A 230,686-nucleotide genomic window follows, 5' to 3' on the forward strand; every position below is an offset into this window, starting at 1 on the left:
TTGCGCCTTCGTTTCCCGACCGCGGTGCGGTCGCTGTCGTGCCCGGGGCGGTGTGCCCGAGGTGGTGGGACGGAGAACCCCGGAGGGTGCGGGGCAGGGCCGGCGCGTACCGGCCCTGCCCGACGTGCTGCCCCGGCTGGGCTCAGCCCTCGCCGCTCGTGCCGACGTGCGCGGTGACCCCGGCCTCGGCGCGCTGCGCGGTGGCCGGATCCTTCCAGACGTGGACCCGCTGCGGGGGGCGCTGCTCCAGCCCGCGCAGCCCGACCGTCGCGCCCAGCGCCTCCGCGTACACCTGGTCGGCGTCCAGACGGCGCAGCTCCTCGGCCAGTTCGTCGCCGAGCGGGCGGCGGACCAACGGCAGGGCCCTGTCGTCCTGGCCGGTCCGCCGGAACACCGCCATGCTGTCCTCGCGGGTCAGCGTCAGCTGGTCGCCGTTGGCGCAGCTGAGCTGCACCTCCCGCATCCGCGGGAACTCGTTGCTGTCCACCCGTCGTGGGGTGATGCCGAGCCGGCTGGACAGCCAACCGGCCATCAGCGCCGCCGTCGGGTCGGTGGCCGGCGCGACGATGGTCGCCTCGGTGACCTGGGCGCTGGTGGTGTCGAACGCCCCGGCGACCAGGGTGCGCCACGGGGTGATCCGGGTCCACGCCAGGTCGGTGTCGCCCGGGGCGTAGTCCCGGGCCCGCTGCCGCAGCGCCTCCACCGGGTCGGCGGCCTGCGCGGAGTCGGTGATCCTCCGGTCGGCCACCACCCCGAGGAAGTCGGTCGCGATCTCCGCCGGCGGCTCGCCGTGCCACCAGGTCACCACCGGTACGTCCGGGACGAGCAGCGGCATCACTACCGACTCGGCGTGCAGGGACAACCGGCCGTACATCCGGGTGACCACCGCCTCGCAGGGGCCGAGCCGGCCACCCACCACGATCTCCGCGTCCAGTCGGTTGCGGTCCCGCTCGATCTCCGAGCGCACCACCACCAGGAGCCGGCACGGGTGGGCGGCCGCGGCGATCGTCGCCGCCGCCTCCGCCTCCCGCACCCGCTTCTCGTCCACGACCACGATGAGGGTGAGCGCCATGCCGCTGGCCACCCCGCCAGCGCTGCGCCGCTCGGCGGCGAGCGCCTTGACCACCTCGTTGCCGGTGGTGTCCCACAGCCCGATCATGCTCGTCTCCAGGCGCGGCCCTCGCGGGCCAGCATCTCGTCGGAGGCCCGCGGGCCCCACTCGCCGGCCCGGTACGGCTCCGGGGTGGTGCCCTCCCAGGCGTGCTCCAGGGGGTCGATCACCTGCCAGCTCTGCTCGACCTCGGCCGCGTCCGGGAACAGGGTGCGGTCACCGATCAGCACGTCCAGCACCAGCCGCTCGTACGCCTCGGGGCTGGACTCGGTGAACGCCTCGCCGTACTGGAAGTCCATCGCGATGTCGCGGACCTCCATGGTCGTGCCCGGCACCTTCGAGCCGAACTTGAGCACCACGCCCTCGTCCGGCTGCACCCGGATGACCAGCTGATTGTTGCCCAGCGACTCCATGTCGGCGTCGTTGAACGGCAGGTGCGGCGCCTTCTTGAACATGATGGCGACCTCGGTGACCCGCCGGGGCAGTCGCTTGCCGGCCCGGATGTAGAACGGCACCTCCGCCCAGCGGCGGTTCTGGATGCCCAACCGCACCGCCACGTACGTCTCGGTGGTGGAGCCGGCGGGGACGTCCCGCTCATCCAGGTAACCGACCGCGCGTTCGCCGCCGACCCAGCCGGGCAGGTACTGACCGCGGACGGTGTCCCGGGCGACGTCCTTGGGCAGGGTGATGGCCTTGAGCACCTTCAACTTCTCGGCCCGGATCTCGTCGGCGTCGAAGCTTGTCGGTTCCTCCATCGCCACTAGGGCGAGGAGTTGGAGCAGGTGGTTCTGCAGCACGTCACGGGCGGTGCCGACGGTGTCGTAGAAGCCGGCGCGGGTGCCGATGCCGACGTCCTCCGCCATGGTGATCTGCACCGAGTCGACGTACTTGGAGTTCCACAGCGGCTCGAACAGGTTGTTGGCGAACCGCAGGGCGAGGATGTTCTGAACCGTCTCCTTGCCCAGGTAGTGGTCGATCCGGAAGACGTCCTGCCGGGTGAACACGTCGTCGACGAGGTCGTTGAGTGCCTTCGCCGACGGCAGGTCGTTGCCGAACGGCTTCTCCACCACGACCCGGCGCCAACCGCCGGACTTGTCGTTGTCGGCCATCCCGGTGCGGGCCAGCTGCTTGAGCACGACGGGGAACGCGGCTGGCGGGATGGAGAAGTAGAACGCCGCGTTGCCGGCGATGCCGTGGGTCTGGCGCAGGTCGTCCAGCGTCGAGGCGAGTTGGTCGAAGGCGGTGTCGTCGTCGAACGAGCCGCCGACGAACTTGATGTTGCCGGCCAGCCGCGCCCACACCTCGTCCCGCCAGGGGGTACGGGCGTGCTTGCGGGCAGCCTCGCAGGCCAACGTCTCGAAGTCGCCGTCACCCCAGTCGCGGCGCGCGAAACCGAGCACCACGAAGCCCGGCGGTAGCAGCCCCCGGTTGGCCAGGTCGTAGACCGCAGGGAGCAGCTTCTTGCGGGCCAGGTCGCCGGTCACCCCGAAGATCACCAGAGCGCAGGGCTCCGGGATCCGGGGCAACCGGCGGTCCTGCGGGTCGCGCAGCGGGTTCACCGAGCCACCACCTCCTCGCTCCGCTTCAGTCACGTCGTCCATCCTCACGCCCGCAGATCACCGGCCGCGTCCAGTAGTTGGGCGACACCGGCGGCCCGGTCGGTCAGGTGCAACCGCAGCAGCGGCCGCTCCCGACCGGCGAGAGCCTGCCGGTCCCCGGCGGCCTGCGCCGCCTGGAGCTCACCGAAGGTGTACGGCTTGCCCGGCACGGCCAGATCCTCGGCGACCGCGCCGGTCACCTGGAGGTAGCTGCCCACCTGCGGGCCGCCCTTGTGGTACTGGCCCGTCGAGTGCAGGAACCGGGGACCCCAACCGAAGGTGACCGGCCGGCCACCCGCCTGGGCCAGCAGCGGCCGCAGCCGGGCCGCGTCGGCGTCGGCGAACCGGTCGAGGTACGCCATCACCGCGAGGTAACCGTCGTCGCCCAGCCCGTCGAGCAGCCAACGCAGCACACCGGCCAGGTCCTCGGGAGCGCCCTGCGGGGCGTACACCTCGATCGCGCCCTCGGTGAACGACGGCGTCTCCGCCGGCAGGCCCGAGGCCAGGATCTTGTTGGTGTTCTCCTTGGACTCGGTGACGTTCGGCTGGTTGAACGGGTCGATGCCGAGCACCACCCCGGCCACCGCGGTGGCGTACTCCCAGGCCAGGAACTGTGCCCCCAGCGGGCCGTTGACGGCCACGTCCGGGGCGGCGCCGCCGCCCGGCACGTCACCGGGAGCCAGCGCGCCGCCGTAGCTGACGGTCAGCACGTCCGCGCCGGTGGCGCCGGGGCTCTGCGGGGACTCCACGACCACCGGCAGGATGCCCACCCCGGCCTTGCCTGTCGACTCGGCGATCAGCTGCTCGGCCCAGTCGCCGAGCCCGTCGATGCCGGTGCCGTCGGAGACCAGGGCGACCTTGTCCCGGGCCAGCGTGGCTGCGGCGCCCAGGGCAGCGCCCAGCGCCAGCGCCGGGTTGTTCTGGTCCGCGCCGAGCGACGTGGCCAGCGCGTCCGCCTGGTCGAGCAGTTCCGCGACCTCGACCCCGGCCAGAGCCGAGGGCACCAGACCGAACGCCGTCAGCGCCGAGTACCGGCCGCCCACGTTCGGGTCGGCGAGCACTGTGAACGCGCCCATCTCGGCCGCAGTGGTCTCCAGCGGCGAACCCGGGTCGGTGACGATGACGAAGTGCCGTCCGGCCTCCGCCTCGGTCATCCCGGCGTCCAGGAACGCCTGCCAGTAGGCGCGCCGGTGGCTGTCGGTCTCCACCGTCGACCCGGACTTGCTCGCCACCACCACGACGGTGCGCTCCAGTCGGTCACCGAGCGCCGCCCGGACCTGGCCCGGGTCGGTGGTGTCCAGCACTGTCAGCGGGCGACCCAGCGTCCGGGTGATCACCTCGGGCGCGAGCGAGGAGCCGCCCATGCCGGCGAGCACCACGTGATCCAGGTCGGCCAGCTCGGCGGTCAGCTCGGCCAACTGCACGAGCAGCTCACGGCTGCGCCGGTGGGTGTCCACCCAGCCCAGCCGGACCTTCGCCTCGGCCTCGGCGTCCGGGCCCCACAGGCTCGCGTCCTTGCCCGCCAGCTTGCCCGGAACGCCGGCCTTGACCAGCGCGTCCCGGGTCGAGGCGGGCGCGGCCTTGTCGACCGCGTCCGCGCCGTACACGGCGAGCCCGGCGGCTGCCTCCACCGGCCCAGCGAGCAGGTCGCTCATGCGTTACCCCCAGCCTTCTCGGCGGCCTTGGCGTTGCCCTTGGCGGCCTTGTTCGGGGCACCCTTGCCCTTGGCCGCCGCCTCCAGGGACTTGCGGACGCCGTCGAGAAGCTCCTGCCAGCTGGCCTCGAACTTCTCCACGCCCTCGCGCTCAAGGGTGACGATCACGTCGTCCATGTCGACCCCGACCGACTCCAGGTCGGCGAAGACCTTCCGGGCCGCGTCGTAGGAGCCGGTGATGGTGTCGCCGCGGGTCTCGCCGTGATCGGCGTACGCGTGGATGACCGACTCCGGCATGGTGTTGACAGTGCCGGGGGCGATCAGTTCCTCGACGTAGATGACGTCCCGGTAGTCCGGGTTCTTCGTCGAGGTGGACGCCCACAGCGGCCGCTGCGGGTGCGCGCCTGCGGCGGCGAGCGCCTTCCAACGGTCGGAGGAGAACACCTCGGTGTAGCGCTCGTACGCCAGCTGCGCGTTGGCGATGGCGGCCTTGCCCTTGAGGGCCTTCGCCTGGTCGGAGCCGACCTTCTCCAGCCGCTTGTCGACCTCGGAGTCGACCCGGGAGACGAAGAACGACGCCACCGAACCGATCTTGGACAGGTCGTGGCCGTTCGCCTTGGCCTGCTCCAGACCGGCCAGGAACGCCTCCATGACCGCCGAGTAGCGGTCCAGGCCGAAGATCAGCGTGACGTTGACGCTGATCCCCTCGGCCAGGGTGGCGGTGATCGCCGGGAGGCCGGCCTCGGTGGCCGGGATCTTGATGTAGAGGTTGGGGCGGTCCACGAGCCACCACAGGGCCTTGGCCTCGGCCACCGTCCGGTCGCTCTCGTGGGCCAGCCGGGGGTCCACCTCGATGGAGACCCGGCCGTCGACACCGTCGCTGCCGTCGTACGACGGGCGCATCACGTCGCAGGCCCACCGCACGTCGTACGTGGTGAGCATGCGCACCGACTCCTCGACCTCGACGCCACGGACGGCGAGGTCGTGCAGTTGCCAGTTGTACTCGTCGGCGTCGCTCAGCGCCTTCGCGAAGATCGTCGGGTTGGTGGTGACGCCGGCCACGTGCTTCTCGCGGCGGAGCTTGTCCAGCCCGCCAGAGCTCAAACGCACCCGGGAAAGATCGTCGAGCCAGACCGCCACACCCGCGGCGGTGAGCTCATTCAGCTTGTCCGTCATGCCATCCACGCTCCCTCAGTTGCCGGTCGTGAAACCGGTGATGTCGCCCACCCGGGCCAGCGAGGCGTGTGCTGCCGCCACGATCCGGTCGGGGGTGAACCCGAACTGCTCGAAGAGCACGGTGTGCGGGGCGCTCGCTCCGTAGTGCTCCAGGCTCACGCTCTCGCCCAGGTCACCGACGATGCCGCGCCAGGACATCGCGATGCCCGCCTCCACGCTCACCCGTGCCTTTACCCCGCGCGGGAGCACCGACTCCCGGTACGCCTCGTCCTGCTCGTAGAACCACTCCTGGCAGGGCATCGAGACGACCCGGGTCGGGGTGCCGTCGGCCTCCAGCCGCTCCCGGGCGGTCAGGCAGAGCTGCACCTCGGACCCGGTGCCGACGATGATCACCTGAGGCTTGCCGTTGGACGCCTCGGCCAGCACGTACCCACCCTTGGCCACGCCCTCGGCGCTGCCCAGGACGTCGCGGTCCATGGTCGGCAGCGGCTGACGGCTCAGCGCCAGCGCGGTGGGCCGGTCGGTGTGCTCCAGCGCCTGGCGCCAGGCCCAGGCGGTCTCGTTGGCGTCCGCCGGACGGACCACGTCCAGGCCCGGGATGGCGCGCAGCGCGGTGAGGTGCTCCACCGGCTGGTGGGTCGGGCCGTCCTCGCCGAGGCCGATCGAGTCGTGCGTCCAGACGTAGGTCACCGGCAGCTTCATCAGCGCGGCCAGCCGCACCGACGGACGCATGTAGTCGCTGAAGACCAGGAACGTGCCGCCGTACGGGCGGGTGCCGCCGTGCAGGGCGATGCCGTTGAGGATCGCGCCCATGGCGTGCTCACGGATGCCGAAGTGCAGCGTGCGGCCGTACTCGTGGCCGGGGAAGTCCTTGGTGGCGTGCGCGGCCGGGATGAACGACGGCTCGCCCTTCATTGTGGTGTTGTTGCTCTCGGCCAGGTCGGCCGAGCCGCCCCACAGCTCCGGGAGCACCGGCGCCAGCGCCTCCAGCACCTTGCCGGAGGCGGCCCGGGTGGCGACACCCTTGGCGTCCGCGGGGAAGACCGGCAATGCGTCGGTCCAGCCGTCGGGGAGTACGCGACCAGCCAGCCGCTCGTAGAGCGCGGTGCGCTCCGGGTTGGCCTTCTTCCAGGCGTCGAACGCGGTGGTCCACTCCTGCTGGGCGTCGGAGCCGCGGCCCATCACCATGCGGGCGTGGCTGAGCACCTCCTCGTCGACCTGGAAGGTCTGCTCCGGGTCGAAGTCGAGGATCCGCTTGGTGGCCTTCACCTCGTCGGCGCCGAGCGCCGAACCGTGGATCTTGCCGGTGTTCTGCTTGTTGGGCGCGGGCCAGCCGATGATGGTGCGCAGCGCGATGAAGGAGGGGCGGGCGGTCTCTGCCCGGGCGGCCACCAGCGCCGCGTACAGCGCCTCGGCGTCCTCGTGGTAGTCGCCCTGGTCGGCGTCACCGCTGCGCCAGTCGACGGTCTGCACGTGCCAGCCGTACGCCTCGTAGCGGGCGGCCACGTCCTCGCTCTTGGCGATCCGGGTGTCGTCCTCGATGGAGATCTCGTTGTCGTCGTAGATCACCGTGAGGTTGCCCAGCTGCTGGTGCCCGGCGAGGGCGCTGGCCTCGTGGCTGATGCCCTCCTCGATGTCACCGTCGGAGACGATGCACCAGATGTCGTGGTCGAAGACCGACGCGCCGAGCTCGGCCTCCGGGTCGAACAGGCCGCGCTCGCGGCGGGCCGCCATGGCCATGCCGACCGCGTTGCCCAGACCCTGCCCGAGCGGGCCGGTGGTGGTCTCCACGCCCGGCGTGTGCCCGTGCTCGGGGTGCCCCGGCGTCTGCGAGCCCCACTGCCGCAGCGACTTCAGGTCGTCCAGGCTCAGCGGGTAACCGGAGAGGAACAGCTGGATGTAGAGCGTCAGGCTGGAGTGCCCGGCGGAGAGCACGAACCGGTCACGGCCGGGCCAGTTCGGGTCGGCCGGGTTGTGCCGCATCACGCGGTTGAAGAGGAGGTACGCCGCGGGCGCGAGGCTCATCGCGGTGCCCGGGTGACCGTTGCCGGATTTCTCTACGGCGTCCATGGCCAGCACGCGGACGGTGTCTACGGCCCGGCGATCGAGGTCGGACCAGTTCAGTGCGGAGTGCTCGGGTCGTTTAACAGCCACGATGGTTGTGCTCCTCGGCAGATGGGCGGAACCCTCACCGATGACCTTATCGAGCGTCCGTAAACGTGCGCCCGGGGATCTGTGCATGGTGTGCGCTACGTGACCATCCGGATGCTCGGTTCAACCCGGTGGTGTGACGGCCCGCACCGTTGTCGGGTCGGCCGGGCAGCCAAAACGACGACGCGTAGTGTGTGGGGCGGTATGCGGACCCGAGCGGTCCCGGCCAATCCGATCTCCCCGTGCCCGATGCCGGAAGGTGGCAATCCGTGAGCATGATCACCGAGCGCCCCGCGAGCAACCCGGCCGGGCAACACCCGGCGCGGGCGGCCGAGGGCCCGGTGGCCCGGCGGGACGTACGCGCTGTCCTCTCGGCGTACGTGGCGCTCACCAAGCCGCGGATCGTCGAGTTGCTGCTGGTCACCACCATCCCGGCGATGATGCTCGCCGAGGGCGGGCTGCCGTCGCTGTGGCTGATGGCCATCGTGCTGATCGGCGGTTCGCTCGCCGCCGGCGCGGCCAGCGTCCTCAACTGCTACATCGACCGGGACATCGACCAGCTGATGCGGCGTACCAAGCGTCGGCCGCTGCCGGCGCACACGGTGTCGCCGCGAAGCGCGTTGATCTTCGGTCTGGTGCTGGCGGCGGTGTCGGTCGCCCTGATGGCGGCGTTCACCAACCTGCTGGCCGCCGGGCTGACCCTCGCCGCGATCGCCTACTACGACCTCGTCTACACCCTGTGGCTCAAGCGCTCCACCCCGACGAACACCTTCTGGGGCGGCGCCTGCGGGGCGGCACCGGTGCTGATCGGGTGGGCGGCGGTGACCGGCTCGCTGGCGCCGGCCGCCTGGGGCCTCTTCGCCGTGGTCTTCTTCTGGCAGATGCCGCACTTCTACCCGCTCGCCATGAAGTACAAGGACGACTACGCCCGCGCCGGCATCCCGATGCTGCCGGTGGTGGCCTCGATCCGCCGGGTGAACGCCGAGATCCTGATCTTCGCGTGGCTCACCGTGCTCACCTCCCTGGCCGTCTGGCCGCTGGGGCTCAGCGCGATCTACGGGGTGCCGACCCTGGTGGTGGGTGCCATCTTCGTGGTCGAGGCACACCGGCTCTGCCGGCGTGCGACGCGCGGCGAGGCGGTCAAGCCGATGCGGCTGTTCCACTGGTCGACCACGTACCTGACGATCGTCTTCGTGGCCGTCGCGCTCGACGCGCTGATCTGACCCGCCCCGCTCTGGCGCCCCTGGTGCTTGGTGCGATGCGCCTCCGGTCCGCGGCTTCGCTGGCCGCCGGCTTCCGCGCCGCGGCTCCGCTTGTCGGCCCCCGCGCCGCCCGTCGGCTGATGCGCGGGGGACCGCGGTCGGGTGATGCGCGGAGCCATCGACGGCGAATCGCGCCGATGATCTCCCGACTAATCATGGACGTGGATGAGTTGTCCGGGTTTAACGTCACATCAGAGTAACTTTCGGCATGAGTCGGATCGGCTCAACCTGGGGTAGTTCGGGGGAGATTTGCCGACGTGCTTTGAGCGTAAAAGTCCGCATATAAGCGGACAGCAAACCTGTGGTCGTCCTTAAACCTGTAGGTAATTGGCATCACAAAACGTTCATGGTTCTCACCCGGCAGGGTGCAACTCTGCTTAGGCTTCGCGTTATGGCAGATGGTTCCGATACGACGCTGACGGCCGAGCAGACCGCCGGCGAGCAGGCGCCCCAAGGCCTGGTCGCGGGCCTCAAGGCGTTCGCGGCCGGACACGGCGGCGCGACGGCGGTCATCGAGTACGTCGGCAAGCGTGGCGCGCGGATCGTCCTGGTGGGCTCCGACGGCGAGTGGGGCGACCAGTTCGCCGACGACACCGTCACCGCCCGGGAGGCGTGCGCCAAGGCGGGAGTCACCGTCGAGAACGCCTGGGAGCGTGAACTGATGGACCAGATGCGTCCGAGCAACGACCTCTGGCGGTCGATGGCCCGGCGCACGATGGCCCGCTGAAACAGACACCTGAATTGACCACACATCACCAGTCGACCCGGGGGGAACCCCGGGTCGCTCTCGTCACCTGCGCCGACCTGGCCGACCTCGACCCGGACGACCGGCTGGTCCTCGCCCCGCTCGCCGCCCGTGGCGTCGCCGTCCACACCGTCGTCTGGGACGACCCCGACGTCGACTGGCCGTCCTACGACCTGGTCGTGCTCCGCTCACCCTGGGACTACGCGCTGCGCCGCGACGAGTTCGTGTCCTGGGCGGCCACCGTGCCCATGCTGGTCAACCCGGCCGACGTGGTCCGCTGGAACACCGACAAGCGCTACCTCGCCGAGCTGACCGCCGCCGGGGTGCCGACCGTGCCGACGTCGTGGATCGAGCCGGGGGAGAGCTGGCAACTGCCTGCCGAGACCGGCGAGTACGTGCTCAAGCCCGCCGTCAGCGCCGGCAGCCAGGACACCGGCCGGTACGACCTGGCCGACCCCGAACACCGGGACCTGGCCGCCGCGCACGTCCGCCGGCTCTCCGAGGCCGGCCGGGTGACCATGGTCCAGCCGTACCTGCGCGCCGTCGACACCGAGGGCGAGACGGCACTGCTCTTCCTGGCCGGCCCGGACGGGCTCGCGTTCAGCCACGCGATCCGCAAGGGCCCGATGCTGTCTGGGCCGGATCTCGGCCCGGACGGGCTCTACAAGGCCGAAGAGATCACCGCCCGCACCGCCCGCCCCGAACAGCTGGCGGTGGCCGAGCAGACCCTCGCGACGGTGCCCGGCGGCACCCGACAGCTGCTCTACGCCCGGGTCGACCTGATCCCCGGCCCGGACGGCGAGCCGGTCCTGGTCGAGCTGGAGCTGACCGAGCCGTCCCTCTTCATCGGGTACGCGGACGGAGCCCCGGACCGCCTCGCCACCGCGATCACCACCCACCTGGCCCGCGCCGCCTGACCTCCCACAACGAACCTCACCCCAGAACGGCCTCGGGGGGTGACGCGCGACCGCGCCACCGCGAAGATCGCGCAACATCCTGGTTCTAGTGGTGTCGGCGCTGCGCCGAGGCCACTAGAACCTGGTCCGAGCACGATCTTGGCGGCCGTGGGCGCCCCGAACTCCGTCCCCGGTCTCTCGGGCGCGCTGTGCGTCGTCAAGATCCGCGCAACATCGGGGATGGTGCTGTCTCCCGCGCCTCGGAGGCAGCAACATCGGGGAAGTTGCGGAGATCTTGGCGCGGAGCGCGCTGGGCGGGCCGACGCGCGTCGGGCGGGCCGGGCGCGGCAGGCGGGCTGGGCGGTCAGGCGGTGGCTGGGACCGGGGTGGCGGCGGCGGTCGGGGCGGCCTGGGGGGCCGGCGCGACCGGGCGGCGTTCCCGGGTGGACCACTGCACCGCCAGGGCGGCCAGCAGCACCAGGCAGGAACCGAGCATGTGCGCGCCGACCAGGATCGCCGGCAGGTGGGTGAAGTACTGCACGAACCCGATCAGGCCCTGACTCAGCTCCACGGCGACCAGGACGATCGCGGCGCGGGTGGCTCGCTGCGCACCGACGGCGCGGAACGCGAAGATCAGCGCCACCGACAGCCCGATCAGCAGGAAGACGCCGTCCGCGTGCACCTGCGCGATCGTCTCCGGGTCGAGCCCGTTGCGAGCGGCGCCGTGGTCGCCGGCGTGCGGGCCGCTGCCGGTGACCCAGGTGCCGACGACCAGCACGGCCACTGTGACGCCGGTGGTGACCCGGGCCAGCGCACGCAGGGGTGTGGGCACCACGGCCACGGTCGGGCCGTCGGGGTCGCCGATGCGTCGCCAGAGGGCGTACGCGGCGGCGATCACCGCCATCGAGGCGAGGAAGTGCAGCCCGACCACCCACGGGTTGAGGTTGGTCAGCACTGTGATGCCACCGACCACCGCCTGGGCGGGGATGCCCAGGAAAACCGCGACGGCAAGCGCGAGGAGCCCGGGTCGGCGAGGCCGGTGCAGCAGTACGGCCAGCACGGTGGCCAGCGCGATGAGACCCACCGCGAAGGTCAGCATCCGGTTGCCGAACTCGATCACCCCGTACACGCCCATCTCGGGGGTGGTGACGTAGGAATCGTCGGTGCATCGGGGCCAGGTGGGACAGCCGAGGCCCGAGGCGGTCAACCGGACGGCCCCGCCGGTGACGACGATGCCCACGTTCGCGATGATCGAGGCGAGCGCGAGGCGGCGCAGCAGGTTGCCGGAGACCGGACGGACGATTCGGTTCACGGCGCAAATCCTACGCACCGTAGTGATCGAGGTTCGTCCGACTCCGTTGAGTCGGTGGTTGGGATCACCGGGGCCCGGGTTTGCGACCCTCCGGGTAATTACGTAACGTTGGCGTTGTGAAAAACGCGGCGGCGCTCTCCGGGCACCAACCGACGGCCGTACCGGCCCTCGGTGCGCCCGCCTCCGCGCCCGTCGTGACCACGTCGGCCGGCCTGGCCGGGTCGGCGGCGGCCGAGATCTCCACCCGGGATCGGGTCACCCAGTTGCTGCTGGAGCAGGGTGCCACCACCGCCGCACAGCTTGGCGCGGCCCTCGGGCTCAGCCCGGCGGCGATCCGCCGGCACCTGGACGCGATGCTCGCCGACGGTGACGTGTACGCCCGAGAGCAGACCGTGCAGGGCAGTCGGGGGCGGGGGCGCCCGGCCAAGGTGTTCCTCCTGACCGAGGCTGCCCGGGTCCGCTGTGGCACACACCACTACGACAACATGGCCACCGCCGCGCTGCGTTGGATCGCCCGCAGTGGCGGCTCGGACGCGGTCGAGGCGTTCGCCACCGAGCAGGTGTCCGCTCTCGAGTCCCGTTGTCGGACGGCCATGGAGGACGCCGGCGACGACCCTCTCGCCCGAGCCGAGGCACTCGCCGCAGCGCTCACCGCCGAGGGTTACGCTGCCAATGCGACCACGATCGCCTCTGGCGGCCAGCTCTGTCAGCACCACTGCCCGGTGGCGCACGTGGCCGCCGAGTTTCCCCAGCTGTGCGAGGCCGAGACCGCGGTTATCTCCCGTCTGGTCGGCACCCACGTGCAGCGTCTGGCCACCATCGCGCACGGCGACGGGGTGTGCACCACGCACATCCCGACCCAGCCGGGCCGCGCTCAATCCGGTAATCCCGTAACCACTGTGAGGACAGATAGATGACCGAGCAGATCGTCCAGCCCCTGACCCAGGAAGAGCAGCTCGCCGCCCTGGGCCGGTACGAGTACGGCTGGTCCGACCCGGACGCCGCCGGGGCGGTCGCCCAGCGCGGCATCAACGAGGCGGTGGTGCGGGACATCTCGGCCAAGAAGAACGAACCGGCGTGGATGCTCGACCTGCGGCTGAAGGGCCTGCGGCTGTTCGGCCGTAAGCCGATGCCGGCCTGGGGCGCGGACCTCACCGGGATCGACTTCGACAACATCAAGTACTTCGTGCGGTCCACCGAGAAGCAGGCCACCAGCTGGGAGGACCTGCCCGAGGACATCAAGAACACCTACGACCGGCTGGGCATCCCGGAGGCGGAGAAGCAGCGGCTGGTCGCCGGTGTCGCGGCGCAGTACGAGTCGGAGGTCGTCTACCACAAGATCCGCGAGGACCTTGAGGAGCAGGGCGTCCTCTTCCTGGACACCGACACCGCGCTGCGCGAGCACGAGGACGTCTTCAAGGAGTACTTCGGCACGGTGATCCCGGTCGGCGACAACAAGTTCGCCGCCCTGAACACCTCGGTGTGGTCCGGTGGCTCGTTCATCTACGTGCCGAAGGGTGTGCACGTCGAGATCCCGCTGCAGGCCTACTTCCGGATCAACACGGAGAACATGGGCCAGTTCGAGCGGACGCTGATCATCGTCGACGAGGGTGCGTACGTGCACTACGTCGAGGGCTGCACCGCGCCGCTCTACTCCTCCGACTCGCTGCACAGCGCGGTCGTGGAGATCATCGTCAAGAAGAACGCGCGTTGCCGCTACACGACCATCCAGAACTGGTCGAACAACGTCTACAACCTGGTCACCAAGCGCGCCGTCTGCCACGAGGGCGCGACCATGGAGTGGGTCGACGGCAACATCGGCTCCAAGGTGACCATGAAGTACCCGGCGGTCTACATGACCGGCGAGCACGCCAAGGGCGAGGTGCTCTCGGTGGCGATGGCCGGCGAGGGTCAGCACCAGGACGCCGGCGCCAAGATGGTGCACGCCGCGCCGCACACCTCCTCGACCATCGTGTCGAAGTCGATCGCCCGTGGCGGCGGCCGCACCTCGTACCGGGGTCTGGTGCAGGTGCTGGAGGGTTCGCACCACAGCCGGAGCACTGTCAAGTGCGACGCGCTGCTGGTCGACACCATCTCCCGCTCGGACACCTACCCGTACGTCGACATCCGTGAGGACGACGTGTCGATGGGGCACGAGGCGACCGTCTCCAAGATCAGCGACGACCAGCTCTTCTACCTGATGAGCCGGGGCCTGAGCGAGGACGAGGCGATGGCCATGATCGTGCGTGGCTTCATCGAGCCGATCGCCAAGGAACTCCCGATGGAGTACGCCCTGGAGCTCAACCGCCTGATCGAGCTTCAGATGGAGGGCGCGGTCGGCTGACGCCGCCGCTCCCCGTGGCGGGCCGAAACCTCGGCCCGCCACACCCGGCCCCAACTCGTCGTCACGGAACAGACAGACCAAGGAAGAAATGACTACCCAGGCTTCCGCGCCGCCGCCCAGCACCAAGTCGCAGGCGCTGCGCTCGTACGACGTCGCCGACTTCCCGGCCCTCACCGGCCTGGAGGAGGAGTGGCGTTTCACCCCGCTCAAGCGCCTCCGCGGCCTGATAGGTGAGGCGCCGGCCGCTACCGGCGCGGTCCGACACGAGTACGGCGACCTGCCCGAGGGCGTCGCCATCACCCGCGTCGGCCGTGACGACGATCGGGTCGGCAGCGTGCTGACCCCGGTCGACCGGGTCAGCGCGTTGGCGTACGGTGCCGCCGCGGACGCCCTGCTGCTGCGGGTGGCGCCCGACGTGGTGCTCGGTGAGGCGGTGCGGCTGCGGGTGGTCGGCGAGGGCGTCGAGCAGCCGTCGTTCGGGCACACCTTCGTCGAGGTGGGCCGGTTCGCCGAGGCGACAGTGGTGCTGGAGCACGTCGGATCGGCCACGCTGGCCGACAACGTCGAGGTCGCGGTGGCCGACGGCGCCAAGCTGACGCTGGTCACTGTCGCCGACTGGGCCGACGACGCGGTCCAGGCCCAGCACCTGAAGATCAAGCTGGGCCGGGACGCCAAGGCCATCCACATCCAGGTGTCCCTGGGTGGCGACCTGGTCCGGCAGTTCACCAGCGTGGAATACGCCGGGCGGGGTGGCGAGGCCGAGCTGTACGGCGTCTACTTCGCCGACTCCGGCCAGCACCTGGAGCACCGGCAGCTGGTCGACCACACCGTCCCGGACTGCCGCAGCTACGTCGGCTACCGGGGCGCTCTGCAGGGCGAGAGCGCGCACACCGTCTGGGTGGGTGACGTGCTCATCCGGGCCGAGGCGACGGGCACTGACACGTACGAGATCAACCGGAACCTGCTGCTCACCGACGGCGCGCGGGCGGACTCCGTACCCAATCTGGAGATCGAGACCGGCGAGATCGCCGGCGCCGGCCACGCCAGCGCGACCGGCCGCTTCGATGACGAGCAGCTGTTCTACCTGATGGCCCGGGGCATTCCGGAGAGCGAGGCCCGCCGGCTGGTGGTCCGTGGCTTCTTCGCCGAGCTGATCAACAAGATCCCGGTGGAGTCGCTGCGCGAGAGCCTCGGCGACGCGATCGAGGCCCGGCTGACCAAGGCGGGCGCTTGATGATCCGCATCTGCTCCACCGAGGACGTGCCGAAGGGCACCGCGATCAGCGCGGACGTCGACGGCACGCCGATCGCCCTGGTGCACGGCGAGGACGGCGGCTTCTACGCCGCGTACGACGAGTGCTCGCACGCCTCGGTCGCCCTCTCCGAGGGTGAGGTCGACGGCTGCACGCTCGAGTGTTGGCTGCACGGCTCGCGCTTCGACCTGCGCACCGGCGAGCCGACCGGCCTGCCCGCCACCGAACCCGTCCCCGTCTACCCCGTCGAAGTCCGCGACGGCGACATCTACCTCAGCCTGACGCCGAGTAATGGAGTGACCCGATAATGAGCACCCTGGAGATCCGCGACCTGAAGGTGTCGGTCAAGCTGCCCGAGGGTGAGCTCAAGCCGATCCTGGCCGGCGTCGACCTGACCGTGAAGTCGGGTGAGACCCACGCGATCATGGGCCCGAACGGTTCCGGCAAGTCCACCCTGGCGTACTCGATCGCCGGTCACCCCAAGTACGAGATCACCGGCGGCACGGTGACCCTCGACGGTGAGGACGTGCTGGCTATGACTGTCGACGAGCGCGCCCGCGCCGGCCTCTTCCTGGCCATGCAGTACCCGGTCGAGGTGCCCGGCGTCTCGGTGGCGAACTTCCTGCGGACCGCGAAGACCGCCATCGACGGCGAGGCGCCGAAGCTCCGTACCTGGGGTGGCGAGCTGCGCGGCGCGATGGAGCGTCTCCAGATGGACCCGGCGTTCGCCCAGCGCAACGTCAACGAGGGCTTCTCCGGTGGTGAGAAGAAGCGGCACGAGATCGTCCAGCTGGAGCTGCTCAAGCCGAAGATCGCGATCCTCGACGAGACCGACTCCGGTCTCGACGTGGACGCGCTGCGCGTGGTCAGCGAGGGCGTCAACCGGGTCCGCGACAACGGCGACACCGGCGTGCTGCTGATCACCCACTACACCCGGATCCTGCGCTACATCAAGCCGGACTTCGTGCACGTCTTCGTGGCCGGCCGGATCGTCGAGCAGGGCGGCCCGGAGCTGGCCGACAAGCTTGAGGCCGAGGGCTACGAGCGGTACGCCGCCGGGGCCGGCACGGCCAAGGCCTGAGCGGGAGAGGCGCTGCCGAGATGACCAGCATCGCGATCCCTTCGGGGATGCCGCAGTACGACGAAGTGCCGCGTTTCGACGTGGCCCGGGTGCGCGCCGACTTCCCGATCCTCGGTCGGGAAGTCAACGGACACCCGCTGGTCTACCTCGACAGCGCCAACACCTCGCACAAACCCCGCCAGGTGCTCGACGTGCTCGACGAGCACTACGCGCGGCACAACGCCAACGTGTCGCGCTCGGTGCACACCCTGGGCACCGAGGCCACCGAGGCGTACGAGGGGGCGCGGGCGAAGGTCGCCGCGTTCATCAACGCGCCGAGCACCGACGAGGTGGTGTTCACGAAGAACTCCACCGAGGCGATCAACATCGTGGCGTACGCCTTCTCGAACGCCTCGCTGCGCCCGGACGCCGACCCCCGGTTCCGGCTGGGGCCCGGTGACGAGGTGGTGATCTCCGAAATGGAGCACCACTCGAACATCGTCCCGTGGCAGCTGCTCTGCGAGCGGACCGGCGCGACCCTGCGCTGGTTCCCGGTCACCGACCAGGGGCGGCTGGACGAGTCGGGCCTGGAGGATCTGGTCACCGAACGGACGAAGATCGTCTCGCTGGTGCACATGTCCAACATCCTCGGCACTGTCAACGCGACCTCCCGGATCACCGCGCGGGTCCGCGAGGTGGGCGCGCTGCTGCTGCTGGACTGCTCGCAGTCGGTGCCGCACCTGCCCATCGACGTGGTCGACCTGGACGCCGACTACATCGTCTTCACCGGGCACAAGATGTGCGGTCCGACCGGCATCGGTGTGCTCTGGGGTCGGGGTGAGCTGCTGGCGGCCATGCCGCCGGTCTTCGGCGGCGGCTCGATGATCGAGACGGTCACCATGGCCCGTTCGACGTTCGCGGCGCCACCGGCCCGCTTCGAGGCGGGCACCCCGCCGATCGCCGAGGCGGTCGCGCTCGGCGCGGCGGTCGACTACCTGACCGGCATCGGGATGCAGGCCATCCAGTGGCACGAGAAGGAGCTGACGGCGTACGCGCTGGACGCTCTCGGCTCGGTGCCGGACCTGCGGATCTTCGGCCCGACCGTGCCGGTGGGCCGGGGCGGCACCATCTCGTTCGCGCTGGGTGACGTGCACCCGCACGACGTGGGTCAGGTGCTCGACTCGCTCGGCGTGCAGGTGCGGGTGGGTCACCACTGTGCCAAGCCGGTGTGCAGCCGGTTCGGCGTCCCGGCCATGACCCGGGCCTCGTTCTACCTCTACACCACCACCGAGGAGATCGACGCTCTGGTGGCCGGTCTGGAGCAGGTGCGGAAGGTGTTCGACTGATGCAGCTCGACCAGCTCTACCAGGAGATCATCCTGGACCACTACAAGCGCCCGCACGGGCGTGGTCTGCGCGACGCCGACGACCCGGGCGACCAGGTCGCGGAAGCGCATCACGTCAACCCCACCTGCGGTGACGAGGTCACCGTGCGGGTGGCGACCGACGGCACGGTGCTGCACGACATCTCGTACGACGGGATGGGCTGCTCGATCAGCCAGGCGTCGGCGAGCGTGTTGCACGAATTGCTGCGGGGTCGGGGTGCTGGGGAAGCATTCGAGGTGCACGAGGCGTTCGTGGAGTTGATGTCCGGACGTGGCCAGGTCACGCCGGACGAGGACGTGCTCGGCGACGGGGTTGCTTTCGCGGGTGTGGCCCGTTACCCCGCCCGGGTCAAGTGCGCGCTGCTGCCGTGGATGGCGTTCAAGGACGCCGCGGCACGCGCCGGTGTGGGCGTGAGCCCGGAGGTGAAGGCGTGACGGTGCGTCAGCGAGCGAATGACACCGTGGTGCCCTGTGGCATCACACAGCGATGCGGAGGGACGGCATGAGCGAGCGTCAGCGAGCGAATCAGCGGTTCAGCGCGTTGGTGCCTCATGGCGTCACGGAGCGAAGCGGAGGGACGGCATGAGCGAGAACACCGCCACTGAGGCGACGCCGGAGGCCGGTGACACCACGGTGGTGCCGCAGACCGACGCCGCGACGACCGATGGCACCGGTGACGCCGCCGCTCCTGCGGGCGGCGTCAGCAAGGCCATGATCGCCGACATCGAGGAGGCGATGAAGGACGTCGTCGACCCGGAGCTCGGCATCAACGTGGTCGACCTGGGCCTCGTGTACGGCGTCCACGTCGACGACGAGAACGTCGCGACCCTGGACATGACGCTCACCTCGGCGGCCTGCCCGCTGACCGACGTCATCGAGGACCAGACCCGGCAGGCGCTGACCACCGGCCCCGGCGGCGGCCTGGTCAGCGACATCCGGATCAACTGGGTGTGGCTCCCGCCGTGGGGCCCGGACAAGATCACTGACGAGGGTCGGGACCAGCTCCGCTCCCTCGGCTTCAACGTCTGACCCGATCCACTTCGTCGAGCGCGGTACCCGGACGGGTACCGCGCTCGATGCGTTTCCAGGCCCGAAAGTAGTGGAACGGATCGTTCCGGTCTGCTAAGCTGAACTCATCGAACGGAGCGGAACATTCCGCTCCGCATGTGGGCGAGGTAGCTCGCAGGAGACCGGCGGAGAGGGCAGGACGATGAGCGAGATGGCAGCGGCGCAGTGGCGGATCGTGCTCGAGCAGGCGCACGAGGCGCTTCGTACGGCCGTCGAGGGGGTTCCGGCGGACGCCTGGGAGCGGCCCACCCCGTGCGAACGGTGGAACGTCACCCAGGTGCTTCAGCACGCGACCGGCGACCAGCTCGCCTTCGCGTCGGCGATCAACGGCGGTCCGGGGCCGACGGAGGACCCGTTCGCGCCCTCCGGTCGGATCGACGGCGACAAACTGGCCGACCTGCGCGCCGCCCTCAACGCGTCCGCCCGGGCCTGGAAGAGCGTCGCCGACGACGCCACGGAGGTGCCCACGCCGCTGCCTCAGGGCAAGCTGCCGGCCGAGGTGGGCGCCGTAGCGTGCGCCCTGGATGCGGCGGTGCACGCCTGGGACATCGCGGTGGCCACCGGCCAGCCGTCCCCGCTCGACGCCGAACTGGCCCGCCCTCTACTGGTGGTGGCCCGGCAGATCGTCGAGCCGCTGCGGGCCTACGGCGCGTACGCCCCGGCGATCGACCCCACCCCCGAGGCCGACGATGTCGCGGCCCTGCTCTCCTACCTCGGTCGCAACCCCCGCTGACCGCCTGACGTTCGGCTCCGCTCGGTCGGCCGACCCCGGAACAACCCACGATCGCGCTCGATCATCGATGTAGTGGCCTCGGTGCGTCGCCGAGGCCACTACATCCTGCTTCGAGCACGATCGTGGCGGCGCTGTGCGTCCCAAATCCCCTTCCGGTCTCCCGGGGGCGCTGTGCGTCGTCAGGATCTGCGCAATATCAGGGATGTTGCTGTCTCCCGCGTGTCGGAGGCAGCAACATCCGGGAAGTTGCGGAGATCTTGGCGCGGGGCGCGGGGCGCGGGGCGCGGGGCGCGGGGCGCGGGGCGCGGGGCGCGGGGCGCGGGGCGCGGGGCGCGGGGAAAATCGGTGGCGGGCGTGCGGGTTCGGCGCGGAGGATGCGCGTGTGATTGAGGCGTACCCGATGCAGGTTCCTGTCCGTGCGGCGACTGCCGTGCGTCGACAGCGGCCGCTCCGGGGACGAACCTCGACCCGCCACCGACGTCCGTGACCGGGGCGTTCCTCGCCGGCCTGGTCGCCGGCTACGGCGTCGCCATTCCCGTCGGCGCGATCGCGATTCTCATTCTGGGGCTCAGCGCCCGTACCTCGTTTCGGGTTGGTGCGGCCGCGGCGCTGGCCGTGGCGACGGCCGACGGGCTCTACGCGGCGGTGGCAGTGCTCGGCGGCGCCGGCCTGGCCGGGGTCATCGCGCCGGTCGCCGGGCCACTGCGGGTGGTCGCCGCCGTGGTCCTGCTGGGTCTCGCCGGGCACGGCCTCTGGCGGACCTGGTCGGCGCACCGCTCGCGGCGACCACCGACGGCGCGCGCCGGTCAGGGCATGGGTACCCCGGGGCGGGCCTACGCGGCGCTGCTCGGGTTGACACTGCTGAACCCGATGACGGTCCTCTACTTCACGGCGCTGGTCCTCGGCCGTCGGGACACGGCCGACTCGGGGATGCTCGCCGTGGCGCTCTTCGTGGCCGGGGTGTTCCTGGCGTCGGCGAGTTGGCAACTGGTCATCGCCGGCGGTGGCACTGTGGTCGGTCGGGCGCTGACCGGGCCGCGCGGCCGACTGGTCACCGGCCTGGTTTCCAGCGCGCTCATCGCCGCGCTGGCGGTGGCCGCCCTGCTTCCGAGCTAGCGGTCACCGCCGGAGTGTGCCGGGCCCGCCGGAGTGTGCCGGGCCCGCCTGACCATGCCGGGCCCGCCTGACCATGCCGGGCCCGCCTGACCATGCCGGGCCCGCCTGACCATGCCGGGCCCGCCTGACCATGCTAGGCCCGCCTGACCGCTCTGGGCCCGCGTGCCGCCCGGGGGTCCGGGCGGGTCCGCTGTGCCGTACGGTCGGGCGGTGACCAGTCGACCCGCAGCGGGCGGAGGCCGGTGGGTCGAGGTCGACCCGGCCCGCGTCGGCCGCTGGGTCGAGGGCTTCGCCGACCGGCACGGCCCGCCCACCGCCAGCGCGCGGGAGTACGGCCTGTTGCTCGCCGCCCCGGACGGGGCGACCGCCGAGCTGTACGCCCCACCGGGTGCGTCGGCGGGCGTGGATGTGGCCGGGTTCGTGGCCTCCGCCGTCATGCCCCGCCGGATCGGTCTGCTGCTGGCCCGCAAGGGCGCGGTGGCGCTCGGGGTGGCCGAGGGCGCCGATCTCGTCGTTTCCAAGGTGGACACCCGGTACGTGCAGGGGCGCACCGCAGCGGGGGGATGGTCGCAGCACCGGTTCGCCCGCCGACGTGACAACCAGGCGAAGGCGGCGCTGGGTGACGCGGCGGACCTGGCCGTACGGCTGCTGTTGCCGGAGGCGGCGACGCTGGCCGCGCTGGTCTGCGGTGGTGACCGGCGGGCGGTGGACGGGGTGCTTGCCGACCGGCGGTTGGCCCCGCTCGTGCCGTTGCGGGCGGAGCGGTTGCTCGACGTGCCGGAGCCCCGGCACGCGGTGCTGGTCGCGGCGGTGGGTGCGGCGCGGGCGGTGCGGATCCTGGTGCGCGACCCGGACTGACCTCGGCGATCCCCGGCGTCCGAGGGGAGACGACCGCCACCTGGAACGGGGTTCGCGGCGTGCCGCCCGGCTGGCGGTCGGAGGATGGGCGCGTGGAGTTTCTGGTTGACATGGTGACGACGGTGCCGCAGGGAACCTCGGAGGACGGGGTCGCCGACATGCGCGCGCGTGAGGCGGCGCGTTCGGCCGAGCTGACGGCGCAGGGCAGCCTCCTGCGGCTGTGGCGGCCGCCGCTGGCGCCGGGGGAGTGGCGTACCTGGGGGCTGTTCCAGGCCGCCGACGCCGATGAGCTGGAAGTCGTGCTGGCGTCGATGCCGCTGCGCGCCTGGCGGCGCGAGACCGTGACGCCGTTGACGCCGCACCCGAACGACCCGGGTCAGCCGCCTCGCTGAGCCTGGAAGGCACGCCATGACACCGTCCGCCAACAGGGAGAGCATCATGTCCGAGGCCCAGATTCTGCGAACCGTCCTCGACCGGTGGAAATCGGCTGTCGACGCCCACGAGCCCGATCGGGTCGCGGCGTGCTTCACCGACGACGCGATCTTCCAGGGGTTGCAGCCGTACACGGTCGGCCCGGCCGGCGTCGCCGCGTACTACGCCGCCCAGCCGCTCGGCCTGACCGCCGCGTACGACATCCGGGAGATCCGTCGTCTCGCCGACGACGTGGTGCTCGGCTACCTGGAGGTGGAGTTCGGCTTCACCGACCGGCCGGCCCTGACCGTCAACCTCGGCGTGCTCCTGCGGCGGGTCGAGGGCGACTGGCTCATCGGCCACTACCAGGTCTCGCGGCTCGCCTGACCCGGCTCCGCCGTCGACCATCCCCTCCCGGGCCGGGGTGGGGGACGGCCGACGGTGGTGCGGTGGCTACCGGGCGACCGTGGCCTGGAAGGTCAGGATCTCGGTGCCGTTGCCCTCCTCGCCGTTGTCCGGCGCGGCCCACATGGTGAGCCGGTTGCCGTCGGCGGCGAGCTTGACCGGGTTGCGGGTAGCCACGTGTCCGGCAGTGGACCACTGCTGGAAGGGCACCTCACGGAGCACGTCATGGCTGTGCAGGTCGATCAGGGCCAGGCCGCCGAGCTCGTAGGTGGCGTTGCTGCCCCCGGCGGCAGGGGTCTGCGGCAGGTTGGTGACACCACCGCAGATCATCTTGCCGTTCGGCACGTACTGGCAGTCCTGGTAGTCGACGAAGAAGTTCTCGTTGTCCCAGGTCCGCAGCTGCTTGCCCTGGAGGTTCCACTCCGCGAAGCGTCGCGATCCCCAGGTGTTGCCGACGAGGTGGCCGTTGGTCTTGTCGAGGACCACGCCGCCGAAGTGGTCGGTGACCTCGAACTGCTTGTGCACCCGCAGGCTGGAGGCGTCGACGCGGTAGACGATCGTGCTGCTGTTGGGGCGGTACTGCGCGACCGGCACCCAGATGTTCGTCCCGTCGAAGTCGATGCCGCCCGGGTGGTACATGTCGCCCTCGCCGAGGACGATGTCGCGTTGCAGGTTGCCCTGGCGGTCCATGACGAACAGGTGGCCCACCCCCTTGCCGGGGCTGCGGTCGTACCCGTTCTGCGGGGTGGGGTATTTGACGGTCGGTTCGATGATCTCGACCGAGGAGAGGAAGATCCGGTCGCCGGCGAAGGCGATGCCCTCGGTGTGGAACGTGGGGAAGTTCAGCTTCAGCTTGCCGGTCTGCTGCCAGGAGGTGTTGCGGTCCACGGCGCCGAATGCGGTGGCGAGCGCGGTGTCGCGGGGGTGGCCCACGCCGGGGTGCCCGGTTGCCGGGCCGGTGGCCTGGGCGGTGGCGGCGCCACCGAGGACGGCGGTCAGGGCCACGCCGACGGCCAGGGTCCACCTGGTGGTCGTCTTCATCGTTACCTCTTCACAGCGGGTTGCGGGGACCCGGTGAACGTAGGTAGCCGTCGTGAACGCCCTCTGATGCTGCGGTGTCATGGCCTGGAACGATCGTGGCAGGCCCGCCGAGGGGCCCGCCACGATCTTGCGGAGAGGTCAGAGCTGGTCGGTCCCGAAGGTGTCGCAGGTCTTCGGGTCGCCGCGGTCGTAGCCCTGGGTGAACCAGCGCTTGCGCTGCTCGGACGTGCCGTGGGTGAACTGGTCGGGGTTGACCCGGCCGCCGGAGCGCTCCTGGATGCTGTCGTCGCCGATCGCCTCGGCGGCCTGCACGGCCTCGCTGATGTCGGTCTGGGTGATGGACTTGAACAACGGTTCCTGGCCGGTCTTGTCCTTGCTCTCGGTGGCGTGCTTGGCCCAGGCGCCGGCGTAGCAGTCGGCCTGCAACTCCAGCCGCACCGAGGCGGAGCGGGGGCCGCTCTGATCGCCCTGGCCGGCCTTGGCGTTGGTGCCGAGCAGGTTCTGGATGTGGTGTCCGTACTCGTGGGCGAGCACGTAGGGCTGGGCGAACTCACCCTTGGCGCCGAAGCGGGAGGCCAGCTCGTCGTAGAAGCTCAGGTCGATGTACACCTGCTTGTCGGCGGGGCAGTAGAAGGGACCGACGCCCGAGTCGGCCTGTCCGCAGCCGGTGTTCACGGCGGCCTGGAAGAAGTTGGTGTCGGTCGGCTCGTACTTGCCGTTGCCCAGCTCCGGGTACGCCGTCTGCCAGTAGGCCTGGATGCTGTTGACGTAGAGCGCGTTGCGGCAGCGCGCGTCGTCGAGACGTTCGGGGTTGTCGCGGGAGCACAGCTGCTCCAGGTCGGTGCCGCCGGCCTGGCCGCCCTCGTCGCCGTTGGTCATGGCGTTGAGGCCGAAGCCGCCGCCGAGCAGCGCGATGAGCACTGCCACCACGATGCCGATGATGCCGCCTCGACCGCCGCCTCCGGGGATCGGGATGCCGAGGCCGCCGCCGCCGGATCCGCCACCGCGGCCCACGTCGTTGACCTGGGAGGTGTCGATTTCGGCCCGCTCGTTGAGTTCCATGGTGACCCCGATCGCCGTATGCCGGTAAGTATGTGTCGTTTCGTCCATCGAGTGCCGGACGGGGTCCGGACAGGCGTTCCGGTACCCGATGATCTTGATCGGTAATCCGGGCGGGCCGTCCCGGGGCGCCCGGTACACTTGTCGGGTGCTGCGCTGCGAAGGCTGAACCGCCCCGCGCCGTCGGGCCCTTGAGCCCGCCGGCCGTTTCGCGTGCCCCGAGTCAGCCTTCCAAACCCCGAGAGCGAGCCCGCAAACATGATCACTGCCACCGGCCTGGAACTGCGTGCCGGTTCCCGGATCCTGCTGTCCGACACCACCCTGCGCGTACAGCCCGGTGATCGGATCGGCCTGGTCGGTCGCAACGGCGCCGGCAAGACCACCACGTTGAAGGTGCTCGCCGGCGAGGGGCAGCCGTACGGCGGCCAGATCGACCAGCGCAGCGCCATCGGCTACCTCCCGCAGGACCCGCGCACGGGTGACCTGGAGGTCACCGGCCGCGACCGGGTGCTCTCGGCGCGCGGCCTGGACGTGCTGATGTCCCAGATGCAGGAGGTCGAGGCCCGCCTCGCCGAGGACGCCAACGACAAGCTGGTCCGTCGGTACGGCGCGCTGGAGGACCAGTTCGCCGCCCTCGGCGGGTACGCGGCCGAGGCTGAGGCCGCGCGGATCTGCGCCAACCTCGGCCTGCCGGACCGGGCGCTCGCCCAGACCATCGGCACCCTCTCCGGCGGTCAGCGGCGCCGCATCGAGCTTGCCCGGATCCTGTTCCGGGACGCCGGCGAGAACGGTGGCGGCATCCTGCTGCTCGACGAGCCCACCAACCACCTCGACGCCGACTCGATCACCTGGTTGCGGGGCTTCCTCGCCAACCACAAGGGCGGCCTGATCGTGATCTCCCACGATGGCGCGCTGCTGGAGTCGGTGGTCAACAAGGTCTGGTTCCTCGACGCCACCCGGTCGGTCATCGACGTGTACAACCTGGGTTGGAAGGCGTACCTCGAGGCGCGCGAGACCGACGAGCGGCGCCGCCGCCGGGAGCGGGCCAACGCGGAGAAGAAGGCCGGTGCGCTGATGGCGCAGGCCGACAAGATGCGGGCCAAGGCCACCAAGACCGTGGCCGCGCAGAACATGGCCCGTCGTGCCGAGAAGCTGATCTCCGGCCTGGAGGAGGTGCGGGTCTCCGACCGGGTGGCCAAGGTGCGTTTCCCCAATCCCGCGCCGTGCGGCAAGACGCCGCTCACGGCGACTGGCCTGTCCAAGTCGTACGGCTCGCTGGAGATCTTCACCGACGTCAACGTGGCGGTGGACCGGGGCTCCCGGGTGGCCATCCTCGGGCTCAACGGCGCCGGCAAGACGACCCTGTTGCGGATGCTCGGTGGGCTGCTCAGCCCGGACACCGGCGAGGTGCACGCGGGCCACGGCCTGCGGCTGGGCTACTACGCCCAGGAGCACGAGACGCTGGACGTGGAGCGGACGGTGCTGGAGAACATGCGCGCCGCCGCCGTCGAGCAGTCCGACACCGACCTGCGCAAGATCCTGGGCGCGTTCCTCTTCTCCGGTGACGACGTGAACAAGCCGGCCGGTGTGCTCTCCGGTGGCGAGAAGACCCGGCTGGCCCTGTCCACCCTGGTCTGTTCCGGCGCCAACGTGCTGTTGCTCGACGAGCCGACGAACAACCTCGACCCGGTCAGCCGGGAGCAGGTGCTCGACGCCATCGCCAACTACCCGGGCGCGATCGTCCTGGTCACCCACGACCCGGGTGCGGTGCTGGCGCTCAAGCCGGACCGGGCCATCCTGCTGCCCGACGGCGACGAGGACGCCTGGAGCGACGACCTGCTCGAACTTGTCGAGCTGGCCTGACCGAGGAGGCCCGGTCGGCTCTCAGCCGAGCAGGTCGACCAGTCGACCGAGCACGCCGGAGCTGACCAGGATCACCAGACCGATGGCGATGAAGATCGTCGGCACCAGCCAGGCGCCGGTGCGCTCGACCAGCCGGACCACCCTCCGGTGCCCGCCCAGCCAGGCCCCGGCCACGCACCACAGCGCGATGAGCAGCACGAAGACCAGCAGGAACACCACGCTGTCGGCCACACCGAGGGCCCGGAAGACGGGTACGTAGACAGCGACGTTGTCGGCGCCGTTCGCGATCGTCACCCCGGCCACGCCGAGCGCTCCGGTGACGACCGCAGGCGCCTCGTCGTCGCCCGAACTTCGCAGCGCGCGTACGCCGAGCGCGATCGGCAGCAGGCCGAGCAACCCCGTCCACGGGTCGGGCACGACCAGGAGCCCGCCCGCGATCACCGCGCTGGCCACCGCGAGCGCGCCAATGCCGAGGTATTGGCCGGCGACGATCTCCCAGGTGCGGGGTCGGCCGGTGGTGCGGGCCGCGACGAAGAACAGCGTCAGGATGACGATGTCGTCGATGTCGGTGGCGGCGAAGACCACCGCCGCCGCGCCCGCGGTGGTCAACAGGTCGATCACGACCGAAGGGTACGGGCTGTCGCCAGCCGTCAGCTTCCGGCGGCGGTACGCCCGGACGCCGCGGCGGGCCCGATCGCCAGGATCACTCTATCGGGAAGCTGACATTGCATAGCGTGTCGGTTGGCGAAGAGTTGATATCTGGCGCATGATCGTCCGAGGCGGTCTAATAGGTGGGACCGTATCCGAACCGCACAGTCTGGGACGTGAGGACACAGCATGGCAGCCACTGGCACAGCCACCAGCACTGAGAAGGGTCGCCGGATCGTCGGAGCCGAGCGTCAGACGCTCGCCAAGGACCTGGTAAAGCGGTACACCTCGGGGGAGAGCATCCGCGCGTTGGCGGCCTCGACCGGCCGTTCCTACGGGTTCATCCACCGAGTGCTCACCGAGTCCGGCGTGCAGCTGCGTCAGCGCGGTGGCGCCCGGCGCCGCAAGAAGGCGTGACCCGCCCCTCAGCGTCGTTCACCAGCGCCGCGCCCCGGGACGTCCGGTGACCGCCGAGGCGACCGGGGTTCGGCTGACTTGCGACGGGCCGGTCGCCACGGTGACGTTGTGCCGGCCCGACGTGCTCAATGCCCAGACGCCCGCGATGTGGCGAGCGATGAGCGACTTCTCCCGCGATCTGCCCGGCGACGTGCGGGTGGTGGTGGTCCGCGGTGAGGGTCGCGCGTTCTCGGCCGGCCTCGACCTCGCGGTGGCCGGCGCCTCCGGCCCGGGGTCGTTCGCTGAGCTGGCCACGCTGCCCGAGCAGGAGTGCGCCGAGCGCATCGCGGAGTTCCAGGCCGGTTTCACCTGGCTGCACCGGCCGGATGTCGTCTCCGTCGCTGCCGTTCAGGGCCACGCGATCGGCGCCGGCTTCCAGCTCGCGCTCGCCTGTGACCTGCGAGTACTGTCCGCGGACGCGAAGCTGTCGATGGCCGAGGTGACCCTCGGCCTGGTGCCCGACCTGGCCGGCACGAAACGCCTCGTCGAGTTGGTCGGCTATTCGCGGGCGTTGGAGATCTGTGCGACCGGCCGCCGGTTGGACGCCGCCGAGGCGGACCGGATCGGGCTGGCCACCCTGGTCGTGCCTCCGGCGGAGCTGGACGGCGCGGTGCGGGACCTGACCGCCGGCCTGCTCTCCGGGGCACGCGACGCGGTGGTGGAGATCAAGGCCCTGCTCGCCGGCGCGGCCGGGCGGTCGCACGCCGACCAGCAGCGCGCCGAGCGGGAGGCGCAGACCCGTCGGCTGCGTGACCTGGCTGGCACTGGAGAATAGGTAAGGACCGCACGGGAAGATCCGGGTTACGACCGAGGTTGTCACACTCGTCGGGAGAATTGACCTGACGGTGCGGTCCGCCCGGCAACCCGGAGGTGAGCGATGTCCAACCCGATGTCCGGCGGTGGCATGGCCGGGTGGAGCATGCTCCGGTCGATGCGCAACCGCGACGAGGTCTCCACCCACCGGCTCAAGCGGGGGGTGGCCCGCCGCATCGTCGCCTTCGCCCACCCCTACCGGCGCGACATCATCGTCTTCCTGGCCACAGTGGTGTTGGCCGCCATCATCGGCGTGGCCACTCCGGTGCTCGCCGGCGACGTGATCAACGCGATCAACCGGGGCGGCACCGAGGCCGGCCGGCTCGTGGTGCGGCTGGCCCTGTTCATCGCCGCGCTGGCTGTCGCCGACGCGTTGCTGTCGCTGGCCCAACGGTGGTATTCGGCCCGCATCGGCGAGGGCATCATCCTCAACCTGCGCACCCGGGTCTACGACCACGTGCAGCGGATGCCGTTGCAGTTCTTCACCCGTACCCAGACCGGCGCCCTGGTCAGCAGGCTCAACAACGACGTGCTCGGCGCCCAGCGGGCGTTCACCTCCACCCTGTCGGGTGTGGTCAGCAACGTCATCCAGCTGGTGCTCACCGCTGCGGTGATGTTCACCCTCTCCTGGCAGATCACCGCGCTCTCACTGGTGCTGCTGCCGATCTTCATCATTCCGGCGCGCCGGGTGGGTCGGCGGCTGGCGGACATCACCCGCGAGGCGTACAACCTCGACGCCAAGATGAACGCGACAATGACCGAGCGGTTCGGGGTGGCCGGCGCGTTGCTGGTGAAGCTCTTCGGCCAGCCCGAGATCGAGGCCCGCCGGTTCGGCGACCGGGCCGAGCGGGTCCGCGACATCGGCATCCAGTCCGCGATGTACTCCCGCACGTTCTTCGTGGCGATGCTGCTGGTCGCCTCACTGGCGCAGGCGCTGACCTACGGGCTCGGGGGTTGGCTCGCGGTGACCGGCGGCGTCAGCGCCGGCACCGTGGTGACGCTCGCGCTGCTGCTCACCCGCCTGTACGGGCCGCTCACCGCGCTCTCCAACGTCCGGGTGGACGTGATGAGCGCGCTGGTGTCCTTCGACCGGGTCTTCGAGGTGCTCGATCTCAAGCCGGGCATCGTGGAGAAGCCCGACGCGGTGCCGGTGCCCCGGGGCGCCGGCCGGGTCGACTTCCGCGACGTGCGGTTCCGCTACCCGAGTGCCGCCGAGATCTCCCTCGCCTCGCTGGAGGAGGTCGCCACGCTCGACCGGACCGTCAACGAGCCGGTGCTCAAGGGGGTCTCGTTCAGCGTCGAGCCGGGGCAGATGGTCGCGTTGGTCGGTCCGTCCGGGGCCGGCAAGTCGACGCTGTCGATGCTCATCTCCCGGATCTACGACGTCACCGACGGGCAGGTGCTCGTCGGTGGGGTGGACGTGCGCGACGCGACGCTCGCCTCGCTGCGTGACGAGATCGGTGTGGTCACTCAGGATTCGCACCTGTTCCACGAGACGATCGCCGAGAACCTTCGCTACGCCAAGCCGGACGCCACCGACGACGAGATCTGGGCTGCCCTGGCCGGTGCGCAGGTGGCCGACCTGGTCCGGGCGCTGCCCGACGGTCTGGACACCACAGTGGGGGAGCGCGGCTACCGGTTCTCCGGTGGCGAGAAGCAGCGCATCGCGATCGCCCGACTGCTGCTCAAGGCCCCGTCGATCGTGATCCTCGACGAGGCGACCGCCCACCTGGATTCGGAGAGCGAGGCGGCGGTGCAGCGGGCCCTGTCGGTGGCGTTGGCCGGGCGTACCGCGCTGGTGATCGCGCACCGGCTCTCCACAGTGCGCGACGCCGACCAGATCCTGGTCCTCGACGGTGGGCGGATCGTCGAGCGGGGTCGGCACGAGGAGTTGGTCGCGGTCGGCGGGCTCTACGCCGAGCTGTACCGGACCCAGTTCGCGGTCGCCGACTCGCCCACCCCGTTCGTCGACGCGACCGGCCCCGAGCCGGTGGTCATGCCGCTGGGCACGTACCGCGCCGACGAGGTGCTGCCGCCCGCCGCCGCCAACTGACGTCTGGCGACCGGGCCGTCGACACCGGGTGTGCTCGGCTCAGTCCGCCACGAAGGCAGCGATGGTGCCGGCCAACGGCGTGCAGGCGAACAGGCCGTACGCGCGCCCGCCCGCCGGCACACGGCCGGCTCCTACGGGGGCGGGCGCAGCGCGGCCAGGTCCCGTTCGATCACCGAGGCGAGCAGGTCGGGGCGGGTGACGTTGAGGTAGTGGCCGCCGTGCTCGACGAGGACCAGGCGCCGCTGGGGCAGGAACAGGTCCCAGTTGCCGACCGCCGCCGGGTAGTCGGCTGTCAGAGTGTCGTCGCGGGCCAGGACCACGGTCGCGGGCGCGGCGACCCGGTGCCCGTCGACGTCGTCGAGGGCCTGGTACAGGGCGTGCGTGGCCAGCGCGGTATCCCGCCGGAACGCTTCGGCCAGGGCGGCGCGGCCCGCCGGATCCTGCTCGTGTGCCCCGCACGGGCCGGTGACCAGCTGGTCGGCGATCTCGGCGTAACTCAGCCCGGCGCCGGTCACGACGTAGTCCGCCGGGTCGGTCGAGCGCAGCAGCCGCGCCACCAGGATCAGCCGGTCCACCGGGACGCTGCGCGACTCCAGGGCCCGGGTCAGGTGCAGGGCGACCGGTGCGCCGGTGCAGTGGCCGAGGACCAGCACCGGGGCGTCGGCGGCCCGGCCGGTGACCTCCTCGGCCAGGTCCCGCACCAGGTCGTCTAGGCCGGCCGCGCCCTGGTCGGCGGCCACCTCCCGGCCCGTCGGGCGCACCCCGAGGATCCGTATCGGCACGTCGTGGGCCGCCAGGCTGCGCGCCAGCGGGAGGTACGCGGCCGGGCCGCCGCCGGCGTGCGGGACGCACACCAGCAGCGGATCGGTGGCACGGCATCGGGTTCCGATGGCGGCGCCCAGGTCGGTGAGCGGGTCGCGACGTGCTGGGACGGAGCAGCCGCCCCGGGCGGTGGGCTCGGTGGTCACGGAGGTCCTCGCCGGATCAGGGAGTGAGGTGGCCGAGGCCGAGCAGCCGGTCGGCCTCGGCGAGCCCGGCACGGCGGACGGCGGCCCGCTCGGACCAGCCGCGGCTGATCTCCCCCAGCTCGGAGAACTGCCGGGTGCTCAGCGCCCGGACCGCGTCGGGATGAGCCGAGCCGCCGGTGAGGTTGCGGTGCAGAGCGCTGTCGACGTCGCCGTCCACGCCCTGCTCGCAGGCGGCACGCATCCGATCGGCGCGGAACTCCAGACGGTCGAAGACGGCCGTGAGCAGCCGGATCATCCCGTCGAACGTGTCAAAGAGCTCGGGCAGCCGGTGGTCGACAGCGGCCGGTGCGCCAGCGCCGAACGCAACGCCGCGCCGGCTCAGGGACAGGGCGGTGGCGAGCGCGATCAGGTGAGAGGTCCGGACCCGGGCCTGGTCGAGGACCGGGAAGGGCCGGTCCGTCGCGACTCCCGCGATCTCGCCGGGCAGGTCGAGGTACCCGGCGTCGCCCCAGGCGCTGAGGTCGGTGACGTACCGGCTGACGGCGACCGCGACGGTGGCCAGCTCACCGGCCGGCTCGAGGATCCAGGATCCGGAGGCGACGGCAGCCAGGGCGTGCGGAGTGGCGGCGGCACAACCGAGCAGGCGAGCCATCCGGTCGCGGTCGAAGGCCGGGTCCTGACCGTTGCCGTCGCCCGCGCCGAGAGCGGCCGTGTTGCCGAGGTCGTACGTGTACAGCAGCCGCCGCCCGGAGCGCACCACCTGGTCGGCGACCGCCGCGAAGTAGAACCCGGGTGTGATCAGCTGCCGGTCCGGCCCGGCCATCGGCAGATGCGTGGTGCGCCGGGCGAGCGCCACCGCGGACCGGCCCAGCGCGACCAGGCAATCCCCCGCCCGGGCCAGCCGGTCCCGGGTGAAGAGCGCCTCCGCGCAGGCCCGCACGTCGGTCCGGCCGCCGCCCGCGTGCCATCGGCCCGGGGTGTCCCGCAGCCGCTCGCGGGCCCACTGCTCCAGCGCCGTGGCGACGTCCGGCGCAGTCCCGGCGCCGGTGATCGTCACGGCGCGCCCGGCGTCGTGCAACAACCGGCCGATGTCGGCCGCCTCCTGCTCGCTGAGCAGTCGCATCCGCTGGTATTCCAGCAGCCGCGCCTTCTCCACGGCGATGTGCCACGGCAGCAGGTGCTCGCCGGCGAGGCGGGCCGCCGGTCGGTGGCCGAGCGGTGTCGTCGGGGTCATCGGCCCCTCCTCCCGTGTGTCAGCGGCCCGGATGACAGCGAACCGGGCATCCGGTGGCTCGTGCGAAGATTTCCGGCATGGCAGACACCGAGCCGGCGCTGGCCGGCATCCGCACCGCGATCGACGAACTGGACGCCGAGATCGTCGGCCTTCTCGCTCGGCGCGCGGACCTGGTCCGGCAGGCCGCCCCGCTCAAGAGCGACGGGCAGGCGGTGCGGGCGCCGGAGCGGGTGGCGCAGGTGGTGGCCCGGGTGCGGGCCCTGGCCGGTGCGGCCGGCGCGGACCCGGACCTGATCGAGCGGATCTACCGGGGCATGATCCAGGCGTTCATCGACATGGAGACCGTCGAGCATCATCGCGTCTCCGGCGACTGATCGCTGCGGCACCGCGTCATGCCCGCATCGGTGCGGCCCGAACCGCGACGCGGCGGCTCGTCACCGTCTGCAGCGCGGCCACGCCGAGGGCGGCCACCACAAGCGCCCCGCCGAGGTATCCCAGCGAAGGCGCGGCGATCGTGTCCAGAGCGACGCCGCCGACCAGGCCGGACAGCCCGATCCCCAGGAAGGTGGCCGAGCTGTTCAGCCCGATCGCGACGGCCGGGGCTCCGGGTGCGAATGCCATCAGCCGGTGCTGTTGCGGCACGGTCAGCGCCCAGGCCGACACGCCCCAGACGGCCAGGACCACTGTGGTGCCCGCGACCGATCCGATGGCGGCCGGGAACAGCAGCAGGGCCGCGGCGAACACGGCCAGGCCGCCGAGCAGCACCGGGGCCGCGCCGGCCCGGTCGGTGAGCCGTCCGCCGAGGGCGTTACCGATCAGTCCGGCGACGCCGAAGACCAGGAGGAACCCGGCGAGCGCCGCGGCGGTCACGGCGGTGCCGCCGGACAGGGCGGGCGCCAGGTAGGTGTAGACCACGAAGCCGCCGACGTAGTAGAGGACCGTGGTCAGGATCGCGAGCAGCACCTGCGGGTGGGCGAGGACGGCGAGGCGGGCGCGCAGCCCCGCAGGCGGTGGCGCCGGGACCGCCGGCAGGACAACGGCCAGGGCGACAAGCGCGAGCACGGCCAGCCCGGCGACCACCAGGAAGGTCGCCCGCCAGGCAAGCTGCATGCCGACGTACGCGGTGATCGGCACCCCCAGCACCGTCGCGGCGGTGATGCCGCCGAGCACGACGGCCAGCGCACGCCCGCGGCGTTCCGGCTCGACAAGCGCGGCGGCGCCGGCGGCCGCGGTCGGCGTGTACGCGGCCGCCCCAGCTGCGGCCAGCACCCGGGTCAGCAGCAGGACCGTGAAGTCGGGCGCGAGCGCGGAGAGCAGGTTGGCCGCCGCGAACAGGCCGAGCGCGGCCAGCAGCAGGGTACGGCGCGGCACCCCGGCGAGCAGGGCAGCCGCGAGCGGCGCGAAGACGGCGAACGCCACCGCGAAGACGGTGACCAGCTGCCCCGCCGCGGCGACCGAGACGTGCAGGTCGCCGGAGATGGCCGGGAGCACGCCGGCGGTCACGAACGTGTCGGTGCCGATCGCGAACGACCCGAGCGCGAGCAGGTAGACCCGGCGCATCTCAGGCCGCCACCGGCACGCGTACCGCGTCCCGCTTGATCTCGCCGCCGAGCAGCACCATCTCGATGCGGTCAGGGTCACCCAGGACGGTGATCTCGGCGGCCGGGTCGCCGTCGGTGACGACCAGATCGGCGAGGCGCCCGGGTGCGACCACCCCGGCGTCGTCGCCGCGGCCGGCCAGGGCCGCGCCGTTGGCGGTGGCCCAGCTCAGCACGGTGGGGGCGGGGATGCCGGCCACCTCGACGTAGACGCGCAGCTCGTCGTTGTAGGTACCGTGCGGGGTCCAGGCGAAACCGAAGTCGTCGCCGGGGACCAGGCGGATGCCCAGCTCCTGGGCACGCGGCAGTAGCCAGAGCGTGTTGTCGATCTCGTCCTGGAACTCCAGCTTCTCCAGGTACTCCGAGCTCTTGCCGTGCTGCTCGCCGAAGAGCAGCAGTTGCCGCGGCTGATACAGGCTGGGGACGACGAAGATACCGCGCTCGGCGATCTGCTCCAGGCAATCCTCGTCGGCGTACGAGGCGTGGTCGATCACGTCGACGCCAGCGTTGATCGCGTTGCGGATGCCGTCGATGCCACGGGAGTGTGCCCGGACCCGGACGCCCCGGGCGTGCGCCTTCTCGACGACCGCGCGCAGCTCGTCGAGGGTGTAGAGCAGCTCCTTGCTCTTCGCGTTCGGGTAGGTGTCGTCGCCGGACGAGAACGTCTTGATGATCTCGGCGCCCTCGTCGATCTCCTTGTCGGTGCGCTCGACCATCTCGGCGGCGGAGTCGACGACCGGCATCAGCTCGACCGGGATGCGCCGGGCGACCGCGGGATCGCGGCGGTCAGGCGGCGCGGAGACCATCAGGTCGCGGCTGCACGCGGTGACCCGAGGGCCGGTGATCCGGCCCTCGGCGATGGCGCGTTTGAGGGCCATGTCGATGCCGGCGACCGAGCCGGCGCCGACCATGGCGGTGTAGCCGAGCTGGAGCAGCCGCTCGGCGTTCGCGGCGGCGATCAGGGTGATCTCAGGCAGCGAGTACTTGAACATGGTGTCCCGGGCGGTGACCACGTTGTGGTAGGCGACGTGGGTGTGCCCGAGGGTCATGCCGGGCAGCACGGTCCGGCCGGTCAGCACGCGCACGTCCACGTCGGGCGAGCCGGCGGGCGCGTCGCCCACCGGCATGACCGCCTCGATCCGGTCGCCGCGGATCAGGATCGAGCGACCGGGCACCGAGGCGCGGCCGAGCCCCTCCTGGACGGTGACGTCGTGCAGCAACAGCGGGCGCGTGGCGGGTGTGGTCATCGCTCGTCCTCGTCGGTGGATGCGGGTGCGGCGGGCGGGGTGTTCAGGGGCAAGGAGGTGAACAGCAGCCAGACGATCTGCGCGCCGGGTCGCCGGGCGAGCCAGTGCAGGTCGTGGGCGTGGCGGCCGTGATCGTTGGTAAGCGCGAGGTCGGCGTCGCCGCGGGACAGCACCTGGGCGGCGTCCATTGTCGAGCGGGCCGGGACCCAGTCGACGGCGCGGTCACGCAGGGCGGGCGGGCACAGCTCGGGGTAGAGCACGGAGACCTCGGACATGGTGGAGATCCGCAGCCGGGTACGGTCCGGGGCCTGCCCCTGGCGGGCGGCCAGGCCGTACGCCGGAGTGGGGTGGGCGAAGTGGAACAGCAACCGCAGCGCGGGGTGCCAGTGGAACGCGGTCGCGTCCCGGTAGGCGCTGGGCACCAGCGCCACCTCGGACCGCCCACCGGTGACGCTGTCGAGCACCGCGCCGAAGGTCGGGTGCAGGACGACCTCCGGCCCGGGGTACCCGGCGGCGAGCAGCCGCTCGCGCAGATGCCCGGCGGCGTGCTCGCTGCTGGTCCCAGCCGGGCCGAGGGTGCTCAGCCGCAGGGTGCCGTGCTCGCGCAGCACGGCGCCGAAGCGTTCAAGGCTGCGGGCGTAGGTGTCGCCGAAGGTCGTCACGTCGTGTACCCCCGCCGGGCGGCCATCGCCATCGCGACCTCCGTCTCGTGGTCCGGGGCGGTGCGCCGGTCCTGGATGCGGGCGGCCTTCCAGCTGACGAACGCGCCGGTGCTGACGATCTGGTCCAGTTCGCCGACGATCTCGACGGTGGCGGGCACCCCGAAGCGGTTGGCGAAGCGCCCGACCACACCGGCCCGGACCTCGTCCGGGTTGCCGCCGCCGTCGATCAGGTCGAGCCGGACGGTGACCCGGTCGCCGTCCGCGTCGGCATCGATGACGATCTGGAAGCCGAGGCAGTCGCGGACGCCGTGCAGGACGGCCTCCTCCAGTTCGGCGGCGAGGTGTCGACCGCGGCCCAGTTCGATGCGGTCCAAGACCCGGCCGACGACGTCCAGCCGCGGGCCCTTCAGCTCGCAGTCGCAGGTGTCCCGGCCGAGCCGGACCAGGTCGCCGGTGCGGTAGCGGACCAGCGGTTTGAGGCCGTCGATCAGGGTGGTGACGCAGAGCTCGCCGGTGCCGGTGCTGCCGAGCACGTCACCGCTGTCCGGGTCGATCAGCTCGGCGACGTAGTTCGGCGCGGACAGGTGCATGTTCTTGTTCCTGCAGGCGGTGCCGATGACGAAGGCTTCCTGCGAGCCGTACAGGATGTTGTAGGTGTCGACGCCCCAGACCGAGTCGATGTTGGCGGCCAGGGCCGGGGTGCACATCTCGCCGGTGAGGAAGAACAGTTTCACGTCGAAGTCCTTGGCCAGGTCGTACCCGTAGTGCCGGGCGGCCTTGGCCAGGTTGAGGCAGACGCCCGGGGTGCAGACGACCACCTCCAGCCGCAGATCCTTCATCAGCTGCAGGGCCTTCTCGAACCCGATGACCGGCGAGTACGGCCAGATCTTGGCGTTGCAGGAGCCGACGTTGCGGGCGACGTCGCCGAGGGTGTCGCCGAACGAGTGCACCTCGGTGGGTCCCATCAGGCCGATCGCCGGGCGGCGGTCACCGAAGTGGTGCCGGAAGATGCTGCGCCAGCTCTCGGTGACGTGGTAGTTGCTGGCGATCACCTCCTTGCCGTCGCGCGGGCAGGGGGTGGCGCGGCCGGTGGTGCCGGTGGTCTCGTAGAAGAAGGTGCCCTCGGTGATGTCGCCGCTGAGCACGTCGAACATCTCCCGGCGCAGGTCCGCCTTTGTGGTGAAGGGCAGGCCGGCGAGGGTGGCCGTGGTGGTCGTGGCCGGGTCGACGCCGGCCAGGTGGCGGCGGTAGAACGGGGACTTGCGCTGGGTGTGCGCGACGACGACGGCGAGGCGGCGGTCGTACCAGGCGCACCAGTCGGCCGCGGTCATGGTGTCGGCGTAGTAGCGGTCGCAGACGTCGAGGTATTCGGTGAGGAAGTCGCGGTAACGCGGGTCGGTGGGCAGCCACATAGGGGTCGGTGCCTTCTCTCGTCTCTCAGGGGTGGATCAGTGCAGGCCGCCGTTGACGTCGACGACGGCGCCGGTCATGTAGGCGGCGGCCGGCGACGCGAGCATGGCGATGACGGCGGCGATCTCGGCGGGCTGGGCGAACCGGCCCAGGGGGATGTCGTCCAGGTAGTGCCTGCGCCGGTCCGCGGGGATGCGGTCGGACATCTCGCTGTGCACGATGCCGGGGGCGACCGCGTTGACCCGGATCCGGTAACGGGCCAGGACTCCGGCGAGGCTGCGGGTGAGGGCGATGACGGCGCCTTTGGAGGCGCCGTACGCGGCGTCCGGGCTGCCGCTGCGCCCGCTGATCGAGGCGACGTTGACGATCGCGGCGGGTTCGCCGCCGCCGGTCGCGGCGATCCGGCGGGTGAACGCCTGCGCGCAGTGGAAGGCGCTCTTGACGTTGCCGGCGAGCACCAGGTCCAGTTCCTCGGGGGTGGTGTCGAGGAAATCCCGGGCCAGGTAGACGCCGGCGTTGTTGACCAGCACGGCGAGCCGGCCCATCCCGGCGGCCCGCTCGAACGCGGCGGTGACCGCGCGCGGGTCGCCGAGATCGACGCTCAGGTGCCGGTGCGTGGCGCCGGGTGCGGGCGGGCGCAGGTCCAGACCGGCCACCGTGTATCCGGCGGCGGCCAGGTGCTCGCAGGTGGCGGCGCCGATCGCACCGGAGGATCCGGTCACCACAGCGAGCCGGCTCATCGCAGCACCCGCTCGTTGCTGCCCGGCACCGGCAGGTCGTGCCCGGTCATCCGGCGGTGCTCGTGCAGCAGGTGGATCATGTCGGTCATCCGGTCGACGAGGCGGGTCACCGCGTCGACGCCCTCCCGGTCGGCGAGGGCCTCGCCGCGGTCGCCGGCGTGCACGACCGCCGGGAAGCCGCTGCCGACCAGCAGCATCCGGTTGAGCATCACGTTGTGCAGCAGTTGGGCGTGCACGTCGACGTGCGAGTAGCGGCGGCCGACCACGACGACCCCGCCGACCTTGTTGGTCAGAGGCCGGGCGAAGCGCAGATAGCCGACGCCGGCCCGCTCGATGAACTGTTGCATGAGGCTGGCGGTGCCGAAGCCGTGCACCGGGGTGGCGTAGATGATGCCGTCGGCGGCGATCATCCGGCGGACGATCCCGGGCATGTCGTCGGCCTGCCGGCACGTCTCGGTCCGGGTGTTGCACTCGCCGCACGGCCCGCAGGCGGTGAAGTCGGTTCGGGCCAGCTCGACCACGTCGAGGCGCACGCCGCGGGCGGCGAAGCGGGCGGCCGCGTAGCCGAGCACCTCTGCGGTGTTGCCACCGATCCGCTCCGAGCCGTTGATCGCGACGACCGTGGGTTCAGCGCCCATGTCAGGCCCGCTCCGGCCGGCGCTCGCCGGGCAGGTGCCGGTCGATGAAGGACCGGAACACGTTCAGCCCACTTGCGGTGCAGATGCTCTCCGGGTGGAACTGGACCGACTCGATCGGCAGGTCGCGGTGGCGCAATCCCATCACGTAGCCGTCGTCCTCGGCGCGGGCGCTGATCTCCAGGCAGTCCGGGACGGTGTCCTCCTCGACGATCAGCGAGTGGTAGCGGGTGGCCGCGAACAGCTGCGGCTGCGCGGCGAAGCAACCCCGTCCGTCGTGCATGATCCGGCTGGTCTTGCCGTGCATCAGGTGCTTGGCGGGGCGGACCGTGCCGCCGAACGCGGTGCCGATCGCCTGATGGCCGAGACAGACGCCGAACATGGGGATTCGGCCGGCGAATGTGGTGACCAGCTCGACGTGTCCGGATTCGACCGGGTGGCCGGGGCCGGGGCCGAGCACCAGCAGGTCGGGGGCCTCGGCGGCGATCCGGTCCGGGCCGGCCTCGTCGCTGCGTAACACGAGCGGTTGCGCACCGAGGCTGCGCAGATACTGGTGGATGATGTAGACGAAGCTGTCGTACGCGTCCACGACGATGGTCTTCACAGCAGCTCCTCGCCCGTGACGGCCCAGACCGCCGCGCTCATCTTGGCCAGCGTCTCGCGCCATTCGCGGCTCGGGACGGAGTCGGCGACCACCCCGGCCGAGGCCCGGGTGCGGTATCCCGTGCCGTCGCCGACGACGGCGCGGATGGACAGCGCCAGCACCATCTCGCCGGAGAAGTCGATGTGGCCGAACGCGCCGGCGTACAGGCCGCGGCGGCTCGACTCGGTCGCCTCGATGATCTCCATGGCGCGGATCTTGGGGGCGCCGGTCATGGTGCCGGCCGGGAACGTCGCGGTGATCACGTCGTACGCGTCGGTGTCCGGCTCGAGCCGCCCGGTGACGTTGGAGACCAGGTGGAAGACGTGCGAGAAGTCCTCGACCACCATCATCTCGTCGACCTCGACGGTGTCGGCGCGGCAGATCCGGCCGAGGTCGTTGCGGCACAGGTCGACGAGCATGACGTGCTCGGCGATCTCCTTGTCGTCGGCGCGCAGCGCGGCCACCCGCCGCTCGTTCTCGACCTCGTCCGCGCCGCGCGAGGTGGTGCCGGCGATCGGGCGCATGGCGATCGCGTCGCCCTCGACCCGGACGAACAGCTCGGGGCTGGAGCCGATCAGGGTACGTCCGGCGATCGGGAGCAGGCACATGTACGGCGACGGATTGCGCTGCCGCAGCCGCCGGTAGATCGTCAGCTCGTCCACGTCGCTCTCGATGCACAGTTCGTGGCCGATCTGGATCTGGTAGATGTCGCCCACCCCGATGTGGTGGAGGCAGCGGGCGACATCGGCGACGTACGCGTCCTCGGTGGTGCTGTCGCTGATCGACCGCGGGCGGGGCACGGGCGGCAGTCCGGCATCCGGCTCGGGTGCGGCGGTCAGCGCGGCGGTGACCGCGGTCAGGTCGAGCCCCGGCCAGTCCGGCGACTCGTGCACCAGCAGCCGGGCACTGTTGTCCCGCAGGTCGACGTGGACCTGACCCTGGTAGAGCACGAACGTCACGTCGGGCGGCCCGTCGGGGTCCTCGATGACGTACGGCAGCTTCTCGAGGTAGCGGACCGCGTCGTACCCGAGGAAGGTGAGGAATCCGAGGCCCGGCTGCGGCGTGCCGCCGGTGTCGAAGCGGGCCTGCACGGCCCGCACGAAGCCCCACAGCGCGGGGTCGTCCGGCAGGCGCAGCCCGTCGGAGGTCTCGACCAGGGTGCCGGTGCCGATCCCGGCCGCCACGGCCTTGTCGCGCACGGCGGCGACGCCGGTGACCTCCACGGCGCCCCGGCGCACCGATATCTCCAGCAGCGGCTGGAAGCCCACGGTCGCCGACCGGCGGTCGGAGGCGGGTCCGGACAGCGATTCGAGCAGGTAGACGCCGGCCGCTCCGAAGATGGGGCGCAGGGCCAGGTAGGCGGCCAGGGGGTTCGGGCAGGGCACGGCGGTCTGCCGGGTCCGTACGTCGATGCGGGATGCGTCCGGTGGATCGGAAAAAGGCATGGGGGTCTCTCCGGAGAAATGCGGGGAATGGGCGGGGAATAGTCGTCGACGGCGGCGATACGAGGTAATGCCGTCACGCTTATTTCTGTCGGGAATCTTCCAGCAATTCCACAGCATCGTTGGAGGCCGGGACACGGACGCGGGAATCGGTCATCGAGCGCCACGCCGCTACCGCGGACAATGCCGCGACCAGCCCGCAGAGCAACCAGAAACGGTCACCGGCAGCGGCCCAGACGGCGACGCCGAGCGGTGGCCCGATCGCGGCGCCGAGTCCGAACATCGACTGGGACGCGCCCAGGTACCGGCTGCGCAGCGCGACCGGTCCGGCCCCGGCCGGGTAGGCGGTGAGCGTCGGCGACCCGATCACCTCGCCGACCGACCAGACCAGCGTGGCCACGACCAGGCCGGCGAACTGCAGCGGCAGCGCGTAGGCGCTGAGCCCGGCGCCGACCAGCAGGATCCCGGCAGCCGCCGCCACCCGGCCGGACCAGTGCCGCACCCACCGGGTGACCACCAGTTCCAGCGCGATCACCACGGCCGCGTTCACCGCCACGCAGACGCTGTAGACAGTGGTCGGCAGTCCGGCGTCGCGCACGGTCAGTGGCAGCGTCGCGAGGTACTGGTTGTAGACGGCCGCGAACCCGAGGATCGCCAGCAGGAACAGCAGGTAGCGGCGGTCGGCCAGCAGTGCGCGGTAACTCGCTCGTGGCTCGGCCCCGGCCGGTGGCTCGGCCCCGGCTCGCGGCTCGGCCGGGGCCGGACGGTCGTGGGGCAGCGACAGCCCGATCGCGACCACGCTCAGCGCCGCCAGGGCCTCGACCCAGAACAGCACCGGGTACGAGATCGCCACCAGCGCCGCGCCCAGCAGCGGCGCGGCCGTGGTGCCGAGGTTCGTGGCGAGCCGGTACATGGCGAAGACCAGCACCTGCCGCTCGGCGGGGGTGTATCGGCTGACCACCTCGGCGGCGGCGGGCCGGTACAGCTGGCTGGCCGCGCCGACACCTGCCACCATCGCCAGCAACGCCGGATATCCGGGGACGTAGAGCACCGCGACAGTGCACAGCGCGGTCGCCGACATGCTGGCGGCCACCGCGAGCCGGCAGCCGACCTGGGCCGCCAGCCAGCCCCCGCCGAGAGTGCCGAGCACCGCACCCGCACCCAGCGCGCCCAGGGCCGTACCGGCCTGGACCGTGCTGAAGCCCCGCTGCGTCAGGTAGAGCACCAGGAAGATCTGCAGGAAGCCGCCGAAGCGGTTCACCAGAATCCCGGCGATCACGGCCTTGACTGGCCGCGGCGCCTGACGCCACGTCGCCAGGACCCCGTCGGCGGCGGGCGCGCTGCCCGGCGTACTCATCCGCGCACCGCCACCGCGGGCTCGGCGACGATCAGGCGAACCGCGTCCTCGGCGGCGTCCAGGATCCGCTCGCACTCCTCGGCGCTGCCGCCCGCGGCGACCAGGACCGCGTACCGGCCGGTGTGCGAGGCGGGCGGCAGCTCCAGGACGTGCCCGGGTCCGGCCAGGGCGCGGGCCAGCACGATCCCGGACGGCAGCCGGTCCGAGACGATCTCCACCTCGCCGACCACGGTCTCCACCGGTGGGTAGAGGAACCGCACGGCCGCCGCCGGATACCCGGCCGGGCCGGGCTCCGGGCGCTCCCCCAGGGCGAGGGAAGCCGCCGCCAGCGCGGCGTCCGCTCCGGTCACCAGACGACCGAGGTACGAGATCAGGTCACCGCCGCTGCGGGCATTGACCTCGACGAGCCGGGGACCGTACGCGGTGAGCCGCCACTCCGAGTGCGTCCAGCCCCGGGTGACCCCGAGCGCGGCGTGCACCAGCCCGAGCACCCGCAGCAGCTCCGGGTCGCGCACCAGCGGGTCGTCGCGCGAGACGACGTGTCCGACCTCCTCGAAATTCGGCAGCGGGCTGAGCTGCTTGCGGGCCACGTAGAGCGGGGTGACCACACCGTCCCAGACCAGGGAGTCGACGCTGATCTCCGGGCCGTCCAGATATTCCTCGACGAGCACCGCCGAGTCGAACCGCTCCCGCACCTCCGGCATGGTGATCCCCCGGGTGGCCGGGAAGATCTCGGCGAGTTCCCGCTCGTCGCGGGCCAGCCGGGTGCCGGTGCTGCCGACCAGCGCGCGGGGCTTGACGACCACCGGATAGCCGGTGGACCGGGCCGCGGCGAGCGCCTGCGGCAGCGTGTCGACCAGGGTCGACACCGGCTGCGGGCCACCGGCTGCGGCGACCGCGCGCCGGGTGGCGTGCTTGTCACGGCAGGCGAGCACCGCCGCCGGGGTCAGTCCGGGCAGGCCGAGCCGCTGCGCGACGTGGGCTGCGGCCAGGATCCGGGTCTCGTCCCAACAGACGATCGCGTCCGGGGAGAGCCGGCGGGCCTGCTCGGTCATCCGGTCCGCATCGAGCGTGTCGATCACGGTGTGACCGGCCGCGTAGGCGCTCTCCCAGGTGGGTTCGGTGTCGACGAAGAGCCAGACCCGATGGTGGGCGCCGACCGACTCCAGCATGTGCCAACGGGTCTCCCGGTCCATCGGGCAGACCACGATCAGCAGGGGTGAGGTGGACATGGCGGTTCCTTTCAGCCGTGGACGACCGCGCTGCCGGCCGGGAACAGCTCCCGGACGGCGGTGATCGCCGCGTCGAGCCGCTCCCGGTCCAGTCCGGGCACGCCGAAGGCGTAGAAGATCGGCTGGGTGGTGCCGTCGTCGATCCGGGTACGGTGGTCGGGTCCCTGAAAGACGGACGCGATGATCCCGGCCCCGTCGCGGATCACCGGCTCACCGGCCCGGCACACCACGTCACCGCGCATCCCCGCGAAGGTCTCCCCGTCCTCGGCGAGGTCGAGCAGCAGGTCGCCCCGCATCCCCTCGGCGTCCTGGACGCCGAGCAGCACGCCGGTGCCCATCTCGGCGTAGAGCAGCGCGCGGACGAGCGGCGGCACCGGGGGCAGGCCCTTGCGTCGAGCGCCGGCGAGTTGGCCGGGCAGGGGGCAGCGGTGACCCTCGACCCGGAAGAACGTGTCGGCCGCCGCGACCGCCCGCTCGATCCGGTCCGCGTCACGCTCGATCGTCGCGGCCACGTCCAGGGCGGCCGCCCTGGCTGGGAAATCGGCGTCGATCACCACGTCCGTGATCATGGCGAATTGCAGATCCGGGAATCGGTCACGCAACGTGGCGCTTCGCTCTGCCTTCATATTCCATTCCGTTCCATTGACTGGGACAACTGACATGCATTCCGCGGCGACTTGCGGCGGAGGAATAAAATTCAGCGCGAACCTATCTTGCAATCGCCGGAGGGTGCCTGGTGGTCCGAATCGCGCTTCGGTCCTCTTTCCATCGCCGAGGCTCGCGGTGGCCGTTGCGCAGCCAGATAGGGATAACCGGACGTGCCGCCGGAAGCGGCCGCGCCCGCCGGCAGATACCCCGGATCCTGCCGCCCCGCGAGCTGCCTGGTGTGGAAGGCACGCCACGCACGTATCCGCTGATCCAAGGTGACGATCTCATCGCGCAGGCCCCGCTCGGCCGGGCTGTCGCCGAGATCGGCCACCACCGGCACCAGCGGGACGAAGTCCGGTCGGTGCAGGGCCAGCACGTGCCGCACCTCCGGGGTGGTCTCCAGCGCGTCGACCTTCTCCGGGAGCACGCCGTAGAGGTGCGCGTCGAGCATCTGCCAGCTCTCGCACTGCACGGCGCTGGCGTTGCCGGTCTGCTCCCGGAACCCGTGGAAGTGGGCGGGCGGCATGGTCCGTACGGAATGAAAGATCTTGATCAGGGGCCAGGCGAACTGCCCGGCGGCGCGCACGTGACGGGTCGCGCCGGCCAGGTCACCCGCGCCGATCGCGGCGAGCGCCTGCCGCACGCACAGCAGCGCGCCCCAGAACAGGCACTCACCGAGCTGGATCTGGGCAAGGAAGGCGACCTCGTCGTGGCAGGTGGTCTGCGGGAACAGCAGCAGCCGCGCGATCGCGGCGGCGCCGGACCGGTCCCGCGCCACCTCCCCGAGGGTGCGCCCGCCGGCCGGCATGGTCAGCCACTGCGAGCCGACCGGGCGGCCGCCGAGCCGGCCCGGGACCATCTCCCGGATGTCGGCCAGCACGAGATACCTGTCGCGCGCCACCTGCGGGGAGAAGTCCCGCTTGGCCAGGCTGGTGACACCGGCCAGGGCAGCCAACTCGAACTCCAGTTGTGCCTCCAGGATCCGGCGGAAGACCAGCCAGACGTGGGCGCGCTCGGCCGGTGTGGCGGTGTTGCCCTCGACCCGCAGCAGGTGGCGCAGCAACCCGACCGACGCGTACTGCTCGTAGCGGGGTTTGTCGTGCGTGAGCAGGTAGTCCTGCGCGTCCAGGAACTGCCCCGCGGTCTCCACCGCCCGCCGTGCGAACGGGCCGAGCGCGCCGCTGTCCTTGCGGACCGCCGCTGTCGCCTCGGTCAGTGTCCGGACCTGCTCGGTCAGGGCCGCGTCGCCACGCATCGCGTCGCGTCCCTCCCGGTGCGCCCGGTCGGTGTAATCGGACAGGTTGAAGGTGTCGAGCAAGGTCCACAGCCGGTTCGTCCCGGTCATCCGCCTACCCCCGATGGCCTGTGTGCGGACGGCTTTGCGATCGAGCACTCGGCGACGCTGCCAGCACGAAGATCAGCAAGGAGATGTCCGACCAGGACTCTGCCGGTGTCCGGGGCGACGGAGCGAGTAGTCCGTACGAATCCGTACGCCCGGCGCCGACCACGGGGAAAGGCACGCCGATGAACGACGACACCAGCCGCCCTCCGGCGCCCGGCCCGGGCCAGCCGCGGTCCGTCGACGAGTTCGTCGGCGCCCTGAAGAATCTCTGGAACTGGGCGAACATGCCGTCGTACCGGGTCCTCGCGAAGCGCATCTCGGCCGATCCGGAGGCCGTCGCGGTCTCGCACAGCACGGTCGCCGACATCTTCAAGACCGGCCGCCGTCGCCTCGACATCGACCTGGTCGTCCGGCTGGTCCGGGCGCTCGGGCTGGACCCCGCCCAGGTCGCCGCATGGCGCGACGCGTGCATCACCGCGCACGCGGCCACCCAGCGTTCCGAGTCGGTCGAGGCGCTGCGTCAGCTACCCCACGAGCTGGCCGGGTTCGTCGGCCGCGAGCCGCAGCTGGCCGGCCTGCGCGCCTGGATCGACGAGGCCGGGCACTCCCCACACCCGCTGGTGGTCGTGGTCGAGGGCATGGCCGGCATCGGCAAGACGCAGTTCGCCATCCGGGTCGCTCATGAACTGATCCGCGACGGCCGGTACGCGGACGTGCAACTGTTCACCAACCTGCGCGGCTTCGACCGGCAGCGCGCCCCGATCGACCCGGGCGAAGTGCTCGACTCGTTCCTGCGGCGCCTCGGGGTGCCCGGCTCCCGAATCCCGGCCGACCTCGACGGGCGGGCCGCGATGTATCGTGACCGGCTCGCCGGGCGCGAGGCGATCGTCGTGCTGGACAACGTGGCGAACGAGGAGCAGGTGCGTGATCTGCTGCCGACCAGCCCGTACAGCCTGACGATCATGACGAGCCGGCGCAGCCTGGCCGGGCTCCCACACGTACGCCAGATCGCGCTGCCCGCGTTCACCCCGGACGAGGCGCTGCGGATGCTGCGCACCACGGCCAGCGCCGACAAGGTCGCCGACAGGCGCGCCACCACCGAGGTCGCCGAGCTCTGCGGCCACCTGCCGATCGCTGTCGCGCTGGCCTCGCAACGCCTGCGGGCACGCAGCTCGTGGACTGTGCAGAACCTGGTGGAGTACCTGCGGACGCACGGCCTGGACGGGCTGTCCGCCGGCGGCAGCACGGTCCGCGCCGTCTTCGAGCTGTCCTACCGCGAGCTGGACGACGAGCAGAAGCGGCACTACCGGCTGCTGGCCCTGCACCCCGGCGACGCGCTGACCCCCGGCTCGGTGGCCGCGCTGACCGGGCTGACCCCACCGGCCGCGCAGGCGTTCCTGGAGTCGATGCTCGACCAGAACCTGCTGCAACAGCGCGGGCCGAACGCGTACGACTTCCACGATCTGCTCCGGGCGTACGCGCGGGACCTGGCCGTGCGGGAGGACGAGCCAGCCCGGGACGCGGCGCTGGCCCGGGTCTTCGACCACTACGTGGCCACCGCGGCGGCGGCGATCCGGGAGCTGTACCCGTACCGGTGGCTGCCGGACCGTGGCACCGGGCCGGCCGACTACTTCCCGCACCCGGACGCGCTGACCTGGCTCGGTGAGGAGAGCACGAACCTGCTGGCGGTGGCGAGCGCGGCCGGGCCGGAGCGGGTCGTCGACATGGCCGCGATCCTCGGCCACCATCTGCAGGCCGGCGGGCACTTCGGGGCGAACGAGCAGCTGCAGGTCGCCGCCGCCGAAGCCGCCCGGAAGCTGGGTGACCTCGCCGGGCGCAGCACGGCCCTGCTCAACCTGGGGGCCAACTATGCCTGGACGAGCTTCCACACCGAGGCGCTGAGCTGCCTCGCCGAGGCACTGAGCGGATTCCGGGAGCTCGGCGACCGGCAAGGCGAGGCGGACGTGCTCAGCACGCTCGGGCTCTGCCACGACATGTCGAGCCAGTTGCTGGACGGCGTGCAGCACTACCTCGCGGCACTGGCCGTCTTCGCCGAGCTGGACGACCAGGCCGGGGAGGGCCGGGTGATGTGCAATCTGGGCTTCGCCTACGAGCGTCTCGGCCGCTACGAGGAGTCGCTGTTCTGGTCACGGCAGGCGGCGGATCGGCTGCGGGCGATCAACGCACGGGTGGCCGAGGGCCGGGTGCTGACAAACGTGGGGCGCAGCCTGGCCTGGACCGGGCGGTTCGAGGAGGCGACCGAGATGGTGAAGCAGGCCCTGGAGATCGGCCGGTCGACCGGCGACCGTACCGGGGAGGGCGCGGCGCTCAAGGGGCTCGCGTTCGTCCACGAGCGTGCGGGGCGACCGTCACGCGCGATCCCGCTGCTGCAACAGGCCCTGGAGACGTTCGACAGCACGGGCAACCGAGCCGACGAGTGCCGGGCGCTGAGCCGCACCGGCGCCTGCCTTCTCGACCTGGGCGAGGTCGTCGAGGCGATCGCGGTGCTGACCCGGGCCCTGGACGCGAGCCGGGCGATCGCCGACCGGGTGCTGCAGGCCGAGGTGCTCAACAGCCTGGGCGTGGCACTGCTCCGTACCGGGCACCCGGATCAGGCCCTGGAGTGCCATCGGGAGGCCGCCGAGCACACCGCGCGCACCGGCGACCGGCACGAGGCGGCGCGGGCCCAGCGGTACCTGGGCGACGCCTACGCCGAGCTGGGCGACCCGGTGGCCGCCCGCGAACACCGGGAGCGGGCCGTGCACGAGTTCCGTGCCCTGAACCTGCCGGAGGCGGACCTGGTCCAGGGCGCCCTCGACCGGGCCGCGATCGGCGAGGCCTCCCCGGGCGCGCCCGCCCGGAGCCGCTGACGGCCGTCGCCCACCCGAGAGGCCACAACAGCTTGACCGCTGGTCAGAACGCCGCCACGCGCAGCTCGGCGAACGCCAGGCCCAGGGTGACCGGGGTGAAGTGCGCGTTCAGGCCGCTGGGGTTGGGCAGCACCCACAGCCGGGCGCCGGCCAGCGACTCCGGCTGCGGCCCGAAGGTGGCCTTCGGCCGCTGGAAACCGATCCGGTACGCGGTCACCCCCACCACGGCCACCCAGCGCGGCCGGTACCGGGCCACCTTGTCGGTCAGGATCGCCGCACCGTCGAGGAGTTCCTCGGTGCTCAGCTCGTCCGCGCGGGCGCTGGCCCGGGCGGCCATGTTGGTGATGCCGAGCCCGAGCGCGGGCAGCTGGTCCTGTTCGCTGGGGTGCAGCAGTCGAGGGGTGAACCCGCCGCGGTGCAGGGCGGGCCAGAACCGGTTACCGGGCCGGGCGAAGTGCCAGCCGGTGGCAGCCGACCAGAGGCCCGGGTTGATGCCGACGAAGAGCACCGCCAGCCCCGGCGCGAGCACGTCGGGGATGGTCCGATCGGCGGCGGCGGCCAGCTCCGCCCGGGTCGGCCGGGGATGCCGGATGCCGGAGGGGCGGACCGGGCCGGGGGTCACAGCCCGCGCAGCGCGCCGCCGTCGACCGGCAGGGTGATCCCGGTGAGGTAGCTCGCGGCGGGGGAGAGCACGAACGCGGCCACCCGGCCGAACTCGGCGGGGTCGCCGAGGCGGCGCAGCGGGATGCCGGCCTCCGCGTCGGCGCGGGCGCGATCCGGGTCGCCGGTCGCGGCGAAGAGCTCCCGGTTGCGGTCGGTCATGATCCGGCCGGGCAGCAGCCCGACCACCCGGACACCACGCGGGCCGTAGTCGTCGGCGATGTCCTTCGCCGCGCCGACCAGGCCGGGCCGTAGACCGTTGGAGATGCCCAGGCCGGGCACCGGGCCGCGGGCCGAGGTGGAGAGCACCAGCCCGATCGCGCCGCCCTCGGGCAGCGCGGCGGCGACCGTGCGGACCGCGCGGATGGTGCCCAGGAAGACGGTTTCGAAGGAGAGCCGCCACTGCTCGTCGGTGATCGCCGCGGCGTTGCCCGCCGGTGGGCCGCCGACCGAGATCAGCGCGCCGTCGAGCCGGCCGAAGTGCTCTCGGGCGGCGGCGACGAGCTGCTCCGGGGTCTCCGGGTCGGTCAGGTCCGCGGTCAGCCCGACGGCGTGCTCCGGGCCGCCCAACTGCTCGGCGGCGGCGGCCACCGCGGCCGGGTCCCGGGCCGAGAGCACCACCCGTGCGCCGTCGGCGACCAGGCTCTGCGCTGTCGCGTATCCCAGGCCGCGGGAGGCGCCGGTGAGGACGTACACGCGGTCGGTCAGTCCGAGATCCATAACTCCGATCCTGCCGCATCCGGTACCCCGTCGCCAGCACGGGTGGATACCCGTGGGGCGGGGCGCAGCAGGCGTACCCGGCCGGCGATCTGCACCGCGACGGCGCTGCCGGCGCGGCCCACCGCCGGCACCCGGCGCGGACGCGGCGCCCGACGCCCGTCGTAGCGCAGGCGGGCCTCCCGGACTGCCAACTCCTCGGCCGCCGCCGGGGGGAGCGCGTGCTGGTCGTGCAGCGCCCGGGCCAGGTCCCAACCGTCGCGCAGCGATCCGGCGGTGGGCCGCCGGGCGGCCCAGTCGGCGAAGGTGGTCGACCACCTGGCACCGAGGCCGGCGGCGAGCAGTGGCCAGTGCCGGGCCACCTCGCCGGCCCGCTTGCGCAGCAGGGCCGCGCGGGTGGCGACCAGCGGGCCGGGCGCGAACCCCGCCGGTGGCTCAGCCCCGGCGACCAGCGCCGCGACCAGTTCGGCCTGCCGCTCGGCGAGCCCGGCGCGGGGGGTGGGCGCGGAGCCGCCCTGGGGTGTGCCCGTCATGTCACGGTCGGGAAGCCCGCGGCGGTGGCCAGGGCGTCCAGTTCGGCGCGGAGTTCGGCGGCCGGCGGATAGTGGCCGTCGCGCTCCAGCAGTAGCGCCGGCGGTCGCCGCCGGGCGCAGAGCGCGCCGACCAGCTCCAGCACCGCCGCCGGCACCGGGTCGGTGTGGGTGTCGTGGTAGAAACCGCCGTGCTCCGCGCCGCCGGCCACGTGGGCGTACGCGACCCGTTCCAGCGGCAGGCGGTCCAGCAACGCCAGCGGGTCGGTGCCCCGGTTGCGGGCGTTGGCGTGCACGTTTGCCACGTCCAGCAGCAACAGTGCCCCGGTCCGCTCGAGGATCTCGGTGAGGAAGTCCGCCTCGGTCAACTCGTCGTCGGGCCAGTCGAGCAACGCGGCGATCGGTTCGAGGGCGATCGGCACCGGCAGCTCGGCCTGTGCCCGCGCCACGTTGGCGCAGACCGCGTCGACGGCTTCCCGGCTGCGCGGCAGTGGCAGCAGGTGGCCGGCCTCCAGGCCGCCGGCCCGGACGAACGCGATGTGTTCGCTGACCAGCGGGGCGTTCAGGCGTTGTGCCACAGCGGCCAGGTGCGCGACCCGGGCCCTGTCGACCGGCTCGGCGCCGCCGAGGGAGAGCCGCACCCCATGGGGTACGACTGTCACCGCGCGGTCCCGCAGCTGCGTCAGGCCGGGCGGGAGCGGCCCGGAGGCGGAGACCCCCTCGGCCACCACCTCGACGAAGCGCAGGCCGGGCAGCTCGGCCACGAAGCCGGCGATCTCCGGACGCCAGCCGATGCCAACTCCGGACGGGCCGGTCATCCGCCGCACCCGCCGCCGCCCCCGCACCCGCCGCCTCCACCGCCGCAGGAGCTGCCGCCGTCCCCGCCGGAGCTGTCCCCGCCACCGGAGGACCCGTCGGAGCCGCCCGTCCAGCCGCCGCCGGAGGCGGCCTGGCGCTGAATCTCGGCCTGCTCGGCGAAGCCCGGGTCGAGCGCCCAGAGCGAGGCGGTGCCGTACAGGGCCACGCCCATCGCCGCGCCGGCCGCTCCGTAGGTGGCGTAGGCGGGCGCGGAGGCCGGCGCGAGGTGGGTGTGTTCGCGGCGGACGGACCGTAGGGCGGTGCGACCGGCCCGGGTGAGCATGGGTGCCCGGCGCAGCACCAGCGTGATGGTCAGCAGCGGAACCAGGGTCAGCAGCAGGTAACCCACCGGGCGACCGCTGACCAGGCCGGAGACCAACCGGAGCACGCCGAGGCCCAGCAGGGCGAACAGGACCATGGACCAGAAGCGGGCACGGGCGCGCTGCGCGTCGTCGGTGATCAGGCCGCGCTGCTCCAGGCCGTCGCGGATCTGGTCCAGCGCGGTGCGCACGCGCTCGTCCTGCGGCAGGTCCCGGACCCGGGAGTGCTGGTGCGCGGCCCAGTGGACGGCCTGGTCCAGCGGGGTGAGCCCGGGCGGCGGGGCACCGCCGGTGGTCAGCCGACGGTCCGGTCGTACGCCGACAGCGCCGCTGCCGCGCAGCCCGCCCAGCGCCGCGTGCACAGCGAGCTGAGGGCCACCGTTGAGGTACGCGACCTGCTGCGCGCCGAGTGGATCGACTGTGGTGTGCCCCGGGGCGGTCAGCAGGCGGATCCGGTGGTACACCGCGATCGCCACCACCAGGATGGCCGCCGCGACGTAGTACCGGAGGAAGGTCGGGCCGGAGATGCCCCAGGTGTCGCCGGACGCGGCGTGGACGTTCATCGACTGCTCCTGTCACCGGAGGGATCGGCGGCCCCATTGTGGAGCAGCCTCGCCACGGGCGTCCGACCGGTGTGCGCGCGGTCAGTGGCGGCGGACCGCCTCCTCGACGAGGTCGAGCACCGGGCCCAGGTCACCGGCCGGTCGGCCCATGGCCAGGTGCAGCACCAGGCCGTCGTAGGCCAGCTCCAGGAACTGGGCCAGCACGTCGATCGGTACGTCCTCGCGCAGCACCCCGGCGTCGCGTTGGCGGGCCAGCCGGTCCCGGGTCGCCTCCGCGATCGCGGCGGACCGCTCCGCCCACCGTCGGGCGAACGCCGGGTCGGTGCGCAGTCGCCGGGAGACCTCCAGTTGGCTGCCCAGCCAGCCGGTGGTGTCCGGCGAGACGGCGCGGGCGAGCAGATCGCGCATCACCTGCACCAGACCGTTGCGGGCCACCGTCTCGACCATGGCCGCGGCGTCGTCCTCGGCGACGGCGAGGAAGAGCGAGTCCTTGTCGCGGAAGTGGTGGAAGATCGCGCCTCGGGACAGGCCGGTGGCCTCCTCGAGGCGGCGTACGGTCGCCCCCTCGTAGCCGAGCCGGGCGAAACACGCCCGGGCCGCGGCGAGGATCTCCTGCCGGCGAGCGTCGAGCTGGTCCTGGCTTACTCTGGGCACAGGTCGATCGTTGCAGGTCACCCCGGGGCACGCAAACCGTACGTACGGCTTGGGATGTCGCCGATTACCATCGCCCGGTGACCCAGCCCCGCACCCTGCCCAGCTCCCCGCTGACAGTGGCCACCGTCCAGGCCACCCCCACACCGGGCGACGTCGCCGGCAACGCGGTCATGGCCGCCGACCTGGTCCGCCGAGCCGGCGAGCGGGGCGCCCGGGTGGCCGTCCTGCCGGAGCTGTTCCTCTGCGCGTACCACCCGCCGGTTCTCGCCGCCGACCCGGCCGGCACTGACGTCGCGGCCGATCCGGCCGGGATGGTCGCGGATCCCCGGCTCGACCCGCTGCGCGTCGCGGCGCGCGAGGCCGGCGTCACCGCGCTGGTCGGCGCGGCCGTCCGGCACCCGGACGGCCGGCGGACCATCGCGGCGCTGGTGGTGGACCGGACCGGCGAGGTGCGGGTCGGGTACGACAAGCAGCAGTTGTGGGGCGACGAACGGGAGCTGTTCGCCCCCGGCGATCGGGGTGCCACGCTGCTCGTCGACGACTGGCGGCTGGGGCTGGGCATCTGCTACGACGGTTGTTTCCCGGAGCACGGCCGGGCCGCCGCCCTCGACGGCGCGCACGCCTACCTGTGCCCCAGCGGATACCTGGCCGGCTCCGAGCACCGCCGCGATCTCTACTACCCGGCGCGTGCCCTGGACAACACGATGTTCGTGGTCTTCGCCAACGCGGTCGGCGGTGTCGAGCCGTGGCGGTTCAACGGCGGCGCGGCCATCTACGACCCCGAGGGGCGGGTGCTGGCTCGCGGCGCCGACGACGGGGCGGCGGTGCTGGTGGCGACGCTGGATCCCGCCGTGCTCGTGGCCACCCGGGCGGCCCACTCGATGCTCGCCGATCGCCTGTCGGACCAGGGCTGCCCGCGGCTGTCGATGCCTGGCTGAGCCCGCCGTCAGCTCGATACCCGCCGCATCTGTTGGCGGACACGTCGGTCCCGTAGGGTGCCCGAGTGCCACTGCTCCTGCTGGACCTGGACAACACCCTGCTGGATCGGGCCGGGCCGTTCCGCCGCTGGGGTGAGCGCTTCCTGGACAGCATCGGCGCGCCCCACACCGACATCGACTGGTTGGTCTCGATCGACGCCGACGGGCTGACCGATCGCTGGGACCTCGCCGACGCCATCCGGGACCGCTACGAGCTGCGCATCCCCTCGATCGACCTGGTCGAGGAGCTGCACGACGGGGTGGTGGCGCAGACCCGGCTCGACCCGCTGACCGCCTGCGCGCTGCGGATCGCCGACGACGCCGGCTGGGTGCCGGTGGTGGTCTGCAACGGCAGCGTACGCGTCGAGGACGCCAAGATCCGCCAGACCGGGCTGGACCAGTACGTCGCGGACTGGGTGATCTCCGAGGAGGCTGGCGTCAGCAAGCCCAACCCGAGAATCTTCGCGCTCGCCGCCCAGCGGGTCCGGATGCCGCTGCGGGGGGCGTGGGTGATCGGTGACAGCCCGGAGGCGGACATCGGTGGCGCCGCCGCCGTCGGGTTGCCCAGTGTCTGGCTGCACCGAGGGCGCACCTGGTCCGACGTGCGGTTCGCGCCGAGTCGCACGGTGGACGGGTTGATCGCCGCGGTCGCCACGGTCCTGGCCCGCTGAGGGTTCCCGCGCTGGGGTTGGGCGTCGGAGCGGCCCGTTCCGGTGGTGGCGCGGTAATTCGGTTGACCGGCCGCCGTGGTGGTACCAGCATTGTCCGCGCATGGTGCATCCCGGGCGTGTGCCCGGTCGAGGAGAGGGGGTCGGTCATGGCCGTCTTCGCAGGTCGCTTCCAGCCGCCTATCTCAGCCTCGACCAAGGGACCGTCACCACAGTGCGCGATCATGACCTTCCGGCGCTGGAGCGCCGCAGCCGCGGCAAGAGCCGCTTCGACGACGACGAACCGCAGTTTCTGAAGCGCGGGCGGCCCACCGAGCCGCTCGCAGACCCGGACAGCGAGCCCGACCCGGACACCGGCGAGCGCTGGTCGTCCTGGGACGACGCCGTACACGGGCCGCATCCGCATCCGGCCTGGCTGGTCACCGAGTTGGCCGCCAAGGACACCGAGTTGGGTGTGCTCAAGACCGGCAAGGAGGCGGACGTCCACCTCGTCCGTCGGGCGGTGCCCGACACCGACCGGTCCTGCCTGCTCGCTGTGAAACGCTACCGCGATCCTGAACACCGGCTGTTCCACCGCGATGCCGGCTACCTGGAGGGCCGCCGGGTGCGCCGGTCCCGGGAGAACCGGGCGATGGCTGGCCGGACGGCGTTCGGCCGGCAGATGATCGCCGGGCAGTGGGCGGCGGCCGAGTTCGCCGCGCTGGCCCGGCTCTGGGAGATCGGCGCCGGGCACGACCGGATCGCCGTGCCGTACCCGGTGCAGTTGCGGGGCACCGAGTTGATGCTGGAGTTCGTCGGTGACGCCGAGTCGGGGGAGGCCGCGCCCCGACTGGCCCAGCTGCGCCCCGACCCGAGCGAACTGCGTGACCTGTGGGCCCAGTTGGTGGAGGCGCTGCGGGTGCTGGCTCGGGCCGGTTACGCGCACGGCGACCTGTCGCCGTACAACCTGCTCGTGCATCAGGGCCGGTTGGTCGTCATCGACCTGCCGCAGGTGGTCGACGTGGTGGCGAACCCACAGGGGCCGGAGTTCCTGGCCCGCGACGTGCGGGTGGTCGGCGCCTGGTTCGCGGCCCGGGGTCTCCCCGCCGAGCAGGTCGACCCCGGCGTGTTGACCGGAGAGCTGCTGCACGAGGCGGGCCTGCGCTGATCGGAGCGGGTCGGGCGGTCACTCCGCCCGACCCGCCACCCGGCTATTGCAGGTAGCGCTCCACCTCGGGCTTGGGGCGTTCGCCCTGGGCGTCCGGGTCGCCGTGGGTCTCGCGGGCGGCCCGTCGGCGGCGCAAAAGGTCCCAGCACTGGTCGAGGGACTCCTCCAGGGCGCGCAGTCGCTCGCTCGCCTCGCCCTCGGTGCCCGACTCGTGGGCCTGGGCGTCGGCACGCAGCTTGTGTTCCTCGTCGACCAGCTCGGAGATCCGGTTCAGGATGGTCTTGTCGTCCATGCCACAGAGCCTGGCACAGGGTGCCGGGCATCGCCCGGATTCGGGGGTACCGGTGCGTCCCGGGTCACTGGCCCGCACCGTCCGGCCCGACGCCGCCCGTCTGGTGCCGATGCCGCAGCCAGGTCGGCCGCGCGCGGCCGTTTCGTGCGTCGCGCCGGGGTCCCGGCCCACCCGGCGCGGTGCTGCGCCTGAGTATCCATTCAGGATTTGCGCAAGGCAAGAACATCGATGAATGTGCGTGCGCTTAGATGGAAATTGCGCCATCCGCAAGTCTGGAGGTGCCCCTCGTTTGATGAGATGCTGCCGTCGGCCCAGAAGGTGAAAGTTTCATCAACCTGCCCGACCGAAGTGGACCGCTTCGGTCGCCGGGACGACGAGGAGACGTGGTTCGATGTCGCAGGTGTCCGAGGCGCGCCCCGCCACCGTCAGCACCGAGCCAAGGACGATTCCGTTACGCCGCGCTGTGCCGGCACTGGTCCGCGATCCGCTGGGCGCGCTCGTCGGCTTCGCCCAGGACGCCGACGGCGACGTCATCCGGCTCAACCTCGGCTCGTTCCGCCCCTACCTCGTCAGCCATCCTGAGCACCTGCAACGCGTGCTGCGGGACAACGTTGCCAACTACACCCGGGACGGCGACGGGTTGCTCTGGCGACCCGTCCGCCGGATCGTCGGTGACGCCATCCTTGTCGCCGAGGGTGAGATCTGGGAGTCCAGCCGAGGCGCGCTGCAACCGTTGTTCACCGCCAAACGAGCCGAGACGCTCGTCGACAAGATGGCCGAGGCGATCAACGAGGCGGTCGACGAGTGGCTCGAACCGGCACTCGCCGGTCGCCCGATCGACGGTGGCGCCGAACTGACCCGGATCGTCCTACGCACCACCATGCGGGTGCTCTTCGCCGACCGGATCTCCGTCCCCGACGCCCTGCGGATCAGCGCCGCGCTGGACACCGTCACCACCGCGATGCTTCCCCGACTGCTGATGCCCGCAGTGCCGTACGCGGTGCCGATGCCCGGCGACCGGCGCTTCCGCGACGCGGTGCGCACCATCGACGAGGTGGTGCTGCCGATCATCCGGGAGGCCAGGGCCCGTCCCACCGACGGCGACGACATCATCTCCACGCTCTGCCGGCCGCGCGCCGACGGCAGCGAACCCGACGAGTACGCCATCCGCGGCGACGTGGTCGCGATGTTCTCCACCGCCACCGAGACCACCATCGCCCTGCTCTCCTGGCTCTGGCCGGTGCTGTCGTCCCGGCCCGACGTGGCCGAGCGGATGACCGACGAGATCGAGCGGGTCGTCGGCGCCGAACGGGTCGGCCGCGAGCACCTGCCCCAGCTGCGCTACGGCCGGATGGTGCTCGACGAGATGCTGCGGCTCTACCCGGCTGGCTGGATGATCCCGCGCACCGCCGTCGCCGACGACGTGCTGGGCGGGGTACGGATCAAGGCCGGCGGCACCGTGCTGGTCAGCCCGTACGTCACCCAGCGGATGTCGACGTTCTGGACCGACCCGGCGCTCTTCGACCCGGAGCGGTTCGCGCCGGAGCTGCCCCGGCGGCGCTACCGCTACTCCTACTTCCCGTTCGGCGGAGGCCCGCACCAGTGCCTCGGGCAGTACCTGTTCCTGCTGGAGGCCCAGCTCATCGTCAGCACCGTGCTGAGCCGCTATCGCTTCCGGCTACGCGAACCGGTCGACCTCACCCCTCGGATGGGCGCCTCGCTGCAACCGAAGCAGCGGCCCGAGCTCATCCTCACCCCGGTCGAGCGCCCGGTCGCATCGTGACGGAGACCCCGCGACCGGCTCGGGCCGGTCAGGACGCGGTCGCCGAGCAGGGCCGGGTGTGCGCACTCGCCGTCCGGGGCGTACGCGACCTCCAGGATGTCACCGCCGCCCATCCCGAGCTGTTCGACGCGGCGCCGTTCGACGCGGCGCTGCTCAGTTCGGTGGCCACCGCCATCGCCTTCACCGCGCCGTGGCACACCGCCGCGGAGCTGCGGATCACCACCCGTACCCTGCTCTGGGTCTTCGCCGCCGACTGGCAGGTCGACTACCTCGCGCGGTCCGTCGACGACGTGCGGGAGGTGGTGACCGACTGCCTCGCGGTGGCCGACGGCGCCGCGCCACCACCGGGGCGCCACCTGGCCCGGCTGCTCGCCGACCTGCGCGACGAGCTGACCACCGTCCCGGCGTTCGTCCGGCTGCGACCGATCTGGCGTGACGAACTGGCCCGGATGCTCGCCGCAGTGGCGCGGGAGTGGGACTGGAAGCACCTGCCGACCGACCCGACCACCGGACGGCGGCTGCCGGACCTGGACCGCTACCTGGACAACGCCGACAACCTCGCCTGCTCCTTCGTCAACGTCACCCACTGGATCGCCACCGGCGACGACCGGACCCTCGCCCAGCTGACCGACCTGCTGGACGCCGGTCGTGGCGTGCAGCGCGTACTGCGGTTGGTCAACGACCTGGCCACCCACGGCCGGGACTCCGAGTGGGGCGACCTGAACGCCCTGCTGCTGGTCGACGACCCGGCGCAGGTGCACGACCGGCTGGCCGAACTGACCGCCCGGTGCCGAGGGGACCTGGCCGCCCTCGCCGAGCGGTGCCCCCGCCAGGCGGACTACCTCAACCGGCAGATCTCCTTCACCGGCGGCTTCTACCAACTGTCGGACTTCTGGGGGGCGCGCGATGAGTGACGGCGCCACCCGGGTGTTCGCCGACGAGGCGACCGCCGCCGACCCGGTCGCCGACGCCGCCCGCGAGCTGATCGCCGGCCTGGCGCTGCGGCCGTGGGGGCAGGTCGCCCCCTCGGTGTACGAGAGCGGCCGGCTCGTCGCCGGCGCGGCCTGGCTGCCGGGACACCACCAGCGGATCGGTTTCCTGCTGCGCGAGCAGCGCCCGGACGGCGCGTGGGGCCCACCCGAGGGGTACGCCCTGGTGCCCACGCTCAGCGCCACCGACGCTCTGCTCGCGGCGCTGGCCGACGGCCGATGGGCCGGTGCGGACCTGCTCGCCCCGGTGGCACGCGGACTGGACGCGCTCACCGGCCGGCTGCTCGCCACGCACGCGCGGGCGTTGCCGGACACCCCGGCGTTGGACCTCATCGTCCCCGCGCTTGTCGAGTCGATCAACGGCCGGTTGGCCAGGCTGGATCGGACGACCGCGGAGCGGCTGCCCCGTCCGCCGCTGGCGCTGCCCGCGGGGCTCGGGTCCGACCGGCTGCGCGCGGTCCGCGCCGCGGTGGCCGCCGGGGCGGCGCTGCCGACGAAGCTGGCCCACTTCTACGAGCTGCTGGACGCGACACCGGCCGACGCCGGACCGACCCTGACCGCCGTCGGCGCGTCACCCGCAGCGACCGCCGCATGGCTGACCGCCGCCGGCCCGGCCGCCGGCCCCGCCGCGCACGCCTTCCTGCGGGAATTGATCCGCGAGGCTGACGGGCCGGTGCCCTGCCCGACCCCGATCACCGTGTTCGAGCGGGCCTGGGTGCTCAGCGGCCTGCGCCGCGCCGGTGTCGCTGTCAATCCGCCGGCGACAGTGCTGCGGACACTGGCCGCCGCCACCGGTGCCGAGGGCATCGCCACCGGCGAGGGCCTGCCGACCGACGCCGACACCACATCGGTCACGCTGGACGCACTGGCCCGGCTCGGCCGCCGCGCCGACCCCGCCAGCCTGTGGGCGTACGAGACGGCGGACGGCTTCTGCACCTGGCCGGGGAGCGAGGACGGCTTCTCGGTCACCACCAACGCACACGTGCTGGACGCGTTCGGCCAGTACGTGGCCACACACCCCGGCGCGAACGCCCGGTACCACCGGACGGTCGAGCGGCTCAGCGCCGTGCTGCCGGCACACCAGCTCGCCGACGGCCCCTGGCAGGACCGGTGGCACGCCTCGCCGTACTACGCCACCGCCTGCTGCGTGCTGGCGCTGGCCGAGTTCGGGCGGGGTGCGGCCGCCGCCGAGGCGGTGGATCGGGCGGCCGGCTGGGTGCTGAACAGCCAGCGCGCTGACGGTTCGTGGGGGCGGTGGGACGGCACCGCCGAGGAGACCGCGTACGCCCTCCAGGTGCTGCTGGCGGTGCCGACGACAGTGCCACGGGTGGACGACGCGGTGGCCCGTGGGCACGCCTACCTGCACGAGTCCGCCGGCCGGCAGCACCCTCCACTGTGGTACGGCAAGGAGCTGTACTGTCCGACGGTCATCGTTCGCGCCACGGTGCTCGCCGCCTGCCGGCTGGCCGGCATTCGTGCCTCGGGCGTGGACCGATCGGTGGTGGATTGCGGTTACCAGTCAACAAAAACAGCGACTTGAGGGGTTGTGTGGACACTGCTAGCGTACGCAGAGCCTCAGCCCGGATGCCCCGCTGTGGTGGGACGTCGCCCCCTCTGATCATTCGTTGATGAGCTGAGTCAACGCCCAGCCTGGGACGGTTCAATGCGTTCTCGCGGTACGAGTATCCGCACCAAGGTTGTCGCCCTGCTGCTCTCCCTGATCGCGCTCTGGATGTTCGCGGCCTGGGTGACCCTGCGTGACGGCTTCAACCTGCTCGGTGTCCAGTTGCTCAACAGCAAGGTCTACACGCCGAGTGAGCCGCTGTTGCAGGAGCTCCAGGTGGAGCGGCGGTTGACCCAGGCGTACCTGAGCAACCCCGAGGCCGCGCAGCGGACGGCGCTTGAGGCCGAGCAGCGCAAGACCGCCGAGTTGGCTGCCGACTTCGCCGCCTCGGTGCGCAACTGGCAGGTCGACATCGCCGGCAGTTCCGCACTGGACACCCAGCTCGGTATGACGATCGCCCAGGTCAACGCGTTGGAGCAGACCCGCGCGGAGGTGCTGGACCGCAAGATCGACAAGATCGCCGCCGCTGAGGCGTACACCGGCGCGATCGAGTCGATCTTCCAGATCTACGACGTGACGGGCAGCCTGGACGACAAGCAGATCGCCGGCGAGGCGGCGGCCCTGATCCAGCTCAACCGGATGAAGGAGCTGATCTCCCAGGAGGACGCGCTGCTCAGCGGCCTCTTCGGCAACGGTCGGATGAGCGGCGCCGAGTACGCCCGCTACGTCGCGCTGGTCGGCTCGGAGCGGTTCCTCGGTGAGGAGACCCGGGTCCGGCTCGCCGACGCCGACCAGCGCCGTTACCAACAGCTCGTCGAGGGCGAGGCGTTCACCCGGCTGCGTGCCGTGCAGGACAGCATCATCCGCGAGGGTCGGCCGTCGACCCAGCTGCCGGTCGACGCCGAGCAGTGGCGGGGCACTGTCGAGCCGGTGCTGGCCGAGGTGAACGACGCCGTGACCGCCGGCGGTGAGGGCATCGTGGGTAGGGCCACCGGCGTGGCAGTGATGGTCGTCGTCCGACTGGTCCTCGCCACCGGCCTGGGTCTGCTCGCCGTCATCGCCTCCGTCGTGGTCTCGATCACCACCGCACGGAACCTGCTGCGCCAACTGGACCGGCTGCGGGAGGCCGCCTGGCAGCTCGCCGACGAGCGGCTGCCCCGGGTGGTGGAGCGGCTCGGGCGCGGCGAGGAGGTCGACGTGGCCACCGAGGCGCCCCCGCTGGAGTTCGGCACCGACGAGATCGGCCAGGTCGGCAAGGCGTTCAACGCCGTCCAGGAGACCGCGCTGCGGACCGCCGTCGAGCAGGCCGACCTGCGGCGCAACGTCCGCGAGGTCTTCCTGAGCCTGGCCCGACGCACGCAGGCGCTCGTCCACCGCCAGCTCACCCTGCTCGACGCCATGGAGCGCCGCGAACACGACGCCGAGGAGCTGGAGGACCTGTTCCGGGTCGACCACCTGGCCACCCGGATGCGCCGCAACGCGGAGAACCTGATCGTGCTCTCCGGCTCCACCCCCGGTCGGGCCTGGCGACGCAACGTCCCCATGGTCGACGTGGTGCGCGGCGCCGTGGCCGAGGTGGAGGACTACACCCGGGTCAACGTGCTGCCGCTCGGGCCGGTCTCGCTCGCCGGCCGCGCGGTCGGCGACGTCATCCACCTGCTCGCCGAGCTGATCGAGAACGGCCTGTCGTTCTCCCCACCACACACGACCGTCGAGGTCCGCGGCCAGCTGGTCTCCAACGGGTTCGCCATCGAGATCGAGGACCGGGGCCTCGGCATGAGCGAGGAGGACCTGGCCGCCGCGAACCACCGCATCGTCGACCAGTCCGAGCTGAACCTCGCCAACGCCGCCCGCCTCGGGCTCTACGTGGTGAGCCGGCTGACCGAACGGCACGGCGTGCGGGTACGGCTCAAGGAGTCCGCGTACGGCGGCACCACAGCTGTCGTGCTGATCCCCCTGGAACTGGTCACCGAGGCCGACGCCTCCCCGGAGGACTCCGGCTCGTTCCGGGCCGGCTCGGCCATCCCGATGCCGTCGGCGCCCGCCACGGACAGCGGCCGTCCGGCGTCTCTCGCACCGGTCGCGCTCGCCGCACCGACGACCACCGCGCCGGAGGTGGCGGTGACCGCGCCGGTGGCGGTGCCGGCCGACACCACTCCAGCGACGACTGACGAGGAGGCCGAGGCGGACACCGTTCTTCCCACCCGACAGCGGACCACCCCGGCAACCGGCGCCCCAGACCTGCCCACCCGCGCCCGGCGCGGCCCGGCCCAGCCAGCCCTGGAAGCCCCGACCGTGCCCACCGGCCTCCCCGCCGTCGACCGCACCCGCGCGGAGGCCCCCGACGGCGAGCCGACCCCGGCCGGCGACGGTGGTCCGATGCCCGCCCGCGCCGAGGCGGAGCGCACCGACTCCGGCCTGCCCGTCCGGGTCCGACAGGCGAACATCGTTCCCGAGTTGCGAGACGACCCGGCGGTGTCCGAGACCGACGACGAGGATGTGGTGCGCCCACCGGAGCAGGTTCGCCGGATGATGAGCTCCTACCAGACCGGCACCCGGCGTGGGCGGACCGACGCGGCTCGGCTGCTCGGGGGCGCCTCCAGCGCCCCGGCGGCGGCGACGCCGGCCGAGCCGACCGACGAGGATCCACAAGCGACCTGACCGAGCACCGACGACGCGGGTTTCCGCGCGGTGTGACGGTCAAGCCCCAGACGAACACGGCGCACAGCCGGGCGAGAAGAGGACGACGAAGTGACCCAGAAGACGGCTTCGAGCGCCGACCTGACGTGGTTGCTGGATGACCTGGTGGGCCGGGTGAAGCAGGCCGAACATGCGGTCGCGCTCTCCACCGACGGCCTCTTGATGGCCTCCTCCCAGGGGTTGAGCCGGGACGACGGCGAGCACCTCGCAGCGATGGCGGCCGGCATCCAGAGCCTCGCCCGAGGCGCCGGCAAGCGTTTCGGTGGCGGGCAGGTGCAGCAGACCATCATCGAGATGCAGTCGTCGTTCCTGTTCGTCACAGCGGCCGGCCGCAACGCCTGCCTGGCGGTGCTGGCCACCGAGGACGCCGACGTCGGCCTGATCGCCTACGAGATGGCGATGCTGGTCACCCGGGTCGGCAAGTACGTCGCATCGCCGTCGCGCGGCACTGATCAGCAGGTCGGCGAGAGGTAACGGCGATGACCGTGCAGGGGGAGTCCGCAGACCATCAGTGGGTGGATGACCACGCGGGTCCGGTGGTGCGTCCGTACGCGGTGACGCGTGGGCGGGCCCGCCCGGTCACCGGAACATTCGACCTGATCTCCCTGGTCACGGCGACCCGAGCCGAGGTCACGCCCGAGGTCGGTCTCGGTCCCGAGCATTTGGCGATCGTCGGGCTGTGCCAACGCATACAGTCCGTCGCCGAGATCGCCGCCCATCTCGACCTGCCGGTGGGCACCATCCGGGTGCTTCTCGGTGATCTGGCGGCCCGCAGCCTGGTGCAGGTCCGCGAGCCGCAGACCACGGCCGGTCTTCCCGACAACAGCATCTTCGAGGCGGTAATCAATGGACTACGGGCACTCTGACCGGCCGGCGGGAGCGACGCCACTGCCCACCGCGATCAAGATCCTGGTCGCGGGCGGCTTCGGCGTGGGCAAAACGACAATGGTTGGTGCGGTCAGCGAAACCCGGCCGTTGCGCACCGAGGAGGTGCTGACGGAGTCGGGGGTCGGCATCGACGACCTGTCCGGGGTGGAAGGCAAGACCACCACCACAGTGGCCATGGACTTCGGTCGGATCACCATCAGCGACGACCTGGTGCTGTACCTGTTCGGTACGCCGGGGCAGGACCGGTTCTGGTTCGTCTGGGACGAGTTGGCGTTGGGGGCGATCGGCGCGGTGGTGCTGGCCGACACCCGCCGGCTCGCCGACTGCTTCCCCTCGATCGACTACTTCGAGGGTCGGGGGACGCCCTTCGTGGTGGCGGTGAACTGCTTCCAGGGCGCCCGGCAGTACCGGCTCGACGAGGTGCAGGCCGCGCTGAACCTGGACCCGGGTGTGCCGGTGCTGCTCTGCGACGCCCGGCAGCGCGAGTCCAGCAAGGAGGTGCTCGTCACGCTGATGGAGCACGCCATGAAGACCCGCGAGGCCCGCCGCCGCGCCGCCAGCGGAGACTGACCAAAGTTTTTCGGGGGAGGGTGTCCGGAACACCGCCGGCCGATCGTCATGCTGGCGATACCCCGAGAAACCAGGGAGCGACCAGATGAAGTACATGATGTTCGTTTGCAGCGACACCGAGCCGGACACCGACCCCACCGAGCTACCCGACATCCACAAGTGGGTGGCGGAGAACGACTCTCGGGGCCGCCGCCTGACCGGCAACGTTTTCGCGTCGCCCAGCGCGGCCACCACCGTCCGTGTTCGCGACGGTGAGCTGCTCGTCTCCGAGGGGCCGTTCGCGGAGACCGCCGAGGTCATCGTGGGCTTCGACCTGCTCGACTGTGCCGACCTGGACGAGGCGATCGAGGTGGCCCGCACCCACCCGATGGCCCGCGAAGGGCGACTGGAACTGCGCCCGTTCGCCGACCTGTCCGACTGACCGGGATGTCCACCCCGCAGCGCCGGCCGGTGCGCACCCCGGCACCGGCCGGCGCGGCGGCGGCCGTCGCGGCCGCCAGCGTCGAGTCGTACCCCCGGATCGTCGCGACCCTGATCCGGGTGACCGGGGACTGGGCGTTGGCCGAGGACTGCGCCCAGGAGTCGTTGGCCGTCGCGCTGGAACGGTGGCCCGCCGACGGTGTGCCGGACAACCCGGGCGGCTGGCTCATGACGGTGGCCCGCAACCGGGCGATCGACCTGCTGCGCCGGGCCACAGTGGAGCGGCGCAAGCTGCACGACCTGGCGCTGCTCACGCCGGACGACGCGTCGCCGGAGCCGGAGGTGGGGCAGGACGTGGTGGACGACCGGCTGCGGCTCATCTTCACCTGCTGCCACCCGGCGCTGGCGCTCGAGGCCCGGGTGGCGTTGACGCTGCGGACGGTCTGCGGCGTGCCCACCGCCGACATCGCCCGCCTCCTGCTGGTCAGCGAGTCGACGATGACCCGCCGGCTGACCCGGGCCCGCACCCGCATCGCCCAGGCCGGCATCCCGTACCGGGTGCCGAGCGGGCCGGCGCTGACCGAGCGGCTCCCCGGCGTCCTCGCCGTGCTGTACCTGCTGTTCACCCGGGGCTACGTCGCCGACGGCGAACCGGCCTTCGCCGACGAGGCGGTCCGGCTGGCCCGGCTGCTGGCCCGGCTGATGCCCGACCAGTCCGAGGTCGCCGCGCTGCTGGCGCTGTTCCTGTTCCAACACTCCCGTCGGGACGCCCGCCGCGACGCCGCCGGCAACCTGCTCACCCTGGAGCGGCAGGACCGCGACCGGTGGGACCGCGCCGCCATCGCCGAGGGCCTGGCCGCCCTCGATCGGGTACGCCACGACGGGCCGTACGCGTGGCAGGCCCGGATCGCCGCCTGCCACGCCACCGCCGCCTCGGCCGACGACACCGACTGGCCGACGATCGCGCGGGCCTACGACACGCTCGCCGATCTCCGCCCCTCACCGGTGATCGCGCTCAACCGTGCGGTGGCGCACGGCTACGCGTACGGGCCGGCCGCCGGGTTGGTAGTGCTCGACGCGGCGCGCGCCGGGGGCGGGCTGGACGGCTATCCACTCACCGTGGCGGTGGAGGCCGACCTGGTGGCCCGGCAGGGCGACCGGCTGCGCGCGGCCGGACTGTTCCGGGAGGCGGCGGCAGCGGCCGGGTCGACCGCCGAGCGCCGAGCGCTGCTTGAGCGTGCCGACGACCTCGCCCGTTAGCGGAGCGGTCGCACGCCGTCAGGAGCGGTACGTCGGTCATCTGGACCGGCACCGCCTCGTCGATCATGGAGTTGTGGTGGGCAACAAAGCCCCCGTGAACTGCCAAACCAGGCACCACAACTCCATGATCGACGGGCCGGGTCTGTCCCCGCTCCGCGATCTTGCATTTTCTGTCCCGGCACAAGGGGCATCCCGCCCATGTCGACGACCGAAACCGCAAGATCGGCGCGATCTTCTCGCTCGACGTGGGCGGATGGGAGTCAGGCCACCAGGATCGGTACGTCGTACTTCTGGATTCGGTCGTCCCGGGTGACCAGGGTCAGCCCCTCGTGCAGGGCCTGCGCGACCAGCATCCGGTCGAAGGGATCCCGGTGGATCGCCGGTAGCCGACCAGCCACGATGGCGTGATCGTGGCGGATCGGGAGTTCCCGCAGTTCGGCGTCACGGAGCCGTTCGGCGAGGTCGGCCGGGCCGGCCAACTTGCCCAGCGACTGTTTGATCGCGACCTCCCACAGCGTGACCGGGCTCAGGTACACGTCGGGTTCGGTGTCGATGCGGTCCTTGATGTCCGCGGCGAGGACCGGATCGTCGGTCAGCCACCAAAGCACCACGTGCGTGTCGAGCAAGAGCCTCATCCGGACAGCCCGAAGTCGCGAGCCACCTCGTCGTTGACCTCGTCGGAATCCCAGTCACCGGTGAGATCCAGCGCACCGCGCAGAGACCCGCGACCGGTGCGTGTCGTACGACGAAGAGGAATGACCTTGGCGACCGGGTTGCCGGCCCGGCTGATCACGATCTCCTCGCCGTGCTCGACCCGTTCGATGATGCGTGACAGGTTCGTCTTCGCATCGTGGATGTTGAACTGCGCCGCAGCTTCACCGGCCACCGTGCCACCTCCTTAGCTAAGAGGTTAGCCCGTGGCGGGGCCCGGTACGAGGAGCGACCCGGGAACGACGCAGGCTCCCTCCCGCCGAGGGCGGGAAGGAGCCTGGTGACGTCGGTACGTCAGTTGGCGATCATGCGGCGCAGCACGTACTGCAGGATGCCGCCGTGCCGGTAGTAGTCCGCCTCACCCGGGGTGTCGATCCGCACCACGGCGTCGAACTCCACGCCGGTGTCGGTGCTGACCTGCACGGTGCGCGGGGTCTCACCGTCGTTCAGGGCGGTCACCCCGGTGATGGTGAACGTCTCGGTGCCGGTCAGGCCGAGCGACTCGGCGGTGACGTCCACCGGGAACTGCAGCGGCAGCACGCCCATCCCGATCAGGTTCGAGCGGTGGATCCGCTCGTACGACTCGGCGATGACCGCCCGGACGCCCAGCAGCATGGTGCCCTTGGCCGCCCAGTCCCGCGACGAGCCCGAGCCGTACTCCTTGCCGGCCAGCACGACCAGCGGGATGCCGGCCTCCTGGTAGGCCACCGAGGCGTCGTAGATCGAGGTCTTCTCGCCGGTGAGGTGGTTGACGGTGAAACCGCCCTCCACCCCGGGCACCAGCTGGTTGCGCAGCCGGATGTTGGCGAAGGTGCCCCGGATCATCACCTCGTGGTTACCGCGGCGGGAACCGTACGAGTTGAACTCGTGACGCGGCACGCCGTGCTCGGCCAGGTACGTGCCGGCCGGCGAGTCCGCCTTGATCGCGCCAGCCGGCGAGATGTGGTCGGTGGTCACCGAGTCACCCAGCTTGGCCAGCACCCGGGCGGCGGAGATGTCCACGACCGGGCTCGGCTCCTGCTGCATGCCCTCGAAGTACGGGGGCTTGCGCACGTAGGTGGAGTCGTTTTCCCAGGCGAAGGTGTCGCCGGTCGGGGTCGGCAGCGACTGCCACCGTTCGTCGCCGGCGAAGACATCGGCGTACGCGGCGCTGAAACCGGTGGCGCCGATCGCCTGGGCGATGACGTCCTGGATCTCGGCGCTGTTCGGCCAGATCTCGCGCAGGTAGACCGGGTTGCCCTCGGAGTCCTCACCGATCGGCTCGTTGGCCAGGTCGATGTCCATGGTGCCGGCCAGGGCGTAGGCGACCACCAGGGGCGGCGACGCCAGGTAGTTCATCTTGACGTCCGGGTTGATCCGGCCCTCGAAGTTCCGGTTGCCCGAGAGCACCGAGACGACCGACAGGTCGTGCTCGTTGACCGCGGCGGACACCTCCTCGGGCAGCGGGCCCGAGTTGCCGATGCAGGTGGTGCAGCCGTAGCCGACCAGGTTGAAGCCGAGCTTGTCCAGGTACGGCGTGAGGCCGGCCCGCTCGTAGTAGTCCATGACGACCTTCGACCCGGGTGCCAGGGTGGTCTTCACCCACGGCTTGCGGGTCAGGCCCTTCTCCACGGCGTTGCGGGCCAGCAGCGCGGCACCGATCATCACCTGCGGGTTGGACGTGTTGGTGCAGGAGGTGATCGCGGCGATCACCACGGCGCCGTGGTCCAGCTCGTACTCGACGCCGTCAGCGCCGGTGACCCGGACCGGGTGGCTGGCCCGGCCGCCCGCGCCCACCGCAGCGGTCTCCAGGTCACGCGGCTCGTCGGCCGGGTCGCTGAACTCGTTGGCCGGCGGGTCGCTGGCCGGGAAGGACTCGGCGCTGGCCTCGTCGGCCGGACCGTTGGCGCCGCGCGGCAGCTCCTCGCGGGGGACACCCGGCTTGAGGTCACGCTCACCGACGGAGTCGTCGGCCACGTAGTCGGTCAACGCGGAACGGAACAGCGTCTTCGCGGCGCCCAGCGGCACCCGGTCCTGCGGGCGCTTCGGGCCGGCGAGCGACGGCTCGATGGAACCCAGGTCCAGCTCCAGGCGCTCCGAGTACTCCGGCTCGGCGTCCGGGTCGTGCCAGAGGCCCTGCTCCTTGGCGTACGCCTCGACGAGCGCGACCTGCGCGGCGTCGCGACCGGTCAGCTCCAGGTAGCGGATCGTCTCCGCGTCGATCGGGAAGATCGCCACGGTGGAGCCGTACTCCGGGGACATGTTGCCGATGGTGGCCCGGTTGGCCAGCGGCACGGCGCCCACGCCGGGGCCGTAGAACTCGACGAACTTGCCGACCACACCGTGCTTGCGCAGCATCTCGGTGATCGTCAGCACCAGGTCGGTGGCGGTGGTGCCGGCCGGCATCTCGCCGGAGAGCTTGAAGCCCACCACCCGGGGGATCAGCATGCTGACCGGCTGGCCGAGCATCGCGGCCTCGGCCTCGATGCCGCCGACGCCCCAGCCCAGCACGCCCAGGCCGTTGACCATGGTGGTGTGCGAGTCGGTGCCGACCACGGTGTCCGGGTACGCCTGGCCGTTGCGCTCCATGATGGTGCGGGCCAGGTACTCGATGTTGACCTGGTGCACGATGCCGGTGCCCGGCGGGACGACCTTGAACTCGTTGAACGCGGTCTGACCCCAGCGCAGGAACTGGTAGCGCTCCTTGTTGCGCTCGTACTCCAGCTCGACGTTGCGGGCGAACGCGTCCTCGCGACCGAACAGGTCGGCGATGACCGAGTGGTCGATGACCAGCTCGGCCGGGGCGAGGGGGTTGACCTTGCTGGCGTCGCCGCCCAGGTCACGCACGGCCTCGCGCATGGTGGCCAGGTCGACCACGCAGGGCACGCCGGTGAAGTCCTGCATCAGGACCCGCGCCGGGGTGAACTGGATCTCCACGCTCGGGGCGGCGGTGGAGTCCCACCCGCCGAGCTGGCGGATGTGGTCGGCGGTGATGTTCGCGCCGTCCTCGGTCCGCAGCAGGTTTTCCAGCAGGATCTTCAGGCTGTACGGCAACCGCGCGTGGCCGTCCACCTTGTCGATCTTGAAAATCTCGTAGCTCGCGTCTCCGACGCGTAGCTGGGTCTTCGCACCGAAGGTGTCGAGGCTCGCCACGTCGTACTCCTTCACACCAGCGACCGTGAGTAGTCCTGAGCAGTCTGTCGCACCGGCCGGGGTGCCGCCGAGGTTAGGTGACACTTACCCGCCGATTCCGCTTCCAACAAAACCGTACGTCCGTCTTGCTATATGCGCAACCTGGCGTCAGGGTCGGGGCGGCCCACGACCACGGCGCGTCGTCAGATCGGCGGGGTAGGGTCGGGGCCGATCGGAAGGGGTGCCGAGTGATTGACGTTCAGCACTGGCTCTCGGCACTGCCCCCGGGCGTGGTCTACCTGCTCGTCGCCGGGGTGATCGGCGTGGAGAGCATGGGCGTCCCGCTGCCCGGCGAGATCGTCCTGGTCAGCTCCGCACTGCTCGCCGCCACCGGCGTGGTGGAGCCGGAGTGGGTGGCCAGCGCGGCGGCGTTCGGGGCCATCGCCGGCGACTCGGTCGGGTACGCCATCGGCCGACGCGGCGGTCGTCCGCTCCTCGCCCGACTGGGCAGACGGTTCCCCAAACACCTGGGCCCGGCGCAACTCGCCCGTGCCGAACAGAGCTTCGCGCGGCATGGCGTCTGGGCGGTCTTCTTCGGTCGGTTCGTGGCACTGCTGCGGATCCTCGCCGGGCCGCTCGCCGGTGCGCTGCACGTGCCGTACCGCCGCTTCCTGCTGGCCAACGCGGCCGGCGGGTTGGTCTGGGCCTTCGGCACGACGTACCTGCTCTACTCGGTCGGCCGGGCGGCCGAACACTGGCTGAAGGACATCTCCTGGGCGGGGTTGGTCCTCGCTGTGCTCGCCGGGCTCGGCAGCACCTGGTGGCTGCGCCGACGCGCCCACCGCGTCGAGTCGGCCGACGGCGTCTCTGGCGTGGAAGCCGCCGAGGTGGCTTCCGGTGGTCAGTCTGTTGGGGCGGCTTCGGGCGGTCGGTCTGTTGCGGTGGCCTCCGGCGGGAAGGCGGCTGTGGTGGCCTCCGGCGTTGAGCCGAGCCGCGCGGGCGACTGACCTGGGCATGCCGAAGGGCCGGACCCCGTGGTGGGGTCCGGCCCTTCGGTGTGGTGCTGGGTCAGCTGGTGGCGTAGCCGCGGGTGGCGATCCAGTCGGCGAGGTGCTCGACGGTGACCTCGTAGGAGGCGGTGTTCGCATCGGCGGAGTCGGCGATCTTCACCACGTTCCCGCCGTCGCGGTAGCCGACGACGCTGATGTAGTGCCCGCCCTCGAAGGAGTGCACGCCGCCGTCGGTGTCGACGCTGGTGCCGGCGATGTTGGCGACCACGGCCCGGCCGTCGTCAACGGTCTTGACGATGTCGGCGCGCAGCCGGTCGGTCTGCTTACCGTCAGCGTCGGGGCTGGAGATCTCCACGCTGTGGTAGGCGTCGTTCTTACCGGTCTCCTTGTTCAGCACCGGGGTGATGTCGTTGATGGAGTTGGTGCCGGCCTCGGTGGTGCCCATCTCCTTGGCCATGGCGTCCACGCTGATCTCCTTGCCCTGCACACTCAGGGCGTTACGCGTGGCGGCCGGGCCGCAGTAGTAGAAGTTCGGCTGCGCCTCGTAGCGCACACCGAGCTGACGCTCACCGGCGGGCTTGCGGTCGGTCTGGGTCTGGGTGGCCGGCTTGGCATCCGACGCGGCGTACGCGGCGGTCACCGGTCCGGCGATAGCCCCACCGGTGAACGCGAGGCCGGCGGCGGTCAGAGCGGTCTTACGGATCAGATCGGTACGCATGATGGCGTGCTCCTCTGCATCGGGGGAACCGCACGGCAGTCAACGGGGGTGCGTGCACGTGCGGGGGAAGCTTTTGCCCGGCGACCCGAGGGGGCCGGCGTCGGGACATGGTGTAACCGTTCGCGGTAGCGGTTCATTCCGCCGGGTCGGCCGTTGTGGTGCTCGGCCGTGCCGGGGGATGTAACCGAGGCGGCCTGCCAGGTGTTCCCGGCGGCTGCCGCGCCCCACGACCCGACGGTCGCGGTGGCATGCCAGGTATAACGACCCCGACCCGCCGCCGATTCCACCGTCGGGGTGGCCCCGACCACCCGACACTCGGGGTTAAACCGGACAAGCACCCAGCCGGAGAAACGGACATGGCGGTCAGGGCGGCGTGATCCACTCGGGTTCACGGAAAACGCGGTGTCCGGGTGCCGGGGATACCCCGACATCATGGAAGCCGAGTGGATCAAGCCGGTCTGCGCCGTTGGTGCACCCGACCCGACCCGACCCGACCCAAACCGACCCAGCCCCGAACCCACCGCCCTGTCTGAAACCCACACCACGCCGCTCCGCCCCAAGATCCGCGCAACGTCGGTGAAAGTGCTGCCTCGGCACGCCGTGAGGCAGCACTTTCACCGATAGTGCGCAGATCGTGGACATGCCACACCCCGGGTGCAGATCGCCATGCGCGCAGGCCCACTTCGGGGTGAAAACACCACGCGAACCCAGCCCAAGATCGTGCTCGATCCAGGAAACAGGGCCTTCCCCATGCCACAAGGCCACTACAACAAGGATCGAGCACGCTCATGCGGGGTCGCGACACCTGGATCGGGCAAGTGTCGCCGACCGGCGAGCCGGTAGCCCGTCGGCGCGGTGCGCCCTGCGGCCTTCGCTGGTCTTGCCCCTTCCGCGGCCTTGGTCATGCGGCTGGCCGAAGCGGGCCGAAACCGGGGCGAACGGTCAGGTTGTGGCGAGTAGTTCCAGGACGGCGTCGCGGGCGGCCAGTACGGCTGCCTCGGACTGCGGGCCGGGGTTGAGGATGTCGAAGGAGTGCTGCCCGTCCGGCACCTCGATCACCCGCATCGGCCAGTCCTGTGCGGTCGCCGCGGGGAGGAACGCGTCGATGCCGGCCAGGACCGGTGGGATGTCCTGGCCGGCCCGGGTCAGCACCAGTGGCACGCCCGTGCCGGCGCTGAGGGCTTCGACCGGCAGGAACCGAGCGGGCATCGCCGACAGCTCGGACACCTGGTAGCTGACCAGCGCGGTGACCACGCCGCTCGCGGCGAGCAGCGCGCCGTAGCCGCGGTAGAGCAGCCAGTCGCGAGGGTCGGGCGCGTCGGGTGGCAGCGGAGCGCCGTGCACCACCACGACGGCGGGAGCGGGACCGGTGTGGGTGGGCAGGTGCAGGTCGACGTTGCCGTGTCGTTCGACCGGCGCGGCCGGGGTGGACAGGACGAAGGGTCGTTGTGCGACGGGCGACGTCGTGGCCTGATCGTATCGATCATCGACCTGCCCGGTTGACCCAAACGATTTACAAGGGACAGCGGGTCAGGCCAGATCGCCGGGCTTCGCGGCGTCGCCGGCCTGGGCGTGCCGCTCCAGGAGTCGCTGCCGGATCTCCTCCGGGGTGTACGCGCGCCGCCGCCGTTCGGCCCGCGCGATGACCACACCGGACGCCGCGACGCCGGCGAGCCCGGCCAGCCCGAGAACCTTCCACCACCGCATTCGTTGCCGCATCGGCCTAGGCTAGACCCTCATGAGCATCAGCCTGGATGAGGCCGTCGAGTTGACCCGCACCGGTGACGTGTGGGTGTTCCGGGGTCGCAGCGTGCCGGACCGGGCGATCCAGTTCACCACCAACAGCCCGGTGAACCACGTCGGGATGGCGGTGGTGCTGGACGACATGCCGCCGCTGATGTGGCACGCGGAGTTGGGCAGGTCGTTGCCGGACCTGTGGTCGGGCAGCCACCAGCGTGGTGTCCAGCTGCACGACCTGCGGGACGCGGTCTGCGTCTGGGCCAACCGGTACGGCCAACGGGCCTGGCTGCGGCAGCTCGACCCGCCTGTCGACGCGGAGATGGAGCGGGCGGTGCTGCGGACGATCGCGCGGCTGGACGGTACGCCGTTCCCGTCGACCGCGCAGTTGGCGTGGCGCTGGGCCCGTGGTCGGGTGCCGGCGCTGCCGCGCCCCGGCCGGCTACCCAACCTGCCGCACCTCGGTCGGCTGTCGGCGTTGTCGCGCCCCGGCCAGCCGACACCCCGACCGACCCCGACCGACCAGGCCGACCGCGCCAACTCGACCGACCGCGCCGACCGCGCCCGATCGGCGGGGGAGCGGGACCGGGCTTTGGAGACGGCGTACTGCGCCGAGGTGGTGGCCGTGACCTACGAGGCCATGGGGTTGTTACCGGCGGGCCGGCGTCCGAACTGGTACGACCCGGGGCGGTTCTGGAGTGGGGACGACCTTGGTCTGGCCGCCGACGCCCGGTTGGGTTCGGAGATCGAGGTGCGGGTGCCGCCGCGTTGAGGTTTGACCTGTGCGGTGACCGGCAATTGCTGTGACCGTGAACGCCTCCACGGATCTTGACACGTTGGCCGACTTCTTCGACCGGTACGGCGTGGCGTTGACCTCCGGCGACCTGCCGGCCATCGCCGGTTGTTACGCCCTGCCAGGGTTGGTGGTGGCCGACACCTACAGCTTCTCGTTCACGTCCGCGGCGGCGGTGGCGCTCTCCTTCGTGGGCGCCGCGCCGGACTACCAGGACCGGGAGTTGGTAGCGGCGCATGCCCGGATCGAGGATGTGCAGCCGGTCTCCGCGCTGCTGACGATGGTGGCGGTGGAGTGGGAGTTCCTGGACAGTCGGGGGCAGGCGGTGCCCGGGGAGCGGTACCGCTACCTGCTGCGTATCTCGGATGACGGTCCACTGATCTGCACTGTCGTCCGGACGGGCTGACCGACCGGGGCCGGTCGGCCCGATCCGTACCCGCCCGGTTTCCGGTCCGTGCGGCGCTGGCTACGCTGTCGCGTCGGTGGGGGACGAGGGGAGACCTGATGGCGGTGCGGCCGGATGGTGCGGCAGTTTCGCGGGCGGCGCGGGTGTTGGCGTCGGTGCCGTGGATCGTGGTGCTGCTCGGCGTGTGCGCGCTGGTGGTGCTCCTGGTGATCGCACTGTTGTCGTTCCGGACCAGGGAGCGGGACGCCCCGCCGCAGGCCGCGCCTCCGGCGTTCCTGCCGACCGTGCCGGCCGCCGCGTCGGCCACCGGTGGGCCGACCCCGGCCGGTGTGGAGCGGCGTTCGGTGTCGCCGCGACCGTCTCGTAGTAGTCGGACACCGTCGCCGCGGGCCACCGCGGCCGGCTCGCCGACTCCGGGGCGGACGAGCGTCCTGATAGCGCCGACGGCACCGGCGGACGACACGGTCAATGCTCGGTACGAGGTCGGTACGGACGGCTGGGACGGAGACGCGGCGGTGCTGTCGATCGCCAACGAGTCGAGTCAGTCGGTGGACTGGCAGGTGGAGTTGGCGTACGACGACGACACGTGGGCTCTGCGAGTGGGTGATGACTCGGGCGTCTCGGTGCGGGGGCGCGGAGACGGGGAGTTCGTGTTGCGCGGCACCCGTTCGCTGGGACCGGGTGACTCTCGGACGGTGCGGCTGCGCGTCGGCTGGGGTGAGTCGGCGGAACGGCCGCACAGGTGCACGATCAACGGGGTCGACTGCCGGATCGGCTGATCTGGGAGCCGGCTCGCTGGCACTGAGGCACCGCGCCGCCAAGGCTTTCCGGCCCGGGCGTCGATCGCTACGCTGCCCGGACGGTCCGCTGAGGGAGGTACATGTCCGGCATGCGCCGCGTTCCGCGCCCGCCGCACGGTCCGGTCGCGATCGCCACGTCGCCCTGGATCGTGGTGGGCGCCGGTGTCGTCGTGATGGGGGTCCTGCTCTTCGTGGCCCTGGGCGCGTACCGGGGACGTAGCCCCGCGCCGGACGGCGCGCGGCCGCCGGCGCTGCCGGTGCCGTCCGCGGTGGTGGCGCCGAGCGCGCCCACGTCGGTGGCGTCACCAGTGCCGGCGCTGCCGGGGATATCCGGCCGTGCGAGTGGGCTGCCGCCGAGCGCCGCGTCCGGTTCACCGTCGGCCGACCCGACGGTCGGTTCGAGCGGGAGGCCGACGGCGACGCGGTCGCCGAGTCGGGCGTCGTCGGGTCAGCCGGCGATGACCGGGCGGTACCGGGTGGTGCAGAGCTTCGACGGGGGTTTCATCGGCGAGGTGGCGATGGTCAACGAGTCCGCGCGGAGCCGTGGTTGGACGGTGCGGTTGGAGTTCTCCGGCGGACGGCTGGTGACGGCCTGGGTGGAGGGTGTCCCGCAGGGGACGATCCGGGAGAGCGACGGCGGCTTCACGTACGTCAGCGGGGTCGAGGTGTCGCCCGGCGGTTCGGTGTCGCTGCGGTTCCACATGGAGCGGGCGTCCAGCAGCCCACGGGAGTGCACTGTGGACGGGGTGCGCTGCGACGGTCTCTGAGCGGTGCTTCCGCAAGGATGCTGCTTTGTTGCGACCATGTTTGCAAGGTATTGCAGAATGTTTCGGCAAGGGTTAGCGTGCGGCCAATCAGCGACCAGAGGAAGGCGTCGATGAAACCCCCGCCGATACCGCGCACCGCCCTGCTGGCCCTTGCCTCCCTGCTCACCGTCACGCTCGTCGGCGCTCCGGTCGCCGTACGTCCCGCCGCCGCGGGCCCCCAACCGTCCGACGGCGCCCCACTCGCGATCGGCGGCGCAACCCAGTGGCGTGCCGAACCCACCGCCGAGGCGCTGCTCAAGGCCGGCGGCAGCTCCGCCCGGGCCGAGCAGTTCTACTTCGTCCTGCCGGACCGGTTCGCCAACGGAGACCCCCGCAACGACAGGGGCGGTCTCAGCGGCGACCGACTGCGGACCGGCCTCGACCCCACCGACAAAGGCTTCTACCACGGCGGCGACCTCAAGGGCGTCATCGACAAGTTGGACTACATCCAGGGGATGGGCACCACCGCCATCTGGCTCGCCCCGATCTTCAAGAACCGGCCGGTGCAGGGTGCCGGCAACGACGTCTCGGCCGGCTACCACGGCTACTGGATCACCGACTTCACCCAGGTGGACCCGCATTTCGGCACGATGGAGGAGATGAAGCGGCTGGTCAAGCTCGCCCACCAGCGCGGCATCAAGATCTACCTCGACGTGATCGTCAACCACACCGCCGACGTCATCAAGTACGCCGAGGACAAGTACGCGTACGTGGACAAGGCGACCTCGCCGTACACCGACGCGCAGGGCCGGGCGTTCGAGGACCGCAACTACGCTGACGGCAGCCGCGCGTTCCCGCCGGTCGACAAGGAGTCCTTCCCGTACACGCCAACGTTCGCCGAGCCGAAGGACGCGAGCGTCAAGGTCCCGGCCTGGCTGAACGACGTCACCATGTACCACAACCGGGGTGACTCCACCTTCGCCGGTGAGAACAGCGAGTACGGCGACTTCTTCGGCCTCGACGACCTGTGGACCGAGCGTCCCGAGGTGGTCCGGGGCCTGACCAAGGCGTACGGGGACTGGATCGGCGCGACCGGCGTTGACGGGTTCCGGTTGGACACCGTGAAGCACGTCAACATGGATTTCTGGCCGCAGTTCAGCCAGGGCATCGAGCGGGCCGCCGAGAAGGCCGGCAAGAAGGACTTCTTCATGTTCGGCGAGGTGTACAGCGCCGACCCGGAAATCAGCTCCAACTACGTCCGGCAGGGTGGCCTGCCAGCCACCCTCGACTTCGCCTTCCAGGAGGCCGCGCGGGGCTTCACCGCCGGCGCCGGCTCCGCGAAGGCGCTCGCCGACGTGTACGCCCGCGACGACCTCTACGCGGCCCGGAACACCGACGCCGGCCGGTTGACCACCTTCCTCGGCAACCACGACATGGGCCGGATCGGTTCGTTCATCGCCGGTGGTGGCAGCGACCCGGCCAGCCACCTGCGTCGCGACCAGCTCGCGCACCAGTTGATGTTCCTGACCCGTGGCCAGCCAGTGGTCTACTCCGGCGACGAACAGGGCTTCACCGGCCCGGGCGGGGACAAGGACGCCCGCCAGGACATGTTCGCGTCGAAGGTTTCCGACTACCTCGACGACGACCTGCTCGGCACCGACCGCACCCACGCCAGCGACCAGTTCGACAGGGCCCACCCGCTGTACCGGACCATCGCCGACCTGGGACGGCTGCGCCAGGCCCACCCGGCGCTGCGCGACGGTGTGCAGGTCACCCGGTACGCGGCCGACGGGCCGGGCGTCTTCGCCGCCTCCCGGATCGCCCCGGCCGACCGCACCGAGTACGTGGTGGCAGTGAACAACGCCGACACCGCGCAGGCTGTCACGGTGGACACCTGGTCGGCCGGCGCCACCTTCACCGGCATCTACGGCGGCTCGGAAGACGAACAGGCCGGCAGCAACGGCGAGCTGAGCCTCACCGTGCAGCCGCTGTCGGCGGTGGTGTACCGCGCCGGCAGCCCCATCGCACCGGCGGCCGACAAGCCGACCATCACCATCAGCAGCCCGGCTCCGGACGCGCCGGTCGCCACCCGGGCAGCGGTCAACGCCCGGGTGACCGGCGACCCGCTGGCCACCGTCACCGTCGCGGCCCGCGTGGCCGGCGGCCGGTGGACGCTGCTGGGCAGCGCCGACCACGCCCCGTACACGGTGCAGCACGACCTGACCGGACTGGCCGGGGGTACCCCTGTCGAGTACAAGGCGGTGGTCCGCGACGGCAGGGGCCGTACCGCCACCGCCCGGTCCACCGCCGTCGTGGGCACCCCGCCGCAGGGCAGCTCGCGGGAGTGGGCGGTGGTGCACTACCAGCGCCCCGCCGGTGGGTACGACGACTGGGGGCTGTACGCCTGGGGCGACATCGACCCGGCGTACGTCACCGAGTGGCCGAAGGGGCAGCCGTTCGCCGGGGAGGACTCCTACGGCCGGTTCGCCTGGGTGAAACTCAAGCCGGGTGCCACGTCGGTGAACTTCCTGGTGGTCGACAAGGCTGGTACGAAGGACGTCGCCCAGGACCGCAGCATCGACGTCACCCAGACCGGCGAGATCTGGCTCAAGCAGGGCGACCCGGCGATCTACCCGAGCAGGCAGGCGGCCACCGGTGAGCCGGACCCGTCGGTCGAGGAGGGCACCGCCGTTCTGCACTACCGGCGGGCCGACGGCAACTACGACGGCTGGGGCCTGCACCTGTGGGACGGCGCGGCCAACCCGACCGAGTGGTCCGCCCCGCTGCGGCCGACGTCCGTCGACGCGTTCGGGGCGGTGTTCCGGGTGCCGCTGGCGGCCGGTGCGACCGGCCTGAACTACATCATCCACCAGGGCGACACCAAGGACCTGCCCGACGACCAGCGGCTCGACTTCGCCAGCGCCGGCCGGGAGGTGTGGCTGCTCGCCGCCACACCGGGCCGTCTGCTGCCGTCGACGGCCACCACCGCCAGCGGAGACACCGACATCAGCAAGCAGAAGGCGCACTGGATCGACAGGTCCACAGTGGCGTGGCAGACCCCGCCGACCGACGGCAGGACGTACGCGCTGGTCGCCGCACCCACCGGCGGGGTCAGCGTGGTCGACGGCGAGCTGACCGGCACGTACACCACGTTGCCGCTGCGGGCGCAGCGCAACGGGCTCACCGAGGCCCAACGCGACAGGTTCCCGCACCTGTGGTCGTACCGTGGCTTCGCCCTGGACCGGGCGGACCTGGCCAAGGTCCCGGCGGCGCTGCGGGGGCAGCTGCTGGTCACCGAACGCGACGCCGAGGGTGCGCTGCTCGCCGCGACCGGCGTGCAGATCCCCGGCGTGCTCGACGACGTGTACTCCCGGGCGGCCGACGCCACCCTCGGGCCCACGTTCGCGGGCCGGACGCCGAGCCTCGCGCTGTGGGCGCCCACCGCCGGCAGCGTGCGTCTGCAACTGTTCGACTCGCCCACCGCCGCGCCGAAGACGGTGCCGATGCGCCGCGACGACCGCACCGGCGTCTGGTCGGTGCGCGGCGACCGCTCCTGGACCGGCAAGTTCTACCGGTACGAGGTGCGGGCGTGGCAGCCGGCGGCGCAGCGGATGGTCACCGCGTCGGTCACCGACCCGTACTCGGTGGCCCTCGCCGCGGACTCCACGCACAGCCAACTCGTCGACCTGAACGACGCGGCGCTGGCCCCTCCCGGGTGGCGCACGCTGCGGAAACCGCCGCCGGTGCCGCCCGCGAAGGCACAGATCACCGAGCTGTCAGTGCGGGACTTCTCCATCGCTGACGACACAGTGCCGGCCGAGCGGCGGGGAACGTTCCTGGCGTTCACCGATCCGAAGACCGCCGGGATGACCCACCTGCGGGCGCTCGGTGACGCCGGGGTCACCCACCTGCACCTGCTGCCGGCGTTCGACTTCGCGACGATCCCCGAGAAGCGGGCCGACCAGCGCCAGCCGGCGTGCGACCTGGCGGCGCTCCCACCGGACTCGGCCGAGCAGCAGAAGTGCGTGGCGGCGGTCGCCGAGACCGACGGCTACAACTGGGGGTACGACCCGCTGCACTACACAGTGCCCGAGGGCGGCTACGCCGTCGACCCGGTCGGCGCAGCGCGGACCACCGAGTTCCGGCGGATGGTCGCCGGGGCGAACGACGCCGGGCTGCGGGTGGTCATGGACGTGGTCTACAACCACACGTCCGCGGCCGGCACCGACGCGAAGTCGGTGCTCGATCAGATCGTGCCCGGCTACTACCACCGGCTGCTGGAGGACGGCACAGTGGCCAACTCCACCTGCTGCGCCAACACCGCTCCCGAGCACGCCATGATGGGCAAGCTGGTGGTCGACTCGCTGGTCACCTGGTCCCGGCAGTACAAGGTGGACGGCTTCCGCTTCGACCTGATGGGCCACCACCCCAAGGCGAACATCCTGGCCGTCCGGGCGGCACTGGACCGGTTGACAGTCGCCCGCGACGGCGTGGACGGCCGGTCGATCCTGCTCTACGGCGAGGGCTGGAACTTCGGTGAGGTCGCCAACGACGCGCGTTTCGTGCAGGCCACCCAGGCCAACATGGCCGGAACCGGCATCGGCACCTTCAACGACCGGCTGCGCGACGCGGTGCGCGGTGGTGGACCGTTCGACGCCAACCCCCGGGTGCAGGGTTTCGCCTCCGGGCTCTACACCGACCCGAACGGCGACGCGGTCAACGGGTCACCGGCCGAGCAGAAGGCCCGGCTGCTGCACGCCCACGACCTGATCAAGGTGGGGCTCACCGGCAACCTGCGCGGCTACCGGTTCACCGACACCGCCGGGCGGCAGGTCACCGGGGAGCAGGTGGACTACAACGGCTCCCCGGCCGGCTACACCGCCGCACCGGGGGAGGCCGTCACCTACGCCGACGCGCACGACAACGAGATCCTGTACGACGCGTTGGCGTACAAACTGCCGCAGGCCACCACCGCGGCGGACCGCTCCCGGATGCAGGTGCTGGCGCTGGGCACTGTGGTGCTGGGACAGGGCACCGGGTTCGTCACCGCCGGCACCGAACGGCTGCGGTCGAAGTCGCTGGACCGCAACTCGTACAACTCCGGTGACTGGTTCAACCAGATCCGCTGGGGCTGTGAACGGGGCAACGGGTTCGGCGCCGGTCTGCCGCCCGCGCCCGACAACGAGGACAAGTGGTCGTACGCGAAGCCGCTGCTGGCCGACCCTGCGCTGGTGCCGGACTGCGCGGCGATCAACACCACCGACGCCCGGTACGCCGAGTTGCTGCGCATCCGGGCGTCCTCGCCGGTGTTCGGTCTGGCTACCGCCGAGCAGGTGCAGCGGCGGGTGGCGTTCCCGCTCTCCGGTGCGCAGGAGACGCCGGGGGTGCTGACCATGACCCTGGACGCCGGTGGGCTGGGCGGGCCGTGGAGGTCCCTGACAGTCGTCTTCAACGGCACCCCGTCGGCGGCCAACCAGACGGTCACCGGACTGCGCGGAGCGGACGTGGCACTGCACCCGGTGCTTGTCGACTCGGCCGACCCGGTGCTGCGTACCGCGGCGTTCGACACGGCCGCCGGCACGTTCACCGTACCGGCGCGCAGCGTGGCGGTATTCGTCCAGAAGTGACGTGAACCGGCCCCCTTCCGCGTCTCGCGGAAGGGGGCCGGTCCGTTGTGCTGGCGCTACGCCGTCGTCACCCGAGGGTGAGCGATCAGGCGAAGCAGTTGTCGATCGTGCCGCCCGGGATGGCCAGGCAGTTGGTCGGACGGTTCGCGGTGATGGCGGACTTGTCGTCCACGTTCACGTCTCCGAAGAAGCTGAAGACACCGCCCGGCTCGAAGGTGGAGAAGTTGTGGGCGACCTTCGTCTTCGACAGGTTGACCTCGCCGAAGATGTTGAAGATGCCGCCGCCGACCCCGATCGGGCCGATGGCCCGGTTGCCGACGACCTCGCTGTCGCGCAGCGTGGTGACGCTGCCGACGTTGAAGAGCCCGCCGCCGAAGAAGCCGGCGGTGTTGTCCTTGATGCTGCTCTTCTCGAAGGTGGCCACGCTGTCGAAGGCGATGGCCACACCGCCACCGACACCGGCGGTGCTGTTCTTCTCGATCGTGGCGTGGTGCAGGTTCAGCTGGCTGTCAGCTGCGGCGATACCGCCACCGGCGAGAACCGCGGTGTTCGAGACGAACTTGCTCTCGTACGCCGTGGTGTTGCCTTCGATGTCGAGGTAGCCACCACCGAAGCCGAGCGTCTCGTTGTCGGTGATCTCGGCCTTCTTGAGCTCGACCGTACCGCCGTCGACGTCGTCGGCGAAGATCCGCGCAGCGCCGTTGGAGATACCGCCACCACCGATGATGGCGGTGTTGTCCTTGATCTTCGACTCCTCGACCTTGAGCAGGCCGGCGTTGAACACACCGCCACCGAAGAAGAAGGCGGTGTTACGGGTGACGGTGCTGTGCCAGATCTTCGTGGTGCCGAAGTTGGCCACGCCACCACCGTTGCCGCCCGACTGGTTCAGGACGACCTCGGACTCCAGGATCTCGGCGGTGCCACCCGGCTGGACCAGGATTCCGGCGCCGTCGGTGGCGTCCGGGTACTCCACGAGCGGCGTGACGACACCCGCCTTCGCGGTCGGCGCGGCCTTGGGCGTCACCTTCGGCGTCGCCGTCAGGCCGGCCTTCGGGTTGGCCTGACGGGCGGTGAGCGCCTGGTTCAGCGGGACGCCCGCCTTCACCTGCGCCGCGATCGCCTCGGAGTCCGAGTACGACGCCCAGACGGCCGCCGGCTCGACGCTGTTGAACCGTTCGAGGGTTTGGCCACCCTTGATGGTCAGGCCCTTGATCGTGAGGTGACCACCGGCGCCGACGTTGAGGATGCGGAAGTAGTCCGCAGTGGCTTCCCGAGAGATCGTGGTGTGCTCGCCCTTGAGCGTGATCCGCTCGGTGATGACCGGCAGGCCGTTGCCCTGGTAGTCGTTGCGGCTCAGGTTGTAGGTGCAGCCCTTGGCCAGCTCCAGCACACCGCCGTGCTTGTTGTTGGCGAACACGATCGCCTGAATCAGCTTGTCGGTGTCGCAGGGCACCTCCTTCCCGCGCTCGTGGTCCTTGTCCCGGTCCTTGTCCTTGTCCTTGTCCTGGTCCTTGTTCCGGTCCTCGTCCTTGTCCCAGTCGCGCGCCTCGTCACCCCGCTGGTCGCCGTCCTTGCTGACCTGCGCGGTGTTCCAGTTGAGGCCGACCGCTCCGGCGCTGCCCGCGACGCCCACCGCCGCGAGACTGATCACGCCTGTCAAACCGGCCACGCCACTGGCGAGCCAGAGCTTGCGGCGGCTCTTGGCCGTCGCCCGCCCGGAGGCTTCTTTGTTCGTTAGGTAGTTGGACATCGGAGCTCTCTGCCCTCTCCTCGTACCAGACAGGGTCGCCGCCGTCAGACGGGTGTCCCCTGCTACAAATCGGTTGTAGCTCCCAAAACCACCGTATGAGAAGGTTCCTCGCCTCGCGGGCTTATCCGAGAGAAGCCCACATTCGGTTCATGTTGCCCCCAGCGAGGCCGGACCGACGCAGTGTGGCCCTAGCCGGCCGGCAAGCCCCTGACCTGCCCAAATGGGTACGCCCCTCCGAGCCGTTCACGGCTCGGAGAGGCGCGCCCTCTATGTGGATCAGCCACCCGTTCCCGTCAGAAGCACTCGGGAACGTTCAGGCAGTTGGTGGGGCGGTTGGCGGACACCACTGACTCGTCGTCCAGCCGCACCTGGCTGAAGAGGCCGTTGGAGATCCCGCCGGGCGGCAGGGTGGCGAAGTTGTGCGTCACCTTCGTCCGGTGGAGGCTGACCTCGCCGCCGTCGGTGTTGTAGATGCCGCCACCGCTGCCGAACGGGCCGACAGCCCGGTTGCCCGTCACCTCGCTGTCGCGCAGCGTGGTGATGCTGTCCTCGTTGTAGAGGCCGGCACCGAAGAAGCCCGCTGTGTTGTCCTTGATCCTGCTGTTCTCGATCGTCGCGACGCTGTCGAAGGCCACGGCCAGGCCGCCACCCACGCCAGCGGTGCTGTTCTTGGCCACCGTGGCGTCCTTGAGGGTGAGCTGGCTGTCGGCCACCGCGACGCCACCACCGGCGAGGACCGCGGTGTTGCCGCTGACCGTGCTCTGGTGCAACGTCGTGGTGCCCTCGACATCCAGGACGCCGCCACCGAAGCCGAGCGTCTCGTTGTCGGTGATCTCGCTCTTGTGGACCCAGACCGAGCCGCCGTCGACGTCCTCGGTGAAGATCCGCGCCGCACCGTTGGAGATGCCACCGCCGCCGATGATCCCGGTGTTGTCCTTGATCTTCGACTCGTCGACCTGGAGTACGCCGGCGTTGAAGATGCCGCCGCCGAAGAAGAAGGCAGTGTTGTGAGCGACAGTCGTCTTGCTGAGCCTCGTGCTGCCGAAGTTGGCCAGCCCGCCGCCGTTGCCGCCGGACTGGTTGTAGAGCAACTCGCTGTCCAGGATCTCCGCCCGACCACCGGGCTGCACCAGCACCCCGGCGCCGTCGGTGAACCCAGGCTGCTCGACCAGCGGCGCCACCGCCGGCCCGGCAGCCGCTACCGGCTTGGCGGCTGTCGCCGCGGCGGGCTTGGCGGCTGCGGCTAGCGGCTTGGTGGCCGCCGGGGCCTTGGTGGCCGTTGGTGCGGCCTTGGTCGCCGTCGCCGGGGCCTTGGCTGCCGCTGCTTTCGCTGCCACCGGCTTGGCGGCGGCCTTGGCTGCGGCGGCTGCCGGCTTGGCGGCCTTGGCTGCGGCGGCTGCCGGCTTGGCGGTCGTGGCGGCAGGCTTCGCTGCCGTGGCGGCCGGCTTGGCTGCGGTCGGCTTGGAAACGGTGGAGCGGACCACTGCCGAGTACGGCGCCCAGACCGTCGCCGGGTCGGCGGTCATCGGGGACTGAAGGGTCTGGCCACCCCTGATGCTCAGGCCCTTGAGAGTGAGCTGCCCGCCGGCGCCGACGTTGAGGATGCGGAAGTAGTCGGCAGTGGCCTCGCGGCCGATGGTGGTGTGCTCGCCCTTGAGGGTGATGTTCTCGGTGATCACCGGGAGGCCGTTGCCGTCCTGGTTGCGAGTCAGGGTGTAGGTGCAGCCCTTGGCCAGCTCCAGCACGCCGCCGTCCTTGTTGTTGGCGAACGTGATCGCCTGGATCAGCTTGTCGGAGTCGCACGGGACCTGCTTGGTGCGGTCCCTCTCGTCGTGCTTTCCGTCCCTGCGGTCCTCGCCATCCTTGCCGGACCGGTCGTCGAAGCCGCTCCAGTCGTCGCCGCTCCACTCATCGTCCTGACCGCCGTCGTCCTTGGTGCCGCCCTTGGCCGCGCCGCCGTCGTCGCTGACGTTCTGCCGATTGGTCGACGGCTGCCCGTCGGAGACCTGGTCGGCCTTTGGCTTGTCGTCCCGAGCGGCGATGCCGCCGAGGGCCGCCAGCCCGACCACGCCGGTCAGCCCGGCCACGCCGGCGACCCAGAGTGCCCGCCTTCGCCGTGTCGGCGGAGCTGCCGAGGCCCCGCCGTCGGTACTCGTTACGTCGTTGGACATCAGAGCCTTCCGCCCTTTCCTGCTACCAGACGGGATCGCATCGCCCGAGGCGCCACGACCAGCTACAAATGGGTTTGCAGCTACTGATCCCCACCGTATGAGAACCATCTTCGCGATGCGGACTTATCCGAGATAACCACGCATTTGGCGCAGGTCAGATGACCGCGGGCAACCGGGCCGGGCCGGCTGGAAAGGGGCCTGAGCAGCACAAACATCGACGGACGACGCCGCTGGGCCAGCCGAACCTCGCCACGGCCCCGTGCAGGCCGTCGCCACCGGTGTGCGGGTGTCGGTGGGGCGGTGTGGCTGGCCACCGGTGTGCGGCTGTCGGCGGGCCGTGTGGGTGTCGCCGCCGGTGTTCGGGTGTCGGCGCTCAACGGCGCGCAGGGCGTGACGGTGTTCGCGCGGCCGTGTGGCTGGCCACCGGTGTGCGGCTGTCGGCGGGGCCGTGCGGGTGTCGCCTCTGGTGTGCGAGTGTCGGCCCGTGTGGCGCCGCCGCCGGTTTTGCGGGTCGACGGTGCGGGGTCGGGCGCCGATGTGTCGCAGCCGGTGTCGCTGTCGCTGTCGGTGCGCCGGTACGGCCGTCGGGGTGTGCGGATAGCGAACGTTGCCCGCCCTCAAGGCGTGATCCACTCGGCTTTCTTGAAAGCGCGGTATCCGAGCGGCGGGGACAGCGCGACTTCAAGGAAGCCGAGTGGATCACGCTGGGCAGGCGGGTCAGCTGCAGGCGGGTCAGCTGGGCTCGCTGTTAGCTGGGCAGGCGGGTCAGTTGGACAGGCGGGTCAGCCGGGCAGGCGGGGGCCGGCTTCGCGCTGCTCGGCCAGCCAGGTCTCCACCTCGTCCGAGGTCCGGGGCAGCCCGGCCGACAGGTTGACCGCGCCGGTCGCGGTGACCAGCACGTCGTCCTCGATCCGAATGCCCACACCGCGCAGTTCGGCGGGAACCAGCTCGTCCTCCGGCTGGAAGTACAGGCCGGGCTCGACGGTGAGCACGTAGCCCTCACCCAGCGCGCCGTCGCGGTACGTCTCCTTGCGGGCGTTGGAGCAGTCGTGCACGTCGATGCCGAGCATGTGACCGAAGCCGTGCAGCGTCCACCGCCGGTAGACGGTCGACTTCTCGTCCATCGCCTCGTCCACGCTCACCGGCAGCAGACCCAGCTCGGACAGGCCCTCGGCGAGCACCCGCATGCAGGTCAGGTGGACGTCCTTGAACTTCACCCCCGGGCGGATGGCTTCGATGCCGGCCTGCTGCGAGGCGTACACGATGTCGTAGACCTGGCGCTGTAGCGCGGTGAACCGGCCGCTCACCGGCAGGACCCGGGTGACGTCGGCGGTGTAGAGGTTGCGGCCCTCGACACCCATGTCCATCAGCAGCAGGTCACCCGGTCGGGTGGCGCCGTGGTTGTGCACCCAGTGCAGGATCGTGGCGTGCTCGCCGGCGCCGACGATCGAGCCGTACCCGACGTCGTTGCCGTCGTGGCGGGCCCGCAGCGCGAAGACGCCCTCCAGCAGCCGCTCGGAGACCGCCCGGTCGGCCGGCAGGATCCGGGCCACGTCCTCGAAGCCGCGTACGGTGGCGTCGATCGCGTCCTGGAGTTGGCCGATCTCCCACTCGTCCTTGACCAGCTTCATCTCCGAGATGGCGATGGCCAGCTCCCGGTCGCGGGCCGGCTGACCCTCGGCCCGGGGCCCGTCGTAGGGGCGGACGGCCGCGTCCACCTGGGCGTCGAAACCGCGCAACACCCGGGTACGCCCCGGAGCCAGGTCGGCGAGCGTCGCCTCCAGGCCGGTCAGGTCGGCGGTGGGCAGGCCCAGCTCGGTCGACTTCTCGCCGAGGGTGTGCCGCCGGCCCACCCACAGCTCGCCGTTGCGGCTGCGGAAGAACTCGTCGGTCTCCCGGGAGGACCGGGGCCGCATGTACAGCGTCGCGTCGTGCCCCGAGCCGTTCGGGCGCAGCACCAGCACGCTGTCGGCGTCGTGGTCGCCGGTCAGGTAGGCGAAGTCGCTGCCCGGCCGGAACGGGTAGTCGGTGTCGTTTGCCCGGACCTTCTCGGTGCCGGTGGGGATCACCAGCGTCTCGCCAGGGAAGGCCGCCGAGAGGGCGGCCCGCCGCTTGGCGTAGTTGGGCGTCTCCGGGCGGGGCGTCACGGGAAGCGCGGTGTCGCTCCAGCCCTGCCGCATGAAGGACAGGAACGCCTCCGGGAAGTCCGGATCGTGCGATTCCGTACCGTCCGTCGGCGTACCGTCGGTCTGTCCCTCGGTCATTGCGCCGCTCCCTCCGCTTCGTTGCTGGTCCCGACGGTACCGCGCGTCCGGTTGGCGGTAACGCCCCCTGGGAGTCGGGTGGATCGACGGACGGCTGCAAGGGCCGACAGCGCGCGTGGAAAGATGGCCACCATGTGCGGACTTCTGGCCTTCTTCAGCGCGAACGGCAACGCCGCAGCGCATCGCGACCACATCGCCGGAGCGTTGGAATGCCTGCACCACCGCGGCCCCGACGAGACCGGGGTCGAGGTGGTCGGCGACGCCTCCGGCCGGTACGCGGACGGCGTGTTCGCCCACAAGCGGCTGGCCATCATCGACGTCGCGTCGAGCCACGAGCCACTGCCCTACGCGAACGGCCGTTACCTGCTGACCTTCAACGGCGAGATCTACAACTACATCGAACTGCGCGAGGAGTTGATCAGAAACTTCGGTGCCCAGTTCGCCACCGCCGGTGACGGCGAGGTGATCGTCGCGGGCTACCACTTCTGGGGTGAGCAGGTGCTCACCCGGCTGCGGGGCATGTTCGCCTTCGTCATCTGGGACCGACAGGAGCGCCGGGCGTTCGGTGCCCGCGACTACTTCGGCATCAAGCCGATGCACTACCTGGAGACCGCCGACGGCCTCTACCTGGCCTCGGAGAAGAAGGCGCTGCTGCCGTTCGCGCACAGCAACTACCAGGGCGACGCGGGCGTCGACACGGCCAACCTGAGCCACTACCTGACCCTTCAGTACGTCCCCGAGCCCGGCACCCTGCACAAGGGCATCAGCCGGATCGGCTCCGGGGAGTACCTGAACTGGACCCCGGGCGGCCGGATCGACGTACGCCGGTGGTACCGGCCGGTGTTCCGGCCCGCGCCGGTCGACGACGAGCAGAAGCTGTACCACGAGATCCGGGAGACGCTGCGGGAGAGCGTGCGCATGCACATGCGCTCCGACGTGCCGGTCGGCTCGTTCCTGTCCAGCGGCATCGACTCCACAGCTGTGGTGGCGCTGGCGCGGGAGTTCAACCCGAACATCCTCACCTTCACCGTCGGCTACGACGTGCCGGGTTACTCGGAGATCGACGTCGCCCAGGATTCGGCCCGGCACCTCGACGTCACGACGATCCCCACCAAGATCGGTCCGCAGGACATGATCGACGCGCTGCCGAAGATCGTCTGGCACCTGGACGACCCGGTGGCCGACCCGGCGCTGGTGCCGCTCTACTTCGTGGCCAAGAAGGCCGCCGAGCACGTCACCGTGGTGCTCTCCGGTGAGGGCGCGGACGAGTTCTTCGGTGGCTACACGATCTACCGGGAGCCGCTGTCGCTGGGCACCGTCAACGGCTTGCCCGGCGGCGTGCAGAAGGGGCTGCGCGCGGTCTCCAAGGCGATCCCGCAGGGGGTCAAGGGCAAGAGCTTCCTGGAGCGCGGCACCACCCCGATCGAGGAGCGGTACTACGGCAACGCCCGGATGTTCACCGAGGAGGAGAAGCAGCACCTGATGCGCCGCTACGACCCCTCGGTGCGCTACACGGACGTGACCGCCCCGATCTACGCCGAGTGCACGGAGCTCGACGACGTCACCAAGATGCAGTACGTCGACCTCTACACCTGGCTGCGCGGCGACATCCTGGTCAAGGCCGACCGGATCTCGATGTCGCACTCGCTGGAGGTGCGGGTGCCGTTCCTCGACCGTGAGGTCTTCGACGTCGCGGCGAAGATCCCGGTCGACCTGAAGCTGCCGCCGCGCTCCGACGCCACCAAGTACGCGATGCGTCAGGCGTTGCAGGGTGTCGTGCCGCCGGCCATCGTCAACCGCAAGAAGCTGGGCTTCCCGACCCCCACCCGGGTCTGGCTGCGCGGCGAGATGTACGAGTGGGCCCGGCACGTGCTCAGCACCTCGGGTGCGGGTGACCTGCTCGACCTGTCGTACGCGCTGCGGCTGCTCGACGAGCACAAGCGGGAGGAGGCCGACCACTCCCGCAAGGTGTGGACGGTGCTGATCTTCTGCATCTGGCACGCGATCTTCGTGGCCAAGACGCTCGACCCGGGTATCCAGCGCAACCAGTCCGCACTGCTCACGAAGCCGGTGGTCGGCTCCATGGTCCGCTGACCCTGCCCCACCCTGTTGATCAAGAGGTTTGCGTCATCCGGAGTGGTTCCGGTGACGCAAACCTCTTGATCATTTCAGGGTGGTGGTGGGGTGGTGGTTAGCGGCGGGCGCAGGTGACTGTGGGGAGTCCGTTGGTTCCTGTGGAACTCGCCAGGAAGCCGAACGTCGTGCTGCCATTCGGTGCGACAGTGCCGTTGTAGCCGACATTTGTCGCCGTCACCGTTGAGCCGGACGTTGTCTGGGTGGCACTCCAGATCTGACTGATCGCCTGTCCGTTGGGCCAGGTCCAGCTCGCGGTCCAACCGGCGAACGGCGTACTGCCGTGGTTCATGATCGTGACTTCGCCCTGGAATCCACCCTGCCAGGTGCTGGACACCTTGTAGGCGGCCATGCAGTCACCGCCGGACGGCGGTGGGGTGGTCGGGTCGGTCGGCGGATCCGTCGGGTCGGTCGGCGGATCGGTCGGCGGGTCGGTCGGCGGGTCGGTCGGCGTGCCACCCGGACCCACGCCGGTGACCTGGCCGTTGCCGCCGTCGAAGGTCACGTCGGAGCAGCCGAAGAAGTTCTCCTGCGAGTCCGAGCGGACCCAGCGGGAGTAGATGATGTGCCGGCCACTCTTACCCGACGGCAGGTTGCCGCTGAAGTAGTAGTGCCCGTCGTTGCTGCCGACCGAGCCGCGCTGCGGCGGGTTGGTCACCGTCAGGAACGGCTCCTCCAGGTCACTCCAGGCCAGGGCCCGGGTCGGGCTCCAACTGTTCTTCGTCACGTAGAAGTAGAACGTGCCCGGGTGGTGCGCCCAGTTGCTGTACTTGAAGTCCAGCCGCGCCCCGGCGGTCAGATGGGTCAGCGGCCAGTCGGTGCGGGGCAGGTCGTAGCCGCGGAAACCGGTTGCGCCGCCGCTGCACAGCTGCCCGTCCGGGATGAAGCCGGTGGTCCGGCCGCCAGCGTCGGAGCGCAGCACGCTGAACCAGTTGTACAGCGAGTTCGCTCCGCTCTGCGCCACCGCGGCGGAGCACGCGGGGTTGTTCGGCCTGATCTCACCGGTCTGGCTGCGGCCGTCCTGCCAGCACAGGTAGGTACGGCTGCCCGGCGTCATCGCCGCGCCGTGCGCGGCGGCCGGCTGAGGAGTGGACGCCAGGGCGACAACGCCCAGCGCGAGGGTCATGGCCGCGGTGAGCAACGCGGCCACACGGGAACGGTTCACGGGTTCTCCTGACTCGCGAGGGGCGCTGGCTGAGCCGCCCCGCCGCAATCGGGTGGGTTGTGGCGTGATCGCCCCGCTGTCGTGAGCGGTGCGACGATCACGGCGACGTGCCCCGGCGGAAAACAGCCAGTGGACGTGCGCCGTCGACGGTCCTGTCCTGGACCGGTGCCCTCGCGTCTAACCAACCCGGCAACCGGCGGCGCCGCAGCCCTCGCACCGCCCGGTACGCGTCATCCCACCACGCCGAACGAGCCGAGCGCAATAGGCGTTACTCGATGCATGAGAAGAGCCGCCGGTCGCCGGTGCACGCCATATCCTGCGTACGGGGAGCGGGAACGGAGAGGCGGCCACCGGTGCCGGACGTGTTCGACGAGGTGCACCGCCGGTGCCGCGACGGCGAGCCGGTCGCGCTGGCCACCGTGGTGGCCACCTGGCACTCCGCCCCGCAGCCACCCGGCGCCGCCATGGTGGTCGCGGCCGACGGCACTGTCGTCGGCAGCGTCTCCGGCGGCTGCGTCGAGGCGGATCTCTACGAACGGGCCCGGCGGGTGCTCGACACCGGCCAACCCGAGCTGTGCCGCTACGGGATCAGCGACGACGACGCGTACACAGTGGGCCTGACCTGCGGCGGCATTCTCGACGTGTTCGTGGAGCGGGTCGACGCGGGCGCCCTGCCGGCGCTGGACGCGGTCGCCGCCGCCCGCCGCGGTGGCCAGCCGGCGGCGATCGTCACCTGCGTGGCCGCCGACGACGGCACTTCTCCGGGGGCCGGGCCGACCGACCCGGCCCGGCGGCTCGGCCGGCGGCTGGTGCTGACCGGCCAACGGACCGTCGGCTCGCTCGGCGACGACCGGCTCGACGCCGCCGCCCGCGCCGACGCCCTCGGGCTGCTCGCCGCGGGACGCAGCGGACCGCTCCGGTACGGGTACCACGGGCAGCGGCGAGGCGACGGCATCAGCCTCTTCGTGACCGCGTACGCCACCCCGCCCCGGATGATCGTCTTCGGGGCGATCGACTTCGCCGCCGCGGTGACCCGGATCGGTGCGTTCCTCGGCTACCGGGTCACCGTCTGCGACGCCCGGCCGGTCTTCGCCACCGCGCGGCGCTTCCCCGAGGCGGACGAGGTGGTGGTGCAGTGGCCGCACCGCTACCTGCGTACCGAGCTGGCGGCCGATCGGCTCGACGAGCGGACGGTGGTGTGCGTACTCACCCACGACCCAAAGTTCGACGTGCCGCTGCTGGAGCTGGCACTGCGCCACCCGCTGGCGTACGTCGGCGCGATGGGCTCACGGCGCACCCACGACGAACGACACAAGCTGCTGAGCGAGGCGGGGCTCAGCTCGGAGCAACTGGCCCGGCTCGCCTCCCCGATCGGGTTGGACCTCGGTGGTCGTACCCCGGAGGAGACCGCCGTGAGTGTGGCCGCGCAGATCGTCGCGGCCCGATGGGGCGGCACCGGCCGCCCTCTCGCGGCGCTCGACGGAGCGATCCACCAGCCGGGGTAGTCCGCACGTCGGTACGCGGCCTTCGGTGCCCATCGGGCTGCGCGCTGTGCCAGCCTGGTGCCACGGCGATCGGCTCGGCGGGCGACGGCCGGTGGCGACGACGAGAGGATCGGCATGGGATACGCGGTGGTGCTCGGCGAAGCGCTCGTCGACCTGCTCGACAGCGAACTCGACGGGGAGCGGGTCTATCGGCAGGCCATCGGCGGCGCGCCGCTCAACGTCGCCGTCGGGGTGGCCCGACTCGGCGGAGCGGCACAGTTCGTCGGCTCGCTCGGTGACGACGCGCTGGGCGGCCGGATCCGCGCCTTCCTCGCCGCGGCCGACGTAGGGGTGGCCGGTGCGATCACGGTGCCGGCGCCGACCACGCTCGCGGTGGTCACGTACGCGGGGCCGGAGCCGGACTTCCGTTTCTACGGCGAGCCGGTCTCCTACGGACTGCTCGGCCCCGACGACCTGGACCTGTCGCTGCTGGAGGGCGCCGACGTGCTCTACTGCGGCTCGATCGTGCTGCTCCAACCCGACCCGCTGGCCGCCGCCCGACGTGCGTGGTCGCTCACCCCCGGCCTGCGGGTCTTCGACCCGAACGTCCGTCCCCGGCTGCTGAACGGGCCGGCCGCGCTGGAAGGGCTGCGCGAGGTGGTGGCCGAGTTCGCCGCCGGCGCGCACCTGGTCAAGCTGAGCGCCGCCGACGCGGTGCTGCTCTATCCCGGTGAGCCGGTCGAGGGGGTGGCGGTGTACCTGCGTGAGTTGGGGGCGGCCACGGTGGTGGTCACGCTCGGCGCGGCCGGTGCGGTGCTGGCCGCCGCCGACGCCGACCCGGTCCGGGTGCCGGCCCCCAAGGTCAACGCGATCGACGCCACCGGCGCTGGTGACTCGGTGATGGCCGCGCTGATCGCCGACCTGCTCGTCGACGGTGAACCGGAGAGCCCGTCCGGCTGGACCGACCGGGTCGCCTTCGCGCTGCGGGTGGCCGGCCTGGTCTGCGAATCCCCGGGCGGCGCCACCGCCATGCCCACCCGCGCCGCCGTGGAGAACCGCTTCCACACCTGACCCCACCCCACCCCACCCCCCGCGCCGATCTTGCACTTTCGGTCGACGGTTGGTCCGCTTTGCTCATCTATGGCCCCGCACAAAGTGCAAGATCGCGGCGGCGGGGGGGTCAGGCAGTGCCGGTCAGTTCCAGGTAACCGCGGTGGGCGGCGACCAGGGCGGGGCGGGCGCCGAAGGGGGCCTCGGCGGCCACCCGCTCCGGCGGGGCGCTGCCGGTGTGCGCGGCCCGGATCAGCCAGGCCAGCTTCGCCAGCTCCGCGTGCTGGGCCCGGACGAAGTCGACGTCCACCGGGTCGCCGTGGCCGGGGATGACCACCGTGCGCGCGGTGGTCAGCCGCAGCAGGTCCGCGACCGCGTCCGGCCACTGCAAGGGGTACGAGTCCTCGAAGGCGGGCGGGCCACTCTGCTCCACCAGGTCCCCGGCGACCAGCACGTCGGCGTCCGGCACGTGCACCACCAGGTCGGCCTCGGTGTGCCCCCGCCCCGGGTGGCGCAGCAGCACCCGTCGACCCCCCAGGTCGAGGACCGTCTCGACGTGCACCGTGTGCGTCGGGGCGAGCAGCGGGGTGTCGGCCAGCTCGGCGGCGAGCGCCGGATGCTCGGCACGCAACTCCTCGTACGCCTCGCGGCGCAGCCGCTCCGGCTCCTCGCGCAGGGCGGTGGCGGCCAGTTCGTGCGCGTACACCGGTCGGGGTGGGTCGCCGGCCAGGACGGCGTTGCCGAAGCAGTGGTCGTAGTGGTGGTGGGTGTTGACAAGCGTCAACGGGCGGTCGGTGATCGCCCGGACGGCCACGGCCAGCTCGGTGGCCTGCGCGGCCGACGAGAGCGTGTCCACCAGTAGCGCCTCGTCGTCGCCGACGACCAGTGTGACGTTGACCCGCAGCAGCGGCTCGGCCAGCACGTGCACCCGGTCGGCGACCTCGACGAAGCCGGCGTTCACGAGGCCCGCCCGGCGCGCTCGACGAAGCGTGCCCGGTCGACCAGGATCCGGTCCACCCGGCCCCGGGCCACCGTCTGGTCACCGTCGCTGACGGTGACCTCGAACGACAGCCGGCGACCGTCGACGGTCGCCAGCAGCGCCTGCGCGCGCACCGTCCGGCCGACCACTGTCGGCGCCAGGTGCTCCAACTCGACCCGGGTGCCCACCGTCGTCGACCCGGGCGGCATTCCGGTCGCCGTCGCCGCGACGGTGGCCGCCTCCGCCAGCGCCAGCACCCGGGGAGTGCCCAGCACCGGTACGTCCCCGGAACCGACCGCCTGGGCGGTGTCCGCGTCGGTGACGGTCAACTCGACCTGGGCGGTCAGACCCGGCGCGAAGGCCGGCTCGGGCTGCTCCTGCATGGTCGTCAGCCTAGGTGTTCGCCGGACACGTCGAGCACGCGCCCGGCGATCCGGGCGCACCCGCCCGCGACGACCTACGGGTGGTCCCCGTCGGTCTATGCCGTACCCGTCGTTAACCTTGACCCCGATGGCCGTCGTGACTGACCCCCAGCCCCCCGCCCGGACCGACCCGCCCGCGTCCCCGGACGGGGGTCGTCGGCGCGTCGTCGCGATGACCGTCTGGGCGGTCGCCTTCGTCGCCGCGTGGCTGGCCATCGGCCTGCCCACCGACCCGGCGTACGCCTTCGTCTGGATCTGGCTCGCGACCATCGCCTGGAACAGCGAACGGCCCTGGCGCAGTCACCTGCGCTTCGCCCGGGACTGGGTGCCGGTGGTGCTGCTGTTCGTGGTCTACAACCTCTCGCGCGGCTTCGCCGACAACGGGGCCACGCCGCACGCGATGGAGTTGATCGTCGCCGACCGGTTCATGTTCGGCTGGGCCACCGGCGGGGAGGTGCCCACCGTCTGGTTGCAGGAGCACCTCTACCACCCGCAGGTGCACTGGTGGGATGTCGCGGCGAGCTGGGTGTACTTCTCCCACTTCGTGGTGGCGCTCACCGCCGCCGCGGTGCTCTGGCTGCGCGACCGGCACCGGTGGGCCGCGTACATGCGGCGCTGGGGTTTCCTCTGCGCTGCGGGCCTGGTCACCTACTTCATCTACCCGGCCGCCCCGCCCTGGTGGGCGGCGCAGAACGGCCTGCTCACCGAGGTCGCCCGGATCTCGACCCGCGGGTGGAAGGCGTTCGGCATGCACGGCGCCGGCAACGTCCTCAACGCCGGCCAGATCGCCTCCAACCCGGTCGCCGCGATGCCGTCGCTGCACACCGCGTGGGCGTTGTTCGTGGTGCTGTTCTTCCTGACCGCCACCCGTCGTCGCTGGTGGCCGCTGCTGCTCGCGTACCCGCTGGCGATGACCTTCACCCTGGTCTACTCGGGTGAGCACTACGTGATCGACGTGCTGGTCGGCTGGGCGTACGTGGGGCTGACGTTCCTGGTGGTCGGTCTGGCGGAGCGTGGTTGGGCGGCCTGGCGTGTCCGCCACCCGAGCGCCAAGTCGGAACAGGCCACGGAACCCCCACCGTCGCCCACCGACCCCCCGCCCGGCGAGCCCGAGCCCCCGTCTCCACGGGAACCGGACACCACCACCCACCCTGCGATCCCCGCCGACCGTTAGATCCCATGAGGGTCGCTCAGCAGGGGTTCATCGGGTGGTAGCGACCGCACCTCGGGCCTGAGGCGACGGGCGAGGCGATTGATGCCGGCCATGGTGGCGGCGATCACCGTGATGACGATCGCCAGTGGCAGCGGCTGACCGTCGAAGTGCCGCATCGCCGTGTTGGAGAGCAGCGGGTCGGGGACGAGCCATCCGGCGATGAACCCGGTGAGTCCGACGCCGATGATGACGGCGGGCCGGTGGCGGCGGACCGCGACGGCGGCTCCGACAGCGACGGCGGTGGCGGTGAGGATCCCGATGACCGTCGGCACGGCGTCGGGAACGTAGACGCCGTGGCGCCCCCACTCTCCGGTGCCCTTCCAGGCGAGGATCCCGAGCGGGACGAGGGCCCACCAGAACAGGCGCGGCCGGGGCACGGCCCACCGCTCGCGGGCGGCGATCGCGAGCAGGGCGAGGGTCAGGACCGGTGGGGCGGCGTACGCGAGGACTTGTTGGCCGGGGTTGATTCCCAGGCTGGCGCCGCTGAGCACGTCGATGACGAGCCAACCCATGGTGGCCGTCAGGAACATCGCCTGCAGGGTGAGGGCGGTCCGGGTCGCGCCGCACAGCCAGGCGATCAGCGGCGCGAGGGGCAGCAGGCCGAGAGCGACAAGCTGCGGCCAGCTGGCGATGACGGCCGACATGTCGGGGGCGAGGACGGCGCCGGTAAACAGGTCCACTGTGTGACCGGCGGGCTGGGTGCCGGCGGCGACGAGCAGGGCGGTGAGCCCGGTGGTCAGGGCCGTGGTGGTGACGGGCGTGGTGAGTCGCAGCCGGATCGCCAGGGCGATGATGTGCAGTGTCTCGTGCCGGCTGGGGTGCCGGCGGCCGTCGTCGAGGTCGAGCAGCAGCCCGAGCAGTTCCTCGCCGCGGGTGGTCCGGTGCGTGGCGGGCAGCAGGCGCAGCAGCCGCCGATATCGTCGTTCCAGGGGGCCCATGTCCGGGCTCATCCGATGGTCCCAAGGTGTGGGGCGTTGCGGGCGGCACGCTTGTTGAGGCGCTCCTCGGCGAGCCGGACCGCGGTGGCCATCCGCTGGCTCTCGGCGCGGATGGCGTCCGCCCCCGCGTCGGTCAGTTTGTAGAAACGGCGCAGCCGGCCCTTCTCCACCTCGTCGTGGTCGGGGGCGATGAGCCCCTGGGTGACGAGGCGGTCGAGGGCCCCGTAGAGGGTGCCGGCGCGTAACCGGATCCTGCCGTCGGTCATCTCGTCGACCTCTGTCACCACCGCGTAGCCGTGGCGGGGTTGGTCGGCGAGGGCGGAGAGGATCAGGAACGTCTGCTCGCTGATGTCCATGTGCTATATATATCGCACGGCGATATATATAGCAACGACGTGGACCGGGGCGGGTCAGGGTTGGGTGCGGGCCTGGTGGGCTCTCGTGGTCAGATCGGCCGCCAGGGCCCAGGCCTCAGCCAGGTCGCGGTCCTGGGCGGTGGCGCCGGAGCCGCCCGCGGTGTCCGCGTGTACGGAGGCCAACCCCAGCCGGCGCTGGAGGGGCCCCTGGACCACTCGCACGCTCTGGATCCGGGCGTACGGCACGATCACCAGCTGCCGGGTGAGCCGCCCGGACCGGGTGGCGAAGACCTCCTCGAACAGCCCGGCGCCGAACGCGGCGCGGCCCAGTGGGTGCAGCCAACGGGTCCGGCGCGGAGGTGGGCTCAGCGTGAGCACGTCGAGGCGTACCCCGGGAAGCACCTCGGCGACGATCATCGTCGCCGTCGGCAGGTCGCCGACCGGCAGCAACCGGTCGGGCCGGTTGCGGTCGTCGGCCTCCGCGACGGAGTAACCGGCCACCTCCAGCCGCAGCCGCAGCCAGCCCTTCATCCGCCACAGCAGCGGCCAGGTGGCCCGCACGGTCTGCACCCGGTCCAACGGCACGGTCTGCGCCCGCGTCTCCAGCAGGCCGTTGTGCACCCGCAGTGTGCCGCCGTCGCGGGCCAGCCGGAAGTTCCAGTCGTCGAGGACCCGGCGGATCGGTTGCAGCAGCACACCCGCCATCGCGGTCAGTGTGCTCGCCACAGCGACGAACGACCATGATCCGGCGGTGAGGAACTGCACCACGACGAAGGCCACACCGAACGGGAGCAGGAACGCCTGCGGGGTGAGCAGTTGGCTGATCAGCAGGTTCTGGTTGCGTACCGCGTGCAGTGGCCGGCCCGGCACGGCCGCCGGCGGCGCTGTCATACCCGGCGCCACTGGGGCGGCCGCGTCGCCGGGCGCGGGCAGCTGCGCCACCCGCCCGGCCAGCGCCAGCAGACGCTCGCGCAGCACTGCCGCGTCGGCCACCCCGAGGTACGCCAGCGGCGCCTCGGTCTTGCCTCCGCCGACCACCTCCAGGCGCAGCTCGGCCAGGCCGGTGAGCTGGGCGAGCAGCGGCCGGACCACCTCCACGGCCTGCAACCGTTCCAACGGGATGGCCCGGGTACGCCGCCAGAGCAGCCCCTCGTACACCCGTAGTTCCCGGCCGACGACGTGGTAGCCGGTGTTGTACCAGCTGACCACCGACAGCACTGTCGCGCCGAGCGCCAGCACCGCCACCATGGCGGCGAACCAGCCGAAGCCCACCCGGGACAGCGTTGACCAGGACAGCCCGGCGATCACCACGACCAGGGACTTGGCGCCGTGCAGCACCGGGCTGAGCGGGTGCAGTCGCTGCCGGGGTTCGCCCTCGCCGCCGCCGGGTGGTGTCGGCCACGGCGCGGGCGCTCCCGGCGGCCCGGGGGGAGCCGCGTCGGTGGCTGACGTGCCAGCGGGCAGCACCGGCCGCGGTGGCGTCGGGCCGGTGGGTGGCACGGTGCTCGGCTCGGCGGGCCCGTCGCTCATCGGCGCGGCTCTCGGCGCGGCCGGTGGCCACCCGCGCGGGTGGCCACAGGGTCGCCTTTCGTTCGCGACTGCGGGGCTCGCAACCCCGGCTCACTCCTCGCGCTCACAGGCCCTCCGCCCGGTCCTCGCCGAGCGCGGTGAGCCGGTCGCGCAGCCGGGACGCCTCCGCCGGCCGCAGCCCGGGCACCCGGGCGTCGCTCGCCGCCGCCGCGGTGTGCAACTGCACGGTGGCCAGGTCGAAGGCCCGCTCCAACGGCCCGGCGCTCACGTCGACGAACTGCATCCGCGAGTACGGCACGATGGAGAGCCGGCGGACCAGCAGCCCGTGCCGGACCAGCAGGTCGTTCTCCCGCTCGGCGTACCCCCAGGCCCGGACCGCGCGGACGATCGCGATGGCCCGCCACACCCCGAACACCAGCACGAGGGCGACGGCGAGCCCGAACAGCCAGTGGCCGCTGAACGCCCAGCCGACCGCCGTCACCACCAGGCCGATGGCGACCACGATCGCCAGCCGGATCAGCTCCACCCAGATCAGGTCGGTGGAGATCGGCTGCCAGTTGACAGTGTCCGGCCAGGGCTCCAGCGGGCCTCGGCCACCCGGCGCGGCCGTCGACAGCGCGCCGGGCTCGGGCGGCAGGAGGCCCGGGAACGGCAGGTCGGGCGCGCGCTGGTCGGCGGCGGGTGCCGGCCGGTGACCGGGTGGCAGTGCGCCCGGTGGCAGCGGGGCGGGCGTCGAGACGTCCGGCGCGGCAGGCTCCGGGCCGAGCGTGCCGGGCGCTGGGAACGCGCCGGGCGGCGGCTCGACGCCGGGCGGCGCGGCGGCCGGGGTGGGCGGCCAGGACGGGGAGATGGGGCCGGGGGAAGCCGGAGGGTCGCCGCTCACACGTCGAGCGTAGGCGATCCGGGCACCGGAGTGACGGCACGCAGGAAGCCCCGAGCGTCGAGGAAGTCACCGAGGCTGCCCCGATGGTCGGCGCAGGCCAACCAGGTCTTGCGCCGATCGGCGTCGTGCAGACGGGGATTGTTCCACTCCAGCGACCAGACGGCGGTGGACCGGCAGCCCCGGGCCGAACAGACCAGGGCCTCATCGGCGGGGGAGGGGATGCTCATCCCGGCCAGTCTAGGGCGGCGGGACGGAAAGGTTGAGCGCCGGGCGACCACGGGGGGAGCCGCCCGGCGACGGGGTGAATCGTACACGCGACGGGCCGGTCCGCGCACACCCGAGATGCGCGATTCGGCTGCTGGGGACGGCGCGACCAAAATCGGCTTCTCCCCACCTCCACACTCAGGAAGGCGTGCGAGTCTTGATACCGCACGAGCCGCGACGACCGACAAACGCTGTGGAGGACCGGTGGCCCAGCCGACCATGCCCGACGCCCCGACGCCGAACGGAGCGGCACCCGCGCCGGTGACCACACCGGCGCAGGACGCCACCCTGTTGGAGAAGGGCCTGTTCGAGATCAAACGTGTGATCGTCGGGCAGGACCGGATGGTGGAGCGGATGTTCGTCGCGCTGCTCGCCCGCGGCCACTGCCTGCTCGAAGGCGTGCCCGGGGTGGCCAAGACCCTGGCGGTGGAGACCCTCGCCAAGGTCGTCGGCGGGTCCTTCGCCCGGGTGCAGTTCACCCCGGACCTGGTGCCCGCCGACATCATGGGCACCCGGATCTACCGGCAGTCCAGTGAGAAGTTCGACGTCGAGCTCGGGCCGGTCTTCGTCAACTTCCTGCTCGCCGACGAGATCAACCGGGCGCCGGCGAAGGTGCAGTCCGCGCTGCTGGAGGTCATGAGCGAGCGGCAGGTGTCCATCGGTGGGGAGAGCCACCGGGTGCCCGACCCGTTCCTGGTGATGGCCACCCAGAACCCGATCGAGCAGGAGGGCGTCTACCCGCTGCCCGAGGCGCAGCGGGACCGGTTCCTCATGAAGATCGTGGTGGGCTACCCGACCGACGCGGAGGAACGGGAGATCGTCTACCGGATGGGCGTGGCCGCGCCCGAGCCGACAGCGGTGTTCGACACCCCGGAGCTGATCGCCCTGCAACGCAAGGCGGACCAGGTCTTCGTCCACAACGCCCTTGTCGACTACGCGGTCCGGTTGGTGCTGGCCACCCGCGCTCCGGCCGAGCACGGCATGCCCGACGTCGCGCAACTGATCCAGTACGGTGCCAGCCCACGCGCGTCGCTGGGCCTGGTCCGGGCCACCCGCGCGTTGGCGCTGCTGCGCGGGCGTGACTACGCGCTGCCGCAGGACGTGCAGGACATCGCGCCGGACATCCTGCGGCACCGGTTGGTGCTCAGCTACGACGCGCTCGCCGACGACGTGCCCGCCGACCACATCGTGCAGCGGGTGATGTCGACGATCCCGCTTCCGGCGGTCGCTCCCCGGCAGCAGGCCACGCCGCCGTCGATCGCGCCGCCGCCGGGCGCTGGCTGGCCCGGGCAGCGGCCGTGACCTCACCCACCCCTCGTCCGGCTCCCCTCGCCGACCGCAGTGAGGCAGTGCTGTCCCGGCTTCAGTTGCTCGTCACCCGCAAGCTCGACGGTCTGCTCCAGGGCGACTACGCCGGCCTGCTGCCCGGACCCGGCAGTGAGGCGGGAGAGTCCCGGGAGTACCGCCCCGGCGACGACGTGCGCCGGATGGACTGGCCGGTCACGGCGCGGACCACCACACCGCACGTGCGGCGTACGGTCGCCGACCGGGAGTTGGAGACCTGGCTCGCGCTGGACCTCTCCGCCAGCCTCGACTTCGGCACCGGGCAGTGGCTCAAACGGGAGGTCGTGGTGGCCGCCGCGGCCGCCATCACCCACCTGACAGTGCGCGGGGGCAACCGGATCGGCGCCGTGATCGGCACCGGGGGCGGGGCGTCCGCGCCGGCCCGACGCTGGCGGGGCGGACCACCACCGGCCGGGCCCGGGGTGCTCACCCGGCTGCCGGCCCGCTCCGGCCGCAAGGAGGCGCAGGGCCTGCTGCGAGCCGTCGCCGGCACCGCCATCCAGCCCGGCCGTGGCGATCTGGGCGCCCTGATCGAGATGCTCAACCGGCCGCCCCGCCGTCGCGGGGTGGCAGTGGTGGTCTCGGACTTCCTCGCACCGGCCGAGCAGTGGGCGCGGCCGATGCGCAAACTGCGCGTCCGCCACGACGTGCTGGCCATCGAGGTGGTCGACCCGCGTGAGCTGGAACTGCCCGACGTGGGCGTGTTGCCGGTGGTCGACCCGGAGAGCGGCGAACTGCACGAGGTGCAGACCGCCGACCCGCGGCTGCGGCAGCGCTACGCCGAGGCCGCCACCGCCCAACGGGCCACGATCGCCGCCGCCCTGCGCGGCGCCGGCGCGGCCCACCTGCGTCTGCGTACCGACCGAGACTGGCTGCTGGACATGGTGCGATTCGTGGCCGCGCAGCGGCACGCGCGTACCCGGGGGACGACACGATGATCCGTTTTCTGCAACCGTGGTGGCTGCTGGCCGTGCTGCCGGTGTTCGCCCTCGCCGCGTTCTACGTCTGGCGGCAGTTGCACCGCAGGGCGTACGCGATGCGGTTCACCAATGTGGACCTGCTGCGTACGGTCGCGCCGAAGGGCCTGGGCTGGCGTCGGCACGTCCCGGCGACCGCGTTCCTGCTCTGTCTGCTGGTGCTGGCCACCGCGCTGGCCCGTCCGGCGGTGGACACGAAGGAGCCGCTGGAGCGGGCGACGGTGATGCTCGCCATCGACGTGTCGTTGTCGATGCAGGCCGACGACGTGGCGCCGAACCGGCTGGAGGCGGCCCAGGAGGCGGCCAAGCAGTTCGTCAGTGAGCTGCCGGAGAGCTACAACCTGGGCCTCGTGTCGTTCGCCAAGGCGGCCAACGTGCTGGTGCCGCCGGGCAAGGACCGGGACGCGGTGACCAGCGCCGTCGACGGGCTGGTGCTGGCCGAGGCGACAGCGACCGGTGAGGCGGTGTTCACCTGCCTGGAGGCGATCCGGTCGGTGCCGGCCGACGGCGCGGCGGGTATTCCGCCGGCCCGGATCGTGCTGCTCTCCGACGGTTTCCGGACCTCCGGTCGGGCGGTGGAGGAGGCGGCGGCGGCCGCGCAGGCGGCCAACGTTCCGGTCTCCACCATCGCCTTCGGCACCGACACCGGCCAGGTCGACATCGGCGGGCAGTTGCAGCGGGTGCCGGTGGACCGGTTGGCCCTCGCCGAGTTGGCCGAGACCACCGAGGGTTACTACTACGAGGCGGCTTCGGTGAGCGAGCTGAAGCAGGTCTACCAGGACATGGGCAGCTCGATCGGGTTCCGCACCGAGCCGCGTGAGGTGACCCAGTGGTACGCCGGGGTGGCGTTGCTGCTGGCGCTCTGCGCGGGCGCGTTCAGTCTGCTCTGGTCGTCCCGGATGCTGTAGCCGGTGCGCCGGCGGCGGTCAGTGACCGCCGCCGGCGAGCACGAAGACGATGGCCACCCAGACGGCGGCGAGGGTGAAGCCCAGCGGGGCGACGTAGCGGCTCATGACGGCTCCGGGTGGCGGCTGGACGGTCCGCGTGCGGGGGCGGACCGCAGGGGGTGGGGACGCGCACACGAAGTCGTGACCGGGCGGCTCCCGGCGACCGCCCGGAATCGGGCGGCGCGGCACACTCACCTCGGCTGCTGCCGAGGTGGTGGGGAGCGGAGCGGGGTCAGCTCACCAGACTGAGTCGTGGCTCAGCGGGACTGACCATCGGCCCGGCCACGACTGGGAGGATCGCTATCTCGCACAGCGATCACCTCCTGCAAGTCGGGCGGGCCGGAACGTCGATGATCGTACACCTGCGGTGCCGACGGAACGCACTCGGCCGACCGGCCGGCGAACCCTCCACCGCCCGGTTGGCGACGCCCTTCGCCACCAGCGCGTACGCGTCGCCGAAACGACAGCGGCTGGCCCACTCGCACGACAGTGACCAGCACCACGGCGAACAACGGCAGCCAGCAGCAGCGCGCCAGCACCCACCCCGGGCCGTCCGGGACGGTGTGCAGACCGGGCACTGCCAGCCCGGTGCGGGCGGTGAGCGCTGTCACCGCCACCAGTACCGGCTGGTGCCACAGGTAGATCCGCACCGCGGACCGGTTCACGGCGCTCACCGCCCGGCCCGGCAGCGGCCGGGTCAGCAACCGGTGCAGCGCCGGCCGGGCGAGCAGCCCCAGCCCGACCTGGGCGACCGCCAGCGCCACGACCAACAGCGACGGCGGGTTCAGGTTGGACACCCCGGCCCCGGGCACGCCGACCGCGCTCACCGGGTAGCCCAGCGCCAGCAGCGCCGCCAGCGCGACCGCCCCACCGGCCGCCACCGTGCCGCCCGCCCGCCGGCCGTTCAGCCGCCCGTCGGCGTGCGCCACGCCCAGCAGGTACGGCACCGACCAGGCCGCCAGCACGGTGACCGGGGGCAGGTCGGTGCCGGCCGGCAACAGCCGGACGGCCAGGTCGGCCGCGGCCACCACGGCCACCGCCGGTGTCCCGCACCGCGCCACCCCCCACCGGCGTACGGCGACACGCAACGGGCCGGTCAGCGCGACCAGGAACACCAGCGGTAGCAGGAACCACAACGGGCTGACCGCGAGGCGCAGCGCGACGGCGAGCGTGTCGTCCGAGGTGCCGACGACTGTGGCGGCGAGCAGCACGGCGGCCCCCACACCGAGCAGCGCCACAGTGGGCAGCAGCAGCCGGCGCAGCCGCCCGGCCAGCCAACCGCCCGCACCGCCGGGGTGGCGGGCCAGCGACCGGGTCGAGCCGAACCCGGCGGTGAAGAAGAACAGCCCGAGCGTCTGCAACACCCAGGTCACCGGGGCCAGGTCGGGCAGCGCGGTCAGCGGACTGGCCTGGTGCAGCCCGCCGTCGCCGGCAAGCACCAACCCGGTGACCAGCCAGTGCCCCAGCACCACACCGCCGATGGCGTACGCCCGCAACGCGTCGATCGCACGGTCCCGGCTCACCGGACGTCCCCGATCCGGTCGGCGTCGACGCCGCCCAGCACCACCGCCGCCACCGCTACCAGCGCGGCGCTGCCCGACGCGAGGTAACCGTCGTGCCCCGCCACCCCACCCACCGGCAGGGGTCGGGCGCCGAACGCCGGGTCGCCCGGTCGCCGGCCGAAGCCCAGGCCGGGCAGCCGCACCGGCGGTACCCGACGGATCCAGTCGGTCGGCGCCTCGGCCGCCCAGAACCGCCGCCCGCCGGGCAGGTCGTCGGCGCGCTGCACCCCGGCGCCGACGCCACCGAGGCTGACCACGTCGGTGACCTGGGACGGGGCGTCCGCCGCCGCCAGCGACACCACCAGCGCCCCGTAGCTGTGCCCGACGAGCGTGATCGTCGCCGCCGGACGCCGCCCGGCCAGCTCCCGCACCAGCGCGGCCAGCCCCGCCGCGCCGCGCCGGGCGCTGACGCCACCGGCGGCGGTCAACACCCCGTCGGGTGGGTCGTAGCCGAGCCAGGCCAGCACCGCCACCCGCGCAGCCGGGTCGGTCGCCCGCAGCTCCCGGAAGAGCTGCCCGGCCTGCACCGCCGGCGCCCGCCGGGCCACCCCGCCCAACCCCCTGTCGAAGTCGGCGAGGGTGCTGCCGACCCCCGGCACCAGCACCGCGATCCGGTCCGCGTCGGCGAGGTCGCCCAACACCTCCACCGCGCGGCCGTCACCGCGCGCGTCGAACAGCAGGAACCGACGTCCGTCGGCCGCCCAGTCCGCGTACGGGGGGCCGGCCGCGCGCATCGCCGCCGCCATCACCGGGTACGCCTCGACGAACCCCGCCGCCGTGGCCGGCTCGGGTCGGGTCGGCAGGACCAGGTTCACGCCGAGCAGCGCGGCCATCGCCACCCGGCTGGCACCTCGTCGTCGCATCACGTTCTCCCTCCGGAATGTCGTCCGGAGGGAGATTGCGCCCAGGGCCGGGGCCCCGTCGTCGTCCTGGAGAGCCGTCCCCGGGCTGGCTCCCCGGGGCTACTCCCCGGCGGCCACCAGACCCGTCTCGTACGCCAGCACCACTGCCTGGGCCCGGTCGCGCAGACCCAGCTTGGCCAGGATCCGCCCCACGTGCGTCTTCACTGTCTGCTCGGCCACCACCAGGTCACCCGCGATCTCCGCGTTGTTGCGGCCCCGGGCGATCAACCGCAGCACCTCGGTCTCGCGGGGGGTGAGCCCGGCCAGGTCGGTGGGGCGCGGGCGGCGGCGGTCCGGACGGGCCGCGAACTCGGCGATCAGCCGGCGGGTGACCCCCGGGGCGAGCAGCGCGTCCCCGGCCGCCACCACCCGCACCGCCTGCACCAGATCGGCCGCCGGGGCGTCCTTGAGCAGGAACCCGCTGGCCCCGGCGCGCAGCGCCTCGTACACGTAGTCGTCCAGGTCGAAGGTGGTGAGGATGAGCACTCGGGGTCGCTGCGCCGACCGGTCACCGAGCAGCTTGCGGGTGGCCTCCAGCCCGTCCATGACCGGCATCCGCACGTCCATCAGCACCACGTCCGGGTCGAGGTGGCGGGCGACGGCCACCGCCTGCGCCCCGTCGGCGGCGTCACCCACCACCAGCAGGTCCGGTTGGGCGGCGAGCAACGCGCCGAAGCCCTGCCGGACCATCGCCTGGTCGTCGGCGATCAGCACCCGGATCATCGGTCCCCGCCCTCCGCGTCGTACGGCAACTCGGCCGCCACCGCGTAACCCCCGCCGGGCAGCGGCCCGGCGGTGAACGTACCGCCCAGCGAGGTGGCCCGTTCCCGCATGCCGGTCAGCCCGTGCCCGGAGCCGCCGTCGGCGGTCGGTCGGACGTCGGCCGGGGAGTTCTCGACGCGTACTCCCAGACCGGATTGACCGGCGCGGACGGTGACGCGCACCGCGGCGCCGGCCGCGTGGCGGGCCGCGTTGGCCAGGCCCTCCTGCACGATGCGGTACGCGGCCAGCCCGACCGGCGCGGGCACCCGGTCGTCGTCCACCGGTTCGGCGTCCAGGGTGACCGGCAGCCCGGCCCGGCGTGCGGCGTCCACCATCGCGTCCAGGTCGGTGAGGTCCGGCTGTGGCGCGGTCTGCGGCCCGCTCGTCTCGCTGCGCAGCACCCCCAACAGCCGCCGCATGTCGGTCAGCGCGTCACGGGCCGACGCGGCGATGGCGACGAACTCCGCGGCTGCCGGGGCCGGCACGTCCGTCAGCCGGTACGGGGCGGTCTCCGCCTGCACCGCGATCAGCGACATGTGGTGGGCCACCACGTCGTGCAGCTCCCTGGCGATCCGGGTGCGTTCCTCCAGCACCGCGCGGCGCTCCTGCTCCCGTTCGCTCAGCTCGGCCTGCGCCGCCAGCGCGTGCCGGGACAGCCGGTTGCGGCGGATCAGGTCGCCGACGATCGCCAGCGCGCCGAGCAGCAGCAGGACGGGGACCCGGTTGTCGGGATGGACCAGGGTGAGCACCGGCACCGTGCTGATCACCACCACCCAGACCAGCACCGGCCGGTCGACCCGTGCGACGACCACCGCCACCACCGCGATCGACCCGAGCGCCAGCGGCGGGGTCCACGGCCAGGCCTGGTCGTCCGGCGCGTTGAACGTGCAGATCAGCAGGGCCAGCACCGTCAGCCGCCAGGCCAGCAGCGGACGCCGGGGCAACGCCAGCAGCGGTGCCACAGTCATCGCCGCGAACAGGAGCGCGATCGGCGGCGCCAGGCCCCATTCGCTCTCCACGGTCAGCGTGATCAGGAAGAGGCCGAGCGCGGCGAGCAGACCGACCGGCGCGGCGTAGCGGGCCGGCCCGGGCCAACGGGCCAGCAGCGGCCGCTCGGGCCGGGCGTCCGGGCCCAGCACTGTCTGCCGCAGGGCCCGCACTGCCACCGCGATCGGTTGCCGGTTCACCACCCGGAGGCTACGGGCCGACCCCGCCACGAGGCGTGCCACCAGGGGTTGATCCCCGTGTCGTACCCCAGTGTGACGCGACTCCCGTTAGCGCTTACCTGCCGGTAACGCCTAGGCTCCGACGCGTCCGTGCTGACCATTCGCAAGGGGGAACAGTGGCCCGTACCGTGCTGGTGACCGGGGGCAACCGGGGAATCGGCCTGGCCATCGCGCAGGCCTTCGCCAAGCAGGGCGACCGGGTGGCGGTCACCCACCGCAGCGGCGACGCGCCCGACGGGCTGTTCGGCGTCCGCGCCGACGTCACCGACGCCGCCTCGATCGACGCCGCGTTCGCCGCCGTCGAGGCCGAACTGGGTCCGGTCGAGGTGATCGTCGCCAACGCCGGCATGACCGCCGACACGCTCCTGCTGCGCATGACCGAGGAACAGTTCACCGACGTGGTGGACACCAACCTCACCGGCGCGTTCCGGGTCGCGAAGCGGGCCTCCGGCAAGATGCTCCGCGCCAAGTGGGGCCGCATGATCTTCATCTCCTCGGTGGTCGGCCTCGCCGGCGGCGCCGGGCAGGTCAACTACGCCGCCAGCAAGGCCGGCCTCGTCGGCATCGCCCGCTCGATCACCCGGGAGCTGGGCAGCCGCAACATCACCGCGAACGTGGTGGCGCCCGGCTTCATCTCCACCGACATGACCGCCGGCCTCTCCGATGACCGCAAGGCGGAGATCCTCAAGTCCATCCCGGCCGGCCGGATGGCCAGCCCGGACGAGGTCGCCGCCGTGGTCACCTGGCTGGCCTCCGACAGCGCCGGTTACGTCTCCGGCGCCGTCATCCCGGTCGACGGCGGCCTCGGCATGGGCCACTAACCCTTTTGACTACGGAGGAAATCAGCGATGTCCGGACTGCTCGCCGGTAAGCGACTGCTCGTCACCGGTGTCATCACCGACGCCTCGATCGCCTTCTCGGTGGCGAAGCTCGCTCAGGAAAACGGCGCGCAGGTCGTGCTCACCGGCTACGGCCGGCTCTCCCTGGTCGAGCGGATCGCCAAGCGGCTGCCCGAGCCGGCGCCGGTCATCGAGGTGGACGTCACCAACACCGAGCACCTGGCCGGCCTCGCCGACCGGGTACGCGAGCACGTCGACGGCCTCGACGGTGTCGTGCACTCGATCGGCTTCGCCCCGCAGAGCTGCCTGGGTGGCGGCTTCCTCGACGCGCCCTGGGAGGACGTGGCGACCGCCCTGCACGTCTCCACCTTCTCCTACAAGTCCCTCGCGATGGCGGCGCTGCCGCTGATGTCGCCCGGCGGCGCGGTGGTCGGCCTGACCTTCGACGCGACGAAGGCGTGGCCGGTCTACGACTGGATGGGCGTGGCCAAGGCCGGCCTGGAGTCCGCGTCCCGCTACCTGGCGCTGCACCTGGGCAAGCAGGGCATCCGCAGCAACCTGGTCGCCGCCGGGCCGCTGCGCACCATCGCCGCGAAGTCGATCCCCGGCTTCGACCAGTTCGAGGACGCCTGGGCCGAGCGGGCCCCGCTGGGCTGGAGCCTCACCGACCAGGAGCCCGCCGCGCGGGCCTGCCTGGCGCTGCTCTCCGACTGGTTCCCGGCCACCACCGGCGAGATCGTCCACGTCGACGGCGGCTACCACGCCATCGGTTCCTGACGGGCACCACGACGCTCCCTGGTCGCCGTTCGCGTGATCTACGCGTCCGGACCAGGGGGCGTCGCCGGCACGTCCCGGCCGAGGGGCAAGAATGACCCCATGTCGTACGACGCGGTGGTGCTGGTGTCCTTCGGTGGGCCCGAGCGGCCCGAGGACGTGATGCCGTTCCTGCAGAACGTGACCCGGGGCCGGGGAGTGCCGCCCGAGCGGCTGGCCGAGGTCGCCGAGCACTACCAGCACTTCGGTGGGGTGTCCCCGATCAACCAGCAGTGCCGGGACCTGTTGGCCGCGGTCCGCGCCGACTTCGCCGCGCACGGTCTCGACCTGCCCATCTACTGGGGCAACCGCAACTGGGACCCGATGCTCGCCGACACAGTGACCCAGATGCGCGACGACGGGGTCACCCGGGCGCTGGCCTTCGTCACCAGCGCGTACGGCGGCTACTCGTCCTGCCGCCAGTACCAGGAGGACATCGCCGCCGCCCGTGCCGCCGTCGGCTCGGACGCCCCGGTGATCGAGAAACTGCGCCAGTTCTGGGACCACCCCGGCTTCGTCGAGCCGCACGTCGACGCGGTCAAGGCGGCCCTGGGTCAGCTCGACCAGGCGTTGCGGGACACCACCCGGCTGGTCTTCACCGCCCACTCCATCCCCAGCTCCATGGCGGCCAACGCCGGCCCGCACGGCGGCCGGTACGAGGCGCAGCTGCACGAGACCGCCCGGCTCGTCGCCGCGGCCGCCGCACCCGACCTGGCGTACGACCTGGTCTGGCAGAGCCGCTCCGGCCCGCCGCAGGTGCCGTGGCTGGAACCGGACATCAACGACCACCTGGCCGCCCTCGCGCAGGGTGGCACCACCGCCGTGGTGGTCAGCCCGATCGGGTTCGTCTCCGATCACCTGGAGGTCGTGTGGGACCTGGACACCGAAGCGTTGGAGACGGCGAAGCAGCTCGGCCTGGACTTCGTCCGGGCCGGCACGCCGGGCACCGACCCGCGCTTCGTGACCATGGTGCGTGAGCTGGTCACCGAGCGGACCGACCCGGACGGCGCGCAGCTGCGCCGCCGCCTGGGCGAGCTGCCCATGTGGGACAGCTGCCCCACCGTCTGTTGCGTGCCGACCCGTCGCCCCTGACCCCTGAGGATCATCATGCATGACCGTAAGCCCGTGCAGAGTTGGCTGACCGACATGGACGGCGTGCTGGTGCACGAGGGCCAGCCAGTGCCCGGCGCGCCGGAGTTCATCAACCGGCTGCGCGCCTCCGGCAAGCCGTTCCTGGTGCTGACCAACAACTCGATCTACACCCCACGCGACCTGACGGCCCGGCTCAGCCGGATGGGGCTGGACGTTCCGGAGGAGTCGATCTGGTCCTCCGCCCTGGCCACCGGCCAGTTCCTCGCCGACCAGCGGCCGGGTGGCACCGCGTACGTCATCGGTGAGGCCGGGCTGACCACGGCACTGCACGCCGTCGGCTACGTGCTGACCGACTTCGCCCCCGACTACGTGGTGCTCGGCGAGACCCGCACCTACAGCTTCGAGGCGATCACGAAGGCCGTCCGCCTGATCAACGACGGCGCCCGGTTCATCTGCACCAACCCCGACGTGACAGGCCCGTCCGTGGAGGGCGCGCTACCCGCCGCCGGCTCGGTCGCCGCCATGATCTCCAAGGCGACCGGGGTCGAACCGTACTTCGTCGGCAAGCCCAACCCGATGATGATGCGCTCGGCGCTCAACACCATCAACGCGCACTCGGAGAGCACCGCGATGATCGGTGACCGGATGGACACCGACATCCTGTGCGGCCTGGAGGCCGGGCTGGAGACGATCCTGGTGCTCACCGGGATCAGCAGCCGCACCGAGGCGGAGCGTTACCCGTACCGCCCGTCCCGGATCATCAACTCGGTCGCCGACCTGCTCGACGAGGTCTGACCAGCCCCGGTCTCGCCGTGTGGTGCCGGCGCTGGTCAGGGGCGCAGGGGGGCGTTGCAGGCGGCCACCAGTGCCTGCCGGCAGGCAGCGGTGAGGGGGCGAAGTGCCGCGTCCCGTTGCTGTGCCTCGTAGTTGTTGATCGCCCCGCCGGGCGCGGAGTGCCCGGCCAGCGCGAGCACCCGGTCGAGCACCGCGGCCCGGGCGAAGAGCCGGCGGGCCCGCGGGTCGAAGCCCGGTGGCAGATCGGTGGCACCGTCGGAGCGGCGCAACGCGGCCAGCGCACCGGCCAGCTCGGGCCGCCACTGGGCCACGTCGAGGCGGGTCAGCGCGGCGGTCGTCTCGGCCAGCGCGGCGGCCAACTCCGCCTCCGCCTCGGCGGCGCCAGGCAACGACAGTGACGCGGCGGCTGCGTTGGCCGGCAGTGGGTAGACCCGCCACAGCACCGTCTCGAAACAGTCCCCGGAGCCGGAGGTGTGCGAGCGTACCTCCGGGATCAACCCGAGCCCGCCGGCGACGACCGCTTCGCCGGTGACCAACGCCGCGCCGGCGAAGTCGCCGGGGCCGGGCAGCCCCCGTGGGTCGCCCGGCGCGGGCAGCACCAGGCGGATCTCGTCGGGGGAGAGCTTGGCCAGGGTGGGCAGTGCGGCGCCCAGCGGGACGTCGGTCCAGGTGCCCGGGGCGTCCGCAACGAGGTGTTCCTCGTCGCCGGCGATGGCGTCGGCGACCTCGTCGTAGGGCACCAACCCGGCGCGCCACGCGCGCACCCAGGCAACGAACCGGCTGGACCGGCGCGGCGCGAGTGTGGCCGCGCCCGTTGCGGGGGTGGACATGCCGAAAGGGTACGTGGTCACGACCGGCCCTGTCTCGGCTGCCGCTCCGGTCGCCCGGCCTGCCCCCAACTGCCCTGTTCGCCCCAATCCCCGGCCCGTGGAGCGACTGTGTGGTCGGCGGTCATAGGGCGGGGCGGTGTGTCGGGGCCGAGGTGGGCGCGGGCCGGGTTTAGCGTGATCGACATGGCGGGGCGATACGGCGAGGACGTGTTGGCGGGCGACTGGCGACGGCGCAAGGTCACCCCCGAGGTGGACGCCGAACCGGATCTCGTGGTCGAGGATGCCGACTCCGGGTTCTGCGGAGCGGTGGTGGGCTTCGAGGCCGGCGCGGTGGTGTTGGAGGACCGGCACGGTAAACGGCGCAACTTCCCGCTGCTGCCGGCGGCGTTCCTGCTCGACGGCAGCCCGGTGACGCTGCGCCGCCCGACCCGGGCGGCGGTGCCGACGGCCCGTCGGCGGACCGCGTCCGGTTCGGTCGCCGTGGACAACGTGCGGGCCCAGGTGGCGAAGGCCAGCCGGATCTGGGTGGAGGGCATCCACGACGCCGCGTTGGTCGAGCGGATCTGGGGCGACGACCTACGGATCGAGGGCGTGGTGGTCGAGCCGTTGGACGGCATCGACGCCCTCGACGCCGAGGTACGCGACTTCGGCCCCGGCCCGACCCGACGACTCGGCGTGCTCGTCGACCACCTGGTGCCGGGCAGCAAGGAGAGCCGGATCGTCGCCCGGGTGAACTCGCCGCACGTGTTGGTGACCGGGCACCCCTACGTGGACGTGTGGCAGGCGGTCAAGCCGGCGGCGCTGGGCATCGCTGCCTGGCCGGTGGTGCCGCCGGGGCGGCCGTGGAAGGAGGGGGTCTGCGCGGCCCTCGGGGTGGCCGAGCCGGCCGACATGTGGCGGCACATCCTGTCCCGGGTGAACAGCTTCGCCGACGTGGAGACACCCCTGATCAACGCCATGGAACGCCTCATCGACTTCGTCACCGAGCCAGCCTGACCGCCTGGCCCGCCAGACCCACCCGCCGGCGGGTCAGGGAATCTCGTCCGGGCTCCGGGTGAAGACGAAGGTGGCGATGTCGACCGCCACCGCCCGTCCGCTGTCGTCGCGCAGCACCGACAGGATCTCGCCGTTCTCCGGGCCGGAACGTCCCCGCCAGCGGTCCGTCCCCTCGGCGGTGAACCGGCTGACCCGCTCACCGCGTACGTGGGCCACTAGGTCGCCCGCGTCCCAGCGCAGGTCCAGCGGAGTGCCCATCCACCACCAGCGACCGGTCAGCTCGGCCAACCCGGCGTCGGGCGCGGCGGTGGCCGGCCGCCACGGCTGCGGAAGCGCCGGCTCGGCGTCCAGCACCGTGGTCAGCAGCCGGCGGCCGAGCCCGGTGATCGGGAAGCCGTACGAGTTGGCGAAGCCGACCACTGCGGTACGGGTGGGCCGGTGCACCACGAGAGCGGCCACGTACCCGGGCATCGAGCCGCCGTGCCCGACGTACACGCGCTCGCCGTCCCGGTAGAGCTCCAGCCCGAGGCCGTGCCCGCCGGTCCAGGAGTCGTCGCTGATCACCACGGGGGAGCACATCTCGGTCAGCGTCTCGGCGGCCAGCACCGACGGGTCGGGGTCGGCCAGGAACGCGGCCCAACGACCCAGGTCCTCGATTGTCGACCAGAGCTGCCCGGCGGGGGCCATTGCGCCGGTCTCGGTACGGGGTTCCTCGCGCAACGTGCCGTGCCAGGGGTGGACGACGTAGCCGCGGGCGTACGGCTCGGTGGCCGCGTAGGTGGTGCGGCGCAGGCCCAGCGGGGTGAGGATCCGTTCGTCGAGCAGGTCGGCCCACCGTGTGCCGGTGAGCCGTTCGAGCAACCCGCCCAGCAGCCCGTACGCCAGGTTGGAGTAGTGGTACGTGCGGTGCGGTGGGTAAGCGATCTTGTCGGCGTCGACCCCGGCGAGCAGGGTGGTCAGATCGACGCCCGCTGTCCGCTCCCACCAGTCGCCCTCGGGTTCGCGTTGGATGCCGCTGGCGTGGCCGAGCAGTTGGCGCACTGTGAGCGCGCCCACGCCGGTGCCCGGCAGGTGCTGCTCCAGCGGGTCGTCGAGGGCCAGTCGGCCGGCGTCGCGCAACTGCATGATCAGGGTGGCGGTCATCGTCTTGCTGATCGAGCCCACCCGGTACTGCAGGTCGGCATCCGGGCGGGGGTTTTCGCCGGCGACGGCCACATGCGCCAGCGTGCCGTCGCGGACCACGCCCAGCACCAGCGACGGGGTGCGCCCGTCGGCCTGGGCCTGGGCGACCCGGATGTCGATCTGTCGGGCGGTCTCGGGGAGCACTGTCAACGGGATCTCCTCGGGTCGGGCCGCCGTTTCGTGGTGTTTTGGCGGGCTGGAAGGGGCCTCGCCGAGCCTACTGATCTTCGCGGGGAGGTCGCGCGTGCATTTGCGTGTCACGATCGGGGGGTGGACGCCGTGGTGTGGATCGTTTTGGGTGTGCTGCTGGCCGTCGCTGAGATTTTCACGACGACGCTATTTCTGATCATGTTCGGGGCCGGTGCGTTCGCCGCCGCCGGTGCGGCCGCCCTGGGCGCGCCGGTCGCCGTGCAGGCGCTGGTCTTCGCCGTGGTGTCGGCGTTGAGCCTGGTGGTGGTCCGGCCGGTCATCCGGCGGCACAGCCGTTCCGCGCTGGAGAGCGGTGAGCAGCCGTTCGGCGTGGAGGCGATCGAGGGCTCCACGGCGCTGGTGCTGGAACGGGTGGACGCCGAGAATGGCCTCGTCAAGATCGACGGGGAGTTGTGGAGCGCCCGGTCGTACGACACGACACAGGTTTATGACCCCGGTCAACGGGTTCGGGTGATAAAGGTCCGGGGCGCTACCGCCCTGGTGTGGCAGGACGATGTTTCTTCCGCCGGCGAGCTGCCGGAATCGAGAGGGTGAACGGGATGACCTTAATCGGGGTGGTGGTGATCGCGGTGGCGTTGATCGCCGTGATAACGCTGGCCAAGGCGGTGCGGATCGTGCCGCAGCAACGCCAGGACGTGGTGGAACGGCTCGGCAAGTACAAGCGCACCCTCAGCCCCGGCCTCAACCTGCTGGTGCCGTTCATCGACGCGGTTCGTACCAAGGTCGACATGCGGGAGCAGGTGGTCAGCTTCCCGCCGCAGCCGGTGATCACCTCGGACAACCTGGTGGTCTCGATCGACACGGTTCTCTACTTCAAGGTGGTCGACTCGGTCCGGGCGACCTACGAGATCTCCAGCTTCCTCCAGGCCATCGAGCAGTTGACCGTCACCACGTTGCGTAACGTGATCGGTTCGCTCGATCTGGAGCGGGCGCTGACCAGCCGCGACGAGATCAACAGGCACCTCTCGGGCGTGCTGGACGAGACCACCGGCCGCTGGGGCATCAAGGTGACCCGGGTCGAGATCAAGGCGATCGAGCCGCCGGCCAGCATCCGCGACTCGATGGAGAAGCAGATGCGCGCCGAGCGGGACCGCCGCGCGGCGATCCTGACCGCCGAGGGTCACAAGCAGTCGGTGATCCTCACCGCCGAGGGTGACAAGCAGTCGGCGGTGCTGCGGGCCGACGGTGACCGGCAGGCCCGCATCCTGCAGGCCGAGGGTCAGGCGAAGGCGATCCGGACGGTCTTCGACGCGATCCACCAGGCCAACCCGAGCCAGAAGGTGCTCGCCTACCAGTACCTGCAGGCTCTGCCGCAGATCGCCCAGGGCAGCGCCAACAAGGTCTGGATCGTCCCGGCCGAACTGACCAAGGCCCTTGAGGGGATGGGTGGCGCGCTCGGTGGACTGAGCCAGATGGTGGGGGACCTGCCCGCACCGGAGGCAGCCGAACACGCGAGCCAGGTCGAGCGCGAGGCCGCGGAGGCGGCGCAGGCCGCGGCGGACGCCGCCCAGCAGATCCACGACGAGGTACGCGTCGCCGAGGCGCAGGCCACCGGCGGCAAGGGGCCGAAGGGGCTGCCCGCGCCGGAGCCGGTGTCGCCGGCCAGCCTCGTCGAGGACCCGGCCGACCAGCGCGAACGCGACTGATCCCGTACGCCGGCCGCCCGGTCGGCTAAATACGAGAAAGACTCATGGGGCGCTCCGACGCCTGCCACGATCGGTCCTAGGACGGGTGGTGACCAGGCAATCGGGGCGCCCCGGCGCGTCCCGCACCGTTCGTCGGCGAGCGAGGTGACGCATGAAGGATCCGGCGAATCGGATGTGGTCCTCGGCCCCGGTGCCCGGCGCGCACGACCCGGTCGCCCCGCTGGGCTCCCGGCGCAGCGGTGGCGGGTTCGGCGTACTGCCCTTCGTCGGCGAGCCGACCCCGGGCGCCCCCGCCACGAACGCCAGTTGGGCCTGGTCGGTGCGCCGGTTCGCGCGGGCGGCGGTCTGGCTGCTGCCCGCGTACGCCATCCTCTACGGCGCGGTGGCGATGGCCAGCGACGGAGGGGTGGGCAACGACCCCTATCCGGCCGACGGCCGGGCGGTGTACCTGATCGGCTGGGTGGCCGCGGTCTGGCTGGGACTGCTCGCGCTGCTGGCCCTCACCGGGCTGCTGGCCGCGACCCGCAGCCGCCGGGTGGCCGCCGCCGGGCTGCTGGTCAGCATCGCCGGCACAGTGCTCATGCTGCCGTTCGCCGGGCTCGAAGAGCAGACGCCGGTCTTCGGCACTACCGCGCGGTCGCTGGTCCTGCTCGGCGCGACGTTCTACAGCGCGGGATGGTTCCTCACCGGGTGGGCGGTGGCCCGCTCCGGCACCTTCAGTCTCGGCGACGGCGTCATGCTGATCATCGCCGCGCCGTTGCTCGGCCTCGGCGGTGCCCTGATCGGCTCGCTGCAGACGTTCGGCGCGATCTTCGTACTGATCGCCGGCATCGGCATCGGCTACCGCTCCGGCCGCCTGATGCCCCGCGAAACCGCCAGAGACGCCGCCACCGCCAGCCTGAGCACCCCAAACCCCTAATCCACCCACCCACCCCCCACCCGCACCCCCGCCCCCGGCCCCCGGCCCCCGGCCCCGGCCTCCGGCCAACGCCGGTGATCATGAGGTTGACGGGTGATTCGGTGATCGAACCTCCCGCTAACCCCATGATCACCGGGGTGGGGGGCTGGGGTGGGGGGCTGGGGTGGGGCTGGGGTGGGGCTGGGCGGGGGGTGGGGGTGGGAGTTGGCTGGTGGGTGGGGGTGAAGTTGCTGACAATTGGCGGGCGAGGGTGGTCGGTTGGCGGTTTTTGTGGCAATCCTGGGTTGCATGGCCGCCCCCCGCTCGCCGCTGTCGCGGCTGTTCACAGTGCTGCTCGCCGGCGTGTTGGCCGGGCTTGTCCTGGCAGTCGCCGCGCTGCCGGGCAACCTGCTGCTCGGGCTCACCGCCCGCTCCGCGCTCGGGTCGTACGCCGCGTTGCCGGCCTCGTTGAAGACCCCGGCCACGCCGCAGCGTTCGTACCTCTACGCCAACGACGGCAAGACGCTGATCACCACGTTCTACGACGTGAACCGCACCGATGTCCCCCTGTCGGAGATCGCCCCGGTGATGCGGCAGGCGATCGTGGCGGCCGAGGACCGGCGTTTCTACGACCACGGCGGCGCGGACCTGCGCGGCCTGGCCCGGGCGCTGGTGGCCAACGTCAAGGGCGGCGGCACCGAGCAGGGCGGCTCGACGCTGACCATGCAGTACGTCCGTAACGTGCTCAAGACCGACCCCACCCGCACGGCCGAGGAGCGCGCCGCCGCGACCGACCCCACCGTCGGGCGCAAGATCCAGGAAATCCGGTACGCGAGCGCGTTGGACAAGAGCCTCGGCAAGGACGAGATCCTCGACAGGTACCTGAACATCGCCTACTTCGGCTCCGGCGCGTACGGGATCGCGGCGGCCAGCCAGCGGTACTTCGGCAAGCCTCCGTCGCAGTTGACCCTCGGCGAGTCGGCAGTGCTGGCCGGTCTGGTGCAGTCCCCGGACGCGTACAGCCCGATCAGCGGCGACAAGGACGCGGCGCTGGCCCGCCGGTCGTACGTGCTGGACTCGATGGTCGCCACCAACGCGATCACCGCCGCGCAGGCCGCCCAGGCCAAGGCCGAGCCGCTGGCCCTGCACCCCACCGCCCAGCCCAACGGCTGCACCGCCGTGTCCCAGGGCCACGACGACTGGGGCTACTTCTGCGACTACCTGCGCCAGTGGTGGCTGGCCCAGCCGGCCTTCGGGGCCACCGTCGCGGAGCGCGAGCAGGCGCTGCGTTCGGGCGGCTACACGGTTGTCACCTCGCTGGACCCGAAGGTCCAGGCCACCGCGCAGCAGCAGGCCACCAAGGTCTACGGGTACGACAACAAGCGCGCCCTGCCGATCGCGGCGGTCCAGCCAAGCACCGGGCGGGTTTTGGCGATGGCGGTCAACCGGCACTACAGCCTCGCCGACAACCCGGCCGGGCAGGCGAACTACCCGAACACCGTCAACCCGTTGATCTCCGGCGGGGCCAGCGTCGACGGGTACCAGGCGGGTTCGACGTTCAAGCTGTTCACCATGCTCGCCGCGCTGGAGTCGGGCCGTACCCTCTCCACCGGTTTCGACGCGCCCGCCAAGCTGCCCACCCGGTACCCCGCCGAGGGACCGGGCAGCTGCGACGGCCACTGGTGTCCGGCGAACGCCAACCCGGACTGGATGGACGGGTACCGGATGATGTGGGACGGCTTCGGCCGCTCGGTGAACACCTACTTCGTCTGGCTGGCCGAGCAGGTCGGCCAGGACAAGGTGGTCCAGATGGCGCAGCGGCTCGGCATCACGTTCCGCGCCGACTCGGACGCCGCCTTCGCGAAGAACAACGCAGCGAACTGGGGTTCGTTCACCCTCGGTGTGGCGGCCACGACCCCGCTGGACCTGGCCAACGCGTACGCCACGGTGGCCGCCGAGGGCACCTACTGCACGCCGGTGCCGGTGGTCTCGGTGACCGGCGCGGACGGCACGAAGGTGCCGGTCGGGCAGCCCTCCTGCAAGCGGGTGCTGGACGCCGACGTCGCCCGTGCCGCGACCGACGCGGCGCGCTGCCCGGTGGGTCAGCAGTCGGCGTTCGGGCAGTGCAACGGTGGCACCGCCACCGGTGTGAACGACATCCTCGACGGCCGGCCGGTGGCTGGTAAGACGGGTAGCTCGGAGGAGAACTCCACCGAGACGTTCGTCGGATTCACCCCGCAGGTCGCGGTGGCCGGTATCGCCGCCAACCCGGACGACCCGGCCGACTCGGTGGGGTCGGCGGTGCAGAGCAAGGTGATCGACGCGGTGGCCCGGGTCATCGCCACCGCCGTGAAGGGCCAGCCGGAGAAGGCGTTCGTGGCACCGAGCCGTGAGTTGGCCGGCGACGCGCGCCGCCCGGTGGAGCGCCCAGCGGTCCCGGAGCGCCGGCAGGACCCCACCACCGAGGACCCCCGCTCGGCCCTCCAACGCTGGCTGGACCGCCGAGGCTGACGGTCTCAGCGGTCGCGGCGGCGGGGGCGGTAGCTGGCCACTGTGGCGGGCAGGCCGCGGCGGATGATCCCGGCCCAGTCGGTGTCGCCGCGGAGCACCGCCGCGGCGGTCTTGCGGGCCTGCTCGACGGTGAAGTGCGGTGGCAGCATCAGCTCGGCCGGGTCGACCAGGGCGTTGATCACCACCGGCCGGTCGGCGGTGAGCGCCCGGTCCCAGACGTCGCGCACCTGCTCCGGTGAGTCGATCAACTCACCGTGCAGCCCGAGCACCTCCGCCCACTGGTGGTAGGCGATATCCGGCAACTGTTGGCTGTCGGGGAACATCGGCGTCCCCTCGGTCGAGCGCTGTTCCCAGCTGACGAACGCCAGATCCCGGTTGTTGAGCACCAGCACCACGAAGCGCGGGTCCGCCCAGCTGCGCCAGTACTTCGCCACCGTGATCAGCTCGTTGACGCCGTTCATCTGCATGGCGCCGTCGCCGATCAGTGCGACCAGCGGCCGGTCCGGGTGGGCGAACTTGGCGCTCAACGCGTACGGCATGGCGCCGCCCATGGACAGCAGCGTGCCGGAGAGGCTGGCCAGCATGCTCGGGCGTACCTGGATGTGTCGGGCGTACCAGGCGGTGGTGGTGCCGCAGTCGACAGCGAGCAGCACGTCGTCCGGCAGCCGCTCGTTCAGGGTGTGGAAGAGCAACTGCGGGTTGACCGGGTCGGCGGCCTGCTCGGCCAGGTCGTGTTGCACCCGGCGCCACGCCGAGGTGGCCTCGGTGATCTCCGTCCGCCAGGCGGTCGGCCCGGGGCCGGGGCCCAGTTCGTCCAGCAACGCCCGCAGCGTGGGGCGGGCGTCGCCGGTCAGGTTCACCTCGGTGGGGTACCGCAGCCCGAGCTGGGTGCCGTCCAGGTCGATCTGCACCGCGCGGGCCTGCCCGGGCGGTGGGTAGAACTCCGAGTACGGCATGTTGCTGCCCACGATCAGCAGTCGGTCGCAGCCGCTCATCAGCTGCCAGCTCGGTCGGGTGCCGAGCAGCCCGATCGCGCCGGTCACCCACGGTTCGCGGTGGTCGACGGCGGTGAAGCCGAGCAGTGCGGTGGCCACGCCGGCCCCGAGCCGGTCGGCGATCTCGCGGACCTCGTCGCGCGCGCCGAGGGCACCCTGGCCGACAAGCATGGCCACCCGCTGCCCGCCGCGCAGGACCTCGGCTGCCCGGCGTACGTCCGCCTCCGGTGGCACCGTCGGCGTACTGCTCGGCGCGTTGCTGGTCTGGTAGTAGCCGTGCGCGTGCGGGGGGTTCGGGACGGCCGGCTCGTCCTGGAGGTCCAGGGGCAGGATCAGGGCGGTGACGGTACGCCGGGCCAGCGCTGTCCGGCACGCCCTGTCGACCAGGTGGCGTACCTGTGTCGGGTGGTCGAGCTGGGCCAGGAACGCCGCGGCCACGTCCTTGTAGAGGGCGAGCAGGTCGACCTCCTGGTAGTAGCCGCCGCCCTCGGCGGTGGTCGCGGTGTGCCCGACCAGGGCGATCACCGGTTGGTGGTCGAGCTTCGCGTCGTACAGGCCGTTGAGCAGGTGGATCGCCCCCGGCCCACTGGTGACCAGCGCGCAGCCCAGTGGGCCGCCGCCGTACTTGACGTGGGCGGAGGCGGCGAAGCCGGCGGTCTCCTCGTGGCGGACCTGGATGAACTGGGCCCGCCCGTTGGTGCGTTGCAGCGCGGAGGTGAGGCCGTTGATGCCGTCGCCGGGATAGCCGAAGTAGCGGTGTACGCCCCAGCTGAACAGCCGCGAGACGATGTGGTCCGCGACGGTCGGACGCCGGGGCAGGGGGCCCGCTTCGCCCGCCGTGGTGTCGTCTGCGCTCACCTGGCTGGTCCTTCCCGTCACGTCCGATACCCGCCGGTCATTCCCGTTCTTCTTCGGACAAAACACCCCGTCGGGCGGGCGTCGAAGCGCGCTGCTCCGCGTCCGGCAGAATCGTCGGGTGCCCGTCCACGAGATCACCGACCCTGACGACGACCGGATCGCCGACTACCGGGCGCTCACCGACGTCGAGCTGCGCACCCGCTGGGAGCCGCCGCACGGACTGTTCATCGCCGAGGGGGAGCTGGTGCTGCGCCGGGCGCTGCGCGCGGGCTACCCGGCCCGGTCGTACCTGGTCGACGCCAAGCGCGTCGACCAGCTCGCCGACCTGGACACCGGCGACGCGCCGGTCTACGCCGCGACACAGGACGTGCTGCAACGGGCCACCGGCTTCCACGTACACCGGGGGGTGCTGGCGTCGTTCCACCGCCGGCCGCTGCCGACGGCGGACGAGGTGCTCGCCGCCGCGCGCCGGGTCGTGCTCCTGGAGGACGTGAACAACCACACCAACCTCGGCGCGGTCTTCCGGGGTGCCGCCGCACTCGGCATCGACGCGGTGCTGCTGTCGCCGTCCTGCGCCGACCCGCTGTACCGGCGCAGTGTCCGGGTCAGCATGGGTGAGGTCTTCGCCATGCCGTACGCGAAGCTCGACCGGTGGCCCGAGGGTCTGGACCAGGTACGGGAGGCCGGCTTCACGGTGCTGGCCATGACGCCCGCGCCGGACGCCGTACCGATCCAGCGGTTGACCTCGGCGCAGCGCGAGCGGGCGGCGCTGCTGCTGGGTGCCGAGGGGCCCGGCCTCACCGCGGCGGCCCAGGCCGCCAGCGACGTGCGGGTGGTCCTTCCGATGCGCCGTGGCGTCGACTCGTTGAACGTGGCCGCCGCGGCGGCGGTGGCGTTCTGGGAGCTGGGTCGCGACGATCCGCCGTTCGGCGGCGAGTAGACCGCATCAGCTTGCATGGCCATGCGTTCTATTGCATAATTTTCCCCGTGTCCAAGGTTCTCACCTCCCTGCCCATCGGCGAACGTGTCGGCATCGCCTTCTCCGGCGGCCTCGACACCTCGGTCGCGGTCGCGTGGATGCGCGACAAGGGCGCGATTCCCTGCGCCTACACCGCCGACATCGGCCAGTACGACGAGCCCGACATCGCCTCGGTGCCCGGTCGCGCGCTCAGCTACGGCGCCGAGGTCGCCCGCCTGGTCGACTGCCGCGCTGCCCTGGTCGAAGAGGGCCTGGCCGCGCTGACCTGCGGCGCCTTCCACATCCGCACCGGCGGGCGGGCGTACTTCAACACCACCCCGCTGGGCCGCGCCGTGACCGGCACCCTGCTGGTGCGGGCGATGGTCGCCGACGACGTCCAGATCTGGGGCGACGGTTCGACCTTCAAGGGCAACGACATCGAGCGGTTCTACCGGTACGGCCTGCTGGCCAACCCGATGCTGCGCATCTACAAGCCGTGGCTCGACACCGCCTTCGTCACCGAGCTGGGTGGGCGTAAGGAGATGTCCGAGTGGCTGCTCGAACGCGGCCTGCCCTACCGGGACAGCACCGAGAAGGCATACTCGACCGACGCCAACATCTGGGGCGCCACGCACGAGGCGAAGACGCTGGAGCACCTCGACACCGGCATCGAGACTGTCAACCCGATCATGGGCGTCCGGTTCTGGGACCCGTCGGTGGAGATCCCCACCGAGGACGTCACCGTCGGCTTCGACCAGGGCCGCCCGGTCACCATCAACGGCAAGGAGTTCGGCAACGCCGTCGACCTGGTGCTGGAGGCCAACGCCATCGGCGGCCGGCACGGCCTGGGCATGTCGGACCAGATCGAGAACCGGATCATCGAGGCCAAGAGCCGCGGCATCTACGAGGCGCCCGGGATGGCGCTGCTGCACGCCGCGTACGAGCGGCTGGTCAACGCCATCCACAACGAGGACACTCTGGCGAACTACCACAGCGAGGGTCGCCGCCTCGGTCGGCTGATGTACGAGGGCCGCTGGCTGGACCCGCAGGCGCTGATGCTGCGCGAGTCGTTGCAGCGGTGGGTCGGCACGGCGGTCACCGGCGAGGTGACGTTGCGGCTGCGCCGGGGCGAGGACTACTCGATCCTGGACACCACCGGCCCGTCGTTCAGCTACCACCCGGACAAGCTGTCGATGGAGCGTACCGAGGACTCGGCGTTCGGCCCGTCGGACCGGATCGGCCAGCTCACCATGCGCAACCTGGACATCGCCGACTCGCGGTCGAAGCTGGAGCAGTACGCCTCCCTCGGCCTGGTCGGCGGCGGGAACCCGCAGCGGATGATCGGCGCCGCGCAGGCCGCCTCGACCGGGTTGATCGGCGCGATGCCGCAGGGCGGCGCGGAAGCCATCGCCTCCCGGGGCGTCGCCTCCCCGGAGGACGAGGCACTCGACCGCGCCGCGATGGAGTTCGGCGTCGACTGAGCCCGGCCGACCCCCGGCCGCCGGTGGCAGGTACCGGGGCCGGCTGGCTCGGCCAGCGGTGGCAAGTCGAGTTCCGGCGTCACGGACGGTAGCGTGGCGGCCGTGTTCCCTACCGTCCGTGAGGTCCTCGCCCTGGACCCGGTCCGCCACGGCGCTCCACGCGTCGTCGCCGGCGACGAGGGGCTGGACCGACCCGTCCGCTGGGTGCACGTCGCCGAGGTACCGGACATCGCCACCCTGCTCGGCGGCGGCGAACTGGTGCTCACCACCGGCATCGGCCTGCCCGGGGACGACACCGGGTTGCGCGCGTTCATCGGCGACCTCGCCGACGTCGGAGTCTCCGGGCTCGTCGTCGAGCTGGGCCGCCGGTACGTCAGCGGTGTGCCCCGGGTGATGGCCGCCGCCGCCGAGCGGCGTGGGTTGCCCCTGGTGGAGCTGCGCCGGGCCACCCCGTTCGTCCGGATCACCGAGGCGGTGCACGCGCTGATCGTCGACGCGCAGCTCACCGAGCTGCGCGCCACCGAGGAGATCCACCAGCGGTTCAACGACCTCTCCGTCGAGGGCGCCGACGCCGCCGAGGTGATCCGACAGGCCGCCGAGCTGTCCGGTTGCCCGGTGGTGCTGGAGAACCTGTCCCGGCAGGTGCTCGGGTACGACCCGGCGGGGGAGAGCGCCGAGCTGCTGCTGGACGGCTGGGAGCAGCACTCCCGGCGGATCCGTCCGGCCGGGCGGACCGCGTACGACCCGGACAGCGGTTGGCTCGTGACCACAGTCGGCGCCCGGGGGCAGGACTGGGGTCGGCTGCTGCTCCGCTGGCCGGCCAGCGGCGACGTGCCCAGCGCCCAGGCGGTCGAGCCGAGCGTGGGCCCGCCCACCCGGCTCACGATCCTGATCGAGCGGGCCGCGTCCACCCTCGCGCTGGGCCGGCTGATCCGCCGCGACGCCGAGGGCCTGGAACGACAGATCCACCGCACCCTGCTCACCGCGCTGCTCGACCACTCCCGCCCGGTGGACGAGGTGGGGCTGCGGGCCAAGGCGCTCGGCGTGGTGCTCGACCGGCGACACCTGGTCGGCGTGATGGTCCGGCACCGCGCCGACGACCCCGCCGGGGAGGTCGGCCCCGAGGCCGGCCAGGCCCGGCTACGCGATCTTTCCGAGGCGGTCGGCCAGGCCCTGCGGGAGGCGAAGCTGACCGCGCTGACCAGCGCCGTCGACGACAACTCGGTGGGCGCGCTGCTGGCCCTGTCGGACCCGGCCGCCGAGGACCGCGCGCTGTCCGCGTTCGCCAACGCCCTTCGTCGGGTACGCCTCGACGCCGGCACCGGCCGGCCGGCACCCGGCGTCGAACCGGCTCGGGCCACCTCCGGTGTCGACGTTTCCCGTCCCGCATCCGACGCTTCCCGTGCGGCGGTCGGCGCCGATCCGGTCCGCACGGGCTTCGGCGTAGATCCGCCCCGCGTGGGTCTCGGGGTCGAGACCGCTCGCGCGGGGGTCGGTGTCGATCCGTCCCGGGGTGCTGGCCCGGGTGCCGTGATCGTGGCCGCCGGCTCGGGGGTGAGCACCCTGCGGGAGGCCCGCCGGTCGCTGGTCGAGGCGCGGCAGATCGCCGAGGCGGCCCGACGGGACCGGCGTGACCTGCGGGTCTTCCGGCTGCCGCACGTCGGCCTGGCCGGGCTGCTGCACCTGCTGCGCGACGAGCCCCGACTCCAGACGTTCGTGGAGCGCGAACTCGGCGCGCTGCTGGAGTACGACGCCCGGCATCCTCGGGAACGGCTGCTCGACACCCTGCGCGCCTACCTGGAGCAGGGACGGAACAAGTCCGCAGGCGCCGCCGCCGCCCACCTGTCGCGGCCGGCCTTCTACGAACGCCTGGCCCGCATCGCCCGCATCCTCGACGTGGACCTCGACTCGGTAGAGGCCAGCCTCTCCCTACATGTGGCCCTACTAGCCCTAGAAGCAGTCCGAACCCCCTAACCCCACCCCCACCCGGCCCTCTTCTCCGCCCCGCCCGCGTCGATCAAGGAGTTGTGGCGGGGTGCAGAAGTCACGAAAACGTCTATTGCGCCCACCACAGCACCATGATCGACACGGGCGGGGTCGGCCTGGCGTAGGGGTGGGCATCGGGGTCCGCCACGCTATCGAGTTGATGTCGTGAACGAATCGCTCGGCTCGGCTCGGGTCAACCACGCCCCGATTCGTCTACGACATCAGCTCCAAAGGAGCAGGGGCACACTCGCCTGGGCGGGGCGGGGCGGGGCGGGGCGGGGCGGGGCGGGGCGGGGCGGGGCGGGGCCTGCTCCTTGCTGTTTCGCTTCGCGGCGGTCCTCAGCGGGGAAAGTGGGTTCACTGCCGGGCTAGGTGAGGGAACTTAGGGCTTTTGCGTAGGTTGGGGGGATGTGGTTGGGGCCGCCGGGGGTGAAGACGTCCGAGTTGGCGACGGCGGACCAGGCCGTCTCCGGGACGGCGTCGACCAGGGCCTGGATCACCGGGGCGTCGCGCCACTGGTCCTGCTCGGCGAGCAGGCCGAGGGCCACCACCGACTCCTCGACCTCGCCCACGCACTCGAACGGCTTGTGCCCGTCCACGCCCAGCAGTTCGCGGTAGCCGGGGATCTGCGACTCGTCGGCCAGCAGGTCACCGCCGAAGATGTGGGTGACCCGTTCCCGGGGCATGAACGGCGCCATGGCCAGGAAGACGAACCGGCACTTCGGGCAGTCACGGCACCAACGCTCACTCGCGTCGCGCAGCTTGAACGCCTGGTTGCAGCTGGTCACCACGTCGTCGTACCGGGTGAACTCGGCGAACAGCCGGGCGATGTGCAGCTCGGACAGCGAACGCAGCAGCGAGAAGTACGGGTCGGTCAGGCCGGCGTGCTCGGCCAGCGACGCCCGCAGCAACCCCTCCGCCTCGACGCCCTTGGACCACTGGTGGTTGATCTCGTGGCCGTTCCAGGCCAGGTTCGGGTCGGACGCCGAACGCTCGTTGGACATCACCACCGGGCCCAGTCCGTGCAGGACGGCGGTGGCCACCGCGATCAGGGAGTTGATGGCGGTGACCGGGATGTGCCCGTTGAGCGCGCCGGCCGCGTTCAGGTCGAACAGCACCGGGTCGATGCGCCGCCGGGCGGCCAACGGGACCAGCCCGGACGCCTCGTTGACGGCGACGATCACGTGGTTCGGGTTGACCGAGAACGGCACCGGGTCCAGCTCGGCTCGGCGCAGCGCCTCCAGGCTGACGATCGAGTCCTTACCGCCGCCGACCGCCGAGAGCGGGCGACGGTCCGAGTCGTCGTACACCCGGGGTGACTCCGGCGTGCCGGCCGGCACCTCCGGGCGCAGTTCGAGCACGTGCGGCAGCTGGTTGCGGTACGCGTACTCGGCGAGGCCCCTGGTGTAGACGGCCGTGACGTAGTCGACGGTGGCCGCGCCCAGCGGCGCCGGCAGCACGAGCCGGGGCGGAGCGGCGGCCTTGTAGTAGCTGACCCCGGCGACGAGGTGCAGCACCTCCAGCACCCGGTTGAGGGTCGCCACCGTCTCGTCGGACGGCGGCTCCGCCGGCAGCGGAAGCGTGATCACCTCGGTGAACCGCTGCTCACCGGCCGGGCCGGTCAGGGCGTAGTCGAACAACACCTCGCCGGTGGCGAAGTCGATCGAGTAGGACGGGAAGGTGAAGGCGTCCATCCGCCGGAGCTGCTCGTTGGGCACACGCCATACTAGGCCCTGGTTCGTCCGGCCGTGTCCGGACCGGGCCCGCCCTGCCGCCGCCGTGACCCACGAGGAGAGCCCCGTGCGCCTTTCTGACCTGCGCGGACGTACCGTCGCCGTCTGGGGCACCGGTCGGGAGGGCCGGGCCGCTGTGACCGCCATCGCCGCGCACGGCCCCGCCGAGCTGGTGGCGGTCGACGACAGCGCCAACTTCCTGTCGCTGCCCTGGGACGGCCCGCTGGCCGAGGCGGCGCCGCTGGTCACCGGCGAGGCCGGCTTCGAACGACTGGCCGCCGCCGACGTGGTGGTCCGCTCCCCGGGGGTGCCGCAGACCCACCCGTGGCTGGTCGAGCTGCGCCGCCGCGGGATCATGGTGACCCAGGGCACCGCGTTGTGGATGGCCGACCACGCCGCGCGCACCGTCGGGGTCACCGGCAGCAAGGGTAAGAGCACCACCTCCAGCCTGATCAGTCACCTGCTCACCGCGATGGGCCGACCGAACGTCTTCGGCGGCAACATCGGGGTACCGACCCTGGACCTGCCGGACGCGGAGCTGTACGTGCTGGAGCTGTCCAGCTACCAGTGCAGCGACCTCACCGACTCGCCCCGGGTGGCGGTGGTCACCGCGCTCTTCCCCGAGCACCTCGACGCGCACGGTGGCGAACGGGAGTACTACCGGGACAAGCTCAACCTGCTCGCCCACGACCCGCAGACGATCGTGGTCAACGGGGGCGACCCCCGGCTCGCCGCGGAGCTGGGTGAGCTGCCGGCGGTCCGCGCCGGTCGCCCCGACACCACCCACGTCGCCACCGGCGCGGACGGCACCCCGTGGTTCCACTTCGGTGACCAACCGCTCTTCCCGCGTGCCGTGCTGCCGCTGGTCGGCCGGCACAACGAGGGCAACCTCTGTGTCGCGCTCGCCGTGCTCGACGCGCTCGGCGTGGACGTGGTGGCCGACAAGGACCACCTCGCCGTCGCGGTCGCCGAGTTCCAGGGGCTGGCCCACCGACTGACCGAGATCACCGACCCGTCCGGGTTGACGTTCGTCGACGACACCCTGGCCACCAGCCCGTACGCGGCAATGCACGCCATCGACGCGTACGACGGGCGGCCGTTGACGGTGATCGTCGGGGGCAACGACCGGGGTCTGGACTACACGCCGTTGGCCGAGCACCTGGCCGAGCGGGAGCTGACAGTGATCGGGATTCCGGACAGCGGCACCCGCATCGTCGAGGTGCTCGCCGGCCTGCCGAAGGTGCGCACCGAACTGGTCGACGACCTGGTGGACGCGGTCCGGCTGTCCCGGGAGGTGACTCCGGCCGGTGGGGTGGTGCTGCTGTCTCCGGCCGCGCCCAGCTACGGCCGGTTCCGCAACTTCGAGCACCGTTCCGAGGTCTTCGCGCAGGCCGTCGCCGACACCGCCCGCTGAGCTCAGCTCAGCGGCGGGTCCACACCAGCCAGGTCAGCGGGGGCGAAGCCCGGCGTGTAGGGCGCGCATCGAGCGGATCGCCGACCGGATCTCCTGGAGGTAGCGCCCCGGCGTGAGGGTCTGCTCGGGTAGCACCGCCAGGTCGGCCAACGTGGGGTCCACGCCGACAGTGTCGATGGCGCACCCGTACGGCTGGGCCAGTGTGCGCAGGGCGTCGCAGTGCTGGAACGGCACGTAGATCGGCGCGGTGACCATCAGGACCTGGTCGCCCGGGGCGAGCCGGACGTGGCCTGCCCAGAACCGCTGCGTGTCGGCGGTGTGCGCGCGTCGCTGGTCGGGTTCGCTGGACGGCGCGGCCAGCACCCGGATCGGCGGCAGCCCGTCCGGTCGGTAGGTCCGCGACGACCAGGAGTGGTGCGGGTGGCCGGCGTCGACGCCGTCCTCCTCCGTCGGGGCGGTCACCTCGAACACCCGGCGGACGGCCGTGTCCAGCACGTCCACCTCGGTGTCGTCGGCCGGCAGGCCCGCGTCGGCGAGCGTGCGGCGTTCCCAGTCCGACAGCGGCCGGAAACTGCCCAGGACGGCGACCTCGCCGCTCACCGGTAGGCCGGCGCGGAGCAGGTGCGCGGCGTACCCGACGCGGCGTACGCAGGCGTGCGCCAGACCGCCGAGTACCACCAGGTGGGCGTACGCCGACCGGGCCGGTGGCACCGGGTGGATCAGCCCGAGCGCGGCAGCCGCGTCGAGCACCAGTGTCGCGGTGGCCGGGTCGAGGTCGGGCTCCCGGGCGTCGGGCCGTTCCCGGCCGCCCCGGAAGTCCCAGTGGCGGGCGGAGAAGTCGTCGAGGAAGCGGAGCACGTCGGTGAGGTCGCCGTCGGGCCAGGTGCCGCCGAAGTGGGCGACCAGGCCGCGCAGCGGGGTGGAGCAGACCCAGGCCCAGACCTCCGCCGTGGTCCGCTCGTCGTCCGTTCCGGTCGACGGCGCCGCGTCCGTTCTGTGCACAGCCGGATGCTACCGGCCGCTGCGGCGGGGCCGGCGGTTGTGGTTGCTGTCTACGCTGGCGGGAGTGGTTGATTGGGGGATCTCGATGACCCGTGACGTGGCCCGTCAGCGGTTCCGGGAGGGCGGCGGCTCCGGCGCCGGCTTCGTCCGGCTGGTCGCGCACACCGACCCGGTGGCGTTGGTCGGCATCACGCTGTCGGTCACCCTCAGCATCGTGCTCGACCTCAGCAACGCCGCCTCCGGGGTGGAGTCGCTGTTGGCCGGTCTGATGGGCATCACCATCTCGCTGTTGGTGGACTCACTGGCCCGCGCGGAGCGCCGCTTCCACCTGCGCACCCTGTTGGACGGCCCGCCCTGGCTGGTCCGCACCACCACCGACCTGGCCGGGGCCATGCGGGAGGCGGCCGAGCAGCACGCGGGCACCCGGGTCGCGGTCGAGGCGCAGCGGCGCTACGAGCAGTTCCGGTTGGAGGCCGAGCAGCTCGCCGACGGTCGGATCATCCGGCGCGGCGACGAGGACGAGGACCTGGTCGGCGCGACCCGCACCTGCGTGCGCCGGCTGGACGGGTTGACAAACGTGATGCCCCGGGTGAGCGGGGAGCTGAGCTGGTGGCGCAGCGAGATCGGCCGGCGCTACTGGGAGGCCAACGTGGAGGCCCTGCAACGGGGTGTCCAGATCACCAGGGTCTTCGTCTACGCCACGCTGACCGAGGAGCTGTCCGCCCTGGTGGAGAAGCAGCGCGCGGCCGGGGCGCGGGTGGGTCTGCTGCCCCTCGGGGTGGTGAGTCCGCACCTGCACGTGAATTTGACACTCTGGGACGGGTCGAGCTGTTGGGAGGCCCACATGACCGCGCACGGCGAGATCGGCGAGAATCAGTTCTCGGTCAACCGGACGGACGTTGCTCGGCTCACCCGCGTGTTCGACCTCTGCGCGAACGCCGCGACCTTCCAGGACTGACGGCCCCCGCCGGGGCGGGAACGGGTGAGCCATGACGTTGAGCGCGGTCCTGCTGGTGACGGCCGTGGTCTGGGCGGTCAGCGTGATCCGCTCCGTCCGGCTCCGCGCGCTGGTCTACAGTCTGCCGCTGCCGATGACGCTCGCCCTGGTCACCACCGACCACCGGGTGGACGGCGCGCAGGTGCTCGGCGTGCTCGGGCTCAACCTCTTCTTCGTCATCGTGGCGGTCACCCACCAGCGGTGGCGTTGGCCGATCCTGCTCGCCGACGTCGCGGGGATCGCCGGGTACGTGGCGCTGAGCGCCGGCCTGCTGGCCGTCGACATCCCGTTCGAGGTGGCCCTCGCCGGCACGCTCGTGCTCTGGCTGGCGGCCATTCTGTGGTTGCGCCGTCGCGCCCGCCGACGTGGCGCTCCCGCCGAGGAGACGGTCGCCGTCGCGGAGAGCCGCCCGGACGGGCTGCCGGTGTTGCTCAAGCTGCTGGTGATCTTCGTCGGGGCGGTCCTCACCGCGCTGCTCGGCGCCGTGCTGCGCGGCATGGTGGTGACCTTCCCGTACTCGGGGGTGCTGGTCGCCGTCGAGGCCCGCCGCCAGTTGGCCGAGTTCAGTCGGCACTTCGCCCGCAACAGCCTCGCGCTGGTCGGCTTCCTGACCGCGTACCACTACCTTCAGGACGTCTCGTCGGCTGTGGCGTTGGGCGCCGGCTGGGCGGCCTTCGCGGTGGTCGCCGTCGCCCTGCACCTGCCGTTGCGCCCCCGCCAGGTTGCCCATGCACGAGCGGCGAGCCTACGGATCAAGTGGAGGGAAGCCACTAAGGCTGCGGAAATCAGCGGTCAAGGCCGATCGTAGTCGTGGAAACCGTTGACGTGCTGTCAGCCGGTGACGTCCTTGCGCTACAGGGTGACAGTTGTTCGCATCGGCCGGCGGTGGGAGCGTGCGGTATCCACGAACGCCGCTGAAGGGTTGCCACGATGACCGACGACCTGCTGGCCCGGCACCGGGCCGTGCTCCCGTCCTGGATGCCGTTGTACTACGCCGAGCCTCTCGAGCTGGTCTCCGGCTCGGGCCGCCGGGTCACCGACGCGCAGGGTCGCAGCTACCTGGACTTCTTCGGCGGCGTGCTGACCAACATGATCGGGTATGACATCCCGGAGATCCGGGAGGCCGTCGAGCGGCAGCTCGCCACCGGCATCGCGCACACCTCGACGCTCTACCTGATCCGCCAACAGGTGGAGCTGGCCGAGAAGATCGCCCAGCGCTCCGGCATCCCCGACGCCCGGGTGTTCTTCACCAACTCCGGCACCGAGGCGAACGAGGCGGCGCTGCTGGTCGCCACCAACCACCGTCGTTCGCACCAGATCCTGGCGGTGCGCAACAGCTACCACGGCCGGTCGTACGCGGCGATGGGCGTCACCGGCAACCGCAACTGGTCGGCCAGCGGCCTCAACCCGCTCCAGGTGGCGTGGCTGCACTCCGGTGACCGGGTGCGCGGTCTGCTGGCCCGGCTCAGCGCCGACGAGCAGGTCGACGCGGCGGTGGAGGACCTACGCGAGGTGCTGGCCACCCAGACCGCCGGCGACGTGGCCGCGCTGATCGCCGAGCCGATCCAGGGCGTGGGTGGTTTCGTGCACCCGCCGGACGGGCTCTTCGCCGGTTGGAAGAAGGTCCTCGACGAGCACGGCATCCTGTTCATCGCCGACGAGGTGCAGACCGGCTGGGGGCGTACCGGGGAGCACTTCTGGGGTTACCAGGCGCACGGCGTCACCCCGGACCTGCTCACCTTCGCCAAGGGCATCGGCAACGGGTTCGCCCTGGCCGGGGTGGTCGGCCGGGCCGAGGTGCTGGAGTCGGTGCCGGCCATCAGCTTCTCCACCTTCGGCGGCAACCCGATCTCCACGGCCGCCGGCAACGCGGTGCTCGACTACCTGATCGCGCACGACCTCCAGGCGAACGCGGCCCGCGTCGGCGCGATCCTCGCCGACGGCCTGCGGTCCGCGGTCCGCGGGCTCGACTGCGTCGCCGAGGTACGCGGAAAGGGGCTGATGCTCGGCGTCGAGTTCGTCCGGCCGGGCAGCAGTGAGCCCGACCCGGCGCTGACCAACCGGGTCTTCGAAGCCGCCCGCGACGGTGGCCTGCTGACCGGCAAGGGCGGTCTGCACGGCAACGTGCTCCGGATGGGGCCACCGTTGACGTTGACCGAGGAGGAGGCCCGTGAGGGCCTGGCGATCCTCGTCGACGCGATCCGTACGGCGGCGGGGGTGGCGGCATGAGCATCGGTCACTTCGTCGACGGCAAGCGGATCGGCGGCACGTCGCAGCGGCGCGGTGACGTGTTCGACCCGGCGACCGGTCGGCGTACCGCCGAGGTCGAGCTGGCCTCGACCGCGGACGTCGACGTCGCGGTGCAGGCCGCCGCCCGCGCGGCGCGGGCGTGGCGGGACGCGTCGCTGGCGCGGCGGTCGGCGGTGCTATTCGCCTTCCGGGAGTTGGTGCACGCCCGTCGGGACCGGCTCGCCGAGGTGATCACCGCCGAGCACGGCAAGGTGCTCGCCGACGCCGCCGGCGAGGTGCAGCGCGGCCTGGAGGTCATCGAGTACGCGTGCGGCCTGCCGTCGGCGTTGCGCGGCGCGTTCAGCGAGAACGTGTCCACCGAGGTCGACTCGTACACCATCCGGCAGCCGCTCGGGGTGGTCGCGGTGGTCTCCCCGTTCAACTTCCCGGTGATGGTGCCGCTGTGGTTCGTGCCGGTGGCTGTGGCCTGCGGCAACGCGGTGGTGCTCAAACCAAGCGAGAAGGACCCGAGCGCGGCGTTGCTGCTGGCCGAGTGGTTCGCCGAGGCGGGCCTGCCCGACGGGGTGCTCAACGTGGTCAACGGCGACAAGGAGGCGGTCGACGCGTTGCTGGAGCACCCGGAGGTGCGGGCGGTGTCGTTCGTCGGCTCCACACCGATCGCCCGGTACGTCTACCAACGTGGAACGGCCGCCGGCAAGCGGGTGCAGGCGCTCGGTGGGGCGAAGAACCACATGGTGGTGCTCCCGGACGCCGACCTGGACCTGGCCGCCGACGCGGCGGTCAACGCCGGGTTCGGCTCGGCGGGGGAGCGGTGCATGGCCATCTCGGTGCTGGTGGCGGTGGAGCCGGTGGCGGACGCGCTGGTCGAGCGGATCGCCGCGCGGGTGACCGGGCTGCGCACCGGCGACGGCCGGCGGGGCTGTGACATGGGCCCGCTGGTCACCGCCGCGCACGCGGTGAAGGTGCGCTCCTACGTGGACGCCGGTGTCGCCGCCGGCGCGGTGCCGGTGGTGGACGGGCGGGACGTGACGCCGGACGGCGACCCGGCCGGTTTCTGGCTCGGCCCGACGCTGTTCGACAGGGTGACCCCGGACATGTCGATCTACACCGACGAGATCTTCGGGCCGGTGCTGAGCGTGGTCCGGGTCGGCTCCTACGACGAGGCGGTGGACCTGGTCAACGCCAGCCCGTACGGCAACGGCACGGCGATCTTCACCAACGACGGTGGGGCGGCCCGGCGTTACCAGCACGAGGTGGAGGTGGGCATGGTCGGGATCAACGTGCCCATCCCTGTGCCGATGGCGTACCACTCGTTCGGCGGGTGGAAGTCGTCCCTCTTCGGTGACCTGCACGCGCACGGCGAGGACGGGGTGCGGTTCTTCACCCGGGGCAAGGTCGTCACCAGCCGCTGGTTGGATCCGCGGCACGGCGGGGTCAACCTCGGGTTCCCCACCCAGACCTGAGCAGTCGCAGCACGCCCGCCCCGGCCAGGTACGCCACCAGCGCCGGGACGGGCGTGCCGAGCGGCTCCGGGGCCTGCTGCGGCGTGGTGCTGTTGACCAGCAGCGCGGCCACCACCGCGGCGTAGCCGGCCACCGCCAACGCCGTCCGGGCCCGGGTGCCCCGGCCGGTCCGCCGCCCGGTGCGGTGCCGGCCGCTGCGCGCCTCCACCGGCCCGAAGATGGCGACCAGCACCACCAGGACGACGCTGAGCAGCAGCAACCAGGGCACCCGCCAGGCCCACCAGGCGGCCGTGTCGACCGTCGGGGTGGGCAGCGTCCCGACCGCGTCGAGCAGCCCGATCAGCAGGATCGCGGCGCTCAGGTGCCAGAGGAAGACGGTCAGCACCACCAGGTTGACACCGATCACCAGCTGCCATGGCCGGCTGCGGCGCAGCATCCGCTCCGCCGGGCCGCGCAGCAGCAGGATCAGCCCGAGCTGGCCGGCGGCGACGGCCAGCAACGCGAGGCTGGGCGGCGCGGCGTTGTCGAGCCGCTCGTCGGGCACCTTGAGCATGGCCACCGGCCAGGGGCCGAGCACGGTGAGCAGCAGCACCGTGCCCAGCCCGCCCGCCAGGAAGACCAGGCCGGCCCGGCGGGAGGTGGGCAGCCGCCGTCGGCGTACCCCCGGACGGTCGGGAGTCGACGGGCCGGCAGCGTCGGCGGCGGCGTTCGCCGGCGGTGGCGGGGTTGGGCCGGCGGGCGACGGCGCGGCGCGGGCGTCGTGCCAGGCGAAGCCGAGCTGGTGGACGGCCAGCCAGCCGAACAGGTAGTTGCCGTAGCTCAGCTCCTCCGGCCCGCTCAGCCGGCCGAGGTCGCCGAGGCCGACCAGTGCGACGAGCACCAGCGGCACGGCCAGGCCGAGGCGGCGGTGCAGCGTGTACATCGGTGGGGTGAGCGCGACCGCCGCCAGGTAGGCGACCAGGAACCAGAGCGGAATGGTGGCGAACCAGAACACCTCGCGGATCTGGGTCGGGTCGGCCCCGAGCAGCCAGGCGACCGCCGCAGCGACGGTGAGCACCAGCAGCAGCGTGCTGGTGGGGCGGACCAGGCGGGCACTGCGGTCGATCAGCCAGCCGGCGGCGTCGCCGCCGCGGGCCCGCAGCCGGGTCAGCGAGGCCGCGTTGGCGTATCCCCCGACCAGGAAGAAGACCGGCATCACCTGGGCCAGCCAGGTCAACGGGTACGCCCAGCGCAGGTCGCCGAGCGCGGAGTGCCCGGTGGCCTGCCCGGTGGCGTCGCGGCCGATCACCGTGACGCTCCAGTGTCCGAGAACGACCATGGTGATGGCGAGCGCGCGGAGCAGGTCGACGTACCGCTCCCGCCCAGCCGGGGTGCGCTCGGCCAGCTGGCGCAGACGGCGCATCGCCTCAGGCTAGGCGACCCGGCGACGGCTGGTGGTGATAACGGTTCGACCGCAAGGACTTGAAGTCCGGGCTCGGCTGTCGTAGAAATTCTTCAGCAACAGAGCATGAACTGAAGAGAACTACCGCCCCTCGCGCGGCGGACGCCTCCCCCCACAGACCGGCGATCCGCCCGACCCGACCCGAGGAGAACCCATGAACAGGCGTGACATCCTGCGGCGCAGCGCCGCCGCCGGCCTCCTGGCCACCCCCGCCGCCGGCCTGCTGTCCGGCTGCGCCACCGGCGGTGGCGGTGACAAGAACGATGCCGAGACCTACCAGGGCACCAAGAGCGCCGAGAACCCGCTCGGCGTGAAGGAGGACGCCCCACTCGAGGTGGTGATCTTCGGCGGCGGGTTCGGTGAGGAGTACGCCAAGGCCCACGAGGCCATGTACACCGAGAAGTACCCGAAGGCGAAGATCAAGCACTCCGCCACCCAGGAGATCAGCAAGACCCTTCAGCCGCGCTTCGTCGACGGCTCCCCGCCGGACGTGGTCAACAACTCCGGCACCGGCCAGATCGACTTCAACGGCCTGGTCAGCCAGAACGCCCTCGCCGACCTCGGTGACCTGCTCGCCGCCCCGAGCCTCGACGTGCCCGGCAAGACGGTCAAGGACACCCTGCTGCCCGGCGCGGTCGAGATCGGCTCCTACGACGGCAAGTTCCTGGTGCTGAACTACACCTACACCGCCTACGGCATCTGGTACTCCAACAAGCTGTTCACCGAGCGCAAGTGGGAGTACGCGAAGACCTGGGACGAGCACATCGCGCTCTGCAAGCAGATCAAGGCCGCTGGCATCGCCCCCTGGACGTACGCCGGCCTGCACCCGCGCTACATGAGCTGGCCGCTGATCTCCACCGCGATCAAGCTCGGCGGCCCGTCGGTGGCCCTCGCACTCGACAACCTGGAGCCGAACGCCTGGAAGTCCGACGCGATGAAGGCCGCCGCCGACGCCTGGCACCAGATCGTCAAGGACAAGTACATCCTGGAAGGCTCGCCCGGCCTGGACCACAAGCAGTCGCAGACCGCCTGGTGCCAGGGCAAGGCCGCCTTCATCTCCTGCGGCTCCTGGCTGGAGAGCGAGCAGAAGGACGTCACCCCGGCCGGGTTCAACATGACCATCGCGCCGACGCCGAGCCTGGGCAGCGGCGACAAGCTGCCGTTCGAGGCGATCCGCGGCACCGCCGGCGAGCCGTTCATGGTGCCGGCCAAGGCCCGCAACGTCGCCGGTGGCCTGGAGTACTTCCGGACCATGCTCTCCAAGAAGGGCGCCCAGGACTTCACGAAGAAGGTCGCCAGCCTCACCGTGGTCGCCGGCTCCAGCGAGGGTGTCGAGCTGCCGTACGGGCTGAACACCGTGGTCAAGGCCCTCGACGCGTCCGGCGCCAACGGCTTCAACTGGGTCTACAACAACTACTACCGCAAGCTGGAGCGCAACCTCGTCGACGCGGCATGCGGCGAGTTCTTCAGCGGCCGGATCGGCCCCGCGGAGTTCCTCGACCAGTGTCAGAAGGGCGCCGACTCGATCGCCCAGGACAGCTCGATCAAGAAGTACAAGCGAGCGGCCTGACCGCCCGGCCGGTGGGGGAGAGGTCGCGCCCCCACCGGCCGTACCCCAACGGAGAGGTCCTCTCGTGAAACATGGCAAGTGGCCGCTGATCGTCACGTTCCTGGTGCCACCGGTGCTGCTGTACGTGTTCTTCGTCGTGTCGCCGTACCTCCAGGCGTTCCAGATCTCCACCACCGACTGGCTCGGCTACTCCGCCGACGCCAACCCGGTCGGCCTGGCCAACTTCAAGACCCTCTGGCACGACGACTACGTGTGGAACGCGCTGAAGAACAACGTGATCCTGCTGGCCCTCGTGCCGGTGCTGACCATCGTGCTCGGGCTCTTCTTCGCCACCATGCTCGCCATGGGCGGACGCAAGGGCAGCGCCGGCGTGACCGGCGTACGCGGTGGCGCGCTCTACCGCACTGTCTACTTCTTCCCGCAGGTGCTCTCCGTGGTGATCATCGCGCTGCTGTGGAAGGAGGTGTACCACCCCAACCAGGGGCTGCTCACCAGCGCCGCGCACGCCGTCGGTCTGCCCGCGCCGACCTGGCTCGGCGACCCGGCGACCGCCTTCTGGTGCGTACTGGCGGTGATGGTCTGGAGCAACGTCGGCTTCTACGTGGTGCTGTTCGGCGCGGCGATGTCGGCAGTGCCGAAGGAGATCTACGAGGCGGTGCTGCTCGACGGCGCGTCCCGGTTCACCACCCTGCGCCGGGTCACCCTGCCGCTGCTCTGGGACACCGTCCAGGTCGCCTGGGTCTACCTGGCCATCTTCGCCCTGGACGGGTTCATCCTCGTGCAGCTGATGACCAACGGCGGGCCGAACTTCTCCACCGACGTGATCGGCGTCCGGATGTACGACACCGCCTTCGGCAGCGAGACCAAGTTCGGCTACGCCTCGGCGATCGGCGTGGTGATGTTCTTCCTGACCCTCTCGGTGGCGGTGCTGTCGCTGCGCATCGGCCGGCGCGAACGGATCGAGTACTCGTGACCACTCTGGATCAGCCCACCGCGACCGCCCCGACCCCGGTCACCAGCGGGGACCGCCCGGTACGCCGGGAACTCGGCGTGGCCAACGCCCTCTCGCACGGCTTCCTGCTGCTCTGGGGCCTGCTGACCGTGCTGCCGCTGCTGTGGATGTTCATCAGCTCGTTCAAGACCAACGGTGAGATCCTCGCCGACCCGTGGGGGCTCCCCGGCGCGCTGCACCTGGACAACTGGGCGCGTGCCTGGACCGGCGCGCACATCGGCCGGTACTTCCTCAACAGTTTGGTGGTGGTGACCGGTTCGGTCAGCCTCACCATGCTGATGGGCGCCACCGCCGCGTACGTCTTCGCCCGGTACGAGTTCCGCGGCCGCCAGGTCGTCTACTACCTGTTCGTCGGCGGCCTGATGTTCCCGGTGTTCCTCGCCCTGGTGCCGCTCTTCTTCGTGGTCCGCAACGCCGGTCTCTTCAACACCTGGCTCGGGCTGATCCTCGTGTACGCGGCCTACTCGCTGCCGTTCACGGTGTTCTTCCTGACCGCGTTCTTCCGGACCCTGCCGACCTCGGTGGCGGAAGCCGCACTGGTCGACGGCTGCGGTCACTTCCGGCTCTTCTTCCGGGTGATGCTTCCGATGGCACGTCCGGGACTGATCAGCGTGGCGATCTTCAACTTCCTCAGCCACTGGAACCAGTTCCTGCTACCACAGGTGCTGTTGCAGGGCGACGAGTCCAAGTGGATGCTGGCGCAGGGGCTGTTCGCGCTGTCGGTCAGCCAGGGGTACGCCGGCGACTACGCCCGGCTGTTCGCCGGGCTGAGCATCGCGGTGCTGCCGGTGCTCGCCGTCTACGTGGCCTTCCAGCGGCAGGTGCAGGCGGGCCTCACGGCAGGGCAGCTCAAGTAGCGGTCCGTCCCTGCCTCCTCGCCATCGTGGCAGGCGTGACCGTGGGCCGTTACCCTCCGAGCCTGCGACGACGCGGACGACAACGGCATCGTCCGCCCTGGCAACCCAGGTCTGACTGATTCTGATCGTCCGAGGAGTCGAACTGTCCGGGGCCGCACGTCAGGGACCGTGGGACGGCCCTCGCTGATCAGTGAGGGGCGACTCGCGGGGCCGGCTCGACGCCGACGCGCCGACCGCCGGCTGCGGGGTGGGGGCGTGCCGCGCGGATCCCCCCTTTGCTCTGCACCCGCCCATGCGCCAGTTACGGACCGTGCATGGTGCGTCGGCGGGTGCAGAGCAAAGGGTCGAGGCTCTGGTGCGGCCGTCCCGAGCCGGCCTGTCCTCAGATCGCGAGGGCTCCGCCGTCCACGGGCAGGAGTACACCGTGGATGTGTGACGCCTCGTCGCTGGCGAGGAAGATCACTGCCGCGGCGGTGTCCTGCACGTTGCCCGTACGCCTGTCCGGGTTGCTCTCGGCGAGCTTCTCCAGGAGGGGGCGGAGGTTTTCGTTGCCCTCCGTGATGGTGGGTCCGGGGGCGACGGTGTTCACCCGCACGCCGTCAGCGGCCAGCTCTGCGGCCCACGACCTCGTCAGCGAGTGCAGGCCTGCCTTGCTGGCGCCGTAGAGCGAGGTGAACTTGATTCCGTCTACGCCGCCGATCGAGCCGATATTGATCACCGAGCCGCCGCCCTGCTCCACCATGCCGGGCACAAGGGCCGCCGTCAGCAGGAACGGGGCCTTGATGTTGACCTCCAGCACCAGGTCGATCTGTTCCTCGGTCGACTCCGTCATGGGGTGGGGTGGCACGAGAAAGGCCGCGTTGTTGACCAGGATGTCGATCGGCCGACCAGCCAGGGCCGTCGCCTCCTGTGCAAGGCGGCGGATCTCGGAGCCACCCGCGGAGAGGTCCGCCTCGACGAAGTGGGCGGTGCCGCCCTCCGCGACGATTCCGTCGACGATCTGAGCACCCTGCTCCGCGCCAAGTCCGGTGACGACGACGATGGCGCCCTCGCGGGCCATCGCCTCCGCCACACCGCGCCCAATTCCGCTCGTCGAGCCGGTGACCAGGGCAGCGCGTCCTTCGAGGCGATTCATGTCGGTACCTCCGGTTCTTGCGGTGATGTCGATGGACGTGGGACGGCTGAACCTCTCATCGAATCCATCATTGGTTGCTTGAACAAGCAAGTATACCGGGTGATTCCCTGACGGGTACGGGCTCTGGTGCAAATGCCACCACCTGACGGCGGGTGCCGAGACCGCATCCCCCGGAATCGGCGGTCCCGGCCGGGGCTGTGCCGAGCGCCGTCACCTGCTCGGGGTCGGGGCAGCCCGTGCGGATAGGCCGCCGTGCGCCGGTGATCGCGCTAAATCCTGGAAAGAGTCCCCTCATCGCGGCCGGAGGGCACTACATCCTGGATCGAGTGCGATCATGCGCGGCGTGCGGCGCGGTGGGGCGGGGCGCCCGGTGCGGTGCGCGGCGTGCGCGCCGCGCCGGGGGCGTCAGGGGGCGGGGAAGAGGTGGGCGTGCAGGGCGGCCGGGTCGGTCACCTCGGGTAGGCCGCGGGCGGCCAGCCAGGCCGCGGCGGTGGCCCCGTCTCCGGCGGTACGCAGTGGCGCGTCCGGCCAGTCTCGCGCGATCGCGGACCGGACGGCGGTGGCGAGCGGGGTGTCGGCGGTGAGCAGGCCGCCGCCGAGCACGATCGGCGTCACCGCCCCGGCGGGGCGGATGCGGCTCATGCTCTCGGAGAGGTGCGCGGCGGCTTCGGTGATCAGCGCGGTGGCGACCGGGTCGCCGTGGGTGGCGGCGTCGACGACCAGCGGCGCGAGCCGGGCCAGTTCGACGGGAGGTCGACGGGTCACCGTCTGGATGGTGGCGTCGACGGTGTCCCGTGGGCGGGCGGCGATGTTGGCGCTGCCCAGCAGTTCGGCGAGCACGGTCGTGGCCAGCGCGCCAAGCCCACGGCCGGTGTCCAGATCGGCGAGGAGTCGGCGCACCGCTTCCCGGCCGAGCCAGAAGCCCGAGCCGGCGTCGCCGAGGAGCCAGCCGTGGCCGTCGGCGATCCGGTCGAGCCGCAGCTCATCGACCTGCGCGGTGATGGCGCCGGTGCCGGCGATGAGGATGGTTCCGTCCGGGGCGGCGGTGCCGGAGGCGTACGCGACCAGGGCGTCGCCGTGCACCTCGTACGGGCAGCGCAGGCCGGCGTCGTGCCAGGCCTGGTCGAAGGCGGCCCGCCCGGTCGGGTCGGCGAGCAGCCGGCCGGCTCCGGCGAGCCCGATGGTGCCAGCGGCCACCCGGGTCGGGTCGACGTCGGTGAGCGCTTCGCGGAGGGCGGTCAGCAGTTCGGCGGCAGCGCGTTCGGCGCCGTGACTGGTGGGGTTGCCGCCGCCGGCGCGGCCGGTGCCGACGCGTTGCCCGGTGAGGGTGAGGACGGTCGCCCGGGTGGACGTACCGCCGACATCGAGGCCCACCACGACGGTGTCGGACATCGGCACGGGTCTCCTTGCGCGGAACGGCGATCTGGCTTGTTCATGCTGGTCGGCGGGGTCGTGTGGGGCAAGTTGTGGCGGACGTGAGGGGCTGTGCGCCAGGTAACAGTTTGAAAACTTCGCCCACAGTCTTGACACGGAGGGCCGTTCAGTAAGAACTTTTACCACTAACAGTTAACAGTCTTTTCGGAAAGCGGAGGCAACTCATGGTTGATCACGAGGTGGACACCGCCGCGGGGACCGCGGTGGTCGACGCCGATGTGATCGACCGACGCGCCTCGGCCTCCGACGGGGTGCTGGCCCGGGTCCGCAACGGGCTCGGCGAGTTGACCGGCGCCCTGCGCCGGGTCGCCGAGCACGTTCTCAGCGACCCGGAGGCCGCCGCCCGCTCGACAATCGTCGAGCTGGCCGAGCGCAGCGGCACCTCACCGGCGACCATCACCCGCTTCTGCCGGGCGATGGGCTTCGAGGGGTACGCCGACCTGCGACTGGGCATCGCCTCCGAGACCGGCCGGGCCCGCTCGGCCGGTTGGACCGTCGACATCGGACGGGAGATCCAGCCGAGCGACCCGCTCGCCCGGGTGCTCGACCAGATCATGGCCGCCGACACCCGGGCCATGCACGACACCGCCACCCTGCTCGACCTCGCCGAGGTGGAGCGGGCCGCGGTGGCGATCGCCGGCGCCAGCCGGGTGAACATCTTCGGCGCCAGCGGCAGTGCCCTGGTCGGCGAGGAGATGCAGTTCAGCCTGCACCGCATCGGTGTGGCGGCGTGGGCGTGGAACGACGTGCACGAGGGGTTGGCCAGCGCCGCGTTGCTGCGATCGGGAGACGTGGCGCTCGGCATCTCGCACACCGGGCAGACCCGGGAGACGATCGAGATGCTCGCCGAGGCGGGCAGTCGGGGCGCCACCACGCTCGCGCTCACCGGCTTTCCCCGCTCACCGTTGGCCGAGCTGGCCGACATCGTGCTGCTCACCGCCAGCCAGGCCACCACCTTCCGACCGGACGCGCTCTCCGCCCGGCACCCCCAGCTGGTGGTGCTCGACCTGCTCTACATCGCCGTCGCCCAACGCACCCACGACCGCGCGCACGCGGCCTTCCGGCGGACCGCGCAGGCCGTCGACGGGCACAAGGCAGCGAAGGGAGCCCTCTCATGATCAGCGCCCAGGGGTACGCGGACGCCGTCCGCCCGGTGCTCGACCGGCTGCTCGACTCGGAGGCCGACGGGATCACCCGGGCCGCCGACCTGATCGCCGACAGCCTGCGCGACGGCGGCGTGCTCCAGGCGTTCGGCGCCGGGCACTCCGAGGCGTTCGCCGCCGAGCTGGTCGCCCGGGCCGGCGGGTTGGTCCCCACCAACCGGCTGTCGGTGCGGGACCTGGTGATGCACGGCGACGCCCCGCGCGACGTGCTCGCCGACCCCAAGCTGGAACGTGATCCCTCCATCGCCCACCAGATCTACGCGCTCGCGGCACCCCAGCCGCGCGACGTGTTCGTGGTGGCGTCCCAGTCCGGCATCAACGGCTCGGTGGTCGAGCTGGCGGCGCTGGTCACCGAGCGCGGTCACCCGTTGATCGCGGTCACTTCGGTCGAGCACACCGCACGGGTGGCACCACGGCACCCGTCCGGGCATCGGCTCGCCGACCTCGCCGACGTCGTGCTGGACAATGGCGCGCCGTACGGCGATGCACTGCTGCCGCTCGAGGGCGGCGGCGCGGTCTGTGCGGTTTCCTCGGTCACCACGGCGCTGCTGGCGCAGTTGCTGACCGCGGAGGTCGTACGACGGTTCCACCAGGCCGGGGAGGTACCCCCTATCTACCTCTCCGCCAACGTCCCCGGCGGGGACGAGCACAACCTCGCCCTCGAGTCGCGGTACGCCGGACGTCTCCGGCGTACCGCATGACCCGAATTCCACAAGGAGAGACGACGATGTCGATTACCCCCGAACACCCGGCCGCACTCGACCGTCGCACGGTGCTGCGTCGCGCCGCCGCCGTGGGCATGCTCGCCACTCCGGCCATCGGCCTGCTCGGCGCCTGCGCCACCAGCGGCAGCGACGGTGACAACGAGCAGGTCGCCGGCGGCACCAAGAGCGAGAAGAACCCGCTGGGCGTCAAGGAGGACGCCGCGATCGAGGTGGTCATCTTCAACGGTGGCTACGGCGAGAAGTACGCCACCGACGTGCACGAGCCGCTGTACAAGACGGCGTTCCCCAAGGCCGAGGTCAAGCACCAGGCCACCCAGGCCGTCTCCACAGTGCTCCAGCCGCGGTTCGCCTCCGGTAACCCGCCGGAGTTCGTGAACAACTCGGGCGAGAAGCTGATGGACTTCGGCGCGCTGGTCGCCGACGGTCAGCTTCAGGACCTCACCGAGCTGTGGGACGCGCCGTCGGTCGACGACCCGACCAAGAAGGTCCGCGACACAGTGGTGCCGGGCACCATCGAGGCCGGTTCGTTCAACGGCAAGCCGTTCGTCCTGTACTACGTCTCCACGGTCTTCGGCATCTGGTACTCGGGCAAGCTGTTCAAGGACAACGGGTGGGCGCCGGCGAAGAACTGGGACGAGTTCATCGCCCTGCTCACCGCCATCAAGGCCAAGGGCATCACCCCCTACGGCTACGCCGGGGCGAACGCGGCCTACTACCAGTGGAACGTGATCCTCACCCACGCCGCCAAGATCGGCGGCACGGACGTGCTGAAGAACATCGACAACCTGGAGGACGGTGCCTGGAAGCAGGACGCCGTCAAGCAGGCTGCCACGGCGTGGGCCGAGGTCGGCGCGAAGTTCAGCGACAAGAGCTTCGAGGGGCTCAAGCACACCGACGTGCAGTTGCGGCAGAACCAGTACAAGGTGGCCATGTACCCCAGCGGTGACTGGCTGGAGGGCGAGCAGAAGAAGGACACGCCGGCCGGCTTTGAATACCAGCTCATGCCGGTGCCGAGCCTGTCCGCCTCGGACAAGCTGCCGGCCACCGCGCTGCGCGCGACCGCCGGTGAGGGTTACTTCGTCTCGGCGAAGAGCAAGAACCCCAAGGGCGGCCTGGAGTACATGCGTCAGATGCTGTCGAAGGCGGGCGCGAAGGGCTTCACCGAGGTGGTCAAGGCCCCGACCGTGGTCACCGCCGGTTCGGAGGGCTTCGCCTTCCCGCCCGGTGTGGCCAGCTCCCAGGCCGCGCTCAAGGCGGCCGGTCAGGACGTGTTCAACCTGTACTTCGACGGCTGGTACAAGGAGCTCGACACGGAGGCGCGTACCGCCACCAACGAGCTGATGTTCGGCCGGATCAACGCGGACGCTTTCGTGGAGCGGATCCAGAAGCGCGCCGACGCCATCAAGAAGGACAGCTCCGTCACCAAGTTCAAGCGCTGATCGATCGGAGCTAGGGTCATGCGGCACGGCAAGTATCCATTCGTGATCGGGTTCCTGTTCGCCCCGGTCGCGCTGTACGTGACATTCGTGATCTGGCCGTACGCGCAGGCGTTCCAGATCTCGATGACCAACTGGCGGGGGCTGTCCGCCCCGCAGTGGGTGGGCTTCGACAACTACCGGAGGCTGCTCGACGACGGCGCCTTCTGGAAGGCGGTCCAGCACCACGGCGTACTGCTGCTTGCCCTGCCGCTGATCACCATTGCCATCGCCCTGTTCTTCGCCTTCCTGCTCAACGTGGGCGGCAAGAGCAGCGGCGGGCAACGCCAGGGGGTCTGGGGGGCGAAGTTCTACCGGGTGGTGTTCTTCTTCCCCCAGGTCCTGGCGGTGGCCATCATCGCGGTGCTGTTCCAGATGGTGTACCGGCCGAACGAGTCCGGCCTGATCAACGGCGTGCTGATGAAGTTCGGCCTGGAGCCGATCCTCTTCCTGGTCAAGCCGAACCTGGCCCTCTGGTCGATCATCGCGGTGCTGGTCTGGCAGGCGGTCGGCTTCTACGTGGTGCTCTTCTCGGCCGGGATGGCCTCCATTCCCGGTGAGATCTACGAGGCCGCCGAGATGGACGGGGCGACGAAGGTGACCCTGTTCTTCCGGGTCACCCTGCCGCTGCTGTGGGACACCCTCCAGGTGGCCTGGGTGTACCTCGGAATCGCGGCGTTCGACGCGTTCGCCATCGTGGCGGTGCTCTCTGTGGACGGTGGCGGCCCGGACGGCGCCACCACGGTCCTGGCCATGGAGATCTACCGCAACGCGTTCGTCTACTCGAAGTACGGCTACGCCTCGGCGATGGGCGTGGCGCTGTTCTTCCTCACCCTCACGTTCGCGGCGCTGACGCTGCGGCTCACCAAGCGGGAAAGCGTGGAGTACTGATGAATCCGCAGTCGACGCTGCCGCCGACCCCGGCGGCGCTACCGCCGAAGACCGGTGACCCGTCCGCCCCCGCCGGGCCGGGGCGCAAGGGCCCCCGCTCGGAGGTGAAGCTCTTCGCGGGCCTGGGGCACGTCGCGCTCGCCGTGTGGGCGGTGATCGTGATCGTGCCGATCCTCTGGACCTTCCTCGCCGCGTTCAAGAACACCAGCGAGATCTTCAGCAGCCCGTGGACGCTCCCGGCCGAGCTGCGCTGGGAGAACTTCGGGCGGGCCTGGACCAAGGCGCACGTCGGGCGGTACTTCCTCAACAGCGTGATCGTGGTGTCGTGCAGCACGTTCCTCACCATGCTGCTCGGCTCGATGGCCGCGTACGTGCTGGCCCGCTACAAGTTCTGGGGCAACCGGGCGGTCTACTTCCTCTTCGTCTCGGGCTTGGCCTTCCCGGTCTTCCTGGCGTTGGTGCCGCTCTTCTTCGTGGTGAAGAACCTGGGTCTGCTGGACACCCACACCGGCGTGGTGCTGGTCTACACCGCGTACTCGTTGCCGTTCACCGTGTTCTTCCTGGCCGCGTTCTTCAAGACGCTGCCGTCGTCGGTGGCCGAGGCGGGCATGATCGACGGCTGTGGGCACAGCCGGCTGTTCTTCCAGGTGATGATGCCGATGGCGAAGCCGGGCCTGATCAGCGTCGCGATCTTCAACATCATCGGTCAGTGGGCGCAGTACCAGCTCCCGTTGGTGCTGCTCTCCAACGCGAAGGACAAGTGGGTGCTCACCCAGGGCATCGCCGACATCTCGGTAAACGCCGGCTACGAGGCCGACTGGTCCGGGTTGTTCGCCGCGCTGACCATCGCCATCCTCCCGATGATCCTCGTGTACGCGGTCTTCCAGCGTCAGATCCAGGCCGGCCTCACCTCCGGCGCGGTGAAGTAGGACGCCTCAGCGCTCGTCGACCCGGGTGTGCCAGGAGCGCCACAGCGCGGCGTACGCGCCGCCGGTCGCGACCAGCTCGTCGTGGCTGCCGATCTCGGTGATCCGGCCGTCGGCGAGCACGGCGACCCGGTCGGCGTCGTGCGCGGTGTTGAGCCGGTGCGCGATCGCGATGACGGTCCGCCCGACCAGCACGGCGGCCAGCGCGCGTTCGGTCCGTCGGGCGGTGGACGGGTCGAGCGCGGCGGTCGCCTCGTCCAGGATCAGGGTGTGCGGGTCGGCGAGCACCAACCGGGCCAGCGCGAGCTGCTGGGCCTCGGCCGCACCGAGTTGACGGGCCCCGTCGCCGAGCGACGTGTCCAGGTCGTCGGGGAACTCGGCGAACCAGTCGGCACCGACCGTGGCGAGTGCGGCGCGCATCTGCTCGTCGGAGGCGTCGGGCGCGGCGAAGGAGAGGTTGTCGCGTACCGAGCCGATGAAGACGTGGTGCTCCTGGGTGACCAGGGCGATCCGGCGGCGTCGCTCGGCCGGGTCGAGGTCGGTGACCGGGCAGCCACCGATGCTGACGACGCCCTGCCGTGGCGCGTCGATCCCGGCCAGCAGCCGGGCCAGGGTGGACTTGCCGGCGCCGGACGGGCCGACCACTGCCAGCCGCTCGCCGGGCTGCACCTCCAGGTCGATGCCGTGCAGCACGTCCGGCCCGTCGGAGTAGGAGAACCGCGCTCCTCGGACGACGAGCCGCTCACCTCGTGACGAGGCGGTCGTGCCGGGCGGTTCCGGCGGGACCATGCCGACGCCGAGCACCCGGGCGTACGACGCGAAGCCGCGTTGCGCCTGCTCGGTCCACTGCAACAGCCGGTCCAACGGGTCGATCGCCTGTTGCAGGTAGAGGGCGGCGGCGACCACCGCGCCGAGCGACACCATGTCCCGGGAGAGCAGGTAGCCCCCGACGAGCAGGACCATGGCGACCGGTAGCGGGTAGCTGGCCTCGACGACCGAGAAGAACACGGTACGTAGGGCGAGGGTCGCGCGGCGGGCCCGCCACACCAGTGTGATGCGGGTGGTGCCGTGCCGGATCCGGTCGTCGGCCAGCCGCAGCGCTTCCACGGTGCGGGCGCCCTCGGCGGTGGTGGTCAGGGTCTCGGTCAGCTCGGCCGCCGCCGCGCCCTCGGTGAGGTACGCGGAGCTGGCCCGGCGCAGGTACCAGCGGGTCACCGCCACGATCGACGGGAGCCCGGCCAGTGCGGCCAACCCGAGCAGTGGGTGCAGCAGGAAGACCGCCCCGAACAGCAACGTCAACTGCACGGTGGCGATGACGATGGTGGGCACCACGTCCCGGACGGTGGTGCCGACCGTCGACACGTCGACCGAGCTGCGGGTGGCCAGGTCTCCGGAGCCGGCACGCTCGACGACCGAGACGGGCAGCCCGAGCGTCCGGGAGACGAACTCCTCGCGCAGCTCGGCGACGGCCCGTTCGCCGAAGCGGTGGCCGGCGTACTGGGCGTACCGGGAGAGCAGAGCACTGACCAGGACGCAGCCGGCGATGGCGAGTGCCAGCCGGTCCACAGTGGCAACGCCCGCGCCCGCGGTGACCCGGTCGACGATGGTGCCCAGCAGCCACGGTGGGGCGAGCCCGGCGACCGCGGCGGCGCTGTGCAGCGCCAGTACGACGCCGACGGCGCGCCGGTGTCGGCTGATCATGTCCCGCAGGGCCCGGCGTACGGTGCCGCGGTCGGCCACCGGCAGTCGGCTCACCGGTACGCCTCCTCGCTGCCGCGGGCCACCAGGTGCCGGTAGGCCGGGTCCCGGTCGAGCAGGTCGGCGTGGCTGCCGGTGGCGGTGATCCGGTCGCCGCCGAGGTGCGCGACCAGGTCGGCCCGACCGAGCAGCAGCGGCGACGTGGCGATCACCACTGTGGTCAGCCCGGCCCGCGCCTCCCGCAGCCGCTCGGCGATCCGCGCCTCGGTGTGCGCGTCGACCGCCGACGTCGGGTCGACGAGGATCAGCACCTCCGGCTCGCTGTGCAGCGCCCGGGCCAGGCGGATCCGTTGGCGCTGACCGCCGGAGAGCGTCCGGGCTCGGGCGTCGATCGGGGTGTCCAGTCCGGCGGGCAGGGCGTCGACGACGTCCTGCGCCGAGGCGGTCCGCAGGGCCGCGCCGATCCGTTCGTCATCCTCGTCGGCCCCGGCGCCCAGGATCTCGCGCAGCGTGCCGGCGAAGAGGTACGAGTCGTGGTCGGCGACGAGGATCCGTGTGCGGACCTCGTCCAGGGCGACCGCGCGCAGCGGCACGCCACCCCAGGTGACGGCGCTGACGACGTACCGGCCGAGCCGGTCGGCCAACGCCACGGCCGCCGCCGGATCGTCTGCCGCCACGCCGGTCAGCTGGCCGGCGCGCACGGTCAGGCCGGTCACCGGGTCGTGCAGGTCGGCGGGGCCGTCCGGAGCGCCCGGGTCATCCGGCCGGCGTGTCTCGGGCACGGCACCCGGCCACCGGCGACCCGGGCCACCGACGTCGTCCGGCGTCACGGTGAGCAGGTCGGCGATCCGCCGGGCGGCGACCCGACCGCGGATGAGCTGGTGACTGCCCTCCAGCAGAAACCAGACCGGCACGATCAGGGTCGCCACGTAGCCGTAGACGGCGACCAGCTCGCCGATGGTGACGTCACCGGTCACCGCCATCCGGGCCGTCAGCCACACCACGGCCGCCAGGAACAAGCCGGGGATGGCGACGGTCACCGCGTCGATCCAGCTGTTGACCGCGCCGACCCGGTAGCCCTCGGCGCGAAGGTCCTGGGACCGGGCCGCGTACCGCCGGGCGAAAAGGTCCCGACCGCCCACCCCGGCGAGCACCCGCAGGCCGGCCACGATGTCACCGGATCGGGCGGTGAGCGCGCCCTGTTGCCTGCGGTAGACCGATTCGGCCCGCTCCAGGCGACGCAGCAGCGGCCCCACGACCAGACCGACCACCGGTACCCCCACCAGCACGCAGAGCGCGAGCATCGGGGAGATCGACCAGAGCACCACGGCGATCACCCCGTACGCGATGATCGCGCCGACGCCCGGCCCGGTCAGCGTCAGCACCTGCGCCGTCCAGTCGATGTCGGAGCCGCCGATGGTGGACACCTCGCCCGCACCGACCCGGCGCGGCAGCACCGCGCCGATGCGGGACAGGTGGCGTAGCAGGACCTCCGCGGAGCGGGCCTTGGCGTCCTCCCGGATGAAGGTCATCGTGCGGTGCCGCATGATGCCCAGGTAGGACAGGGCCATGCCCGCGACGACGATCGCCGCGACCCAGAGCGCCAGGGCCCGGGTGTCACCGGCGCGTAGCCCGTCGTCGACGGCACGGTAGATCAGGTAGGGCCGGGCCGAGAGCCCGATCATCCAGGCCGTGCCGAGCAGGCTGCCACGCAGCACCCGCCACGGTTGGCAGCGGACCAGCCACCAGAGGTAGCGCATCGGACCGCGGGTGTCGGGAGTGCCAGGATCGGGATGCGGGATCTGCGGAGGCACCTGGTCACGCTACCGACCGGCCCCGACACCCCACCGACCCGATCGTGGTGAGGTGCGCCTCCGTTCCTGTCGCACGGGACAGGCAGAATCGCGTTCGTGCTGGTGGCGGTAGTGTCCGACGAGCGGGGTGGGGGAGTGCTGTGCCCGCTGGACGCCACCGGCCGCCCGAGCGGCCCGGCCGAGGTCGTCACCGACCTGGTCGCCGCGGTCGCCGCCCGCGAGGCCGCCGGGCACCCGCGCTGGGTCTGGTCGACCACCCCGGCGGTCTACCCGACGCTGCTGCGCGCCGGCGTCCGGGTCGATCGGTGTCACGACGTGGAGTTGACCGAGGCGTTGCTGCTCGGGCACGCGGGCCGCTGGGGTGAGCCCCGCTCGCTGGCCGCCGCCTGGGCCCGGCTGACCGGCGCGGCGGTGCCGCCGGACCCGCCGCCGCGCGCCGCCGCACCGCCCGGGCACGGGCAGGGCGCGCTCTTCGACACAGTGCCCGGCCCGCCGGGCCCGGGCATCGAGGCACTGACCCAGGTGTACGCCGACCAACTCGCCCGCATCGCCGCGACCGAGCACCCCGGCCGGTTCCGGTTGCTGGTGGCCGCCGAGTCGGCCGGCGCGTTGATCGCTGTGGAGATGGGCGTCGCCGGGTTGCCCTGGCGTGTCGACGTGCACAACGAGATCCTGCACGAGCTGCTCGGTGAGGCGTCCCCGGTCGGTGGGCCGCCACGCCGACTCGCCGAGTTGGCCGCCCGGATCGCCGACGCGCTCGGCGTACGCGGCCTGCACACCGACTCCCCGGCGGAGCTGCTCAAGGCGTTCGCCCGGGTCGGGGTGGAGCTGCCCAACACCCGGGCCTGGGTGCTGCGCGGGGTGGACCATCCGGCGGTGCCGCTGGTGCTGGAATACAAGGAGCTCTACCGGATCTGGACGGCGCACGGCTGGGCCTGGCTCGATCAGTGGGTGCGGGGCGGCCGGTTCCAACCGGAGTACGTGCCGGGTGGTGTCGTCTCCGGCCGGTGGGCCACCCGGGGTGGTGGCGCGTTGCAGATCCCCAAGGTGATCCGGCGGGCGGTGGTGGCCGATCCGGGTTGGCGGTTCGTGGTCGCCGACGCCGGCCAGTTGGAGCCTCGGGTGCTGGCCGCGGTGTCCGGCGACGCACGGTTGGCGGCGGCGGGCGGTGCCGGCGACCTCTACGCGGCCCTGGCCCGGGACTCGTTCGGCGGCGACCGGGCCAAGGCCAAGGTGGCGCTGCTCGGCGCGATGTACGGGCAGACCGGCGGGGCGGCGGTGCCCGCGTTGGCGGTGCTCAAGCGCAGCTACCCGACGGCGTTCGGTTACGTGGAGGCGGCCGCGCGTACCGGTGAGACGGGTGGCTTGGTGCGGTCGTGGTTGGGGCGGACGTGCCCGCCCGGCTCGGCCGGGTTCGGTGATCTCGACGGCGAGCCCTCCGATCCGGAGGGGGCGGCCGATCCGCAGAGCCCACGGGCGCGTGCCGCGCGGTCGCGGGGGCGCTTCACCCGCAACTTCGTCATCCAGGCCACCGCTGCGGAGTGGGCCTCCACGTTGCTGGCCACGCTGCGCACGGAGCTGTCCGGCACCGACGCGCAGTTGGTCTTCTTTCAGCACGACGAGGTGGTGGTGCACGCGCCCGCCGCTCAGGCGGACGCGGTCGCCGAGGCTGTCAACCGGTCGGGCGAGCGCGCCTCCGCGCTGCTCTTCGGTGCGACGCCGGTCCGGTTTCCACTGGACCTGTCCATCGTCGACTGCTACGCCGACGCGGCCTGACCTGCGGGCCAACTCAAGCGGGGCACACCCCGGGGCGGTGCCCCGGTTAGTCTCGTGCGGTCGTGCGGCCGTCGGAATGGGAGGGTGCCCCATGGTCGTCGGAGTCATCCGTCATCTGGCCGGGATGGTCGCCGCCTGCCTGGCCCTCGTCGCCGAGGCGGTCCTGGGCTACCTCGGTCTGCTCGCGTACGCGTTGGCCACCGGCTCGGGTGTGGGTGGCCCGCTGGCCGGGCCGATGCTCGTCTTGATCGCCGCGGTGCTCGGCGTGGTCTTGATTCCCCTGCTCTTCCTGCCGGCTGTGGCGGTCGGGGAGGCCGTCGGCCGGCATCGGGGGACCGGCCGGGTGGTGGTGCTGGCCGCGCTCGTCGCGGTCGTCCTGGCCGCCGGGTACGCCGTGGCCGGGGCGATTGCCAGCGGGGTGTCCGCCGGCTACGTGCCTCTGGTCGCGGGAATCGCCGTGCTGCTGATCGTTGCTCCGGTGGTCCTGTACGCGCTCACCGCACGCGGCCTCGGCTGGGTGGCGCGATGGGTGCCCCCAGCGTTGGGGCGGCACCGCGGTCGCAATGTCCGGGGAGATGGGTTGATGGCCGACTCTTCTCGATGATCATCCGGTGCGCGTGTCGGCAGATGCCGGTCGTGTAACGGTTGTGCTATTTCTCCTTTTCGCCCCGCCACCCCCGGCTGGCCGTCCTCGTTGCAGTGTCCGTAGGAGGGGATGGATCGGTCACGGTCTGTCCCGTGCTGGAGGGGGCGCAGCTGAACCGGATCGCAGGAATGATCATCGCCGCAGGCGGGGGACGACGGATCGGTGGTCCCGAGGCGCTGCTGCACCAGGGAAGCAAGCCCCTGGTGAATCAGATGATCGACACGATGACCGAGGCGGGCTGCGAGCAGATCGTGGTCGTCCTGGGTGCCGCAGCAGAGCAGGTCCGGGAGACCGCCGACCTGGGCAAGGCCACCGTCGTGATCAACAAGGCGTGGGGCACCGGAGTTGGCTCGTCCATCCGGGCCGGCCTGGCCGCCATGGACGACGAGGGGATCGAGGCGGTGGTGGTGGTCCCGGTCGACATGCCGGGCCTGACCGCCACGGCGGTCAGCCGGGTGGCCGCGCTGCCGTACCCGGACGTGCTGGTCTGCGCCACCTACGACGGGTTGCGCGGCTACCCGATGCTGTTCGGTCGCCGGCACTGGCCCGGTATCGCCACCCTGGCCAGCGCCGACGTGGGTGCCCGGCCGTACCTGTTGGCGCACAAGGACCAGATCGTCGACATCGCCTGCGACTCGGTTGCCGACGGCAGCCGGATCGACACCCCGGAGCTGATGGAGCTCTACGGGCTCACGGTCCCGCCCCAGCGCGTCGGCGTTTGAGGGCCCCGTCCTGCCAGGCTCCCCGAACTGGGTGATGCCGGTGAGTCATCATGATGACTCACCGGCATCACGCTCTTCGTCAGTCCTGTGCCTGGTCCAGTTGCCCGGTGGCGGCGAGACGCTGGTACCAGTGGGCGCTGTCCTTCCAGGTGCGTACCTGGGTGTCGTAGTCGACCCGGATGATGCCGAAGCGACGGTCGTAGCCGTAACCCCACTCGAAGTTGTCCAGCAACGACCAGACGAAGTAGCCGCGCACGTCCGCGCCCTGCGCTCGGGCGTCGGCCATCGCGCCGATGTGCCGACGCAGGTAGTCGATCCGTCGGTCGTCGTGGATCCGGCCGTCGGCCGACACCACGTCGTCGAAGGCCGCGCCGTTCTCGGTGATCATCATGGGCTGGCTGGGGTATTCGCGCTGGAGGCGCAGCAGCAGCTCGGTCAGCGCCGGCGGGTCGATGTTCCAACCCATCGCCGTGTAGGGGCCGGGCTGCGGCAGGAAGTCGACGTTCTCCGCGCCGACCCACGGCGTCGAGGTCGACGCGCCGTGCCCGTCGGCGTCGGAGCGGGCCGACACCCCGTCCCAGGCCCGGACCAGGGTGCTGGAGTAGTAGTTGACCCCGAGCACGTCCAGCGGCACCGCGATCAGCTTCTCGTCACCCTCGCGGACGAACGACCAGTCGGTGACGGAGGCGGTGTCGGCCAGCAGGTCGGCCGGGTATTCCCCGTCCAGCATCGGGCCGAGGAACGCCCGGTTGGCCAACGCGTCGATCCGCCGGACCGCGTCCTGGTCGGCGGGCGAGTCGGACGCACCCCGGATGACGTGCAGGTTCAGCGTCACCGACAGCTCAGCGGACGGGGCCAGCTCCCGGACCACCCGGCCGGCCAGGCCGTGCGCGAGGTTGAGGTGGTGCACCGCGGCCAGCGCCGCCGCCGGCTCGGTCCGACCCGGCGCGTGCACGCCGGAGGCGTAGCCCAGGTACGCGGAGCACCACGGCTCGTTGAGTGTCGTCCAGGTGTGCACCCGGTCGCCCAGCGCGCCGACGATGCCCGCCGCGTACTCCTGGAAGCGCAGCGCGGTCTCCCGCGCCGCCCACCCGCCGGCGTCCTCCAACTCCTGCGGCAGGTCCCAGTGGTACATGGTGGCCACCGGGCGGACGCCCCGCTCCAGCAGCCCGTCCACCAGCCGCGAATAGAAGTCGATGCCGGCCTGGTTGAACCGGCCCGAGCCGCCCGGCTGCACCCGGGGCCAGGAGATGGAGAACCGGTACGCCCCGAGCCCGAGGTCGGCGATGTGCCCGAGGTCGTCGGCCCACCGGTGGTAGTGGTCCGCGGCCACGTCACCGGTGTCACCGTTGAGGGTCCGACCGGGTGTGTGGCTGTAGGTGTCCCAGATGGACGGTCCGCGCCCGTCCTCGGTCGCCGCGCCCTCGATCTGGTACGCGGCCGTCGCCGAGCCCCAGACGAAGCTCTCCGGGAAGTGGTGTTGCGTCATCGTTCCGTCCCCTGGATCTCGCAGATGTAGCCCGTCGAGGTGCCGGCGACCAGTTCGGCGCTGGCCGTCCCACCCTCGTAGCGCACGTCGAACTCGGCGCCCGGTCCGTTGCCGGGTGACGGTACCCGTACCCGGGTCCGCTGCCCCTCGGTCGGTGCGTACACCCGCAGCCGCACATCGTCGGCCCACTCGTAGTCCGGTCGGTCGGTACGGGAGCCGAACGGGATGACCGCGCCCGGTCGGGCCAGCACCGGCAGGCTGTCGAAGTCGTGCTTTTCGGTCAGCCAGGCCGGGCCGGTGACCTGCGCCCCTGTGACCAGGTGCGTCCAGGTGCCGGCCGGTACGTAGTACGTGACGTCGCCGTCGGCGCTGAGCACCGGGGCGACCAGCACGTCCGGGCCGAGCATGTACTGCCGGTCCAGGTGTGCCGTCGCAGGGTCGTCCGGGAACTCCAGGAACATCGGCCGCATCACCGGCGTCCCGTCGCGGTGCGCCTCCTGGGCGGCGGCCGCCAGGTACGGCATCAGGCCGAGCTTGAGGTGGGTGAAGTGCCGCAGCACGTCAACGGCCTCCTCGTCGTACGCCCACGGCACCCGGTAGGAGCCGGACCCGTGCAGCCGGGAATGCGACGAGAGCAGCCCGAAGGCGACCCACCGCTTGAACACCGCCGGGTCCGGGGTGCCCTCGAAGCCGCCGATGTCGTGGCTCCAGTAGCCGAAGCCGGACGACGCCAGGGACAACCCGCCGCGCAGCGACTCGGCCATCGCGACGAACGTCGACTCGCAGTCGCCGCCCCAGTGCACCGGGAACTGCTGCCCGCCGGTGGTGGCCGAGCGGGCGAACAGCACCGCCTCGCCCTCGCCGCGCTCGGTCTCCAGCAGCTCGAAGACCGCCTTGTTGTAGAGGTACGAGTAGTAGTTGTGCATCCGCTGCGGGTCCGAGCCGTCGTGCCACACCACGTCGGTCGGGATGCGCTCGCCGAAGTCGGTCTTGAAGCAGTCGACGCCCATGTCCAGCAGCGCCTTGAGCTTGCCGGTGAACCAGCGGACCGCGTCCGGGTTGGTGAAGTCGACGAGCGCCATGCCGGCCTGCCACTTGTCCCACTGCCAGACCGAGCCGTCGGGGTTGCGCACCAGGTAACCGGCCGCGCGGCCCTCCTCGAAGAGGTACGAGCGCTGCGCGATGTACGGGTTGATCCAGACGCACACCTTCAGGTCACGCTCGTGCAGCCGGCGCAGCATCCCCTCCGGGTCGGGGAAGGTCGCCGGGTCCCAGACGAAGTCGACCCAGTGGAACTGACGCATCCAGAAACAGTCGAAGTGGAACACGGACAGCGGCAGCCCGCGCTCGGCCATCCCGTCAACGAACTCGGTCACCGTCTTCTCGTCGTACGAGGTGGTGAACGAGGTGGACAGCCACAGGCCGTACGACCAGGCGGGGACCCGGGCCGGGCGGCCGGTGAGCGCGGTGTAACGGCGCAGCACGTCCTTCGGCTGCGGCCCATCGATGACGTAGTAGGTGAGCGACTGGCCCTCGACGCTGAACTGGGTCTGCGTGACGACCTCGGAGCCGACCTCGAACGACACGTGCTCCGGGTGGTCCACGAAGACCCCGTAGCCGGCGCTGCTCAGGTAGAACGGCACGTTCTTGTACGCCTGCTCGCTGGCGGTGCCCCCGTCGGCGTTCCAGATGTCGACGCTCTGCCCGTTCTTGACGAACGGGCCGAAGCGCTCGCCCAGCCCGTACACCGTCTCACCGACACCGAGTGCGAGCCGCTCGTGTACGTACCGGCGGCCCTCGGCGTCGGTGACGACGCCGACGCTGCGCGCGGTGGACGCGGTGACCAGCCGGTCGCCGTGCAGGAAGTCGACCCGCCACCCGTCGATGAGCGCGACCCGCGCGGTCAGCTCGCCGGTGGTCAGCGTCGCGCTGAGCCCGGTGACGTCGACGGTGACCGGGTGCGACTCGTCGGTGCTCAGCCCGAAGTGCGGCTCGCGGGGCAGCCCTCCGGTGTGGTGGGCGATGGTCACCCCGATGACGCCGGGGGCGGGGGAGAAGAACCGGACGGTGACCAGGGGACGGTTGAGGGTGTCGCCGCGGCCGGTGATCTGACCGGTCGGTGCGAAGACGGTGAAGCCGCGCTCGTCCGGCTCGACCGACTCCACGGTTCCGGGGCGCAGGACGCTGACGCCGGGGCGCAGCTGCCAGTACCCGTCGGTGAACTTCACTTCTCGGCTCCTGCCGTGATACCGCGCGCCAGAGTGCGCTGGAAGATGAGGAAGAAGAGGATCGCCGGCACCAGGCTGATCAGCGCGCCGGCGTTGGTGGTCGGAGCGTCCATCAGCCGGTCGCCCTGCAGCGACGCGAGCGCGACCGGAATGGTCTGCGTCTGGTTGTCGATCAGCATGACCAGCGGGATGAGGAACTCGTTCCACGTCCAGATGAAGAAGAAGATGAGCAGCACCGCGAGGGTGGGCCGCAGGTTGGGGAAGACCACCCGCCACAGCACCGTCCACTTGCCGGCGCCGTCCAGCGCGGCGGCCTCCAGCAGCGAGCGCGGGAACGTGCCCATCACCGAGGCGAGCAGGTAGGTGCCGAACGCGCTCTGGATCACGGTGAAGATGATGATCACCGAGAGCTGGGTGTTGTAGAGGCCGACCTGCTTCGCCACGTAGTACAGCGGGTAGATCAGCGCCTCCTGCGGCAGCATGTTCGCCAGCAGGAACAGCCCGACGATCCACAGCCGGCCCCGGACCCGGCCGATGCCCAGCGCGTACGCGTTGAGCAGTGACACGGCGACGCCGAGCACGGCCACCGAGCCGGCGATGACCGCCGAGTTCCAGAACTTGAGCGGGAAGTTCACTTCGGTCCAGTACGTGCGCAGACCCTTGGTGTAGAACTCCGTCGGCCAGCTCAGTGGGCCGCCCGACGAGTAGTCGCCGGGCGACTTGAACGCGTTGAGCAGCATGAACGCGAACGGCACCAGCATGACGAGCGCGCCGACGGTGACCAGGGCGAGCACCACCCAGCGGCTGACGCCGCGGTGGTGTCGATCGCGTACGGGCCGGGCCGGCGTCACCGGCGCGGAGGTCGGTGTGAGCGTGACGGCCATCTCAGAACCCCCGGTCCCGGCGCTCGCTGCGGGCCTGCATCCAGATGAAGATCCCGGCCACCACCACGATGATCAGCGTCAGCACCATGGAGATCGCGGAGCCGTAGCCGACCTGCAGCTTCTTGAAGAACGTGTAGTAGGCGAAGTACGACGGCACGTTCGTCGCGTTGTCCGGACCACCCCTGGTCAGGGCGAAGATCGGCCCGAACACCTTCAATGCGGCGATGGTGCAGGTCAGGGCTACCACGAAGGTCTCCGGCCGGATCTGCGGAAGGGTGATCGCCCGGAACCGGTGCAGCCAGTTCGCGCCGTCGACCTCGGCCGCCTCGTACAGCTCGGGGTCGACCCGCTGCAGGGCCGCCATGAAGACGACCACCGGGTAGCCGATCTGCACCCAGATCATCACGGCCATCACGGCCGGCAGTGCGGTGCCCGGGTCGCCGAGCCAGTCGTGGCGTAACGCGCCGAGACCGACAGCGTCGAGGAGGCTGTTGAACGCGCCGTCGGGGCGGAGGATCCAGCCCCAGACGATGCCGGCCACCACGACGGGCAGCACCTGCGGGAGGTAGAACGCGGCCCGCAGCGCGGCGGCGGTGCGGGGCTTGAACCGGCGGCCGATGACGTCGAAGAGCACGGCGGCGAGCAGCAGCCCGAGCAGTGTGGGCACCACCACCATCGCGACGAGCATCCAGACGGTGTTGCGGAACGACGCCCAGAACACGTCGTCGTGCAGCAACTGCTGGTAGTTGTCCAGGCCGACCCACCGGGGGTCGCCGATGCCGGACCACTTGGTCAGCGACAGGTAGAGCGTGCCGACCAGCGGCGCACCGATGACCAGGAGGAAGAGCGCCGCTCCGGGGAGCAGGTAGAGCCAGTACGCCGCGTTGCGGCCGCGGCGTCTGCGGCTGGGCGCGGGCGGGGTGGGGGTCGCGGCCGGCGGTGTGGCGGCGACCGTCTCGGAGACTGCCATGGAAGATCCTTCCCGGCGGGGCGGGCGGGCGCGCCGGTCGTGCCGGTCGCGCCCGCCGCTCGCCGTGTCACTTGCCGGTGATCTCCTTGACGCCATCGGCGTACGGCTTGGCGATCGTGTCGAGGACCTGGTCGGGCGACTTCGAGCCGTTGATCAGACCCTGGAAGCCGGAGACCAGCACGTCGTAGTAGCCGGGGACCGGCCAGTCCGGGTAGAAGGCGAGGCCGTCGGACTTGCTGACCGTGTTGAAGTCCTCGATCAGCTTGCGGTCCTTCGGGTCGCTGATCTTCGACGCGTCAGCGGCGACCGGAACACCACCGTTGTTGCCGATCAGGTCCTGGATCTCCGGACGCAGGGTGATGTCGATGAAGTCGTACGCCAGGCTCTTGGCCTTGCTGTTCTCCGGGACCACCCAGAGGTTTCCGGACGAGCCGGCCTGCAGGGTGTTGCCGGGGAAGAGGAAGGTGTCCCAGTTGGCCTTCATCTCGGTCTTGAACCGGCCGTACCACCAGCTACCCGAGACGATCATCGGAACCTTGCCGCCGATGAAGGCGGTGCCCATGTCCTCGGCCTTGAGGCTGGCCGAGTTCTTCGCGACGTAACCCTTCTGCACCCACTGGGCGAAGGTGTCCGCGCCGTACTTGAGCGGGTCGGCCTTGAAGTCGACAGGGTTCTTGTAGAGCTGGTAGTTGTCGACGAACTGCCGGTCGCCCTTGGAGAGGGCGAGCTGGTAGAAGAGCTGCCCGGCCGGGTACTCGGCGCCGGCCATGCCCAGCGGGGTGACGCCCTTGCCGACGAAGGTGTCCATGGCGGCGGTCATCTCGGCCATCGTGGTCGGAACCTTGACGCCGTTCTGCTGGAACAGGTCCTTGTTGTAGTAGACGGTGACGTACTCGCCGTAGTTCGGCACACCGAACCACTTGCCGGAACCCATCACGCCCTTGTCGCTGTAGCGGGCGGTGGTCTGCAGGCTGGGGCTGAGCTTGTCGGCCCAACCGCGCTTGTCGGCCTCGCTGCTCAGGTCGGCCAGCAGGCCCTGGGAGGAGAGCAGCCCGGCGGTCGCGTTGCCCTTGTTGTACTCCATGATGTCCGGGCCCTCGGACGAGTTGATGATCATGCCCGCGTTCTGCTGGATCTGCTCGAACGCCTTGCGCTCGAAGCGCACCTCGACGCCCGGGTGCTCGGACTTGAAGATCTCGATCGCCCGGTTCCAGCCGATCCCCATGGCGCTGTTCTCGCTCTCGTAGTGCCAGAGCTTGAGAACCTTGGCGTCGCTGTTGTCCCCGTTGTCACCACCGCCGCAGGCGGCCACGGTGGTCGTCGCGGTCGCCGCCAGGGCGATCGCGGCGACGAGCCGACGGAATCGCTGCATTACTATCCTCCTCGTTGAGTACTAGCCGGTACTTCACAAGGCCCGTCGTCGCGTTGCAGCGCGATGACGGGCCGTTTTCGCTGGTCAGCCTCCGTCGTTCGACGATGGGGCAGAGCTGGCCAGTGCCGACCGCCGGGGCGCGGCGGTCGACCCCCGGACCTCCAACGCGCACGGCAGCAGTTGCTGGTGCCGAAGGTCTGCGGGGCCGTCCAGGTGGCGCGTCAGCGCCTCGATCGCGATCCGGCCGAGCGCCGAACCGGGTGACGTCATAGCGGTCAGCGCCGGGGTGGCCAGTTCGGCGACCTGCGGAGAGGTGACCATCGAGACGACGGAGACGTCATCGGGCACCGACAAACCGCGGCCGGTCAACTCGCCGAGGATGCCGAAGATCGCCGTCTCGTTCATGGCCAGCACCGCGGTCAGCTCCGGGGCCTGCGCGAACGCGGCGGCCAGGGCGGCCCTCCCGCCGGCGGCGCTGTCCTCGGCCGCGATCATCACCGGCTCCAGGCCGTGCCCGGTCATCGCCGCGGTGAAGGCGTCACGGGTACGCAGCGCGGGCCCGTAACCGCTGGCCAGCGTGGCGGCCGAGTGGTTGACGTAGACGATCCGCCGGTGCCCGAGGCCGACCAGGTGTGCGACGGCCTCCCGGACGGTCTGGTCGAAGTCGATGTCGACGTAGGAGAGCGTGCTGGTGTCGCCGGTGCGGCCGATCAGCACCAGCGGCACCCCCGCCTCCTGGAGCACTGTGACCCGCTCGTCGGCCAGCTGGACCTCCATCAGCACGACCCCGTCGAGCATCCGCTGGCTGGCCAGCCGACGCAGGTCGTCGAGGTTGCCCCCGCCGACCGGCGAGAGCACCAGGTGGTAGCCGGCGACACTGGCCGCGGCGGCGGCACCGGTGACGAAGGCGGTCTCGGTGGCGCCGAGGCCGCGTTCGTCCATCGGCATCAACAGGCCGAGGATCCGGCTGCGGCGACTGGCCAGCCCGCGGGCCATCGCGTTGGGCTGGTAGTCGAGCTGGGCCATCGCGGCGAGCACCTTGTTGCGGGTGGCCTGCGAGATCGGCCGGGTGCCGGTGAGTACGTACGACACGGTGCTGACCGAGACCTGTGCGAGGCGGGCGACGTCGTGCATGGTGGCCACCGCGCACCTCCTCCGGCCTGGGGTGGGACCGCTCCCGAACTTCGTCGAAGCGTTTCGACGAAGCGGTTCGACAGGACGCTAGGCCACCTGTTACGGCGACGTCAATAGCCGATGTCGAAAAGAATTCAGCCGCCGCGCGGCACCCCCGCCCACCCCACCCTGCGCCGCGCCCGGCCGCGCCGCGCCCGCCCACCCTGCGCCGCGCCCGGCCGCGCCGCGCCCGCCCACCCCGCGCCGCGCCCAGCCGAGCCTCGCCCGGCCGCGCCGCTCCCCGGTCGGTGGCACCTGATGGTCGCGGCCAAGATCCGCGCAACATCGGGGATGTTGCTGCCTTCCGCCCGCCAGAGGCAGCAACATCCGGGAAGTTGCACGGATCTTGGCCGCCGGCCTGGGGGTGCGACGGCAAGATCGCGCTCGATCCTGGATGTAGTTCCATCGGATCGTCGCGGAGGCCACTACATCAAGGATCGAGCACGATCTTGGGCGCGGGGCGCGGGGCGCGGGGCGCGGGGCGCGGGGCGCGGGGCGCGGGGCGCGGGGCGCGGGGCGCGAGGCGCGAGGCGCGGGGCGCGAGGCGCGGGGCGCGAGGCGCGGGGGTGCGAGGCGCGGGGGTGCGAGGCGCGGGGCGCGAGGCGCGGGGGTGCGAGGCGCGGGGCGCGAGGCGCGGGGGTGCGAGGCGCGGGGGTGCGAGGCGCGGGGCGCGGGGTGCGGCGGGCGTGTGTGCGGGGGCGCGGTGTGCGGGGGCGCGGGGCGCGGGTCAGGGCAGGTCGAAGAGGGCGGCGGCGTTGTTCCAGCAGACCGCGCGCAGCCAGTCGTCGCCCAGGTCCAGTCGGGCCAGCCCGGTCAGCTGGTCGGCGTACGGGTACGGGATGTTCGGGAAGTCGCTGCCCAGCAGCACCTTGCCGGCCAGCCCCAACTCCCGCAATCGGGGCAACTCGTCAGCGGGGAAGGGGACGAACTGGTCGAAGAAGGGCGTGAACGCCATTGTGGTGTCCAGTCGGACCCGCTCGTACGTCTCGGCGAGGTCGAGGAAGGCCCGGTAGTCCGGGGCGCCCAGGTGCGCCACCACAGCGGTCAGCCGAGGGTGGCGGGCGAGCAGCGCACCGAACGGGTCCGGGCCGGTGTGGGTGGTCCCCACCGGGGCGTGTCCGGCGTGCACCACCACCGGCACCCCCGCGTCGGACAGCATCCCCCAGACCGGGTCCAGCGCCGGATCGGTCGGTGCGAACCCACCCACCTGCAGGTGCAGCTTGAACACTTGGGCGCCTTCGGCGAGGGCCGCCTCGACGTACCCGAGGGCGTCCGGCTCGGGGTAGAACGTGGCCGAGGCGAGGCACCCGGGGGTGTCGTGGGCGAAATCCAGCGTCCAGCGGTTGAGCTCCGCCGCCATGCCGGGCCGGTGGGCGTACGCCAGGGCGCTGAATGCCCGCACGCCGAGCTGGCGCAGGTGCGCGACCCGGTCGGCGTCGCTCCACCGGTAGCGGATCGGCCATTCGGTGCCGACCAACGGCCCGGCGGCGTCGAAGTAGGCCCACACCCGACGCAGCAGTCGCGGCGGCAGGAAGTGCACGTGCACGTCGGCGAGGCCGGGCAGCCCCAGGTCGCGGCAGAACTCCGGTACGCGGTCGTCCGCGGCTGGCGGGGCCACCGTCGCCGGATCGGTCATATGTCGATGTCGAATCGACTGAGCACCGAGGGCGCGATCAGGCCGACTGTGGCGAGCGCCGAGATGACGGTCAGTGCGATGCGCATTCCGACCACCTCGGCCTTGCTGCCGACGCGCAGGGCGATGCTGTTCGGTAGGCCGATCATCATCCACATGCGCCGTTTGATCGGGATCGGCCAGAGGATCGGCACGCCGGCCCGGGTGATCATGTCGCCGAGGATGTGTACGAAGCAGCCCACGCCCAGCGCGGTGCCGATCAGCGGATAGCCGCGTCCGCCCGGCAGGTTGGCGAAGGTGAACCAGGCCGCTCCGGCCGATGCGAGAGTGATGATCACCCAGCCGGCCCGCTCGGCCCACTCGTCGAACAGCCCGCGCAGCGCCAGGCCGAACATGAAGAACAGGATGGTGATGACCGCCCACTTGCCGTAGGCGGCGCAGAGCGCTGTGGTGCCCCAGCCGACCAGCAGTGTGAACGGCAGCGTGTGGGTCAGCGTCCGGTGCCCGTTGTTGCGGCGGGGGTCCCTGCTGAGCTTCGTGGCGTAGTAGACCCCGAGGGAGATCTTCTCCATCACCTCGGCGGCGAAGAGTGAGAAGACTCCGAAGGTACGGGCCACGGTGGCCCCACCCTGGTTCTTGGTCACCTTGCCCGACATGTCGAGGTCGGGAAAGAGCGCGCCACCGGCGCACACCGCGGTGCCCACCGCCAACGCGAGCGGCGACTGGTGGTAGTCGGCGAACTGCTCCAGTGCCCAGGAGCCCGCCAACCACACCGCCGCGCCAGACAGCGCGTGTTGCGGTCCCATCATCTCGGCTCACCCTCCCCAGGGATCTTGAGCGCCCAAAACTACGCCACTGTAGTCAGCGCCGGCGCCGCAGGGGCATCACCCGGAAGGTCCACATCGGACCGTGTCACAGGGTGGGGGTGAAGCTCTGCCGGATCATCGGCAAGTATGCCGCGTTGACCTGCCAGTCGAACTCTTCTGTCAACCACGAGACGGTGTAGGAGCGGTCGGCCGAGGTGTTGGCCAGCAACCGGAAGCTGTGCACCGGAACGCCGACGGCGTTGCGCCAGCCGCACTCCCACACCGCGCCGCCGTCGAAGATGTCCATGGCGGAGATGTCCACCTTGCGATAGTCGGGCAGCGCCTCGGCCGCGGTCAGCCGGGTCTCCTCGGCCTTCCAGTGCGCCACCGGATCCGCGCGGGCGGGCCCGGCCTCGACGCTGAGCACGCGGGACCCGCCGGTCTTCCGGAAGCAGGTCACCGAGCCTTCGGTCCAGCGTTCCCACCCCACCGGCGCGGCGATCCGGAAACCGGTCGGGTCGTCGTACCAGGTCCAGCCCTCGCGCAGCCCGTACTTCACGTCGGCCGGCGGTGACACCGCCACCACCGGGGTCGCCGACGGTGGCGGGGACGACGTGCAGGCGAACGCCGCCGGCCGGGCGGTCGGCGCGCCACCACCAGAGCCGGACGGTGGGGTCCGGTCATCGTGCCGGTTGACCAACGCCAGTGTGACGCCACCCGCGACGAGCAGGGCGGTGGCCGCGCCACCCAGGGCGATCAGACGCCATCGCCGAGCGGGCCGGCGCGGTGGGCGTCGGCGCGGTGTCGCCGGCTCGGCTGGCGCGGCCACCGGTTCGAACGGGTCCGGCGCGATGGCCCGGCCGGCGCTGCGGACCGCCGCGACCGCCGAGGACCGGGCCGGGCCGGCGGGCTCGTCGTGGCTCGCAGCGGCGCTGCGTAGCAGCGGCTCCGCCTCGACGGCGGTCAACCGCCGCCAGGGGTCGCGCTGCAACAGACCGGTGAGGACGGGACCCAACGGACCGGCCCGACGCATCGGGTCCGGCGGTTCGGTGGCCAGTGCGCTGAGCGTCGCCATCGCGGTGGAGCGCGCGTACGGTGACTGCCCCTCGACCGTCGCGTAGAGCGTGGCGCCCAGCGACCACATGTCGGTGCGTGCGTCGGACACCCCTTCGCGGGCCCGCTCGGGGGCGACGAACTGTGGTGAGCCGAGCACCGTGCCGGGCCCGGTCATCACGCCGTCGCCGCCGTCGAAGGTGGCCAGCCCGAAGTCGGTGAGCACCACCCGCCCGTCGTCGGCCACCAGCACGTTGTGCGGCTTCACGTCGCGGTGCAGCACCCCGGCGGCGTGCGCGGCCCGCAACGCGGCGAGCACCGCCAGCCCGATCCGGGCGGTGCGTTGCGGGCTCAGCGGCCCCTCGGCGCTGATGATCTGCTGCACCGACCGCGACGGCACGTACTCCATCACGATCCAAGGGCTCTCCCGGTCGTGCACCACGTCGTAGAGGCGGACCACGTTGGGATGGTTGAGCCGGGCGGCGGCGCGCGCCTCACGCAGGGTTCGCAGCCGCAGTTCCTCGCGCTCGGTCTCGGCCAGCCAGGACGGCGGCACGATTTCCTTCACCGCCACGTCGCGATGCAGCATCTCGTCGCGAGCAAGCCACACCCGGCCCATTCCGCCGGTGCCGACCAGGTCGAGCAGCCGGTACCGACCCGCGATCAGCAACTGATGCACGGTCGCTCCCCCTCGGTCACCCCGGGGTCCACGATAGCCATCAATGCCGGCTTTCTCATCCACTGAGCGGCCTCGATCCACGCCGGACGGTAGTGCGGATCATGGCCATACGGTGCAGGTCAGCGGGGTGGTCGGAAACTCTTTCGCACCCGATCCCAGTCCGCGGCGGCGCCGGCCCAGTCCTCGTCCCGGGTGATCCAACCCAACGTCCACCGGTCGGCGCCGAGGACCTGTTGCCGGGCGTGCAGCCACGGTCCGTGCGGTGTCTGCCAGCGGAGCTCCCACTCGGCTCCGCTGTCGTTCGCGGCGAGCCGGATCTCGTCGTACCCCGGCAGGGAGCCCGTTCCGGCCGCCGTTTCGCGGGCGGTCCGTAGAAGTTCCAGGGGATCGATGGCGCTGCCCTCAGCCACGCTGAAGGCCCGGCCGGTCGCCGGGTCCTGGAAGCACGCCACCTCGCCGTCGCGGGAGGTCAGCCACGTCGCGGGTACGGAGACCCGGAAGCCGGCGGTGTCGGCGTGCCAGACCCAGCCGGGCGGCGGCTGGAACTCCTCGCCCGAGGTCGGCGTGTCGGCCTGCACTGGCGATCCGACGACGTCCGGGCGGACGCAGGCGAGCGGGGGCGGGGGGACGTTCCGCCCGTTCGGCGGGGGGCCGGGCGGCGGGCCGGGGCCGAACGGCCCGCCGTTGGGTGGACGGTTCGGTGGCGGGCTGGACGAGCCGGTGACGTCGGTGGGCTTGTTTCCGGCGACGGTCAGCGCGGTGCCGACACCGGCCACGACGGCGACCAGCAGCGCGACGGCGACCACCGCCACCCGACGCGCGGTGCGCCCGGCGGCCGCCGGGTCCGGGGTCGGCGTGGGGGAGGCGCTGACGGCTACGGCCGGGTCGGGCAGCGGAACGGTGGGGTCCTGGTCGTCGGGGTCGTCCGCCGTGGCGCGCTGGCCCACCAGCCCCGGCACCGGCCCGTCGGCCAAGGGTCGGTCGGTCGCCGGCGGCGGGTCGGCGCGACCGGTCGCGGCCGTCCTGAGCAACCGACGGGCAGTGTCATGGTCGAGGCGGTCGCGCGGGTCGCGGCGCAGCAGCCCGTCCAGGACCGGCGCGAGCGCCCCGGCGTGCGGGGCGGGGTCCGGCGGGCCGGCGGCCAGTGCGCTCAGGGTGGCCATCGCGGTGCTGCGGGCGTACGGGGACTGCCCCTCCACGGCGGCGTGCAGGGTCGCCCCGAGCGACCACAGATCGGCGGCCACTGTGGACGCACCCTCGGCGGCCCGCTCCGGGGCCACGTACTGCGGGGAGCCGAGGACCATGCCGGGGCGGGTCATCGCGCCGTCGCCGCCGTCGAAGGTGGCCAGCCCGAAGTCGGTGAGCATCACCCGCCCGTCGTGCGCCACGAGCACGTTCTGCGGCTTGATGTCGCGGTGCAGCACCCCGGCGGTGTGCGCGGCCTGCAGCGCGTCGAGCACGGCCAGGCCGATCCGGGCCGCGCGGGCCGGTTCCAGCGGCCCCTCGGTGTCCACGACGTCCTGGAGGGTGCGGGACGGGACGTACTCCATGACGATCCATGGGCTGCCGTCGACGGCGACGACGTCGTAGAGCCGGACCACGGCGGGGTGGTTGAGTCGGGCCGCGGCACGGGCCTCCCGCATGGTGCGTGAGCGCACCTCGGCCCGTTCACGGTCGGCCAACCAACTCGGTGGAACGATTTCCTTGACCGCTACCTCGCGGTGCAGCATCTCGTCGCGGGCGCGCCACACCCGACCCATGCCCCCGCGACCCACCAGGTCGAGCAGTTGGTACCGACCGGCGATCAGCACCTGTGCACGCTCCTCCTCAGCCGCTGTCCGGGCTACACCCTAACCAGCGGATCGGAAGTCACCTATCGGTCGTCCGACTCGGCTCAGCAGGCGGCGTGGTCGGCGGCGGCGAGCAGGTTGCCCTCCGGGATGGCGATCCGGGTCCGCCCGCCGGCCAGTCGGGCGGCGGCGCGTCGGGCCTGCACGGGGCCGTGTTCGCGACGAGCGGTGGCGTAGCTGGCGGCGGTGCGGGCCGCGATGGTGGCCCAGCCGTACCGCTCGCCGACCATCGTGCGGGCCCGGCGGGCCAGCCGCCGGGCGAAGACCTCGTCGCCGAGCAGTTGGCCGACCGCGCCGGCGAGCGCGTCCGGGTCGCTGTGCGGGAACGTCACGCCGGTAACTCCGGGTTCGACGATCTCGGCGAGGCCGCCGGTACGGGCCACCGCCAGTGGCGCTCCGGCGGCCGCCGCCTCCAGCGCCACCATGCCGAACGGCTCGTAGAGGCTGGGGACCACCGTCGCGTCGGTGGCGCCGAGCATCGCGGGTAGTTGGGTGGAGTCGAGGAACCCGGTGAACCGGACGGTCGAGCTGAGCGCCAGCCGCCGGGCCTCGGCTTCCAACTCGGTGCGGTACGGGCCGTCGCCGGCGATCACGACGCGCAGCCCCGGGTGTCGTTCGCGGAGCCGGGGTACTGCGTGCACCAGGTGCTGGACGCCCTTCTCGTAGACCAGTCGTCCGGCGTACCCGACCAGCGGGCCGTCCCCGGCGAACCGGGCCCGGGCCGACGCGACCGCTCGGGGACGGGCCCGCCAGGCCCGGTCGTCGACCCCGTTGGGCACCACGTCGACCTGGGCGGCCGGTACGTCGAACAGCGCGGTCACCTGGTCGCGCATGTACCCGGAGCAGGTGATCACGCGAATGGATGAGCTGCTGAGCCAGTGTTCGACGCCGTGGATGGTGCGGTTCATCTCCTCGGGCAGCCAGCCCTGGTGCCGGCCGGCCTCGGTGGCGTGCATGGTGGTGACCAGGGGGAGGTCCAGGTGCTCGGCCACTGTGACGGCGGTGTGCGCGACGAGCCAGTCGTGGGCGTGGATGACGTCGTACGAGCCGGCCTGGGTGGCGCGCAGGGCGGTGCGGGTGAGGGTGTGGTTGAAGGCCATGGTCCAGGCCAGCAGGGAGTTGGTGGCGAGGGGGAAGGTGACCGGGTCTTCGGGGGCGCGCAGGATGCGTACGCCGTCGGCGTATTCCTCGAGGGGTGCGCCGTCGGTGTGGCGGGTGACGACGGTGACCTCGTGGCCGGCGGCGGCGAGGGCGACGGAGAGGGCGTGCACGTGTCGGCCGAGACCGCCGACGAGCACCGGCGGGTACTCCCAGGAGAGCATCAGCACCCGCAGCTGTCGGGCGGGGTTGATGTCGATCACGTGGGCATCGAGTGACATGCGGCCCCCTTTGAGTTGTCCCCGGGCGCGCGCCGACCGACACCGGAATCGGTGTCGCCGTCGCGTCTGGATCGGGGCCAATCCTGCCGGGATCGCGATAACCAGCGGCGACACCACCATTGCGGTCGTGTAAAGCGCTACTGGCTCTTTCGCCGCACCCGCAGCAGCTCGGCCACCGACCATGCCTGGAACGGGCACCCGGTGGCGGTGTGCGGCGCGAGGCCATCGGCCGTCTCGCTTACCGAGCCTAACCCATATTCCATCAAATGGGCCTCAACGCCGACGAATACGTCATCGACGGACATCTTCCCCCGGCGTGCGGCGTCCACGTACGGGCCGAGCAACCACGGCCAGACGGTGCCCTGGTGGTAGCCCCCGTCCCGGTCGGCCGGACCGCCCCGGTGCCGGCCCACGAACTCGGTGGAATCCGGGGCGAGACTGCGCGGTCCGAGCGGGGTGAGCAGCCCGCCCCCGACCCGCCGCAGCGTCGCCTCGTCCGGCTCCATCGGCGCGTACGGCAGCGACCAGGCCAGCAGCTGGTTGGGGCGCAACGCGTCGTCGTCGTGCAGGGCGGCGCCACCCAGCGGGTACGCCGGCGCGGGCGCGTCCAGCACGTCGTGCAGCCAGCCCGTCGGGGCCGGGAACCGCTCCCGGAACGAGGCGGTGGCCTGCCGGTGGAGTCGCCACAGCTCGCCGGCATCCTGCCCGGCCAACTCGGTCAGCTCCGCGAGCCCGGCCAGCCCGTTGATCCACAACGCGTTGACCTCGACCGGCTTGCCGGTGCGCGGGGTGACCGGCACCCCGTACACCCGGGCATCCATCCAGGTCAGCGCCGTGCCGGCGGCGCCCTGGGTGAGCAGCCCGTCGGCCGGGTCGACGCGGATCCCGTACCGGGTGCCGGCGGTGTGGGCGTCGATCACGGCGCGCAGCGCGGGCAGCAGCTCGTCGCCGAGGTCGGTGTCGCCGGTGACGGTGACGTGCCGGCTCACCGCGTGCAGGAACCACAGCGTGCCGTCGACGGTGTTGTACTCGACCCGACCGGTGTCGGCAGTGTTGGCGAGCATCCCCTCGGACAGCGTCGCCGCGTACGCCCGCAGCAGTTCCCGGCCCTTGTCGGCGCGACCCGTGCAGAGGAACAACCCCTCGTACGAGATCATCGTGTCCCGCGACCACGCGCCGAACCACGGGTAGCCGGCGACCACGTCCACCGCCGCCTGGTCGGTGCGCACCACGAAGGCGTCGGCGGCCAGCGCCAGGGTGGCGTCCACGTCGTCGGCTGGCTTCGCCGTCGCCACCACCTGCCGGTTTCGCCGCCTCGCGGTCGCCACGATCTCCTCCGCCGGCGGAGGCTCCTCGTCGAGTCGACCGGCCCAGGCCCGCACCGACACCGTGTCACCGGGGCGTTCCAACTCCCCGGAGAAGCGACCCGCGTACCAGAGGTCCTCGTCCGGGTGCAGCCCCCGGTTGGCCTCCTCGCGATGGTGCACGCCCAGCCACCACTGCCCCTCGGGCGCCCAGCCCGGGCCGGCGAGCCGGTACGCGCCCTCGACCACCGCGCCGTCGGCCACCGCCTCGACCTGCGGGACCGGCCCGTCGGCCCGTCGTTCGCCGTGCGCGTCGCGCCAGGTGCAGGCGGCCGACAGCTCCAGCCGGACGGGACCACCGGCGACCAGCCGGTGCACCACCGCGACGCAGGAGCGGCCGGGCAGCATGGCCAGCTCCCGTTCGATCACCACCGCGCCGATCCGCCACCGCCAGCGGGGTAGCCCGTCGATCAGGTCGAAGCGCTCCAACAGCTCGAAGCCGCGAGGGTCCACGTCGCCGGAGGCCCACTCGTGGGCGCCGAGGCGTACCCGCGCGCCGGACGGCACTGTGACCGCCGGATCAAGGCTGACCAGTCCCACCTGCCGGGACGCCGGCGTTTCGCCGGGAACCACCAACAGACCGTGGTAGCGACGGGTCCGCAGCCCTCCGACAGTGCCCATCGCATAGCCGCCGAGGCCGTCGGGGACCAGCCACTCCCGGCTGGCCGCGCTGGTCAGGTCGCCGCAGATCTGCGGGCCGAAGTGAATGTCGATCAACTTTCCTCCACCGGCGGCGGGGTGTAACACGCCACGACGAGAATGGCCGCTGTGGTCAAGTACCGCGGCGACGTCAAAGATGTGCACGTGATCACTGACCGATCGTCCTCCGACGCCTCGCCACCCGACGCTGAGCGGCTCCGGCTCGCCCAGGCCGACTCGGGGGAGCAGGACTGGCGTGCATGGGGTCCCTATCTGTCCGAACGGGCGTGGGGGACGGTACGGGAGGACTACAGCGAGCACGGTACGGCCTGGGACTACTTCCCGCATGACCACGCGCGGTCCAGAGCCTACCGGTGGAATGAAGACGGGATGGCCGGCGTCTGTGACGAACGGCAGACGTTCGCGTTCGCCCTGGCCCTCTGGAACGGCAAGGACCCGATCCTCAAGGAGCGGATGTTCGGCCTCGGCGGCGACGGCGGCAACCACGGCGAGGACGTCAAGGAGTACTGGTGGTACGAGGACTCCACGCCCACCCACTCCTGGATGCGCTGGCGCTACCACTACCCGCAGGCCGCCTTCCCGTACGACGAACTCGTCGCGGTGAACGCGTTGCGCGGCCGCGACGACACCGAGTACGAGCTGGTGGACACGGGGATCTTCGACGACGACCGGTACTGGGCGGTGACAGTCGACTACGCCAAGGCGTCCCCGACCGACCTCTGCATGGTGGTGACTGTCGCCAACCGGGGCGACCAGGCGGCGACCCTGCACGTCCTGCCCACCCTGTGGTTCCGTAACACCTGGTCCTGGGGGCTGCCCGGCGGCGACCGGATCCCCCGGCTGACCGGCCAGGGCACCCGGCTCGTCGGGGAGCACCGGGTGCTCGGCCAACTACTGCTGGAGGGCGACGGCGGCCCGGTGCCGCTGCTCTGCGACAACGACACCAACGCCGAACGGCTCTGGGGCCTGCCCGGCCGCTCCCCGTACCCGAAGGACGGCATCAACGACCACGTCGTCAACGGCGCGGCCACCGTCAACCCGGCCCGGGAGGGCACCAAGGGCGCGCTGCACTACGTGCTCGACGTGCCGGCCGGCGGGCAGCGCCAGATCCGGTTGCGGCTCACCCGCACCGCGTCGCCACCGGCGGCCGCGCCGCCGCCCCCGGCCGACCTCAGCGAGGGCTTCGAGGCAGTCGTGTGGGCGCGGCGGGCCGAGGCGAACCGGTTCTTCGCCGGAGTGATCCCGCCGGCCGCCACACCCGACGAGGCGCTGGTCGCCCGGCAGGCCATCGCCGGGCTGATGTGGGGCAAGCAGTTCTACCACTTCGACGTCAAGCGCTGGCTCGAAGGCGACCCGGGCTCGACACCGCCGCCGGCCGGGCGTCGGCACGGGCGCAACAGCGCCTGGTGGCACATGACCAGCTTCGACGTCATCTCCATGCCCGACCCGTGGGAATACCCCTGGTACGCGGCCTGGGACCTGGCCTTCCACTGCGTGAGCATCGCCCGGGTCGACCCGGGCTTCGCCAAGGAGCAGATCCTGCTCCTGCTGCGCGAGTGGTACCTGCATCCCAACGGGCAGATCCCGGCGTACGAGTGGGCGTTCGGTGACGTGAACCCGCCGGTGCACGCGTGGGCCGCGCTGAAGGTGTTCGAGATCGACGGCGGCCGGGACTACGAGTTCCTGGCCCGGGTGATGCACAAGCTGCTGCTCAACTTCACCTGGTGGGTAAACCGCAAGGACACCGGCGGCAACAACGTCTTCGAGGGCGGCTTCCTCGGGCTGGACAACGTCGGGCCGTTCGACCGCTCGGCGGCGCTGCCGGTCGCCGGGGTGCTGGAGCAGTCCGACGGCACCGGCTGGATGGGCATGTACGCGCTCAACCTGCTGGACATGGCGATCGTGCTCGCCGAACACGACAGGACCTGGGTGGACACCGCCACCAAGTTCTTCGAGCACTTCGCCTACATCGCCGCCGCCGCGTACGAGCAGGGTTTGTGGGACGAGGAGGATGCTTTCTTCTACGACGTGCTGCGCCTCGCCGACGGCACGAAGGTGCCGCTGAAGGTCCGTTCCGTCGTCGGGCTGCTGCCGTTGGCCGCCACCACCCGGCTCACCGCCAGGACCCTGCACCACCTACCGGAGTTGGGCGCCCGGCTGCGCTGGTTCCTCACCAACCGCCCGGAGTACGCCCAGGTGATCGGCACCCGCCGCCTCGGCCCGGACGGCCGGCAGCAGCGGCTGCTGTCCATGGTCGGCCCGGAGCAGGTGGTCCGCCTGCTCGCCCGGATGCTCGACCCCGACGAGTTCCTCTCCGACTTCGGCCTCCGTACGCTGTCCCGCGCGCACCTGGACAAGCCGTTCTCGGTCACCCTCGGCGGGCAGGAGTTCTCGGTCGGCTACGAGCCGGCCGAGTCGACGAGCGGCCTGTTCGGGGGCAACTCGAACTGGCGCGGTCCGATCTGGATGCCGACGAACTTCCTGCTGATTAGCGCGCTGCGCGACTATGCGGCGTTCTTCGGCGACGACCTCCAGGTGGAGTACCCGACCCGCTCCGGGGTGAAGCGCACCCTGGACGAGATCGCCGACGACCTCTCCGCCCGGCTGATCTCGCTCTTCACCCAGGACGACTGGGGTCGACGGCCGATCTACGGTGCCGCTCAGATGTTCCAGACCCACCCGGACTGGCGCGACCTGATCGCCTTCCCCGAGTACTTCCACGGTGACAACGGCGCCGGCCTGGGCGCCTGGCACCAGACCGGCTGGACGGCTCTGGTCGCCGATCTGATCCTCACCCTGCGCCGCTGACGTCCTCGCGGAGGCGTCCAGAACCCAGGGCGGCTGCTGGAAAGTAGCTGAGTGATGCCCCTGCGTATATCGCCCGTTCCTAGCCTCCACCCGACGTGTCTGTCTCCAGACCGGAGGGAAACGGGTGAAGAAGAAATTGCGGGGTCCCCTGATCGGGGGGCTGGCGCTGGCCCTGGTGGCCACGCTGGGCGGGATGGAGGTCCTACCGGACCAACAACCCGACAGCGCGGACCGCGCGGCGAGCGCCGCGGAGGACGACGGTTTCCTCTCCAGGATCGGGAAGGCCGCCGACAACCTGGTAGGTGGGAGCGGATCGGGTCGGGCCAAGCCCGAGGCGGTCAGCGCCGCGTTGGCGGTGCAGGAGAAGCCTCCGCCGGCCCAGGCGTGGCCGCCGCAGAAGCGGGTCAAGGAGCTGACCGGTAAGCGCACCGCGAACAGCCGCGTCTACCAGCTCGCCGACGGGCGCACCCAGGCGGAGATCTCCGCGGTGCCGCTGCACTACAAGGACTCCAAGGGCCGCTTCCAGCCCATCGACACCACGGTCAAGCCCACCACTGGCAAGGGCTACGTCCAGGGCAACCGGACCAATACCTTCACCAGCCTCTTCGGTGACAGCTCCAAGGAGCTGGTTCGTTTCGAGCAGGACGGCCGCAGCATCGAGCTGGGCCTGGCCGGGGTCGACAAGGGTGCGAGCCCGAAGGTCACCGGTTCCACCGTCACCTACAAGGGCCTGGCCGGTGGTGCGGATGTCGTCTACGACGTGACCGCCACTGCCCTCAAGGAAAAGATCGTGCTGCGCAAGGCCCCCGGCGGGCCGGTGTCGTACACGTTCACCCTCGACACGGCCGGCCTCACCGCGCAGCAGCGCCAGGACGGCTCCATCGCCTTCGTGGGTCCGAACGGCGGTGAGCCGGTCTTCGTGATGCCGGCGCCATTCATGTACGACGACAAGGACGACGCGTCGTCGCCGCACGGCAAGGTGTGGAGCGACAAGGTCTCCCAGCGCGTGCAGCAGGTGTACGGGCAGACGACGGTCACGGTGTCCGCGGACGCCGCATGGCTGGCCGACCCGGCCCGGGTCTACCCGGTGGTGATCGACCCGACCATCAAGGTCCAACCGGTGCCGGCCGACGCGCAGGACGTGGCGATCTACTCGGGTGCCACCACCACGAACTACAACGACACCTACCAGCTGAATGTCGGCACGACCTCAACCGCCGCATGGCGATCGTTGCTGAAGTTCAACCTGGACACGATCCCGACGAACACGCCGATCGACGACGCCCAGCTTCAGCTCTACTACTCCCAGACCCACACGGACTGGGCCTACGACGTGCCGATGGAGGCCCGGCGGGTCACCGCCGCATGGGCCGAGGGCACCGCGACGTGGGCGAACATGAACGCCAACATCGCCGGTGCGCCGGCGGCCAACACTGTCACCAAGGACGACGGCGACGCCGGCACCTCGGTGACCGGTTCGTGGCCGTACTCCAGTAACACCACGTTGACGCCGAAGGCGATCAACGGCGACTACAAGTACCACTCCAGCAGCCTCTCGACGGACACCCACACCTGGGTGCCGACCATCACCGAGCCGGGCAACTACCAGGTCGAGGTCCACTACGTAGGCGAGTCGGACCGGCCGACGAATGCCCCCTACACGGTGTCCTACTCGGGCGGGTCAAAGAAGTACACCGTCGACCAGACCACCCCGACTGCCGCCGGCAAATGGTTGACGCTGGGCACGCATCCGTTCGTGGCGGGCACCACCGGCAAGGTGGTCCTCAACGGCGTGCCGGGCACGACCGCCAACGCCGACGCGGTGCGGTTCACCAAGGCCGGCGCGGTGAAGCAGTACGCCAAGTCCAGCGTGTGGAACTCCTTCCCGGTACGCAACGTGGTGCAGGAGTGGGTCAACGGCACGGCGAACTACGGGTTCATGGTCAAGGCCCTGGACGAGGCGACCAAGGGCCGCGGCGGGCCGATCTACGAGGCCTCCGAATACGCCTACAACAACGACCGCCGGGACTTCAACCTCCCGAAGCTGGTCGTGACGTACGGCCGGCAGGGCGTCACGGTGAACCCCCCGACGACGATCGCGGCGACTGGTGCGTTGCTGGACTGGCCGGCGTACACCGACCCGTCCACGGCTACCGGTGACGACATCGTCGAATACCAGGTGCACCGCAGCGTCCACCAGAACTTCGTCCCCTCGGGAACGACGCTTGTCGCACCGGTCTCCACCGGCACCCGGACGTATCAGGACACCACGGCGGTGCCGACGGCGGCGGACAACACCGACCCGATGGCCCGGAAGTTCTACTACTACATGGTCGCGGTGAAGACCCGCGACGGACAGCTGCTCGCCGGCCCGACGCAGCAGGCGATGCTGCCGAAGGCGGGCCAGATCACCCGGATCTACCGCACCGGTCAGACCGACACGACCCTGGCGGCCGGGCGGCCGACGGAGAACGTGGACGTCTACGACGGTGACCCGTACGTCAGCCCGGGCAACAACTCGCCGTACTACGGCGACACCCGCGGCCTGGTCAAGTTCCCGACCCTGACCGGCATCCCGGCCGACGCCAAGATCGTGAACTCCGAGCTGCGGATGTACAACACCTATCTGTACCCGGGCACGGACACCGACGAGTACGTCGACGTCTACAAGCTCAAGCGCGCCTTCAACGAGACGTCGGCGACCTGGAACAGCTACGACGGCACCAACGCGTGGACCACCGCCGGTGGCGACTACGACACCGCGTGGAAGGCCGGCTTCAACGGGTTCACCAACGACCCGGAGTGGGAGACCTGGGACGTCACCAACGCGGTCGACGGCTGGGTGAAGACCCCGGCCAGCAACTACGGCCTGCTGCTGCGCCAGCGCGACGAGGCGAACCAGACCGCGCGGGCGATGCTGCTGTCCTCCGAGGGCGCCGAGCCGCTGCTGCGGCCGACGTTGGAGGTCACCTACCTGGAGCAGACCGCCGAGTCGACCTACTACGCGGCCGCCACGCCGACGCTGACCACGCCGAACTCGACGTACAGCGTGCCGGTGACCCTGTCGAACCCGACGCTGGCCGCCTGGAACCCGACCGACTGGGAGCTGGCGTACGACTGGAAGCGGGCAGACGGCACCACCGACGGCGCCGACACCACCTACGAGCTGAGGACGCCGCTGCCCAAGAGCATCCCGGCCGGTGGCACTGTCGACGTGACCGCGCAGCTGAAGACCCCGCCGTCGTCGACGGAGGGGAACAAGCGCACCGACTACGTGCTGCAGTGGGACCTGCGCAACAAGCTGACCACCAAGAAGCTGTCGGAGACCGTCCCGGCGATCACGCCGCTGCCACAGAACGTGGCGGTGGCGGAGCCGACGTCCGACCAGCTCGGTCTGGAGAAGTTCTACTCCTACGCGGGGAAGAACACCGGCGCCGGCGGCACCCTGATGAACAACCTGTACGCCGGCAACACGGTGTGGTCGTACGACGCGTTGAGCAATCCGTCGCGCGGCCTGTCGACGTTCGTTCGGATGTCCTACAACTCGTTGGACACGTCCGACACTGTCGCCGGGTACGGCTGGTCCCTGCAGGCCTCGTCGCTCATGCGGCTGGGGAGCCCTCTGGACTTCCACCCCAACCCGAACCCCACCAAGGTCACCATGACCGATGGTGACGGCACCAGCCACTGGTTCACCTGGGACTCGGCGACCTCCACCTGGAAGAGCCCGAAGGGCGTCCACCTGTACCTGGAGAAGGTGACCAGTCTCGACTGCAAGCCGAACACCCAGGAGCCGAAGGCGTGGCGGCTGACCAAGCCGGACCGCACGCAGTTCTACTACGACTGCGAGGGCTTCCTGTCCAGCACGGTGGACAAGAACGGCAACACGATGACGTTCACCTACGAGGAGCGGAAGTCGAACAACAAGCCGACGAAGTTCCTCCGGTACATCACCGACGCGGCCGGCCGGAAGACCCTGACGATCGACTACTACGCCAAGGGTCAGTCGTTCGACTACATCAACGACACCACCTGGACGCGGCAGTCGGGCACCAACCTGACCAACCCGAAGATCATCGACCACATCTCGCAGATCACCGACATCTCCGGTCGGAAGATGACCTTCACCTACACGGACAAGGGGCTGCTCGGCGAGCTGGTCGACGGGTACGGCTCCAGCGGCACCATGGGTGCGCCGAAGACGTTCAAGTTCGCCTACGACATGACGCAGGGGAACAAGAACGTCAAGCTGGTCAAGGTCACCGACCCGCGGGGCAACGCCACCGAGCTGCAGTACTTCTCGCCGTCCGCCGGGGACGACCCGACGTGGCACTGGCGGACGAAGTACTACACCGACCGGAACGACAAGGCCAACCTGACCCAGTTCGCCTACGTCGACCCGGACGCCACCAGCAACATCCGCACGACGGTCACCGACGCGGAGAACCACTCCACCGGCTACCTCCAGGACGTTTACGGCCGGCCGATCGAGACCACCAACGCGAAGAACCAGGTCACCAAGCTCGAGTGGGACGACGACCACAACGTCACCAAGCTCATCGAGGACAACAACGCCACCTCGACCTGGGAGTACGACGCCAAGACCGGCTACCCGACGGAGATCAGGGACGCCGAGGCGGTCAAGAACGGCACGCCGGGCACGGTGCTGACCTACCAGCGCCAGCTCAACGGCTACGTCGCCGACCTCACGGAGAAGACCAGCCCCGAGGGGCGCAAGTGGATCTTCAGCTACGAGGCCGACGGTGACCTGGCGAGCGTCACCGACCCGATGGGCACCTCCACCGCGACGGCCGGCGACTACACCACCTACAACACCTACGACGCGTTTGGACAGCTCGACACGGCGAAGGACGCCAACGGCAACAGCACCAAGTACAGCCGTTACGACGCCAACGGCTACCCGCAGACGATCACGGATTCCCTGACCAGGGCGACCACCTTCGTCTACGACGTCCGCGGCCAGGTCACCACGGTCACCGACGCGCTGGGCAAGAACACGACCCAGGCGTACGACACCTTCGGCCGTCCGTTGGACAGCAGGACTCCGAAGGACCAGGCCGCCGGGGTGTACATCACCAATCCGGCACCGACCTACGACGCGAACGACAACGTCACCCAGTCGACCGCGCCCAACGGGGCAGTCTCCACGGCCTTCTACGACGCCGCCGACCAGCTCACCTGGACCAAGGCGCCGGTCGACGTGGCCGGCGACCCGGAGCGCAAGACGTCGTTCACGTACGACAAGGCCGGCAACCTGCGCACCACGACCGAGCCGAAGGGCAATCTGCCCGAGGCGAACCCGGCCGACTACCGAACGACGAACGCGTACGACGAGATCTACCAGCTGGTTTCGGTGACGAATGCCAAGGGCGACAAGATCACCTACCAGTACGACAACGTGGGCAACGTGGAGAGGGTGGTGGACCCGCGTAAGAACGCGACCACCGACACCCTCGACTACACGTCGACGATGACGTACGACCTTGCGCACCGGGTCACGAAGGCCACTGATGCGCTGGGCAAGTTCACCAGCAGCACCTACGACAAGGACGGCCTGGTCACCGGCAGCACCGACCAGCTCGGCAACACCACGCTGGTCAATCTTGACCGGCGAGGTAAGCCGACCGAGGTCAAGGTGCCGTACAAGAACGTCTCCGGCACCATCTCGTACCGCATCACGAAGTACGAGTACGACCAGGTGGGTAACACCACCAAGGTCATCAGCCCACGGGGTGTGGCGACCACCGACGACCCGGACGACTTCGCCCAGGTCACCGTCTACGACGCGCTGAACCGGGTGAAGGAGACCCAGTCGGCGTACGACAAGGATGACGCCCGCTACACCACCGCCGACAAGACCACCTACACGTACGACGAGGTGGGCCGACTGGCGACGATGTCTGCGCCACCGTCGGCGGGTCAGTCGGTACGCAACGACACCACGTACAGCTACTACGACAACGGGTGGACGAAGTCCTCCTCGGACCCGTGGGACATCGTCACCTCGTACGACTACAACGAGCTCGGTGCGCAGACGGCCCGCACGTTGACGTCGGCGGGCGGCTCCTCCAACCGGACCATGAGCTGGTCGTACTTCCCGGACGGAAAGCTGAAGGCCCGGTCCGACGACGGGGTGCCGGTGGGCAAGCACGTGGTGCTTGTCGACAACTCCGAGTTCAACAACACCACCGCGACGGGCACCTGGCCGACGGCCAACACGGCCACCAACAGGTACGGCATCGACTACGCCACCCACGCGGCGGGCACGGGCACCAACGTGTTCACCTGGCAGTTGAACGTGCCCCAGTCGGGCACCTATCAGGTGTACGCCCGCTTCCCGACGGTGTCCGGGGCGGCCACCGACGCGAAGTACACGGTCAATTCCAGCGCGGGCCCGACGGTGAAGACGGTCAACCAGACCGCCGGCGCCGGCACCTGGGTGAGCCTCGGCTCGTACAGCTTCGCCGAGGGCAACGCCCAGAAGGTGACGCTGTCGGACCAGGCCACCGGCACGGTCGTCGCCGACGCGGTGAAGCTCGTCCGGGACAACGCGGCCGATGTCGACAACGAGAAGCACGACTACAGCTACCGGTACGACGCCAATGGCAACCTGACCACGATCACGGACGCCTCCCCGGGCACCCGGGTCGACAGCTACGCGGTGACCTACACGAACCTGAACCAGGTCGACAAGGTCACCGAGTCGAAGTCGGGCGCGGTGGTGAACTCGACGTCGTTCAGCTACAACGAGAACAGCGCACCGCTGACCACCAGTCACGACAAGCAGTACGCGTCCTACGCGTACGACGAGCGCGACCTGGTGTCGAAGGTGACCAACGGCAAGTCGGCCACCGACGCGTCGCCGAAGGTGACGACGTACACCTACACCGACCGGGGAGAGAAACTCAAGGAAGTCAAGGGCAACGGCAACACCGTCGACTACACGTACTTCCTCGACGGGCTGTTGAAGTCCCAGACGGAGAAGAAGCCCAACGGGACGACCCTGGTCTCCGAGTCGGTCCTCGACTACGACCTCAACGGCAACCGGTCGCACGACGTCACCAAGAAGATGAACGCCGACAACCACGGCGCTTACCTGACCACCATCAGTGACTTCACCTACGACCCGCGGGACCGGTTGGCGTCGCTGACGAAGACCGGTGACGGCGCTGGCACGGAAACCTACGTGCACGACGCGAACAACAACGTCACCAGTCAAACGGTGAAGGGCACGTCGACGACGTTCAACTACGAGCGGAACCGGCTGCTGACCGCGGTGACCGGGGGTGCGACGGCGTCGTACAACTACGACCCGTTCGGCCGCCTGGACACCGTCACGGCGGCGGGGACCGTGATCGAGCGGAACGTGTACGACGGGTTCGACCACGTCGTCGAGAACCGGAAGAACAACGGCACCAGCACCTCGACGACGAAGTACACCTTCGACCCGATGGACCGCACGTCGACCAAGACCACCGACGCCGGCGGCGCCAAGGAGAAGGCCACGACCTTCAACTACCTCGGCCTGTCGGGCGAGGTCCTGGACGAGGAGGTCGCCGGGAAGCTGACCAAGTCGTACCAGTACTCGCCGTGGGGTCAGCGGTTGTCGCAGGTCACCCACAACACCGATGGCACCCAGGAGGACGGCTACTACGGCTACAACCCGCACACCGACGTCGAGACACTGACCGACAAGACCGGTGACACCAAGGCCACCTACGGCTACACCGCTTATGGCAAGAACGACGACACCCAGTTCACGGGTATCGACAAGCCGGATGCGGCGGACCCGACCAAGGAGCCGTACAACGCCTACCGGTACAACGCCAAGCGGTGGGACCAGGCCTCCGGCAACTACGACATGGGCTTCCGCGACTACAGCCCAGGTCTGAACCGGTTCCTGTCCCGCGACAGCTACAACGGCGCCCTGGCCGACATGAACCTCGGCAGCAATCCCTTCACCGGCAACCGGTACGCCTTCGGCGGCGGCAACCCGATCTCGAACGTCGAACTCGACGGCCACATCTGGATCAATGACGGTGCCGGCGAGTATGTCCCGCCGCCGCGGCCGATGCCGACGGCACCCGCTGAATCGGGCAGTTCTTCGCCGGGACCGAAACCTGCGCCGTCGCCGTCGGCTTGGGGCGACGGCGGGGACTACCCCCAGGAGTGGGTGACTCGCAGGGATCAGATGTGTTCGCAGGGTCTGGTCGAACAGCTCTGTGCCGAGGCGAACCGTCGTGACGGCGCGGAACTAGTCAGCTGGATGCCCTACGTTGGAGCCGCTGGGTCTGGCTATCTGATCGCCGATGCATACGAGCACGAAGATTATGTCGGTGCCGGTCTCGAAGCTGCTGCAATTGTTCCGCTCGGCCGGGTTGGAAAATTGCCTAAGGGCGTCAGGCTGAACAAGTTGGTGGGAGATGCCTACCGTGATCACGTCGCCGACTTTTTCAGGCAGGCTGGCAAGAAGGTGGTCACGGATGCCGACGATGCAAAGGCGTTAACGTTCGCTACTCCCTTCGGGGACCGGAAGTTGGACATTGCGGTTTACGGCGATGACGACAGTCTGCTGGGCTACATAGAGACCAAGTCCGGTCGCGAAAAGGCGGACCCGGACCAACTGAAGAAGGATGAATGGCTACGAGCTAATTATGGACTGACAATCGATTATGTGTACGACGACATGTTGAACGTTCTCTACTGATAATACGCCGGGTGTTATGATTGCCGCGGGGGGAAACCTCCGCGGCAATCCCCTAATTTGGAGGTCGGCAGGTTGTCTGAGTGGCGCTCCCCAGTCACGCTCGGTTCAGTCGGCGAGGTGAAGTTGATTGAACTCCTCTCGTCAGACACCGCTGAGGGTCGCGTGTCCGTCATCGCGGCTCTCGGGGACGTAAGGGGTGAGCTGGGCGGAACTGTACTGCGTCGAATCGCGACGGATGCGGCAGCTATGGAAGGTGAGCGGTGCGCGGCGCTGGTGTCGCTTACAAAGCGTGATGGAGTTGAGGCGTCGGACGTTGCCGCAGGATGTTTGGCTGACGAAAACGCTGCGGTGCGACGTTACGCCCTTCGCTGTTTAGCGGTCGCCGGTGACGGGCGATCTAGGGGCGGCGTCTCGGAACTTCTCGACGCGATACTCTCGGGTCCTCCGCCGAAGTTCGCAGGGGCCCTTAACCCTGCGATGCTTTCGGCGCAGTCTGAAGCGATTCCCGCAGTAGTGTACCTCCTGCGGCATTGCGCCACCGCTAATCAGACGGGGCTGCTCGCAAAGAAGGTCTCCGCTGGCTGGGGGAAGCTTTACAAGGCTGAACAGGTGTGGCTCAAGGCGGCCTGGCCTGCTTGCTCTCCCGATGTCCAAGGCGAGATGGCGACGCTGCGGCCCGATCTGACGGGCATGATCAGGTTCGTCATGCGACCACTGTTCGCGCCGCTCCCATAGCACTACGTGAAGAGGTGCTCCACATCTGGCAGGTTCACCCGGTCGCAACATTTTATCTTGGCAGCGCGGTTGGGCAGAGCGGTTCCGCCTTGGAGGGGGCTGCGGCCGCCGAGGGCATCTGGCTGGTCGGTGAGGCGGCCTCGCTGCGTGCGCAGCGACTCTGCCGGCCCTCGCGGGAGTGGTTGCCGCCCCCATCATCGCCGAGGGCTGCGAGCTGAAGCCGCTGCTGTGCTAGGTGGTGGAGTTCACCGGCAGACGTGCAGGCTTCTGGTGTGTCACGCGGGAAGTTCAGGCTTCGTCCAGGAGATGGCGAACCTGTTGGGCGTTCCGACCCGTGGCGCGACAGACCGCGTACGCGGTGTTCCTGGAGCTGGAACCGTAGTTGACAAGGGCGGTTTATTGGCGCATGTTCCTGCCCATCGTCGGAGGTTGAGGTGCTGAAGAAGGTCGGGTTTTTCCCGGAGCTGGATCCGAAGCGAGCTGTGGAGACGGGCGAGCCCAGCATCCACGCATCGGTGCGCGCCGTCGGGGAGCCAGACGAAGGGCAGATCCTGCAGTACCTGGCTGATGGCCATATGATCATTTCGGTCATGGAGGGTGGGCCAGATGTCATCACTGGTGAGTACGGTTACCAGGAGGCTTCAGGGTGTTCCTCGTGGATCAGCGATGGGGCTTGGGTGTGGCACTATGACCTTGCGCATTACCTGAGAAGACATCACGTAGAACTATCAACGGATTTTCTTTCGCACGTCAGGTCCAGTGGTTACATCGTTCCCCCGCTCGGTGACGCTGAAGGAGAAGTTGGTTGCCGACCTCGGAACTGGGCAGAACCTAGGATGGGAAGCTTTGCTCCTTCGGAAGCTGGCTCCTGACGATCCTGCGTCCTGGCTGCCCTTGGAGATACGGGATGACTCGTTCGATCGCCTGATTTGCCAAGCTCTGTTTGATCACCTGGAGGACCTTGAGAGCGAGGCGTAACAAGCCGCGCTGATTCACAGCACCGAGCCGGGGTCGTAAAGGATCCCGGCTCGATGCTCGTCTCGCTGGCCAATCCCCGGCTGCCACTTCGACCGGGACCGGGACCACTCACAGTTCACGGGCATCGACAAGCCGGGCGCGGCGGACCCAGCCAAGGAGCCATACAACGCCCACCGGTACAACACCACGGTGGGACCAGTCCTCCGGCAACTACAACATGGGCTTCCATGACTACAGCCCAGGTCTGAGCTTCCCCAAGTCGGGCGAAATGTGGGCACGGCGGAACGCGCGATCGATGTGAATGGGATATCGATCACCTACAACGCAGTCGAGATCGGTCCTGATAGGGTCGGCGTCAGCACATACTGGCTCAACTGACGGGGATGTGGAGGCCGAGTGGAAACATTGCTTGACCTGGCTCGGTCGTTGTCGTCGGATCAGTTCGGCGAGCGCGGTCTGGCCGAGGTCAGGAACATCGAGCAGGAGTTCGTCGAAGTGATCACATTCACACCGGCGGATGAAATCGTCGCCGTGCTCCATACCGTGCTCGACGAGGATTGGATGGGCCTACCGGTGTGGGCGCGCAATCTCGCGTACCGGATGGCCTGTCTGCAGAGGCCGGACGACGTGGCTCTGCTGAGAGAGGCGGCGACGGATCTGCGGAACTTCGGTCCTGACTGGAATGAAATCGCCGCGGCGTTGAATGAAAGAGCGGAATCGCTGGAGAAGGATCAGGATTGAGAATGGCGACGATGCCCACCGGATGTCCATCCGGTGGGCATCGTTCCGCACAGCCGTTTCATGATCGATAGAGAGGACACGTCGCCGCGTCCGACAGAGCCAAGATCGTGCAGTGGCTCAACGAACGTGCGCGGTCCACGCTTTCTGTCACTGACCGTGCCAGTGCGTTGATTGACTTGGGCGATTTGGGTCACTCGCAGCCCGAGTTTCTTCGAGATCACCACCCGGCGATGAGATTGGCGGCGGCTTTGGCGCCGGCCATGGCGGAAGATGATGACGCCACCGACGTCTTACTTGACCTGGCGGAGTCTCCCGCAAGGCTCGACTCCGTACTGAGCCCGGCGAATGATTCCTCATGGCAGACGTTGCCGCAATTTCGTGGTCGGCCAACTTCGGTGGTAGTTGCCGAGGTCGTCACTCGACGGGTGCGGAACATCGATCGTCTGGCACGTGCTGCTCTGGCGTCCCTCCCCTTAGCGACCTCCCCGGGCGGCCAGGCCATTGCTCGACCGTACCTATCGAGGATATTCCGCAACGGGGTGCCGCATCCCGAGGCTGCGACGATGACCCAAAAGCTGATTGCGCGAGGGATGGTTGAGAATAGGCAATTCTGGGATTGGCGCGGTCGCGCGAGCCTTTTTCAGTCCTTGCGGCTGCCGTCAGATGAAGAGTCCTGGCGTGTTGTGGTAGAGAGTTGAGGCTCCGCGGTGTCCTCCGGACTTCGCGCTTCGTCCCTGACGACTGGCGCGGTCGGACGGCGAAGACAACCGACGTCTCCTTCCGAATGGGCCGGGAATTCAAATGGATCGGGCGGACCACGCCCAGCTGTACAGTACCGGTGGCGGGCCCAATTCGAGGGCGGGAAATTATCGGGAGATGCAGCGGGACCTGGCCGCGCGAGGTGATTCGGCGGGTGCCATGGGAACGATATCAACGACATCAGGAGCCGCTTCGGCACCAAGCACGACGAAGCTATCAGGAGATGTTGAGGAAGCTGCGGCCTGGCATCTTAGGCTGAACTCACTACTTAGGGGGCTATGCCTTGTCGGGGCGAGATGAACCATTCGAGGTGTTGCCGGGGAAGGGTATACCCGAAGCGCGTTTTGGCGAGCCGCGAACCCTTCATCGGGAGAGGTTGGGCGATCACGTTCCGTTCGAGCGATTCCCAGGGTCGGTCCTGGACTCGTATTACGACATGACACTCATTCTCACGTACGACGTCAGTGACAGGCTGGTCGAGATCGACATGTCGGACTCAATCGACGTGTTTTGGCGTGGGATATCGCTCGTAGGGAGACCGCTTGGGGAGGTTTTGAGCGACCTCGCGAACGAGGGTTTCCATCCCGACGAGTTCGAATTGGAGTCGTTGAGGTGCAGTGCACTGGGACTGAGCCTCTACACTCCGGCGCCCGAAGAGCTTGAAGAAGATGTCAAGCACGTGATCCTAGACCCGATCCACTGACGCTCCTGCCGACGGGAATGCCGGCAAGGCTCCTGGCGCAAGCACCGCTTCACAAGGTGCTTCGCTGGGAGCCTTGCCTCAACCCTCCGTTAACAGGCTCCAGGTCGACGTACACGGTGCCAGCGTCGGTGCCGATCGCCGGGATACGGCTCGACCTACGCGACCCACGCGGCGGGCACGGGCCGACGTGTTCACCTGGCAGTTGAACGTGCCCCAGGCGGGCAGCTACGGCTCGGCTGGCTCGCCGTCGTCCTGGACGACACCTACTTCCTCGACGGGGCCAAATTCAGTCAATGTCGGCACGTACTCGCTCAACTATTGGGGGTGACTTTGAGAGGCCTGTTAGAACTGGGAAGGTTGCTTTCTGCGGCCAGTTGGAGCCAGGGCCAGGTGGAACTTGCAAAGGTTGAATCCGAGTTCCTCGAAGCGGTGACGTTCGCTTCGGCAGATGAAATCGTTCGCATGCTTGAAACGGTTCTCGACGAGGACTACGCCGGTCTTCCGGTCTGGGCCCGCAACCTCGCCTATCGCTTGGCCTGCCTGCAGCGACTTGAAGATTCGGCCCTGCTGAGGGAAGCATCGGCTGACCTATTCAATCACGGCCCAGACTGGGACCGTATTGCGGAAGAGTTGCGAAAGCAGGCTGACGCCGCAGAGAAATAAGATCGAGTCGGCGGGGTCTGTCGTCGTACTGGCGAAAGACCCCGCGCCCCGCGCTTAAGGTGACCAACGGCAACTCGGCCACTGATACGACTCACGATGTCGTCGTTCGCGATGGCAGAGTGTATGACGGGTTTACGGACAGGGCAGGTGTCCCTATGGAGGAGTTCGAATCCCGCTGGGAATACGGCGGCGATATCTTGAAGTGGAGACCTGTTTCGTGAATCGGCGGAGACTCATTCGGAATCTTCGGCAGCGACCTCGTATGTTCGGACTGGACGGCTCGTACGGCATGTACGTGGCTTTCCTTAAGGGTTACGAGGTGGGCTCTGGCGACGATCTGCTAGCCAAGCTGAAGGAGAAGTTGGTTGGCGACCTCGGTACTGGGCAGAACCTAGGATGGGAAGCTTTGCTCCTTCGGAAACTGGCTCCTGACGATCCTGCACGCTGGCAGCCCTTGGAGATACGGGATGACTCGTTCGATCGTATGATTTGCCAAGCTCTGTTTGATCACTTGGAGGACCTTGAGAGCGAGGCGTAACAAGCCGCGCTGATTCTAAGCCCCGAGCCGGGGTCGTAGAAGATCCCGGCTCGATGCACTCATTCGGGCGAGCCTTTTTCAGTCCTTGCGGCTGCCGTCTGGTGAAGAGTCCTGGCGTTGCCTGAGCGAGAGCTGAGGCTCGGTGATGTCCTCAGGGGCTTCGCGCTTCGTCTACGGGGATCCGGAGCCGACGTTAGCGATCGGGTAGGCCAGCTCCGCCGCCCGCTCCCGCAGATCCGCCAGTCGCTTCTGCGGATTGAGCGCCCGGACGATCTCCTCGGTCAAGGGCTGCAGCGTGAGGATCTGCTCGACCACGGTTTTGTCCAGCTCGAGGTCGTAGACCGACCAGGCGTACTCCAGGTACTCCTCCACGGCGCCGTCGCAGAGGATGTCGAGCAGCCAGGCCCCGTCGGGATCGGTCTCCTCGTCGTCGGCGGGCGAGAGGTCGATGCCCTCGCCCGCGCGCCACCGGTCGTCCGCGGAGCGCCGCCAGAGCACGAACGTGGCGTCGAGCGTGCCGTCCTCGTGGCAGAACGTGGGCTCGTGCACCAGCGGGGCGAACTGTTCGGGCAACCCCTCCAGGAGGCAGGGCCACAGTTGGCCGCCGGTGTAGTTGTGCATTGGTGAATCGTGGTAGACGCCGCGGATGAAAGCACCGTCGGTGGTGAAGGCGATGTCGTACTCCTCGCCGCTGCCGGTGCGCATCGACGCCACTTCGCTCTCGCCGCGTCGAGGGCTGTAGTCGTAGTAGACGGCGCCGATGATCGTGTCGAGCATCGCCAGGGCTCGGGAGCGGTCGCGGACCACATCGATTGGTGGCAACTTGGCGGCGGTGTCGTAGACGGTCACCGGGCGAGCCTACGAGGTCGGCGCCGGACGGCACCGTCGCGAGGCGCTTCAAGACCACTGCGGGTATCACAGCAGTAGACAATTGGTTTTCGGGCTTGGAAAGCCCCTGCGTGTTCGCTATGGTGCCCATGCTTAGCTCGGCGGATTGCGGACTCTACTGTCAAGCAGCTGACGATTCCCGCGTGTGTCGGTTACGGCTCGATTGGCACGGGCAGCCTGTTCTGTAGTCACCCCGTTCTCTCCAAAGTGGATGATCTCCTCGGTTTCATGACGGACGCCATGGGTAGGGATCGTGGCGAATGCCGGTCGGTTGGCGGGTGTTTATCTCGCCGCAGCGTCCTCCGTGCCGATTTCGTTACATGGACACGCTGCCTAGATACATAGACATTGGTCACCTTGTCGTGCCGTTACGCCGCCGCCTAGCCTGAGCGCGCTCATGGGTTAACGGGGGAGCGGTGAGATGAAGATCGATATTCGGCTGTTGGGCACTGTGGAGCTACGGGTCGACGGCCAACTCGTGACGATGGGTGCTGCCAAGCGTCGGGCGGTGCTCGCCGGGCTTGCCCTCGAGGCGAACCGGCCGGTCTCGCTGGACCGGCTCTCACAGATGGTCTGGGCCGGTCCCACCCCCGCGTCGGCGGTGGCGAACCTTCGCTCCCATGTGGCCGGTCTGCGCCGCGCTGTCGGTGACCGGATCGTCGCCCACCCCGGCGGGTATGAGCTGCGGTTGGCCGGGGGTGAGCTGGACGTCACCGAGTTCCTGCGGCTGGCGAGGGACGCCCGGGCGGGACGGGACAGCGCCGACCCGATGGCGGTGATCGGCCGGCTCGCCGCTGCTCTCGCCCAGTGGCACGGGCCCGCCGGTGACGGCGTACCCCGCAGCACCTCGTTGGACAACCGGTGGGCGACGCTGGACGAGCAACGACTGCAGATTTTCGAGGACTTGGCCGACGCGCGGTTGACCGTCGGTGAGCACGCCGGCCTGCTCGCGGGCTTGCGCGAGCACCTCGCGGCCCATCCGTTGCGGGAACGCGCCTGGGGCCAACTGATGCTCGCCCTCTACCGTTGCGGCGACACCCCCGCCGCGCTGTCGGCGTACCGGTCGGCGCGAGACAGCCTCTACGACCAGCTCGGCATCGAGCCCGGTAGCGAACTGGCAACACTGCACCGCGCTATGCTCGACCGATCGCCCGAGCTGATCTGGGTGCCGCCTGTGGTGGCCGAGCCGGTCGCTGTCGCCCAGCACCGGGTACCGGCCGTCGACGGAAGCTGGGTGGCGCCCCGCGAGCTGCCGGCGGACCTGGTCGCCTTCGTGGGGCGTACCCGGGAACTGGCCGACGTGGTCGCCGCGGTGACCGGCCCGACGCCCGCCGTCGCGGTGGTCTGTGGCCCCGCCGGCGGCGGCAAGTCGGCGCTCGCGGTCCGTGCCGCCCACACCGTCGCGGCCGCCTTCCCCGACGGTCAGGTCTACGTCGACCTGGGGTACCAGACCGACATGCCGGCCGAGGAGGTCGTCGCCCGGGTGCTGCGCAGCCTCGGCGTCGCCGCCGCCGACGTCCCACAGCACCCGGAGGAGCGGGCCGGCCGGCTCCGCTCCCGGCTCGCCGGCCGCCGCCTCCTCCTGGTGGTGGACGGGGTCACCCACGCCGCGCAGGTACGCCCACTGGTCCCCGCCGGCCCAGGGCCCGCGCTCGTCGTGGTCGCCCAGCGCCAACTGCGGAGCCTCGACGGGGTACGCCGGATCATGACCGGCGCGCTCGGTGACGCTGACGGGCGAGCCCTGCTGGGGGCGCTGGCGGGCTCGGAGCGACTTGACGCCGATCCCGCCGCGACCCGGGAACTGCTCCGGCTCTGCACCGGACTGCCGCTGGCCCTGCGGGTCGCCGGCGCCCGCTTGGCCGGCCGACCGGCGCTGTCCATGGATCGGCTGGTCGCCCAGATCGGCGACGGACGTTGCCGGCTGGACTGGTTGGCGCACGGTGACCTCTCCATGCGGGATCGGCTCGCCACCGGCTTCGCGGCGGTTCGCTCGGAGGACGAGGTGGCCGGTCGGCTCATCGAACTACTCGGCGGCGCACCGGACGGTCAGCTGCTGCCCGACAGCGCAGCCGTGCGGCTCGGCGTCACGGCCGAGCGCGTGTGGCGGGCGCTCGAGGAGTTGATCGACACGCACCTGGTGTACCTCGACGAGCCGGCTGGCTACCGGTTGCCGGCGTTGGTTCGTGAGTACGCCGCCGAACTGACCGCGCTGCCACCCGTGCCCCGGCAGCTGATCAATGGCTGGCGGGTCACCACTGGTGACCGTGAACGTCCAGCCTTCCAGGGCGTTCTCGAGCACCTCTGAGGTGAGCCGTTGACGAGGCACACTGATAGTCGACCGCCGATCTACGGCGCGCGCCGACTCCTTCAAGCCCCGCCCGCCTACCCCGGCATGATCGCGCTCGATCCATGTTGTAGTGGTGTCGTTCGCGTCGGGACGCCACTCGATCCAGGATCGAGCGCGATCTTGCAGGGCGACAGGGCGGTGGGCGACGGGCTGCGTCAGGTGGCGACCACACCGAGCTTGATGAGGCTGTCGGCGGTGTCGGTGATGGTCGTCTGCACCGGGCGGGGCCGCCAGCCGAGGACGGTGCGGGCCTTGTCGTTGCTGATCACCGGGATCTGGCCTCGCAGGGCGGCCGCGTCCCGCAGCGCCGGCTCGGTCTTCGCGGCCTCGCGGACCTCCTCGTCGGTGAGTTCCCGGGCGGGCACCCGGTCGGCGAGGCTGGGCAGGTGCCGCGCGAGCATCTTCGCCAGGTCGAAGAAGCTGATCGACGGGCCGCCGACACCGATGAACCGTTCGCCGGCCGCGTCCGGGTGCAGCATCGCGCGCAGGTGCAGGTCGACCACGTCCCGGACGTCGACCACCCCGAAGTACATTCGGGGTACGACCGGCATCGACCCTTGCAGGAACGCCTGCACCAGGCCGGTCGAGGCGGACACCCGCGAGCCGAGCAGCGGTCCGAAGATGCCGGTCGGGTTGACGACGCTCAGCTCGACGCCGCCGTTGTCCCGGACGTCGTCCCAGGCGGCACGTTCGGCGAGCGTCTTCGACCGGTGGTACGCCGGGATGTCGTCGTCCACGTTCGTCCAGTCCGCCTCGCTGTACCGGCCGTCGGGCTTAACGGTGTAGCCCACAGCCGCGTACGACGAGGTCAGCACCACCCGCCGTACCCCGGCCGCACGGGCGGCCCGCAGGACGCGCAGGGCTCCGTCGCGGGCCGGCCGGATCACCTCGTCGTCGTCCTCCGGCGGGGTGAACGGGAACGGTGACGCGTGGTGCAGCACGTACCGCGCCCCGGTGACCGCCTCGGCCCAGCCCTCGTCGGCGGAGAGGGCCGCGGTGCGGAACTCGACCCGGCCGTCCGGGTTCGTGCCCGCCTGCCGGACCCGGTCGAGCACCTCGTCGCCCTGCCCCGGCTTGCGGACGGTTACCCGCACCCGGTAGCCCTCGTCGAGCAGTCGGGCGACGGAGTGCCCGCCGAGGTGACCGGTCGCGCCGGTCACCAGCACCAGGGCATCGTCGGTGCAGCAAAGTTGAAGATCGGTTGACATGGTGTGTCCCATCGTTGTTCAGAAGTCCTGAAGAGCGCGCTCCACCTGCTCGACCGCGTGGGTCTCGGCAGCGGCGTCGCCTCGGTGCCGGGCGTCCCACATGTCCGCCTTGGCGCGCAGGTACGCCTGGCGTACCCGTAGGCGCTCGATCTCGGCGGCCAGCCGGTCGGCGTGCCGCGCGAAGAGGTCGCGCTGTTCGGCGGCGGCCGCCCGGTCGCCCTCGTCGAGCAGCGCCAGGTACCGGCGCATGTCCGCGACGCTCATCCCGGACGACCGCAGGCAGGCCAGGGCGTCGACCCGCTCGGCGAGCGGAGTGTCGTAGCGGCGGTGGCCGCTGCTGTCGTCGCGGGGTACCGCACCGAGCAGGCCGACCTTCTCGTAGTAGCGCAGCGTCGGCTCGCTGAAGCCCGACCGCTGCGCCATCTCCTGGATGGTCAGGGGCCATTCCGCCCGCTCCCGGCCGTCCTTCGTCGCTGCCATGGATGAAGCGTCCCCAACTTCAAGCGCTTCAAGTCAACCGATGTGACGCGGGGCACCCATCAGCGGTTTGCCCGTTCGATACCTCGCCGGACGAGGCCGCTGATGCCGGGGAGGGTGATCGCCCGGATGGTCAGATCGCTCATCCAGACGTGGAATCGGCTGGGTGGCGCGTACTGGGCCATTCCCCGGCGGGCGAGTGCCTGTCGTTTGCCGACCTCCGGGCGTAGTCCGGCCTCCCACTCGGCGAGTGCTGCCGGGAGGGCGTCGGCGTGCCGTCGCAGGGCGGTGCCGAGGTGGTCGGCGCCGGCCAGGGCGAGGGCCGCGCCGTGTCCGGCGAAGAGCGTCACGCACCACGCCGCGTCTCCGAGCAGCACGATGCGGCCGGCGCTCCAGCGCGGCATGACCACCTGGCTGACGGCGTCGAAGTAGGCGCTGGCCGGGTCGGCCTCCAGGTGGTCGATCGCGTCGGGCACGCCGCCTGACAGATCTCCGAACGCGGTCCGCAGCGCGTCGACCGGCCCGCGCCTCAGGTCGGCGGTGGGCTCCGCGCTGCGGTAGGTGAAGAACGCCGATGACCGTTTCGGCCCCAGGTTGACGATCGCCGCGGTGCGTCCGGGGCCGATGTACGTGGTGGCGGACGACTCGGGCACGCCGGGCACCGGGTGGGGTAGGGGGAAGGCGGCCACGAGGTACGGGAGGTCCACCCGGGAGTCGGGGCCGAACACGGCGGTGCGGGTGGCCGAGTGCACCCCGTCGGCACCGACCAGCAGGTCGGCCTGCTCGATGCTGCCGTCGCTCAACTCCACGCGTACGTGATCAGTGTCCTGTTCGACGGACGTGACGGTGGTGGCGAAGCGGATGTCGACATGGTCCCGCACCGCTTCGAAGAGGCTGGATTCCAGGTCGCCGCGGAACACCGAGAGGGCTCGCTTGCCGAGTGCGGCCTCGGCGATGGCGGACGGCACTGTGAACTTGGGTCGTCCGTCGGCGTGGACCAGCACTGTGGTGAACAGCCCCAGGTCGGCGGCGGACAGCGCGGGGAGCAGGCCGAGGCGTTCGGCGGCGTCGTAGCCCGGCCCGATCAGGTTCACCATGTAACCGCTGCTGCGTCGGGCCGGGGCCCGTTCGGCCACGGTGACCTGCCACCCGTCCTGGTGGAGTCGGAGGGCTGTGGCCAGCCCGGCTATCCCCGCGCCCACGATCACCGCACGTTTCATCAGGCACCTCGCCACCTAGAATGAGCATCTGTTCAAACTAGTATGAGCGCTTGCTCATACCGGCGCAAACGGCGGCGGCGGAACCGCCTAGACTTCGGACATGCCGCGCGGAGTTGCCATCCCAGCGCTCAGACAGCAGCTCTTCGCTGCCGTCGAGCGGTTGATCGTGGAAGAGGGTCCGAGCCGGCTCACCGGCCGGGCCGTGACGCGCGAGGCCGGGGTCGCGACCGGCCTGCTCTACGCGCACTTCGCGAACTTCGACGACTTCCTGACCGGGTTCGCGGTCGACCGGGTCTTCCACATCTCCGGCGAGGTGGCCGGCCTGCCGGAGCGCGCCGGCTCCGGCACTGTCGCCGACAATCTGCGCCAGGCCGTCCTGGTGACACCGCTGGGCACACTGACGGCGTTGACCCGGCTGACCGCATTCCGGCCGGAGTTGACGGCGAACGTCGAAGCGGTCCTGGGCAGCGGGATGTCAGGGCTACGGGGGATCGAACGCGCGGTCGCCGGCTACCTGGCCGCCGAGCAGAACCGTGGGCGCGTGCCAGCCGGCGTCGACACCGAGGCACTGGCCCTGGCGGTGGTCAGCGTCCTGCATCACGTCGCGCTGATTGGCCACACCGACTCGACAGCGGAGCACCGGATCCAGCGCGTGATCGACGCGCTCACCGCCGGTTTCCCCGCGGCGGCACCCTCCTGAGCGCCGCGCCACAACCTGCGGCGCTGCCCACGCCCGGAACAACTCACTCATAGCCGACGTGGATGATCAGCCTGCCCTCCCGGGGGTCGGCCCCCACGTAGACAGACGCCGGGTCGAACAGCGTCGGTGACAGGCTCAGGTCCTCGGAGAGACCCATTTCGCGTGCCAGGTCCTCCGGAGACTGCCCCGCTGCGGGCACCACTGTGATCGTTCGCCAGCATCCACCGGAGGCGCACTCCATGCTCTCGTCGGCGACCGTCGCTCCGGGCGGCACCTCCGGCATGCGCCACGTCGGCGGCAACGATCCCTCGGTCTTGAACACCTGCAACCACAGGAACGACAGGACCCACAGGCACGACAGCAGGCCCAGCGTCACGGACACGGCCACGAGGGTGCGCCTGGTGCGTCTCCTCAGCGCGGTCCGCGACGTCATCGCGCGATGGTAGCGGGGCACCGTCGGCCAGCCGGGCAGGAGTGGGGCCCCAGGTCAGCCGGTGAAGGGCTCGGGTCCGAGGCGGCCCCAGGCGACGAACGCGGCCATCGCGAGGTAGACCAGATTCAGCACGATGAACCTCGCCTCGCGGTAGCGCAGGTGGGTGATCATCGCGCCGACCATCAGCAGGATCCAGCAGATGGCGGTGACCGGCACCAGCACCGGTGCGATGTCGAGCACGCCGGGCAGGATCAGGCCGACCGCGGCCAGGATTTCGAGGACCCCGAGGGTCTTGACGAAGCGCACACTGGCGTCGCCGGTCCACCCGCCGCCGTTGGCCGCGGACAACTTCTGCTTGGGTACGAATGTCTTGGTGATGCCGCCGGCCAGGGCAATTGTGGCCAACAGGCCGGCCGCGATCCACAGTGCCAGGTTCATGAGTGTCCCCTCCGTATCGGGTCGTACAGGAGACACCGCCGGCCGGTGCGCTGTGACGGCTCGCGAAGTGACGAGGAGCACGGACACCCGACGTCACAGAAGTCGGGGGGCCGGTGTCTGGTGGGCGTCGCGGGCGAGTTCGGTGAGACTGGAGGACGCATGGATGCTGGAGGCGGAATCGTGGGTGCGGACGGCCGGGGGGACGGTGCCGTCGACGCGTTCGTCAGCCACCGGAACCTGCTCTTCACCGTCGCGTACGAGATGCTCGGCTCGGCCGCCGACGCGGAGGACGTACTCCAGGAGACCTGGCTGCGGTGGGCGGACGCGGATCTCGCGACGGTGCGGGACCAGCGCGCCTTCCTGGTCCGCATCACCACTCGTCAGGCGCTCAACCGGTTGCGTGCACTCGGCCGGCGCCGGGAGTCCTACGTGGGCTCCTGGTTGCCGGAGCCGTTGTTGACAGCTCCCGACGTCGCCGACGACGTCGAACTGGCCGAGAGCGTCTCGATGGCGATGCTGCTGGTGCTGGAGACGCTGGCGCCGACCGAGCGGGCGGTGTTCGTCCTCCGTGAGGTCTTCGACCTGGGATACGACGAGATCGCCGAGGCGGTCGACAAGAGTCCGGCCGCGGTCCGTCAGATCGCCCACCGTGCGCGGGCGCATGTCACCGCGCGGCGGCCGCGCGGGATGGTCTCGCCGGCCGAGACCCGACGTGCGCTCACGGCGTTCCGGCTGGCGGTCGAGACCGGCGACGTGCAGGGCCTGCTCGACGTCCTCGCGCCGGACGTCGTGCTCCTCGGCGATGGCGGCGGGATCAAGCAGGCAGTGCTGCGGCCTGTCGCCGGGGCGGACAAGGTGGCCCGCCTGCTCTGCAGCACACACGCGAGAATCGAAACCATGTCGCTGCACCCCGCCCAGGTCAACGGTCACCCGGCGTTGATCCTGCGGCTCGACGGCGCTGTCGACACGGTCCTCGCGCTGCGTGTCGACGACGGTCTCATCAGCGGGGTCTACGCCGTGCGTAACCCGGAGAAGTTGTCGCACATGCGGCGTGAGACCACCCTGCGCCGCTGACGCTAGTACGGGGGCGTGGGCGTCTCCGGCGACCGGTGGCGGGATCGTCGGGCGTCCGCTGCGGCGACGCCGAGCAGCACCACGGCGGCGACCGCGCCGGCGGTGAGCGGCTGGAGGTGCAGTGCTGCCGGCGTCAGTAGGCCGAGCGCCAGCAGACCAGCGATCCGGCTTCGGGAGACCCGGCCGAAGACCTGGTATTCGAGGGTGGATCGTCCGGCGAGGAAGAGTGCGGGGCCGCCGAAGATGGCGATGAGCCAGGTTGCCGGGAGGTGCCCGAGCGGCTCGGCGATGAACAGTTCGAAGCCGACGCCGGTCAGCACGATCGCCGCGATCATGATCATGTGGGCGAACGCCATGTCGGTCGCGAGCCGGGCCGGGTTGCGGGAGCGGTCGACGGCCGTGCCCAGCATCCCGCCCGCCACGTGGAAGTAGATCCGCCAGAGCAGGACGGTGCTCGCCAGCGCCAGGACAAACCCATAGGTCTGGTCTGTGTGGAACTCGCTGCCGCTGAAGGCGAGGCCGATGACGAAGATCGCCTCGCCGAGAGCGATGAGGAGGAACTGTTGGTACCGCTCGGCCAGGTGCTCGGCTGCGATCATCTGGACGCCGAGTCGCTGCGCGCCGAGTCGGGGGGTCGGCCAGCCGAGGAACAGCCCGGTGTAGTCGATCAGCACGGCGAGGGTCCAGAGTGTCCCGCGAACCGTGCCGTCGTTGACCAGCCCGCCGACGACCCAGAGCGGTGCGCTCAAGCCGAACCAGAACAGGATCCGGATGGACTGTTGAGGGTCCGGCCGGCCGTGCCCGGCGACGTGGAAGAACACCACTCGGCCGATCTGGAGGGTCACCAGGGTGATGGCGAAGAGCGAGGCCCGTGCGCCGAAGCCGTGCGGCACGGCGACCGCCATCGTCATGGCACCGACCAACGTCATGATGATGACGGTCTGGACGATCGGGGCGTCCGGGTCCAGCCAACTGGTCGACCAGACCGTCACCGACCAGACCGCCCACAGCGCCAGGAACAGCAGCAGCGCCTGGCCGAGGCCCGCGTACACGCCGCGTTGGCCGTCGGTGAAGTCGGCGATCAGCCGCGCGGAGATCCGGGTGAGGGCGAACACGAAGACCAGGTCGAGGAAGAGTTCCAGAAAGGTGGCCCGTTGACGGGTGGCTTCGCTGCGCAACAGTCCGTCGGGGGTGTTCCTCATCGGCTCGCCACTCGCCGGTGTCGCCGAACGGCCACGTGCCCTCCCGTCGCGGTGATCTCCTCACCTAACGAGCCAGAGGGCGGCTGTGGCACGTGGAGGAGGGGGCAGGCCCGCCACAAGAGTCACCAATCCGTCACCCGGCCGCTACGGCAGGTGTACGCCCTTACGCTCGTGGGCGTGCCCGGACCTGACGAGAAGGCCACTGAACAGGACCGGCGTGACCTCATCGTCACCGTCGCGCGAGAGTTGGCCGAGTCGGAGGGCTGGACGGGTGTGACCACCCGACGGCTCGCCGAACGAACCGGGATCGACATGGTCGACATCTATCGGCACTTCCCCGATCTGGAGGCGCTGATCGCCGCCGTCGCGGTGTGCGCCTTCGCCGACCTGGCCGCCGATCTCGCCGAGGCGCACGCCGAGACCGCCGGCAGCCCCGAGGGGGTCTGGCCGGCGGTCGCGACCGCGTACCTCGACTTCGCGTACACCAATCCCGAGGTCTATGACGCGATGCTCGCGCTGACCCCCGACCTGGCGCTCGGCGTGGATGGCGTGCCGGCCGCGCCGCGGGCGGTCTTCGCCGAGCTGCGGGCGGCCCTGACCCCGCTGGCCGAGGGCCGGGACCCGGACACCCTCGCCGAGGTGGGGTGGAGCCTGCTGCACGGCGTGGTGATGCTCACCCGCGGTGGCCGGCTGCGACCCGAGGGGCAGGAGGACCGCGAAGCGTTGATCGCGCAACGGCTGCTGCGGTGGCCGTGACCGCGCCGCCGCCCTCGATCGTGGTCAGTTGATGGGCTGTCGGTCGGCCGGACCCTTGTCGGTGAACCGGAACGTGGTGTTCAGCTTGGCGTTGCCCAACTCCTTGAGGACCAGGCCGTTGCCGGGGAGGTGCTGGAGGTATCGGGTCTCACTGCCGATCGCGTACGTGCCGTCGCCCTTGGCGATGATGGTGAACCGCTGGATCGGGTCGTCCGGGTCGCAGACGACCGCGCCGATGGTCAGTTCGGGCTCGATGTCCAGGCCGTTCACCTGCCAGCAGGAGGGGTCGTCGTTGGCGGGGTGGTCGTCCTTCACGCCGAATGCCTTGATCACGTACCGGTCGCCGCCGATCGGCGTCGGCACGAACAGGGTGCGACCGCCGGTGTCGCCGCCCTCCTCGAGCCGGCCGCTGATCTCCAGGGCCTCCCCGGAACCCTGCACCCGGGTGATCGTGACCTCGCGCTTGCCGGACAGCAGTGGGTCGGTCGCCGCAGCTGCCGAGGTGGCCGGAGCCGCTGCCGTCGGCGTGCCCGTCACGGCACCCGACGGCGTCGGCGTGCCCGCCGGCTCGTCGGCACCGCCCTGGCATCCCACCAGTGTGCTGGTGCAGACCAGCACTGCCGCGCCGATGATCCACTTCATGGTGACCATGCCGTACTCCTCAAGAGCCGTCCCGAGCTGTCGGGCGGAAATCATCATGGGTGTCGCATTCGCACGACGACGGGCCGCGACGGAACGGTTCACGAAAATCCAGAAGATCTCAAATCGTGTCCCACCTATCCTGTCCCTCGGTCTTTCAGTCGGTGGTATGGGGGAGGGGATCGCATGACGGTCGACGTGGCGGCGCGGCGGCAGGCGCAGGTGTTGATCTTCGATGCGGACGACACGTTGTGGGAGAACAACGTCGTCTTCGAGCGGGTGATCGACGACTTCCTGGGCTGGCTGGACCACCCCACCCTGGACCGGGCCGAGCTGCGGGCCGTCCTCGACGACATCGAGCGGGCCAACGCGGTGGCGCACGGGTACGGCAGCAAGGTCTTCCTGCGCAGCCTGGCGGAGTGCCTGGAGCGGTTGCGGGAGCGGCCGGCCACCGACGCCGAACGCCAGGAGATCGACCGGCTGGCGGTGGCCCTGGTCGAGCACCGGGTGGAGCTGATGCCCGGGGTGGCGGACGCGCTCGACGAGCTGGCCGGCCGGCACGAGCTGCTGCTGCTGACCAAGGGCGACCAGGAGGAGCAGCAGCGCAAGCTGGACGCCTGCGGCCTGCTGCACCACTTCGGGGCCGCGCACATCGTCCCCGAGAAGAACGTCGACACGTACCGGTGGCTCACTCGGGAGCACGACTTCGCGCCGGCCGACGCGTGGATGATCGGCAACTCCCCGAAGTCCGACATCCTGCCGGCCCGGGCGGCCGGGTTGAACGCGGTGTTCATTCCGAACGCGAACACCTGGGTGCTGGAGGACGACGAGCTGGACCCGACCGACGACGCGGTGCTGCGGCTCGCCGCGTTCCGGGACCTGCTGCGGCACTTCTGACCGTACCGAAGCCAAACAGCGTCGGCGATCATGGTGGCGTTACGCCGAGATGCCTGTTTTTCCCCGTGGCATCACTCCTGCCTCCGACGGTCCGACGCGGCTTGTCCGGTCGACCGGAGCACACCTAGCCTGGTCCGGCGCTCGCGGCCTTTCGGGGTGTGTCGGGGCGCGTCGGCGTTCGGCGGATGAGCACCGTGGAGCTGAGTGCTGACGGAGTGGCTGGCCCACCCCGTTCCGGCGTGCGGCGTCACGTGCCACGCCCGCGCCGCGGGGTGCCGGAGCTGTCCGCTTCCCTGTCGGACGGCCGAGGGTCAGGGCCGGGTAGTTGCGGACCCGGTCCTGACCCGGCCGGCGAATCGTTCAACCGTGGCGAGCGGGGCAGACCGCTCGCCAGATCGACTGTCAGGATGGCGGCATGAAGCGCAGGTCCCTTTTGCTCGGCGCGGCGGCAGGTCTGGCCGCCCCGGCGGTGCTCACCCCGGCCGCACCCGCACTCGGTGCGAGCGGGCCGCTGCGCCCGACCTGGGGCATTGCCCCGGTGCCCGGCCCCCGGTCGGCGCTGCCGCTCCACAACCGCGCCAGTGAACTGCGGACGCTGCCGGCGGAGACGAAGCAGGTGATCATCGTCGGCGCCACCAGCTACACCACCACCTACGCCACGCTGGAGGCGTACGTGCGGGTCCGCAACGGCTGGCAGCCGGCCGCGGCGAAGTTGCCCGCCCGGATCGGCTCGAAGGGCTTCAGCGACAACCACGTGGAGGGTGTGCCGACCACGCCGACCGGCGTCTACTCGATCGGCCCCACCATGTACGGCATCGCCGCCAACCCGGGCGTGCGCTTCCCCTACCACCGGCTGGTCAGCGGTGACTGGTGGAACGAGAACCCGTCGTCCGCGCTGTACAACACCTTCCAGCACAGTGCCACCAACCCGGGCGGGGCCAGCGAGGCGCTGTGGCAGGAGGTTCCCGCGTACACGCACTTCGCGGTGATCACCTACAACATGCCGCCGAACGTGGCGAAGCCGGTGCCGAACGCGGGCAGTGGGATCTTCCTGCACCAGTTCAGCACCACCGCCGGCAACGCCACCGCCGGCTGCGTCTCGCTCGCCCACGACCACCTGGTCGACGTGCTCAACTGGCTGGACCCGGCGCTGTCACCACGCATCGTGCTCAGCCCGTACGCCCAGCTCAGCCGATACTGAGAAGTGTGGTGGCTCAGCCCTCGCGTCGGACGATCGACACCGCCACCCGGCAGAACTCGTCCATGTCCGGGTTGAACCCGGCAGCGATGTCGGGATGCAACCCGGAGCGGGTCTCCTCCAACAGCCGCTGGCAGACCTGCTCGACCGGTTCGCCGGCGTAGTCGGCGCGGACCCGGTCGGTGGCGGCCTGAAGCGCCGAGGTCAGCTGCTCCTCCAGCGGGCCGCGCAGCTTCTGCTGCACAGGATCGAGCCCGCGGGGGTCGAGCGTGACATGTGGCTCCGACATCGGTGCTCCCTTCGTCGGCGTCCGCGGTACCCCACCGCGGACGTCGGTCAAACCCCGGTCGGTACGGCGGCGACCCGCACCTGGTACGAGAAGTCCTCCGCCGGTTCCTCGTGGTACGACAACCGGCGGATCTGCCGGTCGTCGTCGTACAGGGCGACGTCCACCAGGACGCCGAGGTGGGCGAGGCCGATGGTCGACACCCGCTTCTTGTCCTGCAACACCGCGCAGACGCCGCCGAGCAGGGTGCTGGCGTCGGACGTACGGTGCCCGGGCGGGCAGCGCAACACCAGGTCCACCTCGATCGGCCCGGGCAACGGCGTCCAGCCGGTGCGTTGGGCCGCGGCGAGGGCGGCCTGGAGCAGGGTGCGGACCCTCGTCGCCTGCCGATGCCCGGCGGCGAAGATGGACAACGCTTCGGTCTTGACCGGTGGCAGGCCGCTCACCTCGAACGTCAGGGCGAGAGCGCGGGTGTCCTGCACGACGGCACCTCCTCGTTGGGACGATCCTGCCGAACCGGGGCAGCGGCGGTGGGACGTTCCCGCGATAACCAACCGATCGGGCAGGCATGGGTCGGCCGGAGGCGTGTCGACGGCGGCGGCGAACGCGCCGGCTACGGCGCTAGGAAAACGCTAGCCGACGCCGCCCGCGCTGGGTAGTCGGTCGTTCACCCGGTGGGGCGTGGTGCGAAGGCGCAAAACTCGTTGCCCTCGGGGTCGGCCAGCACCCACCACCAGTGCGCCTGGTCGAGCGGTTCTTGCGGCAGCGTCGCGCCAGCCGTGATCAGTGCCACCGAGCGCGAGCGGGTCCGCGGCGTCGAGGCAGAGATCCTTGAAACGGGCCCGGCCGCCGATACCGTCGCGAGATAGCCGGACGATAGCTGTCGGTGTATGTCCTCTCCCTAGCTTCTACCCGACGTATTGGCCCTTGACCGGAGGGTAACGGGTGAGAAGGAAGCTACGGGGACCGCTGATCGCGGCCCTGGTGGTGGCCCTGGCGGCCACCCTGGGCGGGACGCAGGTCCTGTCCGAACAGAGACCGGAAGGCGCCGCGAGCGCCGACGACGACGGAAAGGGTCTGCTCGACCGGCTCGGGGGCGCCGCCCGCGGGTTGGTCGGCGACGGGCCGGACCGGCCCAGGCCGGAGGTCATCAGCGCCGGGCTGTCGGTGCAGGAGAACACGCCGGCGGGCAAGGCGTGGCCGGCGCAGAAGCGGGTCAAGGAGCTGACCGGCAAGCGTACGGCGAACGGCAAGACCTACCAGCTGTCCGACGGGCGCACCCAGGCGGAGATCTCCGCGGTGCCGGTGCACTACAAGGACTCGAAGGGCCGCTACCAGCCCATCGACACCACCGTCCGGCCGACCAACGACAAGGGCTACGTCCAGGGCAACCGCACGAACGCCTTCACCAGCCTCTTCGGGGACAGCTCGGATGAGCTGGCTCGGTTCGAGCAGGACGGCCGCAGCATCGAGCTGGGGCTGGCGGGCGCGCCGCAGGCGGTCACGCCGAAGGTGTCCGGCTCGACGGTGACCTACCCCGGCGTGGCCGGTGGCGCGGACGTGGTCTACGACGTCACGTCGACCGCGCTCAAGGAGAAGATCGTCCTGCGTAAGGCCCCGGCCGCGCCGGTGTCCTACACGTTCACGCTGGACACCGCGGGGCTGGTCGCGCAGCAGCGCGAGGACGGCTCGATCGCGTTCGTCGGCCGCGACGGCGGCCGGACGTACTTCGAGATGCCCGCGCCGTTCATGTTCGACGACAAGGACGACAAGGCCTCGCCGCACGGCAAGGTGTGGAGCGACAAGGTCACCCAGAAGGTGACGCAGTCCGGTGCCACCACGACGGTCACCGTCACCCCCGACGCGGGCTGGCTGGCGGACTCGGCGCGGGTGTACCCGGTGGTCGTCGACCCGACCATCAAGGTGCAGCCGGTGCCGACCGACGCGCAGGACGTCGCGATCTACTCCGGCGCCACCACCACGAACTACAACGACACCTACCAGCTGAAGGTGGGCACGGACGCCTCTCAGTCGTGGCGGTCCCTGGTCAAGTTCGACGTCAGTTCGGTCCCGGCGAACACGCCGATCGACGACGCGCGGCTGGACATGTACTACTCGCAGACCCATCACGCGTGGGGCTTCGACGTGGCGATGGAGGCCCGGCGGGTCACCCAGCCGTGGACGGACAGCACCGCGAACTGGTCGAACATGAACGCCAACATGGCCGCACAGCCGGCCGGCAACATGGTCACCAAGGACGACGGTGACTCCGGCACGTCGATCAGCGGCACCTGGCCGTACTCGGCCAACGCCGAGCTGACGCCGCTGGCGATCAACGGCGACTACCGCTACAACAGCGACACCACTGCCGGGAACACCCACACCTGGGTGCCGACCATCACCGAGTCGGGTGACTACCAGGTCGAGGTCCACTACGTCTCCGAGGCGGACCGGCCGACCAACGCCCCTTACACGGTCTACTACAACGGCGGGTCCAAGACCTACAACGTCGACCAGACCGGCAGCGGTCTCGGTGAGTGGAAGACCCTCGGCGTACACCCGTTCGTCGCCGGCACCACCGGCAAGGTCGTCCTCGGCGACGTGCTCGGCAAGTCGGTGATCGCGGACGCGGTCCGCTTCACCCGCTGGGGCGTGACCACCAAGAAGGCCGCGGTCTCCAACGTCTGGAGCTCGTTCCCGGTCCGCAACGCCGTGCAGGAGTGGGTCAACAAGTCCCAGCCGAACTACGGCTTCATGGTCAAGGCGGTCGACGAGGCGAAGAAGGGCCGCGGCGGCCCGATCTTCGAGGCGTCGGAGTTCGCGTACAACAATGCGCGGCGGGACTACAACCTGCCGAAGCTGGTGGTCACCTGGGGTACCCCGGGTATCGCGGTGAACCCGCCGACCACGATCACCTCGACCGGTGCGGTGCTGGACTGGCCGGCCTACCCGGGCACGGACATCGCCGAGTACCAGGTGCACCGCAGCATCTTCCAGGAGTACACGCCGTCGGCGGCCACCCTGGTCGCGCCGGTCTCCAGCACGACCCGCACCTACCAGGACACCACCGCGGTCCCCACGCCGGCGGACAACACCGACCCGTTGGCGCGGAAGTTCTACTACTACATGGTCGCGGTCAAGACCAAGGACGGGCGGCTGATCGCGGGTCCGACGCAGTCGGCGATCCTGCCGAAGGCGGGTCAGATCACCCGGATCTACCGCACGGGCACCACGGACACCACGCTGGCGCAGAGCCGGCCGACGGAGAACGTGGACGTCTACGACGGTGACCCGTACGTCAGCCCGGGCAACAACTCGCCCTACTACGGCGACACCCACGGTTTGGTGAAGTTCCCGACGCTGACCGGGATCCCGACCGACGCCCAGGTCGTCGACGCCGACCTGCGCCTGTACAACACGTCGCTGTTCCCGGGTACGGACACCGACGAGTACGTGGACGTCTACAAGCTCAAGCGGGCGTTCACCGAGACGAAGGCGACCTGGAACACCTACGACGGTGTCAACGCGTGGACCACGGCGGGTGGTGACTACGACACCACCTGGAAGGCGGGTACCACCGGTTTCACCAACGACCCGGAGTGGGCGAGTTGGGACATCACCGCTGCGGTTAAGGGCTGGGTGACCACCCCGACCAGCAACAACGGTCTGCTGCTGCGTCAGCGCGACGAGGTGAACCAGACCGCGCGGGCGATGCTGCTGTCGTCCGAGGCGCAGGAGCCGTTGCTGCGCCCGACGCTGGAGGTGACCTACCTCGAGCAGAATGCCGAGTCGACCTACTACGCGGCCTCGACGCCGGCGTTGACGACGCCGAACGCCACGTACACGGTGCCGATGACCCTGTCGAACCCGACCCTGGCGGCGTGGAACCCGACCGACTGGGAGCTGGCGTACGACTGGAAGCGGCCCGACGGGATCACCGACGGCGCGGACGCCACCTTCGAGTTGAAGACGGCGCTGCCGAAGAGCGTCCCGGCCGGCGGCACGGTCGATGTGGCCGCGCAGGTGAAGACCCCGCCGTCGTCGACGGACGGGAACAAGCGCACCGACTACGTGCTGCAGTGGGATCTGCGCAACAAGCTCACCGGCAAGAAGCTGTCGGAGACCACTCCGGCGATCCAGCCGCTGCCGCAGAACGTGGCGGTGGAGGAGCCGACCTCCGACCAGCTGGGTCTGGAGAAGTTCTACTCGTACGCGGGGAAGAACACCGGCGCCGGCGGCTCGCTGATGAACAACCTCTACTCCGGCAACACGGTGTGGTCGTACAACGCGATCAACAACCCGTCCCGCGGGCTGTCGACGTTCGTGCGGCTGGCCTACAACTCGCTGGACACCAGCGACTCGGTCGCCGGGTTCGGCTGGTCGCTGCAGGCGTCGTCGTTGATGCGCCTGGGCACGCCGTTGGACTTCCACCCGAACCCGAACCCGACCAAGGTCACGCTGACCGACGGTGACGGTACGAGCCACTGGTTCACCTGGGACGCGGCGGCGAACGAGTGGAAGAGCCCGAAGGGTGTGCACCTCTACCTGCAGAAGTACAGCAGCGTGGACTGCAAGCCCAACGTCCAGGAGCCGAAGGCGTGGGTGCTGACCCGGCCGGACCGGACGCAGTTCTTCTACGACTGCGAGGGCTTCCTGTCCAGCATCGTGGACAACAACCAGAACGAGATGCGCTTCGTGTACGAGGAGCGCAAGTCGAACAACAAGCCGACGAAGTTCCTCAAGTACATCCTCGACGCGACCGGCCGTCAGACCCTGACCGTCGAGTACTTCGCTAAGGGTCAGACCTACGACTACATCGACGATGTCACCTGGACCCGCAAGACCGGGACCGGCCTGACCAACCCGAAGATCATCGACCACATCTCGGCGATCACCGACATCTCCGGGCGGAAGCTCAGCTTCGCGTACACCGACAAGGGTCTGCTCGGTGAGCTGATCGATGGTGCCGGCTCGACCGACGGCGCGCCGAAGACGTTCAAGTTCGCCTACGACATGACCCAGGGCAACAAGAACGTCAAGCTGGTCAAGACCACCGACCCGCGGGGCAACGCGACCAACCTGGTCTACAACTACCCGCAGGCCGGCGACGACCCGAAGTGGCACTGGACCACCAAGTCGTACACCGACCGGCTCGGCTACCTGACCCAGTTCGGCTACGTCGACCCGGACGGCCCACAGGGCAACAACATCAACGCCACGGTCACCGACGCCGAGAACCACGCCACGGCCTACCAGCTGGACGGCTACGGGCGGGCCTACCAGACCACCAACGCCAAGAACGAGACCACGAAGTTCGGCTGGGACGACGACCACAACGTGGTCCGGCTCGAGGAAGCCAACAGCGCGGTCTCCACCTGGGCGTACGACGCCAAGACCGGCTACCCGACGCTGGTCAAGGACGCCGAGGCGGTCAAGAACGGCTGGCCCGGCACGGCGCTGACCTACCAGCGCCAGCTCAACGGCTACGTGGCCGAGGTGGTCAGCAAGACCAGCTCGGAGGGCCGCAAGTGGACCTTCACGTACACCGCCGAGGGTGACGTCGAGACGGTCACCGATCCGGTGGGCAACACCACGGCGACCGCCGGTGACTACACGAGCACCAGCACCTATGACGAGTGGGGCCAACTCCTCACCGCCAAGGACGCCAACGGCAACACCACCAAGTACGGTCCCTTCCACCCCAGCGGCTACCCGACGACGATCGAGGATCCTGGTCCGGGCTTCTCGTACTTCACGTACGACGACCGGGGCAACACCCTCGAGGTCAAGAACGGCAAGAACGCCAAGGTCACCCAGGCGTACGACACCTTCGGCCGGCCGAAGGCGAAGGTCGAGCCGATGGACGCGGCGAACAACCGCTTCATCACGACCAAGGCCCCGGTCTACGACGCCAACGACAACATCACCACGGCGTACGCGGCCAACGGAGCGGAGTCGACCTCGGTCTACGACAAGGCCGACCAGGTCACCGAGTCGTACGCGCCGAAGGACGTGGCAACCGACCCGGAGCGCAAGAGCACCACGACGTACGACAAGGTCGGCAACGTCCTGACCGCCACGGAGCCGCAGGGCAACCTGACCTCCACGGTCGGTGACTACACCACGACCACCAAGTACGACGCGATCTACCAGCCGATCGAGGTCACCAACGGCCTCGGCCAGAAGGTGGTCTCGGAGTACGACAACGTCGGCAACGTCACCGTCCTCTACGACGCGAAGAAGACCGCCAGCGCGGCGGACGACTACACGTCGAAGTTCGACTACGACTGGAACCACCGGGTCGTCAAGACCACCGACGCGGTGGGCAAGTTCACCACGGCCCGGTACGACAAGGACGGCCTGACGCTCGGGACCACCGACGCGGATGGCAACGAGTCGCTGGCGACGTACGACGCCCGCGGCGCGCTGGTCGAGTCGAAGGTGCCGCACAAGAAGGACGCCTCCGGCAACAACGTCTACCGGACGAGCAAGTACGAGTACGACCAGGTCGGCAACCAGACGAAGGCGATCACGCCACGCGGTGTGGACACCGCCGACGACGCCGACGACTTCGCCGTGGTGACCGTCTACGACGCGCTCAACCGCAAGAAGGAGGAGTGGTCGTCCTACGACAAGGACGACAGCCGCTACAACACGCCGGACAAGACCTTCTACACCTACGACGAGATCGGCAACCTGAAGAAGGTCAGCGCGCCGCCGTCGGAGGGGCAGAGCGTCCGTAACGACACCGAGTACACCTATTACGACAACGGGTTGACGAAGACGTCCAAGGACCCGTGGGACATCGTCAACTCGTACGACTACAACGACCTGGGCCAGCAGACCAAGAACACGCTGAGCTCGGCCGGCGGGTCGACCACGCGGACGATGACGTGGGAGTACTACCAGTCCGGCAACGAGAAGGGGCGATCGGAGGACGGCCTGCCGGTCGGCAAGGACGTGGTCCTGGTCGACAACTCCGACTCGAACAACACCGCCTCGCAGGGCAGCTGGACCAGCGGCGCCGCGACCGGGAACTACGGCTACGACGTGGCCACCGCGCCGGCGGGCAGCGGGTCGGCGCAGTTCAACTGGCAGCTGAACATCCCCCGGGACGGCAGCTACGAGGTGTTCGTCCGGCACCCGCAGGTCAGCGGTGCCGCGACGGACGCGAAGTTCACCATCACCCACAGCGGCGGCAGCGTCGTGAAGACGGTGAACCAGACCCAGAACACCGGTTCCTGGATCAGCCTGGGCAGCTACCCGTTCGTTGAGGACGGCGTCCAGAAGATCACCGTCACCGACCAGGCGACGGGCAAGGTGCTCGCCGACGCGGTCAAGCTGGTGCGCGACAACGCCGGTGACGTGGACAACGAGAAGAAGGAGTTCACGTACAAGTACAACCCGAACGGGATGCTGGTCGAGGTCAAGGACCTCAGCCCGGGCGCGAAGGTTGACCGGTACGACATCGCGTACGACCAGCTGAGCCAGATCTCGTCGGTCAAGGAGTTCGTCGGGACCGCGACGGAGCCGAAGAACACCACGGCGCTGACCTACGACGACAACGGCAACCCGCTCACCTCGACCCACGACCTCACCTGGTCGAAGATCGAGTACGACGCGCGGGACATGGTCGCCAAGGTGACCAACGCCGACTCGCCGACGGCGGGCAACCAGCAGATCTCGACGTTCACGTACACCGCTCGCGGGCAGATGCTCAAGCAGACCAAGCCCAACGGCAACACCGTGGACTTCGAGTACTACCTCGACGGCGCCACCAAGCACCAGCTGGAGAAGACCTCCGGCGGGGCGACCGTCGCGGAGCACACGCTGGAGTACCAGGCCAACGGGCACCCGTCGCGGGACGTGCTCAAGTTGATGAACGCCGACAACGGGTCGGACTACATCGACAACACGTACGTCTTCAACTACGACCCGCAGGACCGGATCGCCAAGCTCGACAAGACCGGTGACAGCACGTCGACCGAGACCTACGTCTACGACGCCAACGGCAACACGGTGTCGCAGACGGTCGCCGGTACGACGAGCACCAGCAAGTACGACCGGAACCGGCTGCATTCCACCACAACCGGTGGCGTGACGGAGACGTACAACTACGACCCGCTGGGCCGCCTCGACACCGTGTCGGTCGGCGGCGAGCGGGCGCAGAAGTATTACTACGACGGTTTCGACCGCACCGCGAAGACCACCGCGGGTGTCGGCGCCACGGCCAAGTCGACCACCTACGTGTACGACCCGTTCGACCGGACGGTGTCGCAGACGGCGGACGGCAAGACCACCCTGTTCACGTACCTGGGGATGGACAACCAGGTGCTGCGCGAGGAGATCGCCGGCAAGGCGGAGAAGTCGTACCAATACGCCCCGTGGGGTCAGCAGCTGACCCAGATCAAGCACAAGGATGACGGCAGCCGGGAGTACTCGCAGTTCATCTACCGGCCGCGCGGTGACGTCATCGGTATCACGAAGGAGGACGGCAAGACTCGGGCGACGTACGGCTACACGGCGTACGGCTCGGACGACGAGTCGCAGTTCACCGGCGTGGACAAGCCGGGTGCGCAGCCGGAGGGTGAGGAGCCGTACAACGCGTTCCGGTTCAACGCTTCCCGGTGGGACGCGGGCTCGGGTACGTACGACATGGGGTTCCGTAACTACGACCCGGGTCTGAACCGGTTCCTGACGCGGGACACCTATGGCGGCGCCATGGCCGACATGGGTCTGGCGATGGACCCGTTCACGGGTAACCGCTACTCGTTTGCCGGCGGTAACCCGGTCAGCTTCATCGAGCTGGACGGGCACCTGTTCGGGATGTCGTGGTCGGATATCGGCCACGCCGCCTTGGACGTCGCCGGGATGGTGCCGGTGATCGGTGAGGTCGCCGACGTCGCCAACGGCATCTGGTACGCCGCTGAGGGCAACTACGTCGACGCGGCTCTGTCGATGGCTTCCGCGATCCCGCTGGCGGGTAACGCGGTGGCCGCGGCCAAGCTGGCGAAGACGGGTAAGAAGATCGCCGACGGTATCGACACGGCCAAGGACCTCGAAAAGGGTGTCGAGGCCACCGTCGACGGGCAGAAGGCGCTTCCCACCAATACGCCGAGTGCCAAGCCCAACGAGCCGTCCGCACCTTCCTGCCGCGTTCCTCCTCGTCCCAACAGCTTCGTGCCAGGCACGAAGGTGGTGATGGCCGACGGCAGCAGCAAGGTCATCGAGGAATTGAAGGTCGGCGACCGGGTGCTGGCCACCGACGTGGAGACCGGCCAGAACCAGGACCGTGTCGTCACCAACGCCCGCAGCGTCGAGGGTAAGAAGACCTTCGTCACCTTCACCGTCGACCTTGACGGCAAGGACGGCTCCAAGACCGGGAGCATCACCTCCACTGATGCCCACCTGGTCTGGCTCCCCGACGCCGGCGTGTGGGCCAAGGCCGAGCAGCTCAAGCCCGGCATGTGGCTGCAGACGGCTGCTGGGACTTGGGTTCAGATCACGGCGGTCAAGCAGACCGTCAGGCACGAGCGGGTTCACAACCTCACCGTCGATGGCGTCCACAGCTACTACGTGGTCGCAAATGGCACTCCGCTCCTCGTCCACAACAACTCCTGCAAGACGGACGCGGAACTCCAGGCCGATGCCGACGCAATTGCCAAAACCTGGCAAACGAGGTACGGAGACCGTGCGTACAACGGGACGACGGTGAGTACGGGTCACCTCAATGGGGAGCTTGTTTACACCGTCAATCGGAACAACACCAACCCGGATGCTCGCGCTCTGGCCGAGAAGCTCGGCTACCGGCGAGTTTCCGGCGCGGACCTGCGAGGCCCGAACCAGACGGATGCCGAGCAGATCATGCTCAATGCCGTCGACAAGGGCAAGGTGGGATCCGACGGTCGCATTGCAACCTCTCGAATCCCTTGTGGCCTGGTGCGTCCCACCGGTAAACCGGGCCAGAACTGTGGCGGCAGAATTGGAAGCGGTAAGTATCCGAACATCCGAGTAGTCGGTAGGTGGGGGGCCGGCGTCGGCTAACCGCACCTTGCCGGTCGGGTAGTTCACCGACTCTGTCGGATTGGTGCCAGCCACCGCCTCCTCGGGAATCTCGGGAGGCGGTGGCTGGTCGCATGCCACGCAAGGTCTTCGCTTACTCTGCACCGGTGGCCGGATCTTCGTCCTGAGCGTCGACGCATCGAAGAGCAACTGTGGCCGCGGCGTGAGGTGCGGCGGAGCAGGCTAGTCAACAAGTCTGTATGATCGCGTCATGCGCTTCCGTTCCCTGGTCCGCCACTGTGGAGTGGGCTGGAACGCACTGCGGGGCGATCGCCATACCGGCCACCTGGCCAGTCCTGATCGGGTCAGCAGAGCGGTCGACGGGGTGGGTGGCATCAGCGAGGATCAACTGTTCACTGTCCCGAAATCTCTTGACCATGTTTGTTTTGGATCGCTTCACTGGGCGATAGCGAAAACTGGAGGACCAGTTGCTTCTTTGGGACCACGAGATGCAGCCCTTGCGGGATGAGTTGCAGAGCATTCAGCCCCCGCAGCGGTTGGCCCTGGCAATGGCAGTGATGGAATGGACCCGCGATAAGATGGGTCAGATCGAGACAGCGGAAATCACCGACTACCTGGATCGGGGAATGGCGGCCGGCCGTGAAGCGCTGTCGGCCGGCCGGGACAAGATCGATCTCTCCGAGGAGATGCTCGACGAGTATCAGGACGTCCTGGACGTGGCGGACGAGCCCGGCACATCGCACATGTTGTCCGCCCTCTTGGCTTGTGCCGACGCGCCTGAGGGGCTGACGGGTGAGGTTCTCTACGGCGTCCTCTCCTTCTGCTATGAAGGGCTTCTCGATCGAGAGGAACTGCCGGAGTGGACGGTGGAAGCCGAGCGAGCGAACGCCAGGTGCGTTGAGACGATCGCCTTTCAGAAGAGGCTCGTGAACGAAGCACTCGGACGTTGAGGCGGATGGCGTCGTACGTCAATGACGGGCGCTGATGGCGCTGGCACACGTGAGGCCGGATCCACGACAGGTGATCCGGCCTCACGTCTGTGCGGGGTTAGGTGAAGAGCGTCTCGAATAGCGGCTCGTGCCTGTCGTGGGCGTCTTCGTCAGGCTGCCGGGCGGTTGTGGCGCCGGCGAGGGGCCCGGCACCCGCCATGGGTCTGTTCACGAGTCCAGGGGAGGGCACCCGCCCGCTCACGGGAGGCGGCGTTGCCAGGCAGGGACATCGAGAGCGTCTGCTTTCGGGCGTGCCGCACTCAGTGGTCGGTGAACGGGAGGTTTCCTGTGCTGTCGCAGTCACTCGAGGCGCTGTGGGCTCACTTGGCTACAGCTGGTCGACCGGTGGTTGCCGCGCGTGTTCCCGGCCCAGGCGTGGAAGACGTGAAGTCTGCGTTCGGCGAGCCGATCCCGGACGTGGTGGCTCAGTGGTTCAACTGGAGCAACGGAGTCGCTGGCACGCCCGGGCAGACGCAGGATGACGCCTCGGTCATACCCGGTTACTGGCCGCTGTCGATTATCGAAGCTAAGTCAATCATGTCTGGCTACATCGACGCCGACGCGGAGTTGGGCGATCACTGGGTGCCGTTGCTGGGTTCCGGTGGTGGTGACTTCTACGCTGCTGTCTTCGACGAGTCGCTGCATGAAGTGGGTGTCTTCACCGTCATGTCCGGCGGCGACACGGAGATTTCTTTCCATTCGGTCGAAGAGATGGTTGATGGGTTTCTCGAGCTCTATCAAACCGGTGTCTTCTTCGTGGATGTCGACGGCACCCTCGAAGCCGACGATGACCGCTGGGTGGAATATGAGTCCAGAGTTGGTGGTGCCGCGTAGTCGATGAAGACGAAGACGAAGGATGAGCAATCGTTGATTGAGTGAAGGGCCCATTCCTGGCGATAGGGGTGGGCTCTTCACTCATCTGCGGAAGCTGTAAAAGGCACCTACATCTGGGACGGGACAAGAGTTGCTGGCAATCTCAGCGTCCGCTCGGGGTGAGGCAGGCAAGGTAATGGACAAAAGAGTCGATCCGACCGATGTAGTCGGAAGGACTGGCGGCGTCTACGCCGCTCCTGAAGATTTTGAACGAGCCTTGGACCTATGGTGCTACAAGGCCGAGAAGGAAGGCTGGCCCGTGTCGGTACTCGACCGAGAGCGCGTCCCGGGCAAAGACGGACGATGCGGGACGGTTGACGTGGAGGGCCTGAGGTACCAGGTGCGTTATGGACCCCGAACCCGCACGATTGTTATCGACGACAGCAATGGACATGATGTCGAGCGACCTGCCTTTGCGTACGCCGTCTGGGCTGAACCGGTCGTGCTAGAAATATTCCTCGTCGAAGAGTAGCGCGCACCGCAGCGGGTGCCTCCGCTTAACCACAACGGGGCACCCGCCGCTTTGGGCGTCACCAGAAGCGGTAGCGGTGGGCAGGTGGGCAAACGCTCTCCATGCGCGCTGCGGCCGCTGGCGCTCTAGAAGGGCGGGGTTCGAGTCGCCGTCGACCGCGTAGCTCACGCGTTCTCATGGACGTTCTTGGCCGCGGCTTGCGCCGCCGTAACAGGACGGGCGCCGACAAGGCGGCGCTAGTAGCGTCCGGCATCCTCGTCGGAATAGCCGCTGGCGATTACGTCCGCATAGATCCGCGCGAACGCCTCACTACGAAGGAGTGGGACGGGGCCCCCGATCCGACGCCTCCTGTGCAGTTCGCACCTCACTCAAGTCCAATAGCCGGATCTCGCCCTCCAGGCGACGAAACTCGGCTACTTGTGCATCTTCAGACGAAGATTCATCAGTCGCCATGTCTTCAGCTGCCTCTGCGAGTTCCTCGGCATGCTCGAAGACACGTCTCAGCCGGTCTAGATCCTCTGGCCCTGCCAAGTAGTCGAAGACCTCCGTTGCCAACACCAGATGGTCAACGATCTCCGTCTCGAAGGGAGGGCCGTCTGGATCGCTGGACTCCAAAATGCGCTCGACCACTTCCCTTACCTGTCGAAATTGCTCGGTGGGTACCTCGATGCCAGCACTCGCCCAACGGTAGACATGAGCGCCGAGGGCCCGCACCTGCGACAGTGCTTCCCGATGTTGTTCGAACCAGGGCGAGAACTTCCGATCCTGATCGAAGCCAAAGTATCGGACGAGGACGAGAGCGGCAGCACTCTGACGAGCGGCAAAGCCGAGCAGAGACGCCTGGCGCATGTGCTCCTCCAGGTTCGTCACCGGAGTTTCCTCTCGCTCACGTGGTTGAACTCCTATCGAGCTATTCGAGCCTGTGCGACTTGGGTTCCATCGGCAGGGAGCCGAGATTGCTGCCCACGGCGAGTGCGACGAGGTGGCGGTGTGTAAGCGGAATACCCGCAGCAACAGCCGGACCAAGGCCGTGCCCAGCGCCGACACGGCCAGGTTCTCCGAGGATCACCAGGATTTCGGCCTCTCCCACTGGACGCACGTGGGCCGCTGCCCACCGGACAGACAGAACTCTTTGACCGCACGGCGCAGCAGATCGATCGGAATCTCCGAATTCGCTGGGAACTCCGTCACATGACTTACGCACGAATAACGAACCTCAGTGCGGCCCGCTTTTGGCCCTGCGGTCGTCCAGTTTCCGCTGGCATCCATGAACTCAAGAACGCCGACCTGAAGCCTATGGTCGGCACCGACCAACAACTCATGATCGGGAGTCCCGGAAGGTAGAGGTGACCGTTCCAGGGAATGCAGCTCCGCTAGATTCTGCTGAGTCGGCCCCGCCAACAGTGAATCGATCAGCCCGTCTACATCCGCTGACGCGGTAAGCAACTCACGCTTGTCGTCATGCTGCGGGCGATAATAGGCCTCTACCCGGAACTGCATCAACAACCCCTCCTGCAACCGGCGATTCTGGTTTCACGCCCCCCGCCCGCGAGGACCATCGGCTGCGGGCCACCCCGGACATCGGGACAGCTAGGCGGTGGGTGGAGACTTCGAGATCCGCCATTCGAAGTCCCCGCGTCGCGGATGACCGTCAAGGAGAGTGGCCAACGCCGAGGTCGGTGCCGCGGGGATGGTCACGGCAATCACGCGTGCGGCGTGTGCGTCGATCTCGCCGCCGACCTCGGCAAGCCGCGATTCCATGTCTCTGAGGTCCTCGAGTTCCAGGTCCCGGCGGTAGTAGATCTGCAGCGCGTAGTGGTCGCCGTCGCGAACCACTCGGTAGGTTCGCCCGCCATTTTCAATGCGAACGGTATCGCCGCGGGCCATACCGTCCGCCATCAGCGGTGAACGTTCCAGCACATACAAGTCTGGACCGACGGGGGTTGCGAGCAGCGATTCGAAGGAATCCTGACCCGCCCGTGTCGTGCCGATCAACACCTGAACGACTTCCGCCAAGGGAACAAGTCCGTTCTTTCCGTACGGGGCCCCGCACCTTCCCGGTCCGCGCAGGACCGGGCTGGCCTCGGAGCGCCCGGAGTTCCGAGCAGTGAGGTTACAGGCTGCACTCCGGGCGGACGTTGATCAAGGTCAAGTTGCCGCGCTGGAGCCAGAACTGATCAACACCTGGTCTTTGCACGGGTGCGTCCGCCCGTCATCGCCGGGCGCCGCGCGGGACTGTACGAACAGCGTGGCAGGTGGTTGGGTACCTCCCGGGTGTTGAATCAAGACGTGGATGGGGCTCAACGGTGGCGGCTCTGTGGGACCGGGAGATGGCCGACGAGATCCGTATCCTCGGGCGGCTGGACCCCGATTCGCAACTCAACCTGATCGTGCGGCTGCTGGAGTGGACGGTCGAGGTTCTGCCGTCCGGGGCGCGTGAGCTGCTGGAAGGGGAGGGCCGTGGCGCCGTCGATGCAGCGCTTGACTACGTTCGCGCGGCTGCGGCGGGGTCGCCACCGGATGTCGAGTTGGAGGAGTTCGAGGAACTCGAGGACCAGCTCTCAGAACTGGCCGACGAGGTCGAGCTTCAAGACCTGTGGCAGCTCTTTGTCGCGCTGAGTGATTCTGTCGGAGTATCGGCAGTGGACGTCACGGTGGACTTCACGTGGACGATCATGTCGGCCTGCTACGACGCCATCCGTGACTGTGAGGACCTGCCGGAACTCCCGCTGGGAACTGCGGAACCTGTCGTCCTCGACGTCGAGCGCGCGAACGCCAACTGCATGCGTGCGATCGAATATCAGAAGCAACTCGTCCGCACTGCGGCGCAGGAGTAGGTGGACGCCGACACGGGATGCTGCGTTGGGCCGGAGCCTAGGCCGATAGCGGGCACGTCGGATCGCGAGGTGTGCTTGTTCATGAACGCTGATCAATTCGCGGCCGTTGCTTTCCTCCAGCGCTGGGACGCTGAGAGCGTCACGAGATGGTCGTCCCACCAGGAGGCCGTCATCCGCCACAAGCGCGCCCGCGCGTTCCTCCTCCAGCAGGGGCTGCCCCGGCGGTCGCTGCTGTTCGAGGCGGCCGAGCCGACGGGCCGTACGCAGATCCGGCGCGGTCAGGTCTGCGTGTTGCTGGGAAGCTATGACGAGGGCGAGCAGTTCTTCCTCGACGTCGAGCGTGGGCAGGTTCTGTTCGGCGCGGAAGGATTCGACGATGCCTTCCCGGTCAACGCCACCGTCGAGATGTTCGCCCAATGCCTGCTCGTGTCGGAGCGCGTGTATCCCTACTACTCGGCGGACGCAGGACCTCCGGCGTTCCTGTCCGTCGCGAGACGACTGGAGGCCCTGTTGGCCGCGGTCGACCCGGCGACCTACGAGCTGGTGGGCTCGTTCTGGAAGACCTTCGTCCACGACGTGTCCGTCGGTGACTTCGCGGTCGAAGACGTGGACTGGTGGAGCCCCTGACCGGGCCGGTCGTGCGGGAGCAGCTACTGCTCCCGCCACATGAACTCGGTCAGGAGTCCCGGCACGTCGTGGGCGAGCCGCAGCGCGGCCAGCCCGGTCTCCGGCCGCACCAGCGCGCCGGCCGGGACCCACGACTCCTGCCCGCACAGCAGGATTTCCACCAGTTCCGCGGCCGGTGACTCCGCCAGCCAGTACCAGGTGCGGTCGTGAAGCAGCGAAACGGTGCTGAACTCCTCGTGCAGCGAGACGATCAGCACGTCATCGTCGCCGTCGCCGTAGCCGAACACCGGTTCGTGGTCTGGAACGTACAGGCCGGGCAACTCCTCGAGCGTGATGACGCGGGATGCCGCGTACGGCAGGTACTTCTCCATCTCGTAGCGCATGCCGCCGAGGGTAGGACCGGGTCGCCGGGGACCGACTGGCGGAGATCGAACCGGGTGGGGACAGCGGAGGAGAGGTGGTTCAGGTGGCTTGCGGAGTCAGCTGGTAGCGGCTGCAGACGTCGAGCAACAGAGCGGCCCTGACCTCGAACCGCTCGTCGTTGCCGTCCAACTCCACATCCACCAGCACGCTGTCCTCCGCGGCCGCGAAGTGCAGCTCGACGCGCGTCTGGCCGTCCAGTTCGAGGGTGAACCAGCGGTCGTCGTCGGCGTCGGAGCCGTCGACTCCGGCGGTGAGGCGGCTCGGATCGAGTTCGTACCGGACAAGGTAGGCGATCGTCTCCACGAACGGCAGCAGGTTCCGGCGCCAGATCCAGCCGTGCATCGTGCCGTGTGGCTCGTCCCGCATTGGTGCAGGCTGGATCCCGGCACGTCGGGTGGCAAGGAAGTGAAGGGCTCCGCGCCGGGGAGCGGCCCCGCCGCTGGACGTGGGACGCGCCGCCAGAGGGAGAGCCGGCCACCCAAACGGCCAGGTCACCGGCCGGATCGGCGGTGATTACCGAGCCGTACGGCGAGTTGGCGGTGGGGCCGTCGGCGGTGTGTGCTGATGGGACGATCCGGCGCCGGACATTGGTCCGGTCGTCATGGCGGGTTTCCCGCCTCTCGGGACGGGGTAGGACCGGTGCCGCGGGCCACCGATGCGACGATGACCATCGATGTCGCAGGTCGAGGGTGAGCACCTGTGGGAGCGTTTGCCGACGGGATCTCGTTACGCTGACACGCCGTCTCAGGACATTGGCTCTCGTCACAATAGCCGAGCGGTCGAATCGCTTGTTACCTGCTCCGATGTCCGTTTAGCCTGAGCGCGCTCAAGGTGCAACGGGGGAGCTACGACATGCAACTTCAGATCCGGCTACTGGGCACAGTGGAGCTGAGCGTCGACGGCCGGATCGCCACACCCGGCCCGGCGAAACGGCGCGCGGTGCTCGCCGGGCTCGCCCTGGAGGCCAACCATCCCGTCTCGCTGGCCCGGCTGACCGGGATGGTGTGGACGGAGGAGCCCCCGGCGTCCGCGGTGGCCAACCTCCGGTCGCACGCCGCGGCGCTGCGCCGCGTGCTCGGCGACCGGCTGATCGCCCGTCCCAACGCGTACGAGCTGAACCTGGGACCGGACGAGCTGGACATCACCGAGTTCCAGCGGCTGGCGGGGGAGGGGCGTGGCCTGCTGGTCGGCGGCGAGCCGGACGCCGCCGCGGACCCGCTGCGCGCGGCCCTGGACTGCTGGCGCGGCAGCCAGGCCGGCGACGGCCTCCCCCGCGGGACCGCATTGGACAACCGCTGGGCGAGCCTCGACGAGCAGCGGCTCCAGGTCTTCGAGGAGCTGACCGAGGCACGGCTGGCCGTCGGCGAGCACCGGCCGCTGTTGTCGGAGGTCCGGCGGCACCTCGCGGCCCACCCGCTGCGCGAGCGGGCCTGGGGGCAGCTGATGCTGGCGCTCTACCGGTGCGGTGAGGTGCCCGCCGCGCTAACCGCCTACCGGGACGCGCACGCCACCCTGCAGGAGCAGCTCGGCATCGACCCGGGCGAGGATCTCGCCCGGCTGCACCGGGCCGTGCTCGACCGGTCACCCGACCTGGCCCACGTTCCGCAGGCCACCCCGATCGTCGTCGCTGCGGCCGTCCCGGTCACCCCGGCCGCGGTCAGGGTCCCCCGCGAGCTGCCGGCCGACCTGGTCACCTTTGTCGGTCGTACGCCCGAGGTGGCGGACGTGGTCGCGGCCGTGACCGGCGCGACGCCGGCCGCCGTGGTGGTCAGCGGGCCGGCGGGCAGCGGCAAGAGTGCGCTGGCGGTGCGCGCGGCGCACGCGGTGGCCGCCGACTTCCCGGAGGGACAGGTCTTCGTCGACCTCGGCTACCAGGCGACGGTGACGGCCGACGAGGTGCTGGCCCGGGTGCTGCGCGCGCTGGGGGTGCCGGCCGCCGAGGTGCCGGCCAGCGTCGACGAACGGGCCGGCTGGGTCCGCTCCCGGATTGCCGGGCACCGTCTTCTGCTGGTGGTCGACGGGGTCACCGGGGCGGAGCAGGTGCGGCCACTGATCCCGGCGGGGCCCGGCCCGGCGCTGATCGTCGTCGGCCAGCGGCAGCTGCGCAGCCTCGACGGTGTGCGGCGGGTGGCCCTCGGCCCGGTCGGCGCGGTGGGGGCGCGGGCGTTGGTCGCCGCGTTCAGCGGCGCCGACCGGCTGAAGGCGGAACCGGCCGCCACGGCCGAGCTGGTTCGGCTCTGCGCCGGCTCGGTGCTGGCGCTGCGGATCACCGGCGCGCGGCTGGCCAGTCGGCCGGACCTCTCGGTGGCGGCGCTGGTCGACCAGTTGCGCGACCGCCGTGATCGGCTGGACCTGCTGGTCTACGAGGACCAGTCGGTGCGGTCGAGCCTGGCCCTCGGGGTCGCCGCGCTGCGCTCCGGCGACGAGCTGATCGGTCGTCTGCTCAAGCTGCTCGGCGAGTCACCGGACGCGCCCGCGCTGCCCGAGCGGACGGCGGCTCGGCTCGGCGTCTCCGCGCAGCGGGCGCGGCACGCGCTGGAGGAGCTGGTCGACGCGCACCTGGCCCAGCGGACCGATCCGGGCGGCTACCGTCTGCCGGCGTTGGTGCGCGACTACGCGGCGGAGCTGGCCGGCCCGCCGGCGCTGCTCGCCGCACACCCGCTGACCGGCTGGCGGGTCGATCCGGTCGCCGCCTGAGCGCCGGTTGGCGATAAGCCGTGGTCGGCGCGGACGATCGCCACCGCGACCCGGCAGAACTCGTCCATGTCCGGGTTGAAGCCGGCCGCGATGTCGGGGTAGCCCGGAGCGGGTCTCGTCGAGCAGCCGCTGGCAGACCTCGTTGCGGACGATCCTGCCCAACCGGTGGACCGGGGGAGGGAGTTCCCGCGAGAACCAACCGAACGGGCGGGTGGGGGTCGGCCGGAGGCGTATCGACGTCGACGGCGTATGCGCTGGCAGCGGAGCTATGAAAACGCTAATGCAACCGGCCGGCGCTGGGTAGCTCCGCCGCTCACTGGGTGGGACGCGGTGCGAAAGCGCAGAACTCGTTGCCCTCGGGGTCGGCCAGCACCCACCACCAGTGCGCCTCGTCGAGCGGCTCACTCAGCAGGGTCGCGCCCGCCGCGATCAGCGCCATCGGCTCCGGGTCGACCATGTCGACGTCCCAGTGCAGCCGGTTCTTGACCGTCTTGGGCTCGGGCACCCCGACGAACACCCAGTAGTCCCAGGGGAACCCGGACGCACCGGCCACCGACGAGGTGCTCGACTCGTGCTCGACGGTACCGCCGACCACCCCGGCCCACCAGGTCGCTTGCGCCGCCGGGTCGGCCGAGTCCACGACCAGCTCGAACGGGCCCGGTCGGGTGCCCTCCCGCGCCGGGAACGCGCAGAACTCGTTGCCCTCCGGGTCGTCCAACACCCACCAGGTGGCGTCGCCGGCCGGTTCGCGAACCAGTCGGGCGCCGTCCGCGAGCAGCGCCGCCGTCTGCGCACCGGCCAACCGCAGATCCAGGTGTACGCGAGTCTTGCCGACCCGAGGCTCGGGCACCTTGTTCACCCAGATCGACTCGGCGTTCGAGCGTGCCGAGCGCGGGTCCACCCGGGTGTCGTCGTCACCGGCATCGGCCACGTCACCGTCGAGCATCCGGGCCCAGAAGGCGCCGAGAGCGAGCGGGTCGGTGGCGTCCAGACAGAGATCCTTGAAGCGCGCGATCATCGGTCTGGGTGGCTCAGTGCTGCTTGGCGTAGTTGATGAACGCTTTCCAGGCCGTCGGGTCGACGTGCAGGGTGCCGCCGTCGCGGTCCTTGGTGTCGCGCACCAGCACCACGCTCGGCAGGTTGTCGGCGACCTCGACACAGGCGCCGCCGTTGCCGCCGGACCGGGTCGACTTTCGCCACTGTGGGGTCAGCATGCCCATGACTTCGCCACTTCCTTGATCAGCTCGGTTGACTGCCGGCGGGGGAGCGCCTCGTTCCGCACGATCTCCCACGTCTTCGCCAGCTTAGCGACGTCGGTTGGTGCATCGACGATCTGCGCGGTGAGTTGGTTGTCCGCATAGGTCACGCGCTCACCGTCGGGCATCTCGGCGATGATGAACTGACCGCCCATCCCCAGGTACATCCCAGCATCCGTCGGCACGATGTGCACCTGGATATGCTCCGCCGCCGCCAACTGGGCCAGGTGCTCGCACTGCTCGACCATGAGCCCCGGCTGGTCGAGCACCGGCCGGCGCAGCACCGCCTCGTCCAGGACGGCGATGAGCTGCGGCGGGCGCGGGCGGTGCAGGATCGCCTGGCGCTCCAGCCGGGCGGCGACGATCCGGTCCACGTCCTCGGCGTCGAACCGGCCGCCGGCCAGCGTCGCGCGGGCGTACCGCTCGGTCTGGAGCAGGCCCGGCACGTACGCCAACTCGAACCAGCGCAGCGTGGTCGCCTCCCGCTCGAACTCGATCCACTCGCGCAGCCAGGCCGGCTCGGCGTCGAGCCGCGCCAACCCGTCCAGCATGCGGAGGAAGCGTCCGCCGGTCTGGTGGTGGGTGTCGACCGCCCTCATGTACTCCTTCGTGGGCGGTCGCCCGCCGGTCTCCACCGAGCTGACGTGCGAACCCGAGTAACCGATGCCCCTGCCGAAGTCGTCCTGACTGAGCCCGAACCCCATCCGGAACAGGCGCAGTTCCTCCAGCACGTAGTCGGTGACGGTCCCCATCGATTCCCCAACCTTCGCTCAGTCAGGCTCGGCGTGTCCGTCATAGGTGCTCACCTGGACCGCTGAGCTGCACGAATGGCGCGAGCACGTATCGACGGTAGTCGCCTCATCACCACACTGTCACCAGTGGCGGGTCCGCTGGTGGCCGGAATGGCGGCGGCGGGCCCTGCCTTCCGGGGTCGCTCCCGTTTCCCCCTTGCGGGAGCGGCCCCTTCCCCATCCCGGAGGAGGTCGACGTGCTCACCCCGACAGGCCAGCAGCCCTCGGCGCGGTGGCGATGATGGTGGTCCGCCCGCCCGTCCCGCACGTCGCCATGCGCCCACTGTGGCGGTGCCGCAACTGTGGCACCGAGTGGCCCTGCCAGCCGGCCAAGCTCGCACTACTGACGGAGTACCGGACCAGCCGAACCGCACTGCTGATCTACCTCGGCACCCTGATGCACGAGGCGACGAACCAGCTCACCCAACTCCACCCGGATCATCCACCGACCAGGATGACCGAGCGCTTTCTCGCCTGGGCGAGGGCCCGGAGCTGACGCTCGGCCCGCCGTCGTTCATCCCGGAAAGTGGATCAGTGGCACCCCGTCGGAGTATCCGGGCCCCTCACTGGTCAGCACCGCGGCGTCGTGGGTCAGGCCCGCCACGGCAGCTGCGGCCAGGTCGAAACGGCGGGTCCTGCGCTGCCAGAAGGTCAGCTCCGGTAGATCCTCCGCCTGCTCGGGCAGCAGCGCGCAGGAAGTCAGGGCCAGCAGCTTGTGCAGCAGGGCCAGGTCCTTGCCGGTCGCCATGGTCAATGCTTCGGTCGCTGCCACCACCGGCACCCCGAACCGCACCCCGTCCTCAATCACCTCGTGGACGGGCTCGCCCACGTGCACCGTCCGGAGGACGGCGTATCCCAGCAGGGCCGACCGATCCAGGATGAGCCGGACTGGTGCTGTTGTCTCCGAGGTCATGCGGCGTCGGCGTGGGGCGCGGTGTCGTCACCGTTCATCTCGGCCTCCATGGCCGCGCGGATCGTGGCGCGCTCCGCCTCGAACCGCTCCGCAGACCACTCAGCCTCCACGCCCAGGCGGCGGGCCCGAGCCTCGGCCACACCCTGCTCGGTGACGTGAATGCCGGCGGCGAGCAACAACTCCTTGTGCTGCTCCACCCGCTTACGCCGACGCACCGACTCCGTGACGTAGGCACTGGCCATGCGGTTGCCCTGGCTCTCCAGGATCTGACTCACGTCCGGGGGGACGGAGATCGTGAAGCGGCGCTGAGGCTCTGTCATACGTGCAGCTTACACCTGTCATACTGTTGCGCCTTGACGCTTGGGCCCGTGTCGTCTGGGCCTGCGGTCTTCCGGCCCGCGTCTCGGAGCGTGATCGACTCGCCTTCGTGAAAGGCGGGGCTTCCCTGGCGTGGTGACTGCGCGACTTCCAGGAAGCCGAGTCGATCAAGTGCGGGGCCGTCGGCGCGGGGCTCCGATGGCTGGTCGCTGTGCGCACTCCCGGTGTGACAGCCAGGTTTCGCGACTTCACGGGCGGGGCAGAGTAGCCGCTACAGAGCATCCGGGCCGGAGTTTCCGCAGCTAGCCGACTCGGAGACGGCTCGCCGTGCGCCGGGGCACGGATGCCCCTCCCCGGTCTTTCGCCGAGGAGAGGGGGAGGGCGATGACGGACCCCGAAACGGCTCGACACCGACGCCGGCCGGTTGTTCGGCTGGGGGCGGCGGCTGCCGCGCTGGCACTCGTCGCGCCGCTGGCCGCATGCGGCGCTGACGACGCTGGCGGCCCACCGACGATCAACCTGTACTACCCACCTGAGCAGAACCTGCAGAAGGTCGTCGACGACTGCAACGCGCAGGCCCAGGGGCGCTACGAGATCGCCTACCGGGTGCTGCCCCGGCAGGCCGACGACCAGCGGGTGCAGATGGTGCGCCGGTTGGCAGCCGAGGACAGCGGGATGGACCTGCTCGGGCTGGACGTCACCTGGACGCAGGAGTTCGCCAGCGCCGACTGGATCCGTGAGTGGACCGGCCAGGACAAGGCCGAGGTCGAGCAGGGCACCCTCGCCGGGCCGTTGGACACCGCCCGGTACGAGGACAAGCTGTACGCGGCGCCGAAGAACACCAACGTCCAGTTGCTCTGGTACCGCAAGGACCTGGTGCCGCAGCCGCCGACCACCTGGGACCAGATGATCAGCGCGGCCCAGCAGCTCAAGGACCAGGGCAAGCCGTACCAGGTGCTCACCATGGGCGCCCAGTACGAGGGTCTGGTCGTCCTCTACAACACCCTGGCCGAGAGCGCCGGTGGAAAGATCCTCAGCGACGACGGCAAGAAGGCCGTGATGGACGACGGCACGGTCCGGGCGTTGGAGCAGCTGAAGAAGTTCGCCACGTCGGGCGTGACCTCGCCGTCGTTCAGCAACGCCACCGAGGACCCGGTCCGGCTGGAGTTCCAGTCCGGCTCGGGCGCGTTCCAGGTGAACTGGCCGTTCGTCTACCCGGCCCTTCAGGAGGCCAACCCGGAGCTGGCCAAGCAGGTCGGCTGGGCCCGGATCCCGGGTGTCGACGAGGGCACCCCCAGCAAGGTCACCATCGGTGGGGTCAACCTGGCGGTCAGCTCCTACTCCAAGCACCCGGAGCAGTCCTTCGAGGCGGCCCGGTGCATCCGCAGCGCCGAGCACCAGAAGTTCTCCGCCATCAACGACGGCGTGCCGCCCACCATCGAGGCGGTCTTCGACGACCCGGAGATGACCGAGGCGTACCCGATGAAGGACACCATCCTGGAGGAGTTGAAGGAGCCGGCGACGCGTCCGCTGACCCCCGCCTACCAGAGCATCTCCACAGTCATGTCGGCGATCCTGTCGCCGCCGTCCGGGATCCGTCCGCAGCAGACCGCCGACGAGCTGCGTGGCGCCATCGCCGACGCCCTCCAGTCCAAGGGGGTCCTGCCGTGAGCATCAACGCCACCCCGACCGGCGCCGACGTCGCCGCCGAGGAGACCCGCCGGCCCGCCGCCGTGCCGAAGCAACGCGGCGGTCGTCGCAAGCCCCCACTGAGTGAGAACAAGAAGGCCGAACGCCGGCTCGGTCTGCTGCTCTGCGCGCCGGCCGCGCTGGTCATGATCGCGGTGACCGCGTACCCGATCATCTACTCGGTGTGGTTGTCGTTGCAGCGCTTCGACCTGCGCTTCCCCGACCAGCGTGAGTTCATCGGGCTCGAGAACTACGTCACGGTGCTCACCAACGAGTTCTGGTGGACCGCGTTCGGGGTGACCGCGCTGATCACTGTGGTCACCGTGGCCGTCGAACTGGTGCTCGGCATGGGCCTGGCGATCATCATGCACCGCACCCTGGTCGGCCGCGGCCTGGTCCGGACCTCGGCGCTGATCCCGTACGGGATCGTCACAGTGGTCGCCGCGTTCTCCTGGCGGTACGCCTGGACGCCGGGCACCGGCTACCTGGCCGACCTGTTCAGCGACGGCGCGCCGCTCACCGAACGGGCCAGCTCCCTGGCGATCATCATGCTGGCGGAGATCTGGAAGACCACCCCGTTCATGGCGCTGCTGCTGATGGCCGGGCTGGCGCTGGTGCCGGAGGACCTGCTCAAGGCGGCCTCCACCGACGGCGCGACAGCCTGGCAGAAGTTCACGAAGGTGATGCTGCCGGTGATGAAGCCGGCGATCCTGGTCGCGTTGCTGTTCCGCACCCTTGACGCGTTCCGGGTCTTCGACAACATCTTCGTGTTGACCGCCGGCGGCAACGAGACCTCGTCGGTGTCGATGCTCGCCTACAACAACCTGATCCGGGGCCTCAACCTCGGCATCGGTTCGACGATGTCGGTGCTGATCTTCATCACCGTGGCGATCATCGCCTTCGTCTTCGTGAAGCTGTTCGGCACCGCTGCCCCGGGCAGCGACGACGGAGAGAGGCGCTGACATGGCTGTCGAAACCACTACCAGGGCAAAGCTGCGCTGGGGTCTGCTCGACGTCCTCGTGGTCGTCTTCGCGCTGGTCCCGGTGCTGTGGATCGCGTCGCTGTCGTTCAAGACGCCGGCCACCCTCACCGACGGGAACTTCATCCCCCGGGAATGGACGCTGGACAACTACCGGACCATCTTCGACACCGACCAGTTCGTCCGGGCACTGGTCAACTCGATCGGCATCGCGCTGATCGCCACGCTGATCGCTGTGGTGCTCGGAGCGATGGCCGCGTACGCCATCAGCCGGCTGGACTTCCCCGGTAAGAAGCTGCTTGTCGGCGTCTCCCTGCTGATCGCGATGTTCCCGCAGGTGTCGCTGGTGTCGCCGCTGTTCGAGATCGAGCGTCAACTCAAGATCTTCGACACCTGGCTCGGGCTGATCCTGCCGTACATCACCTTCGCGCTGCCGCTGGCGATCTACACGCTGTCGGCGTTCTTCAAGCAGATCCCGTGGGATCTGGAGAAGGCCGCGAAGATGGACGGCGCCACCCAGGCGCAGGCGTTCCGGCGGGTGATCGCGCCACTGGCCGCGCCTGGGCTGTTCACCACGGCGATCCTGGTCTTCATCTTCTGCTGGAACGACTTCCTGTTCGCCATCTCGCTGACCTCGACCGAGCGGTCCCGCACGGTGCCGGCCGCGTTGTCGTTCTTCACCGGCGCGTCGCAGTTCGAGGACCCCACCGGGGCGATCTGCGCGGCGGCCGTGGTGATCACCGTGCCGATCATTCTGTTCGTCCTCTTCTTCCAGCGTCGCATCGTGTCCGGTCTGACCTCCGGCGCAGTCAAGGGATAGGTGGGTAGTCATGGCTGACATCGTGCTGGACAAGGTGAGCAAGAGCTTCCCGGACGGGACCGTCGCCGTGCAGGACGTCGACCTGGAGATCGCCGACGGCGAGTTCGTGATCCTGGTCGGGCCCTCGGGCTGCGGAAAGTCCACCACCCTCAACATGATCGCCGGGCTGGAGGACATCAGCTCCGGTGAGCTGCGCATCGCCGGGCAGCGGGTCAACGACAAGGCCCCACGGGACCGGGACATCGCCATGGTGTTCCAGTCGTACGCGCTGTACCCGAACATGACAGTGCGGGAGAACATGGCGTTCCCGTTGCGGCTGGCGAAGCTCGACAAGGAGACCATCGACCGCAAGGTCGACGAGGCGGCGAAGGTGCTGGAGTTGACCTCGCTGCTGGACCGCAAGCCGGCCAACCTCTCCGGTGGCCAGCGTCAGCGGGTGGCGATGGGTCGGGCGATCGTCCGCCAGCCGAAGGCGTTCCTGATGGACGAGCCGTTGTCCAACCTCGACGCCAAGCTGCGCGTGCAGATGCGCACCGTGGTGTCCCGCCTGCAGAAGCAGCTCGGCACCACCACCGTCTACGTCACCCACGACCAGACCGAGGCGATGACCCTCGGCGACCGCGTGGTGATCATGCGCGGGGGTGCGGTGCAGCAGGTTGGGCCACCACAGGAGCTGTACGACCACCCGAAGAACCTCTTCGTGGCCGGCTTCATCGGCTCGCCGTCGATGAACTTCCTGCACGCCGCCGTGCAGGACGGCGAGTTGCACACCGCCCTGGGAAAGGTGCCGATCGGTGACCGGGTCCGCCGGGAGTTGGAGTCGGCCGACGCGCCCCGCGAGCTGATCCTCGGCATCCGTCCCGAGCACTTCGAGGACGCCGAACTGGTCGACGACGACACCCGTCGGCGGGGCATGGAGTTCGAGGCGCCGGTGGACATCGTCGAGTCGATGGGTTCGGACAAGTACGTCTACTTCACCGTCGAGGGTGAGAAGGCCAGCGCCGCCGAGTTGGAGGAGTTGGCCGCCGACGCGGGCGCCGCCGACTTCGCCGGCGCCGGCGGCAACCTGGTGACCCGGCTGTCCGCCGAGTCGCCGGTCGCCGAGGGGCAGTCCCGGCGGGTCTGGTTCAACCTGGAGAAGATCCACCTGTTCGACCCGGCCAACGGCCGCAACCTGACCCTGCACGAGGGCCGAGCCGCCGGAGCGCTCGCCGACTGACGGTCCATTTCGCGCCGATCTTGCACTTTCGGTTGTCGGTATGGGGTGGATTGCCCCTTGTGTCGGGACAGAAAGTGCAAGATCGGCGCAGTGGGGGCGCGCGGGGCGCGGCGCGGAGCGGGGCCGGGGTGCGGGCGGGGGCGCGTGCCCTGCGGTGTGGGGGCGGGCGTGGCAGGGTGGTCGCAGGTTTCGTCGTGAAGCGGGGGAACGGATGAACCGACGATTGGCCGCGCTGGCCAACGCGCACGGTGTTTCCACCTGGTACGAGGATTGGCGGCACCGCCGCGTCGATGTCGCACCGGAGACCGTGGTGGGTGTGCTGGGGCTGCTCGGCGTGGACGCCACCAGCCCGGCGGCGATCGCCGACGCGCTCGCCACCGCCCGCGCTGTCGACCGGAACGCCCTGCCGGAGACGGTGGTGCTCACCCACGGGCGCAGCCGGGCGCTGCCCGGCCCGGGGGTGGTGACACTGGAGGACGGTCGCCGTCGTGCGGTCGACGGTGAGCTGCCAGCGGACCTGCCGCTGGGGTGGCACCGGCTGGCCTGCGCCGACCGCGAGGTGACACTGGTGGTGGTGCCGCGCCGACTGCCGGTGCCGCCGTCGAGCTGGGGGTGGATGCTCCAGCTCTACGCGCTCACCTCGGAGCGTTCCTGGGGCATGGGCGACCTTGGTGACCTCGCCGAGTTCACCAGGTGGGCCGGTGACACCGGGGCCGGGCTGGTGCTGCTGAACCCGCTGCACGCGGTCGGGCCGGCGCACCCGGTGGCCACCTCACCGTATTCGCCGGCCAGTCGACGCTTCGTCAATCCGCTCTACCTGCGGGTCAGCGACACCGCCGCGTACCGGGCGGCGGACCCGGCGACCCGTGCGGTGGTCGACGCGTTGCGTCCCGACCGGGGGCCCCTGATCGACTACGACGAGGTGTGGGCCGCCAAGCGACGCGCCCTGGAGTTGCTGCACCCGTACGCCCAGCCGGTGGATCTTGCCGCGGACCCGGCGCTGGCCAGCTTCGCCACCTGGTGCGCACTCGCCGAGCGGCACGGCAACGACTGGCGTGCCTGGCCGGCGGAGCTGCACCACCCCGACGCCCCGGCGGTCGCCGAGCAGCGTCGGCAGCTCACCGACCGGGTCGCCTTCCACGCCTGGTTGCAACACCTCTGCGACGAGCAGCTCGACGCCGTCACGGCGGCGGCCCGCTCGGCGGGGATGCCGGTCGGCGTCGTGCACGACCTGGCCGTCGGCATCGACCCGGGCGGCGCCGACGGGTGGCAGCTCGCCGACGTGCTGGCCCAGGGTGTGCGGGTCGGCGCGCCGCCGGACGACTTCAACCAGCTCGGCCAGGACTGGGGGCTCGCCGCGTGGCGTCCGGACCGGCTCGCCGCCACCGGCTACGCCGCCTATCGGGACATGCTGCGCCGCACCCTGCGGCACGCGGGTGGTCTGCGGGTCGACCACGTTGCCGGCCTGTGGCGGCTGTGGTGGGTGCCGCCGGGCGGCGGCGCCGCCGAGGGCACCTACGTGCGCTACGAC

At 70.6% G+C, this 230,686-nt stretch carries 193 protein-coding genes (1 of these 193 only partly in view); 98 read left to right on the forward strand and 95 right to left on the reverse strand.

All coding sequences use genetic code 11. The annotated features are described in order from the left end of the window. Nucleotides 1-142: 142 nt before the first annotated feature. Genes OH804_RS03250 through tkt form a run of 5 tightly spaced genes read right to left on the reverse strand, consistent with a single transcriptional unit; the run spans nucleotide 143 to nucleotide 7,693 of the window. Nucleotides 143-1,159 (reverse strand): glucose-6-phosphate dehydrogenase assembly protein OpcA, encoded by a 1,017-nt coding sequence (locus OH804_RS03250; protein WP_196924421.1) that lies wholly within the window; start codon nucleotides 1,157-1,159, stop codon nucleotides 143-145. Beyond that, the gene (gene zwf, locus OH804_RS03255) at nucleotides 1,156-2,712 is read right to left on the reverse strand and encodes a glucose-6-phosphate dehydrogenase (RefSeq protein WP_406062634.1); all 1,557 of its coding nucleotides are present in this window, start codon (nucleotides 2,710-2,712) and stop codon (nucleotides 1,156-1,158) included. Before zwf ends, OH804_RS03250 begins: the two co-directional genes overlap by 4 nt. A 2-nt stretch (nucleotides 2,713-2,714) precedes the next feature. Next, nucleotides 2,715-4,364: a glucose-6-phosphate isomerase gene (locus tag OH804_RS03260; RefSeq protein ID WP_196924419.1), complete on the reverse strand. Its 1,650-nt coding sequence runs from the start codon at nucleotides 4,362-4,364 to the stop codon at nucleotides 2,715-2,717. Next, nucleotides 4,361-5,539, reverse strand: coding sequence for a transaldolase (gene tal / locus OH804_RS03265; protein ID WP_406062636.1), 1,179 nt, complete (start codon nucleotides 5,537-5,539; stop codon nucleotides 4,361-4,363). The genes OH804_RS03260 and tal overlap by 4 nt, the downstream gene beginning before the upstream one ends. A 15-nt stretch (nucleotides 5,540-5,554) precedes the next feature. Next, entirely contained in the window at nucleotides 5,555-7,693 is a 2,139-nt protein-coding gene (gene tkt / locus OH804_RS03270) for a transketolase (protein WP_406062638.1), read from the reverse strand. A 266-nt stretch (nucleotides 7,694-7,959) separates the two neighbouring features. Here tkt and OH804_RS03275 point away from each other — a divergent pair, with 266 nt between their 5' ends. From OH804_RS03275 to OH804_RS03285, 3 genes are all read left to right on the forward strand, one after another. Then, nucleotides 7,960-8,913 carry a heme o synthase gene (locus OH804_RS03275; protein WP_196924416.1) on the forward strand — a complete coding sequence of 318 codons (954 nt, stop codon included), beginning with the start codon at nucleotides 7,960-7,962 and terminating at the stop codon, nucleotides 8,911-8,913. A gap of 430 nt (nucleotides 8,914-9,343) precedes the next feature. Next, the gene (locus OH804_RS03280; protein ID WP_406062640.1) at nucleotides 9,344-9,679 is read left to right on the forward strand and encodes a hypothetical protein; all 336 of its coding nucleotides are present in this window, start codon (nucleotides 9,344-9,346) and stop codon (nucleotides 9,677-9,679) included. Nucleotides 9,680-9,693: 14 nt separating this feature from the next. Further along, a complete protein-coding gene (locus OH804_RS03285; protein WP_406062642.1) occupies nucleotides 9,694-10,614 on the forward strand; it encodes a RimK family alpha-L-glutamate ligase in 921 nt (306 codons plus the stop codon). A 343-nt stretch (nucleotides 10,615-10,957) separates the two neighbouring features. On the opposite strand, the gene OH804_RS03290 is transcribed toward OH804_RS03285, so the two are convergent. Further along, nucleotides 10,958-11,923 carry a heme A synthase gene (locus OH804_RS03290; RefSeq protein WP_196924414.1) on the reverse strand — a complete coding sequence of 322 codons (966 nt, stop codon included), beginning with the start codon at nucleotides 11,921-11,923 and terminating at the stop codon, nucleotides 10,958-10,960. 98 nt (nucleotides 11,924-12,021) lie between these two features. Here OH804_RS03290 and OH804_RS03295 point away from each other — a divergent pair, with 98 nt between their 5' ends. The 13 genes from OH804_RS03295 to OH804_RS03355 all read left to right on the forward strand — a co-directional run bounded on the left by OH804_RS03295 (nucleotide 12,022) and on the right by OH804_RS03355 (nucleotide 22,518). Continuing rightward, on the forward strand, nucleotides 12,022-12,822 hold the full coding sequence (locus tag OH804_RS03295; protein WP_406062644.1) for a helix-turn-helix transcriptional regulator: 801 nt from the start codon (nucleotides 12,022-12,024) through the stop codon (nucleotides 12,820-12,822). Next, complete coding sequence (gene sufB, locus OH804_RS03300) at nucleotides 12,819-14,249, forward strand: Fe-S cluster assembly protein SufB (RefSeq protein ID WP_074312771.1); 1,431 nt, start codon at nucleotides 12,819-12,821, stop codon at nucleotides 14,247-14,249. Before OH804_RS03295 ends, sufB begins: the two co-directional genes overlap by 4 nt. Nucleotides 14,250-14,337: 88 nt before the next feature. Beyond that, nucleotides 14,338-15,483, forward strand: a complete 1,146-nt coding sequence (gene sufD, locus OH804_RS03305; protein ID WP_406062647.1) for a Fe-S cluster assembly protein SufD — start codon at nucleotides 14,338-14,340, stop codon at nucleotides 15,481-15,483. After that, the gene (locus OH804_RS03310) at nucleotides 15,483-15,809 is read left to right on the forward strand and encodes a non-heme iron oxygenase ferredoxin subunit (RefSeq protein ID WP_091403693.1); all 327 of its coding nucleotides are present in this window, start codon (nucleotides 15,483-15,485) and stop codon (nucleotides 15,807-15,809) included. The genes sufD and OH804_RS03310 overlap by 1 nt, the downstream gene beginning before the upstream one ends. Beyond that, nucleotides 15,809-16,582, forward strand: coding sequence for a Fe-S cluster assembly ATPase SufC (gene sufC / locus OH804_RS03315; protein WP_112677399.1), 774 nt, complete (start codon nucleotides 15,809-15,811; stop codon nucleotides 16,580-16,582). The genes OH804_RS03310 and sufC overlap by 1 nt, the downstream gene beginning before the upstream one ends. 20 nt (nucleotides 16,583-16,602) lie before the next feature. Then, entirely contained in the window at nucleotides 16,603-17,907 is a 1,305-nt protein-coding gene (locus tag OH804_RS03320; RefSeq protein ID WP_406062650.1) for a cysteine desulfurase, read from the forward strand. Beyond that, nucleotides 17,907-18,380, forward strand: a complete 474-nt coding sequence (sufU, locus tag OH804_RS03325; RefSeq protein ID WP_091403700.1) for a Fe-S cluster assembly sulfur transfer protein SufU — start codon at nucleotides 17,907-17,909, stop codon at nucleotides 18,378-18,380. The genes OH804_RS03320 and sufU overlap by 1 nt, the downstream gene beginning before the upstream one ends. Nucleotides 18,381-18,527: 147 nt before the next feature. Next, on the forward strand, nucleotides 18,528-18,974 hold the full coding sequence (locus OH804_RS03330) for a metal-sulfur cluster assembly factor (RefSeq protein ID WP_196924411.1): 447 nt from the start codon (nucleotides 18,528-18,530) through the stop codon (nucleotides 18,972-18,974). Nucleotides 18,975-19,155: 181 nt separating this feature from the next. Then, nucleotides 19,156-19,746: a TIGR03086 family metal-binding protein gene (locus tag OH804_RS03335; RefSeq protein ID WP_406062653.1), complete on the forward strand. Its 591-nt coding sequence runs from the start codon at nucleotides 19,156-19,158 to the stop codon at nucleotides 19,744-19,746. Nucleotides 19,747-20,229: 483 nt separating this feature from the next. Further along, the gene (locus tag OH804_RS03340) at nucleotides 20,230-20,862 is read left to right on the forward strand and encodes a LysE family transporter (protein ID WP_196924410.1); all 633 of its coding nucleotides are present in this window, start codon (nucleotides 20,230-20,232) and stop codon (nucleotides 20,860-20,862) included. Nucleotides 20,863-21,072: 210 nt separating this feature from the next. After that, the gene (locus tag OH804_RS03345) at nucleotides 21,073-21,720 is read left to right on the forward strand and encodes an acVLRF1 family peptidyl-tRNA hydrolase (protein ID WP_196924409.1); all 648 of its coding nucleotides are present in this window, start codon (nucleotides 21,073-21,075) and stop codon (nucleotides 21,718-21,720) included. A gap of 92 nt (nucleotides 21,721-21,812) precedes the next feature. After that, entirely contained in the window at nucleotides 21,813-22,112 is a 300-nt protein-coding gene (locus tag OH804_RS03350; RefSeq protein ID WP_196924408.1) for a muconolactone Delta-isomerase family protein, read from the forward strand. Between the two features lie 46 nt (nucleotides 22,113-22,158). Next, nucleotides 22,159-22,518 (forward strand): YybH family protein, encoded by a 360-nt coding sequence (locus tag OH804_RS03355; protein WP_406062655.1) that lies wholly within the window; start codon nucleotides 22,159-22,161, stop codon nucleotides 22,516-22,518. Nucleotides 22,519-22,584: 66 nt separating this feature from the next. Here the strand turns inward: OH804_RS03355 and OH804_RS03360 are convergent, their stop codons facing one another. Continuing rightward, nucleotides 22,585-23,577: a DUF6454 family protein gene (locus tag OH804_RS03360; RefSeq protein ID WP_196924406.1), complete on the reverse strand. Its 993-nt coding sequence runs from the start codon at nucleotides 23,575-23,577 to the stop codon at nucleotides 22,585-22,587. A 138-nt stretch (nucleotides 23,578-23,715) separates the two neighbouring features. After that, the gene (locus OH804_RS03365; RefSeq protein ID WP_196924405.1) at nucleotides 23,716-24,639 is read right to left on the reverse strand and encodes a neutral zinc metallopeptidase; all 924 of its coding nucleotides are present in this window, start codon (nucleotides 24,637-24,639) and stop codon (nucleotides 23,716-23,718) included. Nucleotides 24,640-24,894: 255 nt separating this feature from the next. Here OH804_RS03365 and OH804_RS03370 point away from each other — a divergent pair, with 255 nt between their 5' ends. Then, entirely contained in the window at nucleotides 24,895-26,499 is a 1,605-nt protein-coding gene (locus OH804_RS03370; protein WP_196924404.1) for an ABC-F family ATP-binding cassette domain-containing protein, read from the forward strand. 21 nt (nucleotides 26,500-26,520) lie between these two features. Here the strand turns inward: OH804_RS03370 and OH804_RS03375 are convergent, their stop codons facing one another. Beyond that, nucleotides 26,521-27,120, reverse strand: coding sequence for a cadmium resistance transporter (locus OH804_RS03375; protein ID WP_406062659.1), 600 nt, complete (start codon nucleotides 27,118-27,120; stop codon nucleotides 26,521-26,523). A gap of 216 nt (nucleotides 27,121-27,336) precedes the next feature. On the opposite strand from OH804_RS03375, the gene OH804_RS03380 reads away from it, so the two are divergent. From OH804_RS03380 to OH804_RS03390, 3 genes are all read left to right on the forward strand, one after another. Further along, nucleotides 27,337-27,564 (forward strand): helix-turn-helix domain-containing protein, encoded by a 228-nt coding sequence (locus tag OH804_RS03380; protein WP_007462679.1) that lies wholly within the window; start codon nucleotides 27,337-27,339, stop codon nucleotides 27,562-27,564. Nucleotides 27,565-27,610: 46 nt separating this feature from the next. Further along, on the forward strand, nucleotides 27,611-28,378 hold the full coding sequence (locus OH804_RS03385) for an enoyl-CoA hydratase/isomerase family protein (protein WP_196924402.1): 768 nt from the start codon (nucleotides 27,611-27,613) through the stop codon (nucleotides 28,376-28,378). A gap of 114 nt (nucleotides 28,379-28,492) precedes the next feature. Further along, nucleotides 28,493-30,469 (forward strand): ABC transporter ATP-binding protein, encoded by a 1,977-nt coding sequence (locus OH804_RS03390; protein ID WP_196925086.1) that lies wholly within the window; start codon nucleotides 28,493-28,495, stop codon nucleotides 30,467-30,469. Between the two features lie 131 nt (nucleotides 30,470-30,600). Here OH804_RS03390 and OH804_RS03395 read toward each other — a convergent pair whose 3' ends face one another. Together OH804_RS03395 and OH804_RS03400 are read right to left on the reverse strand one after the other, a co-directional pair. Then, nucleotides 30,601-31,437 (reverse strand): thioesterase II family protein, encoded by an 837-nt coding sequence (locus OH804_RS03395; protein WP_406062661.1) that lies wholly within the window; start codon nucleotides 31,435-31,437, stop codon nucleotides 30,601-30,603. 16 nt (nucleotides 31,438-31,453) lie between these two features. Further along, nucleotides 31,454-32,671 carry a hypothetical protein gene (locus OH804_RS03400; protein WP_406062663.1) on the reverse strand — a complete coding sequence of 406 codons (1,218 nt, stop codon included), beginning with the start codon at nucleotides 32,669-32,671 and terminating at the stop codon, nucleotides 31,454-31,456. A gap of 77 nt (nucleotides 32,672-32,748) precedes the next feature. Between OH804_RS03400 and OH804_RS03405 the strand changes: the two genes are divergently transcribed. Then, the gene (locus tag OH804_RS03405; RefSeq protein WP_406062665.1) at nucleotides 32,749-33,045 is read left to right on the forward strand and encodes a chorismate mutase; all 297 of its coding nucleotides are present in this window, start codon (nucleotides 32,749-32,751) and stop codon (nucleotides 33,043-33,045) included. Between the two features lie 16 nt (nucleotides 33,046-33,061). Here OH804_RS03405 and OH804_RS03410 read toward each other — a convergent pair whose 3' ends face one another. The 12 genes from OH804_RS03410 to OH804_RS03465 all read right to left on the reverse strand — a co-directional run bounded on the left by OH804_RS03410 (nucleotide 33,062) and on the right by OH804_RS03465 (nucleotide 45,630). Beyond that, the gene (locus tag OH804_RS03410; RefSeq protein ID WP_406062667.1) at nucleotides 33,062-34,231 is read right to left on the reverse strand and encodes an MFS transporter; all 1,170 of its coding nucleotides are present in this window, start codon (nucleotides 34,229-34,231) and stop codon (nucleotides 33,062-33,064) included. 1 nt (nucleotide 34,232) lies between these two features. Continuing rightward, on the reverse strand, nucleotides 34,233-35,516 hold the full coding sequence (locus OH804_RS03415; RefSeq protein ID WP_196924397.1) for an amidohydrolase family protein: 1,284 nt from the start codon (nucleotides 35,514-35,516) through the stop codon (nucleotides 34,233-34,235). Beyond that, on the reverse strand, nucleotides 35,513-36,178 hold the full coding sequence (locus OH804_RS03420) for a prephenate dehydratase (RefSeq protein WP_406062669.1): 666 nt from the start codon (nucleotides 36,176-36,178) through the stop codon (nucleotides 35,513-35,515). The genes OH804_RS03415 and OH804_RS03420 overlap by 4 nt, the downstream gene beginning before the upstream one ends. Continuing rightward, nucleotides 36,175-37,590 (reverse strand): phenylacetate--CoA ligase family protein, encoded by a 1,416-nt coding sequence (locus tag OH804_RS03425; RefSeq protein ID WP_406062671.1) that lies wholly within the window; start codon nucleotides 37,588-37,590, stop codon nucleotides 36,175-36,177. Before OH804_RS03425 ends, OH804_RS03420 begins: the two co-directional genes overlap by 4 nt. A gap of 36 nt (nucleotides 37,591-37,626) precedes the next feature. Beyond that, nucleotides 37,627-38,328 carry an SDR family NAD(P)-dependent oxidoreductase gene (locus OH804_RS03430; protein ID WP_406062674.1) on the reverse strand — a complete coding sequence of 234 codons (702 nt, stop codon included), beginning with the start codon at nucleotides 38,326-38,328 and terminating at the stop codon, nucleotides 37,627-37,629. After that, nucleotides 38,325-38,966 carry a flavodoxin family protein gene (locus OH804_RS03435; protein WP_196924393.1) on the reverse strand — a complete coding sequence of 214 codons (642 nt, stop codon included), beginning with the start codon at nucleotides 38,964-38,966 and terminating at the stop codon, nucleotides 38,325-38,327. Before OH804_RS03435 ends, OH804_RS03430 begins: the two co-directional genes overlap by 4 nt. 1 nt (nucleotide 38,967) lies before the next feature. Further along, a complete protein-coding gene (locus tag OH804_RS03440; protein ID WP_307788791.1) occupies nucleotides 38,968-39,567 on the reverse strand; it encodes an aminodeoxychorismate/anthranilate synthase component II in 600 nt (199 codons plus the stop codon). Then, nucleotides 39,564-41,051 carry an anthranilate synthase component I family protein gene (locus OH804_RS03445; RefSeq protein WP_196924391.1) on the reverse strand — a complete coding sequence of 496 codons (1,488 nt, stop codon included), beginning with the start codon at nucleotides 41,049-41,051 and terminating at the stop codon, nucleotides 39,564-39,566. Before OH804_RS03445 ends, OH804_RS03440 begins: the two co-directional genes overlap by 4 nt. A gap of 79 nt (nucleotides 41,052-41,130) precedes the next feature. Further along, the gene (locus tag OH804_RS03450) at nucleotides 41,131-42,405 is read right to left on the reverse strand and encodes an MFS transporter (RefSeq protein WP_196924390.1); all 1,275 of its coding nucleotides are present in this window, start codon (nucleotides 42,403-42,405) and stop codon (nucleotides 41,131-41,133) included. After that, nucleotides 42,402-43,637, reverse strand: coding sequence for an ATP-grasp domain-containing protein (locus OH804_RS03455; protein WP_406062677.1), 1,236 nt, complete (start codon nucleotides 43,635-43,637; stop codon nucleotides 42,402-42,404). Before OH804_RS03455 ends, OH804_RS03450 begins: the two co-directional genes overlap by 4 nt. Before the next feature lie 11 nt (nucleotides 43,638-43,648). Beyond that, nucleotides 43,649-44,263, reverse strand: coding sequence for a hypothetical protein (locus OH804_RS03460; protein ID WP_406062679.1), 615 nt, complete (start codon nucleotides 44,261-44,263; stop codon nucleotides 43,649-43,651). A gap of 71 nt (nucleotides 44,264-44,334) precedes the next feature. Continuing rightward, nucleotides 44,335-45,630, reverse strand: coding sequence for a hypothetical protein (locus OH804_RS03465; protein WP_406062681.1), 1,296 nt, complete (start codon nucleotides 45,628-45,630; stop codon nucleotides 44,335-44,337). Between the two features lie 179 nt (nucleotides 45,631-45,809). Here OH804_RS03465 and OH804_RS03470 point away from each other — a divergent pair, with 179 nt between their 5' ends. Continuing rightward, nucleotides 45,810-48,497: a tetratricopeptide repeat protein gene (locus tag OH804_RS03470; RefSeq protein ID WP_406062683.1), complete on the forward strand. Its 2,688-nt coding sequence runs from the start codon at nucleotides 45,810-45,812 to the stop codon at nucleotides 48,495-48,497. 43 nt (nucleotides 48,498-48,540) lie between these two features. On the opposite strand, the gene mug is transcribed toward OH804_RS03470, so the two are convergent. The 6 genes from mug to OH804_RS03500 form a co-directional block, all read right to left on the reverse strand. Further along, nucleotides 48,541-49,119: a G/U mismatch-specific DNA glycosylase gene (gene mug, locus OH804_RS03475; RefSeq protein WP_406062685.1), complete on the reverse strand. Its 579-nt coding sequence runs from the start codon at nucleotides 49,117-49,119 to the stop codon at nucleotides 48,541-48,543. Continuing rightward, the gene (locus tag OH804_RS03480; protein ID WP_196924384.1) at nucleotides 49,116-49,877 is read right to left on the reverse strand and encodes an SDR family oxidoreductase; all 762 of its coding nucleotides are present in this window, start codon (nucleotides 49,875-49,877) and stop codon (nucleotides 49,116-49,118) included. Before OH804_RS03480 ends, mug begins: the two co-directional genes overlap by 4 nt. Further along, nucleotides 49,862-50,407: a hypothetical protein gene (locus OH804_RS03485; protein WP_406062687.1), complete on the reverse strand. Its 546-nt coding sequence runs from the start codon at nucleotides 50,405-50,407 to the stop codon at nucleotides 49,862-49,864. Before OH804_RS03485 ends, OH804_RS03480 begins: the two co-directional genes overlap by 16 nt. Continuing rightward, the gene (locus OH804_RS03490) at nucleotides 50,404-51,222 is read right to left on the reverse strand and encodes a DUF692 domain-containing protein (RefSeq protein ID WP_406062689.1); all 819 of its coding nucleotides are present in this window, start codon (nucleotides 51,220-51,222) and stop codon (nucleotides 50,404-50,406) included. The genes OH804_RS03485 and OH804_RS03490 overlap by 4 nt, the downstream gene beginning before the upstream one ends. Beyond that, nucleotides 51,219-52,145 (reverse strand): TIGR04222 domain-containing membrane protein, encoded by a 927-nt coding sequence (locus tag OH804_RS03495; RefSeq protein ID WP_406062691.1) that lies wholly within the window; start codon nucleotides 52,143-52,145, stop codon nucleotides 51,219-51,221. The genes OH804_RS03490 and OH804_RS03495 overlap by 4 nt, the downstream gene beginning before the upstream one ends. An 81-nt stretch (nucleotides 52,146-52,226) precedes the next feature. Beyond that, the gene (locus OH804_RS03500) at nucleotides 52,227-52,799 is read right to left on the reverse strand and encodes a TetR/AcrR family transcriptional regulator (RefSeq protein ID WP_091403732.1); all 573 of its coding nucleotides are present in this window, start codon (nucleotides 52,797-52,799) and stop codon (nucleotides 52,227-52,229) included. Between the two features lie 77 nt (nucleotides 52,800-52,876). Between OH804_RS03500 and OH804_RS03505 the strand changes: the two genes are divergently transcribed. From OH804_RS03505 to OH804_RS03515, 3 genes are all read left to right on the forward strand, one after another. Next, on the forward strand, nucleotides 52,877-53,737 hold the full coding sequence (locus OH804_RS03505; RefSeq protein WP_406062693.1) for a carbon-nitrogen hydrolase family protein: 861 nt from the start codon (nucleotides 52,877-52,879) through the stop codon (nucleotides 53,735-53,737). A 65-nt stretch (nucleotides 53,738-53,802) separates the two neighbouring features. Continuing rightward, complete coding sequence (locus tag OH804_RS03510) at nucleotides 53,803-54,447, forward strand: HAD family hydrolase (protein ID WP_196924380.1); 645 nt, start codon at nucleotides 53,803-53,805, stop codon at nucleotides 54,445-54,447. 211 nt (nucleotides 54,448-54,658) lie between these two features. Next, nucleotides 54,659-55,591 (forward strand): serine protein kinase RIO, encoded by a 933-nt coding sequence (locus tag OH804_RS03515; RefSeq protein ID WP_196924379.1) that lies wholly within the window; start codon nucleotides 54,659-54,661, stop codon nucleotides 55,589-55,591. Between the two features lie 43 nt (nucleotides 55,592-55,634). Here OH804_RS03515 and OH804_RS03520 read toward each other — a convergent pair whose 3' ends face one another. Next, on the reverse strand, nucleotides 55,635-55,883 hold the full coding sequence (locus tag OH804_RS03520) for a DUF2630 family protein (RefSeq protein ID WP_091403743.1): 249 nt from the start codon (nucleotides 55,881-55,883) through the stop codon (nucleotides 55,635-55,637). 445 nt (nucleotides 55,884-56,328) lie between these two features. Between OH804_RS03520 and OH804_RS03525 the strand changes: the two genes are divergently transcribed. The 9 genes from OH804_RS03525 (at nucleotide 56,329) to OH804_RS03565 (ending at nucleotide 66,057) form a co-directional block, all read left to right on the forward strand. Next, nucleotides 56,329-57,666 carry a cytochrome P450 gene (locus tag OH804_RS03525; protein ID WP_406066406.1) on the forward strand — a complete coding sequence of 446 codons (1,338 nt, stop codon included), beginning with the start codon at nucleotides 56,329-56,331 and terminating at the stop codon, nucleotides 57,664-57,666. After that, a complete protein-coding gene (locus tag OH804_RS03530) occupies nucleotides 57,663-58,580 on the forward strand; it encodes a terpene synthase family protein (protein ID WP_196924378.1) in 918 nt (305 codons plus the stop codon). Before OH804_RS03525 ends, OH804_RS03530 begins: the two co-directional genes overlap by 4 nt. After that, complete coding sequence (locus tag OH804_RS03535) at nucleotides 58,573-60,195, forward strand: prenyltransferase/squalene oxidase repeat-containing protein (RefSeq protein ID WP_406062697.1); 1,623 nt, start codon at nucleotides 58,573-58,575, stop codon at nucleotides 60,193-60,195. Before OH804_RS03530 ends, OH804_RS03535 begins: the two co-directional genes overlap by 8 nt. Nucleotides 60,196-60,318: 123 nt before the next feature. Continuing rightward, nucleotides 60,319-62,880 (forward strand): nitrate- and nitrite sensing domain-containing protein, encoded by a 2,562-nt coding sequence (locus OH804_RS03540; RefSeq protein WP_406062699.1) that lies wholly within the window; start codon nucleotides 60,319-60,321, stop codon nucleotides 62,878-62,880. 90 nt (nucleotides 62,881-62,970) lie between these two features. Beyond that, nucleotides 62,971-63,393, forward strand: coding sequence for a roadblock/LC7 domain-containing protein (locus OH804_RS03545; protein WP_030337269.1), 423 nt, complete (start codon nucleotides 62,971-62,973; stop codon nucleotides 63,391-63,393). Between the two features lie 5 nt (nucleotides 63,394-63,398). Then, nucleotides 63,399-63,785, forward strand: a complete 387-nt coding sequence (locus tag OH804_RS03550; protein WP_030337267.1) for a DUF742 domain-containing protein — start codon at nucleotides 63,399-63,401, stop codon at nucleotides 63,783-63,785. Then, a complete protein-coding gene (locus OH804_RS03555) occupies nucleotides 63,766-64,377 on the forward strand; it encodes an ATP/GTP-binding protein (RefSeq protein WP_366338967.1) in 612 nt (203 codons plus the stop codon). Before OH804_RS03550 ends, OH804_RS03555 begins: the two co-directional genes overlap by 20 nt. Before the next feature lie 85 nt (nucleotides 64,378-64,462). Further along, a complete protein-coding gene (locus tag OH804_RS03560; protein WP_196924374.1) occupies nucleotides 64,463-64,798 on the forward strand; it encodes a YciI family protein in 336 nt (111 codons plus the stop codon). 5 nt (nucleotides 64,799-64,803) lie between these two features. Then, entirely contained in the window at nucleotides 64,804-66,057 is a 1,254-nt protein-coding gene (locus OH804_RS03565; protein WP_406062702.1) for an RNA polymerase sigma factor, read from the forward strand. A 260-nt stretch (nucleotides 66,058-66,317) separates the two neighbouring features. Here the strand turns inward: OH804_RS03565 and OH804_RS03570 are convergent, their stop codons facing one another. From OH804_RS03570 to OH804_RS03580, 3 genes are all read right to left on the reverse strand, one after another. Then, on the reverse strand, nucleotides 66,318-66,692 hold the full coding sequence (locus OH804_RS03570; protein WP_406062704.1) for a type II toxin-antitoxin system VapC family toxin: 375 nt from the start codon (nucleotides 66,690-66,692) through the stop codon (nucleotides 66,318-66,320). Further along, on the reverse strand, nucleotides 66,689-66,943 hold the full coding sequence (locus tag OH804_RS03575; protein ID WP_030491531.1) for a type II toxin-antitoxin system Phd/YefM family antitoxin: 255 nt from the start codon (nucleotides 66,941-66,943) through the stop codon (nucleotides 66,689-66,691). Before OH804_RS03575 ends, OH804_RS03570 begins: the two co-directional genes overlap by 4 nt. Before the next feature lie 119 nt (nucleotides 66,944-67,062). Continuing rightward, on the reverse strand, nucleotides 67,063-69,915 hold the full coding sequence (locus OH804_RS03580; RefSeq protein WP_406062706.1) for an aconitate hydratase: 2,853 nt from the start codon (nucleotides 69,913-69,915) through the stop codon (nucleotides 67,063-67,065). Nucleotides 69,916-70,127: 212 nt separating this feature from the next. Between OH804_RS03580 and OH804_RS03585 the strand changes: the two genes are divergently transcribed. Beyond that, nucleotides 70,128-70,886, forward strand: a complete 759-nt coding sequence (locus OH804_RS03585; RefSeq protein WP_406062708.1) for a DedA family protein — start codon at nucleotides 70,128-70,130, stop codon at nucleotides 70,884-70,886. Between the two features lie 61 nt (nucleotides 70,887-70,947). Here OH804_RS03585 and OH804_RS03590 read toward each other — a convergent pair whose 3' ends face one another. The 3 genes from OH804_RS03590 to OH804_RS03600 all read right to left on the reverse strand — a co-directional run bounded on the left by OH804_RS03590 (nucleotide 70,948) and on the right by OH804_RS03600 (nucleotide 73,326). Further along, on the reverse strand, nucleotides 70,948-71,607 hold the full coding sequence (locus tag OH804_RS03590) for a C39 family peptidase (RefSeq protein ID WP_406062710.1): 660 nt from the start codon (nucleotides 71,605-71,607) through the stop codon (nucleotides 70,948-70,950). Nucleotides 71,608-72,549: 942 nt separating this feature from the next. Beyond that, nucleotides 72,550-72,951, reverse strand: coding sequence for a hypothetical protein (locus OH804_RS03595; protein ID WP_406062712.1), 402 nt, complete (start codon nucleotides 72,949-72,951; stop codon nucleotides 72,550-72,552). Nucleotides 72,952-73,137: 186 nt separating this feature from the next. Continuing rightward, a complete protein-coding gene (locus OH804_RS03600; RefSeq protein ID WP_406062714.1) occupies nucleotides 73,138-73,326 on the reverse strand; it encodes a hypothetical protein in 189 nt (62 codons plus the stop codon). A 19-nt stretch (nucleotides 73,327-73,345) separates the two neighbouring features. On the opposite strand from OH804_RS03600, the gene OH804_RS03605 reads away from it, so the two are divergent. The 5 genes from OH804_RS03605 to pulA all read left to right on the forward strand — a co-directional run bounded on the left by OH804_RS03605 (nucleotide 73,346) and on the right by pulA (nucleotide 81,716). Next, entirely contained in the window at nucleotides 73,346-74,116 is a 771-nt protein-coding gene (locus OH804_RS03605; protein ID WP_406062716.1) for a hypothetical protein, read from the forward strand. Nucleotides 74,117-74,153: 37 nt separating this feature from the next. Then, nucleotides 74,154-74,543 carry a hypothetical protein gene (locus OH804_RS03610; protein ID WP_112675108.1) on the forward strand — a complete coding sequence of 130 codons (390 nt, stop codon included), beginning with the start codon at nucleotides 74,154-74,156 and terminating at the stop codon, nucleotides 74,541-74,543. 98 nt (nucleotides 74,544-74,641) lie between these two features. Further along, nucleotides 74,642-75,322, forward strand: coding sequence for a hypothetical protein (locus OH804_RS03615; RefSeq protein WP_406062718.1), 681 nt, complete (start codon nucleotides 74,642-74,644; stop codon nucleotides 75,320-75,322). A gap of 101 nt (nucleotides 75,323-75,423) precedes the next feature. Continuing rightward, nucleotides 75,424-76,110 (forward strand): cellulose binding domain-containing protein, encoded by a 687-nt coding sequence (locus OH804_RS03620; protein WP_406062720.1) that lies wholly within the window; start codon nucleotides 75,424-75,426, stop codon nucleotides 76,108-76,110. A 110-nt stretch (nucleotides 76,111-76,220) separates the two neighbouring features. Beyond that, nucleotides 76,221-81,716 (forward strand): pullulanase-type alpha-1,6-glucosidase, encoded by a 5,496-nt coding sequence (pulA, locus tag OH804_RS03625; RefSeq protein WP_406062722.1) that lies wholly within the window; start codon nucleotides 76,221-76,223, stop codon nucleotides 81,714-81,716. Between the two features lie 85 nt (nucleotides 81,717-81,801). On the opposite strand, the gene OH804_RS03630 is transcribed toward pulA, so the two are convergent. From OH804_RS03630 to OH804_RS03640, 3 genes are all read right to left on the reverse strand, one after another. Then, the gene (locus OH804_RS03630; protein ID WP_406062724.1) at nucleotides 81,802-83,466 is read right to left on the reverse strand and encodes a hypothetical protein; all 1,665 of its coding nucleotides are present in this window, start codon (nucleotides 83,464-83,466) and stop codon (nucleotides 81,802-81,804) included. A 293-nt stretch (nucleotides 83,467-83,759) separates the two neighbouring features. After that, nucleotides 83,760-85,553: a hypothetical protein gene (locus tag OH804_RS03635; RefSeq protein ID WP_406062726.1), complete on the reverse strand. Its 1,794-nt coding sequence runs from the start codon at nucleotides 85,551-85,553 to the stop codon at nucleotides 83,760-83,762. Between the two features lie 866 nt (nucleotides 85,554-86,419). Continuing rightward, entirely contained in the window at nucleotides 86,420-87,901 is a 1,482-nt protein-coding gene (locus OH804_RS03640; RefSeq protein ID WP_406062728.1) for an aminopeptidase P family protein, read from the reverse strand. 132 nt (nucleotides 87,902-88,033) lie between these two features. On the opposite strand from OH804_RS03640, the gene asnB reads away from it, so the two are divergent. Beyond that, on the forward strand, nucleotides 88,034-89,995 hold the full coding sequence (gene asnB / locus OH804_RS03645) for an asparagine synthase (glutamine-hydrolyzing) (RefSeq protein ID WP_091405235.1): 1,962 nt from the start codon (nucleotides 88,034-88,036) through the stop codon (nucleotides 89,993-89,995). Between the two features lie 97 nt (nucleotides 89,996-90,092). On the opposite strand, the gene OH804_RS03650 is transcribed toward asnB, so the two are convergent. Then, on the reverse strand, nucleotides 90,093-91,160 hold the full coding sequence (locus tag OH804_RS03650; RefSeq protein WP_196925081.1) for a lytic polysaccharide monooxygenase: 1,068 nt from the start codon (nucleotides 91,158-91,160) through the stop codon (nucleotides 90,093-90,095). A 392-nt stretch (nucleotides 91,161-91,552) separates the two neighbouring features. On the opposite strand from OH804_RS03650, the gene OH804_RS03655 reads away from it, so the two are divergent. Together OH804_RS03655 and OH804_RS03660 are read left to right on the forward strand one after the other, a co-directional pair. Continuing rightward, on the forward strand, nucleotides 91,553-92,704 hold the full coding sequence (locus tag OH804_RS03655; RefSeq protein ID WP_406062731.1) for an XdhC family protein: 1,152 nt from the start codon (nucleotides 91,553-91,555) through the stop codon (nucleotides 92,702-92,704). A 114-nt stretch (nucleotides 92,705-92,818) separates the two neighbouring features. Continuing rightward, on the forward strand, nucleotides 92,819-93,754 hold the full coding sequence (locus OH804_RS03660; protein WP_406062733.1) for a PfkB family carbohydrate kinase: 936 nt from the start codon (nucleotides 92,819-92,821) through the stop codon (nucleotides 93,752-93,754). A gap of 109 nt (nucleotides 93,755-93,863) precedes the next feature. Here the strand turns inward: OH804_RS03660 and OH804_RS03665 are convergent, their stop codons facing one another. Next, nucleotides 93,864-94,694, reverse strand: coding sequence for an MBL fold metallo-hydrolase (locus OH804_RS03665; RefSeq protein WP_406062735.1), 831 nt, complete (start codon nucleotides 94,692-94,694; stop codon nucleotides 93,864-93,866). Next, nucleotides 94,691-95,095 carry a thioesterase family protein gene (locus OH804_RS03670; protein WP_091403819.1) on the reverse strand — a complete coding sequence of 135 codons (405 nt, stop codon included), beginning with the start codon at nucleotides 95,093-95,095 and terminating at the stop codon, nucleotides 94,691-94,693. Before OH804_RS03670 ends, OH804_RS03665 begins: the two co-directional genes overlap by 4 nt. A 127-nt stretch (nucleotides 95,096-95,222) precedes the next feature. On the opposite strand from OH804_RS03670, the gene OH804_RS03675 reads away from it, so the two are divergent. Next, nucleotides 95,223-96,308, forward strand: a complete 1,086-nt coding sequence (locus tag OH804_RS03675; RefSeq protein WP_406062737.1) for a phosphatase PAP2 family protein — start codon at nucleotides 95,223-95,225, stop codon at nucleotides 96,306-96,308. Here OH804_RS03675 and OH804_RS03680 read toward each other — a convergent pair. From OH804_RS03680 to OH804_RS03700, 5 genes are all read right to left on the reverse strand, one after another. After that, nucleotides 96,305-97,297 (reverse strand): hypothetical protein, encoded by a 993-nt coding sequence (locus OH804_RS03680; protein ID WP_406062739.1) that lies wholly within the window; start codon nucleotides 97,295-97,297, stop codon nucleotides 96,305-96,307. The two genes, OH804_RS03675 and OH804_RS03680, sit on opposite strands and share 4 nt — an antisense overlap. Continuing rightward, nucleotides 97,294-97,641 (reverse strand): PadR family transcriptional regulator, encoded by a 348-nt coding sequence (locus OH804_RS03685; RefSeq protein ID WP_406062741.1) that lies wholly within the window; start codon nucleotides 97,639-97,641, stop codon nucleotides 97,294-97,296. The genes OH804_RS03680 and OH804_RS03685 overlap by 4 nt, the downstream gene beginning before the upstream one ends. Nucleotides 97,642-97,695: 54 nt before the next feature. Continuing rightward, nucleotides 97,696-99,171, reverse strand: coding sequence for a PH domain-containing protein (locus OH804_RS03690; RefSeq protein WP_406062743.1), 1,476 nt, complete (start codon nucleotides 99,169-99,171; stop codon nucleotides 97,696-97,698). A gap of 103 nt (nucleotides 99,172-99,274) precedes the next feature. Then, complete coding sequence (locus tag OH804_RS03695) at nucleotides 99,275-99,808, reverse strand: PH domain-containing protein (protein WP_196925079.1); 534 nt, start codon at nucleotides 99,806-99,808, stop codon at nucleotides 99,275-99,277. 242 nt (nucleotides 99,809-100,050) lie between these two features. Further along, nucleotides 100,051-100,281, reverse strand: a complete 231-nt coding sequence (locus tag OH804_RS03700) for a hypothetical protein (RefSeq protein ID WP_366341772.1) — start codon at nucleotides 100,279-100,281, stop codon at nucleotides 100,051-100,053. Between the two features lie 241 nt (nucleotides 100,282-100,522). Here OH804_RS03700 and OH804_RS03705 point away from each other — a divergent pair, with 241 nt between their 5' ends. The 3 genes from OH804_RS03705 to OH804_RS03715 are packed head-to-tail and all read left to right on the forward strand — an operon-like array spanning nucleotide 100,523 to nucleotide 103,547. After that, on the forward strand, nucleotides 100,523-101,620 hold the full coding sequence (locus tag OH804_RS03705) for a MoxR family ATPase (RefSeq protein WP_196924350.1): 1,098 nt from the start codon (nucleotides 100,523-100,525) through the stop codon (nucleotides 101,618-101,620). Further along, entirely contained in the window at nucleotides 101,599-102,600 is a 1,002-nt protein-coding gene (locus tag OH804_RS03710; RefSeq protein WP_196925078.1) for a DUF58 domain-containing protein, read from the forward strand. Before OH804_RS03705 ends, OH804_RS03710 begins: the two co-directional genes overlap by 22 nt. After that, a complete protein-coding gene (locus tag OH804_RS03715; RefSeq protein WP_196924349.1) occupies nucleotides 102,597-103,547 on the forward strand; it encodes a VWA domain-containing protein in 951 nt (316 codons plus the stop codon). The genes OH804_RS03710 and OH804_RS03715 overlap by 4 nt, the downstream gene beginning before the upstream one ends. 18 nt (nucleotides 103,548-103,565) lie before the next feature. Here OH804_RS03715 and OH804_RS03720 read toward each other — a convergent pair whose 3' ends face one another. The 5 genes from OH804_RS03720 to OH804_RS03740 all read right to left on the reverse strand — a co-directional run bounded on the left by OH804_RS03720 (nucleotide 103,566) and on the right by OH804_RS03740 (nucleotide 107,999). Next, nucleotides 103,566-103,781: a hypothetical protein gene (locus tag OH804_RS03720; RefSeq protein WP_196925116.1), complete on the reverse strand. Its 216-nt coding sequence runs from the start codon at nucleotides 103,779-103,781 to the stop codon at nucleotides 103,566-103,568. Nucleotides 103,782-103,843: 62 nt separating this feature from the next. Next, entirely contained in the window at nucleotides 103,844-105,109 is a 1,266-nt protein-coding gene (locus OH804_RS03725) for an acyltransferase (protein ID WP_406062746.1), read from the reverse strand. Then, nucleotides 105,106-106,011: an alpha/beta hydrolase gene (locus OH804_RS03730; protein WP_406062748.1), complete on the reverse strand. Its 906-nt coding sequence runs from the start codon at nucleotides 106,009-106,011 to the stop codon at nucleotides 105,106-105,108. The genes OH804_RS03725 and OH804_RS03730 overlap by 4 nt, the downstream gene beginning before the upstream one ends. A gap of 99 nt (nucleotides 106,012-106,110) precedes the next feature. Next, nucleotides 106,111-106,773, reverse strand: a complete 663-nt coding sequence (locus OH804_RS03735; RefSeq protein WP_406062750.1) for a response regulator — start codon at nucleotides 106,771-106,773, stop codon at nucleotides 106,111-106,113. Next, nucleotides 106,770-107,999 carry a sensor histidine kinase gene (locus OH804_RS03740; RefSeq protein WP_406062752.1) on the reverse strand — a complete coding sequence of 410 codons (1,230 nt, stop codon included), beginning with the start codon at nucleotides 107,997-107,999 and terminating at the stop codon, nucleotides 106,770-106,772. The genes OH804_RS03735 and OH804_RS03740 overlap by 4 nt, the downstream gene beginning before the upstream one ends. A gap of 155 nt (nucleotides 108,000-108,154) precedes the next feature. Here OH804_RS03740 and fabG point away from each other — a divergent pair, with 155 nt between their 5' ends. The 4 genes from fabG to OH804_RS03760 all read left to right on the forward strand — a co-directional run bounded on the left by fabG (nucleotide 108,155) and on the right by OH804_RS03760 (nucleotide 111,577). Continuing rightward, entirely contained in the window at nucleotides 108,155-108,859 is a 705-nt protein-coding gene (gene fabG, locus OH804_RS03745; protein WP_196924344.1) for a 3-oxoacyl-ACP reductase FabG, read from the forward strand. 27 nt (nucleotides 108,860-108,886) lie between these two features. After that, nucleotides 108,887-109,654: an enoyl-ACP reductase FabI gene (gene fabI, locus OH804_RS03750; RefSeq protein ID WP_091403861.1), complete on the forward strand. Its 768-nt coding sequence runs from the start codon at nucleotides 108,887-108,889 to the stop codon at nucleotides 109,652-109,654. A 99-nt stretch (nucleotides 109,655-109,753) separates the two neighbouring features. After that, nucleotides 109,754-110,782: a ferrochelatase gene (locus OH804_RS03755; protein ID WP_406062755.1), complete on the forward strand. Its 1,029-nt coding sequence runs from the start codon at nucleotides 109,754-109,756 to the stop codon at nucleotides 110,780-110,782. A gap of 15 nt (nucleotides 110,783-110,797) precedes the next feature. Further along, a complete protein-coding gene (locus OH804_RS03760; RefSeq protein ID WP_030337797.1) occupies nucleotides 110,798-111,577 on the forward strand; it encodes an HAD-IIA family hydrolase in 780 nt (259 codons plus the stop codon). Nucleotides 111,578-111,612: 35 nt separating this feature from the next. Here the strand turns inward: OH804_RS03760 and OH804_RS03765 are convergent, their stop codons facing one another. Beyond that, nucleotides 111,613-112,407 carry a hypothetical protein gene (locus tag OH804_RS03765; RefSeq protein WP_406062757.1) on the reverse strand — a complete coding sequence of 265 codons (795 nt, stop codon included), beginning with the start codon at nucleotides 112,405-112,407 and terminating at the stop codon, nucleotides 111,613-111,615. 183 nt (nucleotides 112,408-112,590) lie between these two features. Here OH804_RS03765 and OH804_RS03770 point away from each other — a divergent pair, with 183 nt between their 5' ends. Next, nucleotides 112,591-113,403 (forward strand): DUF3097 domain-containing protein, encoded by an 813-nt coding sequence (locus tag OH804_RS03770; protein ID WP_196924341.1) that lies wholly within the window; start codon nucleotides 112,591-112,593, stop codon nucleotides 113,401-113,403. Nucleotides 113,404-113,436: 33 nt separating this feature from the next. On the opposite strand, the gene OH804_RS03775 is transcribed toward OH804_RS03770, so the two are convergent. After that, nucleotides 113,437-114,735 carry a serine hydrolase domain-containing protein gene (locus OH804_RS03775; protein WP_406062759.1) on the reverse strand — a complete coding sequence of 433 codons (1,299 nt, stop codon included), beginning with the start codon at nucleotides 114,733-114,735 and terminating at the stop codon, nucleotides 113,437-113,439. A gap of 120 nt (nucleotides 114,736-114,855) precedes the next feature. On the opposite strand from OH804_RS03775, the gene OH804_RS03780 reads away from it, so the two are divergent. The 4 genes from OH804_RS03780 (at nucleotide 114,856) to OH804_RS03795 (ending at nucleotide 119,850) form a co-directional block, all read left to right on the forward strand. Then, nucleotides 114,856-115,329, forward strand: coding sequence for an NfeD family protein (locus OH804_RS03780; protein ID WP_196924339.1), 474 nt, complete (start codon nucleotides 114,856-114,858; stop codon nucleotides 115,327-115,329). Nucleotides 115,330-115,334: 5 nt separating this feature from the next. Beyond that, nucleotides 115,335-116,441 (forward strand): SPFH domain-containing protein, encoded by a 1,107-nt coding sequence (locus OH804_RS03785; RefSeq protein WP_406062761.1) that lies wholly within the window; start codon nucleotides 115,335-115,337, stop codon nucleotides 116,439-116,441. Nucleotides 116,442-116,592: 151 nt separating this feature from the next. Then, the gene (locus tag OH804_RS03790; protein ID WP_406062763.1) at nucleotides 116,593-117,360 is read left to right on the forward strand and encodes a hypothetical protein; all 768 of its coding nucleotides are present in this window, start codon (nucleotides 116,593-116,595) and stop codon (nucleotides 117,358-117,360) included. A 288-nt stretch (nucleotides 117,361-117,648) separates the two neighbouring features. Continuing rightward, complete coding sequence (locus tag OH804_RS03795; RefSeq protein WP_406062765.1) at nucleotides 117,649-119,850, forward strand: transglycosylase domain-containing protein; 2,202 nt, start codon at nucleotides 117,649-117,651, stop codon at nucleotides 119,848-119,850. 5 nt (nucleotides 119,851-119,855) lie between these two features. Here OH804_RS03795 and OH804_RS03800 read toward each other — a convergent pair whose 3' ends face one another. Further along, complete coding sequence (locus OH804_RS03800) at nucleotides 119,856-121,703, reverse strand: thiamine pyrophosphate-requiring protein (RefSeq protein ID WP_196924336.1); 1,848 nt, start codon at nucleotides 121,701-121,703, stop codon at nucleotides 119,856-119,858. Nucleotides 121,704-121,794: 91 nt separating this feature from the next. On the opposite strand from OH804_RS03800, the gene OH804_RS03805 reads away from it, so the two are divergent. The 3 genes from OH804_RS03805 (at nucleotide 121,795) to OH804_RS03815 (ending at nucleotide 126,116) form a co-directional block, all read left to right on the forward strand. Then, nucleotides 121,795-122,643, forward strand: a complete 849-nt coding sequence (locus tag OH804_RS03805; protein WP_406066409.1) for a TrmH family RNA methyltransferase — start codon at nucleotides 121,795-121,797, stop codon at nucleotides 122,641-122,643. 47 nt (nucleotides 122,644-122,690) lie between these two features. After that, a complete protein-coding gene (gene argG / locus OH804_RS03810; protein ID WP_406062767.1) occupies nucleotides 122,691-124,142 on the forward strand; it encodes an argininosuccinate synthase in 1,452 nt (483 codons plus the stop codon). Between the two features lie 93 nt (nucleotides 124,143-124,235). After that, nucleotides 124,236-126,116 (forward strand): PucR family transcriptional regulator, encoded by a 1,881-nt coding sequence (locus OH804_RS03815; protein ID WP_406062769.1) that lies wholly within the window; start codon nucleotides 124,236-124,238, stop codon nucleotides 126,114-126,116. 380 nt (nucleotides 126,117-126,496) lie between these two features. On the opposite strand, the gene OH804_RS03820 is transcribed toward OH804_RS03815, so the two are convergent. Beyond that, nucleotides 126,497-127,846: a hypothetical protein gene (locus OH804_RS03820; protein ID WP_406062771.1), complete on the reverse strand. Its 1,350-nt coding sequence runs from the start codon at nucleotides 127,844-127,846 to the stop codon at nucleotides 126,497-126,499. 82 nt (nucleotides 127,847-127,928) lie between these two features. Here OH804_RS03820 and murD point away from each other — a divergent pair, with 82 nt between their 5' ends. Next, nucleotides 127,929-129,275 carry a UDP-N-acetylmuramoyl-L-alanine--D-glutamate ligase gene (gene murD, locus OH804_RS03825; RefSeq protein WP_406062773.1) on the forward strand — a complete coding sequence of 449 codons (1,347 nt, stop codon included), beginning with the start codon at nucleotides 127,929-127,931 and terminating at the stop codon, nucleotides 129,273-129,275. A 33-nt stretch (nucleotides 129,276-129,308) separates the two neighbouring features. Here murD and OH804_RS03830 read toward each other — a convergent pair whose 3' ends face one another. Beyond that, a complete protein-coding gene (locus OH804_RS03830) occupies nucleotides 129,309-130,277 on the reverse strand; it encodes a hypothetical protein (protein WP_196924330.1) in 969 nt (322 codons plus the stop codon). A gap of 64 nt (nucleotides 130,278-130,341) precedes the next feature. On the opposite strand from OH804_RS03830, the gene OH804_RS03835 reads away from it, so the two are divergent. From OH804_RS03835 to OH804_RS03850, 4 genes are all read left to right on the forward strand, one after another. Continuing rightward, a complete protein-coding gene (locus tag OH804_RS03835) occupies nucleotides 130,342-131,235 on the forward strand; it encodes a hypothetical protein (protein WP_196924329.1) in 894 nt (297 codons plus the stop codon). A 31-nt stretch (nucleotides 131,236-131,266) separates the two neighbouring features. Continuing rightward, complete coding sequence (locus OH804_RS03840) at nucleotides 131,267-132,082, forward strand: hypothetical protein (protein ID WP_406062776.1); 816 nt, start codon at nucleotides 131,267-131,269, stop codon at nucleotides 132,080-132,082. Between the two features lie 122 nt (nucleotides 132,083-132,204). Next, the gene (locus OH804_RS03845) at nucleotides 132,205-133,503 is read left to right on the forward strand and encodes an aspartate aminotransferase family protein (RefSeq protein ID WP_406062778.1); all 1,299 of its coding nucleotides are present in this window, start codon (nucleotides 132,205-132,207) and stop codon (nucleotides 133,501-133,503) included. Next, nucleotides 133,500-134,987 (forward strand): CoA-acylating methylmalonate-semialdehyde dehydrogenase, encoded by a 1,488-nt coding sequence (locus OH804_RS03850; RefSeq protein ID WP_406062780.1) that lies wholly within the window; start codon nucleotides 133,500-133,502, stop codon nucleotides 134,985-134,987. The genes OH804_RS03845 and OH804_RS03850 overlap by 4 nt, the downstream gene beginning before the upstream one ends. On the opposite strand, the gene OH804_RS03855 is transcribed toward OH804_RS03850, so the two are convergent. Continuing rightward, nucleotides 134,959-136,389, reverse strand: a complete 1,431-nt coding sequence (locus tag OH804_RS03855) for an acyltransferase (RefSeq protein WP_406062782.1) — start codon at nucleotides 136,387-136,389, stop codon at nucleotides 134,959-134,961. The two genes, OH804_RS03850 and OH804_RS03855, sit on opposite strands and share 29 nt — an antisense overlap. 193 nt (nucleotides 136,390-136,582) lie before the next feature. On the opposite strand from OH804_RS03855, the gene ngcE (OH804_RS03860) reads away from it, so the two are divergent. The 3 genes from ngcE (OH804_RS03860) (at nucleotide 136,583) to OH804_RS03870 (ending at nucleotide 139,867) form a co-directional block, all read left to right on the forward strand. Then, complete coding sequence (ngcE, locus tag OH804_RS03860; protein WP_196924325.1) at nucleotides 136,583-137,998, forward strand: N-acetylglucosamine/diacetylchitobiose ABC transporter substrate-binding protein; 1,416 nt, start codon at nucleotides 136,583-136,585, stop codon at nucleotides 137,996-137,998. A gap of 64 nt (nucleotides 137,999-138,062) precedes the next feature. Further along, nucleotides 138,063-138,971 (forward strand): carbohydrate ABC transporter permease, encoded by a 909-nt coding sequence (locus OH804_RS03865; protein ID WP_406062784.1) that lies wholly within the window; start codon nucleotides 138,063-138,065, stop codon nucleotides 138,969-138,971. Then, nucleotides 138,968-139,867 (forward strand): carbohydrate ABC transporter permease, encoded by a 900-nt coding sequence (locus OH804_RS03870; protein WP_366636621.1) that lies wholly within the window; start codon nucleotides 138,968-138,970, stop codon nucleotides 139,865-139,867. Before OH804_RS03865 ends, OH804_RS03870 begins: the two co-directional genes overlap by 4 nt. A 382-nt stretch (nucleotides 139,868-140,249) precedes the next feature. Here OH804_RS03870 and OH804_RS03875 read toward each other — a convergent pair whose 3' ends face one another. Together OH804_RS03875 and OH804_RS03880 are read right to left on the reverse strand one after the other, a co-directional pair. Next, the gene (locus tag OH804_RS03875; protein ID WP_196924323.1) at nucleotides 140,250-141,002 is read right to left on the reverse strand and encodes an SDR family NAD(P)-dependent oxidoreductase; all 753 of its coding nucleotides are present in this window, start codon (nucleotides 141,000-141,002) and stop codon (nucleotides 140,250-140,252) included. A 405-nt stretch (nucleotides 141,003-141,407) separates the two neighbouring features. After that, nucleotides 141,408-142,394 carry an N-acetylglucosamine kinase gene (locus OH804_RS03880; RefSeq protein WP_406062787.1) on the reverse strand — a complete coding sequence of 329 codons (987 nt, stop codon included), beginning with the start codon at nucleotides 142,392-142,394 and terminating at the stop codon, nucleotides 141,408-141,410. Nucleotides 142,395-142,600: 206 nt separating this feature from the next. On the opposite strand from OH804_RS03880, the gene OH804_RS03885 reads away from it, so the two are divergent. Genes OH804_RS03885 through OH804_RS03905 form a run of 5 tightly spaced genes read left to right on the forward strand, consistent with a single transcriptional unit; the run spans nucleotide 142,601 to nucleotide 147,619 of the window. Continuing rightward, nucleotides 142,601-143,554, forward strand: coding sequence for a MurR/RpiR family transcriptional regulator (locus tag OH804_RS03885; RefSeq protein ID WP_196924321.1), 954 nt, complete (start codon nucleotides 142,601-142,603; stop codon nucleotides 143,552-143,554). Next, nucleotides 143,551-144,300, forward strand: a complete 750-nt coding sequence (locus OH804_RS03890) for a sugar isomerase domain-containing protein (RefSeq protein ID WP_091403970.1) — start codon at nucleotides 143,551-143,553, stop codon at nucleotides 144,298-144,300. Before OH804_RS03885 ends, OH804_RS03890 begins: the two co-directional genes overlap by 4 nt. Nucleotides 144,301-144,326: 26 nt before the next feature. Beyond that, nucleotides 144,327-145,763, forward strand: coding sequence for an N-acetylglucosamine/diacetylchitobiose ABC transporter substrate-binding protein (ngcE, locus tag OH804_RS03895; protein WP_406062790.1), 1,437 nt, complete (start codon nucleotides 144,327-144,329; stop codon nucleotides 145,761-145,763). 18 nt (nucleotides 145,764-145,781) lie between these two features. Beyond that, nucleotides 145,782-146,690, forward strand: coding sequence for a carbohydrate ABC transporter permease (locus OH804_RS03900; protein ID WP_124858631.1), 909 nt, complete (start codon nucleotides 145,782-145,784; stop codon nucleotides 146,688-146,690). Beyond that, nucleotides 146,690-147,619 (forward strand): carbohydrate ABC transporter permease, encoded by a 930-nt coding sequence (locus OH804_RS03905; RefSeq protein WP_196924318.1) that lies wholly within the window; start codon nucleotides 146,690-146,692, stop codon nucleotides 147,617-147,619. The genes OH804_RS03900 and OH804_RS03905 overlap by 1 nt, the downstream gene beginning before the upstream one ends. 6 nt (nucleotides 147,620-147,625) lie before the next feature. On the opposite strand, the gene OH804_RS03910 is transcribed toward OH804_RS03905, so the two are convergent. Then, nucleotides 147,626-149,317, reverse strand: a complete 1,692-nt coding sequence (locus OH804_RS03910) for an ABC transporter ATP-binding protein (RefSeq protein WP_406066411.1) — start codon at nucleotides 149,315-149,317, stop codon at nucleotides 147,626-147,628. 50 nt (nucleotides 149,318-149,367) lie between these two features. Then, a complete protein-coding gene (locus OH804_RS03915) occupies nucleotides 149,368-151,074 on the reverse strand; it encodes an ABC transporter ATP-binding protein (RefSeq protein WP_231394584.1) in 1,707 nt (568 codons plus the stop codon). A 120-nt stretch (nucleotides 151,075-151,194) separates the two neighbouring features. On the opposite strand from OH804_RS03915, the gene OH804_RS03920 reads away from it, so the two are divergent. The 3 genes from OH804_RS03920 to OH804_RS03930 all read left to right on the forward strand — a co-directional run bounded on the left by OH804_RS03920 (nucleotide 151,195) and on the right by OH804_RS03930 (nucleotide 154,272). After that, nucleotides 151,195-152,904, forward strand: a complete 1,710-nt coding sequence (locus OH804_RS03920) for a bifunctional 3'-5' exonuclease/DNA polymerase (RefSeq protein WP_406066414.1) — start codon at nucleotides 151,195-151,197, stop codon at nucleotides 152,902-152,904. 91 nt (nucleotides 152,905-152,995) lie between these two features. Further along, nucleotides 152,996-153,508: a hypothetical protein gene (locus OH804_RS03925; RefSeq protein ID WP_406062792.1), complete on the forward strand. Its 513-nt coding sequence runs from the start codon at nucleotides 152,996-152,998 to the stop codon at nucleotides 153,506-153,508. A 170-nt stretch (nucleotides 153,509-153,678) separates the two neighbouring features. Next, nucleotides 153,679-154,272: an NTP transferase domain-containing protein gene (locus tag OH804_RS03930; RefSeq protein WP_406066416.1), complete on the forward strand. Its 594-nt coding sequence runs from the start codon at nucleotides 153,679-153,681 to the stop codon at nucleotides 154,270-154,272. 79 nt (nucleotides 154,273-154,351) lie between these two features. On the opposite strand, the gene OH804_RS03935 is transcribed toward OH804_RS03930, so the two are convergent. The 12 genes from OH804_RS03935 to OH804_RS03990 form a co-directional block, all read right to left on the reverse strand. Further along, the gene (locus OH804_RS03935) at nucleotides 154,352-155,761 is read right to left on the reverse strand and encodes a GH1 family beta-glucosidase (RefSeq protein WP_406062794.1); all 1,410 of its coding nucleotides are present in this window, start codon (nucleotides 155,759-155,761) and stop codon (nucleotides 154,352-154,354) included. After that, complete coding sequence (gene yicI, locus OH804_RS03940) at nucleotides 155,758-157,989, reverse strand: alpha-xylosidase (RefSeq protein WP_196924314.1); 2,232 nt, start codon at nucleotides 157,987-157,989, stop codon at nucleotides 155,758-155,760. Before yicI ends, OH804_RS03935 begins: the two co-directional genes overlap by 4 nt. After that, nucleotides 157,986-158,873, reverse strand: coding sequence for a carbohydrate ABC transporter permease (locus OH804_RS03945; protein WP_196924313.1), 888 nt, complete (start codon nucleotides 158,871-158,873; stop codon nucleotides 157,986-157,988). Before OH804_RS03945 ends, yicI begins: the two co-directional genes overlap by 4 nt. A 1-nt stretch (nucleotide 158,874) precedes the next feature. Next, complete coding sequence (locus OH804_RS03950; RefSeq protein ID WP_196924312.1) at nucleotides 158,875-159,843, reverse strand: carbohydrate ABC transporter permease; 969 nt, start codon at nucleotides 159,841-159,843, stop codon at nucleotides 158,875-158,877. Between the two features lie 67 nt (nucleotides 159,844-159,910). Further along, on the reverse strand, nucleotides 159,911-161,215 hold the full coding sequence (locus OH804_RS03955) for an ABC transporter substrate-binding protein (protein WP_406062797.1): 1,305 nt from the start codon (nucleotides 161,213-161,215) through the stop codon (nucleotides 159,911-159,913). 84 nt (nucleotides 161,216-161,299) lie between these two features. After that, nucleotides 161,300-162,349: a LacI family DNA-binding transcriptional regulator gene (locus tag OH804_RS03960; protein WP_231394582.1), complete on the reverse strand. Its 1,050-nt coding sequence runs from the start codon at nucleotides 162,347-162,349 to the stop codon at nucleotides 161,300-161,302. A 766-nt stretch (nucleotides 162,350-163,115) separates the two neighbouring features. Beyond that, a complete protein-coding gene (locus OH804_RS03965; protein ID WP_406062800.1) occupies nucleotides 163,116-164,024 on the reverse strand; it encodes an amidohydrolase family protein in 909 nt (302 codons plus the stop codon). After that, nucleotides 164,021-164,830: a metal-dependent hydrolase gene (locus tag OH804_RS03970; RefSeq protein ID WP_196924308.1), complete on the reverse strand. Its 810-nt coding sequence runs from the start codon at nucleotides 164,828-164,830 to the stop codon at nucleotides 164,021-164,023. The genes OH804_RS03965 and OH804_RS03970 overlap by 4 nt, the downstream gene beginning before the upstream one ends. Before the next feature lie 103 nt (nucleotides 164,831-164,933). Then, nucleotides 164,934-166,559: a protein kinase domain-containing protein gene (locus tag OH804_RS03975; RefSeq protein ID WP_406062802.1), complete on the reverse strand. Its 1,626-nt coding sequence runs from the start codon at nucleotides 166,557-166,559 to the stop codon at nucleotides 164,934-164,936. A 119-nt stretch (nucleotides 166,560-166,678) separates the two neighbouring features. After that, nucleotides 166,679-168,370, reverse strand: coding sequence for a protein kinase domain-containing protein (locus OH804_RS03980; RefSeq protein WP_406062804.1), 1,692 nt, complete (start codon nucleotides 168,368-168,370; stop codon nucleotides 166,679-166,681). A gap of 83 nt (nucleotides 168,371-168,453) precedes the next feature. After that, nucleotides 168,454-169,788 (reverse strand): glycosyltransferase family 4 protein, encoded by a 1,335-nt coding sequence (locus OH804_RS03985; protein WP_406062806.1) that lies wholly within the window; start codon nucleotides 169,786-169,788, stop codon nucleotides 168,454-168,456. Between the two features lie 137 nt (nucleotides 169,789-169,925). Next, the gene (locus OH804_RS03990) at nucleotides 169,926-171,869 is read right to left on the reverse strand and encodes an amylo-alpha-1,6-glucosidase (RefSeq protein WP_406062808.1); all 1,944 of its coding nucleotides are present in this window, start codon (nucleotides 171,867-171,869) and stop codon (nucleotides 169,926-169,928) included. 42 nt (nucleotides 171,870-171,911) lie between these two features. Here OH804_RS03990 and OH804_RS03995 point away from each other — a divergent pair, with 42 nt between their 5' ends. From OH804_RS03995 to OH804_RS04015, 5 genes are all read left to right on the forward strand, one after another. Continuing rightward, entirely contained in the window at nucleotides 171,912-174,620 is a 2,709-nt protein-coding gene (locus OH804_RS03995) for an MGH1-like glycoside hydrolase domain-containing protein (protein ID WP_196924305.1), read from the forward strand. Nucleotides 174,621-174,744: 124 nt separating this feature from the next. Then, nucleotides 174,745-183,348: a DNRLRE domain-containing protein gene (locus OH804_RS04000; protein WP_196924304.1), complete on the forward strand. Its 8,604-nt coding sequence runs from the start codon at nucleotides 174,745-174,747 to the stop codon at nucleotides 183,346-183,348. Nucleotides 183,349-185,457: 2,109 nt separating this feature from the next. Then, nucleotides 185,458-185,802 carry a hypothetical protein gene (locus tag OH804_RS04005; RefSeq protein WP_406062811.1) on the forward strand — a complete coding sequence of 115 codons (345 nt, stop codon included), beginning with the start codon at nucleotides 185,458-185,460 and terminating at the stop codon, nucleotides 185,800-185,802. Between the two features lie 1,195 nt (nucleotides 185,803-186,997). Then, entirely contained in the window at nucleotides 186,998-187,264 is a 267-nt protein-coding gene (locus tag OH804_RS04010) for a hypothetical protein (RefSeq protein WP_196924302.1), read from the forward strand. 390 nt (nucleotides 187,265-187,654) lie between these two features. Then, nucleotides 187,655-187,927, forward strand: a complete 273-nt coding sequence (locus OH804_RS04015; protein WP_307788784.1) for a hypothetical protein — start codon at nucleotides 187,655-187,657, stop codon at nucleotides 187,925-187,927. 709 nt (nucleotides 187,928-188,636) lie between these two features. On the opposite strand, the gene OH804_RS04020 is transcribed toward OH804_RS04015, so the two are convergent. Next, a complete protein-coding gene (locus OH804_RS04020) occupies nucleotides 188,637-189,314 on the reverse strand; it encodes a hypothetical protein (RefSeq protein ID WP_196924301.1) in 678 nt (225 codons plus the stop codon). Between the two features lie 460 nt (nucleotides 189,315-189,774). Here OH804_RS04020 and OH804_RS04025 point away from each other — a divergent pair, with 460 nt between their 5' ends. Continuing rightward, nucleotides 189,775-191,658 carry a BTAD domain-containing putative transcriptional regulator gene (locus OH804_RS04025; RefSeq protein ID WP_406062814.1) on the forward strand — a complete coding sequence of 628 codons (1,884 nt, stop codon included), beginning with the start codon at nucleotides 189,775-189,777 and terminating at the stop codon, nucleotides 191,656-191,658. Between the two features lie 197 nt (nucleotides 191,659-191,855). Here the strand turns inward: OH804_RS04025 and OH804_RS04030 are convergent, their stop codons facing one another. Genes OH804_RS04030 through OH804_RS04040 form a run of 3 tightly spaced genes read right to left on the reverse strand, consistent with a single transcriptional unit; the run spans nucleotide 191,856 to nucleotide 194,605 of the window. Further along, nucleotides 191,856-192,908 (reverse strand): NAD-dependent epimerase/dehydratase family protein, encoded by a 1,053-nt coding sequence (locus tag OH804_RS04030; protein WP_406062816.1) that lies wholly within the window; start codon nucleotides 192,906-192,908, stop codon nucleotides 191,856-191,858. Between the two features lie 18 nt (nucleotides 192,909-192,926). Beyond that, a complete protein-coding gene (locus OH804_RS04035) occupies nucleotides 192,927-193,388 on the reverse strand; it encodes a MerR family transcriptional regulator (RefSeq protein WP_406062818.1) in 462 nt (153 codons plus the stop codon). Between the two features lie 59 nt (nucleotides 193,389-193,447). After that, nucleotides 193,448-194,605, reverse strand: a complete 1,158-nt coding sequence (locus tag OH804_RS04040; RefSeq protein ID WP_406062820.1) for an FAD-dependent oxidoreductase — start codon at nucleotides 194,603-194,605, stop codon at nucleotides 193,448-193,450. Nucleotides 194,606-194,705: 100 nt separating this feature from the next. Here OH804_RS04040 and OH804_RS04045 point away from each other — a divergent pair, with 100 nt between their 5' ends. Then, nucleotides 194,706-195,305, forward strand: coding sequence for a TetR/AcrR family transcriptional regulator (locus OH804_RS04045; RefSeq protein WP_196924296.1), 600 nt, complete (start codon nucleotides 194,706-194,708; stop codon nucleotides 195,303-195,305). A gap of 43 nt (nucleotides 195,306-195,348) precedes the next feature. Here OH804_RS04045 and OH804_RS04050 read toward each other — a convergent pair whose 3' ends face one another. Continuing rightward, a complete protein-coding gene (locus OH804_RS04050; RefSeq protein ID WP_196924295.1) occupies nucleotides 195,349-195,738 on the reverse strand; it encodes a hypothetical protein in 390 nt (129 codons plus the stop codon). 54 nt (nucleotides 195,739-195,792) lie between these two features. Beyond that, entirely contained in the window at nucleotides 195,793-196,176 is a 384-nt protein-coding gene (locus tag OH804_RS04055) for a DoxX family protein (RefSeq protein ID WP_406062823.1), read from the reverse strand. 159 nt (nucleotides 196,177-196,335) lie between these two features. Between OH804_RS04055 and OH804_RS04060 the strand changes: the two genes are divergently transcribed. Further along, a complete protein-coding gene (locus tag OH804_RS04060) occupies nucleotides 196,336-197,250 on the forward strand; it encodes an RNA polymerase sigma-70 factor (protein WP_406062825.1) in 915 nt (304 codons plus the stop codon). Between the two features lie 2 nt (nucleotides 197,251-197,252). On the opposite strand, the gene OH804_RS04065 is transcribed toward OH804_RS04060, so the two are convergent. Continuing rightward, nucleotides 197,253-198,452 (reverse strand): low temperature requirement protein A, encoded by a 1,200-nt coding sequence (locus tag OH804_RS04065; protein ID WP_406062827.1) that lies wholly within the window; start codon nucleotides 198,450-198,452, stop codon nucleotides 197,253-197,255. Between the two features lie 177 nt (nucleotides 198,453-198,629). Here OH804_RS04065 and OH804_RS04070 point away from each other — a divergent pair, with 177 nt between their 5' ends. Continuing rightward, nucleotides 198,630-199,208 carry a TetR/AcrR family transcriptional regulator gene (locus tag OH804_RS04070; RefSeq protein ID WP_406062829.1) on the forward strand — a complete coding sequence of 193 codons (579 nt, stop codon included), beginning with the start codon at nucleotides 198,630-198,632 and terminating at the stop codon, nucleotides 199,206-199,208. A gap of 24 nt (nucleotides 199,209-199,232) precedes the next feature. Here the strand turns inward: OH804_RS04070 and OH804_RS04075 are convergent, their stop codons facing one another. After that, a complete protein-coding gene (locus OH804_RS04075) occupies nucleotides 199,233-199,859 on the reverse strand; it encodes a hypothetical protein (RefSeq protein WP_406062831.1) in 627 nt (208 codons plus the stop codon). A gap of 174 nt (nucleotides 199,860-200,033) precedes the next feature. Between OH804_RS04075 and OH804_RS04080 the strand changes: the two genes are divergently transcribed. Beyond that, complete coding sequence (locus tag OH804_RS04080) at nucleotides 200,034-200,744, forward strand: HAD family hydrolase (protein ID WP_196924290.1); 711 nt, start codon at nucleotides 200,034-200,036, stop codon at nucleotides 200,742-200,744. A gap of 415 nt (nucleotides 200,745-201,159) precedes the next feature. After that, a complete protein-coding gene (locus tag OH804_RS04085; protein WP_196924289.1) occupies nucleotides 201,160-201,945 on the forward strand; it encodes a L,D-transpeptidase family protein in 786 nt (261 codons plus the stop codon). 13 nt (nucleotides 201,946-201,958) lie between these two features. Here OH804_RS04085 and OH804_RS04090 read toward each other — a convergent pair whose 3' ends face one another. The 3 genes from OH804_RS04090 to OH804_RS04100 all read right to left on the reverse strand — a co-directional run bounded on the left by OH804_RS04090 (nucleotide 201,959) and on the right by OH804_RS04100 (nucleotide 203,021). Then, nucleotides 201,959-202,231 (reverse strand): hypothetical protein, encoded by a 273-nt coding sequence (locus tag OH804_RS04090; protein ID WP_406062833.1) that lies wholly within the window; start codon nucleotides 202,229-202,231, stop codon nucleotides 201,959-201,961. A 47-nt stretch (nucleotides 202,232-202,278) separates the two neighbouring features. Next, a complete protein-coding gene (locus tag OH804_RS04095) occupies nucleotides 202,279-202,710 on the reverse strand; it encodes a hypothetical protein (protein WP_238657005.1) in 432 nt (143 codons plus the stop codon). Nucleotides 202,711-202,895: 185 nt separating this feature from the next. Further along, nucleotides 202,896-203,021, reverse strand: coding sequence for a VOC family protein (locus OH804_RS04100; protein ID WP_196924286.1), 126 nt, complete (start codon nucleotides 203,019-203,021; stop codon nucleotides 202,896-202,898). Nucleotides 203,022-203,173: 152 nt separating this feature from the next. On the opposite strand from OH804_RS04100, the gene OH804_RS04105 reads away from it, so the two are divergent. The 3 genes from OH804_RS04105 (at nucleotide 203,174) to OH804_RS04115 (ending at nucleotide 214,074) form a co-directional block, all read left to right on the forward strand. Beyond that, entirely contained in the window at nucleotides 203,174-212,272 is a 9,099-nt protein-coding gene (locus tag OH804_RS04105) for a DNRLRE domain-containing protein (RefSeq protein WP_406062836.1), read from the forward strand. A gap of 467 nt (nucleotides 212,273-212,739) precedes the next feature. After that, nucleotides 212,740-213,201, forward strand: a complete 462-nt coding sequence (locus OH804_RS04110) for a hypothetical protein (RefSeq protein WP_196924284.1) — start codon at nucleotides 212,740-212,742, stop codon at nucleotides 213,199-213,201. Between the two features lie 423 nt (nucleotides 213,202-213,624). Then, on the forward strand, nucleotides 213,625-214,074 hold the full coding sequence (locus tag OH804_RS04115; protein ID WP_196924283.1) for a hypothetical protein: 450 nt from the start codon (nucleotides 213,625-213,627) through the stop codon (nucleotides 214,072-214,074). 820 nt (nucleotides 214,075-214,894) lie between these two features. Here OH804_RS04115 and OH804_RS04120 read toward each other — a convergent pair. The 3 genes from OH804_RS04120 to OH804_RS04130 all read right to left on the reverse strand — a co-directional run bounded on the left by OH804_RS04120 (nucleotide 214,895) and on the right by OH804_RS04130 (nucleotide 216,601). Then, entirely contained in the window at nucleotides 214,895-215,455 is a 561-nt protein-coding gene (locus OH804_RS04120; RefSeq protein ID WP_406062838.1) for a hypothetical protein, read from the reverse strand. 195 nt (nucleotides 215,456-215,650) lie between these two features. Then, nucleotides 215,651-216,103 carry an Imm1 family immunity protein gene (locus OH804_RS04125; protein ID WP_231392752.1) on the reverse strand — a complete coding sequence of 151 codons (453 nt, stop codon included), beginning with the start codon at nucleotides 216,101-216,103 and terminating at the stop codon, nucleotides 215,651-215,653. A gap of 72 nt (nucleotides 216,104-216,175) precedes the next feature. Beyond that, on the reverse strand, nucleotides 216,176-216,601 hold the full coding sequence (locus OH804_RS04130; RefSeq protein ID WP_406062841.1) for a DUF4265 domain-containing protein: 426 nt from the start codon (nucleotides 216,599-216,601) through the stop codon (nucleotides 216,176-216,178). A 314-nt stretch (nucleotides 216,602-216,915) separates the two neighbouring features. On the opposite strand from OH804_RS04130, the gene OH804_RS04135 reads away from it, so the two are divergent. Both OH804_RS04135 and OH804_RS04140 read left to right on the forward strand, forming a co-directional pair. Next, entirely contained in the window at nucleotides 216,916-217,422 is a 507-nt protein-coding gene (locus tag OH804_RS04135) for a hypothetical protein (RefSeq protein ID WP_196924279.1), read from the forward strand. A gap of 81 nt (nucleotides 217,423-217,503) precedes the next feature. Beyond that, nucleotides 217,504-218,049 carry an SUKH-4 family immunity protein gene (locus tag OH804_RS04140; RefSeq protein ID WP_196924278.1) on the forward strand — a complete coding sequence of 182 codons (546 nt, stop codon included), beginning with the start codon at nucleotides 217,504-217,506 and terminating at the stop codon, nucleotides 218,047-218,049. A 23-nt stretch (nucleotides 218,050-218,072) separates the two neighbouring features. Here the strand turns inward: OH804_RS04140 and OH804_RS04145 are convergent, their stop codons facing one another. Together OH804_RS04145 and OH804_RS04150 are read right to left on the reverse strand one after the other, a co-directional pair. Next, nucleotides 218,073-218,432 (reverse strand): hypothetical protein, encoded by a 360-nt coding sequence (locus OH804_RS04145; protein ID WP_196924277.1) that lies wholly within the window; start codon nucleotides 218,430-218,432, stop codon nucleotides 218,073-218,075. A gap of 79 nt (nucleotides 218,433-218,511) precedes the next feature. Then, complete coding sequence (locus tag OH804_RS04150) at nucleotides 218,512-218,838, reverse strand: hypothetical protein (RefSeq protein WP_196924276.1); 327 nt, start codon at nucleotides 218,836-218,838, stop codon at nucleotides 218,512-218,514. 486 nt (nucleotides 218,839-219,324) lie between these two features. Here OH804_RS04150 and OH804_RS04155 point away from each other — a divergent pair, with 486 nt between their 5' ends. Then, nucleotides 219,325-221,169 carry a BTAD domain-containing putative transcriptional regulator gene (locus tag OH804_RS04155; RefSeq protein WP_406062844.1) on the forward strand — a complete coding sequence of 615 codons (1,845 nt, stop codon included), beginning with the start codon at nucleotides 219,325-219,327 and terminating at the stop codon, nucleotides 221,167-221,169. 313 nt (nucleotides 221,170-221,482) lie between these two features. On the opposite strand, the gene OH804_RS04160 is transcribed toward OH804_RS04155, so the two are convergent. From OH804_RS04160 to OH804_RS04170, 3 genes are read right to left on the reverse strand one after another with little or no spacing between them, the layout of a single operon-like run. After that, nucleotides 221,483-222,187 carry a VOC family protein gene (locus tag OH804_RS04160; RefSeq protein WP_406062846.1) on the reverse strand — a complete coding sequence of 235 codons (705 nt, stop codon included), beginning with the start codon at nucleotides 222,185-222,187 and terminating at the stop codon, nucleotides 221,483-221,485. A 13-nt stretch (nucleotides 222,188-222,200) separates the two neighbouring features. Further along, nucleotides 222,201-222,383, reverse strand: coding sequence for a DUF397 domain-containing protein (locus OH804_RS04165; RefSeq protein ID WP_196925063.1), 183 nt, complete (start codon nucleotides 222,381-222,383; stop codon nucleotides 222,201-222,203). Next, entirely contained in the window at nucleotides 222,377-223,177 is an 801-nt protein-coding gene (locus OH804_RS04170) for a helix-turn-helix domain-containing protein (protein WP_406062848.1), read from the reverse strand. Before OH804_RS04170 ends, OH804_RS04165 begins: the two co-directional genes overlap by 7 nt. A gap of 277 nt (nucleotides 223,178-223,454) precedes the next feature. Here OH804_RS04170 and OH804_RS04175 point away from each other — a divergent pair, with 277 nt between their 5' ends. Next, nucleotides 223,455-223,712 (forward strand): flavin reductase, encoded by a 258-nt coding sequence (locus OH804_RS04175; RefSeq protein WP_406066419.1) that lies wholly within the window; start codon nucleotides 223,455-223,457, stop codon nucleotides 223,710-223,712. An 18-nt stretch (nucleotides 223,713-223,730) separates the two neighbouring features. Here the strand turns inward: OH804_RS04175 and OH804_RS04180 are convergent, their stop codons facing one another. After that, nucleotides 223,731-224,129: a hypothetical protein gene (locus OH804_RS04180; protein ID WP_406062850.1), complete on the reverse strand. Its 399-nt coding sequence runs from the start codon at nucleotides 224,127-224,129 to the stop codon at nucleotides 223,731-223,733. Continuing rightward, nucleotides 224,126-224,449: a hypothetical protein gene (locus tag OH804_RS04185; RefSeq protein WP_406062852.1), complete on the reverse strand. Its 324-nt coding sequence runs from the start codon at nucleotides 224,447-224,449 to the stop codon at nucleotides 224,126-224,128. The genes OH804_RS04180 and OH804_RS04185 overlap by 4 nt, the downstream gene beginning before the upstream one ends. A gap of 382 nt (nucleotides 224,450-224,831) precedes the next feature. On the opposite strand from OH804_RS04185, the gene OH804_RS04190 reads away from it, so the two are divergent. The 5 genes from OH804_RS04190 to malQ all read left to right on the forward strand — a co-directional run. Next, nucleotides 224,832-226,118, forward strand: a complete 1,287-nt coding sequence (locus OH804_RS04190; RefSeq protein WP_406062854.1) for an ABC transporter substrate-binding protein — start codon at nucleotides 224,832-224,834, stop codon at nucleotides 226,116-226,118. Next, nucleotides 226,115-227,098, forward strand: a complete 984-nt coding sequence (locus tag OH804_RS04195; protein ID WP_112726870.1) for a carbohydrate ABC transporter permease — start codon at nucleotides 226,115-226,117, stop codon at nucleotides 227,096-227,098. Before OH804_RS04190 ends, OH804_RS04195 begins: the two co-directional genes overlap by 4 nt. Before the next feature lies 1 nt (nucleotide 227,099). Beyond that, the gene (locus tag OH804_RS04200) at nucleotides 227,100-227,936 is read left to right on the forward strand and encodes a carbohydrate ABC transporter permease (RefSeq protein WP_124858597.1); all 837 of its coding nucleotides are present in this window, start codon (nucleotides 227,100-227,102) and stop codon (nucleotides 227,934-227,936) included. A 10-nt stretch (nucleotides 227,937-227,946) separates the two neighbouring features. Then, the gene (locus OH804_RS04205; protein WP_406062857.1) at nucleotides 227,947-229,155 is read left to right on the forward strand and encodes an ABC transporter ATP-binding protein; all 1,209 of its coding nucleotides are present in this window, start codon (nucleotides 227,947-227,949) and stop codon (nucleotides 229,153-229,155) included. A 211-nt stretch (nucleotides 229,156-229,366) separates the two neighbouring features. Further along, nucleotides 229,367-230,686, forward strand: the 5' portion of a protein-coding gene (gene malQ / locus OH804_RS04210) for a 4-alpha-glucanotransferase (protein WP_406062859.1). 738 nt of this gene lie beyond the right edge of the window; 1,320 of the gene's 2,058 nt are visible here — the first part of the coding sequence; its start codon is at nucleotides 229,367-229,369; the stop codon falls past the right edge of the window.

Source organism: Micromonospora sp. NBC_00860, assembly GCF_045207375.1.
Taxonomy (GTDB): Bacteria; Actinomycetota; Actinomycetes; order Mycobacteriales; family Micromonosporaceae; genus Micromonospora; species Micromonospora vinacea.

What these genes read in the sequence shown, in the direction of transcription:
- OH804_RS03250 (WP_196924421.1), bottom strand. Translation starts at nt 1,159, where the DNA reads ATGATCGGGCTGTGGGACACCACCGGCAACGAGGTGGTCAAGGCGCTC.
- zwf (WP_406062634.1), bottom strand. Translation starts at nt 2,712, where the DNA reads ATGGACGACGTGACTGAAGCGGAGCGAGGAGGTGGTGGCTCGGTGAAC.
- OH804_RS03260 (WP_196924419.1), bottom strand. Translation starts at nt 4,364, where the DNA reads ATGAGCGACCTGCTCGCTGGGCCGGTGGAGGCAGCCGCCGGGCTCGCC.
- tal (WP_406062636.1), bottom strand. Translation starts at nt 5,539, where the DNA reads ATGACGGACAAGCTGAATGAGCTCACCGCCGCGGGTGTGGCGGTCTGG.
- OH804_RS03280 (WP_406062640.1), top strand. Translation starts at nt 9,344, where the DNA reads ATGGCAGATGGTTCCGATACGACGCTGACGGCCGAGCAGACCGCCGGC.
- sufB (WP_074312771.1), top strand. Translation starts at nt 12,819, where the DNA reads ATGACCGAGCAGATCGTCCAGCCCCTGACCCAGGAAGAGCAGCTCGCC.
- sufD (WP_406062647.1), top strand. Translation starts at nt 14,338, where the DNA reads ATGACTACCCAGGCTTCCGCGCCGCCGCCCAGCACCAAGTCGCAGGCG.
- OH804_RS03310 (WP_091403693.1), top strand. Translation starts at nt 15,483, where the DNA reads ATGATCCGCATCTGCTCCACCGAGGACGTGCCGAAGGGCACCGCGATC.
- sufC (WP_112677399.1), top strand. Translation starts at nt 15,809, where the DNA reads ATGAGCACCCTGGAGATCCGCGACCTGAAGGTGTCGGTCAAGCTGCCC.
- OH804_RS03320 (WP_406062650.1), top strand. Translation starts at nt 16,603, where the DNA reads ATGACCAGCATCGCGATCCCTTCGGGGATGCCGCAGTACGACGAAGTG.
- sufU (WP_091403700.1), top strand. Translation starts at nt 17,907, where the DNA reads ATGCAGCTCGACCAGCTCTACCAGGAGATCATCCTGGACCACTACAAG.
- OH804_RS03330 (WP_196924411.1), top strand. Translation starts at nt 18,528, where the DNA reads ATGAGCGAGAACACCGCCACTGAGGCGACGCCGGAGGCCGGTGACACC.
- OH804_RS03335 (WP_406062653.1), top strand. Translation starts at nt 19,156, where the DNA reads ATGAGCGAGATGGCAGCGGCGCAGTGGCGGATCGTGCTCGAGCAGGCG.
- OH804_RS03355 (WP_406062655.1), top strand. Translation starts at nt 22,159, where the DNA reads ATGTCCGAGGCCCAGATTCTGCGAACCGTCCTCGACCGGTGGAAATCG.
- OH804_RS03360 (WP_196924406.1), bottom strand. Translation starts at nt 23,577, where the DNA reads ATGAAGACGACCACCAGGTGGACCCTGGCCGTCGGCGTGGCCCTGACC.
- OH804_RS03365 (WP_196924405.1), bottom strand. Translation starts at nt 24,639, where the DNA reads ATGGAACTCAACGAGCGGGCCGAAATCGACACCTCCCAGGTCAACGAC.
- OH804_RS03370 (WP_196924404.1), top strand. Translation starts at nt 24,895, where the DNA reads ATGATCACTGCCACCGGCCTGGAACTGCGTGCCGGTTCCCGGATCCTG.
- OH804_RS03380 (WP_007462679.1), top strand. Translation starts at nt 27,337, where the DNA reads ATGGCAGCCACTGGCACAGCCACCAGCACTGAGAAGGGTCGCCGGATC.
- OH804_RS03390 (WP_196925086.1), top strand. Translation starts at nt 28,493, where the DNA reads ATGTCCGGCGGTGGCATGGCCGGGTGGAGCATGCTCCGGTCGATGCGC.
- OH804_RS03400 (WP_406062663.1), bottom strand. Translation starts at nt 32,671, where the DNA reads ATGACCCCGACGACACCGCTCGGCCACCGACCGGCGGCCCGCCTCGCC.
- OH804_RS03405 (WP_406062665.1), top strand. Translation starts at nt 32,749, where the DNA reads ATGGCAGACACCGAGCCGGCGCTGGCCGGCATCCGCACCGCGATCGAC.
- OH804_RS03410 (WP_406062667.1), bottom strand. Translation starts at nt 34,231, where the DNA reads ATGCGCCGGGTCTACCTGCTCGCGCTCGGGTCGTTCGCGATCGGCACC.
- OH804_RS03415 (WP_196924397.1), bottom strand. Translation starts at nt 35,516, where the DNA reads ATGACCACACCCGCCACGCGCCCGCTGTTGCTGCACGACGTCACCGTC.
- OH804_RS03425 (WP_406062671.1), bottom strand. Translation starts at nt 37,590, where the DNA reads ATGTGGCTGCCCACCGACCCGCGTTACCGCGACTTCCTCACCGAATAC.
- OH804_RS03430 (WP_406062674.1), bottom strand. Translation starts at nt 38,328, where the DNA reads ATGAGCCGGCTCGCTGTGGTGACCGGATCCTCCGGTGCGATCGGCGCC.
- OH804_RS03435 (WP_196924393.1), bottom strand. Translation starts at nt 38,966, where the DNA reads ATGGGCGCTGAACCCACGGTCGTCGCGATCAACGGCTCGGAGCGGATC.
- OH804_RS03445 (WP_196924391.1), bottom strand. Translation starts at nt 41,051, where the DNA reads ATGCCTTTTTCCGATCCACCGGACGCATCCCGCATCGACGTACGGACC.
- OH804_RS03450 (WP_196924390.1), bottom strand. Translation starts at nt 42,405, where the DNA reads ATGAGTACGCCGGGCAGCGCGCCCGCCGCCGACGGGGTCCTGGCGACG.
- OH804_RS03455 (WP_406062677.1), bottom strand. Translation starts at nt 43,637, where the DNA reads ATGTCCACCTCACCCCTGCTGATCGTGGTCTGCCCGATGGACCGGGAG.
- OH804_RS03460 (WP_406062679.1), bottom strand. Translation starts at nt 44,263, where the DNA reads ATGAAGGCAGAGCGAAGCGCCACGTTGCGTGACCGATTCCCGGATCTG.
- OH804_RS03465 (WP_406062681.1), bottom strand. Translation starts at nt 45,630, where the DNA reads ATGACCGGGACGAACCGGCTGTGGACCTTGCTCGACACCTTCAACCTG.
- OH804_RS03470 (WP_406062683.1), top strand. Translation starts at nt 45,810, where the DNA reads ATGAACGACGACACCAGCCGCCCTCCGGCGCCCGGCCCGGGCCAGCCG.
- OH804_RS03480 (WP_196924384.1), bottom strand. Translation starts at nt 49,877, where the DNA reads ATGGATCTCGGACTGACCGACCGCGTGTACGTCCTCACCGGCGCCTCC.
- OH804_RS03485 (WP_406062687.1), bottom strand. Translation starts at nt 50,407, where the DNA reads ATGACGGGCACACCCCAGGGCGGCTCCGCGCCCACCCCCCGCGCCGGG.
- OH804_RS03490 (WP_406062689.1), bottom strand. Translation starts at nt 51,222, where the DNA reads ATGACCGGCCCGTCCGGAGTTGGCATCGGCTGGCGTCCGGAGATCGCC.
- OH804_RS03495 (WP_406062691.1), bottom strand. Translation starts at nt 52,145, where the DNA reads ATGAACGTCCACGCCGCGTCCGGCGACACCTGGGGCATCTCCGGCCCG.
- OH804_RS03520 (WP_091403743.1), bottom strand. Translation starts at nt 55,883, where the DNA reads ATGGACGACAAGACCATCCTGAACCGGATCTCCGAGCTGGTCGACGAG.
- OH804_RS03535 (WP_406062697.1), top strand. Translation starts at nt 58,573, where the DNA reads ATGAGTGACGGCGCCACCCGGGTGTTCGCCGACGAGGCGACCGCCGCC.
- OH804_RS03540 (WP_406062699.1), top strand. Translation starts at nt 60,319, where the DNA reads ATGCGTTCTCGCGGTACGAGTATCCGCACCAAGGTTGTCGCCCTGCTG.
- OH804_RS03550 (WP_030337267.1), top strand. Translation starts at nt 63,399, where the DNA reads ATGACCGTGCAGGGGGAGTCCGCAGACCATCAGTGGGTGGATGACCAC.
- OH804_RS03555 (WP_366338967.1), top strand. Translation starts at nt 63,766, where the DNA reads ATGGACTACGGGCACTCTGACCGGCCGGCGGGAGCGACGCCACTGCCC.
- OH804_RS03560 (WP_196924374.1), top strand. Translation starts at nt 64,463, where the DNA reads ATGAAGTACATGATGTTCGTTTGCAGCGACACCGAGCCGGACACCGAC.
- OH804_RS03565 (WP_406062702.1), top strand. Translation starts at nt 64,804, where the DNA reads ATGTCCACCCCGCAGCGCCGGCCGGTGCGCACCCCGGCACCGGCCGGC.
- OH804_RS03570 (WP_406062704.1), bottom strand. Translation starts at nt 66,692, where the DNA reads ATGAGGCTCTTGCTCGACACGCACGTGGTGCTTTGGTGGCTGACCGAC.
- OH804_RS03590 (WP_406062710.1), bottom strand. Translation starts at nt 71,607, where the DNA reads ATGCGTACCGATCTGATCCGTAAGACCGCTCTGACCGCCGCCGGCCTC.
- OH804_RS03600 (WP_406062714.1), bottom strand. Translation starts at nt 73,326, where the DNA reads ATGCGGCAACGAATGCGGTGGTGGAAGGTTCTCGGGCTGGCCGGGCTC.
- OH804_RS03605 (WP_406062716.1), top strand. Translation starts at nt 73,346, where the DNA reads ATGAGCATCAGCCTGGATGAGGCCGTCGAGTTGACCCGCACCGGTGAC.
- OH804_RS03615 (WP_406062718.1), top strand. Translation starts at nt 74,642, where the DNA reads ATGGCGGTGCGGCCGGATGGTGCGGCAGTTTCGCGGGCGGCGCGGGTG.
- OH804_RS03620 (WP_406062720.1), top strand. Translation starts at nt 75,424, where the DNA reads ATGTCCGGCATGCGCCGCGTTCCGCGCCCGCCGCACGGTCCGGTCGCG.
- pulA (WP_406062722.1), top strand. Translation starts at nt 76,221, where the DNA reads ATGAAACCCCCGCCGATACCGCGCACCGCCCTGCTGGCCCTTGCCTCC.
- OH804_RS03630 (WP_406062724.1), bottom strand. Translation starts at nt 83,466, where the DNA reads ATGTCCAACTACCTAACGAACAAAGAAGCCTCCGGGCGGGCGACGGCC.
- OH804_RS03640 (WP_406062728.1), bottom strand. Translation starts at nt 87,901, where the DNA reads ATGACCGAGGGACAGACCGACGGTACGCCGACGGACGGTACGGAATCG.
- asnB (WP_091405235.1), top strand. Translation starts at nt 88,034, where the DNA reads ATGTGCGGACTTCTGGCCTTCTTCAGCGCGAACGGCAACGCCGCAGCG.
- OH804_RS03650 (WP_196925081.1), bottom strand. Translation starts at nt 91,160, where the DNA reads ATGACCCTCGCGCTGGGCGTTGTCGCCCTGGCGTCCACTCCTCAGCCG.
- OH804_RS03660 (WP_406062733.1), top strand. Translation starts at nt 92,819, where the DNA reads ATGGGATACGCGGTGGTGCTCGGCGAAGCGCTCGTCGACCTGCTCGAC.
- OH804_RS03670 (WP_091403819.1), bottom strand. Translation starts at nt 95,095, where the DNA reads ATGCAGGAGCAGCCCGAGCCGGCCTTCGCGCCGGGTCTGACCGCCCAG.
- OH804_RS03675 (WP_406062737.1), top strand. Translation starts at nt 95,223, where the DNA reads ATGGCCGTCGTGACTGACCCCCAGCCCCCCGCCCGGACCGACCCGCCC.
- OH804_RS03680 (WP_406062739.1), bottom strand. Translation starts at nt 97,297, where the DNA reads ATGAGCCCGGACATGGGCCCCCTGGAACGACGATATCGGCGGCTGCTG.
- OH804_RS03685 (WP_406062741.1), bottom strand. Translation starts at nt 97,641, where the DNA reads ATGGACATCAGCGAGCAGACGTTCCTGATCCTCTCCGCCCTCGCCGAC.
- OH804_RS03690 (WP_406062743.1), bottom strand. Translation starts at nt 99,171, where the DNA reads ATGAGCGACGGGCCCGCCGAGCCGAGCACCGTGCCACCCACCGGCCCG.
- OH804_RS03700 (WP_366341772.1), bottom strand. Translation starts at nt 100,281, where the DNA reads ATGAGCATCCCCTCCCCCGCCGATGAGGCCCTGGTCTGTTCGGCCCGG.
- OH804_RS03715 (WP_196924349.1), top strand. Translation starts at nt 102,597, where the DNA reads ATGATCCGTTTTCTGCAACCGTGGTGGCTGCTGGCCGTGCTGCCGGTG.
- OH804_RS03730 (WP_406062748.1), bottom strand. Translation starts at nt 106,011, where the DNA reads ATGCGACGACGAGGTGCCAGCCGGGTGGCGATGGCCGCGCTGCTCGGC.
- OH804_RS03735 (WP_406062750.1), bottom strand. Translation starts at nt 106,773, where the DNA reads ATGATCCGGGTGCTGATCGCCGACGACCAGGCGATGGTCCGGCAGGGC.
- fabI (WP_091403861.1), top strand. Translation starts at nt 108,887, where the DNA reads ATGTCCGGACTGCTCGCCGGTAAGCGACTGCTCGTCACCGGTGTCATC.
- OH804_RS03755 (WP_406062755.1), top strand. Translation starts at nt 109,754, where the DNA reads ATGTCGTACGACGCGGTGGTGCTGGTGTCCTTCGGTGGGCCCGAGCGG.
- OH804_RS03760 (WP_030337797.1), top strand. Translation starts at nt 110,798, where the DNA reads ATGCATGACCGTAAGCCCGTGCAGAGTTGGCTGACCGACATGGACGGC.
- OH804_RS03765 (WP_406062757.1), bottom strand. Translation starts at nt 112,407, where the DNA reads ATGTCCACCCCCGCAACGGGCGCGGCCACACTCGCGCCGCGCCGGTCC.
- OH804_RS03770 (WP_196924341.1), top strand. Translation starts at nt 112,591, where the DNA reads ATGGCGGGGCGATACGGCGAGGACGTGTTGGCGGGCGACTGGCGACGG.
- OH804_RS03785 (WP_406062761.1), top strand. Translation starts at nt 115,335, where the DNA reads ATGACCTTAATCGGGGTGGTGGTGATCGCGGTGGCGTTGATCGCCGTG.
- OH804_RS03790 (WP_406062763.1), top strand. Translation starts at nt 116,593, where the DNA reads ATGAAGGATCCGGCGAATCGGATGTGGTCCTCGGCCCCGGTGCCCGGC.
- OH804_RS03795 (WP_406062765.1), top strand. Translation starts at nt 117,649, where the DNA reads ATGGCCGCCCCCCGCTCGCCGCTGTCGCGGCTGTTCACAGTGCTGCTC.
- OH804_RS03840 (WP_406062776.1), top strand. Translation starts at nt 131,267, where the DNA reads ATGACGTTGAGCGCGGTCCTGCTGGTGACGGCCGTGGTCTGGGCGGTC.
- OH804_RS03845 (WP_406062778.1), top strand. Translation starts at nt 132,205, where the DNA reads ATGACCGACGACCTGCTGGCCCGGCACCGGGCCGTGCTCCCGTCCTGG.
- OH804_RS03850 (WP_406062780.1), top strand. Translation starts at nt 133,500, where the DNA reads ATGAGCATCGGTCACTTCGTCGACGGCAAGCGGATCGGCGGCACGTCG.
- OH804_RS03855 (WP_406062782.1), bottom strand. Translation starts at nt 136,389, where the DNA reads ATGCGCCGTCTGCGCCAGCTGGCCGAGCGCACCCCGGCTGGGCGGGAG.
- ngcE (WP_196924325.1), top strand. Translation starts at nt 136,583, where the DNA reads ATGAACAGGCGTGACATCCTGCGGCGCAGCGCCGCCGCCGGCCTCCTG.
- OH804_RS03875 (WP_196924323.1), bottom strand. Translation starts at nt 141,002, where the DNA reads ATGAATCGCCTCGAAGGACGCGCTGCCCTGGTCACCGGCTCGACGAGC.
- OH804_RS03880 (WP_406062787.1), bottom strand. Translation starts at nt 142,394, where the DNA reads ATGTCCGACACCGTCGTGGTGGGCCTCGATGTCGGCGGTACGTCCACC.
- OH804_RS03885 (WP_196924321.1), top strand. Translation starts at nt 142,601, where the DNA reads ATGGTTGATCACGAGGTGGACACCGCCGCGGGGACCGCGGTGGTCGAC.
- OH804_RS03890 (WP_091403970.1), top strand. Translation starts at nt 143,551, where the DNA reads ATGATCAGCGCCCAGGGGTACGCGGACGCCGTCCGCCCGGTGCTCGAC.
- ngcE (WP_406062790.1), top strand. Translation starts at nt 144,327, where the DNA reads ATGTCGATTACCCCCGAACACCCGGCCGCACTCGACCGTCGCACGGTG.
- OH804_RS03900 (WP_124858631.1), top strand. Translation starts at nt 145,782, where the DNA reads ATGCGGCACGGCAAGTATCCATTCGTGATCGGGTTCCTGTTCGCCCCG.
- OH804_RS03905 (WP_196924318.1), top strand. Translation starts at nt 146,690, where the DNA reads ATGAATCCGCAGTCGACGCTGCCGCCGACCCCGGCGGCGCTACCGCCG.
- OH804_RS03910 (WP_406066411.1), bottom strand. Translation starts at nt 149,317, where the DNA reads ATGATCAGCCGACACCGGCGCGCCGTCGGCGTCGTACTGGCGCTGCAC.
- OH804_RS03915 (WP_231394584.1), bottom strand. Translation starts at nt 151,074, where the DNA reads ATGCGCTACCTCTGGTGGCTGGTCCGCTGCCAACCGTGGCGGGTGCTG.
- OH804_RS03925 (WP_406062792.1), top strand. Translation starts at nt 152,996, where the DNA reads ATGGTCGTCGGAGTCATCCGTCATCTGGCCGGGATGGTCGCCGCCTGC.
- OH804_RS03930 (WP_406066416.1), top strand. Translation starts at nt 153,679, where the DNA reads ATGATCATCGCCGCAGGCGGGGGACGACGGATCGGTGGTCCCGAGGCG.
- OH804_RS03935 (WP_406062794.1), bottom strand. Translation starts at nt 155,761, where the DNA reads ATGACGCAACACCACTTCCCGGAGAGCTTCGTCTGGGGCTCGGCGACG.
- OH804_RS03945 (WP_196924313.1), bottom strand. Translation starts at nt 158,873, where the DNA reads ATGGCCGTCACGCTCACACCGACCTCCGCGCCGGTGACGCCGGCCCGG.
- OH804_RS03950 (WP_196924312.1), bottom strand. Translation starts at nt 159,843, where the DNA reads ATGGCAGTCTCCGAGACGGTCGCCGCCACACCGCCGGCCGCGACCCCC.
- OH804_RS03955 (WP_406062797.1), bottom strand. Translation starts at nt 161,215, where the DNA reads ATGCAGCGATTCCGTCGGCTCGTCGCCGCGATCGCCCTGGCGGCGACC.
- OH804_RS03960 (WP_231394582.1), bottom strand. Translation starts at nt 162,349, where the DNA reads ATGCACGACGTCGCCCGCCTCGCACAGGTCTCGGTCAGCACCGTGTCG.
- OH804_RS03965 (WP_406062800.1), bottom strand. Translation starts at nt 164,024, where the DNA reads ATGACCGATCCGGCGACGGTGGCCCCGCCAGCCGCGGACGACCGCGTA.
- OH804_RS03970 (WP_196924308.1), bottom strand. Translation starts at nt 164,830, where the DNA reads ATGATGGGACCGCAACACGCGCTGTCTGGCGCGGCGGTGTGGTTGGCG.
- OH804_RS03985 (WP_406062806.1), bottom strand. Translation starts at nt 169,788, where the DNA reads ATGTCACTCGATGCCCACGTGATCGACATCAACCCCGCCCGACAGCTG.
- OH804_RS03995 (WP_196924305.1), top strand. Translation starts at nt 171,912, where the DNA reads ATGGCCGCTGTGGTCAAGTACCGCGGCGACGTCAAAGATGTGCACGTG.
- OH804_RS04010 (WP_196924302.1), top strand. Translation starts at nt 186,998, where the DNA reads ATGACACTCATTCTCACGTACGACGTCAGTGACAGGCTGGTCGAGATC.
- OH804_RS04025 (WP_406062814.1), top strand. Translation starts at nt 189,775, where the DNA reads ATGAAGATCGATATTCGGCTGTTGGGCACTGTGGAGCTACGGGTCGAC.
- OH804_RS04030 (WP_406062816.1), bottom strand. Translation starts at nt 192,908, where the DNA reads ATGTCAACCGATCTTCAACTTTGCTGCACCGACGATGCCCTGGTGCTG.
- OH804_RS04035 (WP_406062818.1), bottom strand. Translation starts at nt 193,388, where the DNA reads ATGGCAGCGACGAAGGACGGCCGGGAGCGGGCGGAATGGCCCCTGACC.
- OH804_RS04040 (WP_406062820.1), bottom strand. Translation starts at nt 194,605, where the DNA reads ATGAAACGTGCGGTGATCGTGGGCGCGGGGATAGCCGGGCTGGCCACA.
- OH804_RS04045 (WP_196924296.1), top strand. Translation starts at nt 194,706, where the DNA reads ATGCCGCGCGGAGTTGCCATCCCAGCGCTCAGACAGCAGCTCTTCGCT.
- OH804_RS04050 (WP_196924295.1), bottom strand. Translation starts at nt 195,738, where the DNA reads ATGACGTCGCGGACCGCGCTGAGGAGACGCACCAGGCGCACCCTCGTG.
- OH804_RS04055 (WP_406062823.1), bottom strand. Translation starts at nt 196,176, where the DNA reads ATGAACCTGGCACTGTGGATCGCGGCCGGCCTGTTGGCCACAATTGCC.
- OH804_RS04060 (WP_406062825.1), top strand. Translation starts at nt 196,336, where the DNA reads ATGGATGCTGGAGGCGGAATCGTGGGTGCGGACGGCCGGGGGGACGGT.
- OH804_RS04065 (WP_406062827.1), bottom strand. Translation starts at nt 198,452, where the DNA reads ATGAGGAACACCCCCGACGGACTGTTGCGCAGCGAAGCCACCCGTCAA.
- OH804_RS04075 (WP_406062831.1), bottom strand. Translation starts at nt 199,859, where the DNA reads ATGGTCACCATGAAGTGGATCATCGGCGCGGCAGTGCTGGTCTGCACC.
- OH804_RS04080 (WP_196924290.1), top strand. Translation starts at nt 200,034, where the DNA reads ATGACGGTCGACGTGGCGGCGCGGCGGCAGGCGCAGGTGTTGATCTTC.
- OH804_RS04085 (WP_196924289.1), top strand. Translation starts at nt 201,160, where the DNA reads ATGAAGCGCAGGTCCCTTTTGCTCGGCGCGGCGGCAGGTCTGGCCGCC.
- OH804_RS04090 (WP_406062833.1), bottom strand. Translation starts at nt 202,231, where the DNA reads ATGTCGGAGCCACATGTCACGCTCGACCCCCGCGGGCTCGATCCTGTG.
- OH804_RS04110 (WP_196924284.1), top strand. Translation starts at nt 212,740, where the DNA reads ATGCAGCCCTTGCGGGATGAGTTGCAGAGCATTCAGCCCCCGCAGCGG.
- OH804_RS04135 (WP_196924279.1), top strand. Translation starts at nt 216,916, where the DNA reads ATGGCCGACGAGATCCGTATCCTCGGGCGGCTGGACCCCGATTCGCAA.
- OH804_RS04140 (WP_196924278.1), top strand. Translation starts at nt 217,504, where the DNA reads ATGAACGCTGATCAATTCGCGGCCGTTGCTTTCCTCCAGCGCTGGGAC.
- OH804_RS04145 (WP_196924277.1), bottom strand. Translation starts at nt 218,432, where the DNA reads ATGCGCTACGAGATGGAGAAGTACCTGCCGTACGCGGCATCCCGCGTC.
- OH804_RS04150 (WP_196924276.1), bottom strand. Translation starts at nt 218,838, where the DNA reads ATGCGGGACGAGCCACACGGCACGATGCACGGCTGGATCTGGCGCCGG.
- OH804_RS04155 (WP_406062844.1), top strand. Translation starts at nt 219,325, where the DNA reads ATGCAACTTCAGATCCGGCTACTGGGCACAGTGGAGCTGAGCGTCGAC.
- OH804_RS04160 (WP_406062846.1), bottom strand. Translation starts at nt 222,187, where the DNA reads ATGATCGCGCGCTTCAAGGATCTCTGTCTGGACGCCACCGACCCGCTC.
- OH804_RS04165 (WP_196925063.1), bottom strand. Translation starts at nt 222,383, where the DNA reads ATGCTGACCCCACAGTGGCGAAAGTCGACCCGGTCCGGCGGCAACGGC.
- OH804_RS04170 (WP_406062848.1), bottom strand. Translation starts at nt 223,177, where the DNA reads ATGGGGACCGTCACCGACTACGTGCTGGAGGAACTGCGCCTGTTCCGG.
- OH804_RS04175 (WP_406066419.1), top strand. Translation starts at nt 223,455, where the DNA reads ATGATGGTGGTCCGCCCGCCCGTCCCGCACGTCGCCATGCGCCCACTG.
- OH804_RS04180 (WP_406062850.1), bottom strand. Translation starts at nt 224,129, where the DNA reads ATGACCTCGGAGACAACAGCACCAGTCCGGCTCATCCTGGATCGGTCG.
- OH804_RS04185 (WP_406062852.1), bottom strand. Translation starts at nt 224,449, where the DNA reads ATGACAGAGCCTCAGCGCCGCTTCACGATCTCCGTCCCCCCGGACGTG.
- OH804_RS04190 (WP_406062854.1), top strand. Translation starts at nt 224,832, where the DNA reads ATGACGGACCCCGAAACGGCTCGACACCGACGCCGGCCGGTTGTTCGG.
- OH804_RS04200 (WP_124858597.1), top strand. Translation starts at nt 227,100, where the DNA reads ATGGCTGTCGAAACCACTACCAGGGCAAAGCTGCGCTGGGGTCTGCTC.
- OH804_RS04205 (WP_406062857.1), top strand. Translation starts at nt 227,947, where the DNA reads ATGGCTGACATCGTGCTGGACAAGGTGAGCAAGAGCTTCCCGGACGGG.